Consider the following 225477-nt stretch of genomic DNA (forward strand, 5'->3'; position numbering starts at 1 on the left):
TTCGAAAGACGTCCCCTCGCGCTTGTTGCGATAGCGGTGCAACAGGGCGAGACCGAGGAAGATCCGTTCGGAATGCTTCAGCCCGCCCAGGTTGGCGCGGGTCGCGTTGTCGAAACAGACCTCGGCGCGGTAGTCGGGGTGCGCCCGCCAGGTCACGTCATGCAGCAGGCAGGCGGCGCGGATGATGCGCTTTTTCTCGGGCTTGGCGGATTTGAAGATCGGCAGGATGAAATTGTAGAGCGTCCGGCCAAATCCGGGCATCCGCGCATCCTTGGCCTCGGCAAAGCGGCAGGCCTCGATCAGGGGATCGCGGTCGCGCAGGGCCTGTGGCATCTGCTGGTACAGCATCCCCTCGCGGATCCCGTAGGAGGACACGGCGATGTCATGCGGGCGGAAGGCGGTCACGACCTCGGACAGGACCTCGGAGGCGAAGGGCACCAGGTCCATCCGCGCCGAGGAGATCGAACAGCGCGCGCGCAGGGCCGCCAGGTCTTCCTCGCGGATGTACTTGGTGGTGGCGCGCACGGCCTTGGGCGACATGCGGTATTCATGCAGCACGTGCAGCGGATAGTTCAGGCGATCCATGTCGATCCGGGCGATGGCCCGCCACGATCCGCCGACCAGGAACAGGCGGTCGCGCTGCGCGCCCATTTCCGCGGCCAGTTTCGACACCTGTTCCTTGATGAAGGCGCGGCGGCCCTTGCGCCCGCCCGGCACCTCGCGCAGTTTCAGCGGCCCGAGCGGAGAAGTCACGCGCCGCCCGACCTGGCCGCCCTTGATCTCGGCCAGCTCCATCGAGGACCCGCCGATGTCGCAGACAAGGCCATAACTGCCGGGCCAGCCCAGCATGACGCCCTGCGCCGACAGCCGCGCCTCTTCCTCGCCGGGGATGACCTGGATCTTCAGCCCGGTCAGGCGTTCGACCTCGGCCACGAATTCGGGTCCGTCTTCCGCGTCGCGCACGGCGGCGGTGGCCACGGCGGTCAGCGGCGTCGCGTCCATGCCATGGGCCAGAAGCTGGAACCGGTGCAGCGCGGCCAGCGCGCGCTTGCGCCCCTCGGGGTTCAGGCGGCCGGTGTCCGACAGGCCCGCGCCCAGGGCGCACATGATCTTTTCGTTGTAGAAATAGGCGGGGCTTCGGGCCGCGCCGTCAAACACGACAAGCCGGACCGAGTTCGATCCGACATCGACCACGCCAACGCGGCTCAGGTGGCGGACGGAGGGGTCGGCGAAGAGTGGCCGCTGAAACGGGCCCCAGTCGTGGTCGTCGCCAATGCCCGGGTCGGAGGTGCCATCCATGGTCTTCGGCCTGCGGTTGATCGTTCCTCTTAATTGCAGCGCATGTGCGGCACGTCAACCTGCGCCGGGGCCGCGCAGGATCGGGGGTGACGCTTGGTCAGCTGTCTGGCAAGCTGCCTTCCGATGCAGGAGGACCCCATGCAACCCATTCCTTACATTTTCTTTCCCGGCAGCTGCCGCGAGGCGATGACCTTCTACGCGGGGCTCTTCGGAACGCCGGACAGTCTTCGGATCATGACCATGGGCGAGATGCCCGCCGAGGCCCGCGCGGGGGCGGGCGATTTCAATCCCGATGCGGTCATGCACGCGGCGCTGGCCGTGGGAGAGGGGTGGATCTATGCCTCGGACGATCCGGATCCGACGACCGCCATGGCCGGCGTGAACCTGAGCCTCGACTTCCCGACCGAGGCCGAGGCGCGCCGGGTCTTCGATGCCCTGGCCCAGGGCGGAGAGGTGCGCATGCCCCTGTCGCCGATGTTCTGGGCGCCGCTTTTCGGGATGCTGACCGACCGCTTCGGCGTGCGCTGGATGATCGGACAGGCGGCGGGGTGACTTGGCGCGCGCGGGGCTCAGTCCGCCTCGTGCGTCAGCTGCGGCACGTCCTTGGCCCCGGCGGATCCCCGGCCCGACAGTGACGGGTTTTCCATGAAGAACCGGTGGCAGTTGAAGGCGAACTGCCCCTCGGGGACGACCGCGCGGGCGAAATGGCCGTCGGGCTGCATCACCCAGCTTTGCGCCTGATCGGCAAGGTTCGCCGCCATGATCTGGCTGACGATCTGCGCCTTCACGGTGGCGTTGGTGATTTCGACCAGTGTCTCGACCCGGCGGTTCAGGTTGCGGCCCATCCAATCGGCCGAGGAGATGAACACCCGCGATCCCTTGGACGGCAACCCGTGGCCATTGCCGAAACAGACGATCCGGCTGTGTTCCAGGAACCGGCCCACGATGGATTTCACGCGGATGTTTTCCGACAGTCCCTTCACGCCGGGCCGGATGCCGCAGATGCCGCGGATCACCAGGTCGATCTTCACGCCCGCCTGTGATGCCCGGTAAAGCCCGTCGATGATGTCAGGCTCGATCAGCGAATTCATCTTGGCCCAGATCTGCGCCGGGCGGCCCGCGCGGGCGTGCTCGGCCTCGGCCTCGAACTGTTCGAGCAGGAAGTCCTTCATGCGGTGCGGCGAGATCTGAAGGTTTTCCAGCACCTCCGGCTGGGCGTAGCCCGAGAGGTAGTTGAAGACCTTCGTCGCATCGCGCCCCAGCTTGGCATCGCAGGTGAAGAAGCTGAGGTCGGTGTAGATCCGCGCCGTGATCGGGTGATAATTACCGGTGCCGTAGTGGGTGTAGGTGACCAGCTGATCGCCTTCGCGCCGCACCACGGTGGAAATCTTGGCGTGGGTCTTCCAGTCGACGAAGCCATAGACCACATGCGCGCCGGATCGTTCCAGTCGCCGCGACTGGCGGATGTTCGCGGCCTCGTCAAAGCGCGCCTTCAGTTCGACCAGCGCGGTGACGGATTTGCCGTCCTCCGCCGCCTCGCACAGCGCATCGACGATCGGCGAATTCTTGGACGTCCGGTACAGCGTCTGCTTGATCGCCACCACGTCCGGGTCATGCGCCGCCTGATCCAGGAACCGCACCACCATGTCAAAGGTCTCATACGGGTGGTGCAGCAGCATGTCCTTCTGGCGGATCGCCGCGAACATGTCGCCTTCGTGGTCCTGCACCCGTTCGGGCACGCGCGGCGTGAACTGCGGCCACAGAAGGTCGGGCCGTTCGTCGATCACCAGTTCCTTCAGGTCCGAGATCCCGATGATGCCGTCGACCTCGATCACCTCTTCCTCGCGCACGTGCAGTTCGCGCATGATGATGTTGCGCAGCGCGGCGGGGGCATTGGCCGAGATCTTCATCCGCACGACCTCGCCCCGGCGACGCCGTTTGAGCGCGGTTTCGAATTCGCGCACCAGGTCCTCGGCCTCTTCCTCGACCTCGAGATCGCTGTCGCGCAGCACGCGGAAGGTGCAGAAACCGGTGGTGCGATAGCCGGGAAACAGCTGTTCGATGTTCAGCAGCAGCAGTTCTTCCAGCGGCAGAAAGCGATACGCGGTGCCTTCGGTCGGCAGGCGGATGAACCGGTCGATCTGGTGCGGGATGGGCAGAAGGGCCTGCAACACCCGCCCGTCACGCTTGCGTTCCAACATCAGCGCGAACGAAAATCCGGTGTTCGGAATAAACGGGAACGGGTGCGCGGGATCCACGGCCAGCGGCGACAGCACCGGGAAGACGCGGTAAAGGAACACATCCGCCAGGAAGGCCTTGTCGTCTTCGGTCAGTTCGTCCTGGCCCAGGATCGACAGGCCGGCCTGCCGCATTTCAGCCTGCAGCTTGTCCAGCATGTCCTGCTGCCGCAGCATTAGCGCCCGGGCGTCGGCGTCGATCAGGCGCAGCTGTTCGGCCGGGGTCAGCCCGTCGGCGGCAGGGGTCTGGTTGCCCTCGCGCACCAGTTCGCGCAGGCCCGCGACGCGCACGGTATAGAATTCGTCAAGGTTGGTGGCGCTGATCGACAGGAACCGAAGGCGTTCCAGCAGGGGAACCCGGGGGTTCTCGGCCTCCTCCAGCACCCGCCAGTTGAAGCCAAGCCAGGACAGTTCGCGGTTCACAAATCGGCCGGGGCCGGTCAGCTGCGCGTCTTCAAGGACCTGCGGGGCGGGAATGTCGGAATGGAGGAAATCGGCGTTGGTCATCGTCTTGGTTTCAAAGGGTTGGGACTGTCCCAATATGGGAAGCGTAAGACAGATTTATGACTCTCGGGCCTCTTGCTTGTCCATGACTTCGGCGGCAAGCCGCGTGGTGATTGCGCGGGTCTGCGCCAGCGATGCCTGATCCAGCGCCGCCACCAGTCGCCGCGCGCCGTCAAAGCTGCGATCCATCCGGCGGATCAGATAGTCGATCACGGCCCGGGGCACCTGCAACTGGCGTTCGACGAACAGTTTGGCCAGCAGGGTTGCCAGCAGCGCATCGTCCGGCGCCTCGAGCACGGCGGACTGCGCCTGCTGCAGGCGTGACCGCAGGTCCGGCAGGGTCAGGGGCCATCCCGCCACCGCCCGCGCGCCCGTCAGCAACAGCGGGTGCCCTTCGACCAGCATCAGGTTGTGCAGGTGAAACAGCGCCTCTTCATCGGCGGGGTCGGTGATGTCGTCGACGTCTTCGACCACCAGTGGACCGGCGGCCAGCGCGGGGATGTCCCGCGCGGCAAGGCCTGTGCCCGGCACGATGCCTGCGCCCGTGTCCTCGGCCCAGATATGCGCCAGGTGGGTCTTGCCCGCGCCCGCGGGTCCGGTCAGCACCAGCTTGCCGCGCGGCCAGCTGGCCCAGCCGTCCAGCATCGCCAGCGCGACGGCATTGGACGGCGCGATGATGAAATCACTGCGGCCAAGCCCCGCGATGCGGGGGTGGGTCAGGGGAAGCGGATCTGGCATCGATCACTCGGCGTCGGAATAGGGGGTGTCGAGCCCACGATACAGCCGACTGTCCTTGTAGCGCGAGATGATAAACCGCATCACCACGCCGATCGCCGCCGCCACCGGCACCGCGACCAGCATCCCCACGAAGCCGAAGAGCGACCCGAAGACCGACAGGGCGAAGATCAGCCAGACCGGGTGCAGCCCGACCGAATTGCCGACCAGCTTGGGCGTCAGCACGTTGCCTTCGATCACCTGGCCCAGCACGAAGATGCCCGCGACCAGCCCGATCGACACCCAGTCGCCCCAGAACTGGAACAGCGCCAGACCGATCGCCAGTGCCCCGCCCAGAAGTGCCCCGACGTAGGGAATGAAGGTGATCAGCCCCGCGAAGGCCCCGACCACGAGGCCGAACTGCAGCCCCACGAGCATCAGCGCCACCGCGTAATAGGTGCCGAGGATCAGGCAGACGGTGCCCATGCCACGGATGAAGGACGCCAGGGTGCTGTCGATTTCGCGGGCCAGCTGCCGGATCGTCGGGGCGTGGTCGCGCGGCAGCAGGTCGTCGATCTTGGCGACCATGCGGTCCCAGTCGAACAGCAGGTAGAAGGCGACCACGGGCACGATCACGAACAGCATCACCACGTTCAGCAGCGACCCGACCGAGGTCAGCGCCGTCTGCAGAAGCTGCCCGCCCTTGGACTGGATCGTTTCGCCCACGGCCGTCAGCGACTGGCGCAGGGTCGATCCCTGGTCCAGCAGTTCGGGGAATTTCGCGGTCAGGAACGCCTGCAGGTTCTGCAGCACCTTGGGCGCGGTGTCGAACAGCGCCACCGCCTGGTTGATCAGCGTCGGCACCACCAGCAGTGCCAGCAGGACGAAGATCAGGATGGCGCCAAGCGTGATGATCGCCGTGGCCAGCGCCCGGCTGGCGCCCAGGCGTTCAAGCCGGTCCGCGACGGGATCCAGGAAATAGGCCACCGCCCCACCCAGCACGAAGGGCAGGATCACGTCGCCCAGCCACCAGAGCGCCACAAAAAAGACCGCCGCGGCGATCCCCCAGTACTTGAGCTGCTGCCTGACCGGCAATGCCATGCATGATCCTTCCCGTTTGCGGCGCGGGCACCGCGTGCCCGTCGCGGGCAAGTCTTGCCGCTTGGGCCTTGAGGATCAAGTGGCCTTGCCGGGCAGCGGGGTCAAGGGGCTGGGCGCAATTGCTGCCCCATTGACCCCGCCGGGCCCGGCAGGTAGCCGTGGGCTGTCTGAAACAGGTTAGGTTCGGGACGGTTGGCCCGGCCCCCGCGATGCGGGTCCTTCCGGCGGTCTGCGTCGGCCCAAGACTGTTCTGGCCCGCGCATCCTGCGGGGGCCGATAGCTTGGAGTCTCGACATGAAACCCCGGATTACCGTTCTTACACTGGCCGTCAGCGATCTTGCCCGCTCGGTCGCCTTCTACCGGGACGGGCTTGGCCTGCCGACCGACGGCATCATCGGTCAGGAATTTGACCATGGCGCCGTCGCCTTCTTCGATCTTGCGGGCGGAATGAAGCTGGCGCTTTGGGCACAGGTGGATCTTGCGCATGACACGGGCCTGCCCGCGACCCCGATCAGCACGACGGCGCTGAGCGTCGCCCAGAACGTCCTGACGAAGGCCGAGGTCGACGCGGTCCTGGCCGAGGCCGAGGCCGCCGGGGCCGGGATCATCCGCCGTCCGTCCGACACCTTCTACGGCGGCTACGCGGGGTATTTCACCGACCCCGACGGCCACCTGTGGGAGATCTGCTGGAACCCCGAGATGCTGCCCGAGGCCTGAGGTCGGTAGGGTGCGTGCTTGCACGCACCGCCAACGAGGTTGGCGCCTAGTCGGTCGACTTGCTGCGCATGGCATCGACGCTCCAGACGCCGGGGCCCGAGAAGACGAAGTAGAGGAAGACAAAGCAATACAGGATCGCCGCATCGCCGCCGTTCAGCGCGGGGAAGGGGCTTTGCGGCGCGTGGGCCATCCAGTAGGCCGCCGCCATCAGGCCCGACAGCACGAAGGCCACCGGACGGGTGAACAACCCGACGATCAGCAGGGCGCCACCGAAAAGTTCAAGCATTCCGGCGATCCAAGGCAGCGAAAAGGCGGCCGGGTTCATCTCGGACGCGGGGAAGCCAAGGATCTTCTGCGTGCCATGGGCAAAGAAGATCAGGGCAGAGACGATGCGCAGCACGCTGAGCATCTTGGGCGCGTGGGCCGTCAGGGAAGAGGTCATCAGGAAAGGGCCTTTCAGGTTGGCAAGGATCAAGCTGGCTGGGCCTGCGCCGGAACGACGCAGGCTGGCTTGTCTTGCCAGTTGGGTGATTTAGTTGACCGTGGCAATCAACGCCCGGTCACATCTGCTTTATCAGCCGGTTACCAGCTGTCCGGCTTCAAGCCGCACCACCCGGTCCATGCGCGCGGCGAGCTCCATGTTATGGGTGGCGACCAGCGCGGCAAGCCCGGTCTGGCGCACCAGGTCCATCATCGCCCCGAACACCCGGTCCGAGGTTTCAGGATCCAGGTTGCCGGTCGGTTCATCCGCCAGCAACACGCGCGGGCTGTTGGCCAGCGCGCGGCAGAAGGCGACCCGCTGCTGTTCCCCGCCCGACAGCGCGGCGGGCCGGTGCCCTGCGCGGTCCGACACGCCGACGGAGCCCAGCAGATCCGTCGCCCGCGCCCGCGCGGGGGCCCGCGCAACGCCATTGGCCAGCTGTGGCAGCACGATGTTTTCCTCGGCCGAGAATTCCGGCAGCAGGTGGTGGAACTGGTAGACGAAGCCCACCTGGTCGCGGCGCACGGCGGTGCGGCGGCGGTCGGGCTGGTCGTGCATGGCCTCTCCGCCGATGCGCACCGTGCCGGTGTCGGGCTGATCCAGCAGCCCCGCGATGTGCAGCAGCGTCGATTTGCCCGCCCCCGAAGGCGCGACAAGGGCCACGGCCTCGCCTGCCTTGAGGGTCAGGTCGATGCCACGCAGAACCTGCACCTCGCCCGCCTTGCCCCGGTTGTAGACCTTTTCGATCCCCGACAGTTCAAGTGCGATGTCACTCATAGCGCAGCGCCTCCACCGGGTTCATCCGTGCGGCGCGGCGCGCGGGAAAGATCGTGATGATGAAAGACAGGCCAAGCGACAACGCGATGGACGACACCACGTCGCCCACCTGAAGTTTGGCCGGCAAGGCATAGATTCCGCGAATGGACGGATCCCAGACGCCGCCGCCCGACATCCGGTCGACCAGCGCGAAGATCGGGTCGATGTAGATCGCGAAAAGACAACCAAGGATCAGGCCAAGCGCGGTGCCGATCAGCCCGGTTGACGCGCCGCAGAGGAAGAACACCCGCAGGACCGAGCTTTCCGTCAGCCCCATGGTGCGCAGGATGCCGATGTCGCGGCCCTTGTTCTTCACCAGCATGATCAGCCCCGAGACGATGTTCATCGAGGCGATCAGCACCAGCACCGACAGGATGATGAACATCACGTTGTCCTCGATATCCAGCGCCCGCAGGAACGACCCCGAAGCATCCCGCCAGGTCCAGATCAGCGCCCGGTCGCCCGCGGCCTGCAACAGCGGCAGGGCCATGGCGTCGACACCCTCCGGGTCTTCGACCATCACCTCGATCTCGTCCGCGGCATTCTCGCGGTTGAAATAGCTCTGCGCCTCGGTGAAGGGCATGTAGACGCGGGTCTGGTCGATGTCGTAGCGCCCGGCGGTGAAGATATAGGTGATCTCGTAGGTCTTGACGCGGGGGCTGGTGCCGAAGGCCGTTTTGACCCCGTCGGGCGAGATCAGCTTGATCCGGTCGCCGATCGTCAGGTTCAGGTCGCGCGCCACGCCCGACCCCAGGGCGATGCCGTCGTCGAACCGGGCCAGGTCGCCCTGCGATGTCTCGGGGTTCACGATCCGGGGAATGTCGGCCAGGTCATCGGCGGCGATGCCATAGACCTGCACCCCGGCGGTGTTTCCCTGCGCCGAGGCCATGACCTGCCCCTTGATCAGCGGCGCGGCATGGGTGACGCCCGGCACCTGCGCGATGCGGTCGGCCATCTCGGTGTAATCGGCGATCGTCCGGTCCAGGCGGCCGTTCGCATCCGGCGCCCCGGCGTTGTAGACGGTGACATGGGCATTGGCCCCAAGGATCGTGTCGACAAATTCGGCGCGGAACCCGGCCCGGACGGCCAGCGTGATGATCAGCGCGGCCACCGCCAGCGCGATGCCGATCAGGCTGATCCAGGTCATCACCGACACGCCGCCTTCGGCCCGGCGGGCCCGCAGGTAGCGCCAGGCGATCATCCATTCGAACGGGGCAAAGGGGGGCGGGCTGGCCTGCATGGGGGCTCCTGTTGCGCGGTCGGAGGAGATGTGCGGCGCGACGACCGTCAGGTCAAGCGAAGATCGGATGGACCTTTGGCCGGGCCACGCCGTTGTGACCGGGAAAGGAGCCGCCATGCTGGATTGGATCGAAAGCCACGCCACCCTGATCTCGGCCGGGGTGCAGATCGTCACGGCGCTTGTCTGGGTCGTCTATCTGCAGGTCTTCGTCGTCAGTTTCCGACGGCAGAGACGGTCGAACATCCTGATCAACCGGGTCGCGGGCAACCACGACCGGGGGCATCTGCTGGTCGGCAACATGGGGGCCGAGCCGATCTATGTCTCGGCCGTGATGGTCGAACCGCGCATCGGCGGTCAGTTGCGTCGCGCCATGGTCACCGACAGCCTGACCGGGTCGGACGGCCTGGCCGAGGATCAGGCGGTCAGCCAGTCCCGTCAGGGTCCGCTGAACAGTGCGGAAACCCGCGATATCGGGGCGCTTGGCGATCTGCTGGATGTTGCGCTGGCCGACATGGGCTGCGCGGATCGGATGGACGAGGTCGATCAGGTGACGATCACCGCCGTCGCAGAAGGCACCTTTGACCGGCATCTCGTGGCCGGGCAGCGGGTGTTCGGCGTGCATCACGACGGCGACCGCCGCAGGTTCCTGCCAACGCAAAGCCAGACCCGGCAGATCCGCAGCCGCCGCGCCCGCCGGGCTCTGTCGGCGCGGCTGGACACCGCCCTGCGAGAAGAAGCCGAGGCGGTGCGATCGGGATGAGGTGCGCCGTCAGGGCGCGTAGGCGATCTGCACCATGGTGCGATCCAGGTCGGCCATCTCCTGCCCGGTGATGCAGGCGTCGTACCAGGCGGTCAGCGTCCAGCCAGAGCGCCAGTGCACGGCGTAGCTGCCAAGGTTCGGACCGTCGAGGAAGCAGAGCGCGCCGAAATGCCAGACATTCCGGCCGTCCCCCATGTCGCGCTGGATCATCCCCATGCCATAGCGGACGGGGCCGTCGATCACGACCTCGGGCAGGGTGGCCAGGCGGTCGGTCAGAACGCCGCCGGGGCCGAAGGCATGATCGACGAACCGGGCATAGTCGCCCATGGTCATCTGCCAGCCGCCCCAGGGCATGTAGGCCGCGAAGCGATCCGACGGTGCGCCGGACACGCCGACGGGATCCAGCACGCGGGCCCGGCAGGCGTCGGTGTAGGGCATACCGGCAACGGCTTCGATCACCGTGCCAAGGACGGCATAGTTTTCGTTGGAATAGTAATAGCTTCGCCCACCCGTCAGCCGGGCGGGATCCAGTGCGCGGGGGGTGATTTCTGCCCACCTCGGGTCTGGCCGATCCTTCCAGAAGGCCATCGGGCCCTGGGTATAGTCCTTCTGCAGCCCGGTCGCATGGCTCAGCAGGTCACCGATGGTGACGGGGGCGGCATCGGGCAGGTCCAGCACCGCACCTGCGCGGCTGTCGTAGGCAAGGCGCCCTTCGTCGACCAGTGCGGCGATGCAGGTGGCAGTGATGGCTTTCGACAGCGAGGCAAGGGGGACCGGATCATCGGCATCGCGCCCGCGCGCCCACGTGGCGACAGGCTGGCCGTTGTAGCGCAGGGCGAGGACGCCGGTCCGGGCACCGACCTGATCGAGCCAGCCGTCAAAGGCCGCCTCGAAGGCCGGAACCCTGTCCATGGCTGCGGCGTCCGCCAAGCCCTCGCTTCGGGCGACCGTGGCGGTCAGAGCGAGGACAAGGACCAGACGCAGCATCGCGATCAGAGCGCGGCGTAGATCGCCGCGACGCGTTTGACGGCCTCTTCGGGCGACAGTTCCTCGCTTTCGCCGGTGCGGCGCGAGGTCAGTTCGACCACCCCGTTCTTGAGCCCGCGCGGGCCGACGGTGATCCGCCAAGGCAGGCCGATCAGGTCCATCGTCGCGAACTTGCCGCCCGCGCGTTCGTCGCGGTCGTCGTACAGCGGTTCAAGCCCGAGCGCGGTGAAGGCGTCATAGAGCGACTGGCACGCCGCGTCCGCCTCGTCATCGCCCTGCTTGAGGTTCACGATGCCGACGTGGAAGGGGGTCACGCCCTCGGGCCAGATGATGCCCTTGTCGTCATGGCTGGCCTCGATGATCGCGCCCAGCAGACGCGACACGCCGATCCCGTGCGAACCCATGTGCAGCGGGGCTTTCTCGCCCTCGGCGGTCTGGACGTAGGCGCCCATCTTTTCCGAATACTCGGTGCCGAAATAGAAGATCTGGCCGACCTCGATCCCCCGGGCCGAGCGGCGCCGCTCTTCCGGGATCTCGTTGAAGACGGCTTCGTCATGGGTTTCGTCGGTGCGGGCATAGCGCGAGGTGAACTCTTCCAGCACGGCCTGGCACTGGGCCTTGTCGTTCGGGTCGACCTCGCGGTCGCCGAAGGTCAGGTCGGTGATCGCGCTGTCGTAGAAGACCTCCGACTCGCCGGTGTCGGCCAGCACGAGGAATTCATGGGTGTAATCGCCGCCGATCGGGCCGCTGTCGGCCCGCATCGGGATCGCCTGAAGGCCCATGCGTTCATAGGTGCGCAGGTAGCTGACCAGGTGGCGGTTGTAGGCGTGCAGCGCGTCTTCCTTCGTCAGGTCGAAGTTGTAGCCGTCCTTCATCAGGAATTCGCGGCCGCGCATGACGCCGAAGCGGGGGCGGACCTCGTCACGGAATTTCCACTGGATGTGGTAGAGCGTCAGCGGCAGCGCCTTGTAGGAGGTGACGTAGTTGGCGACGATCTCGGTGATCATTTCCTCGTTCGTCGGGCCGTACAGCATCTCGCGGTCGTGGCGGTCCTTGATGCGCAGCATCTCGGGGCCGTAGGCGTCATAGCGGCCGGACTGGCGCCAGAGATCGGCTGATTGCAGCGTCGGCATCAGCATCGGGATGTGGCCGACGCGCTGCTGTTCCTCGTGCACGATGTTCTCGATCTTGCGCAGGACCTTGAAGCCGAGAGGCAGCCAGGAATAGATGCCGGCCGACTGCTGGCGGATCATGCCGGCGCGCAGCATGTAGCGGTGGCTGACGATCTGGGCGTCGGCGGGGGTTTCCTTGAGAACGGGCAGGAAGTAGCGGCTCAGGCGCATGGGGGTGTCCTTTGGATCGGCATTCCCAAGCGGTTTACTGGCGCGGCATGTGTGAGACAAGGGGCGGCGCGTCCCGGCGCACCGCCATCCCGCGTTCAGTAGGCGAGCCGGAAGTAGGGCACCTCGAAGTTGTCTTCCATCCCCGCGCCGCAGAATCCCATGGTCATGTTCGACGTCCCCGAGATCGTGCTGCCCGAGATGATCGAGGCCCCCTGGATGCCGCCCGCGTTGGCCGCGAAGGACACGGCCTTTTTCGCGATCACCTGGCCGCCGAAGAACCGCAGGTCACTGGGCACGTCCATGCCGCCGTAGGTGATGATCTGCGCGCCACCCCCTTCGGCACAGTTGTCGTTCTTGCCGATCTGAAGCGAAGAGGCCGCATAGATGCTTTTGTTGTCGGTCGACCGGCTGAAGACCACGCTGTCTTCAAGCGTCACGCCATTGCCGAACTTCACCGGACAGTCGGTGACGATGACCACGTATTGCAGAACGGTGCCGGCGGTGATCTGGATGTCGTGGTTGCTGCAGCTGACCCGGTGCACCCGCCCCGGCACAAAGTCGGATGCGTCAAGCTTCCAGTCCGTCAGCACGACCGGCGCCGCACCCGAGATATAGTCGGGCAGGAAGGCGCCCGAGGCGAGGTACAGATCGTCGTAGATCCGGTCGATCTGGCCCAGCACGCGCAGGCGGTAGTACCCGTTGCGCAATGCCGCCTGCAGGCCTTCGTTGGTCACGAAGCCCGAGCGGGGCAGGTCGATTTCGCTGGAATCGGGCATCGACACGACCGTGCCCGCCTCCCAGGTGTTGTTCGAGTTGACCGAGACATAGCGGTTGGAATGCACGCAGAAGCCGTTTTCGAACCCGTTGTTCGATTGGATGTCGACCACGTCCTCGCCGATGAAGCCTTCGCGGAAGCAGGGCGGTTCGAAGGCGACGAAGATCGCCTGCGCCGACAGGTCCCAGAAGGGCCGGTCGATCATCCGGAACAGGTAGGCCGCCACCGAATTGCCGCGCGCCGCCGTGCGCCCCGGCCGGACCCGCACGGCCGACATCGAATAGGGGTTCGGCGTGAAGGTCCTGGTCGCGTAGTCCCAGTATCCGAATTCGACATCCTCGGTGCGCAGCACGGCCCCGTAGGAGGCCTGCGGCATCGAATGCTGGGCCAGTTCGACCGCCTTGATCTTGGCCGAGCTCGCCGAATTGCGTTCGCGATGATACAGCGCCGCATGGGCCGCCGCATCCGCCGCGACCTGCAACTGGTTGCGCGCGGCCAGAAGGTGGCTGAAGTCCACCGCGAGCGCACTGACGGCCAGGATCCCGGCCAGCAGGTACAGCGACAGAAGCGTGATGCTGCCGCGATCGTCCCGTCCAAGGCGAAGCAAGCGGCGCATCCTCAGTACTCCATGAAGTGCTGGGACGAGATGTTGATGGTGATGTCCATCAGGTCGTCGACCACATGCGGCATGAACAGCGTCGACACCCGGTAGCTGACCGAAGAGGTCACGACCCCGTCGTCGATGCTGGTCGTCACCAACGCCTCGGGGGCGAAGGTGGCGATCTTGTCGGCGATGTAGCTGCGCGTCTGATCGGCGGTCTGCATGTATCCGGTCGACAGGATCCGGTTCGCGTTCTGCACGACCCTGAAGGCCTGGTTCTTCTGGAACAGCACCAGCGTGGTGTTGAGGATCATGACCAGCACCCACACGAAGATGGGCAGCCAGATCAGGGTTTCGATGGTCGCCGACCCCTCTTCCGAGGTGCGGAAGCGCTTGAGCAGTTGTTTCATTCCCAGGTCCCCCGGACGTTCTTCGCCCGTTTCCAAGGCTGCCAGAGTCGTTGCGAAAAAAGGCGCAAGGGTGGCGGAAAGACGCGCGCCTTAAGACTTACGCAAGAAATTGGAGGGAATTGTTTCTGGTTAATGGAAGGTTAAGCCGGGGAAGTAACCTTTGTGCCGTAACGCGATTGCGGCGGGTGCGTGACGCGTTTCGGCGTCAGGGGTGCAGGGCGATTCTCGGGCAATCGGGCGGGATTGCGGCAACCGTCGGCCGCGGACAATGGACGGCTGGGATCGGGTGCCCCATTTGTGGCGTGGCAATTGCCGTGGATTCACTGCGCGGTGTCTGGCGCGCGCCCGGGCAGCGGCCCGGCGTGGCGTCCGACAAACGAAACCGCCCCGGCCGATGGTCGGGGCGGTGTGATGTGCAGGGATTTCCCTCCGTCAGAGTCGTGACTCGCGCAGGGCGTCCGCCGGACCTAGACATCCAAATCCTCGGCAAACCGCGCGTTTTCCTGGATGTACTGGAACCGCAGTTCGGGCTTCTTGCCCATCAGGCGTTCGACCAGATCGCCGGTTTCGCCCGGCGCGTCCTCGTCCACCGTCACGCGGATCAGTTTGCGCGTCGTCGGGTCCATCGTCGTTTCCTTCAGGTCCTTGGCGTCCATTTCGCCCAGACCCTTGAAGCGCGAGACCTCGATCTTGCCCTTGCCGCCCAGACCCTTGGCCAGCCATTCGTCACGCTCGGCCTCGTCCTGGACATAAATGCGCTTGGCGCCCTGGGTCAGACGGAACAGCGGCGGACAGGCGAGATAGAGGTGCCCCTTGTCGATCAGCGGCCGCATCTGGCTGAAGAAGAAGGTCATCAGGAGCGAGGCGATATGCGCCCCGTCGACGTCCGCGTCGGTCATGATGATGATCTTGTCATAGCGCAGGTCGTCGATGTTGAACTTGGTCCCCATGCCGACGCCCATGGCCTGGCAGAGGTCGCTGATTTCCTGGTTGGTGCCGATCTTGGACGACGCCGCGCCCAGCACGTTCAGGATCTTGCCTTTCAGCGGCAGCAGCGCCTGTTTCTTGCGGTCGCGGCCCATCTTGGCCGACCCGCCGGCCGAGTCGCCCTCGACGATGAACAGCTCGGTTCCCTCGCGGTTGGTGGCCGAACAGTCGGTCAGCTTGCCGGGCAGGCGCAGTTTCTTGGTTGCGGTCTTGCGCTGCGTTTCCTTTTCCTGCCGACGGCGCAGGCGTTCTTCGGACCGCAGGACAAGGTAGTCGAGGATCGCACCCGCCGATTTCGTATCCGCCGCCAGCCAGTTGTCGAAATGGTCGCGCACGGCATTCTCGACCAGCCGCTGCGCCTCGACCGTGGCCAGCCGGTCCTTGGTCTGGCCGACGAATTCCGGCTCGCGGATGAAACACGACACCAGCGCGCAGCCCCCGGCGACCAGGTCGTCGCGGGTGATCTGGGCCGCCTTGCGGTTGTTCACCAATTCACCGTAGGCCTTGATCCCCTTGAGGATCGCAGCCCAGAAGCCCGCCACATGTGTCCCGCCTTCGGGCGTCGGCACGGTGTTACAGTAGGACTGGATGAAACCGTCGCGCACGGGCGTCCAGTTGATCGCCCATTCGACCCGGCCGGGCACGCCGAAGCGGCCCTGGAAATCGACGCGGCCGGCAAAGGGGTTGTCGGCATAGGTCATCGCGCCGGTCATCGTTTCGCGCAGGTAATCGGCCAGGCCACCGGGGAAGTGGAAGGTCGCCTCGGTCGGGGTTTCGCCGTCGTCGATGGCGGTCTTCCAGCGGATCTCGACGCCCGAGAAGAGGTAGGCCTTGGACCGGATCGACTTGAACAGGCGCGCGGGCTTGAACTTGTGATGGCCAAAGATCTGTTCGTCGGGGTGGAAGGTCGTGGTGGTGCCGCGCCGGTTGGGCGCCGCGCCGATTTCCTGCAGGGGCCCGAGCGGGATGCCGCGCGAGAAGCGCTGTTCCACCAGCTTGCGGTCGCGCGCGACCTGCACGATCAGCGAATCCGACAGCGCGTTCACCACCGAGGCGCCCACCCCATGCAGACCGCCCGAAGTCTCGTAGGCCTTGCCGCCGAATTTGCCGCCCGCGTGCAGGGTACACAGGATCACCTCGAGCGCGGATTTGCCGGGGAATTTCGGGTGGGGATCAAAGGGCATGCCGCGGCCGTTGTCGCGGATGGTGATCGAATAATCCTCGTGCAGCTCGACCTCGATCCGGTTGGCGTGCCCCGCCACCGCTTCGTCCATCGAGTTGTCGAGAACCTCGGCCACCAGGTGGTGCAGCGCGCGTTCGTCCGTGCCGCCGATGTACATGCCGGGACGCTTGCGCACCGGTTCCAGCCCTTCGAGCACCTCGATCGAGGAGGCATCATAGGCTTCGGGTTCATTGGACGTCAGAAGGTCGTTTGCCATGGACTGCTCTTTGCTGGATTGGCCCGCATTATGGCAGAGCAGCCCACGGGGACACAAGCACTGGTGGTGCGGCGCAGGCCATCACCGGCGCATTGCGATGAAATGACCCGAGATTCAGCGCGAAAGCTCGTCTGCCAGCGGCTCGAACGCGGGCCAGAGGCGCTGGAACTCGGTCATCAGGGCGTCGGGCAGGTCGGACTCGGGGCGGGGCAGGGTGCGGAACAGGGCCATCCCCTTGCGCCTGAGGAAATCCGCCTGCGGGTGATCCTGCGCGTAGGGCGGGGGGACGCGCTTCAACGCGGCCTCGCGCATGGTGGCGCCGCGATCCAGCTGCGCGTTCAGGCCTGCCGCGATGTCCTCTCCGGCCGGGCCTGCCATGGTTTCGCGCCAGCGGGTCAGCGCGTCGCCGTCGAAGCCCATGAAGCCGGCGCCGACTCGGACCGTCGTCGTCTCGATCCCGAAGAACCAGCCCAGGGGGGCGACGCCGCCAGAGGGCGCGTACCACAGCATGTGCATGTAGTCCTTGTAGGGTGGCATCCCCTTGGCGAACCGCAGGTCGCGGTTGATCCGGAACAGCTTGGTCGTCACGTTGCCGCCGGTCATCTGGCCCAGTCGCGGGGCCAGGGTCTCAAGCAGCAGTTCGGCCGGGCGTTTGAGATTCGCCAGGTATTCCTCCTTGTGCGCGTCGTACCATTCCTTGGTATTGTCCGCGGACAGGCGGCAGCAGAAATCCTGCGCCTCCGGAATCAGCCGGTCGAATGCGTCCATGGGTCTGTCCCCTGCTGTGTCCCCCCACTGTGGCCGCAATGACCTGTCAGGCCAAGTATTCTATCGCAGAGGGTCGTCCGGGCGCGTCGGGCTGAACACTTAGGGGGCGGTGGCCAACCAGCCGCGAATGATCTGCGCGACCTCGTCAGGGCGCTGGTGCACGATCCAGTGGTCGGCCTGGTCCATCTCGACCCGGGTCAGCGCGTCGCAATAGGTCTCGAGCCCCTTGGTCGAGGACGGCAGAAGCGCCGTGTCACCCAGCCCCCAGATCAGCAGGTGCGGCATCCGCACGCGGAACTTGTCGGTCGGGAAGGGCCGCACCTCGGCGCGCTCTCCGGTCTTCGGCACGACAAGCGAGGTCGCGCGATACCAGTTGAGCATGCCGGTCAGGCGCCCGGGGCGGGACCATTCCGTCAGGTAGTCCTGCGCCAGGTCCTCGGTCATCCAGGACATGTCCATGTCTTCCGCAAACAGCCGCCGCAGCTTGTCGTACCCGTTGGCCGACAGCCGGTCCTCGGCATCGTCGCGGCGCAGGAAGGTCATGTATTGCGAGGCTTCGGTCTGCTTTCCCCCCATGGCCAGCGCACGCTGGAAGGGACCGGGATGCACACCGTTCAGGATCACCAGCCGGTCCACCAGGTCGGGCCGCGCCATCGCCAGACCGTAAGCCACGGCCGACCCCCAGTCGTGGCCGACCACCGTCACGGGGCCGCCGATCTGGTCGATCAGCGCCACCATGTCGCCGACAAGTTCGGCCAGCTTGTAGGCCTCGACCTCTTGCGGGGCATAGCTTTGGCCATAGCCGCGCTGGTCGGGTGCAATGCAGCGATAGCGATCCCCCAGCCGCCCGGCCAGCCCTTCCCAGGCCCTGCCATATTCCGGGAAGCCATGAAGCATCAGCAGGACGGGCGCGGTTTCCTCACCCCATTCCCTGAGGTGAAAATCTTGGCCGTTCAGTTGAATCGTTCTCTCGCGCATGGCCGCACCGTGCAGGCCATGGCCCGGGGGGGCAAGGCGGAATTGGTTAACAGTCTGTATTTCCAGATTTCGCAATGGCGGCGGTGATTTGCCGGTTGATCGCAAAGTATCGGCGGGTTCCTGACAGGATGCTGTCAGGAGGGGTGTGGTTTCTGGTGTCAGACACCAAACCGAAAGGACATTTCATGGAACGCACCGCAATCAACCCCTGGGACTGGTCGCTCAAGGTCGGCTACAACCAGGCCGAGATCGTCACAGGCGCGACCCGCCAGATCACCGTCTCGGGCCAGACCTCGGTCAATGCCGCCGGAGAGGTGCAGCACCCGGGCGACATGCGGGCACAGCTGGCGCTGGCGCTCGACAACCTGGCGGCGGTGCTGGACGCCGCGGGTGCCGGGCCGCGCGACGTGACGCGGCTGGGGATCTACACCACGGACATGGAGCAGGCGATGGCCAACTTCGACCTGCTGGGCGCGCGCTTCGGGGCGCAGGGGGCCACCCCGCCGACGACCCTGCTGGGGGTCGCGGCGCTGGCCATGCCCGGCCTGATGATCGAAATCGAGGCCACCGCCGCCACCTGATCGCCCGGGTTCCCAGCAAAAGCGGGCGGCCCCGAAGGACCGCCCGCCACACCTGCCGCGCTCCGTAGCCTCCTACCGGATCGCGACCGGATTGATGATCATCTGAACGGCGCCGCGCACCTTGGCCTGGCCGAGCACGAACATGAACTCGGTCACGCCATCGGCGGCCATCTCTTCAGTGACCATGTTTTCAAGGATGTAGATACCGTTGTGCGCCAGCAGGATCTGGTGCACCTCGAAGACGCCGACGCCTTCCTCGAAGGGCACGGCCTCAAGCCCCCAGGTGTCGGCCCCCACGGCAACCACGCCGATTTCCGCCAGGTATTCCGCGCCGGTCTTGCCCAGCCCCGGCTCGACCGACCCATAGCGGGTGGCGTCGCGGGTTTCTTCCTTCAGCAGGTCCAGCCAGCCCGAGTGGAACAGCACCACGTCGCCTTCGCGGATCTCGACGCCCTGCTGCTCGGCGGCGGCCGTGATGTCTTCGCGCGTGTAGGCGGTGCCTTCGTCAAGGATGTCCTTGCCGTAGAACTTGGCCATGTTCAGCAGCACACCGCGCGTGACCATCGGCGGTACCTTTTCGATGCCCAACTTGGTCATCCCGTCGGCCATCACGAAGTCCGACCCCTTGTTGCCGTTGTAATAGGTGTGGTCGTCCCCGATATGGCCCAGCCCGTCGATCTGGCTGCCGATGCCCAGCCAGCCCATGAAGATGTCATCGTTATAGGTCGTGTTGGTCGGCCCGAGGCCCGAGTTGTTGACCTGACCCGGCTGCAGGATGGCGATCGACATCGACCGGGGCGCAAAGGCCGGGACCGAACTGTCCAGCGTCAGGCCAAGCGAATAGGTCTTGCCGGTCGTCACCAGCCCCGCCGCCGCCTTGGCGCGGTCCGGGGTCAGAAGGTTGGCTGCGCCGATTTCGTCATCCGGGCCGTATTTGCTTTTGGTCCAGTCCATGCTGGCGTGGCTTTCGGCAACCGCGCCGCCTGACAACAGCGCGCACAAAGCCAGTCCGGCCGCAGCCGGTTTCATCTTTGAAATCATGTGGTCTCCTCCGCTATCTGTCACGCGGCCCGTCTCCTCCCGAAGGGCAATTCCCCCACGGGGCCGCGCACAGGACTGACCTTAGGTAAGCGCGGGGCCCTTGTCACGCCGCGGCGCGGCAGATCGGCGGGGCTCGGCGCCTGGGCGCGCGAGGTGGCACACCGATGGCAAACCCCGGCCTCGCGCAGCCGTGACACGCGCCCGATCTTGCCTGTCGCCCGCGCTCTGGCTAGGGCTTGCACATGCGCGCCTTTCTTCGCCTCTCGACGCTCTGCCTTGCCCTGACCGCCCCGGTCGGCCTGGCCGCGCATCCGCATGTTTTCGTCGATACCGGCCTGACCCTGATCTTCGACAGTCACGGGCAGGTGACGGGGGTCGAGGTGACGTGGAAATACGATGATCTCTATTCGCTGCTGATCCTGCAGGACATGGGGCTGGACGACGACGGCGATGGCGTTCTGACCGAAGCCGAGAAGCCGCAGATCGACGGCTGGGACATGCAGTGGATGGAGGGCTACGAGGGCGACCTCTACCTCACCGACGCCACTGGCCAGCCGGTGGCCCTGGCCGCCCCCGTGCCGCTGTCGACCGATACGCAGGACGCCCGGCTGGTGTCGCGCCACCGCCGCGATCTGGTGACGCCCGTGCCCGCCGAGGGGCTGGTGCTGCGCGCCTTCGATCCCGAATTCTACACCGCCTATGACCTGACCCTGGGCGTGACCCTGCCACCCCCCTGCCAGGCCAAGGTTACGCGCCCCGATCAGGACACCGCCTATCGCGAGGCGCAGGATCTGATGTCGGAATTCCCCGAGGATGCGGAAGAGGTGCCGTTGCTGGGCCATGTCTTTGCCGAGACGGTGACGATCACATGCGCGCCCGGGGGCTGATCTGGACCCTGCCGCTTGTCGTGGCGGCGGGTGTGGCGCTGTGGCTCTGGATGTCCGGCGGGCTGGATTCGCTGGCCGTCTGGGCCGCCGAGGGGCAGCGCGAGGCGCAGAATGCCATCGCCCGAGGCGTCCGCGCGATCAAGCAGGGCGACCCGGGGGCGCTGGCCGGGCTGATGGGCGTCGCCTTCCTCTATGGTCTGTTCCATGCCGCCGGGCCGGGGCACGGCAAGCTGCTGATCGGCGGCTACGGGCTGGGCCGTGCGGTCCCGGCGCTGCGACTGTCGGCACTGGCGCTGGCGTCGTCGCTGGCGCAATCAGCCATGGCGGTCCTGATGGTCGGCGCGGGCCTCGGCCTGCTGGCCTGGACGCGCACGCAGGTGACCGGGCTGGCCGACGGGGCGCTGTCGCTGGTGTCTTACCTCGCCGTGGCGGGGGTGGGGCTGTGGCTGGTGCTGCGCGGGGTGCGGGGATTGCGGCGACCGGGTGCGGCCTGCGGGCACGCGGCTCACCACGACCACGACACCCCCCATCATCACCATCATGACGAGACCTGTCCGACCTGCGGCCACGCCCACGGCCCGACACCCGCGCAGGCAGAACAGGTTCACAGCCTGCGCGATGCCCTGGTGCTTGTGGGCGCGGTGGCGATCCGGCCCTGCACCGGCGCGCTGTTCCTGCTGATCATCACCTGGCGGATGGGGATCTTTCCGGCCGGGATCGCGGGCACCTTCGCCATGGGGCTGGGCACCGGGCTGGTCACGGTGATTGCCGCGCTCGCCTCGGTCTGGCTGCGCCGCGCCTCGGTCGACCGTCTGCGTGCCGCCCTGCCTGATCCCGCCACCGCAGCCCGCATCGCGGCGGCGACCGAACTGGCGGCGGGCGCGCTGGTGGCCTTCGCCGCGCTGTCGCTGGCCATACGGTTGCTTTAAGGCCACCATCGGGCGCGCAAGAACGCCCGTGCACCCCGGGCAGGGCGTCCCGTGCTGGACGCATCCCCTGCGCCACCGTATGGGGTCGGCATGATCACCGCCGCCGCCTTCCGCACCCATGTCCGGGCCCTTCTGACGCTTGGCCTGCCGCTTGTCGGCAGCCACGTCGCGCAGTTCGCGATCACCCTGACGGATGCGGTGATGCTGGGCTGGTACGACGTGACCGCACTGGCCGCGCAGGTGCTGGCGGGCGGGTTCTTCTTCATCATCTTCATCACCGGGTCGGGCTTTGCCTGGGCCGTGACGCCGCTGGTGGCCGAAGCCGAGGGGCGCGGTGACACCACGCAGGCCCGGCGCGCCACGCGCATGGCGCTGTGGCTGGTGACGCTTTACACCGCGCTGACCTTCCCGGTCATGTTCTTCTCGGAACCCATCTTCCGCGCCATCGGTCAGGAAGAGGAGATCGCGATCAGCGCGGGCCTCTACCTGCGGATCGCCGGCTTCGGGCTGCTGCCCGCCGTCGTGGTCATGGTGTTCAAGAGCTTCCTTTCGGCGCTCGAGATGACTCGGGTGATCCTCTGGGTCACCATCGCGGCGGTCTTCGTGAATGCGGGCGTGAACTGGCTGCTGATCTTCGGCAACCTCGGCTTCCCCGAACTGGGCATCCGCGGCGCGGCCTGGGCGTCGGTGGTGACCCAGCTGGCCTCGATGCTGCTGCTGGTCGTCTACATCGTCCGGCGCCTGCCGGAACACACCATGTTCCAGCGCATGTGGCGCCCGGATTGGGAGGCCTTCGGCCGTGTCTTCGCCCTGGGCGTGCCGATCGGGATGACGACGCTGGCCGAGGTCGGGCTCTTCTCGGCCTCGTCCGTCATGATGGGCTGGCTGGGCGAGGTGCCGCTGGCCGCGCATGGGATTGCGCTGCAGATCGCCTCGGTCACATTCATGGTGCACCTGGGGCTGTCGAACGCGGCCACGATCCGCGCCGGGCGGGCCATGGGGCAGGCGGACTGGACCGGCCTGCGCGAAGGCGCGATCACCGCGACGGCCCTGTCGCTCGCGGCGGTCGGGGTGACGGTGGTGATCTTCCTGACCCTGCCCGAGGCGCTGATCGGCCTGTTCCTGGATCCCGCCGACCCGCAACGCGGCGCGGTGATCGCCATCGGCACCGTGCTGCTGGCGGCGGCGGCGCTGTTCCAGCTGGTCGATGCGCTGCAGGTACTTGCAATCGGGATCCTGCGCGGCGTTCAGGAAACCCGCGTGCCCATGGTCATCGCCTCGATCAGCTACTGGATCGTCGGCCTGCCGATCGCCTATGGCCTGGGCTTCCCGGCGGGGCTCGAGGGCGTTGGCGTCTGGCTCGGCCTGGCCGCGGGCCTCGCGGTGGCGGCGGTGCTGCTGATGCTGTGGTTCTGGCGGCGGGTCTATCCCGGGCTGGTCGCGCGCGGCTGAAGCGCGGCGCGCACCGGCCTCAGGCCATGCCGCGCGACTTGAGCACCCGATCCGCCTTCTTGCGCACCAGCACCGTGCGCAGGTCGTGCATCGCCAGCAGCATCGCGTCCGTCACCAGATCAAGCTGTTCGTCCGTCGCCTTGGACTGCGCCCAGTGCGCGGTCTGGTTCAGGGTGTCGACGGCACGCAGGATGTCGTCGATGTCGCGGTAGGCGAGCGTTTCGATCCGGTCGTCGACCCAGGTCCGGATCGCCGCCATGTCGGCCTCGGTCAGCTCTCGGTCACCGTTGGGCTTGATCTCTCCGTTGCGGGTGTTGACGACGGCGATCTGGTCCATCTCGATCCGGCGGGCGCGGTCGGCGGCGGTGACGCGGAAGACGAAGGCCCCGTTTTCGCGAACGCGGAAGAAATACGGGGGAAGTTCGGTGCTCATCGCTCGGATCCGTGTGGTGTCTGGCTACTGTGGCTTTCTGCTATCAGGCCGTCAGGTCCAGTGCCAGCCCGCCGTGCAGGGGCCGGGCGACTGCGTGGGGATCAGCGCCGCTGTGCCCGCCTGCGCAGCAGACCGACACCGGCAAGGGCCGTCGCCAGCAAAGGCAATCCGGCAGGCAGCGGGACACCGGGCAGGGCGTCGACGACCGTTCCGATCAGCTGATGCGGTCCCGAGGTGGTCACGCTGTAGCGGGTCGTGAAGGTATCGCAGGGCGCGGTGGTGCACGTCGACAGGTACACGGAATCCAGATCAAGCGTCAGCGCGCTGCCGAAGAAGTTCGGTGAATGCAGCCAGACCATATGCTCTTGCGTGAAGTCCGGCCCGGTGCCGGTGCGGGTGAAGCCCACGTATCTCGGGTAGGTCTGGACCAGTGTCGTGTAGGTGCCTGCACGGCTGTTGTCGCCCGTGCCTGTATCGCCGGTGCCGGTGACCGTGAAAGTCCCGTGCGACGCCACGCCGGTCGCCGTGTCGTAATAGAACGACCCACTGAGCGTACCGGGCAACCGGTAGCTGTCGCCGCCAAAGTCCACGGTACTGTCGAGCTTGTAGTGATAGATCGTCGCCTGCGCCACGGAGGCAACGCAAAGCAGGGCGAGGGCGGGAAGGATCCCGTGAAATAAGCGCATCTGAAATCTCCTGATCGACGGCGCCCGAAATATGGGGCCTGCCTTGGTCCTAGCAAAAAACGGCATCGCGCGCGACCCTTTGTGAACCGGCGTGGGGGACGGATCATCATGGAATATGTCGCGTGGTGGCGGATCAGGGTGGTGCGCTGGAAAACCGGACGACGCGGCGCATCACACCGCACTGAAATTATGCGGTCGCAGACGTCTTGTCGTTCTCAAGCACCCGCAGAAGCGATCCGTCCGCGTCGATCAGGGCGAACATGCGTGGCACCGGCGGGCGGTCCATGATGCCAGTGATCCGGGGAATGGAGGTGTGATCGCGCGGCAGGTCGAGCGCGCGCCATTCCGCGTGAAACGCCTCGAGATCATCGACCCGGATGCAGGCGCTGAACCAGCTGGATTTCGGGTCGACCTCGGGATGCGGGAAGAACTCGATCTCCAACGCATCGCGCCGCAGGATCAGCCAGTGATCGTCGCGGTAGTCGACATCGAAGCCCATGCGACCGTAGAAATCCACGGTCGCATCGAAATCTTTCGCGGGCAGATTGGCGGTGACCCGATCGCCCGCGCCTGCCATCAGCTCAGGCTCGCGCAGAAGTCCTGGATGCGCGTGCAGGCTTCCTTCAGCGCCTCGTCCGAGGTCGCGTAGGAGACACGGAAGTTGGGCGACAGCCCGAAGGCCGCGCCGAAAACGACGGCCACGCCCTTGTCCTCCAGCAGCGCGGTCGCGAAGACCTCGTCATCCTCGATCTTCACGCCCGACGGGGTGGTCTTGCCGATCAGGCCCGCGATCGACGGATAGACATAGAACGCGCCTTCGGGCACCGGGCAGGTGATGCCGTCGATGGCGTTCAGCATCTCGACCACCAGGTCGCGGCGGCGCACGAAGGTCTTGTTGTTCTCGGCGATGAAATCCTGCGGGCCGTTCAGCGCCTCGACCGCCGCCCACTGCGAGATGGACGAGGGGTTGGAGGTCGACTGCGACTGGATCTTGCGGATCGCGTTGATGACCTCTTTCGGGCCGGCCGCATAGCCGATCCGCCAGCCGGTCATGGCATAGGCCTTGGAGACGCCATTGACGGTCAGGGTGCGGTCGTAAAGCGCGGGTTCGACCTGCGCGGGGGTGCAGAATTCGAAATCGTCATAGGCCAGGTGTTCATACATGTCGTCGGTCATGATCCAGACATGCGGGTGCTTCTTCAGCACGTCGGTCAGGCCCTTCAGCTCTTCGCGGGAGTAGCCTGCGCCGGTCGGGTTCGACGGAGAGTTGAAGATGAACCACTTGGTCTTGGGGGTGATCGCCGCATCCAGCTGTTCGGGCGTGATCTTGAACTGCGTCTGCAGCTGGCCTTCCACGAAGGTCGGCGTGCCGCCGGCCAGCAGCACCATGTCGGGGTAGGACACCCAGTAGGGCGCGGGGATCAGCACCTCGTCGCCCGGGTTCAGCGTCGCCATCAGCGCGTTGTAGAGCACCTGCTTGCCGCCGGTGCCCACGGTCACCTGGTCTGCGGTGTAGTCGAGCCCGTTGTCACGCTTGAATTTCGCGCAGATCGCGTCCTTCAGTTCGGGGATGCCGTCGACGGCGGTGTACTTCGTTTTCCCGTCATTGATCGCCGCAATTGCCGCAGCCTTGATGTTTTCCGGCGTGTCAAAGTCGGGCTCACCGGCCCCCAGACCGATCACGTCCTTGCCGGCCGCCTTCAGTTCACGGGCCTTGTTGGTCACGGCGATGGTCGGCGACGGTTTTACGCGGGACAGGGTGTCGGAGAGGAAAGGCATCGGGGCCCCCAAGGGTTTGAGTTTCGGACGGCCCTGTCATAGAAGCATCTGCAAGGCCCCTCAAGCGGGTTCGGAGAGGAAGACGGCATGACCAACGATTCTTACGACTGGTTCAGCGCGGACAGCGCCACCTTCGGCGACAGGCTGGCCGCCGCGCGCGACGCCGCGGGCATGTCCCAGGCCGACCTCGCCCGCCGCCTGGGTGTCAAGGCCTCGACCCTGCGCGGCTGGGAGGAAGACCAGTCCGAACCGCGTGCCAACCGCCTGTCGATGCTCAGCGGCCTTCTGGGCGTATCGCTGCCCTGGCTGCTGACCGGCGAAGGCGAGGGCGTCGAACCGCCCTCGGAGGCGAGCGAGCTGTCGGGCGACGTATCGGCGATCCTGGCCGAACTGCGCGACCTGCGCGCCGATCTGGACGCCAAGGTCGGCCGGCTCGCGATCCTGGAAAAGCGCCTGCGCGCGAAACTGAAAGAGGAAGCCTGATCCATGGCAGAGCCCCGCGAAACCCGTCTCAAGCGGATGCGCATGCGTTCGATGCGCCGGGGCACCAAGGAAATGGACATCCTGATGATGCGCTTCGCCGAGGCGCATCTGGATGCGATGGACGAGGCCGAGTTGGACCTTCTGGACCGTGTCCTTGAGGAAAACGACCAAGATCTCTATCGCTGGATCACCGGCCAGGATGGCGCCCCGGGCGACCTTGCCCCGTTGATCGCGCGCATCGCCGCCGAGGCCGAGCGCGGGCCCGCTGCATAAACCGGTTTCGGTTTAACGGTTTTTTCGGTTTTTTCGGTCAGTTTCGGTCCTGCAGCAAGTGACGGAAACGGAAACTGACGATGTCGATGTATGACCCCGCGCCGCGCCCGGCAGGACAAGAGGCCTTTCTGGCGACCTATCTGGATTGTCTTTCGCTGGTCGAACGGCTGCACCGGCTGTTGCTGGATGTGATCAAGGACGAATTCGAGCGGGTCGGCGTGCTGGACATCAACGCGGTGCAGGCGCTGCTTCTGTTCAACATCGGCGACAACGAGGTGACGGCAGGCGAACTGCGGACGCGGGGCTACTACCAGGGCTCCAACGTCAGCTACAATCTGAAGAAGCTGGTCGAGATGGGTTACATGCACCACCAGCGGTGCGAAATCGACCGTCGCTCGGTCCGCGTCCGCCTGACCCCCAAGGGTCGGGAGGTGCGGGAAACCGTCTCGGAACTCTTTGCCCGCCACGCTGACGAAATCGCGCGGCGCGAAATTCTGGACGCCGGGGGGATCGACCTGATCACATCCTCCCTCCGCCGCGTCGAACGGTATTGGTCCGATCAGATCCGGTACATCTACTGATCTGACACGGACCCCAGGTCCACCCTTGGTTGGTGTCTGTCCAGAAAGGACTTTGGGAAATGGTTGTGCAGGCACATCCAGTTGGGGCCGTCGCGGGGTGCGATGGCTACGTGAGTGAAAGGTAGCGGGCCGGTGTGTTGACACCGGCCCGTTTGCTGTTGGGCTGTTGGGCTGTTGGGCTGTTGGGTGGTCCGGTGGTCCTGTGGTCCGGTGCTTAAGTGACCCGGTGTGTCTCGGCGGGGTTGCTCCGCTCGGTGCTCACCGCTCCTGCAAACGCCGCGTGTCGATGTCCGACACGGCCACCACCTGAAGCTCGCGCAGCAGTTTGCGGACCATCGCGGCCTCGAAGGCCTCGAACCCGGCCGCCGTTTCCAGAAAGGCATCCTCGCCGCGCAGGACGTAGGCGCGGTAATAGGCGGTCAGCGCCGCGATCCCCTCGCTGCGGCCTTCGCCGGCCGTGGGCACGGCCTCTCCGATCACCAGGCCATTGACCGTGACCCCGTCCAGCACCGCGCCGACGGAGCCGGGCAGGGGGCCGGTGTTGGACTTGCCGTCGCCCGACACGTCGATCACCCGCCGCCAGCAATCGGATTGGGCCTGCACCTCGGCCCCCGCCCGAAGCAGCGCCGCGCCGATGGCCGTCGACAGGTCGGCCTCGACCCGGGCGGTCGCGCGCAGCCGTGCGGCCAGGGCCATCACTGCGGCCACGTCCGGCAGGTCGACCCAGGGCTGCACGATCCGCTGGAAATCGGGCCCCGACCATTCCATCACGGCTAGCCGGACCGGCGCGCCGGGCATCGCCTCCAGCGCCGCGACGACCTGCGGATCCAGAAGTGCATTGGCCAGCCCGTCCAGCTGAAGCCGATATTCGCGCTGATCGACCGACCCCGACACATCCAGCGCCAGCATCAGGGCCTGCCGACACTCCGCCACCGCGCCCGAGGCCGCACCCCAGAGCATCAGCGCGATCGCAGCTAACCGGGCGGCCATGCTTGGCCTCCGGTCGATCCCAGGATCATGCCGCCGACCTCGCGCAGCAGCTTGCGGGCCATTGCGGCCTCAAACTCGTCAAAGGTGCGGGCGACCTCGAGGAACGCGCCCGGGCCGCGCAGGACCTGGGCCCGGTAGAAGTCGATCAGGCCCGCATCCGCGCCCTCGATGACCAGGCCGTTGACTGTGACATCGTCCAACGGGAAATGCGCATAGGCGCGGTCGGGCAGGAAGCCTTCGTTGTTCAGCCCGTCGCCCGACACGTCGATCACCCGGCGGTCGCAGGGTGGGGCGGTTTCAAACAATCGTGCTGCATATCCAAGGGCATAGCCCATGGCGGTCGGGTAATCCTTCCACGACCGCCGCGCCCCTGCGACATGGGCCACCACGCGGTCCAGCGCGGCGGGGCTGTCCAGCGTCGTCCAATCGAGCATGACGGTCTGCTGGTACCGTCCGCTCCATTCATAGATGGCGAGGCTCACGTGGCCGGGTGCCCCGGTCAGGATCGCCTCGCGGATGTCGGGGGCATCCAGCGCCCGGGCCAGTCCGTCGCGTTGCAGGGCGTATTCCTGCGCGTCGACCGAGGCCGAGACATCCATCGCCAGCACCAACGCCAGCCGACACTGCGCCGCCGCGGCCGAAGCCTGCAGCACCAGCAGTGCGGCGGCGAGGGCGTGGATCACCAGTGCCCCGTGTTTTCCATGCTGGCCCAGGGCTCGGCCGGTTCAAGCGATCCGCCCTCTTGCAGCAGCTCGATCGAGATATTGTCGGGCGAGCGGACAAAGGCCATGTGACCGTCGCGCGGCGGGCGGTTGATCGTGACCCCGGCGTCCATCAGCCGCTGGCACATGTCGTAGATATTCTCGACCCGGTAGGCGAGGTGTCCGAAATGGCGGCTGTCCGAGGGCAGGGCATCGTCGCCGTCCCAGTTGTAGGTCAGTTCGACCGGCGTGTCCGGCTGACCTTCGGCCGCCATGAAGACCAGCGTGAACCGGCCCTGTTCGTTGTCGATCCGGCGGGTTTCCTTCAGCCCGAGCAGTTCGAAGAAGGCCATGGTTTTCTCAAGGTCCTTCACGCGGACCATGGTGTGCAGGTAACGAACTTTCATTGCGGGCTCCTTGTTGCCGTATCCCACGCAGGATAGGCCCCTTTGCCCGGCTGTCGAGGGGGCAGCGGCGTCAGAAGGCCGACCGGATACCCAGGCTGATCGCCATCTGGCTGCTGGTGAAATGCGACACGTTCGACGTCGTGCGCTGCGCCGACAGCGTGACCGACGGGGCAAAGCCGCCATAGTCGTACTCGGTGAAGACCATGTCGACATTGGCGAACCAGGTCTGGTCGTTGCGGCCCCCCGGCACGGCGAAAAGCCCGACGGCATAATCGGGAAACCCTTCGCCCGCCGCGCCCAGCCGCAGGGCCACGTCCGCAGGGCCGATGCTGTCCTTGGGGCGATAGCTGGCGTAGGCCAGCCAGCGGTCGGACCGTCGGTTGGCGTCACCGCTGTCGGCCACGCGGTAGGTGACGGCCAGGTCCAGCTTGCCGCCCTGCGCCAGCGCAAAGCCCAGACCGCCGCGCGCGGTCCAGCCCTGCTGGTCCTGGGCGCGGTTCGGTTGCACGATCCGCCAGTCGCGGCTGATTCCGCCCTGCAGGCTGAGGCCGTCGCTGATCGCCCGCCCGAAGGTCAGGCCGGTGGTGACGACATCCTGGCGGGGGGCGCCATTCTGCCAGCTGCGCGCGACGCTGGCTTCGCCGCGCAGACTGACCGGGCCCAGCTTGCGCAGGTGGGTCAGCCCGACCTCGGCGGTGATCGAGGACAGGTCGTCGTCGGTCACAGTAGGCGCCGCCGCGCGCGACGCCGCGTTCAGCCGCACCTGCCGCGTGCCAAGTGTGACCGAGGCATCCGTGCGCGCCTGTGGTGATCCGGCCAGCCGGAACCTCACCCGCGCCTCGGCCGTCGCCACCGTACCCGCCAGCGCCTGGGCCGAGGGGCTCAGCTGCCCGACGAAAGGAAGGCCCTCGATCACCGACACCGCGCTTTCCGCCCCGTTGTTCACGTTCGACGATGGCGCGATCGACACGTCCATGTCGAAGTGCAACGGGTTCTTGGCGCGCAGGATGCGATAATCGCGCACCACCACCTGTTCGTGCTGCTTCGTCGGCGCGAAGGCCAGCGACCGCCGCAGCCAGATTTGCGCCGCCGTCAGGCTGTCGTCTTCATAGGCCAGGCGGGCCGCCATCTGGGCCGCCTGGAACTTGTGCATCGGCTTGTCGGCCGCGCGGAAGGCATGGCGCAGGGCGCGCCGGGCCTCCTCGGGGCGGTTCTGCGCGGCCCGGACGCGGGCCAGCAGAAGGTGGGCAAAGGCGTCTTTCGGGTCGCGCTGCAGCAGGCCTGTCGCGACCTCCTCGGCCAGGTCGGTGCGGCCCTGCATCAGCGCCGTCACCCCGATCTCGCGGGCCTGCGCCACGCTGACCTGGTCCGCCCGGGCAGGCGTCACTGCCAGCCCGGCCAGAACCGTCAGGGCAAGCGCGAGGCGTCGCACCCTAGTTCACGTTGTTGCAGATCGGATCGTCGTTAGCCGTACCGCAGCGATCAAGCACGAAGACACCGCGTTCGAATTCGTTCTCGAGCCCGAGTCCATCGCTGATGTCGATCTGGTCGACCGTCACGACACCGCCGACGGCCGTGGCAGCCACGCCGCCAAAGATCCCGCCGAAGCCGCCGATGGTGGTCCCGGTGCGTCCGGCATGTTCCACGGACCCCGTGAAGGTGCCTGTCGTCCCGTCGATTTCGCCCTGGACCAGCACGATGTCCGGCACGGCCAGGATTCCGCCGTTCACCGCCGGATCGCCGTCAAGGATCTGGCGGTTGCTGATGCTGCCGTTGACCGAATTGTCGCCGAAGCTGACGTTCAGGAAGATGTCGCCGGTCACGCGCCGCGCCTGGCTGGGCCGGTTCACGGTCGGCACGGTCGGATCGGCAACCGTCTGCAGGTCGTTGGCGGGCGAGGCGGCATCGACGTTCAGGTTCGTGACCCCGACGTAGTCCCCCGCATAAGACACCAGCCCCTGCGGCTGGCCGCCCGAAGACGGCGCGCTGTAGGTGCCCGAGCGTTCATAGTAGCCGCCCGAATAGAAATAGTTGAACTGGCCGCCATCACCCGCGACCCCGGCCTTCACCGATTGGCCCGGGTCGGTCGACCGCCGGGTCAGCGCGGTAAAGTGGCGGTCCAGCGGGTCATCCTGCAAGGTGTAGGCCTGGTAGCCGTTCACATCGAGCGCCGCGTTGCGCTGAAAGCTCGCCACGATCGGGGTGGCGTCAAAGCCTTCAAGCGTCAGGCTCAGCGTGCCACTGTCGGGATCGTAGACCGCGTTTGTCAGATTGTTCGCAAGCGACGCGGGGATGCCGTTGACGGTGTCATCGCCCGGGGTGCCCGTGCCGCCGCCATCGTCGGTGTTGTCGAACGGATTGGTGCCGTTGCCTCCGCAGCTCGCCATGGCGAGCATCGCCAGCAGAGCTGCCGTTGTTTTCCTGATCATATGCCTGCCTCATGTGCCATTTGCGGCGCATTGTTTTGCAGGCAAGATCAACCGGATGTGCCGCAAAGTCAATCCTGCAAGGGTGAATGCGCCATGGTGCGGCCCAAATGCCCTACCGTATCTGGTGGTGATTGCCCGGGCGCCCCGCTATATACTGTAGCTATCGCCACCCTTGGGAATCACCAGACGCCGCCGGAGGATCCGTTCATGCGCCAATACCACGACCAGCTTCGCACCGTGCTGGAGCATGGCACCCCCTCGACCGACCGCACCGGCACCGGCACGACCTCCTATTTCGGGCTGCAGGCGCGCTATCCGCTGTCCGAGGGCTTTCCGCTGGTCACCACCAAGAAGCTGCACCTGAAATCCATCGTTCACGAGCTGCTCTGGTTCCTGTCGGGCGACACCAACATCCGGTATCTCAAGGAAAATGGCGTCTCCATCTGGGACGAATGGGCGGATGAGAACGGCGACCTCGGCCCTGTCTACGGCTACCAGTGGCGCCACTGGCCCACTCCCGTGGGCGAGGTCGACCAGATCGCCAAGCTGGTCGAGATGATCCGCAAGACCCCGGACTCGCGCCGCCTGATCGTCTCGGCCTGGAACCCGGCCGAGGTCGACCAGATGGCGCTGCCGCCCTGCCACACGCTCTGGCAAGTGCGGATCGCGGGAGGCAAGCTGCACCTCCAGCTCTACCAGCGCTCGGCCGACATGTTCCTGGGCGTGCCCTTCAACATCGCCTCCTACGCGCTGCTGCTGGTGATGCTGGCCCATGTCACGGGCTATGAGCCCGGCGATTTCGTGCATTCCATCGGCGACGCGCACATCTATTCCAACCACATGGACCAGGTGGCCCTGCAGCTGACCCGCACGCCGCATCCGCTGCCGACCATGCGGCTGACGCGCGAGGTCTCGTCCATCTTCGACTTCAGGTATGAAGATTTCGTGTTCGAGGGTTACGCCCCCGACGCGGCGATCAAGGCCCCGGTGGCGGTATGATCACCCTCATCGTCGCCCGCGACCGCAACGGCGCCATCGGTCGGGACGGGGACATCCCTTGGCACCTGCCGGGCGATCTGAAGATGTTCCAGCGCGAAACCACCGGAGGCGCCGTCATCATGGGCCGCGCCACATGGGAAAGCCTGCCGGTCAAGCCTTTGAAGGGGCGCCTGAATATCGTCGTCTCGCGGGATCCTTCGTTGGCCGAACACGTGGTCGGATCGGTGGCCGAGGCCGTCGCGCTGGCCCGTGCAGAGGGCTATTTCCGGCTGTACGGGATCGGAGGGGCGGGGATCTATCGCGAGATGCTGCCGCTGGCGCACCGGCTGCTGCTGACCGAGGTCGACTGCGCGGTCGAGGGCGCGGATACGTGGTTTCCCGAGGTGGATGAGGGAGAGTGGCGGGAGATCTCATCCCTGCCGGGCGAGGGGGAATTGGGATATTTGGTAAGGGAGTTGGGGAGGTGAGTGGTCTAAGGGATTATCTGAAATCGGAGTCCGATGAGCTGCGAATGTTCTTTCAACGAGCCAGTTTCGAAGGCAGAGGCACGCCCTCCGACGTCTCTGATAGAAGGGAAGGGCATTTTCAGAGAGTCCTATCGCGCTACCTTATGCCGGGCCAAAGAATTGCAAAAGGAGGTTTGGTTGGGGTTGATGGTTATAAGTCACAATCCATCGATTGTGTGGTTTTGAGTTCTGGTCATCCCTCTTTGGTTGATCAGAACGGTGACATCAGTTTGATTTTGGCCGAAGGTGTAGATGCCGCCATAGAAGTAAAGCCTGATATATCTAATAAGGTTGAGCTTAGGCGTGCGTTGGCGCAAGGGATTTCGGTGAAGAAAATATTTAGGCAACGCACTGGTCTATTGGATTTGACTTGGGCGTTTGAAGGGCGTGAAGACATGTCCGCAAAAGACTTTGCTCATAGAATTCCATTTATCATATTTGCTACTCGCACATACTCAGATTACGAGAAGCTAATTCGCGAGGTGTGCGATTATTACTTGGAGTTCAATGTTCCGAGGTCTCAGCAGTTCGATATGATTGTTGTCAATCATGGCGGAGTATTGATAAACGTGGCTCCGAACAGCTTGCACATCAACGATAAGCAGAGATCAATGATTTGGGTTCCGGTTTCAGAAAATTCATTTGGTTTTTTTCTTTCAATCTTCCTGAAGTACCCGATGAGTGAGGCCGCTATTGGAGGAAACGTCCTTTCGAGTTACATTAGCTTTGGGACGCAAAGCGCTAAGCACGTCCCTGAAGTAGACGAAATCCTTCTTCAACTTGGTTGAAGAGATTTTGAACACTTTATCTTTAGGCGATTTCCCGGGGCGACCAGCCCCGGGCCGCGCCCGACCCTCCCCCGGGAGGGCGCATTGGCGACGTCTCCCGCCGCAAAACCCCAGCTATAAGCTTTTGAGATAAAACGCAGACCACAATCGCCCCGAAGCGCCCTCCCAGGGTCGCGCGCGACCCTCACCGCCTCTGACCCGCGCCCGCCGGGGCTCCGCCCGTTTGGGCCTCGGTCCGTCCACTGGACGGCCCTCCGCTACGCGGACCGGCCCTCACCCCTCCCCCGGGAGTGCGCATTGGCGACGTCATCCACGACTCAACCAAACCAAAATGCTTCTGAGATAAACCGCAGACCAGAAGCGTCCTAAAGCACTCCCCTGCGCTTCGCGCGTTCGAGGCGGAAACGCTCCGCCGGAGCGTTTCCGAGACGCCTCTCACCCCAGGGTCGGGCGCGGCCCTCATCGCTTTTGGCGAACGTCCGCCGCACGCTCCGATCCGTGTAGGGCGGGGTTCACCCCGCCATGGCCCCGCTCGCATCGCGTCGGCGGGGTAAACCCCGCCCTACCGGGCATCGGCGACACAAGCGGTATTCGCGTGATGCCGCGCTGCAAGGTTCGACGCGGTGCCAGCCAAGGATCAATCCACTTTTCCGTCCCGGCCGTACACAGTGTGACACCATCGGAAAAATCGCCCATGCAAACCCTGACACTCTACCTTTCCACCGCGCTGATCTTCCTCGGCCTCGATGCGATCATGCTGAAGAACGTGATGCGGCCGCTGTTTGAGACGCGGATCTCGGACCTGCTGCTCGAGGATCTGCGGCTGGCCCCGGCGGCCGTGTTCTACCTGTTCTACGTCGGTGGCGTGATCTGGTTCGTGTCGCTGCCCGCGCTCAAGCAGGATGTGCCGGTGCAGGCGCTGTTGCAGGGGGCCCTGATCGGGGCGATGGCCTATGGCACCTACGAATTCACGAATTACGCCACGCTCAAGGACTGGGCGCCCAAGATGGTCGCGGTCGACCTGATCTGGGGCACGGTGCTGACCGGCACCTCGGCCTGGCTGGGGGTGCTCATCACCCGGGCGATTTTCGGCGGCGCGCCCGACTGACGCATTTGCTTTTGCCTTTTCGGAGGGGGCTGTTAATCTGGCGCCAATCAGCCAGACGGCATTTCCGACGAGGGCAGCCATATGAAGAAACTCTTTATCACCGCGGGCTTCGGGCTTTTGGCCATGGCCGCACCGGCGGCCGCGGACGCCAAGCTTTTCCCCTATCCCGCCAAGGCGAACTACTGCCCCGAAGGGCTTCAGCCCATCCAGATGGGCGGCGTGATCTGCTGCGGCGTGCCGAACCAGTCGGTGACCTATTCGCAGTACCAGGCCCATCCGGCCCCCCGCCGCGTCTATCGCGCGCAGCACTGGGACGGATCGAAGTCGCCGCAGGGGTGGGACGGGTCGAAATCCCCCCGCTACTGACGCGGTCGCGACTGTTGCTTCAAGGCGCCCTCCGGGGCGCCTTTTTCATGTGCGCTTTTCGGGGGCGCAGGGTGGCGATTTTCTTCGCCCGGGTGTCTTGAATCTGTTACATTGGGGCTGAACCGAAAGCAGGCCCAAGATGTTGCGTCCCGTTTGTCTGACCCTGACCCTGGCGTTGTGCAGCCCCGCGATGGCCAACCCGATCGCAGAGGTGATCTGCGAGCCGACCGCGCGGATGAAGGAAAAGCTGACCCGCCAGCTGCGCAGCGAACGTCAGAGCATGGGCCTGCGCGGCCCCGAACAGGTGGTCGAGGTCTGGACCGACCAGCGCGGAGACTGGACGATGGTCATCACCTATGCCAGCGGTCAAAGCTGCATCGTGGCAATGGGAGAGGCCTGGACGGACACCGGCCGAAAAGACCCGGCCTGAAGCGCCCGGGTCACGCGTTGGGCATGAGGTCACGCACAGGGCATGACGATATCACAGGGGCTTGATGTCTCCGGCCATCTTGCGGCCATCGCGCCCGTCGAGAAGTTCGAACGTGACTTTCTGATTGTCCGCCAGGCCCGTCAAACCGGACCGTTCCACGGCGGAGATATGGACGAACACGTCCTTGCCCCCGTCTTCCGGCTCAATAAAGCCGTAGCCTTTTGTCGTGTTAAACCACTTTACGGTGCCATTCGGCATGCCGCGTCTCCTTCTGGTACTTCGATACTTCCCCTGCAGATCAGCGAAGGGGGACCGGGCCGCAAACGTCCCGATCACGGACAGGAGACTGCGGAGCCCATGTAAAAATCAAGCAAAACGGTGATGAATTCGGGCCGATTGTTACCTATGTCATCACAAACGCCCAAACGGACGGAAACAATGCAGCTCTATGGTCTGAAAAATTGTGACACCTGCCGCGCCGCGCGCAAGGCGTTGCCGGATGCGGAATTCGTCGATGTCAGGGATTCGGGCGTGCCGCCTGCGATTCTTTCCACCGCGCTCGACACCTTCGGAGAGGCGCTGGTGAATCGCAAATCCACCACCTGGCGGGGGCTGGACGATGCCGCCCGCGCCCGGCCCCCGCTGGAGCTACTGCAGGACAATCCGACCCTGATGAAGCGCCCGCTGATTGTCGACGGCGACCGGATGGTGCTGGGCTGGACCAAGGCCGCGCAAACCGAAATGGGCGTCTGAGATGCGCAGCGCGGCGCTGATCCTTGGCCTGATCGGTGGTTTGATGGGGCTGCTCGTGGGGATCGTCAGCTATGGCTACACCACCGCGATCGACCACTTCGGTGAGGTCGAGGGGCTGTTCGAACAGGTGGCCAACGTCGATGCGATCCGCGCCGCTTCGGTGATCGCGCCGATATTGGCCCTGGCCGGGGCAGGCATGGCGCCGCATCGCGCCCTTGTCGGCGGGTTGCTTCTGATCGTGTCGGTCGTGGGCATGTACATGGGGATGGGCCTTGGGTTCTTCACCCTCTGGCCCATGGCCTTCTGCGGCGTGGCCGGGATCATGGCGTTGGCTGCAGGGCGCCCGGATGAACCGAAGGCGCATTTCTGAAGACCAGCCGGTCCAGCGACAGCACGCCGCCGCCCAGCACGACAAGCGTTGCCAGCAGCGTCACCCAGAAGGCCCGCTGATCCAGGATCAACGCATCCGGCACCTTGTCGAACCACGCCCCAAGTGTTTCGGGATGCGCGATCGCGCCGTGCCCGTAAAGGTCGGTGAGGCTTTGCACCACCACGAAACCGATCATGCCAAGCGCGGCAAGCCGGGTCAGCAGGCCCAGAACAATCAGCGCGGGCAGGATGAATTCGGCCCAGGTGCCCGCCGTGACCACGGCCCAGTGGAAGACACCAAGGTTGTCTGGGTTATAGCCCGCGGCCTCGGTCGCCTTGGGAAAGATCTGTGCATAGGCCCCGAGCGAGGGCGAGAAGATCCCGAACAGACCCGACCCCAGCTTGGTCAGTCCCGAGGCCCAGAAATAGGGCAGCAGCACGGCGGCAAAGGTGAAACGGGCCAGAAGCGGCAACAGCGGGCTGAGCCGGGCAAGGGGGGCTGTCGGGTCGGTCATCTGGGGCCTCCGGGGGCTTGGATCAGGGCGTTCGATTGCATCAGCAGCGTGAGGATCGCGGTCGGGTCGTGGTCAGGGGCCACGGCGCAGGCGGCCTCGGCGGCCGTGGACAACGGCGACCCTTGGGCGAGGGCGTCGATGAACTCCGCATCCCCCGTCGACAGCAGGTGTGGCGCGGGGTCATAGCCGGGGCGCAGGATCACCACGTCCTGCGCGCCCGGCGTCGCCTGCGGCGCCTCTGTGTCCCGGGTGCGCTGCCAGATCGACCAGACGGGCCAGTCGGACCGGATCAGCCGCAACGACTGGGCAAGCGCAAACCGCGTGTCGCCCAGATCCTCGGGCGGGATCGCAGATAACATCGCAGGTGTCAGGGCGTCCGCATCGGCGGCGTGATAGCTGTCGCGCAGGGCAAGCTCCAGCCGGGCCAGATCCCCGATCCAGCGCATCCGCGCAACCTGAGGCGCGGCATCAAGAAAGGCGGGCAGCGCCATGCCGAACCGCGCCATGAGAGGAGATTCCGGGGGGTGGGCCCGCAGGTAGACCGCCGCCATCCCCCGGAACTGATCGTCACCAAGCACCATGTAACAAGCTGGAAATCCGTCGATCAGCGCCTCGGTCAGGCTGACCGCGACGTTGTTGCGATAGACCGCAAAGCGCCGCCCGGCGGGCCGCCCCGTGCCATCGGTCAGCGTGGGCGGGACCGGCATTCCGGGATCGCTCAGCGCCGCGCGGAATGTGGACTGGTCCGTCATGCGGCGGCCCTTTCGGCGGCCCGTGACAGCGCGTTCTCTGCGCGTGTGGCCTCGGCCGCCAGAACGGACCAGTCGGGCACGTCTGTGTCCCATTCGATCAACAACGGCGCAGGTCCGCGCCGGGCCAGCACGTCGTCCAGCAAAGCCCAGACCGGATCCGCGACCGCGCGCCCGTGGCTGTCGATCAGCAGCGGCGCGCCGTGGTCGTCTTCATCCTCGTCATGGCCGCCAAGGTGCAGCTCTCCGACCGCGTCCATGGGAAAATCGGCGATGTACTGCCGGGCATCCAGACGCAGGTTCGTGGCCGAGACGAAGACGTTGTTCACGTCGAGCAGCAACCCGCAACCGGTGCGGCGCACGACCTCGGCCAGAAACTCGGTCTCGGTCATCGTGCTCTCGGTGAAGGCGAGATAGCTTGAGGGGTTTTCCAGCAGCATCTGCCGCCCAAGCATCTCTTGCAGCTCGTCGATGTGATCGGCCACCCGGGCGACCGTTTCTGCGGTGTAGGGCAGGGGCAGCAGGTCGTTCAGGAAGGCCCCGTCATGCGTCGACCAGGCCAGGTGTTCGGAAAAACTGGCGGGGTTCAGCCAGTCGCACAGGTGTTTCAGCCGCGCCAGGTGGTCCGGATCCAGGCGCCCCTCGCCGCCGATCGACAGGCCGACGCCATGCACGGAAATGGGAAATCGCTCGGCCAGGTGACGCAGCTGCGCGATCGGACGGCCGCCATCGCCCATGTAGTTCTCGGCGTGAATTTCCAGCCATCCGACGGCACCGGGATCAGCCATGATGTCGGCATAGTGCTGCGGTTTGTACCCGACGCCGGGCGCGGGGGGCAGGGGGTGATGCATCGGGGTCTCCTGTCTGGGCGCAAGATCAGTGGCGGGTGGAGGAGTGGCTGCGGGGAGTAGCGGCGGGGTGAACCCCGCCCTACGAATGCGCTGGCGTGTAGGGCGGGGTTCACCCCGCCGACCGCGTCGCCGAAGCCACGGGGCGGAGGATCATCCCCGCCCCGCGCCAAAGGCCTCAGCCTTCCATCGGCAGGTCGCGGTCCAACTCGCTCAGGCTGCCCATCTTGCCTTCGGGCAGCATGACCTTGGTGCCGTCGGCCAGGACCGGTTCCGCGCTTTCGCAGGTGCCGTCCTGCACCAGCGTCCAGGCGTTGCCCTGGTAGTCGACCTTGGAGGTGCCGGCGCAGGTCGTGCCCGGGCCCGCGGCGCAGTCGTTCTTGCCGGCCATCGACACGCCGAAGCACTTGACGTTGTCGGCCGCGCTTGCCGGAACGGCAGCGGCGGTGGCGGACACGGCGGCGGCGAATGCGGTCAGGACGAGGGCTTTGTTCGTTTTCATGATTTCCTCCGTTGGAAACTTGCAAAGGTGCGGCACCGGAATTGGCGACCGTGCTATCCCATTCGCGGGCCGGGGAGGGTCCGTTACATCGCTCACGAACGAGTGAAGGATATTTCCAATTTTAATCGGTTCGCTGTAACGATTGCCCCGGGATGCGCGAATGGAGAGGGGAATGCCGGATCGCAACGACCGTTGGAGCGATCTTCTGCGCCGGGGCCTGCGCGGGGACGGTGCCGCCTATGGGGCCTTCCTTGGTGAAATCGCCCCGGTCATCCGGGGCATCGTGCGCGCCCGCACCGGCGGTGCCGAAGATGCCGAGGACATCGTGCAGGAGGTGCTTCTTGCGGTTCACGCCAAACGCCATACATGGCGCGAGGACGAACCGGTGACGCCGTGGCTTTACGCGATCGCGCGCTACAAGGCGGCGGACGCGGGGCGCAGGCGGGGCCGTCAGGGGCCGCAGGTGCCGATCCACGACCTGGCCGAGATCCTGCCCGAAGAGGCCGGAGAGGCCACCGCCGCCCGCGACCTGTCGGTCCTGCTGGACCGGATCGACGACCGGTCGGCCCGGATCGTGCGGGCCATGGGGGTCGAGGGACGCAGCGCCGCCGAGGTGGGCGCCGAGATGAACATGACGGACGGCGCGGTCCGGGTGGCCTATCACCGCGCGCTGGTCCGGTTGAAGGACCTGGCGGAGGGCGATGCCCACCCGCATCTGGACAAGACGAGCTGATGAAGACCGATGACCTGATCTCCCTGCTGGCCCAAGACGCCGCCCCGCCCCCCGCCGCCCCCGTGGCGCAGCAGGCCGTGCTGGGCGTGGCGTTCGGGTTTGTCGGGGCGCTGATCCTCTACCTGCTGGCACTGGGCCCCCGCGCGGACCTGATGATCCGCTGGCAGGATCCCGTAGTGCTGGCCAAAACCTTGCTGCCGCTAGGGCTTTTTGCCCTCGCGCTGGTGCTGAGCCTGCGTCGCGTGCGCCCCGGCGCCGCCATGGGCAAGGCCGCGCGGCTGGTCTGGCTGGTACCGCTGATGGCCGCAGCGCTGTTTGTCTGGGCCTTTGTTGCGACGCCCCCGGGCGAACGGCTGGTGGATTTCCTGGGCCATTCGATCCCGGTCTGCCTGCCTGCGATCAACGTGCTGTCGCTGCCGATCCTCGGCGGGCTGATCTTTGCCCTGCGCCGGGGCGCGCCGGTCGATCCGCAACTGGCGGGGGCGCTGGCCGGGCTGGCGTCGGCGGGGCTGGCGACGGCGCTCTATTCGACCTTCTGCACCGAGGACAGCCCGCTGTTCTACGCGACGTGGTATTCGCTTGGCATCATCTTCACCGCCGGGCTGGGCGCCTGGGCGGGCGGCAAGTGGCTGCGCTGGTAGGGCGACGGTCGGACGGGTGACGGGGGCGGTGCGTGCAAGCACGCACCCTACGGGCGCCTGAGGGGCATCAAGGCGGCGTCGCAGGAGAACGTTCATGACTGCGAAAGGGCAGCAAAAAGGCCGGTCGCGGGACCGGCCTTTCCTGAAACATCGGGGATCTGACGCTCAGCGCATGTCCGGCGGGGTCGCCTCGCCCTTCAGCTGCGCGACGATCTCGTCAAGGCTGGCGGCGAAGGTCTGTTTCTCGCCCAGCTTGCGGACCGAGACCGACCGTTCCTCGACCTCGCGCGCGCCGACGGCAAGGATGTAGGGCACCTTGCCAAGCGAATGCTCGCGGACCTTGTAGTTGATCTTCTCGTTGCGCAGGTCCGCCTCGGCGCGGACACCGGCGGCGGTCAGGGCCGCGACGACCTCGCGCACGTAGTCATCCGCATCCGACACGATCGAGGCCACGACGACCTGGCGCGGGGCCAGCCACACGGGCAGCTTGCCTGCGTGTTCCTCGATCAGGATGCCGATGAAGCGTTCGAACGACCCAAGCGTCGCACGGTGCAGCATGTAGGGGCGGTGCTTGTCGCCATCCGCCGCGATATAGCTGGCGTTCAGGCGTTCGGGCAGGTTCGGGTCGACCTGGAAGGTGCCGCACTGCCAGACCCGGCCGATCGCGTCGGTCAGGTAGAAGTCCAGCTTGGGCCCGTAGAAGGCGCCATCGCCGGGTTCCAGAGTATAGTCGCGGCCCACGGCCTTGATGGCGTTTTCCAGCGCGTTCTCGACATAGTCCCAGCTTTCCTCGGTGCCGACCCGCTTTTCGGGGCGCGTGGCGAACTTGATCTCGAATTCCGGGAAGCCAAGCTCGGCATAGATATTGGCGAGGAAGTCGATGAACCGGGCGCATTCGGCCTGGATCTGGTCTTCGGTGCAGAAGATATGCGCGTCATCCTGGGTGAACCCACGCACCCGCATGATCCCGTGCAGCGCGCCCGAGGGTTCGAACCGCGCGCAGGATCCGAATTCGGCCAGCCGCAGCGGCAGGTCGCGATAGGATTTCAGACCCTGGTTGAACACCTGCACGTGGCAGGGGCAGTTCATCGGCTTGAGCGCGTTGATGCGGGTGTGTTCGCGGCTCTTGGCCTCCGCATCGTCGTTTTCGCCGTCACGGCTTTCGTCGACTTCGACGACGAACATGTGGTGCTGGTACTTGTCCCAGTGGCCCGAGGCCTCCCACAGCTTGCGGTCGACGACCTGCGGGGTGTTGATTTCGCGATAGCCGCCCGCGCGCTGCTTGCGGCGCATGTAGTCCTGAAGCTCGGTATAGATGGTCCACCCGTTCGGATGCCAGAACACCTGGCCCGGGGCTTCTTCCTGCATGTGGAACAGGTCCATCTCGCGGCCAAGCTTGCGGTGGTCGCGCTTTTCGGCCTCTTCCAGCATCAGCATGTGCTGTTTGAGCGCCTTGCGGTCCTTGAAGGCCACGCCGTAGATCCGTTGCAGCATCGGCCGGGTGCTGTCGCCCAGCCAGTAGGCGCCGGCCACGTGGGTCAGCTTGAATCCGTCGGCGGGCACCTGGCCGGTGTGCTGCAGGTGCGGGCCGCGGCACAGATCCTGCCAGTCGCCATGCCAGTACATGCGGATCGGCTCGTCCCCGGGGATGCGGTTGATCAGCTCGACCTTGTAGGGCTCGCCGGTCTTCTCGTAATGCGCGATGGCATCGGCGCGCGACCAGACCTCCGTCTTCACCGCGTCGCGGGCGTTGATGATGTCCTTCATCTTGGCTTCGATCTGGCCAAGGTCCTCGGGGGTGAAGGGCTCGGCCCGGTCGAAATCGTAGAACCAGCCATGATCGCGGACCGGGCCGATGGTGACCTTCACGTCCGGCCAGATCTCCTGCACGGCGCGGGCCATGATGTGGGCCAGGTCGTGGCGGATCAGCTCTAGCGCCTGATCGTCGTCCTGCAGGGTGTGGATGGCAATCTCGGCGTCGTCCTCGATCGGCCACTGCAGATCGTAATGCGCGCCGTTCACGGTCGCGCTGATCGCCTTCTTGCCAAGCGAGGTCGAGATGTCAGAGGCCACCTGCGCGGGCGTGATGCCGGCGTCGACCTGTTTGGAGTTGCCATCGGGGAAGGTGAGGGTGATCTGGGACATGTCTGTCCTCCTCGTCGGTTTGGCGCCCACGGAACGCCCGGTTGCGGGTATGGTTTCGCGGGCATAGGTGCGCGGACGGCGCGGTCTTGTCAACACGCGATTGCCTGTGCAACCACGGCATGGCGTCGGTTTTGCCGCGTGCAACGGCCTCACCTGACAGTGTTTTTCGGTTTTCTGCCCCTTCGGCGGGAACCTGCCCTTGGCCGTGGCGTTGCCCTTGCGAAGGCAGGGTGCTGTGGAAGACGGGACGCGCCACGGTCCGTGATGAGCGGAGCAACCGGGGCGCTACGGGTATTTCAGAGTTGATTTCAAGACCGCCGCGGCGACCCGCGGTTCAGAACGACCCACTCCATTTCGATGACGACAGCCCGTCATCCGCCCACCCTGTCTTCACGAATTTCAGCCAGCCGCGAAGGCAAGCCCGATGACCCAGACCGACCTGTCCGCCGACACCACTCCCGACACCCGGGCCGAGACCGACCTGTTCACCCGCATTGCCGGGGCCGACGGTGATGACAGGCCGGACGGGCAGGAAAGCCGGAACGGCCTGCGCTTCATCGGTAGCCTCAGCCTCTCGAAGGTCTCGGACGGGCTGATCGACCCCAAGCTGGTGCTCAGCTGGCTGATGACCGCACTTGGCGCCCCCGCCGCGCTGGCCGCAGCACTGGTCCCGATCCGCGAGGCCGGGGCGCTGCTGCCGCAGGTCTTCTACGCCGGGCTGGTGCAGCGGATGCGTCACCGCAAGTGGATCTGGTCGGCCGGCGCGGCGGGGCAGGGCCTGTCGGCGCTTGGTATTGCCGTGGCGGGGCTGATGCTGGAAGGCACGGTTGCGGGCGTCGTTATCTGTGCCCTGCTGGCCCTTCTGGCGGTGTCCCGTGCGGCCTGTTCTGTGTCGACCAAGGACGTGCTGGGCCGGACGATCGAAAAGCGTCGGCGCGGTGCGGTGACCGGTCTGGCCGGATCCGTGGCCTCGATCGGCGTGGTGATCTTCGCGCTCTTGCTGGTCTCGGGGCTTTTGCAGGACAAGGGGCCGGTGCTGGTCGCCATCGCGCTGGCCGGGGTCTTCTGGCTGTCGGCGGCGGCGCTCTTCTCGACCATGGAGGAACCCGAGGTCGAACCGGACCCCGACGCGGGCCTGCCGCCGGTGCTGTCGGTCTTGCGGCAGGATGCGGATCTGCGCCGGTTCATTCTTGTGCGCGGGCTGCTGGTGTCGACGGCGCTGGCACCGCCCTGGATCGTCGTGATGACCGGCGAAGGGTCGGACAACCTGCTGGGTCGGCTGGGCGCGCTTGTGCTGGCCTCGGCCGGGGCGTCCTTTGTCAGTTCCTTCGTCTGGGGGCGGCTGTCGGATCGGTCGTCGCGCAGCGTGCTGGCGCTGTCGGGCGGGGTGGCCGCCGTGGCCCTGGCGGCGATGCTGGGGCTGGCCGCCTTGGGGCTGGCTACGGCGGCCTGGGCCGGGCCTGCGGTGCTGTTCGTGCTGATGCTGGCCTATCACGGCGTGCGGCAGGGGCGGTCGACCTACCTGGTCGACATGTCGCCCGAGGATGACCGTGCGACCTATGCCGCCGTCGCCAACCTGACCATCGGGCTGATCCTGCTGGCCACCGGCGCTTTTGGCGGCGGGCTGGGGGCCATCGGCGCGGCCTGGGCCGTGGGGGGCTTTGCCCTGATGGCGGCGGGGGGCGGCGCGCTGGCCATGACCCTGCGCGAGGTCGAGGGCCGCGATTGCGCGTAGCGCGCTGACATGGCACACATTTGCCCGACGCCATCGGAGAGCCGCCATGACCGACCCTGATTTCCTGACCACGCCACAGGGCCGCCGCATCGCCTATCGCCGCACCGAAGGCGCGGGGCCGGGGGTGGTTTTCCTCGGCGGGTTCAAATCCGACATGCAGGGCAACAAGGCCATCGCGCTGGAAGACTGGGCCAGACGTGAGGGCCGGGCCTTTCTGCGGTTCGACTATTCCGGTCACGGGGAAAGCGACGGTGAATTCATCGCGGGGTGCATCGGCGACTGGGCCGAAGACGCCCGTGCCGCCATCACCCAGCTGACCGAGGGGCCGCAGATCCTTGTCGGGTCGTCCATGGGCGGCTGGATTTCCCTTCTCATGACCAAGGCGATCCCCGATCACGTCGCGGGGCTGGTCACCATCGCCGCCGCGCCGGACTTCACTGAAGACAGCATGTGGGCCGGGTTCGACGATGCACAGCGTGCCGCGCTTGAAATGGTCGAACAGGTGTCGCTGCCGTCGGACTATGGCGACCCCTACATCATCACCAAGCGCCTGATCGAGGACGGGCGCCGCCACCTTGTGCTGCGCGGCCCGATTGAGCTGCCCTTCCCGACGCGGTTCCTGATCGGCACCGCGGACACCGCCGTCGACCTGTCCGTCGCCTACCGGCTGATGGACCGCGCGCAAGGCCCCGACATCCGCCTGACGCTGGTCAAGGGCTCGGATCACCGGTTTTCCGAACCGGCCGAACTGCGGCTGATCGAGGACATGGTTGCGCAGGTTTCCGCTGCAATCGTCGCCGGATAGCACCCGCAGGGGTTGACCTGTCCGCCAGATGTGAGACGATTCTGGAAAAGAGGCGGGGCAGGCCCACAGATGACAGTTCCGATCGTATTCCTACCGGGATACCTGTGCGATCAGCGCATGTATCTGGCCCAGGCCTATGATCTGTCGGCGCGCCACATCGTCATCCAGGCGCCCCTGTTGGGCGAACGGTGCGAGGAGATGGCCTCGAACCTGCTGCCCAACCTGCCACCTCGGTTCGCGCTGGTCGGCGCGTCGCTTGGCGGCACCGTCGCGCTGGAAATCCTGCGGAAATCGCCGGAACGTGTCAAACGTCTGTGCCTGATTGCCACCGATGTCTTTCCCGATGCGCCGAATGTGTCGGCCGACCGGGAACCCTTGCTGGTGCAGGCCCGCGCCGGTCGCTTCGCCGAGGCCGTGCGCGCCACCCTGCCGCCGGATGCGCTGGCCCCCGGAGTCGGACGGGCCCATGTGGCCGACACCTACGCCGACATGGCCGAGGGCCAGGGGCTGGCGGGCTTCCAGATCCAGACCCGCGCCCAGCAACGCCGCCGCGACCACCAGTCGACGCTCTATCGCGCGCAATGCCCGGTCCAGATCATCGCCGGCCAGCACGACACGATCGTGACCCCCAAACGCCAGGCTTTCATGGCCGAACTGGCACCCTGGGCGACGTTCACCTGCCTTCCGACCGCGGGCCATCTGCCCACGCTTGAAGATCCGGGCGGCGTGGCTGCGGTGCTGCACGACTGGCTGGAGGCGACGCCGAAGGCAGCCTGAGCGGTCGGACGGGCGCTGGTCCGGCGGTGCTACACACCCTGTTGCGGGCCGGGGAAGAGTGCCGGACAGTGTGCCAAAGACCCGACCCACTCTGGTGCCGGGTCCGCCAAGGCTTTACGGCGCCGGTGTTATCCCTTCGCCGCCCTCGGGTGGGCCTTGTCGTAGACCTCCATCAGCCGCGCCGTGTCCACAGCCGTGTAGACCTGGGTCGTCGACAGCGATGCATGGCCCAGCAGGTCCTGGATCGACCGCAGGTCGCCCCCCGCGCTCAGCAGGTGGGTGGCAAAGGAATGGCGCATGGCATGGGGCGTGGCCGAGGACGGCAGGCCAAGCGCCATGCGGGCCTGCGCCACCACCTTCTGCACCGTGCGCGGCGACAGCGCGCCGCCCCGCACCGCCCGGAAGATGGGCATGCCGGGTTCCAGGATATGCGGCAGGATGTCGAGATAGGCCTCGACCGCGCGCCGGGCGGGGGCGATGACCGGCACGATACGTTCTTTCCCGCCCTTGCCGGTGATCCGCAGCGTATCGCCAAGGGGCAGCGCCTGGGTCGTCAGCGACAGCGCCTCTGAGATCCGCAGCCCGCAGCCGTAAAGCAGGGTCACCACGGCCGCATCCCGTGCCGCGACCCAAGGCCGGGCGTCCCAGCTGCCGACCGTGTCGATCATGGCGCGGGCGGCGTCTTCGGGCAGGGGGCGGGGCAGCGATTTCTGAAACTTCGGCGCCCGCGCGGACAGGACGGGGGTAACATCGACCGCTTCACGCTGCGCCAGCCAGCGGTGGAAGGTCTTGACCGCCGACAGCTTGCGCGCCAGCGACCGCGCGCCCAGACCCTGCGACCGTTCGCGTGCCATCCAGGCCCGCATGTCCGAGGTCCGGACGCCCGCCAGCGCCACCAGGCCCTGGGGTCCGCCCATGTGTTCAGTCATGAACGACAGGTAGTCGACAAGATCGCGGCGATAGGATCCGACCGTGGCCTCCGACGCGCCGCGCAGCGACCGCATCCCCGACAGCCAGTCGGCCAGGGCGTCGCGCGCAGCGTCGGAGATCATCAGGCTCATCAGTTCAGCCAGCGCCGCATGGTGCGTTCGAAGACGCCTGCGAAGAACCCCAGCAGGTCCGTGCCGTGTTGCGGCGTGAACTGGTGCGGATCCTCGGCGCCCATCACCAGCATCCCCGGCAGGCGCCCGGGCCCGAAGTTGAGCCTCAGGCAGGCCTCGCTGCGGACCCATTCGTAGGCGTCGCCGTAGATCGACTGATGGCCGCCCTGCACCTGACGCAGGTTCACCTGGCGTGGCGGCGCACCGCGCCCGCCGTCGGCATACTGGTCGCAGAACCCCGGCGGCACGACGCGCAGCACCGCGCCCACCTTGCCGATGGTCGGGTCGTCTTCGGTCTGCACGGTTTCCAGCACCAAATGCATGTGATCGACGCCAAGCGTCTCGGCCACTTCGCCTTCGAGGTCGCGCAGGAAGGATTCGAAATCCAGCGGGTCCAGAAGGCTCAGCACGGCGCGGTGCACCTGGTTCGTCCCGGCAAGGTTTTCATAGGCGGCGGCGATGACCGAGCGGTGCGTGTCTTCCAGCCGTTCCAGCCGGGCCTCCAGCCGTTCCATCGCGACGCCGCGCAGGTCCACCACGTTCGATCCGGTGGCCCGGTCGTTGGCGGCGATCAGCGCGGTCATCAGATCGTGGTCTTCAAGAATGGTGTCCGGCTCCGCGAGGATTCGTTCGCGAAGGGACGCATCAATCGTGGGGTTGGTCATGGTCTTTCGGGCCTGCTTCTTTTTGTCTTTTGCCTGTGGATACCAGAAAAGGCCGGGCATCGCGCCGGCCTTTTCGTGTCATTTTCTTGCTTTTTTCCGGGGTGAGCCCCGAATGCGACAACCCTCAGAGGATCGAGATATTGGCCGCCTTGATATCCGCCAGGAAGGCATCGAGCCCCTTGTCGGTGAGCACGTGGTTCGCCATCGCCTTGATCACGGCCGGCGGCGCGGTCATCACGTCGGCGCCGATCTTGGCGCATTCGGTCACGTGGTTCACCGTACGGATCGAGGCCGCGAGGATTTCGGTGTCGTAGCCATAATTGTCATAGATCGTGCGAATGTCCGCGATCAGGTCGAGGCCATCGAGGTTGATGTCGTCCAGACGCCCGATGAACGGGGAAATGAACGTCGCGCCCGCCTTGGCTGCCAGCAGCGCCTGGTTGGCCGAGAAGCACAGCGTCACGTTGACCATGTTGCCTTCGCCCGACAGCACCTTGCAGGCCTTCAGGCCGTCCCAGGTCAGCGGCACTTTCACGGCGATGTTGTCGGCGATCTTGGCGAGCTTGCGGCCCTCGGCGATCATCGTCTCGGCATCGGTCGCGGTGACCTCGGCGGACACGGGGCCGTCGACCAGATCGCAGATCTCCTTGGTCACTTCCAGGATGTCGCGGCCGGACTTCTTGATGAGCGAGGGGTTGGTGGTCACGCCGTCGACCATGCCCAGCTCGTTCAGCTCGGCAATGGCGGGGACATCGGCGGTATCGACGAAGAATTTCATGTCAGGTCTCCGGGGCAGGCCCGGCAGATGCACGCCGGGGGTTGGAAAGACGTCGCCCGCGATTTACCCGATAGGGGAGAGGTCCGAAACCCCGGATCGCCATTTACGTTTGCGCTAACCGCAAGGAGAGCCCTTGGACGATCGGTCCCATTTCGCCGCCGGAGAGCTGGTGTCGGTCCTGACCGCCCAGCCGCTGGACCGGTTCCTGGATTACAAGGCGCCCGAGGGCGGCGTGTTCCTGGGGGCCTACGTGCAGGTGCCGCTTGGGCCCCGGCAGGTGCTGGGCGTGGTCTGGGGGCCGGGCAAGGGTGATTTCGACTACAACAAGGTGCGGCCCGTTACCAAGGTGCTGGACGCCGCGCCGATGCGCGACGAGATGCGCGAATTCCTTGTCCGGGCAGGGGATTACACCCTGACGCCGATGTCCGCGATGCTGCGGCTGGCGACCCGCGCGCCGGGCTTGTCGAACCCACCCTCGATGCAGAAGGTCTATCGCCTGGGCGGGGTCGAACCCGACCGGATGACCGATGCCCGCACCCGCGTTCTGGACGTGCTGCGCGATTATGGCGGGCTGTCCTTCACGCTCAAGGAACTGGCCGAGATGGCCGGTGTGTCGACCGGCGTGGTCAAGGGGCTGGTGACCCAAGGCGCGGTGCGCGAAGAGGAAACCCCTCGCGATCTGCCCTATCCACGCATGGACACCGCCCGCCACGGCAAGCCACTGACCGACGATCAGGCGGCGGCGGCGGCGCGCCTGTCCGACGGGTTCGCCAAGGGCGGCTATGGCACCACCCTGCTGCGCGGCGTCACCGGGTCGGGCAAGACCGAGGTTTACCTCGAGGCCGTGGCCGCCTGCCTGGCCGCCGGACGTCAGGCGCTGGTCATGCTGCCGGAAATTGCCCTGTCCGAACAATTCCTTGTCCGGGTCGAACAACGCTTTGGCGCCAAGCCCGTCGAATGGCATTCGGGCGTCACCATGACCGAACGTCGCCGCGCCTGGAAGATGATCGGACAGGGCGAGGCCGAGCTGGTGGTGGGCGCACGGTCGGCGCTGTTCCTGCCCTACCGCGACCTCGGGCTGATCGTCGTGGATGAGGAGCACGACACCTCGTACAAGCAGGATGACGGGGTCATCTACAACGCCCGCGACATGGCGGTGCTGCGCGCCTCTCTGGCGGGGGCACGGGTGGTCCTGGCCTCGGCCACGCCATCACTTGAGACCTGGGCCAACGCGGATGCGGGGAAATATGACCGGCTCGACCTGACCAGCCGGTTCGGGGAATCGGTGCTGCCGGACATGCGGTCGATCGACATGCGGGCGCAGAAGGTCGACCCGGGGCGCTGGATTTCGCCCGCGCTGGTCACGGCGGTCATGCAGCGGATGGAGCGGGGCGAACAGTCGCTGCTGTTCCTCAACCGTCGCGGCTATGCGCCGGTGACGCTGTGCCGGGCCTGCGGCGAACAGATCGCCTGTGACCACTGTGACGCGCGGATGGTCGAACACCGGTTCCTGAAACGGCTGGTCTGCCACCAGTGCGGCGAGACAAAGCCGATGCCAACCGAATGCCCGTCGTGTCACGTCGAAGGCAAGCTGGCCCCGATCGGGCCCGGGGTCGAACGGCTGGCCGAAGAGGTCGCTGCGGTCTTTCCTGACGCCAAGACGGCGGTGCTGTCCTCGGATCTATTTTCCTCGGCCCGCGCGCTGAAGGAGGCGATTGCCCAGATCGCCGACGGGGATGTCGATATCGTCATCGGCACACAACTGGTGGCCAAGGGGCACAACTTTCCGCGCCTGACGCTGGTGGGCGTGATCGACGCGGATCTCGGGCTGCAGGGTTCCGACCTGCGCGCCGCCGAACGCACCTTTCAGCTGATGCGGCAGGTGGCGGGTCGCGCCGGGCGGGCCGAGGCTCCGGGCGAGGCGCTGCTGCAATCGCATCAGCCCGACCACCCGGTGATCCGCGCCATCCTGACCGGCGACGAGGAAGATTTCTGGCGCGCCGAGGCCGATGCCCGCCGCGCCGCCGGGATGCCGCCCTACGGTCGGCTGGCGGCGGTGATCCTGTCGGCGCCCGAGGCACAGCTGGCCTTTGGCGCAGGCCAGGACCTGGCGCGGCGTCCGGGACCGCTGACCGCCATCGGCGCGCAGGTCTTTGGCCCCGCGCCCGCCCCCATTGCGCGGATCCGGGGGCGGCACCGCGTCCGCCTGTTGGTGAAGGCCGACAAGGGCGTGGCGCTGCAGGCGGCGATGGCGCAATGGGTCGGGCAGCTGCGGCCCCACAAGGATCTGCGCGTGGCCTTGGACATCGACCCGCAGAGCTTTTTCTGAGACGTGTACTTTGCCGATGGCCCGGAACAAGGCACGCAGTGCCGCCGGGCCAGCGCCCGTCCGCCCCCTCGGGCGGGCGCTGCGTCGCCGTGGGCGCGACGATTGAACTAGTGGCTGCCACGACGAGATAAGTTGATGACCGCACAGGGTATACGCCCACCCGGCGGACGGGCGCTGGCCCTTTGTTGCACTTGGCATCAGGCCGTGGCTATGGTTCCCCGCTGGTCGACCAGCACATCCGTCGCCATGGCCCCGATCCACATCGCAAAAAGCGCAAGCCAGGCGGTGCCGACGAAGATCGACCCGCCGGTGACACCGGCGCCGATCGCACAGCCGCCGGCCAGCATGCCGCCGAACCCCATCAGCGCCGCGCCGATCATCGCGCGGCGCATCGGGGCGGGGCCGTCGAAGCCCTGAAACTGGAATTCCCCGGTCAGGATCGACGCGGCGAAGGCGCCGAGGACGACGCCGGGCACGAGGCCCACGTCGAACTCCAGCACCGCGTGGCGGTCGAGGAAGAACATCAGCGTATTGGCCGAGGGTCCCGTGAAGGTGGCGCTTTCGATCTGCACCGGGTCGAAGGCGACACGGGAAAGCGCGAAGGTGAGCACCCAGCCAAGCGCCACCGAGAACCCGACGCCGGCGCCGAAGACCAGGCGCCCGGCGCCGATCCGGTTGCGGCGCGCCAGCACAAGCGCCAGGGCGGCGACCCCGAGGCCGATCGCCAGCCCGGACCACGCGGGCAGATGCAGCGCCGACAGCAGGTTCACGTTGCGCCCGCCCGGCGTGACCCATAGCGCGGCGAGCCGGTCGCGCAGCGGTGCCAGCGCCCCTGCCAGCGACATCTGCGCCACCACCGCGAAGATCAGGCCCGAGACGACCGACCGCAGGTTGCCCGTTGCCGCAAGCACCAGCAGCCGCCCCGAACAGCCGCGTGCCAGCACCATGCCGATGCCGAAAAGAAGCCCGCCGATCACCGCGCCGGACCAGCTTCCGGTGACGGCCATCATCCGCGCTTCGCCCGACTGCATCAGGCCCGCAAGCTGCGCCGCCTGCACCCAGACCACGGCGGTCGAGAAGGTGAGCAACCAGACCGCCAGCCTGTCGCCCAGCTGCCCCCGCGCGAATTCCACCGTGGCCGCCCGCAGGCAGAACCGGGACCGCTGCGCCGCAACGCCAAAGGTGACACCCGTGATCAGGCCCAGCAGGGCGGCGGTCGGGGCTTCGCCGATCCGGTCGAGTAGGGGGATGAGGTCCATGGCAGGCTCCGTCGTTTGCCCTGCAATCCCATCATCACATTCGGATGTCATTGATTCAGATCAGCCCCTCTCGCCAAGGTGGGAAATTGGGCGTACAGGAAATGCATGACTCAGACAGTTAAATTGGACGAGGTGGCGCATCTGCCCCGCTGGCGTCACCCCCGGACCCTGCTGTTCCTCATGGCCGCCGCCATGCCGATCGCCTTTGCGACCTGGTCTGCGCTGCTGAACAACTTCGTGATCGAGGTGGCGCAGTTCAACGGCTCCGACATCGGCTGGCTGCACACCGTGCGCGAGATCCCGGGCTTTTTCGCCATCGGCGTCATCGCCCTGATCATCTTTGTCCGCGAACAGGTTCTGGGCCTTGTGTCCCTTGCGATGCTGGGCGTGGCGACCGCCGTGACGGCCTGGTTTCCGTCACTCGGCGGGATCCTGACGATCACGCTGCTGTCGTCGATCGGGTTCCACTATTACGAGACCGTCAACCAGTCGCTGCAGTTGCAATGGCTGAGCCGCGAGGAAGCGCCGCGCGTGCTGGGCAAGCTGCTGGCGACGGGATCGGCGGCGACGCTGTGTTCATATGGGTTGATCATGCTGCTGTGGGAACCGCTGAGCCTGACCTACAACATCGTCTACCTGATCTCGGGCGGGATCACGGCCGTCATCGCGGTGTTTGCCATGGTGGCCTATCCTCAGTTCGAGGCCCCCAATCCACAGGTCAAGAAGTTCATCCTGCGCCGCCGCTACTGGCTGTATTACCTGCTGCAGTTCATGGCCGGGGCGCGGCGTCAGATCTTCGTGGTCTTCGCGGGCTTCATGATGGTCGAACGCTTCGGCTTTGACGTGCACGAGGTCACGGGCCTGTTCCTGCTGAACCTTGTCGCCAACATGATCATCGCGCCGATGATGGGGCGCGCCGTGGGGCATTTCGGCGAGGCCAAGGTGCTGCGGTTCGAATACGTCGGGCTGGTCACGGTCTTTACGCTTTATGGCGGGATCTACTATTTTGGCTGGGGGGTCCTGCTGGCCTCGGCGCTTTACGTGATCGACAACCTGCTGTTCGGGCTGGCGCTGGCGCTGAAGACCTACTTCCAGAAGATTGCGGATCCGGGCGATATCGCCCCCACTGCGGCCGTGGCCTTTACCATCAACCACATCGCGGCGGTCTTCCTGCCGGCGGGGCTTGGATACCTCTGGCTGATCTCTCCGGGGGCTGTGTTCTTCCTGGCGGCGGGGATGGCGGCGACCTCCTTCTGCCTGGCGCTGCTGATCCCGCGCCATCCGGAACCCGGCCATGAAACCGTCTTCGCCGAGGCGCTGACCCCGGCGCAGTAAGCCAGTCCTGCCTCGCGCCAGACTTGACGCGGGGCAGGCCGGCGCTTAGGCCGCTCGCGACCCGCAACGCCCTTCAAGGACGCCGATCATGCCGACCTACACCGCGCTCACCACCCTTCCCGGCAAGGCCAAGGCCGAAGCCCTTGGCGAGGCGATGGAGGCCCTGACCCCCGAACCCTATGGCGTCGGCGTTTTCGAGATCGAGGACGACAGCGGGCTTTGGGAAGTGGGGGGCTATTTCACCGAAGCCCCGGACGAGGCCGGGCTGGCCCTGTTGGCAACCCTGCATGAAGCCAGACCCTTTGCCGTGTCCGAACTTCCGGACGTCGACTGGGTCGCCAAGGTGAAGCGCGAGCTGGCCCCGATCCGGGCCGGGCGCTTCTATCTCTATGGCAGCCATGATGCCGACAGCGTGCCCGCAGACGTCGAGCCGCTGCTGATCGAGGCCGCCATGGCCTTCGGCACCGGTCACCACGGCACCACCCAGGGCTGCCTGCGTGCGCTGGACCGGCTGGCGACGCAGGGCGTGGTGGCGGAAAAGGTGGCCGACATCGGCTGCGGCACCGCCGTTCTGGCCATGGCCGCCGCCCGGATCTGGCCCGGAGTGCCGGTTGCCAGCGACATCGACCCGGTCGCGGTCGAGGTCGCCGAAGCCAACCTGGCCGCCAACGGCATGGCCGGTCGCGTCACCTGCCTGGAAGCCACGGGGTTCGATCACGAGGCGATCCACGCAGGCGCGCCCTATGACCTGATCTTCGCCAATATCCTCAAGGGGCCGCTGATCGACCTGGCGCCTGACGTCACCAGCCACCTGGCGCCGGGCGGGCATGTCATCCTGTCGGGCCTGCTGAACGAACAGGCCGAGGCCGTCACCGCCGCCTATGTCGCTCAGGGCCTGGCCCAGGTCGAGGCCGAGCAGATCGGCGATTGGTCCACCCTCGTGCTCAAAAAGCCGATCTGACGACGTTTAGTCAAATTCGCGCCTCAATCCCCCGCTAATCCTGTCTCCGACGACTTCCGAGGAGACAACGGAGATGAAGGACGGATTCGCACATTTCGACCGACGGCTCGAGCAGCTGGAGGAAAAGAAAGCGGCTCTGGATGAAGGCCACCGGCTCAGCGTGGATGACACCGGGTTGATGAAGCTGATCCCGACCGGCGCGCGGCGCCGTCAGATCGGCCGCATGATCCCGCTGCGCGCGATGATGATCATGGCCGTCGTGGTGCTCTGCTTCAAAGGCTTCCTGCTGTATCGTCTCGGCTTTGGGGTCTACACCGCCAAGGTCGCCGGGATGGCGCAGGGTGACACCATGGACCGCGTCGGGGCCTACCTGATGCAGGTCGATCCGGTCACGCTCTGGATCTACGAAGTTTTGCACTTCCTTCTGGGCTGACGCGGCTGCATCCGCGCGATGCTGCCCACCATCCCCACCATTCGGACATGAAAAAGGCCGCGCTCCCCTCGGGCGCGGCCTTGAGCATCAGCACGAGCTGATAAGGTCAGGAGAGGCTGTCGATCTCGGACCGCAGCAGGCCGATGTCGGCCAGTTCACGGTCGGACAGGCCACCCAGCAGCTTGCGGGTGATGCGACGGTCGTTCCAGTCGCGCACGGCGAGATGGACGTTGGAGACAAGACGGCCAAACTGGCCGAAGGCAACGGCAAAGCCGCTCTGGGTATTGGTGGTCATCGAGTAGACGGGCATGGGGATGCTCCTGTGCTGAAGTGAGTTTTCAAAGCGCCCAATAATCGGGCAGGCGGGCCCACGGAAGCATAGTTTTTGCAACACACCCATGCTGGAAATGCATAGCCAGAAAGCGGCCTAAAGTGTTGAAACAAGGTAAATAATCGGGGTCATCCGGAAGCAGATTTGCGGCATCGCGAGGTCTGTTTGCGACCCTCGTGTCGGGCGTGGAGTATCGGGTGTCGTTTTCCGACGTCGGTTTGTGACGCACGCGCACTTGGCGGATGTTCCTGTTTCGTGCTATTTGTGGCCAAAAGGACAACACCGCAGGCACGGGAATGGGCAGTTTGAAGGTCATCGGCATCGATCCGGGGCTCCGCACGCTTGGGTGGGGCATCATTTCCGTGGCGGGCAGCCGAATCAGCCATGTCGCAAACGGCCAGTGTCACGGCACCGGCGACGGCATGGCCGAACGGCTGCTGGCACTGCACGTGGCCCTGACGGCGGTGCTGGCCGAACACGCGCCGGACGCGGCGGCGGTCGAACAGGTCTTCGTCAACTCAAGCGGCGCCGCGACGCTGAAGCTGGGGCAGGCGCGGGGGATCGCCGTGCTGGTGCCTGCGCAGTTCGGGCTGGCGGTCGGGGAATATGCGCCCAATACCATCAAGAAATCCGTGGTCGGAGTCGGCCATGCAGCCAAGGAACAGGTGCAGCACATGGTCCGTCTTCAACTGCCCGGCGTCGACTTCGCCGGCCCCGATGCCGCCGATGCGCTGGCCATCGCGCTGTGCCACGCCCACCACATGGGATCCGCGAACGCGCTGGCCCGCGCCGCCAAGGTGCGCGCATGATCGGGCGGATCGCAGGCCGCATCGACATGCGCGGCACCGATCACGTGCTGATCGACGTGCGCGGGGTGGGCTATGTCGTCTTTGTCTCGGACCGCACGATGATGGCCCTGCCGGGGACCGGAGAGGCAGCCGCGCTCTATACCGAACTGCTGGTGCGGGAGGACCTGCTGCAGCTTTACGGCTTCCCGACGCTGGTCGAGAAAGAGTGGTTCCGCCTGCTGACCTCCGTTCAGGGGGTCGGGGCCAAGGGCGCGCTGGCGATCCTTGGCGCACTCGGCGCGGACGGTCTGTCGCGCGCGATTGCCCTTGGCGATCAGGCCAGCGTCAAGGCCGCCAAGGGGATCGGCCCCAAGACGGCGCAGCGCATTGTGCTTGAGCTGAAGGACAAGGCCCCCGCCGTCATGGCCATGGGCGGCACAGCCCCCGCCGCGACCACCGCCGATGACGAGGTGATCGAAGCCGACACCCCCAGCCGCAAGTCCCGGCCCGCGCCCGCCGCAGCCCCCTCGGCCTCTGCCCAGGCCGAGGCGCTCTCGGCCCTCGGCAACCTCGGCTACGCCCCCTCCGAAGCCGCCGCCGCCGTCGCCGAGGCCGCCGGAGAGATCACAGACGCCGACACCCCCACGCTGATCCGCGCCGCGCTGAAAAAGCTGGCGCCGAAGGGGTAAGCGATGTCATCCGATCCGACCCTCCGCCCCGACCCGCTGCCCGAGGATGCCGATGATACCCGCGCGCTGCGACCGCAGACGCTGGATGACTTCATCGGCCAGAAAGAGGCGCGGGCGAACCTGCGCGTCTTCATCCAATCCGCCCGACAGCGTGGCGAGGCGATGGACCACACGCTGTTCCATGGCCCGCCCGGACTGGGCAAGACGACGCTGGCGCAGATCATGGCGCGCGAGCTGGGCGTGAACTTCCGCATGACCTCTGGCCCCGTTCTGGCCAAGGCGGGCGATCTGGCCGCGATCCTGACGAACCTCGAGGCGCGCGATGTGCTATTCATCGACGAGATCCACCGCCTCAACCCCGCAGTGGAAGAGGTGCTCTATCCCGCGCTCGAGGATTTCGAACTGGATCTGGTGATCGGCGAAGGGCCGGCGGCGCGTACGGTCCGGATCGAGCTTCAGCCCTTCACGCTGGTCGGGGCGACCACGCGCCTTGGCCTGCTCACCACGCCGCTACGCGACCGCTTTGGCATCCCGACCCGCCTGCAGTTCTACACCGAGGACGAGCTGCACGAGATCGTCACCCGCAACGCCCGCAAGATGGGCGCGCCCGCCGACAGCGACGGCGCGCGTGAAATCGCCCGGCGCGCGCGCGGCACGCCCCGGATCGCCGGGCGTCTGCTGCGCCGCGTGGTCGATTTCGCCGTGGTCGAGGGCGACGGCACCATCACCCGCGATCTGGCCGACAGTTCGCTGACACGGCTGGGCGTCGATCACCTTGGCCTCGACAGCGCCGACCGGCGGTATCTGAAGATGATCGGCGAAGACTATCAGGGTGGCCCCGTGGGGATCGAAACCCTCTGCGCCGCGCTCAGCGAAAGCCGCGACGCGGTGGAAGAGGTGATCGAGCCCTACCTGCTGCAGCAGGTCCTGATCCAGCGCACGCCGCGTGGCAGGATGCTGGCGGCTAAGGGCTGGCGGCACATCGGGCTTGAGCCGCCAAGACCCGCCGGGCAGGGGACGCTTTTCGAATAAGGCTTGCTCTTCGCGGCGCTACGGGGCAACGCAGAGGTCACCATGACCCTCATCGGAGCCGCCACCGTGACCGCCATGCTGGAACCGGAACAGATCGAACGCCTCTTCACCCGCGAAGACGGCAGCTTTCATTTCGCCAGATGGGGCCGTGCGATCGTGCCCGTGATCTTCGGGGTCGAGGAGGCCAGCCTGCCGCCGCTGAAAGGCGCGATCGAAACCGTGGTGCTGATGGCCGGGCACCACATGGGCGAAACCGACCCCGAACTTGGCACGAACCTGATGGTCTTCTTCCTGAAGGACTGGGAAGAGATGGTCGAGCTTGAAGGCCTGTCGCAGCTGATCCCCGAACTGGGCGCGCTGGTGCCCCGGCTGATCGCGGCAGAGGCCAACCAGTACCGCATCTTCCGCTTCGACGAACAGGGCGCGATCCGTGCGGCCTTTGTCTTCATCCGGATGCAGGGCCAGGCGGCGCGCCGCCCGGCCGAGGAGATCGGCCTGGATCTGGCGATCAAGTCGATCCTCGATTGGGGGCCTCACGCTTTCGCCGCCCGCTCTCCGCTGGTGCGGGGCGCGGACGGGCTGGCGCGGGTCGATCCGGCGATGGCCGTGGTGGTCGGCGCGGCCTATGATCCGGTGCTTCCCGTGGCCGCTTTCGACCCGGCGCATGCCTTGCGGATCTTCGCTCGCCTTCCGCGCGAATAAGGCAGAATTGGGGCGGGTGGTTTTCTGCCTGATCTGACGCGGGTTGACGTCAGTCCTGGGGCGTCAAAAAATAACCTAGAACTATCAGATAGTTGGTTCGATAAAATTTTATGATTGTTACATCTTTCTGCCGGCAGTTTGCCGGAGGCTGACGCTATTAAGCGTCATCCAAATGCGTCAATGTTATGAAGATACCAAAATCCGTTCATCTGCTTGCCCCAATTGAACATCAGTATACAGGTTCAGCGGGAAGGATGGTTCTGTCCGATTGACGGCCCGCGTGGAAAAGGCTCGGGTCCCGTGGCGAAGCACGATTTGACAGGTTTTGACGTCTTGCAGACGCCCGTCACCGGGCAGGTCGCGACGTTTCTTGCCGTGCATCAGGCCGAGGCGACCGGCGGCGAACGTCTGCCGTCTTCCCGACAGGCGTGTTTCGCGCCGGGCACCATGATCGCCACCCCCCTGGGCGCGCGCGCCATCGAAGATCTGCGCGCCGGCGATCTGGTCCGGACGGTCGAAGGACGGTACGTCGCGGTTCTGTGGGTCGCCCCGCGCGACGCCATGCACGGCGGCGCCGACACGGTCGTGCGGATCGAGAAGGGCGCGCTTGGACAGGGCCTGCCGACGGCCACGCTCTATCTGGCGCCCGATCACGGGGTGCGCATCACCTCTCGGATCGCCGAGCAGATGTTCGGCCAGGACGAGGTTCTGGTGCCTGCCGAAAGCCTTGTCGGCCAGCCGGGGATCACCCGCGCCCGTCCGCAGGACGGACAAGCCATCCACCTGCTGCTGGAAGGGCACCACGTCGTCATCGCCAATGGCCTGCCCGTCGAAAGCCTGTTCGTCGGCAAGGACACGCGCGCCCGGATCGGCCGTACCAACTGGAAGGCCCTGCGCGCCGCGCTGCCCCGCGAGCCCTTCGTCAACGGGCGTCCGCGGATGACGCCCGCCCGGCTGCGCACCGATCTAAAACGGGCGCGGCGGCTGATCGAACGCCATCTGCGCAACCCGCGCTGCACCCTGATCGACGCCAAGGGCCTGCAAGCGCCGGTGCTGCGCCTTGTCACAGGCTGAAGGGCCGACCTTTCGCCTTGCCCCCGGGGCAGGGGGCGGGCATAGCCGAAGGGACTGAATTTCCGGACGGCCTGCCATGACACATCGCTTCACCCTGCGCGTCTATTACGAAGACACGGATCTGGCGGGCATCGTCTATTACGCCAATTACCTGAAGTTCATCGAACGGGCCCGCAGCGAATGGATCCGCACGCTCGGCATCGATCAGCGCGAGATGAAAGAGGAAACGGGCACCGTCTTTGCGGTGCGGCGGCTCGAGGCCGACTACCTTCATCCGGCCCGGTTCGACGATGAGCTTGAGGTACAGACCACGACCGAAGCCGTCACCGGCGCCCGGATCGTCCTGCGGCAGCACGTGCTGCGCGAGGGCGAGGTCCTGTTCACCGCCCATGTGACCATCGTGGCGATCAATGAAACCGGCCATCCCGCACGGCTTCCGGCGAATATCCGCCGCCAGATGCACTAGAGACACGCCTGTAACGCGCGCACACGCCAATGTGTTGGCGCTGTCGCTTGCGATCCGCTATATTCCCAGCCAACGAGGCCGCGAAAGACGGCCCGACATCCTATGGCTGACGAGCAGGCGCAATGGAAACCGAGACTTTGACAATCGCCCAGAACATGGATTTCTCCATGTGGGGGCTTTTCGCACGTGCGACCTTTACCGTGAAGATGGTGATGCTGATGCTGATCGGCGCCTCCTTCTGGTCCTGGTCCATCATCATCCAGAAAATCATCGCTTACCGCGCGGCCCGATCTGAAGCCGCGCGCTTTGACCGGACCTTCTGGTCGGGTGAACCGCTGGACGAATTCTATGAACAGATCGGCCCCGACCCCAAGGGGCGGGCGCATCGGGTCTTTGCCGCCGGCATGACCGAATGGCGTCGGTCGCACCGCGAAGATGGCGGTATGATCGCAGGCGCGCAGGCGCGTATCGACCGGTCGATGGACGTGGCCATCGCGAAAGAGGCCGAGGGTCTTCAGGCCGGACTGCCCGTGCTGGCGACCGTCGGGTCAACGGCACCCTTCGTCGGGTTGTTCGGGACGGTCTGGGGCATCATGCACGCCTTCATCGGCATCGCGGAAAGCCAGAACACCAACCTCGCCGTCGTGGCGCCCGGCATCGCCGAGGCACTGCTGGCCACGGGGCTGGGCCTGCTGGCCGCGATCCCGGCCGTGATCTTCTACAACAAGCTGTCGACCGACGTGGACCGCATCGTGGGCGGTTACGAAGCCTTCGCGGATGAGTTCTCGACCATCCTGTCGCGCCAGCTGGACGCCTGATCCATGGGCGCCGGTGTCATCTCAAAGGGCAGCGGCGGGGGCCGCAGGGGACGCCGTCGTGGCGGCCGCGCCCAGCCCATGGCCGAAATCAACGTGACGCCCTTTGTCGACGTCATGCTGGTGCTGCTCATCATCTTCATGGTCGCCGCGCCGCTGATGGTCGTGGGTGTGCCGGTCAAACTGCCGGAAACCGCCGCCAATTCGCTGCCGACCGAACAGGAAGAACCGCTGACCGTCACCGTCACCGCGGACGGGCAGGTGATGATCCAGACGACCGAAACCGCGCGCGACGACCTGATCCCCAAGCTGCGGGCGATTGCGACCGAACGCGACGGCGACCGGATCTACCTGCGCGCGGACGGGTCCGTGCCCTATGAACAGGTCATGCAGGTGATGGGGGCGCTCAACAAGGGTGGCTTCAAGAACATCGGCCTGGTGACCGATCCCGGCGGGCCGACGCTCGGCGGAAACTGATCCACAAATGAACACGGGGCACATCATATCAGGGGCAGGGCATCTGGCCCTCTTCGCCTGGGCGTTCCTGGGCAGCTTTTCGCTGCCCCCCGAGGACACGATCGCGGTCACGGACGTTGCCCTGATCTCGCCCGAGGAATTCGCGGCGCTGACCCCGCCGACGGACCAGGCGCCGGGCGCCGATACCGAGGTCGCGGAACTTCCCGCCCCCGAACCTGCCGACGCCCCGCCCGCCGCGACGCCCCAGACCGACAGCGCGCCCGCGCAGTCGCAACCCGAGGTGACCGAGGCCCCGGCGCCCGAAACCACGCCCGAACAGCCCGACGTCTCGACCCCGCAGGCCGAGGTGGCCGACAGCACGCCGCAGATCACGCCCCCGTCCGAGGACGTGGCGGTCGTCATGCCCGAACAGTCCAACGAAGCGCCCCGCGACATCAAGCGCGTCGCGCCGCGCCCGGTCGACCGCCCGTCGCCGGATGCTCAGGTCGACAGCCTGCCGCAGGCCAAGACCGCGCCCTCGGAAGAGGCGACCGAGGTCAAGCCCGCCGAAGAGGAAAAGGCCCCCGAGGAGGCGACGACCCGGATCCTGACCGAAGCCGACGAAAAGGGGGATGGGCCGCCCAAGTCCTCTCCGCGTCCGCCGTCGCGTCCGGTGCAGACCGCCGCGGTCGAGCCCAAACCAGAGCCGAAACCCGAGCCCAAGCCGGAACCGACCCCCGCGCCGAAGCCCGAACAGAAAGACGCGATCAATGACGCGCTCAGCCGTGCGCTGGCCGGGTCCACGTCGTCGGCATCCAGCGATAACGTGCCCGCCGGCCCGTCCGGCCCGCCATTGACCAGCGGTGAGAAAGACGCCCTGCGCGTCGCCGTGTCGGCCTGCTGGAACACCGGCAGCCTTTCCACCGACGCCCTGCGCACTACCGTCGTGGTGGCCGTCGAGATGAACGAAGACGGCACGCCCCGGGGGGACAGCATTCGGATGCTCACATCCTCGGGCGGAACGGGAACCTCGGCGCAGCAGGCCTTCGACGCCGCGCGCCGTGCAATCATCCGCTGCGGCGGACAGGGATTTGGACTGCCGGTGGACAAGTACGACCACTGGCGCGAGATTGAGATGACCTTCAACCCGGAGAAGATGCGGATCAAATGACCACACATCTGACCAGGCTTTTCAACATGACGCGGGTCGGCCTTCTGGCCGCCGCCATGGCCGCCACGACACTTGCCGCCCCTGTCACCGCACAGGACGGCCCCTTGCGGATCGAGATCACCGAGGGGGTCATCGAACCGCTGCCCTTCGCCATCCCGGCCTTCGTGCCGGAAACCGGCGGATCGGCCGAAATGGCGAACAACATCACCCGGGTCGTGTCGGAAGACCTGACCGGCACCGGCCTGTTCCGGGAAATCCCGCCGACCGCACATATCGGATCGGTCACCAGCTTCTCCAGCCCGGTGCAATACGCCGACTGGAAGGCGATCAACGCACAGGCGCTGATCACCGGTGCGGTGTCGGTCACGGGCGACCGGGTGAACGTCAAGTTCCGGCTCTACGACGTCTTTTCGGGGGCCGAGATGGGTGATGGCCTGCAGTTTTCCGGCACCACGGCGGGCTGGCGGCGCATGGCGCACAAGGTGGCCGATGCCGTCTATTCCCGCATCACCGGGGAAGGCGCCTATTTCGACAGCCGCGTGGTCTACGTCTCTGAGACCGGCCCCAAGAACGACCGGCGCAAGCGGCTGGCGATCATGGACTACGACGGCGCGAACACCCAGTACCTGACCGACAGCTCGGCCATCGTGCTGGCGCCGCGCTTTTCGCCTTCGGGCGACCGGGTGCTCTATACCAGCTATGAAACCGGCTTTCCCAAGATCTACGTTCTGGACGTCGCCAGCGTCGGCCGCCGTACCCTGACCACGCCCGAAGGCACCATGTCCTTCGCGCCCCGGTTCTCGCCGAACGGGCAGACCATCGTCTATTCGCTGTCGCAGGGCGGCAATACCGACATCTTCTCGATGGACATCAACACGGGCCAGTCGCGCCAGCTGACCACCGCGCCCTCGATCGAAACCGCGCCCAGCTTTTCGCCCGACGGCAGTCAGGTCGTCTTCGAAAGCGACCGCTCCGGGTCTCAGCAGCTCTACATCATGCCGGTGAACGGCGGCGAGCCGCGCCGGATTTCCTTTGGCCAGGGCCGCTATGGCACGCCCGTGTGGTCGCCGCGCGGTGACCTGATCGCCTTTACCAAGCAGTCCAAGGGCCGCTTCCACATCGGTGTCATGCGCCTGGACGGGTCCGAGGAACGGCTGCTGACCGCGTCCTTCCTGGACGAAGGCCCGACCTGGGCGCCCAATGGCCGCGTCATCATGTTCACCCGCGAAACGCAGGGCGAACAGGGGCAGGCGTCGCTCTACTCCGTCGATATCTCGGGCCGGAACCTCAAGAAGGTCCGGACCGAAGGTGCGGCCTCCGACCCGTCGTGGTCGCCGCTGCAGAACTGATCCAACCGTTTTCCATACGCCCGTCAGATGATAGAACCGGGCTACCCTAGGACATGAGGCACGAGATGAAACATATCACACGCGCAGCGCTGATGCTGACCGCAGGGCTGGCCCTGGCCGCCTGCGACAACTCCAAGCGGTTCGACAACGACGTCGCCCTGGGCGGCGGCGCGGGCGCCAACGGGGCGATCGTGCCCGGCTCGGCCAACGACCCGGCCTCGCCGCTCTATTTCCAGCAGTCGGTCGGCGACCGTGTGCTGTTTGCCGTCGACCAGCACACGCTGTCCGACAGTTCCCGCGCCGTGCTGAACGCACAGGCCCAGTGGTTGATGGTCAATGCCGACTACACCGCCGTGATCGAAGGCCACGCCGATGAGCAGGGCACCCGGGAATACAACCTTGCGCTTGGTGGCCGTCGCGCCAACGCCGTGCGCGAATACCTGATCACCCAGGGCGTGTCCGCCGCGCGCCTGCGCACCGTCAGCTATGGCAAGGAACGCCCGATCGAGATCTGTTCGGTCGAAAGCTGCTATGAAAAGAACCGCCGCGCCGTGACCGTTCTGGCCGCCGGTGCCATGAGCTGAGGACGCCTGCATGCGGAACTTCATCGCCATCGGTCTGATCGCCCTGCTGCCCCTCGGGGCGCAGGCGCAATCGCAGGACCAGACCCTTGCCGACATCCGGCAGGAGCTGACCGTGCTGAACGTCGAGATCCAGAAGCTGAAACGCGAACTGTCGACCACCGGCACCGCCAGTGGCGCGACCGTGGGCGGATCGGTGCTGGAACGCATGGACGCGCTTGAGGCCGAGGCATCGCGCCTGACCTCCAAGACCGAAGAGCTTGAGTTCCGCATCAATTCGGTCGTCACCGACGGCACCAACCGGATCGGCGATCTGGAATTCCGCCTGGTCGAGCTTGAGGGCGGCGACGTCTCAAAGCTGGGCCAAACCTCGACCCTGGGCGGCGCGCTGCCCGACGGCGCGGCCTCGGGCACCATCGCGCCGCCGGTGACCAGCACCCCGGCCGAGCCTGTGGCCGAAATGGCCATCGCCGAAAAGGCCGACTACGAGGCCGCACAGGCGGCGCTGGCCGAAGGCAAATCCGCCGACGCCGCGTCGAAATTCGATGCCTTCCTGCTGAACTATCCCGGCTCGCCGATGCAGGCGCAGGCCGAACTTGGCAAGGGCAAGGCGCTTGAGGCGGGCGGAGAGATCACCAAGGCCGCGCGCTCCTACCTCGCGGCCTTTTCCGCCGCGCCGACCGGCCCGGTGGCCGCCGAGGCGCTGTTCAACCTCGGGCGTGGTCTTGGCCAGCTGGGGCAGGGACCCGAGGCCTGCACCACGCTGCAAGAGGTCGGCAACCGCTTCCCCGGCGCGCCGCAGGTCGATCTGGCCATGGCGGAACGCACCAAGCTGGGGTGTCAGTGACCAAGCCCTCGGGCGATGCCGCGCAGGCAATCGCCCGGGCCTTGACCCCGCTGCCCGACGGCCCGCTTGGCGTGGCCGTGTCGGGCGGATCCGACAGCCTGTCCCTTCTGCTGCTGGCCCATGATCTTCTCGGCCCCGATCGCCTGCGCGCGGTGACGGTCGATCACGGCCTGCGCCCCGAGGCGGCAGGCGAAGCCGCCTTTGTCGCCAGGATCTGCGCCGCGCAAGGCATCGCCCACACGACAGTGCACTGGAAGGGCTGGGACGGGCAGGGGAACCTGCCGGACCGGGCCCGGCGCGCACGCTACGCCTTGATCGCCGAATGGGCGCAGTCCCAGGGCATCGGCGCGGTCGCCCTGGGCCATACGGCCGACGATCAGGCTGAAACCCTGCTGATGCGGCTGGGGCGCGGCGCCGGGGCCGAGGGACTGGCGGCCATGTCCGACCGACGCGTGATCCACGGCGTCACCTTCCTGCGCCCACTTCTGACGGAACGGCGCGAGGTCCTGCGCGACCTGCTGCGCGTCCGTGGTCAAACCTGGGTCGACGATCCGACCAACGACGACACCCGCTTTGACCGCCCCCGCCTGCGCAAGGCCCTGCCGGACCTTGCCGCGCTTGGCCTGACGGTCGAGGCGCTGACGACAACCGCCCGCAACCTCCGCTCGGCATCCGATACGCTGGCGCATTACGCCGAACAGGAGGCCGCGCGCCACCTGCGGATCGACGGCCCCGACGTGCTGATCGATCCCGCTGCCCTGGATATCCTGCCGCCCGAGATCACGCGCCGCCTGCTGCAGGCCGCCCTGCGCTGGATTGCCGGTGGTGATTACCCGCCGCGCAGCGCCGCGCTGGATCGGTTCACGGAGGCGCTGAGGGCCGGCGATGCCGTGACCCTTGCCGGGGTCTTTGCAAGTCCTGCCAAGGGGATGATCCGCCTGACACGCGAACCGGGGGCGGTGGCGGCCCTGATCGCCGATCCCGGCACGCCATGGGACGGACGCTGGCAAGTCGACGGCCCTTTCGGCCCCGGCGACCAGATCCGCGCGACGGGCGCAGCGGGCCTGCGCGCCGTTCCCGACTGGCGCGAGACGGGCCTGTCGCGCACCACCCTGATGGCCGCGCCGGCCGTCTGGCAGGGCGAAGACCTGCGCGCCGCACCGCTGGCTGGCCACACGGCCGGTTTCACCGCAAAGCTCATTCGTACGGCGGAAGATTTCCGTGCGACACTGCGCACGCATTGAACATGGGCGGCCAAATCTTATTTTAAGTCCAAGCCGGGTATGCTAACCCCGCGCCTATCCCCAATCTGGAGGAGTTTTCCTTGGGCAACGCGAGACAATTCGCCTTCTGGGTCGTTCTGCTGCTGCTGATCGTGGCGCTGTTCAACCTGTTCAGCGGTTCGGGCAATACGCTGCAAAGCCGTGAAATCCCCTATTCGGAGTTCGTGCGCAGCGTTGAGGCCGGCGAAGTCAGCTCTGTCACCCTGGATGGTGAGCAGGTGCGCTATCGCGGCAAGGACGGCAAGGACTATGTCACGATCAAGCCGGAAGACGCCGAAGTCACCCGTACGCTGATCGACAACGAAATCCCGGTTTCCGCCAAGAGCCAGGAAGAATCCGGTTTCCAGGCGTTCATCGTGTCGCTGTTGCCGATCCTTCTGCTGATCGGCGTGTGGATCTATTTCATGAACCGCATGCAGGGCGGCGGCAAAGGCGGGGCCATGGGCTTTGGCAAGTCCAAGGCCAAGATGCTGACCGAAAAGCATGGTCGCGTGACCTTTGACGACGTCGCGGGCATCGACGAGGCCAAGGAAGAGCTGGAAGAAATCGTCGAATTCCTGCGCAACCCGCAGAAATTCTCGCGCCTTGGCGGCAAGATCCCCAAGGGTGCGCTGCTGGTGGGCCCTCCGGGCACTGGTAAGACACTGCTGGCCCGCGCCATCGCCGGCGAGGCCGGTGTGCCCTTCTTCACCATCTCGGGGTCTGACTTCGTGGAAATGTTCGTCGGTGTCGGTGCATCCCGCGTGCGCGACATGTTCGAACAGGCCAAGAAGAACGCCCCCTGTATCGTCTTCATCGACGAAATCGACGCCGTCGGTCGCCATCGTGGCGCAGGCTATGGCGGCGGTAACGACGAACGCGAACAGACGCTGAACCAGCTGCTGGTCGAAATGGACGGCTTCGAGGCCAACGAGGGTGTCATCATCCTGGCCGCCACCAACCGTCGCGACGTTCTGGACCCCGCGCTTCTGCGTCCCGGTCGTTTCGACCGTCAGGTCATGGTCGGCAACCCCGACATCAAGGGCCGCGAAAAGATCCTGGGCGTTCACGCCCGCAAGACCCCGCTTGGCCCCGATGTCGACCTGCGCATCATCGCGCGCGGCACGCCCGGCTTTTCGGGCGCGGATCTGGCGAACCTCGTGAACGAGGCCGCGTTGATGGCCGCCCGCGTGGGGCGCCGCTTTGTCACCATGGTCGATTTTGAAAACGCCAAGGACAAGGTCATGATGGGCGCAGAGCGCCGGTCGATGGTCCTGACGCAGGATCAGAAGGAAAAGACCGCCTATCACGAATCCGGCCACGCTGTCGTCGGTCTGGTGCTGCCCAAGTGCGATCCGGTCTACAAGGCCACGATCATCCCGCGCGGCGGCGCGCTTGGCATGGTGGTGTCGCTGCCGGAAATCGACCGCCTGAACTGGCACAAGTCCGAGTGCGAGCAAAAGCTTGCCATGACCATGGCCGGCAAGGCGGCCGAGATCATGAAGTACGGCGAAGACGAAGTGTCCAACGGCCCGGCTGGCGACATCCAGCAGGCCTCGGCCCTGGCCCGTGCCATGGTTCTTCGCTGGGGCATGTCCGACAAGGTCGGCAACGTCGACTATGAACAGGCGCACGAAGGCTACAACGGCAACGGCGCTGGTGGCTTCTCGATCTCGGCTCATACGAAAGAGCTGATCGAGGAAGAGGTGAAGCGCATGATCGACGAGGCGTATCAGCACGCCTACCAGATCCTCACCGACCACAAGGAAGAGTGGGAGCGCCTGGCGCAGGGCCTGCTTGAGTACGAGACCCTGACGGGCGACGAGATCAAGCGTGTGATGAACGGCGAACCGCCGTCCTCGGGCGACGAAGACGCCGGGTCCGACCAGGGCAGCGCGCCCTCGGTCACCGCGATCCCGAAGACCAAGCCGCGCTCCAAGCCCGGCAGCTCGGGCGGGATGGAGCCTGAACCCACAGCATGACGGACAGGGCCGGGGATTTCCCCGGCCTTTCCTTTTGTGGCAGGTCGTGATTGTATGCCGTCGCATACCGTCTCACGCGCCGCAGGGAGCCCGCCCATGTCCGACTGGAATTCTGACGCTTACTCAAAATTCTCGGCCCTGCGTCTGCGGCCCGCCGTCGATCTGCTCATGAAGGTGCCGCCGCTGGTCGGGGACGAGATCACGGACCTTGGCTGCGGCAATGGCGCTGTCGGGCCGGTTCTGCGCACCCGCTTTCCCAAGGCCCGTATCGCGGGGCTCGACAGCTCTCCGGCGATGCTGGAGGACGCCTGGAAAACAGGTGCCTATGACGCCCTGACCGAAGGCGACATCGCCAAATGGCGCCCCGAGACGCCGCCTGCGCTGATCTATTCCAACGCGGCCCTGCACTGGCTGCCCAATCATGCGACCCTGTTGCCCGAACTGGCCGGACATCTGGCCCCGGGCGGCACCCTGGCGGTGCAGATGCCGCACCAGAACTCGGCCCCGTCGCACCGGCTTTGGATCGATCTGGTCGATCAGCATTTCCCCGGCCGCTACGACCCCGACCAGACCCCCGGGATCCTCGACGCGCGCACGACCTACGACTTGCTGGATCCGCTCGGGCACCTGACGCTGTGGGAGACCGAGTACATGCAGCGACTGGATCCGGCGACCGACGCGCATCCCGTGCGGCTGTTCACCTCGTCGACCTTCGCGCGGCCGGTATTGAACACCCTCGACGCGGACGAACAGGGCCTGATCACCCGTCTTTATGACGAGGCGATGGAGCTGGCCTATCCCCGCCGCGCGGATGACTCGGTGCTCTTTCCTTTCCGGCGGTTGTTCTTCATCCTGACCCGACCCTGACACCGGAGAGACCATGCCCGCGCTCAAGCTGACCGATTTCACCTGCCGCATCACCTGGCTGGGCCGCGTGACCGACCGCGACGCGGCGCTGGATTCGACCCCGGTGCAAAGCCTGAGAGCCGCCTTCGACGGCCCGGAGGGAGAATTCCACGGTGGTATCAACCGCCCTTCGTGCAGCCGCGTGATGCACCTGCACCCGCGCAACACGCCCATCCGCAATGTCCGGCAGTTCTCGGTCCTGTCCGCAGAAGACCTGGCGCAGATCGCCGCCAACATGGAGGTCGAGGCGTTGAACCCTGAATGGCTGGGCGTCACGATGCTGGTTGAAGGCCTGCCCGATTTCACCCATCTTCCCCCGTCCTCGCGTCTGCAGGGGCCGGATGGGGTCACGCTGGTGGTCGATATGGAAAACCGCCCCTGCCAGCTGCCCGCGCGGGTGATCGAAACGCACCTGCCGGGCAAGGGCAAGGCATTCAAAAGCGCCGCGAAGGGACTTCGCGGCGTGACGGCATGGGTCGAACGGGAAGGGGTCTTGTCCCTTGGGGACGATCTGCGCCTTGCTATCCCGGATCAACCGGTGTGGTCGCAGTTGGAAAATGCCCGGGGGTGAGGGAACAGCCCCCGGGCCCGACTTGTGAGATCGGTGACTTGTTAAATCGTCAAAGTGCGGAAATGAGGCCTGCGGCGACAATCATCGTCGTGGCAAAACTTGCGTAGAATACGACGGCAGCAGCTTTCATCAGTATGTCCTCCGGTGAAACATGCAGGTGGATCAGCAGCGATCCGCCTACGGTTACATTTGTTACTTGAACAACGACATCATACCACGGTTGGTTCCCTCACTTGACAAATTCGTCTCACAAAACTGTTTCCGAATCACTTAACGCTTTGGGCGAAAACCGCACGAAAAGGTCGGAATTACGCCCTCTGGTCCGAATTCGCTGCCGTAATCAAGGCTATGGGCCAGAGGAGGGCCCCAGGCAGGGAGGCCGACATGAGCTACCGATCCGACATCGAAATCGCCCGCGACGCGAAAAAACACCCCATTCAGACCATCGGCGACAAGCTGGGGATCCCGGCGGATCAGCTTGTCCCCTATGGCCATGACAAGGCGAAGGTCAGTCAGGACTTCATCAACGGCCTCACGGACCGCCCGGACGGCAAGCTGATTCTCGTCACCGCGATCAACCCGACCCCGGCAGGCGAAGGCAAGACGACCACCACCGTGGGGCTGGGCGATGGCCTGAACCGCATCGGCAAGAAGGCCGCGATCTGCATCCGCGAGGCCTCGCTTGGTCCGAACTTCGGCATGAAGGGCGGCGCGGCGGGCGGCGGGCTGGCGCAAGTGGTGCCGATGGAGGACATGAACCTTCACTTCACCGGCGATTTTCACGCCATCACCAGCGCCCACAACCTGCTGTCGGCGATGATCGACAACCACATCTACTGGGGGAACGAGCTGGGCATCGACGAACGCCGGGTGAGCTGGCGCCGGGTGCTCGACATGAACGACCGCGCGCTGCGCGACACGGTCACCTCGCTTGGCGGTGTGGCCAACGGATTTCCGCGCCAGACCGGGTTCGACATCACCGTCGCCTCCGAGGTCATGGCGATCCTCTGCCTCGCGACTGACCTGCGGGATCTGCAGAAGCGCCTGGGCGACATGATCGTCGCCTATCGCCGCGACCGCAGCGCCATCTATGCCCGTGACATCAAGGCCGACGGCGCGATGACCGTGCTGCTCAAGGACGCGATGCAGCCGAACCTTGTGCAGACGCTGGAAAACAACCCGGCCTTCGTGCACGGCGGCCCCTTTGCCAATATCGCGCATGGCTGCAATTCGGTCATCGCCACCAAGACGGCTCTGAAACTGGCCGATTACGTGGTGACCGAAGCGGGCTTCGGCGCGGACCTGGGCGCCGAGAAGTTCATGAACATCAAGTGCCGCAAGGCAGGCCTGGCCCCCGACGCGGTGGTGCTGGTCGCGACGGTGCGGGCGATGAAAATGAACGGCGGCGTGGCCAAGGCCGATCTGGGCGCGGAAAATGTCGCCGCGGTTCAGGCGGGCTGCCCCAACCTGGGCCGCCACATCGCCAACCTCAAAAGCTTTGGCGTGCCGGTCGTCGTGGCGATCAACCACTTCGTCACCGACACCGAGGCCGAGGTGCAGGCGGTCAAGGACTACGTCGCGGGGCAGGGGTCCGAGGCGATCCTGTGTCAGCACTGGGCCAAGGGCTCCGAAGGCATCACCGATCTCGCCAGCCGCGTGGCCGAGATCGCGGATGCGGGCATGTCGCAGTTCGCGCCGCTGTATCCCGACGACAGGCCGCTGTTCGAGAAGATCGAAACCATCGCCAAGCGGATCTACCGCGCCGACGAAGTTCTGGCGGACAAATCGGTGCGCGACCAGCTGCACGCCTGGGAAGAGGCCGGATATGGTCACCTCCCGGTCTGCATGGCCAAGACGCAGTACAGCTTCTCGACTGATCCGAACCTGCGCGGCGCGCCCACTGGCCATTCGGTCCCGGTGCGCGAGGTGCGGCTGTCGGCGGGCGCGGGCTTTGTCGTGGTGATCTGCGGCCAGATCATGACCATGCCGGGCCTGCCCCGGGTGCCCTCGGCCGAAAACATCCGCCTCAACGACGCGGGCGAGGTCGAGGGCCTGTTCTAGGTCCCGGCTGCCGCGTCCGCAGGCATCCCGCAAGGCTGCGGCCCTGTGCCCGGGGCGAAACCGCCAAGAAGGTGTTTTCGCCGCCGCCGCTACACGCTATGCCGCCCGCAAGGACGGGTGCGCAACACCGAAGGAGAAGACGCATGACGGCAGAGATCCTCGACGGAAAGGCCTTCGCGGCCGAGATCCGGGGCAAGGTGGCAGAACATGTGACGCGCCTGATGGCCGATCACGATCTGCAACCGGGCCTCGCGGTTGTCCTGGTCGGCGAAGACCCGGCGAGCGAGGTCTACGTGCGCAACAAGGGCATCGCGACCCGGGAATGCGGCATGAAATCGGTCGAACACAAGCTGCCCGCCGACACCCCGGCCGAGGATCTTTATGCGCTGATCGACCAGCTCAACGCCGACCCTTCGGTGCATGGCATCCTGGTGCAGTTCCCCGTGCCGGATCACCTGTCGGAAACCGAGATCGTGTCCCGCATCGACCCGGCCAAGGACGTCGACGGGTTGTCGGTGACCAACGCCGGTCTGCTGGCCTCGGGGCAGAAGACCATGGCGTCCTGCACGCCGCTTGGCTGCCTGATGCTGCTGCGCGCGACGCTTGGCAACCTGTCGGGCAAGGACGCGGTGGTGATCGGCCGGTCGAACCTGGTGGGCAAGCCGATGGCCCAGCTTCTGCTGCGCGACAGCTGCACCGTGACCATCGCCCATTCGCGCACCGCCGACATCGCCGAAACCGTCCGTCGCGCCGACATCGTGGTCGCCGCCGTGGGCCGCCCGCAGATGGTGCCCGGCGACTGGATCAAGCCCGGTGCCTGCGTGATCGACGTCGGTATCAACCGCATCCCCGCTCCCGAGAAGGGCGAGGGCAAGACCCGGCTCGTGGGCGATGTCGATTTCGACAGCGCCAGGCAGGTCGCTGGCTACATCACCCCGGTCCCCGGCGGCGTCGGCCCGCTGACCATCGCCTGCCTGCTGGCCAATACCGTGACGGCCGCCTGCCGGATCAACGGGTTGGACGAACCCGAAGGCCTGACCGCCTGAGCGCGTCCCCTAGACCGGCACCATCGTGCCCTGCAGGATGGCCACGTCGCGCTCACGGTCGCCGTCAAAGGCGGTGACCGTGGATTGCACCACCACCAGCCGCCGGCCGGGCTTCACCACCCGGCCCGTCGCGATCAGGTAATCGCCCACGCCCGGTGCCAGCAGGTTCATCTTAATCTCGGCCGTGACGACCTGCGCGCCCTCGGCCATCACCGTCAGCGCCGCGAACCCCGCCGCCGTATCGCCAAGCGCAAAGGTCAGCGCCGCATGGGCATGGCCCAGGTGTTGGCGCGCCAGCGGCAGGATCGGCGCCTTGATCCGCACCTCGCCCTCGCGGACGGACAAAAGCTCCGCCCCGAAGGTCTCCATCATCGGCTGCCGTGCAAAGCCCTCGCGCACCCGCGCCTCGATTGCGTCCATGTCCCCTCCCTATCGCGGCATCGGCATCGCCCGCGCGACCGGTCCGGTCAGGATGGCAAGCGCCCGTGGCCCCATCAATCCCGCCAGCGCCGGATCCCGCGACCTGAGCCCGCCTGTATATGTCCCATACGCCGGCAGGATTAGCCGACGGTCGTCCACAAGAAAGCACCGACGCGAGGCGCCTGCAATGCGCACCTTGGGGTGATAATGGCCCGAAACCTCGCCCTGCGCGCCATCCTCGGCGATGTGGCGCAGCACCAGCGGCCCCACCTCCATCTCGGCCAGATGCGCCCCGCCAAGCGACACCGGCCCCGGATCATGGTTCCCCTCGATCCAGACCCAGTCGCGCCCGGCCTGCATCCGCATCAGCCGCGTGACCACATCCTCGGGCAATCCCCGCGCGGCCGCCGCATCGTCGAAACTGTCACCCAGACAAACCACGACCCGCGCGCCCGTGGCCTCCAGATCCGCCTCAAGCCGTTCCAAGGTCTCCAGCGTCTCATAGGGCGGCAGCACCGCTCCCCCAAGCCGCGCCATCCGTTCGGACTTGCCCAGGTGCAGGTCCGACACGACCAGCATGTCCCGCGCCGCCCACCAAAGCGCGCCGGAGGGGCGCGCCTCCAAAGACGCGCCGCAGAACTCGACCCCGTATCCCGTCCCCTGCTTCATCTTGCCATAAATACTCCGGGGGGAATTGGCCTGAAAGGGCAAGGGGGGCAGCGCCCCCTCCATCCCCTCACGTCAGCCCCGCCTCCGCCATCAGCCGCTCTGCCTCTTCCGCCACCAGTCGCTCGCGGCCCATCCCGTCCACCGGCACCTTGCCGACCTCCAAAAACAGCGGCGCCGCCAGCGGCGTCACCCGGTCCAGCCGCATGACGTCGATCCGCCCCTCGACCCGGCCCAGCATCTCTTCGATCCGGCCAAAATCGACCAGCCCGCGCATCGCCTCTTCCCGCGTGATCTCCATCAGCAGGTGGTCGGGGTCGTACTTCAGCAGGGTGTCATACAGGATATCCGACGAAAACGTCGCCTGCCGCCCGGTCTTGCGCGCCTGCGGGGCGTTGCGCTGCAACAGCTGCGCCACATGCGCCGCATTCCGGAACGTCCGCTTCATCACCGCGTTGCCGGCCAGCCACCGTTCCAGCCCGTCATGCAGCGCGGCCGGGGACAGCAACGGCACCGGATCCGTCACCGCCTCAAGCCCCCAGATGAGCAGCGCGTAGTCCGAGGCGACAAAGCCGAGCGGATCCAGTCCCATCTCCTCCATCCGCTTGGTCAGGATCAGGCCAAGCGTCTGCATCGCGTTGCGCCCCGCGAAACCGTAAAGGCAAAGCTGTTCGCGCCCGTCGAAGGGAAAGCTTTCGACCAGCAGCCGCCCGGGTTGCGGCAGGGCCGAGATCTCGCGCTGCAGGCCCAGCCATTCGGCGGTGTGGCGGGGCAGTTCGGGCCAGCTCTCCTGCTGGAACATCCGCAGGATGCGCTGCGACAGCTGGGTCGAGGTCGCGAACTTGGTGCCCGCGAACGTCGCGATCTTGGGCTTGGTCGCGGCCGAGCGCGTGACCTCGACCGCCGTTTCCTTCAGCCCCTCGTATTTCACGATGCGCCCGCCGATCAGGAAGGTGTCGCCGCGCTCCAGCTGCGCGGCAAAGCTCTCCTCGATCTCGCCAAGGGGCCGCCCGCCGCCGAACCGCATGCGCACCTTGACCTTGTCGGTGTCGACGATGGTGCCAAGGTTCATCCGGATCAGCTGCGCCGCGCGCGGGTCGCGCAGGTGCCAGCGCCCCTGATCGTCCTGCATCAGCCGCTGCCAACGGTCATAGGCGCGCAGCGCATAGCCCCCGGTCGCGCAATACTCGAGGCATTCATCGAACTGCGCCCGGCTAAGCGAGGCATAGGCGCCGACGGTCTTCACCTCGGCAAAGACCTCGGCCTCGTCGAAGGGTCCGGCACAGGCTGTCGCGAGGATATGCTGGCACAACACGTCGCGCGGGCCGGGACCGCGCGGGTCGCCGTCAAGGTCATGGTCCTGAACGGCCTCAAGCGCCGCGACGCATTCCACCACCTCGAACCGGTTCGCGGGCACCAGCAGCGCCTTGGACGGCGCGTTGTAGCGGTGGTTCGCCCGCCCGATCCGCTGCACCAGCCGCTTGACGTTCTTCGGTGCCCCGACCTGGATCACCAGATCCACATCCCCCCAGTCGATCCCCAGATCGAGCGACCCGGTGCAGACCACCGCCCGCAACCGCCCCTGCACCATGGCCTGTTCGACCCGTTCCCGCTGTGTCCGGTCAAGCGATCCGTGGTGAATGCCGATCGGCAGCCCGTCTTCGTTGGCGAGCCAGAGGTTGTGAAAGAAGATCTCGGCCTGCGCGCGGGTGTTGTGAAAGATCAGCGTGGTCCTGTGTCGCTTGACCTGATCGAGGATCGCAGGGATCGCATAGCTGCCGCCGCCGCCGGACCAGGGCGGCTGTTCCTCGGTCTCCAGCATCCGGATATCCGGGTCCGGCCCGGGATCGGCCTGCAGGATAGGGCAGGGATCGGGGTGTTTCGCCAGCAAATGCGCGATGGCGGCCGGGTCCTCGACCGTGGCCGACAGGCCGACCCGCCGCAGATCCGGGCAAAGCCGCTGCAACCGCGCCATCGCCAGCCACAGCTGATCGCCCCGCTTGCTGTCGGCCAGCGCGTGGATCTCGTCCACCACGATCCGCTTGAGCCCCTTGAACGTGCGCGCCGCGTCCTCATACGACGTCATCAGCGCCAGGCTTTCCGGCGTGGTCAGCAGGATATGCGGCGGATCGGCCCGCTGACGCCGCTTGCGCGACGACGGCGTGTCGCCGGTGCGGTCCTCGACCCGGATCGGCAGGCCCATTTCGTCGATCGGCGTCGACAGGTTGCGGCGGATGTCCGACGCCAGAGCCTTCAATGGCGAGACGTAGAGCGTATGCAGCCCCTCATGCCCGCCCTCGGACAGCTCGACCAGCGTCGGCAGGAACCCGGCCAGCGTCTTGCCGCCGCCCGTCGGCGCGATCAGCAGAAGTGACGGCTCAGTGGCCCGGCCCAGCATCTCGGCCTGGTGCGGATGCACCTGCCACCCGCGCGAGGCGAACCAGTCTGTGAATGTGGAGGGCAGGACAGGGGGGAACATAAGGGGAATATAGGTCGCCCCCCGGCGCTTGGCGAGGTCAGTCGAAGTGCTTTTTCAGCCCGTCCCGCAGCGTTGCGATTTCGTCACCGAACGTGTCGGTACCGGCAGAGCCGACCTCGTCCACCCAATGGGTCAGCCGTTGCAGCAGGGGGGTGAGGGTGTTCATCTCATCCTCGGTCCAGTCCGACAGGAAGGACCCCAGCACGAGGTACTTGATCGTGCGCACCGCATTGACCACAGCTGTGCCTTTTTCGGTCAGGGTCACGATGGTCCGGCGCGCGTCCTGCTGGCTGACCGCGCGGGCGGCGTAGCCTTCTGCGATCAACTCGGTCACCAGCCGCGAGGCGCGCGAGGGGTCGATGCCCAGACGCGCTGCGATAGTCGCGACCATCGTCTCTTCCTTGCCGGTCGATCCGAATTCGTTGGACGGGGCCCAGATGGCGATCATCACGTCCAGCTTGGGCACGTCGATCGGCAGGCCAAGTTCGGTCAGGGCCATGTGCCCCAGTTCGCGCTTCTGCACCCGCCGCCGCCAGGCCTGCAGGATCGCGTCCAGTTCCAGCGCGTGCTGGGTGACGTCCCGAGGGACGCCAAATCCCTCAAGCACCGCCTTCATATCTTCGTTGCGACCGCCGATCGGACCGCCCTCCTGCCAATGCATGTTCTTGACATGTATATGCGACTGACACATATATAAATTCAACTCAGACGCATTCCTACCTCTGAATCAACTTCCTGCCGTTGCGTTTCGACATACCCCGCCGGCCAGACGAGCACCATGCAAGACAAGACACAGCCGATCACAGACGGGGTACAGGACATCCCCAGCCCCGACAGCGCCACGTTGCGCGTGATCCTGATCACCGTCGCGACCACGCTTTTCCTGGCCTCGACGGGCAATACGATCGTGACCACGGCCCTGCCGACGATCGTCAGCGACCTGGGCGGGCTGACCTATATCTCGTGGGTGGTGACGGCCTATCTGCTGGCCTCGACCGTGGGCGCGCCGATTGCCGGAAAATTGGGCGATATGTACGGCCGCAAGGTCGTTTTGCAATTCGCCATCGGGGTGTTCCTGCTGGGCGGTGCGCTGTGCGGGCTGGCAGGCAACATGATCGTGCTGATCGCCGGGCGGTTCGTGCAGGGCATGGGGGGCGGCGCTCTGATCGTCGTGTCGATGGCTGTGGTCGCCGAGGTGCTGCCGCCGCGCGAACGCGGGCGGGCACAGGGCGCGCTGTCGTCGGTCTTTGGCTTCTCGACCGTGGTGGGTCCGCTGATCGGCGGGTTCCTGGTGCAGGTCGTCAGCTGGCACTGGATCTTCTTCGTCAACTTCCCGATCGGCATCGCCGCCTTCTTCATCCTGCGCCGCACCCTGCCGTCGCGCACCGACCGGGTGCCGCACAAGATGGATTACGTCGGCTCGGCATTGCTGATGATCCTGCTGTCCACCGTCGTCCTGATCGCCAACCTCGCGGGTACGGTCTTCGACTGGTCCTCGCTTCCGGTGCTGGTCCTGCTGGTGCTGGCGCCGATGGCACTGGTCGGCTTCATCTCGGCCGAGCGTCGCGCCTCCGAGCCGGTGATGCCGCTGGACCTGTTCCGCATCCGGAACTTCCAGGCCGCGAACAGCGTGAACTTCATGGTCGGCATGGCCATGTTCGGCACGATCGCCTTCATGCCGATGTTCCTGCAGGTGGTGAAACACGTCGATCCGATCCGGTCGGGTCTGTACCTTGTCGCGATGATGCTGGGCCTGATCGGCACGTCCTTCGTGGCGGGGCGCTATATCTCGGCCACGGGGCGCTACAAGGTGCTGCCGACGGTGTCGACCGCGATCCTGACCGTGGCGATGCTGGCCCTGACGACCATCGGGCCCGACACGCCGATGTGGCTGATCCCGATCTACCTGTTCTTCGTCGGCATCGGCATCGGCCCGACGATGAGCGTCGGAATCGTGTCGATCCAGACCTCGATCCCGCGCGAACATCTGGGCGTGGGCACGGCCAGCGCCAACATGTTCCGCCTCGTGGGGGGCGCCATCGGCACGTCGGTCTTCGGGGCGATCTTCGCCGCCGGCCTGTCGCGCCATGTCCAGCCTCTCATGCCCGGTGTGTCGGACGCCCGGTCGCTGACCGTCGACATGGTCGACCGGCTGGATCCTGTGCTGAAGCTCGAGGTGCTGCACGGCTTTGCCGCGGCGCTGACGCCGATCTATTATGTCGGGGCTGTGGTGGCGGCGGTGGCCTGCCTCGCATCGACCCGGCTGGTCGAAATCCCGCTTGGCCCGAGCCGTGCGCCGGGGGCAGAGCAGACGCCGGCGGAATAACCGCCCGTCCCGCTTCAGGGGGGCGTCCTACTTCACGATCTCTTCGTGCTTGACGAACATGTTGCCCCAGGCGCGATCGATCAGGTCGGGCGTCATCTGGTAGGGGATGCCTTCGAATTCGCAGATCGAGATCATCTGGTCGATCAGGAAGACCGGCTGATAGTTCGCGAAGACGTTGTTGATCGTCGGGTATTTCTTCTTCAGCAGATGCACCAGCGCGGCTTCGTCCAGCGGCATCTTCTTCTTGCGCGCCACCAGCGCGAAGATCTTGAGGAAGTTCTCCTGGCTCGGGCCGTCGATCTTGATCTTGAAGAAGATCCGGCGCAGCGCGGCCTGGTCAAAGATTTCGTTCGGGTGGAAGTTGGTCGAGAAGATGACCAGCGTGTCGAAGGGGACTTCGAACTTTTCACCGGACTGGAGCGACAGGATATCCTTGCCCTCTTCCAGCGGCACGATCCAGCGGTTGATCAGCGCCTGCGGCGGTTCCGACTGGCGGCCAAGGTCGTCGACGATGAACACGCCGCCGGTGGCCTTCATCTGCAGCGGCGCCTGGTAGGTCCGCGCGACGGCGTTGTAGTTCAGATCCAGCATCTCGAGCGTCAGTTCGCCGCCCGTGATCACCGTGGGCCGTTCGCAGCGCACGTAACGTGCATCGAACCGGTTGCCCGAGCGGCGCAGCGCGGTCGGATCGTCGATCTGTTCCTCGGCGCGCGAATGGATGATCGGGTCATAGACGGTGATGACCTGCCCGGAATATTCCACGGCGCGCGGCACGTAGATCTTGTCACCAAGCGCGTCGCGGATGCCGTTCGAGATCGAGGATTTCCCGTTGCCCGGCGGGCCGTACATCAGGATCGACCGGCCCGAACTGACGGCGGGCCCGAGGTTCGAGATCAGGTCATCAGGCAGAACCAGGTGACCCATCGAGGAGGTCAGCTGTTCGCGCGAAATCTGGATGTCGCGGATCGACTGACGCTTGATCTGCTGGTGGTAGATCGCCAGCGGCACGGGCATCGCGCCGTAGTATTCGGACTGTGCCAGCGCATCCAGCGCCCGCGCCTTGCCATTGTCGGTCAGCTGATAGCCCATCTCGCGGTCGGCCGTGGCCTTGAGCGTCCCCGTCGCCTCGAGCAGCATCTGTTCGCGCGCCAGATCGATCAGTTCCTGCGTCACGTTCGGCGGAAGGCTGATGGCGGTCGAGATTTTCGAGAGCTTGTCGACGCTTTTGCGGAACATCGTCTTGATGAGGATGTCGCGCGCCATGACAACCGGAAGCTCAAGCTCTTCCAGCGACCGGGGCGGTGGTGGCGCGACAACCGCTGTCGATACCTGCATGTTCATGCGCAACTGCTCTTGCATTTTAGTGCTTCAATCATAGCGTGTTTCGATTCGACCTGCCACGGAAATTGAGTGCAACGCGAAACTTAGATTGATACCGTGCACAAAAACTCAAGATGGGCACGCGTTTTGGCAGGCAAAGAGCTTCAAATCCTAATTGTTCTCGGGGCCTTGGCGCTGATGCAGGCGGCGCTGACGCTGATCGGCGGCGGGCTGTTCTTCACCAGTCACGAAGCCGACATGGTGCACCTGAGCGACCTTGTTCTGCGCCAGTCCGCAGGGGCGGTCTTTCATCACGATATCGCGACACCTGTCGGCGGCTGGGCGACCCTGCCGATGGCCTTGCTGCACCGCGCGGGGCTTGGCCTGGGCAGTGCCATGGTCTGGGGGCAAATGGTTGCTTTGGTTGTACTTTTGCCGCCCTTGGCGCTGATCGCCCTGCGCAGGTTGACCGTCGTGCAGGCGGCGGTCTTCGGGCTGTGTGTCACCGGCCTGACCGGGGCCCTGGTCTTCGGCGGGACGGACCCGCTTGTGTCACTGTCGATGCATTACAATCGTTGGTGCTGGGCGGCGTCATCTATCGTCGTTCTGGCGGTCTTCCTGCCCGGGACCCGTCCGAAATCGGTCGGAGAAGGCATCGCGATCGGTTGGCTGATGGCGGCCATGGCCATGATAAAGGTGTCCTTTCCGGTGGCTCTGGCCCTGCCGGTCATCTTCGGACTGTTGCGAAACGGTCGCACCAAAACGCTGCTTGCTGCGATCGGTACTGCCCTGATTGTTCTGGGCGCGGTGACAATGGTGCTGGGTGTTGGCTATTGGCAAGCCTACCTGGCCGACCTTCTGACAGTCGCCGGGTCCCCCAACAGGGCCGCCCCGGGGGCTGACTGGCGGGCGCTGATCCTGTCGCCCGCTGGCCTTCCGGTCACGCTGGTGGCCGCCGCCCTGATCTATTTCGGCGGGCGCATTGGTCGGAAGGATCTGGCGGCGCTGACGCTTCTGTTCTTTGCCGCCTTCACCTTCATCAGCTGGCAGAACTACGGCAATGATCCGATCTGGCTGGCCGTGATCGCGCTGATCGGCTGGTGCCTGTCGCAAGGCGGGCAGGGGGCCGGGTATCGTGGGCTGCGGATGACGGCCGTCGCGGCGGGCGTGCTGGTGCTGCCGATGATGGCCAACGTCCTATACAGCCCGCTGCGCCATGTGCTGGCCCCGGCCGACCTGTCGCGCCCCCTGCTGCCCGGCGATGCGTCGTTGCGCATGGTGACCGCACGGGCCGAGGCGGCCTTTGCCAAGGTCACGCTGGTGGCCCCGCCCGACCAGACCGCAGCGGTGTTTCGCGGGCGGGATCTGCCCGAGTGCGAGCTGTCCGGTGGCCTGATCACCACGCTGGAACGGGACGCGGCGGAACTGACGCGGCTTGACCCGACGATCGACCGCCAGCCCCTGGTCGCGGATCTGTTCCAGGCGCATTGGATGTTCGCGGGGCTGCGGCCGCTGCAGGGTGGCACGCCGTGGTACTACGACGGCCTGCCGGGGCTGGCGGATGCGACCCACGTGATGGTGCCCGACTGCCCCGCCGACCTTCGGGCGCGCCAAAGGGTGACGGACCTGCTGGATCAGGCCGGTGTCACGCTTGAGGAGGTCGGGCGGACCGAGGCTTTCACGCTGTACCGGATCACCGGTCAGGAAAACGCGGCCAACGCCACGTAAAGCGTCAGCGCGGTGGTCAGCGCGGTTCCCATGGGAAAGTCGCGCTTGCGGTCCCAGCTTTCCCAGTCGGGTGCCAGCCGCCGCAGGGGCGTGCGTTTCGCAGCGCGGTGCGTGGCGAAGGCCGCCAGCATGGTCGCAGCGAGGATCATGAAGACAAGCCGCAGATCGGCCAGCGCGACGAAGGGCGCGGCGGCGGCGATGAACTTGGCGTCGCCCGCACCCATCACCCGCAGCGCGGTCAGGACGATGCCGCCGACCAGCATCACGACCAGGTGGATCAGGCGAAATCCATAGACCTCAAGCGGCAGGACGAAGGGCCCGATCAGGATGAAGACCAGGGCCAGCAGGATCACGCTGCCATTGGGGATGCGCATGGCCCGAAGGTCGCTCCAGGCGACGTAGAGCCCGATGACCGCCACGAAGGGCAGGAAGGCCCGGGCGGCGACCGGGTCCAGCGCCAGCATGTGTCAGCTTTCAAGCGCGCGCAGGGACCGCACGGCGTCTTCGTAGTGCTGGGGATGCGTGTCGATGGCTTCGCGCAACAGCGACTTGCCGGTTTCGACATCGCCCTGCTTCACCGCGCTCAGACCAAGCGTGTACAGAAGCTGCGCGCGTTCGGTCTGCTGCATCGGGATGACCGGCAGCGAATAGTTGCGCTGCGCGCCGCGGGCGAGGATCAGGTTGTTCTTGGCGGTGAACAGCTCGGGGTCCTGCTGGATCGCCTGGGCGAACAGCTTCTCGGCTTCCGAGAAATCGCCGCGCGTCAGCTTGGAATAGCCCCAGTTGTTCATGACGCCGCCGGGCTTGGTGGTCAGGCCCATGGCGGTTTCATAGAAACTGTCGGCCTTGGTCCATTCCTTGTTGCTGTCGGCGACCATCGCCTCAAGCCGATAACGCTTGTAGGTCTCGTGGGTCGGCGGCACGCTGTCCAGCACCTTGTCGGCCTTGTCCCATTCGTCGTTGCGGATCAGCGCCTCGGCGTAATCCACCTTGTCGTCATCGGTGGCCTCGTGGTGGGCCACGATCTTGGCCCAGACGCCCACGGCTTCGGTGGGGCGGCGGGCGCGGATCAGGCTTTGGGCCAGGCCGCGCATCACGTCGATGCGGTCCGGGTTGTCCTGCAGCGTGCGCTGGAAATGCACCACGGCTTCGTTCGGATCCCCGACCGTCAGCATGATGTCGTTCAGATTGCTTTCGTCCACGACGTTCACATCGCGGAAAGCGCGGTTGACCTCACTGGTCGACGTCTTCGAACAGGCAGACAGGGCCAATGCCCCCGCCAGACAGGAGATCACGAAAACAGGGTGGCGCATGTGCCTGCGTCCTTTACTGCTCTGCCCCGATCATGGGAACTGCTCGCGAAGCCGATACTGTCCGGACCCGCTGCGTACCAAGTCGAGTTCTTGTTCTGCATCCGGATCATAGACTGTTTTGTCGTTCATGGCGAGTGCCAAGCGAAGATTGTCGCGAATCTCGTCATTTTCTCCGTTGGATAGGGCAAATGCGCGACGCAGAACCTCGACCGCTTCGGGGACTTCGCCCTGGTCCATCAGCACCACGCCAAGGTTGTTCCAGGTCTGTGGCGCGGCGTCCGGCGCCTTGATCGCCTCGCGCAGCTGCACCTCGGCCTGTCCCAGGCGCCCAAGCCCGAGGTTCGCGGCCCCGAGGCCTGCATAGACCTTGGGGGTCAGCCCTTCGGTGGCGGCGGCGCGGGTGAAGGCGTCCAGCGCAAGTTCGTATTGCTTGGCCTCGAGCAGGCGGTTGCCCACGATCATGCCATCGACCGCTTCTTTCTTGCGGTCCACGCCCGGGGCATAGGGCGTATCCTTGTCGATCCGGGCCGTGTCGGTGCAGGCACCGACGACGATCAGACAGGCAAGGGCGGCGCAGGCCGCCCGGATCACTGTTCGTCCGCCTTCTGCTGCGTCGTCTGCGCCGTCAGCTCGCCCATCTTGGTGATGCCAAGGACCGACGGGCCGATCAGGATGATCAGCAGCGGCGGCACGGTCAGCATCATGGTGGCCAGCGTCATCTTGGTGGGCAGCTTGTTGGCCTTTTCCTCGGCCCGCATCACCCGCTTGTCGCGCATTTCCGACGCATAGACCCGCAGCGCATCCGCGACCGAGGTGCCGAAGCTGGCGGATTGCACAAGCACCGTCACGAACGAGGCGATGTCGGGCACGCCGCAGCGGTCGGCCATGTCGCCAAGCACCGAAGCCTTGTCCTTGCCGGCCTTGATCTCGTGGCTGACCATCTGGAATTCATCGGCCAGCGACGGATAGGATACTGCGATTTCCTCGGACACGCGCAGGATGGCCTGATCCATCGACTGCCCGGCCTCGACGCAGACCAGCAGCATGTCGAGAGCATCGGGAAAACCGTTGGTGATCTCTTCCTGGCGTTCCTGTTGGCGCTTGTTGATCCAGTACTTGGGCAACATGTACCCGGCCCCGCCGGGGCCCAGGATCCACATGACGGTCTGCTGGGTGGTCACATTGGGATCGCCCGCCATGGTCGACAGATAATAGATCACCCCGGCCAGCAGCCCGAAGATGCCAAGCGAGAACTGCGCGAAATGATAATAGCGCACCGCGTCCTTGGACCTGTACCCGGCCTGCAGCAGCTTGGTGCGCATGGCCGAATATTCTTTTTCGTTCTGCGGTTCGAGAAAGCTGGAATACCGTTCCAGCCGCTTGTTCGACTTGCCGGTCCGCAGGCGGTCCTTGGCGTTCGCCGGGACAGGCGCGCCATTGTTCTTCTTCAGCTTTTCAAGGGGGTCGACCTCTTTCTTCAGCATGAAGGGCAGGGACCCGACAATCAGCAGGACTCCCAGCCCGCCGACAAGCATGAGGGGGCCAAGGGGCCCCAGCATGTCCACGATGATCGCGTTAATCTGTTGCATGATCTCTCCCCCCGATCACACCTTGATGTCCACCAGCTTGCGCATGACGAAAAGGTTCAGCCCAAGGAAGGCGGCCACGGCAAAACAGGCGGGAATGAAGAACGGGTGATCCATCACCTCGTCGTAATAGTTCGGATCCATCAGGTTGATGGCGATCAGCGCGGCGACCGGGAAGCCCGACAGGAACATGCCGGACCACTGTGCCTCGGCGGTGATGGCCTTCACGCGGCGGAACAGCCGGAACCGGGCCCGGATCACGCCGGCCAGACCGGCCAGGATTTCCGCCAGGTTACCGCCCGACTGCTGCTGAATGGTCACGGCGACCGCGAGAAAGCGAAGATCCTGCAGGCCGATGCGTTCGGCCATGTCCTTCAGCGCCTCGCCCAGGTCGCGGCCATAGGCGTTTTCGTCCGCGATCACCCCGAATTCCGAGCCAAGCGGATCGGCGACCTCGCGGCTGACGATCTGGATCGCCGAGGAGAACGGGTGCCCGACGCGCAGCGACCGCACCATCAGCTCGACCGCATCGGGCAGCTGTTCCTCGATCATCGACATGCGCTTCTTGGCCTTCTTGTTGACCCAGAAGTAGATCGCGCCGACGCCGATGCCGACGGACAGGACCGCACGCAGGGGCGCAGAGCTTTCGGTGGCAATGGTCAGCGCAAGGAAGACGACCATCGACAGGCCCACCATCAGCAGCAGAAGCTGTTGCGGGGTAAAGGCAATCGCCGCCTTCTGCGCCTTGTCCGCCAGAAGCGAATACAGCGGCACCTTCTGCGCGGTCATGTGCTGCTGCATTTCCTTGCGCAGCACTTCCAGAACCTCTTCCCGGTTGCCACCGGTCTTGTCCAGCATCTCGAGCCGGCGGTTCACCTTGCGGTTGGCCCGCACCGAGCTGCCGAAGAACAGCAGGTAAATGCCTTCGATGATGGCCAGCACGGCGATGAAGATGACGCCGTAGATGATCGGTTCCGGGCTGATCGACACGGGTCTTACTCCATCCGGGTGGGTTCAAAGAGATGCGCGGGCAGGTCATAGCCCCACATCTTGAAACGTTCCGAGAAGTGCGACCGCACGCCGGTGGCGGTGAAATGGCCGACGATCTTGTTTTCCGGGGTCAGGCCGGTGCGCTGGAAGCGGAAGACCTCCTGCATGGAGATCACGTCGCCTTCCATGCCCGTCACTTCGGTGATCGAGGTCATGCGGCGTGTCCCGTCCTGCAGACGCGAGGCCTGCACGATCAGATGCACGGCCGACGCGATCTGGGACCGCATCGCCTTCAGCGGCATTTCGATCCCGGACATGGCAATCATGTTTTCCAAACGGCTCACGCCATCGCGGGCCGAGTTGGCGTGGATCGTGGTCATCGACCCGTCGTGGCCGGTGTTCATGGCCTGCAGCATGTCGATGACTTCCTCGCCGCGGGTTTCCCCGACGATGATCCGGTCGGGGCGCATACGAAGGGCGTTCTTCAGACAGTCGCGGGGGGAAACCGCGCCCTTGCCCTCGACGTTCGGCGGGCGGCTTTCCATCCGGCCCACGTGCGTCTGCTGCAGCTGAAGTTCGGCCGTATCCTCGATCGTCAGGATCCGTTCGCTGTCGTCGATGAACGACGACAGGGCGTTGAGCGTGGTCGTCTTGCCCGAACCGGTACCGCCCGAAACGATGACGTTCAGGCGCGTGGCCACGGCGGCCTGAAGGTAGGCGGCCATTTCTTCGGTGAAGGCGCCGAACTGGACAAGATCGTCGATGCCCAGCTTGTCCTTCTTGAATTTCCGGATCGACACCAGCGACCCGTCCACCGCGATCGGCGGGACCATGGCGTTGAAACGCGATCCATCCTGAAGACGGGCGTCGACATAGGGGTTCATCTCGTCGACACGGCGGCCGACGGCGGACACGATCTTGTCGATGATCCGCAGCAGGTGCTTTTCGTCCTTGAAGGTGACATCCGACAGCTGCAGCTTGCCGTCGCGTTCGACAAAGATCTGGTGCGGGCCGTTCACAAGGATATCCGAAACACTTTCGTCCTTGAGAAGGCTTTCCAGCGGGCCAAGGCCCTTCACTTCATCGTAGAGTTCCTGGTTGAGGGTCGTGCGTTCCTCGCGGTTCAGCACGATGCCCTTTTCCTGCAGGACTTCGGTCGCGATCGAATTGATCTCGAGCCGCAGTTCCTGTTCGGTCGCATTGTCGAGCGCGGCGAGGTTCAGGTTGTCCAGAAGGGCGCGGTGCAGTTCCAGCTTGATCTCGCCCAGCCGTTCCTTGCGCTTGCGGTTCTTGTCCGCGGCCAGGGGCACGGCGGCCGACTTGGGCATCGGCTTGCGCATGGTGCCCGGCGACACCGCGTTGACCGCGCCGCCCGTGGGCTTGAGGTTCGAGGGTTCGCGCAGGGCCGCGCCATTGCCCGTGCCTGCGGTCGACGGGCGCGGCGCCGCGGCCGGTTTCGGACGCGGGGCAGGTGCTGACGGTGCCTCTTTCTTGTATCTTGAAAACATTCCCCGTTTCCCCTGCTTCAGGCCGCTTCAGCGTCCGCCGCCTGTTCACCCACTTCGTACAAGGACCGGGCCAGTTTCTGCAGCTCCTTGCGCAGCGGGTTCTTTGCCGCCGTCAGGGCCAGAGGCTGACCGTGGTCACAACTTTGCATGACCTGCTTCCCACCATCGGGAAGCTGAACTTCGATCGAGATATCAAGGCTTTCCGCCAGACGCTTGACGCGGGACTTGCCCTGCAGATCCAGCGATTTGGGCGCCTTGTTCAGCACATAGCGCAGCTTTTCGACGGGCAGGTCTTCGGCCTGCAGCGCCCGCTTGAGCCGCTGCGTGTTCTGGGCCGACCGCATGTCGAGCTCCATCATCGCAAAGTATACATGCGCCGCGTTCAGCACGGTTTCGGTCCACTGGACCACCGTCGAGGGCATGTCGATCACGACGAAATCGAAGTGCGACCGCGCCATGTCGATCAGGCGGGTCACGTCGTCCGAGCTGATCAGGTCCAGCGGCAACATCTCGGACGGAGAGGTCAGCACGTGCACCTTGCCGTCGAAGTCCAGCAGCGCCTGCTTGAACACGTCGTCGTCCATCGCTTCGGTGTCCGACAGAAGTTCGTAGATTGCTTCACGGCGGGGCAGGTCCAGATAGGTCCCGACTGCGCCGAACTGCAGATCCATGTCGATGATGCAGACCTTCGGGGGCTCTTCGCCCTTCTTGACCGCATGCACCAGTTCCCACGCCAGGTTCACCGCGAAGGTGGTCGATCCGGTGCCACCGGCCAGGCCGTGACAGACCAGGACCGCGCCGTCCTTGGTGCCCTTGGCCGACTTGCGTGACGGGGCGCGATCTTCGACGACCGGCTCGGGCTGTTGCAGCCGTTCGATCGCCGCGGCCAGTTCACCTTCGGGAAGGGGGTAGGGGACGAATTCGTCGGCGCCCTTGCGCAGCAGCTGGTGCAGTGCCGAGGGGCTGACATCTTCGGCGATCAGGATGACCTTGATGCCGTTGTTGCGCGCCTGGCTGATGACCTCGCCCAGAAGGCCGATGTTGTCTTCGTCCTCATCGTCCATGGCGACGGCAATGAATTCAAGCGACTGAGCTTCGGGCTGGTTGAAGAACATCAGCGCCTCGGCAAAACCCAGATCGCCCCAGGCATCCCCAAGCGCCGCTTCCATGTCTTCGATCAGAAGTTCGAAGCCGTCCGGATCCCTCCGGATTGTGCAGGCGAGGATCGGTGCCTCTTCTGTGTGCTCGTCTTCGATCGCAGTCATTGCCTCAGATCCCGTTAGTTCGCCCGGCTTATTCGCCTGTTATCTCCGGATATTTTCCCGGAGCCGGTGCGACAGTCCGACTCAAGTCAGACGGTATGCTTCACGGATCAGGATGGCGGGGAATCTGGGCAATAGTGGGGCCAAATCCAATTAATTGTGCGACCCCCGGCAACGATCCGGAGCCGGAGGCGCGATTGATTACCCGCCGCTGGCCGACCCGGACAGCTCGGTGCCCGACAGGCCGGTCGCAGGCACGGCGCTTTCGACATAGCTGCGGTAAATGATCTGCGCGTATTTTCCGTCCAGGATCAGGGGGTTGCCGCGCACGAAGCCCGTCACCTCGGTCACGGTCCGGCGGTTGCGCCGTTCCTGGCCCTGGGTCACGATCAACGGCTGTGTTTCGCCACGGGACACGACAGCCTCAAGCCGCTGGCGGCTGACACCGTGCGACACGAGGAAATTCACCACCGCGCGCGCCCGGCGCAGGCCAAGACGCTGGTTGTAGGAATTCGACCCGACAAGATCGGTGTGGCCATAGACCTTGAACCGCACCTCGGGGAACTGCCGGATCCAATGCGCCTGTTTAAGCAGGACCGTCTGCGCCTGCGCGTCCAGCACGGCCGAGTTGAAGGCGAAGTTGACCGTGCTGTCGACCTCTTCGGCGAACCGGGTGGCCAGGCTGAGCACGTAGTCACGTTCGCCCGACATCACCAGCGTGTTGTTCATCGTGGCATTGCCAAAGCCGTTGTCCCCGAAGGCACCCGCTTCGCTGTGGAAGGTGCGGGCGCTGTCCTGGGTACAGCTGGCGACAAGGGTGATCCCGGCGGCGGCGGCGAGGATGAGTTTGGGGGCACGCACCATCTGTCTCACTCCATCACATAGCCGTAGGACCCGTTAAAGTCCTGTTTCGCCACTTCTTTTGCCGCGCCGCGCAGCTTGCTGGCGTCTTTCGACGTCCGCCCGAACAGGAACAGGTCCTTCTCGGACGGGGGCTTCACGCGGTCGGTTGGAAGGGCCAGCGCCTCGCCCCGGGTGGGGGACACTAGGTGCGCGGTGATGATGACCACCAGTTCGGACTGTTCGCGCTGATATTCGGCGCTGCGGAACAGCGCGCCCAGCACGGGAATGTCGCCCAGCCACGGGATCTGGCTGTTCTGGTCACGGAAGTCGTCCTGCAGCAGGCCCGCGATGGCAAAGCTGTCGCCGTCGCGCAACTCGACCGTGGTCGAGGTCTCGCGCCGCTTGAAGGCATCGATGCGGAAGGCGTTCAGCTCGAACCCGTTGTTGGGGTCGATGGCCGAAACGGCCGCCTTGAGTTCCAGGTTGATGATCTTGTCGTCCACCACGCGGGGGATGAAGTTCATCTCGACCCCGAACGGCTTGAATTCGACCGTGACGGACCCGCCGTCCTGCGCCACCGGCACCGGATATTCGCCGCCCGCCAGGAACTTGGCTTCCTGGCCCGACAGGGCGGTCAGGTTGGGTTCGGCCAGGGTGCGGACCACGCCCTTGGATTCCAGCGCTTCAAGCAGCACACCGACCTGGACGGCCCCGGCGTTGAAGCCCAGCAGCGTCGCGCCCGAGTTGGTGTTCGAGGCGGGCAGGGTGCCGCCCAGGCCATTGCCCTGGCTGGCAGAGTTCGAATAGCGGCCCGAGCCGCCCGAGAGCCCGAGGTTGCCGTTCAGCGCGTTGCCGTTCATCGCCAGCGAGGCCGACAGCGACTTGGACACCGACCGCTGCATTTCGGCAAAGCGGACCTTCAGCATCACCTGCTGCACGCCACCGACGCTCATCAGGTTGGACACGCGTTCCGGCGCATAGCGTTCGGCCAGATCCAGCGCGCGCTGCAGTTTCTGCGACGACGACACGACGCCCGACATCACGATGCCGTCGTTGGCGGTGCGCACCTCGATCTTCTCGTTGGGAAGGATCTGGCGCAGCCGTTCCTTGAATTCCGAGATATCCGCCGACACCACCACATCCACGTTGGTGATCAACCGCCCCTCTGCGTCCAGCAAGGTCAGCGTGGTGATCCCGGGCTGTTTGCCCAGCACGTAGATGGACCGGTCCGACAGCGACGAGATATCGGCGATCTGGGGGTTGGCGATGGACAGTTCGGCGAAGGAGACGTCGCTTTCCACGACGACCGCGCGGTTGATCGACACGTTCAGCCGACTGTCCGAGTTTCGATTGACGATGCTCAGCGTCTTTGCCTCGGCGGGGCCGGACAGGGTACCAAACGTCAGGGACAACCCAAGAAGGGCGGCCCCAAGGAATTTGCAATGTGTCATGTGACCTGCCTCTCGATCACGCCTCTGGTCGGGTCTTTTTGCCCGTGATTTTGACTCATACTGCGCCAGTTTCGGATTTCATGCAAGAATCAAAGCCTTTTGGCCACATCCTGATGCAGCAAAGCCGCAGGCGGGGCCTGCGGCTTTGGCGGAATTCAGGGTCTGCAGGGATCAGTTGCAGGCGATCGGGGTCTCGACCACTTCGGCGCCACGGCGGGTCCGGATGGTGCAGACCTGCTGCTTCGGGGCTTCGCGCGCCTCCTGGATCTTCGGCGCTTCGGCCAGGCCCAGCAGCGACCGCTGGTCAACCTCGATGGCCTCGGCCACGGTGTCGTCCAGGTTGCCGACCAGCGACAGCGCAAGGCGGCCGGTGGATTGGGCCTGGGCCAGGGCGGCGACCTGCTGCGGGTTGATCGCGACGGTGACGGTCCGGGCGATCATCGCCTCGGAGTGGTCCCCGTTGGCGATCTGGTCGACCGCGATCAGCTGGATGCCGGTTTCGATCAGCTTGGTGACTTCGCCGGACGACGCGCGGTCGACGCCGTCGACCCGGCCGGTCCAGTAGACGTCCACGCGGTCACCGGGGCGCAGGAAGCCCGACACGCCCGAGGCCACGTCGACCTTGATCGCGAAGGCCCGCATGCCCTTGTTCAGGCGCGAGGTCAGGCCGGCGTCCTCGCCGGGTTTGGTGACCTTCACGTCCATGATCGCCTCGTTCGGCTCCATCGCGCGCAGCACGAAACGGGGGCGGGGATCGTTGTCGGGGAAAAGCTCGGCCTGTTCGAAGAAGACGCCGGCCGGCATGGCCTGTTCGGGCCATTCAACCCGGCGCACGTCAGCCTTGGTCAGCTCGTCCCCGTATTTCAGGGACGTCTTCGCGACATAGACCATCTTGGTCGGCACCGTTTCCGGCACCGCCTTGGCTTCGGCCATCACGGCCTGCTGCGCCATGAAATCCTTGACCATCATGACGGCGAACCCGGCAAGGCCGAGCCCGACTACAAGAACCAAACCGAATACTGCTCGCATGGCTTTTATCCTTTGTCTCACCTGTGGTGGCCTGTGCCACCTGCCACTCTCTTCTTAATATTTCGCAAGCGAATGTGGCCAAAGAAGGGTGGGGATCGGGTTGTGTGGTGACGGTTTTATTGGGATCCGATGTAGGATCCGATGTTCCCGGCAAGGCCCAGGGTGTCTTCGCTGACCGCCCCGAAGATCAGCACGATCACGGTGACGACGCCGGCCGTCAGGACGACCCAGTCCACGGTCACGGCACCTTCGTCCGAGGCGAGGAATCTCTGAAGTCTGGCTTTCATGGCTCACCCGTATCTCTAGGGGGTTGTTGCTGTGCCTGCGGGCCCGTCCGAGCCGTGGCGTGGGGCGGGCTTAGATAAAAGGCCGCGCCCCGGAAGGCACGGCCTGTTTGCGCAGTTCGGAACTGTGCAGATCTTATTCGGCCGGGGTGATCGAGCCCATGTAGGAGCCGATGTTGCCGGTCAGGGTCGTGGTGCCGGTCTTGATGGAACCGTAGGCGGCAACGCCCAGGCCAACGACGGCAGCGGTCAGAACAACCCAGTCAACCGTCACGGCGCCGAGTTCGTCCTTGCGGAAGTTCTTGATGAATTTAAGCATGTCGTGTCCCTCCAGAGGATCGTATCGATGTGTCAATGTTCCGGTTCGGTTGGAATGGCACTCATGGCTCTCTCCTCCATGGACACCACCTTTCCGGGACAGCGTCATATAGCCCGCGAATTTGGGCAGCATTTGGGCATCATTGGCACGAAAATAAAGAAACAGGCAGCCTTGATGAATATTCGCTTAACGCTTTGAATTTGATTGAAAATATTGCGTTTGCCGCTGCGGTTTCGCGGTGTTTCGGCGGGCGCCATTGCGAAAATGCCACGCCTTTTCAGGCCGGTCTGGTTCCAAGCCCCGGATTCTGCGACACTTGCCGGAAAGACCGAGCAGACATAACACAGGCGGTCCTCATGAACCGTTACGACACAGCCAGGGCCCTTGGCGGGGCCGCACTGGTCATTGCCCTGTCCCTGACCCTGTCATCGCCGCTGCGGGCGGACCCTCCGCCGTTCGAGGATTTCACCTTCAAGCGAGTCAAGCCGCCCAAGGCGTCGGGCGGTCAGCGCATCACCGTTCAGATCACCGACCCGCTGCCACAGCCCAAGCCAAAACCCAAGGCCGAGGACGAGGCCGCACCGCCCGCGACGCCCACGGCCGCCGCGCTGGACTGGTTCTGGACCGATATCTCGCCCGCGCTGACGGATGCGGGGCCGGACCGGCTGGCGCCGGCACTGGTGCGGCTGTCCAATCCGCCGGCCGGTACCTCCGTGCCCGAACCCCGGCTGAGCGACCTGCTGTCCCTGACCGAACGCTACGGCGCGGATATCCTGATGTCGACGATCGGTACGCGGGTGTCGCCTGCGCTGGCGCTGGCGGTCATATCGGTCGAATCCGGCGGCCGCGCCGATGCGACCAGCAGCGCCGGGGCACAGGGCGTGATGCAGCTGATGCCCGCCGCCGCCGAGCGCTTCGGCGTGACCGACCGGCTGGACGCGGCGCAGAACATCCGCGGCGGCGTGCGCTACCTGGATCAGCTGATGAAGGATTTCGGCAATGATCCGGTGCTGGTGCTGGCCGGATACAACGCTGGCGAAAATGCCGTACGCCGTCACGAAGGCGTGCCGCCCTATGCCGAGACCCGCGATTACGTACCCAAGGTGCTGGCGGCCTTCGCCGTGGCGCGCGGGCTGTGCCTGACCCCGCCTGAACTGGTGTCGGACGGCTGCGCCTTCCGTCAGCCCTGATCGCGGGCGGCGCCGGGGGATGCCTCCGGCGGGAGTATTTCGGGCAAGATGAAGGGGCGGCCATGATCGGACCGCCCCATGGTTTTACGCTGTGGCGCGGGTCAGACGATGGTGGCTTCGGTCGCTGCGCGCAGCTCTTCCTCGGTCACGCCGTCGGCCAGTTCGACGATCTTCAGCCCGCCTTCGACGACATCGAGGACGCCGAGGTTGGTGATGATCCGGTCGACCACGCCCGTGCCGGTCAGCGGCAGGGTGCATTCCTTCAGCACCTTGGTCTCACCGGCCTTGTTGGTGTGGTCCATGACGACGATGACGCGCTGCACGCCCGCCACCAGGTCCATCGCGCCGCCCATGCCCTTGACCAGCTTGCCGGGGATCATCCAGTTCGCGAGGTCGCCGTTTTCGGCCACTTCCATCGCGCCCAGGATCGCCGCCGCGATCTTGCCGCCGCGGATCATCCCGAAAGAGGTCGCGCTGTCGAAATAGGCGGTGCGGGGCAGTTCGGTGATCGTCTGCTTGCCCGCGTTGATCAGGTCCGGGTCCTCGTCGCCCTCGAAGGGGAAGGGGCCCATGCCGAGCATGCCGTTTTCGGACTGCAGCGTGATGTCCTTGTCACCGACGTAGTTCGACACCAGCGTCGGGATGCCGATCCCGAGGTTCACATAGGTGCCGTCTTCAAGTTCCTGGGCCGCGCGTTCGGCCATCTGGTTACGATCCCAAGGCATTATGCGTTCTCCCGCTGGCGCACGGTGCGCTGTTCGATGCGTTTTTCATGCTCACCCTGGATGATCCGGTGCACATAGACCCCCGGCAGGTGGATGTGGTCGGGATCGAGCGATCCGGTCGGCACGATTTCCTCGACCTCGACCACGCAGACCTTGCCGCAGGTCGCGGCGGGCGGGTTGAAGTTGCGCGCGGCCTTGCGGAAGATCAGGTTGCCGGTCTCGTCCGCCTTCCAGGCCTTCACGATCGACAGGTCCGCGAACATGCCGGTTTCCAGGATGTAGGTCTCGCCGTTGAAGTCCTTGTGTTCCTTGCCCTCGGCGATCTGGGTGCCGACGCCGGTCTTGGTGTAGAACCCCGGGATGCCCGCGCCACCGGCGCGCATCCGTTCGGCGAGAGTGCCCTGCGGGTTGAATTCCAGCTCCAGTTCGCCCGAAAGGTACTGGCGCATGAATTCCTTGTTCTCACCCACGTAGGAGGAGATCATCTTTTTCACCTGGCGCGTCTGCAACAGGATGCCGATGCCGAAATCGTCGACGCCCGCGTTGTTCGACGCAAAGGTCAGGTCCTTGGTGCCGGCGTCCTTGATCGCCTGCAAAAGCAGCTCGGGAATGCCGCAAAGGCCAAAGCCGCCCGAGGCGATGAACATGCCGTCAAACAGCAGACCGTCCAGCGCCTCGGCTGCCGATCCATAGATCTTCTTCATGAGAGTCCTCCTGAATGGTTGCCAAGGTGATGGATGGCCAGTGACCAAGAGTCAATCTTTTGCCGCGGTGCGGAAAGGGGCGCCCGGCCTGCGGACGCCCCTTTGCATTCCGGCGGGCGTAGGTCCCCGCCGCGAGCGCGATCAGATCACCCGCACTTGCGTGCCGATCGGCGTGATCTCGAACAGCTCGGCGATGGCCGCGTTGAACAGGCCGATGCACCCGTCCGAGCTTTGTCGGCCGATCTTGCGCGTGTCATGCGTGCCATGGATCAGGTAGGCGGGCCAGTCGAGGTACATCGCGTGGGTGCCAAGCGGGTTGTCCGGACCCGGCGGCATGTATTCCCAGCCAAAGCGTTCCTTCTGGCTGGGGGTCGGCGTCCAGTCCGGGCCGACCTTCTTGCGCACGATCTTGGTATAGCCACGCTTGGTCAGCTCATCACTGCGCGGGACGGAGGTCGGGTAGATGCGATAGTCGCTTTCGTCCGCCGACCAGTAGTGCAGCGCGCGGCTGGTGGTGTCGCAGACGATCGCCCCCTTGCCGAGGTCGTCGAAATGCGCCCGCCAGTCCTGGGACGAAAAGCTCGACGCATTGCGGCGCACGGGGGCTTGGGGCTCCTCCGGCAGGGTCTGGGCGCGCAGCAGGCCGGGCACGGCCAGGGCCAGCGCACCACCCGCGATCACGGCGCGGCGGGTCGGGAAGGGGGATCGGGTCATGTCTTTGCCTCGTGTCGAAATCTTGTGTCGCATTGGCGTCGGCGGTTTCGCCGGACCATCGCGGCACGGGCCGCACAACACCACTCACATTCAGTTGAGGTGATATGTTCCCGCCCGCAAAACCGGGGTTGCCCCAGGGCAGACCCCTGTCCCTGCGGCGCTTTCCGCCTAGCTTCATGCCCCAGCCCGCCAAAAGCATGTGAAGGAGTCCCAGATGACCGCGTTCGACCTGCCCGACCTTGTCCACAAGATATTCGACGATCAGGAGGTCACGCCCGATGCCCGCGCGATCCTGGCGCAGCCGGACCGTCAGATCGCCGTGTCCGTGCCGCTGCGCCGCGACGACGGATCGCTGGCGGTCTTTCCCGGCTGGCGTTGCCAGTTCAACACGACGCTTGGCCCGGCCAAGGGCGGCATCCGTTTCCACCCCGGTGTCACCGCCGAGGAATGCACCCAGCTGGCCTTCTGGATGACCATCAAGTGCGCGCTCATGGAGCTGCCCTTCGGTGGCGGCAAGGGCGGCGCGCAGGTCGACCCGAAGGATTTGTCCCCGCTTGAGGTCGAGCGGCTGGCACGCGGCTATATCGGGGCGATCGCCGATGTCATCGGCCCCGACCGGGATATCCCGGCGCCCGACGTCAACACGGACGCGCGCGTCATGGGCTGGATGGCCGATGAATTCGCCAAGATCACGCGGCGGCACGAACCGGCCTGCATCACCGGCAAACCGGTCTGTCTGGGCGGGTCCGAGGGCCGTACGCAGGCCACCGGGCGCGGCGCGCTGATCGTGCTTGACGCCTGGTTGGAACGCGAGGGTCGCAAGCCCGAGGACGTGACCGTGGCCGTGCAGGGCTTTGGCAACGCGGGGGCGCATTTCGCCTGCCTCGCCCATGAACGCGGCTATCGGATCGTCGCGGTGTCGGACAGCCAGGCGGCCATTCATGATCCCGACGGTCTGACCCCGTCGAAGCTGCTCGACTACAAGCAGAAGGAAAAGGAACTCTCCGGTGCCCTCTACGCCGACAGTTCGGTCAAGGAAGGCAACGGCGGAGAGGAGATCGCGCAGGAAGACCTGTTGGCCCTTGATGTCGATGTGCTGGTGCTGGCCGCGATGGAGGATGCGATCACCGAGGACAACGCAGGCACCGTCACGGCGCCGCTGATCCTCGAGATCGCGAACGGGCCGGTGACGCCCGAGGCTGATGCCATGCTGGTCAAGGACGGGAAGGTGATCCTGCCCGACGTTCTGGCCAATGCCGGGGGCGTCACGGTCAGCTATTACGAATGGGTGCAGGGCCGGACCGGTGAACGGTGGGGTGCCGCAACCGTCACCGACCGTCTGACCGAGCGGATGGAGGCGATCGCCGAGGCCTGCTTTGACCGTGCCGGGGACGACGATATCCCGGTGCGCGAGGCCGCCTACGCCAAGGCGATCACCCGTATCGCCGACGCGATCAGCAGCCGGGGCGACCGCAGCTATTTCGCCGGCTGACGCAAAAGGCCCCGGACATGCGCCGGGGCCTTTGCAATTTCGCACCACCCGCGGGGACGCGGGCAGGGGTCATTCGTCGTCTTCGGCCTTTTTCGCCGCGGTTTTCTTGGCCGCAGGTTTCTTGGCGGGCGACTTCTTGGCAGCGGCCTTCTTGGGCGCGGCCTTTTTCTTGGGGGCCTTCTTGCCCGACTTGGCGGCGCGTTCGGCGATCAGCTCGACCGCCTGTTCCATGGTCAGCGCCTCGGGGTCGCTGTCCTTGGGCAGGGTGGCGTTGATCTTGTCCCATTTGACGTAAGGCCCGTATTTGCCCTCCATCAGCTCGACCTTGCCGCCGGCCTCGGGGTGTTCGCCCAAGTCTTTCAGCACCTTGGCGGCCCCACGTCCCTTCCGGCTTGCCACCTTTTCGGCCAAAAGCTGCACGGCCCGGTTCATGCCCACGGTCCAGACCTCGTCGATCCCGTCGAGGTTGGCGTTGGTGCCGCCCCGGTCGGATGTCGTGTCGGCGTGCTTGATATAGGGGCCATAGCGCCCGATGTTCGCCCAGACATTCACGCCATCCTCGGGATGGGTGCCGATCAGGCGCGGCAGGGTCAGAAGCATGACGCCCTGTTCCAGCGTCAGATCTTCGGGCGTCCAGTCCTTGGGCACCGACTGGCGCGGCGGCTTCTTGTTTTCCTCGGTCACGGGGCCGCGCTGCACGTAGGGCCCGAAGCGGCCCTTGAACACGCGGATCTCGTCGCCGTTGTCTTCGCCCAGCAATTTGCCATCGGGCGGGATCGCACTGGCCTCGGCCTCGGCATCGGGCGGGCCGAAGGGGCGCGTATAGCGGCACTCAGGGTAGTTCGAACAGCCAATGAAGGCCCCGCCCGACCGCGCCGTGCGCATCGACAGGCGGCCCGCGCCGCAGTTCGGGCAGAGGCGCGGGTCGGACCCGTCTTCGGTCGGCGGGAAAAGGTGCGGTTCAAGCACCTCGTTGATCTTTTCCAGCACCTCGGTGATCCGCAGCTCCGAGGTTTCCGCGATCGCGGCCGAGAAATCGCGCCAGAAGCGGGTCAGCACATCCTTGTAGTCGCGCGATCCGGCCGACACGTCGTCAAGCTCTTCTTCCAGATCGGCGGTAAAGTCGTATTCGACATACTTCCGGAAGTAGTTCTCGAGAAAGGCGATCACCAGCCGCCCCTTGTCCTCGGGGATCAGCCGGTTCTTGTCCTTGCGCACATAGCCGCGGTCCTGGATCGTCGTGACGATGGACGCGTAGGTCGAAGGCCGCCCGATACCGAGCTCCTCCATCCGCTTGACCAGCGTCGCCTCGGTATAGCGGGGCGGGGGCTGGGTGAAATGCTGTTCGGGCGTGATGTCCTTCTTGGCCATCGGATCGCCCTGCGAGATCTGCGGCAGGCGCTTGTCGTCGTCATCCTCGACGTCGTCGCGGCCCTCTTCGTAGACGCGCAGGAACCCGTCGAACAGCACGACCTGACCGGTGGCGCGCAGCCCGACCTGGCCGTCGCGCGACCCGATTTCGACCGTGGTGCGTTCCAGCCGGGCGCTTTCCATCTGGCAGGCCAGCGTGCGTTTCCAGATCAGGTCATACAGCTTCTTCTGGTCGCCCTCGGTCAGCCGCAGGCTGTCGGCGTCGGCGGCCATGTCGGTCGGGCGTATACATTCGTGCGCTTCCTGCGCGTTCTTCGCCTTGTTCTTGTAGACCCGCGGGCTGCCCGGCACGTAATCCTTGCCGAACCGGTCGCCGATGGCGTCGCGGCAGGCGGTGATCGCCTCGGGCGCCATGTCGATGCCGTCGGTCCGCATGTAGGTGATGTGCCCGGCCTCATACAGGCGCTGCGCCGCCTGCATGGTCTGGCGCGCGCCCATGCCGAACTTGCGGCTGGCTTCCTGCTGCAGGGTCGAGGTCATGAAGGGCGGCGAGGGGTTCCGCGTGCCCGGCTTCGCCTCGACCGACTGAACGGTCAGGTCGCGCGACGACACGGCCTGCACCGCCATCTCGGCGGCGGTGGAATCCTTCAGGTCGTACTTATCAAGCTTCTTGCCGCCCAGAAGGGTCAGGCGCGCTTCGAACTCCTGATTGCGGGGCGTCGCCAGCAGCGCCTTGACCGACCAATATTCGCGGGCGCGGAAGGCCTCGATCTCCATCTCGCGCTCGACCAGCAGGCGCAGGCAGACCGATTGGACGCGGCCCGCGGATTTCGCGCCGGGCAGCTTGCGCCACAGCACCGGCGACAGGTTGAAGCCCACCAGGTAATCCAGCGCGCGGCGGGCGAGATAGGCCTCGACCAGGTCACCGTCGACCTGGCGCGGGTTCTTCATCGCCTCGGTCACGGCTGTCTTGGTGATGGCGTTGAAGACCACGCGGCTAACCGGCGTGTCCTTTTTCAACGCCTTGCGGTTGCGCAGGGCCTCTTCCAGGTGCCAGGAGATCGCTTCACCCTCGCGATCGGGGTCGGTTGCGAGGATCAGCGCGTTGTCGTCCTTCAGCGCGTCGGCAATGGCCTTGACGTGCTTCTTGCTGTCGCTCGCGATCTCCCATTTCATGTCGAATTCATGATCCGGGTCGACCGATCCGTCCTTGGGTGGCAGGTCGCGGACATGCCCGTAAGACGCCAGAACGGTATAGTCCGGGCCGAGATACTTGTTGATTGTCTTGGCCTTGGCCGGGGATTCGACAACAACGACGGGCATGAAACATCCTTCCGAACTCTGGACGGGCTATATGGCGGCGGACCATGTGACCCACAAGGGTGGAATGTCAATGAGTGTGCTGGACGCAGGACATCACAAGGATGCCAAAGCGCATCACCCCCGTTGCCTCTGCCGCTTTGGCGGTCACCCCCGTGCCACGCGGGACAGCAACCCGCCCGCCTGACGGCGGACCTGCCCGGCGATTTCCAGCTGCGTGATGGCGGGGGTGACGTGATGCGCGGCGCGGGCCAGGTCGCGGATCAGCTGGTCTTCGGCCAGCGGCGTGGGGCCCAGCCGGTCAAGGATCAGTGAATGCAGCGCGGCGGTTTCCTGCAGGCTGCGGGTGTCGGGGGGCGGGGCCAGCGGCAGTTCGGGTTCCAAAATCGGTGCGGGCTTGGGCAGGGCCTCGATCACGTCGGCGGCCGAACGCACCAGCGTTGCGCCATCCCGGATCAGCATGTTCGACCCGGCAGCGCGGGCGTCGAAGGGATGCCCGGGCACCGCCAGCACGTCGCGCCCCTGGTCCAGCGCGGTGCGCGCGGTGATGAGGCTGCCGGACTTCGACGCGGCCTCGATCACCACCAGCGCCTGCGCCAGGCCCGAGATCAGGCGGTTGCGTCGGGGGAAATGCCGGGCCTGCGGCTGCTGCCCCATGGCGATTTCCGAAAGGCGAAGGCCGTTTTCAGGGATTTTCGCGGCAAGCGTTGCATTTTCCTGCGGGTAGATCACGTCGACCCCGCCCGCCAGAACGGCCAGCGTGCCGGTGTCCAATGCGGCCTCGTGCGCGGCCGCGTCAATGCCGCGCGCCAGGCCCGAGACGATGACGAAGCCTTCGGCCGCCAGATCGCGGGCAATCGACCGCGCCATCCGCAGCCCGAGGGACGATGCATTGCGCGCCCCCACGATCGCGATCATCGGGCGGTTCAGCACCTTGCCCGTGCCCATGACCCACAGGATCGGTGGTGGATCGTCGACGTCCAGCAGGGCGGGGGGGTAGTCCGCGCTGCCGACCGGAACCATGCGCGCGCCGATCGATGTCGCGGCCCTGAGTTCGGACTGCGCCGCGTCGACGGAACAGGCGGTGTAATCCCGGAGCCCGGCTTCTGCCGCGACATCCGGCAGCGCCTTCAGCGCCGCGCGGGCCGTGCCATGTTCATGCAGCATCCGGTAGAAGGTCGATATCCCGACCCGTCTTGAGCGCAAGAGGCGAAGCCACGCCAGCCGTTCATCTTCCGAGGTGGGTGGGAGTGGGGGGTGAGTGGAAGGATGATAATCCACGACCGTGTCGCTCCGCCTGCTTGCGGAATCAGGTATAGGTCGACCCGGTTAATTAAGCGTGAATATGATGGTTAACGACGTATAGTGGAACAAGGTGTCAGATCCCGCGGCAGGCCGGTCGGCAGGCGCGGGTCAGGGAAGGGGCTTTCGGACCGTGACGGAAAGCAACGACCGCAAGCAGCAGATCATCCAGGGGGCCATGCGGGCCCTTCAGTCTCAGGGCTTGCCGCATCTCAGCTATGACACCGTCGCCGAAGCCGCCGGCGTGACCCGCCAGCTGATCCGCTATCACTATTCGGATCCGGACACTTTGATGAAAGATGTCTGCGACCATCTTGCGGGGATTTACCGCGAAGCGCTCATCACCACCGCAGGTCAGCTGAAGGGACCCGCCCGGGTGGATGCCTTTCTCGACTTCTACTTCGATCTGCTCGACGGCACGCCCAAGCCGCGCGATGATCGGATCTACGATGCCATGATGTCGCTTTCGGCCACCTCGCCGGTCATCCGGAAGGAACTGGTCGGCCAGTATCGCCTGATCGGCCAGGTTCTGAGCCACGAGTTCGGCGTGCAGTACCCCGATCTCACGCAACGTTCGGCCGAGGAGCTGTCGTGGCTGTTTGTCTGCCTGATGTACGGCCATTGGAAGATGGTCGCCTCGCTTGGATATGCAGAGGCGCACCGCCATGTGTCGCGCGCCGCGATGGATCGGCTGATTCTGTCCTATCGCGAAACGCCCGCTGACCCGGCAATAGGGGCCGCGCCGTGGGGCATGGAGCCAAGTTGAGCGATTTCCATTTTGAAAAAATCTTTGGGTAAACTGGACTGTTCAGTCCCGAAATTCCCAGTGGATACAGGCGCCAATTGGCGTCACGTGCCCTAAGGGAAGCTGCCTCCACTTCCTATGCATTTTCAATTTGAAAAGCGCCGCCGCATTCGTTTGACAGCCCTGCGTTTCACTGCCGTTATCCATGATGTTGAACGGAGCTGGGGGGCAAAATTCCGTGTCTCCCGCTTATGTGTACGAGTGATCGCACCGCAGGTATGTTGCTGCGCTGCATGTTGATTTGAACCGCAGGTTTTATTGATCGGACCAGTGTGAGTGTGGCGGTTCAAATGGCGGCTGGACCTGACCAGAGACAGATCCAGCCGCATCCGTTCACGCAGGTCCAGCGTCTCAGGCTGATCCGCCGACCGTCAGACCGCCGATCAGGACCGAAGGCTGGCCAACGCCCACGGGCACCCATTGCCCCTGCTTGCCGCAGTTGCCCATGCCCGGATCCAGCGCCATGTCGTTGCCAAGCGCGCGGATGCGGGTCAGCGCCTGCGGGCCGTCCCCGATCAGCGTCGCGCCCTTCACCGGCGCGCCACGCTTGCCGTCCTTGACCAGGTAGGCCTCGGTGCAGCTGAACACGAATTTTCCGCTGGTGATGTCGACCTGCCCGCCGCCGAAGCCGACAGCGTGGATGCCATCCTTCATCTCGGCCACGATCTCTTCGGGCGTCGCCTCTCCGCCCAGCATGTAGGTGTTGGTCATCCGGGGCATCGGCGCATGGGCATAGCTTTCGCGGCGCCCGTTGCCCGTGGGCTCGACCCCCATCAACCGCGCGTTCTGGCGATCCTGCATATAGCCGACAAGGATGCCGTCCTCGATCAGCACGTTCTTGCCCGATGGCGTGCCTTCGTCGTCTACGGTGATCGACCCGCGCCGGTCGGGGATCGTGCCGTCATCCAGCACGGTGACGCCCTTGGCGGCGACCTGCTGTCCCATCAGCCCGGCGAAGGCCGACGATCCCTTGCGGTTGAAATCGCCTTCCAGCCCGTGCCCGATCGCTTCGTGCAGCAGGATGCCGGGCCAGCCCGGGCCCAGCACGATGTCCATGACGCCTGCCGGGGCCGGGACGGCCTTGAGGTTCACAAGCGCGATTCGCAGGGCTTCGCGCGCCTTGGCCTGCCAGTCGGACGGATCAAGCAGCCCGTTCAGACCGACGCGCCCGCCACCCCCGGCCGTGCCGGATTCGCGGCGGCCGTTCTGTTCGACGATCACCGACACGTTGACCCGCACCATGGGGCGCGCGTCGCGGACGATGCCGCCTTCGGGGCGCAGGATCTCGACCTCCTGCAGCGAGGCCATGATCGTGGCCGAGACCTGCACGACCCGCGGGTCCAGACCGCGGGAAAAGGCGTCGATCTCGCGCAGGGTCTCGACCTTGACGGGAAACTCGGCCCCCGCGATCGGGTCGGCGTCGGTGTAGAGCCGTGCGTTGGTCGCACGCGGGGCAGGGGCCATGGTGCCGCCGCCGTCGCCGACGGCCAGCCGGGCCGTTTCGGCCGCCCGCTTCAGCGCGGCCTCGGTCATGTCGGTGCCATGGGCATAACCCGACACGTCCCCGCGCACGGCCCGAAGCCCGAACCCTTCCGAGGCATCGTAGCTTGCGGTCTTCACCCGCCCGTCATCGTAGTGCAGCATTTCCGACCGCTTGCGTTCGAGAAACAGCTCTCCGTCATCACCGCCCGCGACGGCTTCGCGCAGGATCGACAGGGCCTGGGCCTCGTCCAGATGGGTCTCGAAAGGGCGGAAAGGGGTGTCTGACATGGCTCGGGCCTCCTGCGGTTGCGGCGTCTGCAAACCAATTTTTCTGATCTAGATCAAAAAAAGCGTCCGTTTGCCACATGCGCGATTATTGTGCTGCGGGAAAGAATATGGTTTTAGACTGCGTCAAACAACGGGAGGTGCGCGGGATTCCGCAAATCTTCCGTCGACCGGACAAGTGCCTTCTAGATCAGGGTGTCACATGCGCAAAATCACCAGCCTCTCGGCCCTTCTGGCCACCGCCGCAGCCTTTCCCGCCATGGCGCAGGACCTGGAGGTGATCGGCAAGCCACACCCCAAGGGTATCGCGTTCCAGGAAGCCGTGACCTCGGTCGCACGTGACCTGCAGTGGCTGGATCACATGATCCTCTACATCATCACGGCGATCGTGATCCTGGTCAGCGGCCTGCTGCTGTTCGCGGTCTTCCGGTTCAACCGCAAGGCCAACCCGGTTCCCGGCACCTTCACCCACAACTCGCCGCTGGAAATCGCCTGGACGATCGTGCCGATCCTGATCCTCGTGTTCATCGGGGCCTTCTCGCTCCCGACGCTGTTCAAGCAGCAGACCTTCCCCGAGGGTGACGTGAACATCAAGGTGACCGGCTACCAGTGGTACTGGGGCTACGAATACACCGACACCGAATCCGGCCTGGCCTTCGACAGCTACATGATCGGTCAGCCCGCGACGATGACCGCCGAGGACGAAGAAGCCGGCGCCGTGGCCTATGTCCGGTCCGACGCGATGACCGCCAAGCTGGCCGCCAGCGGCTACAACGCGGATGAATTCCTGCTGGCCACCGACACCGCCGTTGTCGTGCCCGTCGGCGCCACCGTCGTCATGACCGTGACCGGCGCAGACGTGATCCATTCCTGGGCGATGCCGGCCTTCGGCGTGAAACAGGACGCCGTGCCGGGCCGCCTGGCGCAGCTGTGGTTCGCCGCCGAGAAGGAAGGCATCTACTTTGGCCAGTGTTCCGAACTGTGCGGCAAGGACCACGCCTACATGCCGATCACCGTCAAGGTGGTCAGCCAGGCAACCTATGACGCCTGGCTCGCGGCCTGCGAAGAAGCCGGCGAATACGTTGATCCGGAAAAGCTGAACAGCTGATCCGACGGGCTCGGGACGATCGTCGCCCCGGGCAATCCCGCCAGGGCCGGGCATCCTGCCCGCCAGCCAGATAGACGGAACCCAGAATGACCGACGCGAGCTTTGAGACGCAGACCGAGACGGGCGAGGCGCAGTTTGGCGACTATGTCGCCCTGCTCAAGCCGCGCGTCATGTCGCTGGTCGTCTTTACCGCCGCCGTCGGCCTTCTGGCCGCGCCGGGTGGCGTGCACCCCTTCATCGCCTTCTTTGCGGTGCTGTGCATCGCCATCGGCGGCGGGGCATCCGGCGCACTGAACATGTGGTATGACGCGGACATCGACCGCGTGATGAAACGCACCTCGGGCCGTCCGATCCCGTCGGGTCGCGTCCAGCCCGAAGAGGCGCTGGCGATCGGCCTGACGCTGTCGGGCTTCTCGGTCATCATGCTGGGGCTTGCGACCAACTGGGTCGCCGCCGCGCTGCTGGCCTTCACGATCTTCTTCTACGCCGTCGTCTACACGATGTGGCTCAAGCGCTGGACGCCGCAGAACATCGTCATCGGCGGTGCCGCGGGCGCCTTCCCTCCGATGATCGGCTGGGCGGCCGTCACGGGCGACATCACGCTCGCCTCGATCCTGATGTTCGGCCTGACCTTCCTGTGGACTCCGCCGCACTTCTGGGCGCTGGCGCTGTTCATGAACTCGGACTACGAAAAGGCCGGTGTGCCGATGCTGACCGTGACCCACGGCCGTCGCACCACCCGCCGTCACATCTTTGCCTACACCTTCCCGCTGGCCGCGCTGGCCATCGGCCTGGCCTTCACGCAGGTCGGCGGCCCGATCTACCTGGCCGTCGCCGTGGTGATGAACCTGGCCTTCGTGAAGGGCGCCTGGGACATACTGCGCCGCGACGAACCCACGGCCGAGGCGGACAAGTACAAGGTCGAGAAGCGCTATTTCGCCTTCTCGCTTCTCTATCTCTTCGTGCATTTCGGCGCGATCCTGGCAGAGGCCACGCTGCGCCCCTGGGGCATGGGGGGATGGTGATGGCATTCCGTGAACCGCACGAGCTGCACAAGCGCCGCTGGAGCCGGAACCTCGGGCTCGGCATCGTGCTGGCCGTCTTCGTCGCACTGGTCTTCGGCCTGACCGTGGTGAAGGTGACCAACGATCCGCTGCGGCTGGACAATGGCCAGCTCAAACCCAGCTCTGCGGTACAGCAGCAGGGGGGGAACTGATGGCACTTTCCGGACCGCAACGCACCGTGGCGACCACCCTTGGCGTGGTCTTCGTGATGGGATCGCTCGGCTTCGCGTCGGTCCCGCTGTATGACCTGTTCTGCCGCGTCACCGGCTTTGGTGGCGTGACGCAAGAGGCCGAGGCCGGATCTGACACCATCCTGGACCGCACCATCAAGATCCGCTTCGACGCCACCGTCGACAGCGGCATGGCCTGGTCCTTCAAGCCCGTGCAGCGCCAGATGGAGGTCCAGATCGGCGAAACCGGCCTGGCCTTCTACGAGGCGCACAACCCGACCGACCGGGTGATCGCGGGCACCGCCAGCTACAACGTCTTCCCCTATGAGGCAGGCGGCTATTTCACCAAGATCGAATGCTTCTGCTTTACCGAACAGGTTCTCCAGCCCGGGGAAACTGTGCAGATGCCCGTCACCTTCTACGTGGACCCCGAGATGGTCGAGGACCGCGACGCGAAACACGTGCAGACGATCACGCTCGGCTACACGTTCTATGAAACCGACCTTCCCGTTGAGCAGGCCCAGCTTGCGACGGAAGGGTCGAAGGATGTAAACTAAGACCTCAGGCGAGGGAACGAGGGCACCGATATGGCGCATGAAAAGAATCACGACTACCACATCCTTGCACCGTCGATTTACCCCTTCCTCGGGTCGATCGGTGCCTTCATCATGCTGTTCGGCGCCGTGCTGTGGATGCACGACAGCGGCCCCTGGGCCTTCCTGATCGGCCTGGCCGCCGTGCTGTACGTCATGTTCGGCTGGTGGTCCGAAACCGTGAAGGAAAACAAGGTCGGCGATCACACCCCGGTGGTGGAAATCGGCCTGCGCTACGGCTTCATCCTGTTCATCATGTCCGAGGTCATGTTCTTCTCGGCCTGGTTCTGGACGTTCTTCAAGCACGCGCTTTACCCCATGGGCGAAATGTCCCCGATCAAGGACGGCGTCTGGCCGCCCGCGGGCATCGAAACCTTCGACCCCTGGCACCTGCCGCTGATCAACACGCTGATCCTGCTGTGTTCCGGCGCGGCGCTGACCTGGTCGCACCACGCGCTGGTGCATGAAAACAACCGTCAGGACATGAAGTGGGGCCTGATGCTGGCCATCGCGCTTGGTGCTCTGTTCACCGTGTTCCAGGTCTATGAATACGGCCATGCGGCTTTCGGCTTCTCCGGCAACATCTACGGCGCGACCTTCTTCATGGCGACCGGCTTCCACGGCTTCCACGTGCTGATCGGGACGATCTTCATGATCGTGTGCCTGTTCCGCGTCTACGCCGGGCATTTCACCCCGGCGCATCACGTCGGCTTCGAAATGTCCGCCTGGTACTGGCACTTCGTCGACGTCGTGTGGCTCTTCCTCTTCGCGGCTGTCTACATCTGGGGCGGCTAAGCGGGGCGGGCTTCCCGCACCACGATCTAGGAAAGGCGCGGGGCGGGGCTCCGCGCCTTTGACATTCAAGGCGGAACTTATGCTCAGGAAACTTATCGGACCGCTGATCTTCGGCGTGGGCGGCGTGGCCATTCTTGTCTCGCTCGGCAACTGGCAGGTGCGCCGGATCGCCGAAAAAGAGGCCTATATCGCCAGCATCGAAGCCCGGATCGCCGACAACCCGGGTCCGCTGCCCGTCGTCCCGATTGAGGACACGGATCAGTTCCTGCCGGTGACCGTCAACGGGCACTACGGCGAAACCGGGTTGCGCGTGTTGTCCAGCCGCAAGCTGATCGGCGCGGGTCACCGCCTGATCCAGCGGTTCGAGGTCGGCGATCGGTCGATCCTTGTCGACCGTGGTTTCCTGCGCGACGGCATCGCCGCACCCGAGGTGCCAAGCGGCGATGTCACGATCCGCGGCAACCTGATGTGGCCGGACGAAACCGACAGCTTCACCCCCGCCCCGGATATCACCGGCGGCCTGTGGTTCGCCCGCGATGTCGCCGCCATGGCCTCTGCGCTTGGAACCGAACCGGTGCTGATCGTCGCCTCGGACGTCAGTTATGATCCGGGCACGGTCGATCCCTTTGCCGTGACGACCGAAGGCATCCCGAACGATCACCGCAATTATGCCATCACCTGGTACGCTCTGGCGGTGATCTGGCTGGCAATGACCGGCTATCTGATTTATCGCACGCTTAGACCGAAAGAAGGCGACGCGACGTGAAATACATCTCGACCCGGGGTGCGGCCCCTGACCTGACCTTCGAAGAGGCGATGCTGACGGGCCTGGCCCGGGACGGTGGCCTTTACGTGCCCGCCGAGGTGCCCGCGATGTCCCACGCCGACATCGCCGCGCTGGCGGGCCTTCCTTACGAAGAGGTCGCCTTTCGCGTGATGCGCCCCTACCTGGGCGACACCTTCACCGACGACGAATTCCGCGAGATCATCGCCAAGGCCTATGCGGGCTTCGGCCATGCCGCCCGCGCGCCCATGGTGCAGCTGGCCCCCGGTCATTTCCTGCTGGAACTGTTCCACGGGCCCACGCTGGCCTTCAAGGATTTCGCGATGCAGCTGATCGGCCAGCTGTTCCAGGCGTCGCTGTCCCGCTCCGGCGACCGGGTGACCATCGTCGGCGCGACCTCTGGCGACACCGGGTCCGCCGCGATCGAGGCCTTCAAGGGGCTGGATGCGGTCGACGTGTTCATCCTTTTCCCGCACGGCCGCGTGTCCGAGGTGCAGCGCCGCCAGATGACCACCCCGTCCGAGGCGAACGTGCACGCCCTGTCGCTCACCGGGCATTTCGACGATTGCCAGGCGCGCGTAAAGGACATGTTCAACGACCACGACTTCCGCGACGGCGTGAAGCTGGCGGGCGTGAATTCGATCAACTGGGCGCGGGTTCTGGCTCAGGTCGTCTATTACTTCACCTCTGCCGTCGCCCTGGGCGCCCCGCACCGCAAGGTCAGCTTCACCGTGCCCACGGGCAACTTCGGCGACATCTTCGCGGGCTATATCGCACGCAAGATGGGCCTGCCGATCGACAAGCTGGTGGTCGCCACCAACCAGAACGACATCCTGCACCGCTGCCTGTCGACGGGGGATTACATCCCCGACGGCGTGATCCCCTCGATCAGCCCGTCGATGGATATCCAGGTGTCCTCGAACTTTGAACGCGTGCTGTTCGATGCCTACGGGCGCGATGGCAAGGCGGTCAGCCAGCTGATGGACGAATTGAAAGCCGGCGGCTTCACCGTCAGCCAGGGCGCGTTGCAGCACCTGCAGGATCTGTTCGTCTCGGGCCGCGCGTCCGAAGAGGAAACCACGGCCACCATCAAGGCCCTGCGCGCCACCACCGGAGAGATCCTGTGCCCGCACAGCGCAGTGGGTGTGAAAGTCGCGCAGGAGAACCTTGATCCTGCCGTGCCGATGATTACCTTGGCGACCGCCCATCCGGCCAAGTTCCCCGACGCGGTCGAAGCCGCCACAGGGATCCGCCCGGGCCTTCCGCCCCGCATGGCCGATCTGTTCGACCGGGACGAAAGAGTCACGCGGGTGGAAAACGACCTCGCTGAAATCGAACATCTGATCCGGGAAAAGATCGCGAATTGACACCAAAGCTTCACACCCTGCCGAACGGGTTCCGCATCGTCACCGAACGGATGCCCGGCCTTCAGTCCGCCACCATCGGTGTCTGGGTCGGGGCAGGCGGGCGCGACGAACGGCCTGAACAGAACGGCATCGCGCATTTCCTTGAACACATGGCGTTCAAGGGAACCAAGACACGCAGCCCCATCCAGATCGCCGAGGCGATCGAGGACGTGGGCGGCTACATGAACGCCTATACCTCGCGCGAGGTGACAGCCTATTACGCCCGCGTTCTGGGCGCCGACGTACCGCTGGCGCTGGACGTGATCGCGGACATCCTGCTGAACGCCACCTTCGACGAGAAGGAGCTTGAGGTTGAGCGCGGGGTGATTTTGTCGGAAATCGGTCAGGCTCTCGACACGCCAGACGATATTATCTTCGACTGGTTGCAGGAAAAAGCCTATCCCGGCCAAGCGCTCGGCCGCACGATCCTCGGCCCCGAGGACCGCATCCGCGCCTTCCAACGTGCTGATCTGGCGACCTTTGTCGCCGAAAACTACGGCCCGGGCCAGATGATCCTGTCGGCTGCGGGCGACGTCGATCACGACGCCATCGTGGCCATGGCCGAAGATCTCTTCGGTCACATGAAGCCCGTGGCGCAAGTGCCTGCAGGCGCGGCAAAATTCATAGGCGGCGAAAGCCGGACCGAAAAGGCGCTGGAACAGGCGCATATCGCCATCGGCTTTGAAAGCCCCGACTACACCCATGCCGACGCCTATGTCGCGCAGGTCTATGCCTCGGCGCTCGGCGGCGGGATGGCGTCGCGGCTGTTCCAGGAAATCCGTGAAAAACGGGGCCTTTGCTACACGATCTTCGCGCAGGCCGGGGCCTATACCGACACTGGTATGACGACGGTCTACGCTGGCACCTCGGGCGATCAGGTGGCCGATCTGGCCGCCATCACCATCGACGAGATGAAGCGCGCCGCCGAGGATTTCAGCGACGAGGAAACCGCCCGCGCCAAGGCGCAGATGAAGGCGGGGCTTCTGATGGGGCTGGAAGGCCCGTCGTCCCGCGCCGAACGCATGGCGCGGATGGTGCAGATCTGGGGGCATGTGCCGCCGCTGGATACGGTGGTGTCCAAGATCGACGCGGTCACCCGCGACGACCTGCGCCGCTATGCCGTCGCCATGGCCACCGCCGCGCCGATGGCGCTGGCATACTACGGTCCGGTCAAGGACGCGCCGGATCACGCGGCACTGACCCTGAAACGCGCGGCCTGATGCTTCTGAACCGGCGGAAAGTGAAGATCGAGACCGAGCGTCTGACGCTTCGTCCGCCGGTGCACGGAGATCACAGAAGCTGGGCGGCCCTGCGGTCGGAAAGCCAGGACTATCTGACCAAGTGGGAACCCGCCTGGGCAGCGGACCACCTGACCCGCCGGTCCTTCACCAACCGCGTCTACTGGGCGCAGCGGTCGATCGCCAATTCCTCGGCCGTGCCGCTGTTCCTGTTCCGCCGCGAGGATGACGACCTTGTCGGCGCCATCACGCTGGACAACATTCGCCGGGGCCCCGCGCAGGCGGGCACCATCGGATACTGGACCGGTGAACGCCATGCCCGGCAGGGTTACATGCGCGAGGCGATCAATGCCGTCGTGCACCACGCCTTCCACCGCATGGACCTGAGCCGGATCGAAGCCGCCTGCCTGCCCGAGAACACGCCCTCGCGCCGCCTGCTGGAAAGCTGCGGGTTCAAGTACGAGGGCGTCGCGCAGAGTTACCTGCAGATCGACGGTCGGTGGCGGACCCATGTGCTCTATGCCTCGCTGCGGATGGACCGGCGCGGGCGGACGGACGCGGGCTAGGGGGCGCTGCCCCCGGCGCTGGCGCGCCTCCCCCGAGGTATTTGCGACCAGAAGAAGCATGCCGGGCCTTTCCGGTCGGCCTTACGGGAATGTGATCGCCGCGGCCGGAAAACCGCGTGCTAGGCTTTGGCCATGCGCACCGCCCTGCTTGCCCTTGGCCTCAGTCTGCTGTCCTTGCCCGCCGCCGCGCAGGGCCGGATGAGCCACTGCATCGCCATTGCCGATGCCGCGCCGGGGATCGAATACATCCACAAGGCCGGGTTCCGCGATCCGGTGCCGGACTATTCGGTGCGGCTCAGCTATGTCACGCACAGTTCCTACCTGATCCAGCCGCCGGACGGGCCGACGATCATCACCGATTACAACGGGTTTCACGGCAACGTGGATTTCATCCCCGATGTCATCACCATGAACCACGCCCATTCCAGCCACTTTACCCCGGCCCCCGATCCCGCGATCCCGCATGTGCTGCGTGGCTGGTCCGACACCTTCGGAGAGGCCGCCGACCATCACCTGGAAATCGGCGCGGTGTTGATCCGCAATGTCTCGACCGACATCCGGTCCATGGGCGGGGTCGAGGAGAACGGCAATTCGATCTTCATCTTCGAGGTCGAGGGGTTGTGCATCGGTCACCTGGGCCACCTGCATCACGAACCGAACGAGGAGCAATATGCGGCTATCGGGCGGCTGGACGTCGTGATGGTGCCGGTCGATGGCGGCATGACGCTGGATACCGCGACGATGGTGCGGGTGGTCGAACGGCTCAAGGCCTCGATCGTGCTGCCGATGCACTGGTTTTCCGACGCCTCGCTGCGGTGGTTCCTGGAAGGCGTGCAGGACGAGTTCGACATCGACCTGCGCCGCACATCCGAGCTGACGGTGTCCCTGCGCGACCTGCCGCAGCGGCGAAAGGTGGTGGTGCTGCAACCCAACTGGCTGCGCGACGAATAGCGACGAAGGGGCTGGGCGATCACCGCGCTTTGGTGCTAGCAGATCAGCATGACGCTGAACCCCGCCGATCCCGCCTTTGCCGACAGCCTGCGCGACACTCTGGACGCGCGCGCCTTTCGCGATCTTGAACCCCGCTACCTGGAAGAACCGCGTGGCACCTGGGCCGGGACGGGGGGCCTCGTGCTGGCCCCGGCGGATGTGCACGGCGTCTCGGCGATCCTGAAGGCCGCCCATGCGGCGCGTGTTCCGGTGGTGCCCTACGGCGGCGGCACCGGTCTGGTCGGCGGTCAGATCATGCCCGACGGCCCGGACCCGGTGATCCTGTCGCTGGAGCGCATGACGGCGATCCGCAAGGTCGACCCGGTGGAGAACGTCGCGGTGGTCGAGGCCGGCGCGATCCTGGAAGACGTGCATCGCGCGGCCAACGCGCAGGGGCGCATGTTCCCGCTGTCGCTGGCGGCCAAGGGATCGGCCCGGATTGGCGGCAACCTGGCGACCAACGCGGGCGGGGTGAACGTGCTGCGCTATGGCAACACGCGCGATCTGTGCCTCGGGATCGAGGCGGTGCTGCCGGACGGGCGCATCTGGAACGGGCTGAGCCGCCTGCGCAAGGACAACACCGGCTATGACCTGCGCAACCTGATGATCGGGTCCGAAGGCACGCTTGGCGTCATCACCGCCGCCGCGCTGAAGCTGTTCCCGATCCCTGCCGCGCAGGGCACCGCGCTGGCGGTGGTGCCGTCGCCGCGCGCCGCGCTGGACCTGCTGGCGCTCGTGCGCGACCGCGTGGGCGAGGCAGTATCGAGCTTTGAGCTGATCGCGGGCATGGGGTTGGAGTTCCTGAAGGAGCACCTGCCGCAGATCCGCCGCCCCTTCGATCCCGCGCCGGAATGGATGGTGCTGATCGACCTGGGCCTTCCCGCCGGGCTTGACCCGCAGGAGGCCTTCGAGGCGATCTTCGAACAGGCCTGGGAGGCCGAACTGGTCACCGATGCGCTGATCGCCCAGAACCAGGCGCAGGCGACAGAGTTCTGGGAGGTGCGCGAACAGATCCCCGAGGCGAACCGCCTGGTCGGATCTGTGTCCTCGCATGACATCAGCCTGCCGCTGTCGAACCTGCCCGGCTATATCGAACGGGCCTCGGACGAGGTTGCGAAGATGGGGCCCTTCCGCATCAACTGCTTCGGCCACTTGGGCGACGGCAACCTGCACTTCAACGTCTTCCCGCCCAAGGGCGCACCGGTGGCCGACTGGCGCCAGCACACCAAGGCGGTCAAGACGATGCTGCATGACCTGGTGCACGAGATGGAGGGGTCGGTCAGCGCGGAACATGGCCTCGGCCGGCTCAAGACCGGTGACCTGGCCCGCTATGGCGATCCGGTGAAGATCGAGATGATGCGCGCCATCAAGCAGGTCTTCGACCCGCATGGCATCATGAACCCCGGCGCGGTGCTGCCTCAGGCCTGACGGATCTTGCGCTTGGACAGGCGGCGTTGCAGCCCGGCGACCAGGTCTTCGTGCGGCACGTCGGCCTCGATCGCGATCTTGCGCAGGCGGAAATGCACGTGGGCCATTTCCTGGTAGTAGCTTGTGTAGGCATAGTTCGTCGCGGCCCCGGCCACCGCGCCCAGCACCGGCACCGTCTGCGCGGCCAGTTTCTGTCCCAAGACGGTGGCAAAGCGCGGCGCGACCTTGGCGATCAGCCCCTTCACGGCGCCGCCCGTGACCGTCACGCGCGTGGCATAGAAGGCCAGATCTGTGCCGTCGTCTTCGGCCAGCGGCCCGGCTGCGGCGAAGACGCGGATACAGTCAAACTGCACGCTTTCGGATTCGGGATCAAAGCCATGGTCCCGCGCCACACCCTGGATCGCCCGCAACAGCACGGTCGTGGTGACCGGCAATTCGGCCATGGCGCTTGGCAGCCCGCCAAAGCCCCCGGCAGCCCCCATGGCGGTCGTGACCGCAAGGTTCAGCCAGTCGGGCTGGTCCTTCACCACCCGGCGCGATCCGTTGGCGGCGCGCATGGCCGTGCCAAGGGCCGCTTCGGTCGTGCGGTCCAGCCGGTTGCGGATGTCCTTGGGCAGGCGCTTGATCAGACCCTCGGCGCTGTCCCCGACCAGGTTGAGGATCTGAAGCCCGACACCGCCCGCGCCGCGATAGCGGCGGGCCAGGGCGTCCAGTTCGGCCTCGATGTCGATCGGGGTTGGATCGGCATCCTCGAGCAGCTGCGAGGGGATGGCCTTGGGTCTGCGGTCGGGCACGTGGTCTTCCTCCGGTCTGTGAGGGTTAGATTTGGTCCCGCGCGCGCCGGATCAAGGTGTCGCGGGAAGATCGCGGGTCACGTCGCCCGTCACACCGGCCCAGGATCCCTCCTGCAGCTCAAGCCCCAGGACCCGGTCGGGGTTGGTGGGCGGCGGCATCATCACGCCGGTCAGCCGGTCGAAGCCGAAGCGGCTGTAGTAGGGCGCGTCCCCCACCAGCATCACCCGCGCCCAGCCCTCGGCCTGCGCCTTGTTCAGCGACTCGGCGATCAGCAGGGCGCCCAGCCCTTCGCCCTGGTGGGTCGGGTGCACCGCGACCGGCCCCAGCAACAGCACGCGTGTACCGCCGACCAGGACCGGCCAGTACCGGATCGCACCTGCCACGGTGCCGGCGGCATCCCGCGCCACAAGGCACAGGGCGGCAACCTTGGGCACCTCGTCACGCAGACGATAGGACGACAGCGCCTCGCGGCCCGGCGCGAAACAGAGGTCATACAGCGCCTCGACCTCCCACCAGTCCTGGGTGGATTCTTCCGATAGGGTGAACACCCGGGCCGCCTCCCTCGTCTTTTCGGGGTTTCTTGCGGAGTAACATGGGGATACCAACAGGGCAAACAGGAGGAATGCCAGTGTTCTACGAACCCAAGGACGGCCACGGCCTGCCGCACAACCCGTTCAACGCCATAGTCACGCCGCGCCCGATCGGCTGGATCTCCTCGCGCGGGGCGGATGGGGTCGACAACCTGGCGCCCTACAGCTTCTTCAACGCCGTGGCCTATGTGCCGCCGCAGGTGATGTTCGCCTCGACCTCGTCGAAGGACGACCGCGAGTTTGGCAAGGACAGCACCGAGAACATCCGCGACACCGGATACTTCTGCGTCAACATCGTCGAATTCGACGCCCGCGACGTGATGAACAAGACCTCGGCCACGCTGCCTGCGGGCACCGACGAATTTGCCCACGCCGGGATCGAAAAGACCGACTGCACCCTGATCCCCTGTTCGCGCGTCGCCAATGCGCCGGCGTCGCTGGAATGCCGACTGACCCAGATCGTCACGCTGGAAGGCGAGACCAACAAGCTGGTGCTGGGCGAAGTCATCGGCATCCACATGCGCGACGACTGCATGACCGACGGGATCTTTGACGTGACCAAGTTCAGCCCGCTGACCCGTCTGGGCTACCGTGACTATTCGGTCATCCGCGAGGTCTTTTCGCTGGCCCGCCCCGACGACTGAGCCAAGGGTTAACGTGGCCTAAATCGAGGGGCGCTATATCCGCATCATACAACGTATGGGGCAGGGTATGGATCGTCACCTTCTGATCGCAGGGCAGGGCCGCGCCGGCAGCACCCTGTTCTACAGCATGATGCAACACGCGCTTTCGGGGTTTACGATGCCCGAGACCGAGGTGCGGGCAGGCGGCTTCCTGTCGCTGCCCGGCAATGTCTGCACCAAGCGGCCCTATGACATCTTTGATTTCGCCAAGTTGGCCGAAGCCGCCGAGGGCCGCAAGCAGCTGGACCTGATCGTCACGCTGCGCGACCCGCGCGATGTCCTGACCTCGATGCACAAGGCCGTGCCGGACGACTATTTCTATTCGGCGGACCTGACCTACAACATCCACACCCCCGGCGGCCCGAAGAAGACCATGCCGGGGCTGATCCTGGTGCACATGGCGATCCTCGAGGCGCTGAAGTCCGGCCTTCTGCCGCGCGGGGCCTTCCTGTTGAAATACGAACACCTCGTCGCGGACCCGGACCGGATCCAGGCCATGCTGGCCGAAGGCATGGGCCTCGACTTCCACGCCCGCTTCTCGGATTTCCACAAGCGCGACGTGGATGCCTCGATGGACCGGGCGATGAACGGGCTGCGGCCGGTGGACGGCAAACAGATCGAAAAGTGGCGCGCGCCCAAGCATCGCACCCGGATCATCGACCAGTTCACCCGCTTCCCGACCCTTCATGATATCGTCATCGACCTGGGCTACGAACCCGACACCAGCTGGTTTGATGCCTTGCGCGAGGAAACGGCCGACTTGGACACGCAAAACGTGTCCCGGGTGCAACGCCGCGCCGGACTTTAACCGGGCCGAAATCCCTGCCGCCAACCTATGTCGAAAGACAAAAATAATGGTGGCGGGAATGCACAGGCATCTTTTGGTTACAGGACAGTCGCAGGCGGGCAGTTCGCTGCTGTACAGCATGCTGCAAAGGGCGTTGCGGGATTTCAACATCCCGGGGCCGGAGTTCCCGGCGCGGGCGGTGATCCACATGCCCGGCAACACCTGTTCGCGGCGCGGTCACGACCTGTTCGATTTCGACCGGATCGTTGCGGCGGCCGAGGGGCGCAAGCGGCTGGACGCGATCGTCATGCTGCGCGATCCGCGCGACATCCTGACCAGCTATGACGCGCGCCTGCCGGACGACTACGTCTGTGCCGCGGATCGCAGTTACTTCGTCAACGCCCAGGGTGGCCCGCAGCAGATCCTGCCCGGCGTGCTGGAAATCCATGCGCAGATCGCCGCGCTGGCCGCGTCCGACAGTCTTCCGCAGGGGGTCATCCTGCTGAAATACGAACACCTCGTCGATGAACCGCGCCGGGTGCAGAACCTGCTGGCCGATTGTCTTGAACTGACCTTCGACGGCGATTTCAGCCAGTACCACCCCCGAGAGATCGCCACGCACGGGCCCGAGCTGACGGGCGTGCGCCCGGCCGACGCCCCGCGCGAGGCACGCTGGCGGCTGGCCTATCACCGCGACCGGATCATCGACCAGTTCACCCGTTTCCCGGCGCTGCACCAGATCGTCGAGGATCTGGGATACGAAGAGGACAGAAGCTGGTTCGATCGTTTCGTTGCGGAAGAGGGCGTGGCCGCGGTCAGCGCCTGATCCCACCAGTCTAGAAAAAGAAACCCCCGCCCGGCTTCACACCGGGCGGGGGTTTTCGTGTCAGAGCCCCGGGGTCAGTGACCGCCCAGGATCCCGGTCCGCACGTCGTAATCGACCGCCAGCCCATAGTCCGGGTCATCGGCGCTGTCGACCATCAGGTGCCCGGCCTTCTTGAGCAGCCGGTGACAGTCGCGGCTCAGGTGGCGCAACTGAATCTTCTTGCCTGCCGCCTCGTACTTGATCGCCACGGCTTCGATCGCCTGCAGGGCGGACTGATCGACCACCCGGCTGTCGGCGAAGTCGACGATCACGAGGCCCGGGTCGGTCTTCACGTCGAAAAGCTCCACGAACCCGTCGGACGACCCGAAGAAAAGCGGCCCCTGCACCTGGTAGACCTTGGCGCCCTCGGGCGTGGCATAGGTCTTGGCGTGGATGCGCCGGGCGTTGTTCCAGGCATAGGCGAGGGCCGAGACGATGACCCCCACGACCACCGCCACCGCGAGGTCGGCATAAACCGTCACACCCGTCACCAGAACGATCACCACCGCATCCGTCAGCGGCACCCGCGCCAGGATGCGCAGCGAATTCCACGCGAAGGTGCCGATCACCACCATGAACATCACGCCGACCAGCGCCGCCAGCGGGATCTGTTCGATCAGCGGTGAGGCGAAGAGGATGAACGCAAGCAGGAACAGCGCCGCCGCGATCCCCGCGATCCGCGTCCGTCCGCCGGATTTCACGTTGATCATCGACTGTCCGATCATGGCGCAGCCGCCCATGCCGCCGAAGAAGCCGGTCACGATGTTCGCCGCGCCCTGCGCCACGCATTCCTGGCTGGCGCCGCCGCGCTGGTTGGTCATCTCTCCGACCAGGTTGAGCGTCAGCAGCGATTCAATCAGACCGATCGCGGCCAGGATCACGGCGTAGGGCAGGATGATCTCGAAGGTCTCCCAGGTCAGCGGCACCATGGGGATGTGGAAGGGGGGCAGGCCGCCTTCGATCGAGGCCATGTCGCCCACGCGCGGCACGTCCAGCCCGAAGGCGATGACGATGGCAGCGATGATGCCGATGCCCGCCAGGGGCGCGGGGATGACCTTGGTGATCCGGGGCATGACCCATATGATCGCCATGGTCGCCGCGACCAGCGCCAGCATCAGCGCCAGGGGGCCGCCCGACAGCCAGGCCCCTCCGCCCGCGCCGTGGCCGGTGTTTTCGACCGTGCCTGGCACCTTGAACTGGGTCAGCTGCGCCAGGAAGATCACGATGGCCAGCCCGTTGACGAAGCCCAGCATGACCGGGTGCGGCACCAGCCGGATGAACTTGCCCCATCTCATCACGCCCGCGAAAACCTGCAGGATGCCCATCAGCACCACGGTCGCGAAGAGGTATTCCACGCCGTGTTCCGCCACCAGCGCCACCATCACGACCGCCAGCGCCCCCGTCGCGCCCGAGATCATGCCCGGACGTCCGCCGAAGACCGCGGTGATCAGGCCCACCATGAAGGCCGCGTAGAGGCCGACCAGCGGGTGCACCCCCGCCACGAAGGCAAAGGCCACCGCCTCGGGCACCAGGGCGAGCGCGACGGTCAGGCCCGACAGCAGCTCGATCCGGATGCGCGAAGGGGTCATGGGTTCGCCCGGCGAGAGGCGCAGGTCGGGCAGGGTGATGCGGTCGGTGAACGCGGCCAGGGGGGATCGGGACATCGGAAGCCTTTTGGGGGATCTTGGGGTTGAGCGCGGGATAGCGGATGGGCCGCAGTGCAGCAACCCCGGCGGGGGGCATGGGGCGCTGGCAGGCCAAGCCGATGCGCATATGGCACGCCGCGACCGGGGCGCTGCCCCGGACCCCGAGGAATTTCCGACCAGAAGAAGGCGGCGGCGGTGGCTTGTCCTTGGCGCCGGGGCGGGTCACAACGGGGCATCGGGTGGAGCCGAGGGAGCGCACCATGACAGACCATATGCTGGCCGTGATCGGCGGATCGGGCCTTTACGAAATCGACGGGCTGACCGACCCGCGCTGGCACCGGGTGACGACGCCCTGGGGCGACCCGTCGGACGCGATCCTGACGGGCACCCTGGACGGGCTGCGCATGGCCTTTCTGCCGCGCCACGGACGCGGCCATGTCCACAGCCCGACCGATGTGCCCTATCGCGCCAATATCGATGCGCTCAAGCAGCTGGGGGCGACGCATGTGCTGTCGGTCTCGGCCTGCGGGTCGTTCCGCGAAGAGATGGCGCCGGGCGATTTCGTGATCGTCGACCAGTTCATCGATCGCACCGTCAACCGGGAGAAGAGCTTTTTCTCGCAGGGCTGCGTGGCGCATGTGTCGATGGCCCATCCGACCTGCCGCGCGCTTGGGGCGGCGGCGGCCGAGGCCGCGCAGGCGGCAGGCGTGAAGGTGCACCGGGGCGGCACCTATCTGGCGATGGAAGGGCCGCAATTTTCGACCCTGGCCGAAAGCCGGATGTACCGCGAGCACTGGGGGTGCGACGTGATCGGCATGACCAACATGCCCGAGGCCAAGCTGGCCCGCGAGGCCGAGCTGCATTATGCCACCGTCGCCATGGTCACCGACTATGACAGCTGGCATCCCGACCATGGCGAGGTCGACGTGACGCAGATCATCGCGACGCTGAGCGCCAATACGACCCATGCCAAGGCGATGATCGCCGGGCTGCCCGGGCGGATGGCCGAGGGCTGTGACCAGGCCTGCGACGCCGCGCTTGAGTTCGCCGTGATGACGGCACCGGACAAGCGTGACCCGGTATTGGTGGACCGGTTGTCCACCGTCGCCGGCCGCGTATTGAGAGGCTGAGATGAGCAAGACCGTCAAGGATTACATCCGCACCATCCCGGATTTCCCGCACGAGGGCATCATGTTCCGCGATGTCACGACGCTTTTTGCCGACCCGCGCGGGTTTCGCATGGCGATCGACCAGCTGGTCGCGCCCTTTGCCGGACAGCGCATCGACAAGGTCGTGGGGCTGGAGGCGCGGGGCTTCATCCTGGGCGGCGCGGTCGCCCACCAGCTGTCGACCGGGTTCGTTCCGGTGCGCAAGGCGGGCAAACTGCCGGGGCGCGTGATCGCGCAGGATTACACGCTGGAATACGGTCAGGCGCGGGTCGAGATCCACGATGACGCCATCCGCCCCGGCGAACGCATCCTGATCGTCGACGACCTTCTGGCGACCGGCGGCACGGCCGAGGCCGGGATCAAGCTGATCCGTCAGCTGGGCGGAGAGATCATGGGCTGCGCCTTCATCGTCGACCTGCCCGAGCTGGGCGGCCGCAAGCGGCTTGAGGCCATGGGCCTGCCACTGATCACCCTGTGTGACTTCGACGGGGCCTGACCGGCGCTAGCCGTCGGCGCGCAGGAAATCCATCACCGGGCCGCGCACCGATTGCAGACCGTCCTCGCGCGCCTTGTCGATCACGCCGCGCAGGGCGGTCAGATCCGTCCGCATCAGAAGCGACTTGACCGGCCCGATCGACGCGGGGCGCATCGACAGGGTGCGCAGGCCGATGGCGGCCAGGCAGAGCGCCTCGACCGGGCGGCCGGCATCTTCGCCGCAGAAGCTGAGCGTCGTGCCGGTGTCGGCGCAGCGGTCGACGATGCCCTGCAGGAAGGTCAGGAACGACACGTTCAGCGTGTCGTAGCGCCGCCGGACACGTTCGTTTTCGCGGTCGGCGGCAAAGAAGAACTGCTTGAGGTCATTGCCGCCGATCGACAGGAAATCGACCTCTTCGAAGAACCGCCGGGGGGCATAGGCGAGGCTGGGGGTTTCCAGCATGGCGCCGATTTCCAGCGAAGCGGGCAGGGGGTGGCCAAGGATGCGCTCGCGCTCCATCGCCTTGTCCATCTCGGCCCGCGCGGCGCGGTATTCGTCGTATTGCGCCACGAAGGGGAACATGACCGACAGCGCGCGCCCGTTGGCGGCCCGGATCAGCGCCTGAAGCTGCATCCGCATGACGCCGGGCTTGTCCAGCCCGACCCGGATCGCGCGCCAGCCAAGCGCCGGGTTGGGTTCGTCCGTCGGCTTCATGTAGGACAGCACCTTGTCCGACCCGATGTCGAGCGTACGGAAGACCACCTTGCGCCCCGCAGCCGAATCCATGACCCGGGCATAGAGCGCCGAAAGCTCGGACCGGCGCGGCATCTGGTTGCGGATCAGGAACTGCAGTTCGGTCCGGAACAGGCCCACGCCCTCGGCCCCTGATCCCGCCAGCGACGGCAGGTCGGCCATCAGGCCCGCGTTCATCATCAGGTGCACGCGTTCGCCGCACATGGTCACGGCGGGCAGGTCGCGGATCGACCCGTACCGTTCCTGCGCCTTGGCCTGCATCGCCATCTTGTCGCGGAAGGCCGTGACGACGGTATCCTCGGGGCGCAGGTGGGCGACGCCGTTGTCCCCGTCCAGCACGATGTGATCGCCGTTCAGCGCTTCGGTCGTGACGCGGTCGGCGTGGATGATCAGCGGGATCGCCAGCGACCGCGCCACGATCGCTGCATGGGACCCGACCGACCCTTCCTCGAGCACGATGCCGCGCAGGCTCCGGCCATAGTCCAGCAGTTCGGCCGGGCCGATGTTGCGCGCGACGAGGATCGGATCGGCGGGCATGTCGGCGCCGGTTTCCTTGCCCTGGCCCGACAGGATCCGCAGCAGGCGGTTCGACAGGTCGTCGAGGTCATGCAGGCGGCCGCGCAGGTAGGGATCGGTGATCGATTCCATCCGGGCCCGGGCCGTCGATTGTTCCTTTTCGACCGCCGCCTCGGCAGACAGGCCCCGCGCGACGTCTTCCTCCATCCGGCGCATCCAGCCCTTGGAGTTCGCGAACATCCGGTAGGCTTCCAGAACCTCGAGCTGTTCCTTGTCGTCCTCGGCGATGCCCGAGACCATCCGGTCCACCGCATCGCGCAGCTGTTCCGTCGCCTCTTGCAGGCGTTCGCGTTCGCGGTGCGGGTCTTCGGCGATCGGGTTGGTGATGACCACGCGCGGCTCGTGCAGCCAGACATGGCCTTCGGCGGTGCCTTCCTGGCCCGTGGTGCCCCGGAAGACGACCGGCTTGGTGTGCAGCGCCGACAGGGCCGCGCCCTCGCCGACAAAGACGCCCAGTTCGGCCATTTCGGCCAGCACCATGGCAACGACTTCCAGCAGCGTGATCTCGTCTTCGGAAAACCGCCGCGCGATCTTGGACTGCACGACCAGGACGCCCAGCTTTTCACCAAGCCGCTGGATCGGCACGCCCGCAAAGGACGAATAGATCTCCTCGCCCGTCTCGGCCATGTAGCGAAAGCCCGGTTCCGACGGCGCATCGGGCGTGTTGATCAGGCGGCCGGTGCGCGCCACGCGACCGACCAGGCCTTCGCCCAGCCGCATCCGGGTCTGGTGGACGGCTTCAGCCTTCAGGCCCTCGGTCGCGCAGAGTTCAAGCGTTTCGGAATCGCGGAACAGATAGACCGAACACACCTCGGTCCGCATCGAATCGGCGATCAGGTGGGTGATCTTGTCGAGCCTTGCCTGACCGGCCGCCTCTTCGGCCATCGCCGTGCGGAGCCGGGCCAGCATGGAGCGGCTGTCGGTCTGGAAGTCATGCGTCATGTCGCGGATCAGCGTCCCTTTCCTCTGGTGTTGCTTAGACCAGAAGAGGCGGCAATGCCAAATGGTTCTGACCTTGCGCCGCCCGGTTGGGCGCGAGTGTCGCGGGCTTGGGCATGTCCTGACCGATCGGCGGGCGATCCCTAGCCGATGTCCAGCACCTTGACCCAGTTTCCGTGAACCCAGCCCTTGAACGTGTAGGGCAGGGCGCGCGGCGTGGTGGAACAGCCAAAGTCCTCGCCGTTCGACCGGTAGACAACGCCGTACCAATCCCCGCGCTTCTCGTAGATCTCAAGCCGGTCACCGTTGTGCACTTCGTCCAGCTTGCGGAAATTCGACCCCGGCCCGGACCGCACCGACAGGAACCCGTCGCCGCCGGCCTTGAGGCCGTGGACCTGTCCGATCTGGTACCAGGCGGCTTCGCAGTCGCGATAGGGGTTTTCGGTGATCGGCACGTCCAACTGGTTGGCATGGGCCATCAGCGGCGTCAGGGCGATCAGGGTGGACAGGGCAAACCGGCGCATCGGGACCTCACAAGGAAAAGGGGGCAATCAATGCCCCCATCCTAGATCCGATTCTGCGAATGCCCCAAGGACAGACTGGCCGGTCAGGCCTTTTCCAGCTCGAAGGTGTCGTGAAGCGCCTGAACGGCCAGCTCCATGTACTTCCGGTCGATCAGGACCGAGATCTTGATCTCGGAGGTGGCGATGACCTTGATGTTGACGCCTTCGTCCGACAGCGTCTTGAACATCTGCGCTGCGACGCCCGACTGCGACCGCATGCCGATGCCCACGGCCGAGACCTTGGCGACGTTGGTGTCCGCGATGAGATCATGGAAGTTGATCTGATCGGCATCCTTTGCCGCGTTCAGCGCCTTTTCGGCCCGCGCGACCTGATCGACAGGGCACGAGAAGGTCATGTCGGTGCGACCTTCCTCGGCGATGTTCTGGATGATCATGTCGACGTTGATGCCGGCCTCGGCCAGCGGGCCGAAGATCGCGGCGGCAATGCCGGGGCGGTCGGCGACCGAGATGAGGGTCATCTTCGCCTCGTCGCGCGAATAGGCGATACCCGAAACCGGACGGTTTTCCATGATTTCCTCCTCGGCACAGACCAGCGTGCCGGCTTCATCAGATTGTTCCTCGAAGGACGACAGCACCCGCAGCCGTACCCCGAACCGCATGGCAAGTTCGACCGACCGGGTCTGCAGGACCTTGGCGCCAAGCGAGGCCAGTTCCAGCATTTCCTCGAAGGCGATCTTGTCGAGCTTGCGGGCCTTGTCGGTGATCCGCGGGTCGGTGGTATAGACCCCGTCCACGTCGGTGTAGATGTCGCAGCGTTCCGCACCGAAGGCCGCGGCAAAGGCGACGGCGGTCGTGTCGGACCCGCCCCGGCCAAGCGTGGTGATCCGGCCTTCGGGGCTGATGCCCTGGAAGCCCGCGACCACGGCCACCTTCATGCCTTCTGCGAATTTCGCATTGATGTTGTCAGTCGGGATCTCTTCGATCCGGGCCGAGCTGTGCGCGTTGTTCGTCTTCAGCGGCACCTGCCAGCCCTGCCAGGACCGCGCGGGCACGTCCATTTCCTGCAAAGTCAGCGCCATCAGGCCTGCGGTGACATTCTCGCCCGAGGACACCACCGCATCGTATTCGCGTGCATCGTAGAATTTCGAGGTCTCGTTGACCCAGCCGACCAGTTCGTTGGTCTTGCCGGACATGGCCGAGACGATGACGATCACGTCATAGCCCTTCGCGACCTCGACACCGACGCGCTTGGCGGCGCGCTTGATGCGGTCCAGCGTGGCGACTGACGTGCCGCCAAATTTCATCACGAGAACGGGCATGAACGCTCCCCAACCTTGTTCCGCGGCGGTTTAGTGAGGTCGGCGGGAAAGCGCAAGACTGCCAATTGCCGTCACGGCACGGGTATCAGAAGGGGACGGGGGTGCCGTCGTAGGATTCGAAACAGCCCGAGGTTGCGGGCGACAGGGCGTCAAACCGCGCCATGAGGCCCTGGGCCGAAGCCTCGACGCTGATGTCGGCGCCCGATCCGCCCATGTCGGTGCGGACCCAGCCCGGGTGATAGGCGCCGACCGCGACCGCGCCCTTAAGGTCCTGCGCCAGGTTGCGCGCGACGTTGACCGCCGCCGCCTTGGACGCGCGATAGGTATAGGACCCGCCGGGCGCCCTCGCCTGGCTGCCCATGGCCGAGGCGATGACCGCAACCCTGGCCGATTGCGATTGCCGCAGCGCGGGTAGCAGCGCCTGAACCGTCAGGAAGGGCCCCGCCACGTTCACCGCCATCGACCGCGCCCAGAGATCCGCGCCGAAGCCGTCTTCAAGGCCATGCCCCTTGTCGAGGTAGACGCCCGCATTGCAGATCAGCAGGTCGACGGGCCCACCTGCGACGGCCGTCAGAAGCGGGGCGAAATCCGGTGCCGCCTGGCTTAGGTCCAGCGGCAGAAGGGTGCCGCCCCGGGTCGAGGTTCCGATGACCTCGTCGCCGCGCGCCGCATAGCGCGCCGCCAGTTCCGCGCCGATACCCCGGCTGGCGCCGGTGATCACGATCCGCATGTCTCAGTTCGCCTTTCTGTTCGTCGCGAAGGGCAGCGGCATGACGGGCACGCCGTCTTCCAGAAGCTGCCTGGCATCCTCCAGCCGGGCCTCGCCATGGATCTGGCGCGCCTCGGCCTCTCCGTCGTGGATGCGCCGCGCCTCGCGGACGAAATCCTTGCCGACGTAATCCGACTCGGCCTCGATCTTCTTGCGCAGCTCGCGCAGCGCCTGTTCGGCGGGCGAGGCAGGCTCGGACAGCGGGCGGGGTGTGTCGGGGGTGGCCTTCTTGCGGCCAGTCGTGACACGCGGGGCCATCACGGCCTTTTCCACGCTGTCCGACCCGCATATCGCGCAGGTCACCATGCCCTGGGCCTTCAGCGTGTCGAAGGCCGAGGCGGACTGAAACCAGCTGTCGAACCGGTGGTCCCGGTCACATCTGAGGCTGAACTGGATCATCGATAACCTGTTCGCAAGACTGACACATTACATAGTCGCGATACGAGCCGATGCAAGCCGATGTCAGTCCAGCCCACGCGGATCGAAGGTGCGGATCAGCGCCGCCAGCTCGGGCTCGTCCACCTTCTTGGCGGCCTTCTTGCGGCTGAACCATTTCCGGTCGCGTTCGTTCGCCTCGGGATATTCGGCGCGCAGAAGCCGGACGTGCACGGGAAACAGGGTGCCCACGCAAGGGATCTGGTGCCCGTCGTCCAGCAGCTTGAAATAGGTGTAATGCCCGATCGGATCTTTCTGGACGCGCCCGATCACACCGGCCTCTTCCGCGGCCTCGGTCAGCGCGGCCTCATGCGGGTGCTTGCCCGCCATCGGCCAGCCCTTGGGCACGATCCACCGCTTGGTGCCGCGGCTGGTGATCAGCAGGATGCGGATCTTGTCGTTGACGACCCGGTAGCACAGCGCCGCGTATTGTTCGCGGATCGAGGACTCGTCCAGCTTGCGGAATTCCCGTGGGGTGGATGTGCGGTTCAGAAAGCTCAAGCAGGACCTCGCAGGGCGGGGCAGGGACGTCGGGACCGGACAGGGGCAGGGCCCGAGTGTCGGTCACCCTTGTAAATATATTGCAAACGCCGATCCGCACAAATGAAACCGCAGATCAACCGTGGCACGACTGGCGTTGCAGCCCGTCGCGGCGGCGCGAAACGCCGCCCCGCGCACCGCTTGCCCTTCCATTTCGGCCCGAATGCGGTAAGACGGATTAATGTCGTCTTCCGTCATCAGGGCCTTCTCGGTCCATCTTCTGACGGCCACCGGTGCCGTTTTCGCCATGCTCGCCCTGCTTGCCGCGGTGGACGGGCGTTGGGGAAACATGTTCCTGTGGCTGGTCGTCGCCTTCGCCGTTGATGGCATCGACGGGCCGCTGGCGCGAAAGTACGACGTGCGGACCCACGCGCCGCATATCGACGGCGCGCTGCTGGACCTGATCATCGACTACCTGACCTACGTGTTCATCCCGGCCTACGCGCTGTTCCAGTCCGGCATCCTGCCCGGCATCTGGGCCTGGGGTGCGCTGTTCTGGATCACCCTGACCAGCGGGCTGTATTTCGCCGGCAACTGGATGAAGATGACCGACAACAGTTTCCAGGGCTTCCCCGGCTGTTGGAACATGATGATCCTTGTGCTTTTTGCGACCGAACCGCCGACCTGGACGATCATGACGCTGATCCTCGTGCTGTCGGTGGCGATGTTCCTGCCTCTCAAGTTCATCCATCCGACACGCACCGTCCGCTGGCGGCGCCTGTCGCTGCCGATCGCCGTGCTCTGGACCGTCTTCGGGGCCTGGGCTTCGGTCGCGCATTTCGATCCCGGGCACGTCGTCCAGGTCGGCCTTTTCGCCACCAGCCTTTACCTTCTGGGCGCCGGGATCGCGCAGCAGATCCTGGACAGACTCGCCCGCTGATCCGGGGCCGTACCCCGCAAGTGCCCGACATTTTTGCACAATCGGCGATGACCCCTGGCGCGACACCCAGGGCAAAACGACAGGCTTGAAGTAAATCCCGCCCTGCGCTCTAGTAGGTCGGCGGGGGTGTGCATTGACAGATCAAGCAGCTGTAGAAGCCAGGAACGCGGCGCGACATTACGGGTCGGGCCAGTCCGTCGTGAAGGCGCTGGACGACGTGTCGCTGACCATCCGGAAGGGCGAATTCTTCACCCTCCTCGGGCCATCGGGCTGCGGCAAGACCACGCTGTTGCGCCTGATCGCCGGGTTTGAAACCCCGACGTCCGGTCAGATCCTGCTGTCCGGGCAGGACATCACCGACATTCCGCCGAACAAGCGCAAGGTGAACACCGTCTTTCAGAGCTATGCGCTGTTCCCGCACCTGTCGGTCGCCGCCAATATCGCCTTCGGGCTTGAGATGCTGGGCCGACCCAAGGCCGAAACCGCCGCCCGGGTCGAAGAGATGCTGGCCCTTGTCCGGCTGGACCAGATGGCCGACCGCAAGCCCGCGATGCTGTCGGGCGGGCAGCAGCAGCGGGTGGCGCTGGCCCGTGCGCTGGCCCCGGGGCCAGAGGTGTTGCTGCTGGACGAACCGCTGTCGGCGCTTGATCTGAAGCTGCGCAAGGAGATGCAGCTGGAACTCAAGCGGTTGCAGACCGAAACCGGCATCACCTTCGTCTTCGTCACCCACGACCAGGAAGAGGCGCTGACCATGTCCGACCGCATCGGCGTGATGCGGGCAGGCAAGCTTCAGCAGGTCGGCGGACCGCGCGAAATCTACAACGGCCCCGTGAACCGCTTTGTCGCCGATTTCATCGGAGAGACGAACTTTCTGACCGGCACGCTTGAGGCGGGTCGGGTGCGGCTGCCGTCGGGCGAAATGCTCGACGTGCCGGAGGCCACGGGGCAGGGTGAGGTGACGCTGGCCATCCGGCCCGAACAGATCCGGATCGACCCGGAGGGCGCACTTGAGGCGCGGCTGACCCAGACGGTCTATTTCGGCACCGACACGCACTGCCATCTGCAGCTGAAGGACGGGACCGAGATCGTGGCGCGCCTGCAGTCTCCGCCCTCGGGCGATGTCGGGCTGAGCATCGGAGAGACGCTGCGCCTGTCACCCGTACCCGGATCGGTGCAGGTGCTGGAGGGGGACTGACATGGCCCTGTCGCAATCCGCCAGGAACGGATGGCTGCTGTCTGCCCCGGCGCTGATCCTTCTGGCCGTCGGGGCGGCGGGCCCGCTGCTGATCGTGGTGATCTATTCCTTTCTCACACCCGGCGATTTCTCGGGCGTGGAATGGACCTTCACCACCGAAGCCTGGTTCCGCGTCTTCTTTGAACGCGACATCTTCGACGACACGGTGTCGGCCGCCGATGCGCATCTGACGATCTTCTGGCGGTCGCTGAAACTGTCGCTGCTGACCACGCTCGCGACCTTCGTGGTCGGCTTCCCGATGGCCTGGTTCATCGCCACGCAACCGCCGAACCGCCGCGCGGCCTGGCTGTTTCTGATCACCATTCCCTTCTGGACGAACCTGCTGATCCGGACCTTCGCGATTCTTGAGATCATCCGCAATCAGGGCCTGCTGAATTCTTTCCTGCTCTGGCTCGGGGTGATCAACGACCCTCTGCAGATCCTTTATACCGACACGGCGGTGCTGATCGGCATGGCCTATGTCTACCTGCCGCTGATGGTGCTGCCGCTGTTCGCCGCCATCGACCGGTTCGATTTCAAGCTGATCGAGGCGGGCTATGACCTCTATGCCTCGCGCTGGCAGGTGCTGCGCCGGATCGTCGTGCCGATCGTGCGGCCGGGGATCGTGGCGGGCTCGATCCTGGTCTTTGTCCCGTCGCTTGGCGCCTATGTGACCCCGCGTATCCTGGGCGGCGGCAAGAACATGATGTTGGGCAACTTTATTGAGCTACAGTTCGGCCAGGGGCGCAACTGGCCGCTTGGCGCGGCCTTGTCGATGCTGCTGCTGGTGATCGTGCTGACCGCGCTTCTGGCCTATGTCCGCGTGACCTCGTCCGAGGGTCGCCAGAATGTCTAGGCGCGACTTCAATATCGCCGCCATGCCCGGCTTTGCCACCATCGCGATCGCGGCCTTTGTGCTGCTGTATATGCCGATCGTGACCATGGTGATCTACAGCTTCAACGCGTCGGATTCGGTCGCGCTCTGGGGTGGGTTTTCGCTGCGGTGGTACGCCATCGCCTGGGAAAACGACTTCGTCAAAGAGGCAACCGTGCGGTCGCTGGTCCTGGCCGCCTCGGCCGCCGTCATCGCGTCCGCCCTGGCCACGCTGGCCGCGCTTGGCACCACGCGGCGCAAGCGGTTCAAGGGACAGACCTTCATCTACGTGATGATCAACCAGCCGCTGATGGTGCCCGAAATCGTCACCGCCGTGGCGCTGCTGATCTTCTTCGCCGCGATCAAGAAGGCGACGGGCTATACTGGCCTGGGCTACCTGATCCTGGCGCATTCCGCCTTTTGCGTGCCCTTCGCCTACCTGCCGATCCGGGCGCGGCTTGAAGGCATGGACCTGACGCTGGAACGGGCAGCCGCCGACCTTTATGCCACGCCGTTCCAGACCTTCCGCCGTATTACCCTGCCGCTCATGGCGCCGGGGATCGCGGCGGGCGCGATGCTGAGCTTCGTGATTTCGCTTGATGACGTTATCATCACCGAGTTCGTCAAATCCGCCGGACAGGATACGCTGCCGACCTACATGCTGGGTCAGCTGCGCCGCGCGGTCACGCCCGAGGTCAACGCGATCTCGACGGCGCTGCTGGTGCTGACAGTTCTGATGCTGACGGCCTTTTTCCTGCTGACAAGAAAACGGGGCTGAACCCCGGATTGACCAACAAGGAGTAACTCATGAAACGCCTAATGACCTCTGCCCTGGCCCTGGCCGCGCTGACCGGCGCCGCCCAGGCCGAAGGTGCCCTGAACATCTACAACTGGGGCAACTACACCAACCCCGAGCTGATCGAGAAGTTCGAAAAGGAATATGACGTCGACGTCACCATCACGGACTTTGACAGCAACACCACCGCGCTGGCCAAGATCGAGGCAGGCGGCCACGGCTTCGACATCGTGGTCCCGACGCACAGCTACGTGCAGATCTATGTCGGCAAGGATCTTCTGATGAAGCCCGGCATCCCCGAGATGGAAAACTACGGCAACATCTCGGACGTGTGGAAGAACGTCGACTGGGATCCGGGCCGCGAATACACGGTGCCGTGGCAGTGGGGGACCACCGGCGTTGCGGTCAACAAGACGGCCTATTCCGGCGACATCAACACCTCGGCCATCTGGCTCGACACGCCGGATGAGCTGAAGGGCAAGGTCAACGTCGTGCCCGAAATGCAGGACGTGATGAACCTGGCGGTGATGTACATGGGCGGTGAGCCCTGCACCAACGACAAGGCCAAGCTGAAAGAGGTCCGCGACAAGCTGGTCGAGGCCAAGAAGAACTGGATGTCAATGGACTACGGCATGACCGAAAAGCTGTCGAACGGCGATGTCATGGCGACCGTGAACTGGAACGGATCGACCTTCCGCGCGCGGGTCAACAATTCGGACGTGGTGTACGGCTATCCCAAGGAAGGCTACATCGTCTGGATGGACAACGTCGCCGTGCTGAAGGACGCGCAGAACGTCGAGAACGCCAAGCTCTTCGTCAACTTCATCATGGATCCGGAAAATGCCGCGATGATCTCGTCTTTCGCGCGCTATGCCAACGGCATCGACGGGTCCGAGGAATTCATGCCCGACGACATGAAATCCGCGCCCGAGATCGTCGTGCCGGAAGAGCTGAAGGCGGCGGGCAAGTTCACCTCCTCCTGCTCCAAGGAAGTTCAGGATCTGTATTCGGCCATCTGGACCGACCTGCAGAAGTAACCCGACACTGGCATCTCCGGGATCGTCCGGGGGTGCCGACCTGACACTCAGGCCGTGATCTTGGCCGTCACGGCGTGATGGAACAGCCGCTCTTCCAGGTCCTCCAGCGTGGCGCTATCGGGGTCAGGATCGTCCCCCAGATCAAGCCGCCACGTGCCGTTGTCACCTTCGGCCAGCCACCATTGCCCCGCGTAGATCCGCAGAACCGTCCCGGCCGGCAGGTCGATGTCGTTGGTGCGCGTGCGCGACCGGAATTCGGCAACTGTCATCACCTCTGCCGTGCGGCGGAACGCCTCGAGCGCATTGGCCGGGCGCGGTTCCCGAGCCGGGGCAGGGGGCGGGGCCATGAAGGGCCCCTCGATCTCGTCGTCGCCCATGGACGGAAACAGACCGGCGCCGAAGCTCATGATCTCGGACACGGCATAGCCCAGAAGCAGACGGTGACGCGCGGGCGGGTCCAGATCGCGCCAGCCGGGACCGGGGGCGTCCTTGTCGCGCAGATAGTCGAAGTGCAGGGGCGCCAGCCCGTCGCCGTCGATGCCAAGGATGTCCTGAACCTGACGGCAGGCCACGTCGAGGTCATCTGTATGGCAAGCCGCAACGATGGCACCGCGCAGGTCGGCGGGTGGCGCCGCAGCGGCGCGTCGTCGTGGTGCGCCGGTTGCCTGATCGGGGTCTCGCCCGGTGACGGCCCTTGGGCCTTTTTCGCGTGGTGCCTGAAGTGTCTGGACAGCTTTTTCTAGCAGTCCGGTGCCGATTGTCGGCCAAACCGTCATGTCTGATCCCCCAAAATCAGTCATCTCGGTCCCTGCGAATGAAACCTGCGGGCGGGCTGTCCATCCCTCGGCAGCGGCCCGGACTTCAGGTCTTCGGTGTTCAGCAGATCGTCTTGCGGCTACGGCGCAGGAACAGAAAAATACTGGTATAACAAAAGAGTAGTTCTATCTTCTTCCTCGTTTTCAACAGGCGCAACCCTGCCGCATGTCGTGAATTCGCACGGTCCGCTGCCAGTCAATTCGCAAGCGTACCGCCGGGCCGCAGGATATCGTGCGGCCGGAAACAGGTCCGTTCAATGCCTTAAGGTTAACGTACGGTAAAAACTCGATTCTCGCCATAGCAAAGACGCGTGAAAGCGTCAGGCCCCGTCGCTTTGCACGTATCGGTGCAGTCTCTCGGCGTGGGTGCGCGCCCTGCGATTGTGCACCGGATGGCGCTCCCCCTGCCGCCTATGCGTCGCCGAGATTCCGGGTCGCAATCCCGTGACCTGATCAACGGGCTTTACAACTATCGACTTTCAAACATACGTTTCAAACATGCGCTTGAATGATTCTGACAAAAGCTCTTCTGCAACCCGTGGCGCCATCCGCGCCGTGGCCGAGGAAATGTATGCCGAGAACGGAATCGACGGCGTGACGACCCGCGCACTGGCCGAACGGGCGGGCGTGAATATGGCTGCGGTGAACTATCACTACGGCAACAAGGACAACCTCACGATGGCGGTCTTCCGCGACGTGGCGCATCGCACGGTCCAGCGCAGGTTGAAGAACCTTGCCCGGATTGACGCCACGGCGCAGGCCGAGGGCCGCGAACCCACGCTGCCCGAGATCGTCGAGGCCTTCGTCGACGCCTATGTCAACGAAGATACGCCGCGCACCGGGGTGCTTCTGGCGCATCTGGTGCTGCAACACCGCGTGCGGCCAAGCGCATGGACCCGCGCCATCGTCCGGGAAGAACTGGACGATTTCGCGATCACCTACATGGGGTTCATGCGCCGTGCCGCACCGCATCTGACCGAACCCGAGATCCACTGGCGCTATCACCTGATGGTCGGCGCCGTGATGATGAGCCTGTCGGACCAGGCGCGCGACGGACGGATGGCCAACCTGTCGAAAGGGCTGGTCCATCCCGAGGACCGTCGTGAATTCAAGGACCAACTGGTTGCCTTCCTGGTCGACAGCCTCGGCCATCGGCGGGCACCCGGGGGGGGATGATCACAAGGCTGCCCTGAAGGAGACAAGGCGGCAAAGGCGGCCGGACAACCGGCCAAGCATACCTCAGGGAGGAGGACACATGACCAAGTACACCACGACCGCCCTTGCGGGCGCACTGCTTCTTTGCGCGGGCCTGCCCGCCACGGCAGAGACCTGGAATTTCACCGTGATCGCGGGCCACCCGCCGCTGACCAAGGGCGTCTCGGCCATTTCGACCCATTTCGTGCCCGAAGTCAGCCGTCGCGTGGCCGAACTGGGCCACACGATCAACTGGACCGAGGCCTATGCCGGCGCCGTCGCCCCGCCGACCGGCGTGCTTGAGGCCGTGGAAAGCGGTGTCGCGGAATTCGGCTATGTGCCGCAGCTGTTCGAAGGCGACAAGCTGCCGCTGGACCAGATCACCTATATCACCCCCTTCGGCTCGGCCGACCTGATCAAGGTGATGGGCGTGATCGACAAGCTGTATGCCGAGATCCCGGCGATGGATCAGGCCTGGGCCGACAATGGCCAGAAGGTGCTGGCCCCCGTCGGCATCGACACCTACCACTTCGTCACCAAGTTCCCGATCGAGAAGGTCGAGGATCTGAACGGGCACAAGATCGGCACCGCCGGTCTGGCGCTCAACTGGCTCAAGGGGGTGGACGCAACGCCGGTGGCGGGCGCATTGCCGGATTTCTACAACTCGATGTCGACGGGCCTTTACGACGGGATCATGACCTTTGAATCGGTCGTGGCGCCCTACAAGTTCTACGAGGTCGCGCCGTATATCACCAAGATCAACTTCGGCGCGCAGTATGCCTCGGCGCTGACGGTGAACCTGGATACCTGGAATTCGCTGCCCGAGGACGTGCAGCAGATCATCCAGGAGGTCGCGGACGAATATCGTGACATCGCGGCTGAATCCTATCGCGAGGGCGGCGAGGCCTCGCTGGCCAAGGCGGTCGAAGGGGGCGCGAAAGTCAGCGAACTGTCGGACGAACAGCGCGCGGCCTATGCGGCCAAGCTGCCCAACATTGCCCGCGAATGGGCGGCCAAACTGGACAGCGAAGGCAAGCCGGGCACCGAGGTGCTTGAGACCTACATGCGCCTGTCCAAGGAAGCCGGGATCAACCACGCACGGGACTGGGCAGCCGAGTGACGGACGCGACCGACACGACACAGCCGCCCGGATTTCCGGGCGGCCCTGTGGCCCTGTGGCTGAACCGCGTGACGCTGGCGCTGGCGGCGATCGGCGGGATCGGGACCCTGGGCATCATGGCGATCATCAATGCCGACGTGATCGGGCGGGGCGCCTTCGGCACCCCCGTGCCCGCCACGGCCGAAATCGTCAGCGCCGCCATCGTGGCGATCGTTTTTCTGCAACTGCCCCAGGCGACCGCCGCAGGCCGCAACGTGCGATCCGACATGCTTCTGAACCGGCTGGGCCGCGATCACGGACGGGCGGGCTACATGCTGGATACCGTCCACCACGCGGTCGGCACGCTGATGCTGGGCATCCTGATCTACTACGTCGCGCCGGGCATCCTCGAGTCGATCGAGGGCAATGAAACGGTCGGGCTTTATGGCATCTTCACCATGCCCCGCTGGCCCTTCGTGGTCTGCGTCCTGGCCGGCTGCATCCTGACGCTGGCGCAATACGCGATGCTGACGCTTGGGTTCGCGATCAAGGCTTTCGGACGGGAGGCTACGGCATGACCGGGGTTGAAATCGGCATCTGGTCGATCGTCGCGATCCTCGTGCTGATCCAGCTGGGGATGCATGTCGCCATCGCGCTGATGGCCGTGTCGTTCTTCGGGGTCTACCTCGTGAAGGGCAAGCTGGTGGTCGCAGGCGCGCTTCTGTCCCACGCCGCGCTGGACGGGGTCGAGCGCTATTCCTTCGGGGTCATCCCGCTTTTCGTACTGATGGGCGTGCTGGTCGGGGCCTGCGGGCTGGGTCGCGACGTGTTCGATGTGGCGGGCCAGATGTTCCGGCGGTTCCGGGGCGGCCTTGGCATTGCCACGGTCTTTGCCAACGCGGTCTTCGCGGCCGTCAACGGCACCTCGATCGCCTCGGCGTCGGTCTTCACCAAGGTCGCGGTGCCCGAACTGATCCGCCAGGGCTACACGCCGCGCTTTTCCGTCGGTGTCGTCGCCGGGTCGTCGGTGCTGGGGATGCTGATCCCGCCGTCGCTTCTGCTGATCCTCTTCGGGATCATCGCCGAGGTGTCGATCGGCGATCTCTTCACCGCCGGGATCGTGCCGGGCGTGATCCTGGCGCTGTTCTTCTGCGCCGCGATCCTGCTGATGGCCAAGTTCTTTCCGCGCTTCACCGGAAATCCCGGCGCGTCGGACCTGCCCGAGATGAGCCGGGGCACCATGATCCTGAAGTCCGCCCCGATCATCCTGCTGGTCGTGCTGGTCCTGGGTGGCATCTACGGCGGGTTCTTCACCCCGACCGAAGCGGGTGGCGTCGGCGCCCTGGGCGCGCTGGTTATCGCGATGATCAAGGGCCGTCTGGGCGGGCGCGAGATCTGGAACATCATGCTCGAGGTGGGGCAGGTCACGGCCTCGATCACCTTCCTGATCATCGCCGCGCACATGTATTCGCGCCTGCTGGCCCTGACCGGCCTGCCGAATGCGATGACCGGGCTGCTGGCCAGCTATGATCTGGGTCTCTACGGCGTGCTGGTCCTGTACCTGATCGCCATCGTCCTGCTGGGCACGATCCTCGACAGTTCTTCGATCCTGCTGATCCTGCTGCCGCTGATCCTGCCCGTGATCCAGCCCTTTGGCGTCGATCTGGTCTGGTTCGGTATCCTGACCATCATCGCGGTCGAGGTCGGCCTGCTGACCCCGCCACTGGGCGTCGCCTGTTTCGTCATCAAGGCGAACCTCGACGACAAGCGGATCACCCTGAATGACATCTTTGCCGGCGCGGCCCCCTTCGCGCTGATCATGGTCGTGCTCGTGGCGTTGATCGTCGCGATGCCCTGGCTGGCCATCGGCCTGCTTTAACCGGAGGAAATCACATGTATTCCGATACGCACCGCGAGCTCGAAAATCTTGGCAACGGACTTTACGCCTGGGTTCAGGGCGACGGGTCCTGGGGGTGGAGCAACTCCGGCCTCATCGTCGGCGAAGACAACCAGACCGTCGTGATCGACACCCTGTTTACCGGGCGGCTGACGCAGGACATGCTGGAGGCCTATGCCCGTGCCGAACCGGCGGCCAAAACCGTCGACGTTCTGGTGAACACCCACCACAACGGCGACCACACCTTCGGCAACCACCTTGTCGGCGGCGCCCGCATCATCGGGTCGGCCGAGTGTGTCGAGGAGATGGAGGAGCGCCCGGCCAGCTTCTTCAAGGCGGCCGCCGCCGATCCCAAGGCCTATGGCATCTTCGGGGAATTCCTGGATCACTACATGGGCAAGTTCGACTTTTCCGACATCGAACACGTCCCGCCGAACGAAACCTTCAAGGGGCACAAGACCCTCACCGTCGGCGGCCGCACGATCGAACTGACGGAACTTGGCCCCGCGCACACCCGCGGCGACATCATCGTGCACGTGCCGGACGCCCGCGTCTGCTATACCGGCGATCTGGTCTTCCACGGCGGGCATCCGATCATGTGGGCCGGGCCGGTCGGCAACTGGATCGCCGCCTGCGACCATATCCTCGGGCTCGACGTGGATGTGATCGTGCCGGGCCACGGCCCCGTCAGCGACAAGAGCTGCGTAAAGGGTCTGCGCGACTACTTCACCCACATCCTGGCCGAGACGACCAAGTGCTACGAGGCCGGGCTGGGCTGGGAAGAGGCGGCCTTCGAGGTCGGCTATGCCAATTTCGACAGCTGGCTCGACCGGGAACGGGTGGTTGCCAACGTCGCCACGATCTACCGTGACCTGTCGGGCGGCAAGATCAACCCGGCGCAGGAAGACGTGCTGCGTCACATGATGCGCTATTCCGCCGGGGCCAAGTGCCCGCATGACGACGCCTGCAGCTGCGGCCATCACTGATGCTGGAACTGCTGAACAACCCGATCTCGACCTGTTCGCAGAAGGTCCGCCTTGTGCTGCATGAAAAGGGCATCGACTTTACTGACACCCGCATCGATTTCCGCGCCAAGGAACACCTGACGCCCGAATACCTGGCGATCAACCCCGACGGGGTGGTGCCGTCGCTGCTGCATGACGGCCAGCCGATCCTCGATAGTTCGGTCATCATGGAATACCTGGATGAGGTCTTTCCGGATGTTCCCCTGTCACCGCGCGATCCGGTCGGGCGGGCCAAGATGCGGAAATGGCTGCGCTTCATCGAAGAGGTGCCGACCGTCGCAATCCGTATCCCGTCCTTCAACCAGGTCTTCGTCCGTCACCGGGCCGACCTGAGCGACGCGGATCTGGAGGACGACACCAACGCCCGCACCCTGCGCCGCACCTTCTATCGCGAGATGGGGCGCACCGGGTTTTCCGACGCCCGCCTGCAGGAAAGCTATGACCGCCTGCGCGAAACCGTCACCCGGATGGACGATGCGCTGGCCGATCGCGACTGGCTGTGCGTGGATCTGACGCTTGCGGATTTCTGCGTCGTGCCGACCATCGACCGGATGCGCGACCTGGGCTTGTCCGAGGCCTGGTCCGACAAGCCCCACATGAAACGCTGGTGGGAGGCCATGCAGGCCCGCCCCGCCTATCGCGCGACCTACTATCCCGGCACGCGCGTCACCGACATCTACGACGAGATTGGAGAGCCCGCATGAAACTCGTGACATTCCAGAACGACACCGGGGCCGAGGCCATCGGCATCCTCGACGGCGACCGGATCGCCCTGCTGGACGCCGCCGCCAACCCCGCCTTCGGATCGATGCTGGCGCTGATCCACGGCGGGGACGAGGCGCTTGAGGCCGCGCGCGCGGCGCAGGCCACGGCCACCAAGCTGGACCTCGGATCGGTCCGCCTGCGCGCCCCGGTGCCCGAGCCGGTGCAGATGCGCGACAGCCTGACCTTCGAGATGCACCTGCGCAACGCGCGCTCGACCATGTCCAAGCTGACCCCCGGCGTGCCGGATCTTGAACCGCAGGACGTGGCCCTGCCGCAGGTCTGGTACGATCAGCCGATCTACTACAAGGGCAACCGGTTCTCGGTCTCGGGCCCCGAGGACCAGATCCTCTGGCCGACCGGGGAAACCCGGCTGGATTACGAGCTTGAGCTGGGCATGATCACCGGCAAGGGCGGCCAGGACATCCGCGAAGCCGACGGGCAGGACCATGTCTTCGGCTTCCTGATCTTCAACGATTTCTCGGCCCGCGATCACCAGATGCTCGAAATGGCCGGGGGTCTGGGCCCGGCGAAGGGCAAGGACTGGAAGACCGCCAACGCCATGGGCCCCTGCCTTGTCACCAAGGACGAGATCGGCGACGGCTCGGGGCTCGAGATGATCGCGCGCATCAACGGCGAGGAATGGAGTCGGGGCAATTCGTCCTCAATGCACCATTCGTTCGGCCGTATCCTGGAACACGTCAGCCGCGACGAGGAAGTGCGCGCGGGCGAATTCTTCGGCTCGGGCACGGTCGGCGGCGGCTGCGGGCTTGAGCTGAACAAGTACCTGTCGCCCGGCGACGTGGTCGAGCTTGAGATCGAGGGCATCGGCATCCTGCGCAACACCGTCGGTCCGCGCCAGTAGGGGCAGGGCGGTCGACCCCCGGGTCGGCCGCGCATTCACCCGCCCTTGCGCGATGGCCCCGGGCGGGCCATCAAGGCGTCCTGCGCACAGGGCCGGACGCCCGGAAAGGCCGCCATGAAAGTTCACATCCTCGACGACTGGTTCGACACGCTGCGGGGGCTGCCCTGCTTTGATCTGCTGAAGGATCACGACGTCACGGTCTGGACCGACCACGAACCCGACGAGGCCAAGCTGGCCGCGCGGCTGGCGGACGCCGATTGCGTCGTGCTGTTTCGCGAACGCACAAAGGTGACGCGCACCCTGCTGGACCAGTTGCCAACGCTGCGTCTGATCTCGCAGCGCGGGGCCTATCCGCACGTCGATGTTGCCGCCTGTACCGACCACGGGGTTCTGCTGTGTTCCAACACCGGCGCGGACGGGGCGAACTATGCCGCCGCCGAGCTGACCTTCGGGCTGATCCTGTCGGCCATGCGCCAGCTGCCGCAGCAGATGGCCAGCGCCAAGGCCGGGGGCTGGCAGATGGGTGTCGGGCGCACCCTGCGCGGTCGCACGCTCGGGCTCTATGGCTATGGCAAGATCGGGCGCGCGGTGGCCGACTATGCCCGGGCTTTCGGGATGAAGGTGCTCTGGTGGGCCTCTGACGCCGGGTTGGAGCGTGCCCGCGCCGATGGAGAGCCGGTGGCCGAGAGCCGCGAAGCCTTCTTTGCCGGATCCGATGTTGTGTCGCTTCACCTGCGCCTGACCGACACGACGCGCGGCATCGTCACGGGCGCGGACTTGGCGCAGATGTCACCCCGGTCGGTTCTGGTGAACACCTCGCGGGCCGGGCTGATCGCGCCGGGCGCCTTGTTGGCGGGGCTGAACGCCGGCCGCCCCGGCATGGCGGCCGTGGATGTCTTCGACACCGAACCGCTGACCGACGCGGCCGACCCGCTGTTGTCGCACCCCAACCTGATCGCCACCCCGCACATCGGCTTTGTCACGGAAGACGAATTCGACAAGCAGTTCGCGGATATCTTCGACCAGGTGAACGCCTATGCGGCAGGCGCGCCGATCCACATGATCAACCCCGACGCCGCCGGGCAATGATCCCGGCCACCACCGGCGCGCCGACGATCACCAGAACGATGCGCGTCAGGTGGTGGGTGATGACAAAGCCCAGATCGGCGCCTGTGACGATGGCCAGCACCGTCATCTCGGCCTGTCCGCCGGGGGCGAAGGCCATGAAGGCCGCCACCGGATCGCCCAGGCCAAGCGCGGTGACGACCCAGGCAAACCCCGCCGCCAGCACCGCCAGCACCAGCACATAGGCCACGCCGGCCGCGACCACGCGCGTCAGCTCGGCCCAGGTCACGCCCAGGAACTGCACGCCGATGCCGCAGCCGATCAGGAACTGCGCTACCAGGATCGCCTCGGCCGGGGGGCGGAAGTGGACGATGCCCGACAGCGACAGCGCCGCCGTCACGATCATCGGCCCCAGGATCGCCGCCCCGAACAGCCCGACACGTTGGCCCCCCTTCCAGCCGATGATGGCGGCCAGCGCCATGATGACCAGCTCGTGCCACGGCAGGTCTGATGCCGGGGCGCCGATCGGGTTCGACAGCGCGGCGCCGTAGAAATGCGTCAGGATGAAGGGGGCCAGCGTCACGATGATCAGCACCCGCGTCGCGTGGATCAGCGACAGGGCGCGGGGGTCTCCTCCGGCCTCGGTGCCGAAGATGACCATGTCCTGCAGCCCGCCGGGCATCGCCGAATAATAGGCCGTGGGCGCGTCGAACCCCCAGAGCCTGCGGAAGAACGGCACGCCGACCAGCGCGATCAGCGCGATGAAGACCGGCACCAGCGCCACCGACAGCGCCATGCGCGGCAGCTCGGCCACCACGTCGGGCGTGATCGACGCCCCGACCGCCACACCCAGGATGGTCCGCGCTGCGACCGACACTTCTCCGAACCCCTTGAGCGGCATGTGGGCCAGCGCGCCCGCCAGGCAGAAGGTCATCGGTCCGAAGAGGAACGGCAGCGGCAGTTCCAGCGCGGCGAAAAGCGCCGTACCCACGGCGGCCAGCAGGAAGGTCAGGGTCCGGCGGCCCGTGGCAGAGTGGAAGAAAGATGCGCGCAAACGGGCCTCCTGCCTGTCTTGACGCATTCTGTGTACGCTTGTACTCATTTGGATACAAGATGGATGCGGAGGAGCATATGGCCATCGACGACGACAGCACCCCGCAGGGCAACGCGGCCTATGCGCGCCTGCTGGCCGAGCTGCGCGAAGGGCGGTTGAACCCCGGGGACCGGTTGCGGGAAACCGACCTGGCCGACCGTCTGGGCGTGTCGCGCACACCCGTCCGCGAGGCGATACGCCAGCTCGAGGCGGACGGCATCGTCACCCATGTGCCGCGTCAGGGCGCCAGCATCCGCACGTTGGATTACGCCGAGGTGATGGAGCTTTACGAGATGCGCGCCGTGCTGGAGGGCACCGCCGCCCGGCTTGCGGCCCGCGCCGCATCGGATATCGAGCTTGAAGAGCTTTATGACATGAACCGGCAGCTTGCGGCCCTTGGCAATGTGCCAGAGGCCTTCGTCCTGAACCGGCAGCTTCACGCGGCCCTGCTGGACGCGGCCAAGAACCGCTTTCTGACCCGGTCGATCCATTCGCTGCAGAAGGCGATGATGATCCTTGGCCCCACCACGCTGACCCAGCCCGACCGTGCCGAACGGGCGGTCGAGGAGCATCGCGCCGTGCTGGACGCCATCCGTGCCCGCAACGGCGAAGAGGCCGAGGCCGCGATGCGGGCGCATATCGAGGCCGCGCAGCGTGTCCGGGTCCGCGCCCTGCGGACCCGCGCCGAACCGGCCGCCAGCTTTGACGGAGACCTGCTGTGACCGACCCCGACATCCTTGTCATCGGCGGCGGCAATGCCGCGCTTTGTGCGGCCATGACGGCGGCCGAGGCCGGGGCGCGGGTGCTGATCCTCGAAGCCGCGCCCAAGCCCTATCGTGGCGGCAATTCGCGCCACACCCGCAACTTTCGCTGCATGCATCACGGGCCACTTGGCCCTCTGGTCGACAGCTATACCGAGGATGAATACCTCGCCGACCTGATGAAGGTCACCGATGGCAAGACCGACGAGGCACTGGCGCGTCTGGCGATCCGCACCTCTGAGGAATGCCTGCCCTGGATGCAGGAGCGCGGCGTGCGCTTCCAGCCCTCGCTGTCGGGTACGCTGTCGCTGGCCCGCACCAACGCCTTCTTCCTGGGCGGGGGCAAGGGGCTGGTGAACGCCTATTACCGCACCGCCGAAAAGCTGGGCGTCGCGGTGGAATACGACGCGGCCGTCACGCATCTGGAACGCGAGGACGACCGGATTGTCCGGGTCGATTACACCAAGGACGGCACCACCCGCAGCCTGACGCCCCGCGCGGTGGTCGTCGCCTCGGGCGGGTTCCAGGCCGACACCGATTGGCTGGCCCGCGCCTGGGGACCTGCGGCAAAGAACTTCCTGATCCGGGGCACGCCCTACAATCGCGGGGTGGTGCTGGCGGACCTGCTGGATCAGGGTGTCGAACAGGTCGGCGATCCGACCCAGTGCCACGCGGTCGCGATCGACGGCCGCGCGCCCAAGTTCGACGGCGGCATCGTCACCCGGCTGGACTGCGTGCCATTCTCCATCGTCGTGAACAAGGATGCGCAGCGTTTCTATGACGAGGGCGAGGACGTCTGGCCCAAACGCTATGCGATCTGGGGCCGACTGGTCGCCGCGCAGCCCGACCAGGTGGGATATGTGATCATCGACGCCAAGTCGCTTGACCTGTTCATGCCCTCGGTCTTTCCGCCCATCAAGGCCGAGACCTTGCCCGAGCTTGCCGACAAGATGGGCCTGCCCGCCGAGGCGCTGGTGCAGACCGTCGAGAGGTTCAACGCGGCCTGCGGCGACACCTCGGGTTTTCATCCCACGGAACTGGACGGCGTCGCCACCACCGGGCTGACCCCGCCCAAGACCAACTGGGCGCGACCCATAACCGAACCGCCGTTCTATGGCTATTCGCTGCGCACCGGCGTGACCTTCACCTACCTCGGGCTCAAGGTCGACGCGCGCGCCCAGTGTTCCATCGGCAACCGCCCGGTCGCGAACCTTTGGGCCGCGGGGGAAACCATGGCCGGATCGATCCTGGGGCAGGGGTACCTGGCCGGCTTCGGCATGACCATCGGCACCGTCTTCGGACGCATCGCGGGCCAGGAGGCCGCCGCCTATGCAAACTGACCTGCTGCAAGAGGCCCGCAGACAGGCCGAGATCTGCAATGCCTGCCGCTATTGCGAAGGCTATTGTTCGGTCTTTCCGGCCCTTCATGCCGAACGCGCGTTTTCGGACGGCAACCTGACCCAGCTGGCCAACCTCTGCCACAACTGCCGGGGCTGCTATTACGCCTGCCAGTACACCGCCCCGCATGAGTTTGACCTGAACCTGCCACAGGCGCTGGCCAATGTCCGGCAGGACAGCTGGGAAGACCTGGCCTTTCCCCGGGCTGCCGGGCGCGCCTTTCAGAAGAACGGCGTGCTGATCGCCGTGGCTACCGTGATCGGCTTTGCGCTGCTGTTCTGGGCGGCACGGGCGCTGGCCGCCTCGGGCGGCGACGGGTTCTATGCAGTGCTGTCGCACAACGCGATGGTGGCGATCTTCCTGCCGGCCTTCCTGTTCCCATTGCTCAGCATCGCGATCAGCCTGCGCCGCTACTGGCGCCGGATCGGGGCCGGGCCGCTGCGCCTGGCGCATTTGCACGCGGCACTGAAAAGCGCTTCGTCGATGCGCAATCTCAGCGGCGGTCACGGGGATGGCTGCAATTTTGAGGACGAGGACCGCTTTACCCACGCCCGTCGTGCGGTGCACCAGGCGGTGATGTACGGGTTCCTGCTGTGTTTCGCATCGACCAGCGTGGCGACCGTGATGCACTATGTCTTCGACATGCCCGCGCCCTACGGCCTGCTGTCGCTGCCGAAACTGCTTGGCCTTTCGGGCGGCGTGCTGCTGACCCTCGGCTGTGTCGAGATGATCCGCCTCAAGCTGAAATCCGACATGGCCTTGGGGGCGCAGGGCGCCCGGGGCGGAGAGATGGGCTTTGTCGGATTGCTGGGGTTCGTGGGCTTTAGCGGGCTGCTGCTTTATGCCCTGGGACAGACCGCGGTCATGCCGACGCTGCTGGTGATCCACCTGGGCGCAGTGCTGGCCTTTTTCCTGCTGACCCCCTTCACCAAGATGGCGCACGGCTTCTATCGTCTCGCGGCGCTGGCCGCGGACGCGCAACGCTGAGGATTTCGGCAGGACGCGACGCCCTCGGTACAGGCCGCCGGCAAAGCCCTGCTGCGGCAAAAGGTGCGGCTGGCGAAGGCTTCTCGGCGTGACTACATAGACGGCACGTGACGCTTCGGGCCCAGGCCGCGAGAACGCGGATGCGTCTCAGGCAACTTCTGGTATTCCCGTGATATGGACATCATCCTCGTCACCACTGTCATCGCGTCCCTGTTCGTGGTCATCGGCATCGCAGAGCCCTTCGCGGCCCGGGTGAAACTGCCCTACAGCGTGATCCTCGCCGTGCTGGGCATCCTCATCGGGGCGGGGGCGACGTTTTTCCTGCGCACCGATCTGACCGACGCGCTGAACCCCGTGGCCGAGGCGATCCTGGGCCTGCCGATCCGGTCGAACGTGTTCCTGTATGTCTTCCTGCCGACGCTGCTGTTCCAGGCGACCCTTGGCATGAACCTGCGGCGGATGCTGGACGACTGGGTGCCGATCCTGACGCTGGCGGTGGTCGCGGTCGTGGTCGCGACGATCTCGGTCGGATACGCGCTTTATTGGGTCAGCCCGCTGCCGCTGGCGGCCTGCCTTCTGATCGGGTCCATCGTGTCCACCACCGACCCTTCGGCGGTCGTGTCGATCTTCCGCTCGATCTCGGCCCCGCGCCGGTTGGCCCGGATCATCGAGGGCGAAAGCCTGCTGAATGACGCCGCCGCCATCGCGCTCTTTGGCCTTTTCATGGGCTTCGTGATGCTGGGCTTCCCGGATCCGGAGCTGGGTGACGCCCTCGCGCGCTTTCCCTTCCTGATCGCCGGCGGCGCGCTGACCGGCTGGCTGGCCGCGCGGATCGGCCTGTGGGTCATGGCGATGTTCGGGCGGCACGAACTGGCGCAGATCTCGATCTCGGTCGCGCTGCCTTATCTGGCCTATATCGTCGCGGAACAGGGCGTAGGTGCCTCGGGCGTGATCGCGGTCGTGGCGGCCGGCCTGACGCTGAACCTGACCGCCCCCGGACGCCTGCCGCCGCAATCCTGGCTCAACCTCCGAGAGCTCTGGGACGTGCTGGCGCATTGGGCCGGGGCGCTCATCTTCATCCTGGCGGCCTTGCTGATCCCCCGCCTGCTTGAAGAGGTCCGGCTAAGTGATTTCGGTCTTGTCGGCGTGGTCGTGGTGGCCGCGATCGCGGCACGCAGTGCCATCCTGTTCGGCCTGATGCCGGTCCTGACGCGGTTGAAGCTGTCGCCGACCGTGGAACGCCCCTACCGGGTCGCGATCCTCTGGGGTGGGTTGCGGGGGGCCGTCACGCTGGCGCTGGCGCTGGCGGTGACCGAAAGCGTCCGGGTGCCCGACGATATCCAGCGGGTCGTCGGCATCCTGGCCACCGGGTTCACGCTGTTCACGCTGCTGGTGCAGGGGACGACGCTGCGCTGGATCATCAGCAGGCTCGGTCTTGATCGCCTGTCCCCGATCGACGAGGCGCTGTCGCGTCAGGTGGTCGCCGTCGCCCTGCAGACCGTGCGCGAAGACGTGGCCCGCACGACCGAAAACTATGACCTGAACCGCGATACCGTCCGGTCCGAGGCGAAACGGTTCGGCGAACGGCTCGACGTGGCGGTCAAGACAGCCGAGGACAACGCCGACATCCTCGATCGAGACCGGATCGCCCTGGGCCTGATCGCCCTGGCCGGGCACGAACGCGACACCATCCTGTCCCGCGTCCGCGAGCGCACGATATCCGCCCGCATGGCCGAAGTTGTCCTGTCCGATGCCGACCGGCTGATCGAAGGTGCGCGCACCATGGGCCGCAGCGGTTATCAGCGCGCGGCGCGGCGCAGCGTCGACTATGCCCGGGGCCTGCGTGCCGCCGTGCTGCTGCATGGTCGCCTGGGCATATCCGCCCCGCTGGCCCGGATGACCGCCGACCGGTTCGAGCTGCTGTTGTCGCAACGCCTGATCCTGCGGGATCTGGGCGGCTTCATCGATGGCCGCATCCGCCGCATTCACGGCCGCCGGGTGGCCGAACTGCTGCACGATCTTCTGGCCCGCCGGGTCGAAGCGGTCGAAACCGCGCTGGACGGCCTGCGCCTGCAATATCCGGGCTACGCCGAAGAGCTTGAGCGCCGCTTCATCCGCCGCACCGCGCTGCGACTGGAAGAACGCGAATATGTCGCCATGCGCGAAGACGGCCTGATCGGCGCCGAGGTCTACACCTCGCTCATGCAGGACCTGTCCCTGCGTCGCGCCGCGGCCGAGGAACGCCCAGGGCTGGACGTGGCCATCCAGCGCGCCGACTTCATCCGCAACCTGCCGCCGTTCGAAGGGCTGGACGACGCGGTCCTCAAGCAGCTGGTCCGCGTGCTGAAGACCCGCTACGTCGACGCGGGCGAGGTCATCATCCGTAAGGACAGCACGGCGCGCCGGGTGTTCTTCATCGCCTCGGGGGCGGTCGAACTGACCACGGCCGGCCAGACCTGGCGTCTTGGCCTGGGCGAGATGTTCGGCCAGATGGCGATCCTGACCAACAAGGCCCGCCGCGCCGACGTCCGCGCCATCACCCCCACGACCCTTCTGGTGCTGGACGAGGACCGCTTCCGCAAGCTGCTAGACCGAAGCCGCGCCCTGCGCGAAGCGGTGCGGGCCAGCGCCGCCAAACGCGGCATCGACCCGGCGGAGTTGCTGCCCGAGGAGTGATGCATCGACGGGCGGCCCTGCGCCATTGACCTGTGTTTGGATCTGATGCGGCGGTTCGCGGCGCTGGCCCCAAGACGGACAGGGCGTGCCACCTGCGACGCCCCAGGGCTGCCGGCCCATGATGGCGGTTCAGAACCGCGCCAGGAACGCGGTCAGCGCCCCGGTCCGCGCCCGCCGGGGATCCGTGAGGGCAAGGAAGGGGCGTCGCGGCCTGGGCGCCCAGGTGACGCGGCGCAGAGCAAGCCCGCTGGACCGGGCCAGCCGGGCCGAACGCCACGACAGCATTGCCAGCCCCTCTTCGTCACGCACCCCGGCCAGGATCGCCTCGTTCGTTGGCAGCTGCAGAAGCACCGGAAGATCCGCCACGGTCAGCGCCATCGAGGCCAGATGCTGTTCGGTCACCCGCCGCGTCCCCGATCCGGGTTCGCGCAGAAGCCAGGGCGTCCGGCGATAATCTCCCGCATCCAGCACGGGCTTGCGCGCCAGCGCATGGCGCCGCGACATCACCAGGCACAGCTCGTCATGGCCGACCACCTGCCGCACCAGCCCCTCTGCGGGCACGTCATCCTCGACCAGCCCCAGGTCCGCCGTTCCGTCCAGCACGGCCGTCGACACCTCAAGCGAGTTTCCCGCGTGCAGGGACATCTCGACCTTCGGCCAGGCCCGCTGCATCCCGATCATCCGGGGCGTGATCCAGTAACTGGCGATGGTCTGGCTGGCCCAGATCCGCAGCCGCCCCCTGGGTTCATCGGTCAGCGTGCTGAGAAGGGACTGCGCCGCGTCGGCCTCGGCATGCACCCGGCGCGCGGCCTGCACGAACTGCACCCCCGCCTCGGTCAGCACGATGCCGCGCCCCACCCGGTCGAAAAGCCGAACATCGTAGCGCCGTTCCAGCGCGGAAATGGCGGCCGACACCGCCGATTGCGTCATGTTCAGCCGTTCGGCCGCGCGGGTGACATGGCATAGTTCGGCCACGGTCAGGAATATGCGGATCTGGTCGAGCGTCATGGAGAAATCATAAACGTAATCGAACGAAAGAACAAAAACTATTCGATAGACTGAACGATGGCATCGCGGCCATTCCTGCAGGCAACAGGAGGATCCGATCATGCCCCCGTCAGACCCTGGCACCATGCCCCACCCGGGACGCAGCCCTTGGGCCGTCACCGCAGCGCTTCCCGGCCTGGCTGCATCGGTCGCGCTGGCCACCCTGGGTTTCGCGGTCTGGGCCATGGCGGGATTTGCACCGTCGGTCAGCCCGATGATCGTCGCCTTGCTCGGTGGCCTGTTACTGGGCAACGTCACGCCGGTGCGCAGCCGCCTTGCCGCAGGTTCGTCGATCGCGATGCGCCCCGTTCTGCGCGCAGGGATCGTTCTGCTGGGCTTCCGCCTGACACTGGCCGATCTGGGCGCGCTCGGCCTGTCGGGATTGGCCGCGATCGGTCTGGTGGTGACGGTCACTTTCTTTATCATCCGTCGCGCGGGCCGTGCGCTTGGCGTGTCCGGGCCGCTTTCCGATCTCATCGCGGCGGGAACGTCGATCTGTGGCGCCTCGGCCATCATGGGCATGAAGACCGTGACCCGCGCCCGCGACGAAGAGGTCGCCTATGCCATCGCCTGCGTCACCGTTTTCGGCACCCTGTCGATGCTGATCTTTCCGATGATCATGCCGGTTCTGGAGGTAGACGCGCGGGCCTACGGCATGTGGGCGGGCATCAGCATCCACGAGGTGGCGCAGGCCGTTGGCGCAGGATGGGCCGCCGGACCCGTCGCCGGAGAGGCCGCGACCATCACGAAACTCGGCCGCGTCCTGCTTCTGGCGCCCATGATCCTCGGGATGGGCCTGATCGGCAGGGGCGGCGGCGAGACCCGGCCCGGCACGGCGCCGCCGTATTTCGTCATGTTGTTCCTCGTGGCTATCGTCGTCAACACCTTGGTCGGCCTGCCAGACAGTCTGCAGAGCGTCATCACGCTGGCCTCGACCTTCATGCTGGCGATGGCGCTTGGCGCCATGGGGGTCGAGACGCGCATGGCCTCCATCCGAAAAGAGGGCCTGGCGCCGCTCCTTCTCGGCGCATTCGGCTGGCTCTTCATCAGCAGCTTCGGCGCGGTTCTGGTTTTTCTGATCAGCGGCACGGGCTGAGCCGTTTCATCGAGTTAGCTTGGGTTTCGAACAGATTTCTCGACCGATGCGCCAAGCGGTCGCGACGACTGGTTGCGATCCAAATGCGGCAGGCAAGGGATTGTGGCCCATGGGCGGACGTCCACGTTAATAAGCATCCACTTCGCCAATGCGTTCGCGTCCCGACGCTCCGCAAGACGCATCGGCCCGAGCCGCGCGGATCGCCTGGAGCCGAGCCGATGTCGCGGCGTAGCGACCGCAGTCAATGACGCGCGGCTGTCGGCCTTTTCGCGAGAAAGAACGCGAGCAACCCGAGCGCAATGCCCAGACCACAAAACACTATGCCCTGATCAATCGCGTCCCCGGTCGTGCCCGAGCCGATGTAACGCCGTGTCGCGGCTTCGTAGTCTGCTGGGGCCGTAAAGGTCCGGGCCACATATAGCCCCAAGCCCACTTTTATCGCACCAAGGGCTATCAGAGCCGCTGCCAAAATGCGGCTGAGCCACACGAAAATCATCCAATTACCTCCTGCCGAGCGGGCACCTTAAGCATGGGGTCTGTGAGTGCAATCGCATTTGAGGCACCCGGCTTATTGAGCCATCGGCGTCGCGTAAAGTGACGTTGCACGTGAGCGGAGCGTCCGCACAACGTCTGGACCTGCATGTCCGGGCCAGATCCGGATCTGATAAGTCATTGAAAAGATTGTGGAGGCGAGTACCGGAATCGAACCGGTGTACACGGATTTGCAATCCGCTGCGTCACCACTCCGCCAACTCGCCTCGGAACGGTTTGCGTGGCCTAGCCTATCTGCGGGCGGGCTGCAAGCCTCTACGCGCAGGGGAGGGGATGGGCAAATGGTCATCCAGCCGCGCGGGACTGTGCGCGGGACGTTGCCGGGGCGGGCAAGATATGTCAGAACCCCGATAGACACAGTTGCCGACGGACCCCAGCACCGATGACAGACTTCGCAGAGCGCCGCACGATGATGGTCGACACGCAGATCCGGCCCTCGGACGTGACCAAGTTTCCGATCATCGAAGCCATGCTGTCCGTCCCGCGCGAGGTCTTCGTGCCAGCCGATCGCCAGGAAGCCGCATATCTCGGCGACAATATCGAGCTTGGCCAGGGGCGCGTGCTGCTCGAACCGCGGACTTTTGCGAAGATCCTCGACGCCATCGACATCCAGCCGGATGAGCTGGTGCTCGATCTCGGTGCGGGCACGGGCTATTCTGCGGCGGTGCTGGCCCGGCTGGCCGAAGCGGTGATCGCGCAGGAGGAAGACGCGTCGCTGATAGCCGAGGCGCAGACCGCGCTGTCGGACGTGGGGGCCGACAACGTCGTGCTGCACGAAGCGCCGCTGATCGAAGGCGCGCCGGACATGGGGCCCTATGATGCCATTGTCGTCGAGGGCGCGGTGGAACACCTGCCCGAGACCATCACCGATCAGCTGAAGGAAGGCGGGCGGATCGCCGCTTTGTTCCTGGAAGGCCGGCTCGGCACCGTCCGGATCGGGTATCGTATCGACGGCCGGATCAACTGGCGGTTTTCGTTCAATGCTGGCGCGCCGGTGTTGCCGGGGTTCCGGCGGCACCAGGCCTTCAGCCTGTAGGCAAGGCCGAAGAACAGGGCATGGAAAAGAAGATGAGCAGAATGACCTTCTCGATGAAATCCGCAGCCATGGCCCTGGGCCTCGCCATCACCACGACATTCGCGGCCGGGGCCGTAAAGGCCGAAACGCTGGCAGATGCGCTGGCCTCGGCCTATGAACATTCCGGGTTGCTTGACCAGAACCGCGCGCTTCTTCGGGCGGCGGACGAAGGGGTGGCGCAGGCGCTGGCCGCGCTTCGCCCCGTCATCAGCTGGAGCGCGAACATGTCGCGCGACTTCGGCCGCAATGCGACGGCGGCCACGGCCTTCGTGCCCACGAATTCGGCCAGCAGCTCGGCTTCGCTCAGCCTGTCGGCCAGCCTTGTGGTCTATGACGGCGGGCAATCGGCGCTTGGGGTCGAGATCGCCAAGGAATCGGTGCTTGCCACCCGCGAAGGCCTGACCTCGATCGAACAGCAGGTGCTGCTGCGCGCCGCCAACGCCTATCTCAACGTCCGTCGTACGTCCGAATTCGTGGCGCTGCGGCAAAGCAACATGCGCCTGATCACCCAGGAACTGCGCGCGGCCCGCGACCGGTTCGAGGTGGGCGAGGTGACCCGCACCGATGTCTCGCTGGCCGAGGCGCGGCTGGCGGCCGCCCGGTCGAACCTGGCCGCGGCCCAGGGTGACCTGGCGCGGGCGCAGCTGGAATACCTTGCGGCGGTCGGTCACAAGCCCGGGCGCCTGTCGCCGTCGGGCGGGTTGAAGCGCCTGCCCAGCTCGCTTGAGGCGGCGGCCAACGCAGCCCTGCGGCAGCACCCGGACATGGCACAGGCGCGTCGCCAGGCCACCGTGGCCGACCTGCGGGTCGACCTGGCGGATCGGGCCCTTTATCCGACGGTTTCGCTGAACGGCCAGCTGACCAGGAACAATACGCTGAACAACCAGGCCTATGGCACCAACGGATCGATCGGGCTGTCCGGCCAGCAGACGATCTATGCGGGGGGGCGGCTCAGCTCTCTGCAGCGGCAGGCGATGCAGAATCGCGATGCCGCCCGGGCCAACCTGCACGTCGTGTCGCACACGATCCGTCAGAATGTTGGCAATGCGCTGGCCAACTGGCAGGTCGCCCGGTCTTCGATCCAGGCCTCGCAGGAACAGATCCGTGCCGCCCAGGTCGCCTTCCGCGGGGTGCGTGAAGAAGCCCAGCTGGGCGCCCGCACGACCCTGGATGTCCTGAACGCCGAACAGGAACTGCTCGACGCGCGGGCCAATCTGATTTCGGCACAGGTTGACGAAATCTCCGCAGGGTATACCCTGCTCGCCGCGATGGGAGAACTCACCGCACAGAAGCTGAAGCTCAAGGTCAGAATCTACGACCCCGCGGGCTATTACAATATGGTCAAGGATGCTCCGGCTGGCCTGAGCGAACAGGGCGCGAAACTGGATCGCGTGCTGCGTCGCATCGGGAATGATTAAAATCAGCCCTATCCATTGAGAAATTCCGCCCTTCGCGTTACCCTGCCGCGGAGGCAAGATCGGCTGGAACCTATGTCAGATTCTGTAACTAACGTGCAGATCGAAGATGTCCTGTCTTCTATCCGCAAACTCGTATCCGAAGAGGTGCGGGCCCAGACCCGTGAGGTCCCCGCGCCAGCGGTGCGGCCGGACCGTGCACAGGCCCGTGGCACGCAGGATCCTGCGCCGGACGACCGGCTGCTGCTGACGCCCGCACTGCGGGTCCAGCCTGACGCCGAGACCGGGCAGGATGACGCCGACGAAGCCCCGTTCACCCATGCCGAAGCCGAAACGGAAGAGGCCGATCTACTGGATCTGATGGCCCGCGTCCGCGCCGCCGGCGCCCGCCAGGCCGAGGTCGAGGCGCGCCGCCCCAAGGGCATCGCCGCCGTGGAACGCCCCAAGCCCAAGGAAGAGATGGGCCCGGCGACCGAGGCCGCGATCCGGTCCGCGCTCGTGGCGCTTGGGGGCGGAGACCGCGATGCCTTCGATCCGAAGGACGACACAGCCGACAGCCTTGCCGATGATCTCGCGCGGCTCGAAGCGGAAGACACGCTGGACTTCGCGGGCCGTGACGATCGCCTGAAACACGCACCGGACGACCATCACGACGACGCCGACGCAGACGCTTCGGACGACGCGACCGTGGCCGATGTGCCGCGCTTCCTGCACCGCAACGGCATCACCTCGCTCGGACAGCGCATCGCCGAGGTGGAATCCGTCGTCTCGACCAGCGGCGGCGAATGGGAACCCGAAGTCGGCGAGGAGGCAGAGGCCTCTCCGGTGCCGCAGGCCGGGGGTCTGCCCTGGGATGAGGCCGCGCCCGAAGAAGAAGCGCCGATGGCGTCCTTCGACGACTCGGCCTTTGACGAGGATGGATCGGACAGTGACGCAATGGCCGACGACGTTCTGGCCGAAGACGTGACGGCTGGCGACGACGACTGGTCGGTTGCGCCTGATCCCGTCGAACGTGACTTCCAGGAACGCCCCACGCCACGCCTGCACCTGACAGAGCCGCGTCGTGTCCCAGAGCCTGAAGATATCGTAAGCGCGGACGAGGACGAGGAAGAGGCCGTTGTCCTGGCGGTCGCCGACACGGATGCGGCAGAGGATATGACCTCTTTCGACGACGAAGACTTCGAAGAGGCCCCCTTCGCCGATCATACGGCCGACGAGGACGACCTGCCCGAGCTTGGCGCATACGGCGAGCTTCGGGTCGAGACGGACATCGCAGCCTTCCGCAAGGAACCGCCGCTGCGCGCCGCCCCCGACCCCAAGCCCGAACCTGTCGCAGCGGCGCCCGTCGAAGACATCGTGGACGAGGCCGAGGTAGGGTCGGACGTGGAAAGCTATGTCTACGAAGACCAGACGGCGCTGACCGAAGACACGACGCTCTTCGACGAAGAGATGCTGCGCGATCTGGTGTCGGAAATCGTCCGGCAAGAGCTTCAGGGCGCCCTGGGGGAACGCATCACCCGCAACGTCCGCAAGCTGGTGCGCCGCGAAATCCATCGCGCGCTGTCTGCGCAGGATCTGCACTAGGCGGGCGCTGCAACGGTTACGGAAAATGAGCAAACCCCGGGCATCTGGTCGGGGTTTTGCTTTACGTGATGCTTTAGTCGCGCACGACCTCGGCCAGATCCCATAGCCGATCCAGGTCGATGTGCGCCGTGACATGCGCGGCCAGCCGGTCCAGAACGGCATCGACATCGGCCTCGTAACTCAGCCCCGACGCGCCCCCCATGGCCGCAAGATCCACCGCCCGGAACGCGTCCGAGGCGTAGAGCCCATGCAGATAGCAGCCCCGCACCCGACCGTCGGCGCTGGCCGCGCCCTCTAGGCGGTCGCCGATCCGCAGCCAGGCGCGGTCGCAATCGGGCCCCGAGGTACGGCCTAGGTGGATCTCGTACCCGGTGACGTCCGTGCCGCTGTCGACATGCACCGCCTGCGTCTGCCGCACCGTCTTGGCGGCCTGCATCACGGTCTCGATCCGCAGCAGGCCCAGCCCGGGCGACCGCCCCGGTCGGCCCTCGATCCCGTCGGGATCGTCGATCCAGTCGCCCAGCATCTGGTATCCGCCACACAGGCCCAGCACGTGCCCGCCCCGCCGCACATGCGCCGCAAGATCCACGTCCCAGCCCTGCGCCCGGAAATGCGCCAGATCGGCGATGGTCGACTTGGACCCGGGGATCAGGACAAGGTTCGCGTCGCCGCACAGGGGGCGCCCGGCCTCGATGATCTCGACCGTCACGCCCGGTTCGGACGACAGAGGGTCAAGATCGTCGAAGTTCGCGATCCGGTTCAGCCGGGGCACCGCCACCTTGAAGGCGCCATTGCCTGGCCCGGACGCCAGATCCAGCACATCTTCCGCCGGCAGCCGCCAGGCGTCGTTGAACCACGGCACCAGTCCAAGCGGCTCCCACCCGGTGCGGTCCGCGATCGCGGTCATGCCGTCATCGAACAGCGACGGATCGCCCCGGAAGCGGTTGACCAGAAACCCCTTGATCCGTGCGGCATCGCCCGCGTCCAGCACCGCCTTGGTGCCGACCAGCTGCGCGATCACGCCGCCCCGGTCGATGTCACCCGCCAGCACAACCGGGACGCCTGCGGCTTCGGCAAAGCCCATGTTGGCCAGGTCGCCCGCGCGCAGGTTGATCTCGGCCGGGCTGCCCGCACCTTCGACGATGACCAGATCCGAGTCGGCGGCAAGGGTCCGAAAGCTGTCCACGATCGCCGCCATCAGCAGCGGCTTTTCCCGGGCGTAGTCACGGGCAGACAGGGTGGCGTGCCGCTGCCCCCGCAGGATCACCTGCGCGCCGACATCCGTTTCGGGCTTCAGCAACACCGGGTTCATATCGACCCGGGGCGCCACGCGGGCGGCGCGGGCCTGCAACGCCTGGGCGCGCCCGATCTCTCCGCCGTCCTCGGTCACCGCGGCGTTGTTCGACATGTTCTGCGGCTTGAAGGGGCGTACCCGCAGCCCGCGATCGGCAAAGGCGCGCGCCAGTCCGGCAACCAGCAGCGATTTCCCGACGTTCGACCCGGTCCCCTGAATCATGATTGCGCGTGCCATGTCGCCTCCGATGTCGCCTTCCTGACGTTCGCCGCACCCGAACACAAAAAAGCGCGCCCCGGAAGGGCGCGCTTTTTTAAAGTCCGTGGGACCAGATCAGGCGGCGTCGGCCTGTTCGGCGGCATGACGGCGCTCGCTCTCTTCACGCGACAGCGCGACAGAGGTGCGGACACCGCGACCAACGAATTCCATCAAACCATTCACGACCCGTTCGTTCGGGTCGATACCGGCACAGCTCAGCACTTCGCGGCCATCGCGCGAGCGAGCCCAACGTGCGATCTGTTCCGGGCCATTGCCGTACTTCTTGTCGTCGGCGATGGCATCGTCGAGGGCAGCAAGCACCACGGCGGCAAACAGTTTACGCGAGCGGTTTCCCTGCTCGTTATTGTATGCCGTTCCGTCAACGAAATCTTTCATAGTGCGACCTTTGTTATTGCTCTTGCAGTTCGGGCGTGTCGCCGTTTATGGCGAAATTGTGTCGATTCGGGTCCTCAACTTTTTCAACCCTGCCATGCGCGTGGTGCATGGCTCTGCAGTGCGATCCCCTTCGTTCCCATCCCTTGTCAGGAACAGGAGGTGCAGATATAGCACCGCCTTGATTACGATCAACCCGGATAGGCGGAAACTGGCATGCCAAAGATTAACGGAAACGAAATTCGACCCGGAAATGTTCTTGAGCACGACGGCGGCCTCTGGGCTGCGGTCAAGGTCGATCATGTGAAACCCGGCAAGGGCGGCGCCTTTGCCCAGGTCGAGATGAAGAACCTGCGCACCGGGTCCAAACTGAACGAACGCTTCCGGTCCGCCGACAAGGTCGAACGCGTGCGGCTGGAACAGAAGGACATGCAGTTCCTGTATGAAACCGACGGCATGCTGACCTTCATGGACACCGAAACCTTCGATCAGGTCGAACTGCCCGCCGACATCCTGGGCGAACGTCGTCCCTTCCTGCAGGACGGCATGACCATCCTTGTCGAATTCCACGAGGAAGAGGCGCTGAACGCGACCCTGCCGCAGAAGGTCACCTGCAAGATCGTCGAGACCGAGCCGGTCGTGAAGGGCCAGACGGCCGCCAACAGCTTCAAGCCCGCCGTGCTCGACAACGGTGTGCGCGTCATGGTGCCGCCCTTCGTCGGATCGGACGAGGACATCATCGTGAACACCGAGACGATGGAATATTCGGAACGCGCCTGAGCCGTTCCGCAAAGATCAGGGAAAAGCCGGGCCGATGGTTCGGCTTTTTCCGTTTCATGTCCGGCAAGACCGCAGGATCACCCCCGATCGATGACCTTTGCCGACCCGGCCACCATGCCGTCGCCCAGCCGATCGAACCGGACATAGGCCAGCGCCTTGTCCCCGGACTGGGTGAAAAGCGTGCCCACGGGCTTTCCGTCGCGCAGAATCTCGGTTCCCACGGGGGCCGTGCCGTCCAGACCCATCACGCGCAACCCCTTCCGCAGCTCGGTCTTGTGCTTCATCCGGGCGGCGATCTCCTGCCCGACATAGCAGCCCTTGCGGAAATCCACACCGTTCAGCCGTTCGAACCCGACCTCGAGGATATAGCTCTCGGGCCCCAGCTCGATGCCCGAGGCCGGAACCCCGGCCTGAACCCGAACCGCGTCCCAATCGGTGCCGTCATCGCCCCCCTCGGCACCATAAAGCCGCCAGCCAAGCGCGGGATGGCGGGGGTCAGCGACGGCACCCTCGGGCGCCTCGCCGGTGCCGCGCCGCACCTGCAGGTCGGTTTCGTCGATCTGCACGGCCGCGCGCAGGCGGTACATGGTCAGGCGCTGCAAAAGCCCCTTGGCCCAGATCGTGGCCACGTCGATCAGAATGGCGTCGCCCTCGGCCACCATGATGAAATCGGCGATCAGCTTGCCCTGCGGCGTCAAAAGCGCGGCATAGACCGGCCCCCGGTCCAGCCGCCCCACGTCGTTCGTGACGAGGTTCTGAAGGAAATCGCCCGCATCGGCTCCGGTGACGCGCAGCACGGTCCGGTCGGTTTCGGGATTAGGACTTGTCATGGCTCTGCTCTCCCCGCATGGGTTGTGGGCCAGATATAACACCGCAATCGCCCGACAAAACCCCGACCATGCGCGCCCCCGTCTCTGTCATCATCCCGACGCTGAACGCCGCGACCACATTGCCCGGCTGCGCCGCCGCGCTGATGGAGGGGTTGGACGCGGGCCTGATCCGCGAGGTCATCGTCAGCGACGGCGGATCGACCGACGCGACCCTGTCCGTCGCCGAAAGCATCGGGGCCGAGATCGTGACCGGCCCTGCGTCGCGCGGTGGCCAGCTGCGCCGCGGCTGTGCGGCGGGGCAGGGGGCCTGGTTGCTGATCCTGCATGCCGATACCCAGCTGGAACCCGGCTGGTCCGATGCGGTCGCCGACCACCTGTCGCACGGCACGCCCGCCACCTTCCGGCTCGCCTACGACGCCCGTGGCATGGGTCCGCGCGTTACGGCCGCCTGGGCGAACCTGCGCACGCGGATCCTCCGCTTGCCCTATGGCGATCAGGGGATGCTGATCCGGTCGGATATGCTCAAGGATCTCGGCGGTTATCCCGACATCGCGTTGATGGAGGACGTGGCCCTGGCGCGTCGCCTGCCGGCGCTGAACGTGCTGGACGCTACCGCCCGAACAAGCTTTGCCAGATACGCCGCGGAAGGCTGGCTGCGCCGAGGGGCACGGAACCTGATCCTTCTGCTGCGCTACCTGACCGGGTCCGACCCGCACGTTCTAGCGCAAGCTTATCGGCGGTCATCCCGTCGGTCTTGAACTGCAGGTCATGCAGCCGGGCGTAGAGCCCGCCGCGCGCCAGCAGATCCTCGTGCGGGCCTTCGTCGACGACCCGGCCGCGATCCATCACCACGATCTTGTCGGCCTCGCGCACAGTGGACAGGCGGTGCGCAATGACCACCACGGTGCGGCCATGCGACAGCCGGTCCAGCGCGTTCTGCACGACTTTCTCGGATTCCGCATCGAGGGCCGAGGTCGCTTCGTCCAGCAGCAGGATGGGCGTGTCACGCAGCAGCGCCCGCGCGATCGCCACCCGCTGTCGCTGACCGCCGGACAGGGCGGACCCGCGCGGACCGACAGGCGTGTCGAGGCCCGCGGGCAGCTTGTCGAGGAAATCGGCCACATGCGCGGCCTTCAACACCTCGTCCAGCTTTTCCTCGGACACATCCGTGCGCCCCAGCAGGATGTTCTCGCGCAGCGTTTCGTCAAACAGTGCCGCGTCCTGGCTGACGACCGAAATCAGCCCGCGCAGGTCTTCAAGCGCCATCTCGCGCACCGACACGCCGCCGATCTCGACCCGGCCCGCCTGCGGATCGACCAGACGCGCCAGCAGGTTGAACACCGTCGACTTGCCCGCCCCCGAGGCACCGACCAGCGCCGTCGTCTCGCCCGCCTTCGCTTCAAGCGTCAGACCGTGCAGCACCTGGGTGTCACCATAGCTCAGGTCCACGTCGCGCAACGCCACGCCGGGCATGCCCCGGGGCCCGGCGACCGGGTTGGCCGGGGACAGGATGGTGGGCTTCGCATCCATCAGCTCGCGCACCCGCTCCATCGCGGCGGCTGCGATCTGCCAGACGCCCGACACGGCGCCCAGACGGCGCAGCGGTTCAAAGGCAAAGCCGATGGCGGTGAAGAAGGCCATGAATTCGCCCACGGTCTTCTCGCCCGAGATGATTTCCTGCCCGCCGAAGATCAGGACGCCCAGGAACCCGATGCCCGCCATCGCGTCGATCAGCGCCGGGATCGCGGCGGTGCCGGTGATCGCACGGATTTCGGCCCGGACCAGATCCTGGGTCAGCGCGCCATAGCGGTCGGCCTGATAGCGTTCCAGCCGGTTCAGCTTGACCGGGACGATGCCGTGGAACACCTCGTCCAGCCGGGTGGCAAGCTTCGCCCCCAGATCCCGCGCCTCGCGCGACCGGCGGCGCACGAACCGCTGTACCACGACCGAAGGCAGCACCAGAAGCGGCGCACCGATCAGCGCCACCAGCGTCCAGCGCCAATCGACGGACACGGCCACGCTCATCAGGATCACAAGCGCGACGGCATCGCGCCCGGCGCCCGTCAGCACAGCGTTCCAGACATCGTTGATCGAACTGACGTCGCCCTGCACTCGCTGGATCAGGAAGCCCGGCGGATGGGTCTGGTGAAAGACCCCGTCCTGCCGCATCAGCCGCGACAGCAGATCGATCCGCATATCGGCCGAGGACCGCTGCGAAATCCGCGCCAGGATGACCTTTTGCATGATCGAGGCCAGCGCCCGGCCAAAGAAGATCCCCAGGATCGCGCCGCCGACCCAGCCAAGGGCACCGGTGTTGCCCTGGATGAAGACCTCGTCGAACATCGGCTTCATGATCCACGACAGCGCACCCAGCATCGAGCCTTCCAGCGCCATGAAGAACAGCGCCGCCAGCAGCAGCCAGATGTGCTTGTGCAGATAGCCGCGCCAGAGCCAGCGGATCAGGCTCAGCCCCTCGTCCGAGCGCGGAGAGGGCGCGCCGCTCATCGCCGCCCCCGCTGCGCTTCATAGGCGCGCTGAAGCTCCATGTGGTCGTATTCGGTGGCGATCCAGTCCTCGAACCCGATGCCGGTTTCGGCCTGCCGGGCGGCATAGACGTCGAGGATGTAGTCAAGGATGCCGGTCTTGCTCCACTTCAGGTGGACGTATTTGACCGACAGCATCCGGCGCGCCTCGGCCACGGGGCGGCCTTCGATCACCATCAGGTAGATCGCGCTGGCAAACCCGGCGCGGTCGGCGCCCGATTTGCAGTGCATGACAAAGGGTTTCTCGATCGTCCGGAAGGCCGTGATCACATCGAGGATATCCTGACGCGGCGCCGCGTGACGGGCCTGCAGGTTGCAGTCCACCAGCGTCAGGCCCAGTGCCGCACAGCTTTCCTGTTCGACAAGGTAATGCGCCGCCCCGCCGGCCCCCCGCAGGTTGAGGACCGATTTGATCCCCATGGCCTTCATCTTTTCGAACCGTTCGTGCGTCGGATGGTTCGATCTGTAGACGCCCGGCGCGATCGGGTAGAAGTTCGTCCAGATCTTGCGCAGCACGGCGTGGTCGAACCAGAGGTTGTAGATATGCGCCCGCCGCCGGTTTTCCGGCGTCGACAGATCGACATTGTAGGAGGCCCGCAGGTTGCGTTCCCATTCCTGTATCCGTGCGATCAGGCTCATGTCACCTCGGGTCAGTGTTACGGTTCGCCCCATTTAGGCGACCGGGCGGGGGCAGGCAAGCAAGCGTGGCGGAAACGACACGTCACGCCGGCACCCTTTGCGCCACATCGGCGGCGATGGCCTGCGCCTCAAGCCCGCTGGTGCGCAGCTGGCCGTCCGCGGTGGCGCGGAAGGAACAGAAGTAGAGGCCCGGCACCGACGTGGGCACGCCGCTGACCTTGGGTCGCCCCAGATGGTCCAGCGCCGCGCACGTGTCGCCCAGGATCGGCCGCAGGTCGACCGCATAGCCGGTGGCGGCGATCACCGCGTCGAACTCGGCCACCGTGCCGTCGCTGAAACAGACCTCGCGGCCCTCGACGGCGGCGACACCGGGCCGCGTCGCGATCAGCCCGTCGCGGATCGCGCCAAGGGTGCCGACGTCGATCAGCGGGATGCGCCCGTCCTCGGCCACCATGGTGGCGGGGCCTTTCGCGTAAGGGGTCAGACCGTAATCACCGGGCCGCCCGACGTACATCCGCAGGACTGGCGCGGTCAGCCGGTCGGCCATGCGGGGCCCCAGCACTTTCGACAACGTCCCGAACGAGGTGATGGGCTGTCCCAGGATTTCCTTCGGCAGGATCTGCACCGGCCCGCGCACCGACAGCGCCACCGTCACCCCCGCCCGCGCCAGATCAAGCGATATGTCGCCCCCCGAATTGCCGAAGCCCACGACCAGGACGCGCTGTCCGGCGAAGGCCGCGGGGTTGCGGTAGTCCGACGAATGCAGCACCGGTCCGTCAAAGGCCCCGGCCCAGTCCGGCAGGCGCGGGGTGCCGTTCAACCCGGTGCAGACGACCAGCGCCTCGGCCTCCTCCTCGCCGCCGGTGTGGCTGACGCGCCAGATCGCGCCGTCGTGCCGGGCGCCGGTCACCTCGCAGCCCAATTTCGGGGCAAGTCCCTTGGCGCGGGCATAGTCTTCGAGATAAGTGATCACCTCGGCCCGGTCGGGGTACCGGCTGGCCGTCGCGGGAAAGGGCATCCCCGGCAGGCCCGACCGCCCCCGTACGGTGTGCAGCCGCAGGCAATCGTAATGCCCCCTCCAGGACGCCCCGATACTGTCTGCACGCTCAAGTATGATGGGCGTGACGCCCGCATCCTTCAGGCAGGCGGCTACGGCCAGCCCGGTCGGACCGGCGCCGATCACGATGGTTCTTGTCACTGCTCGATCTCCTCTTCCCGGACAAAGAGTCACATCCGCCGCCCGATCATGTCAATCCGTGCACAAAGCCGTAACGAGAATTCATGAGACCCCGGATTGACCCCGCCGGTACCGCCGCTAACACTTTGCCAATTCACGATCCGACAGGTGCCAGATGACCCTAGCCGCAGGCCGCCCCTACCTTGCCATTCCCGGACCTTCCGTCATGCCCGACGCCGTGCTGGCGGCCATGCACCAGCCCGCGCCGAACATCTACGAAGGTGACATCGTCGCGATGATGCAGGGCATGGTGCCCGACCTGAAGAAGGTCGCGATGACCGAGGCCAAGGTTGCGATCTACATCGCCAACGGCCACGGCGCATGGGAGGCATCGCTGTCCAACATCGCGGCCGAGGGCGACAAGGTCCTGGTCTGCGTCACCGGGCGCTTTGGCCACGGCTGGGCAGACATGGCCGAAGGGCTGGGGATCATCGCCGACAAGATCGACTTCGGCACCAAGGACGGCATCGACGCCGCGCGGCTGGAAGAGGCCCTGCGCGCCGACACCGCACATGAATACAAGGCGGTCCTGTTCAGCCACGTCGACACCGCGACCTCGCTTCTGAACGATCCGCGCCCGCTGCGCGCCGCGATGGATGCCGCCGGGCATCCCGCACTGCTGATGGCCGATTGCATCGCCTCCATGGGGTGCGAGGAATTTCGCATGGATGCCTGGGGCGTCGACATCGCCGTGACCGGCAGCCAGAAGGGCCTGATGGTGCCGCCGGGCCTGTCGTTCGTCTTTGTCAGCCCCAAGGCCGAAGCGGCCCGCAAGGCCATGACCCGCGTGTCGCGCTACTGGGACTGGACCAACCGGATCGATCCGGCTGCCTTCTACCAGTTCTTCGGCGGCACCGCCCCGACGCATCACCTGTTCGGGCTGCGGGCCTCGCTCGACATCCTGCACGCCGAGGGGATGGAGCAGGTCTGGAAACGCCACGACACGCTGGCCCGCGCGATCTGGGCCGCCTGCGAGGCCTGGGGCGCCGACAACGGCGCGCTGCGGATGAACGTGGCGGACCCTGCTAAGCGCAGCCATGCGGTCACCGCACTTGGCCTTGGCCAGCGCAACGGCGCGGCGCTGCGGCAGTGGGTGGCGCAAAGCGCCGGCGTGACGCTTGGCATCGGGCTGGGCATGGAAACCAAGGAAGATCCCAAGGGCGAAGGCTTTTTCCGGATCGGTCACATGGGCCACCTGAACGCGCACATGGTGCTGGGGATGCTTGGCACGCTCGAAGCAGGGATGCAGGCGATCGGCGTCCATCATGGCCCCGGCGCGCTGGAAGCGGCGGCCCGCATCATCGCCAAGGCCTAACGTCGCAGCCGGTCGATCCCGAGGTTCAGAAGCCAGCCGGTGGCCATCACCGCCGGCAGGCCGAACAGCGCCCAGATCACGCCGAAGATCCACAGCAGGTTCACCAGCCCCATGACAAGCGCGGGGGTGGTGTAATCGGGGGCAGCGGGGCGGGTGTCTCTCATCATGCGGTCCGGGCAGGTCTTCCGGAAAGATAGCATGACACCTGCGCCGGCCCACTGCCGGGCGGTCGAATTTTTCCGGGCCGCGCGTCCGGCGCCGCCGGGCTAGACCGCCGTGCGTGCCTCTGCCAACGCGGCGGGCAGCTCTGCCTCAAGCACCGCCAGATCCTCGGCCCGGCCACAGCTGATCCGGATGCAGCGATCCTCGGGCGCGACGAAGGGCATCCGCACGAAGACGCCGCGCGCACCAAGCGCCTTGACCACCGCCCGCGCCAGATCGCCGGTGCCGCCGCAGTCGACCGTCACGAAATTCGTGGCCGAGGGCAGGGCGGTCAACCCGTTGGCCGCCGCGATCCGGGTGATCCCGGCCCGTGCGGTTTCGACCTGCGCCAGCACTTGGGCGAGGTAATCCTGATCCTCCAGCGCCGCCAGCGCGGCGATCTGTGCCGACCGGTTCATGCCGAAGTGGTTGCGGATCTTCTCGAACGACCGGATCAGCGGCGCGGCCCCGATGGCATAGCCGACCCGCGCGCCGGCCAGCCCGTAGGCCTTTGAAAAGGTGCGCATCCGGATCACCCGGTCGTCGGTCACGTCCAGCGGCAGCACCGCGTCGTCGGGTGCGAATTCGCCGTAGGCCTCGTCCAGCACCATCAGCGTGCCGTCGCCCAGGGCGTCCAGCGCCGCCGCGATCTCGGCCCCGGACCAGTAGCTGCCCATGGGGTTGTCCGGGTTCGCCAGGTAGACCAGCTTGGCGCCGGCCTCCGTCGCCCGTGCGACCAGCGCAGGCAGATCCTCGCGATCGTCGCGAAACGGCAGCATGTCCAGCACGCCGCCATGGCCGACCACGTGATAGTTGAACGTCGGATAGGCCCCGGCCGAGGTCACGACCGTATCGCCCGGCTCGACCACCAACCGCACCAGATAGCCCAGCAGGCCGTCGATGCCTTCGCCGACCACGATGTTGTCCGGCCCGACCCCGTGATGTGCCGCCAGCGCATGGCGCAGGTCATGGCTGGTGCTGTCGCCGTATTTCCAGATCTCGGCATCCGCGTCGCGCATCGCCGCCAACGCCTTCGGGCTGGGACCAAACACGGATTCATTCGCGCCAAGCCGCGCGGCAAAGGGCGCCCCACGGTCGCGTTCCTGCGTCTCGGGCCCGACGAAGGGCACGGTCGCGGGCAGGCTGTCGACAAGCTTGGTGTAACGCGGCGGCATGATGCATCTCCCTATCCTCGGGCGGAGATAACCTTGCCGCAGGTCGCGACGCAAGGTCGGGTCTGGTCAGGGCCGCAGGGGCGATGCACACTCCGCCCGAACCCGAGGGAGGACCGAAATGAGCCGAGTAACCACCGAAATCCGCGACCACGTCGCCCATGTCACGCTGACCCGCGCCGACAAGATGAACGCCGTCGACCCCGACATGGCCGAGGCCATCGTCGCGGCGGGCGAAGCGCTGATCGGCAATGATGACATCCGCGCCGTGCTTCTCTCGGCCGAGGGCCGGGCCTTCTGCGCGGGGCTTGATGTGGCGTCCTTCGGCAAGCACGCCTCGGGCGGGGATCAGACCGACCGCATCGTCGCCCGGACCCACGGCAACGCCAACCTCATGCAGCAGGTCGCCATGGTCTGGCGCCGCGTGCCGGTGCCGGTGATCGCCGCCGTTCAGGGCGTGGCCTTCGGCGCGGGCTTCCAGCTGGCGCTTGGCGCGGACGTGCGCATCGCCGCGCCCGGCACCAAGTTCGCGGTGATGGAGGCCAAGTGGGGCCTTGTGCCCGACATGGGCGGCATGGTCCTGATGCCGACGCTGATGCGGTCCGACGTGATCCGCCTGATGACCTACACTGCCGAACCGGTCAGCGCCGAAAAGGGCCTCGACTGGGGCTTCGTAACCGAGATCGCCGAAGACCCGCATGCCCGCGCGCTCGAGATCGTGACGAACATCGCCGACAAGTCGCCCTCGGGCACACGGCTGGCCAAGGCACTGATCGAGGTCGCGGAAAGCGGCGCGTCCGAAGATGACGTGCTGATGGCGGAATCGGTCGAACAGGCCAAGCTGATCGGCGGTGCGCACCAGATCGAGATCGTGTCGGCCAACATGGCCGGTCGCAAACCCGCATTCTGACCGCGGCGCCGAGGGCGGATCGTGAGGTCAGCTGACGGCACCGGACGTAATTACCAAAGGGCCGCCCGGACGGAGCGGCCCTTCCGCTTTGGGCCAAGTGAAACGGGCCGCCAACGGGGCGGACCGCAGCCCCGGGCCCCTCTCCGAATAATCGCTTTACTTGACCTGCGATCTATAGCTGGCTCGACGGACGCGACATTTCCGAAAGGTATTATCTTGGAATTTCACGTCTGGCTTGCCTTCGCCTCCGCCTCCATTGCCCTTCTGCTGATACCGGGGCCGACCGTTCTTCTGGTGCTGAGCTATGCCATCAGTCAGGGCCGACGGGTCGCACTTGCGACAGTTGCTGGCGTCGCGCTTGGTGATCTTGTCGCCATGTCGGCGTCGCTGGCCGGGCTTGGTGCCTTGGTCCTTGCGTCGTCCAAGCTGTTCATCCTGTTGAAATGGATCGGCGCCGTCTACCTCGTCTATCTCGGGATCAAGCTGTTTCGAAGCGCGCCCAGTGCGTCCCTCGGGGCGCTGGACGACGCGCCCGTGACCTCGCCCCGCAAGGTTTTCGCGCATTCCGCGGCGGTCACGGCGCTCAACCCCAAGTCCATCGTGTTTTTCATCGCCTTTGTCCCGCAGTTCATCAATCCGGACGCCGCGTTGGCGCCGCAGTTCGCGGTGCTGGTCGCAACCTTCGTCGGCTTTGCCGCGATCAACGCGCTGGCCTTTGCCCTGCTGGCCGACAAGTTGCGCCAGAAGATCGCGCGGCCGTCGGTGCTGCCCTTTCTGACACGGATGGGCGGCGGTGCCCTTGTGGCCATGGGGGTCGCGACCGCCACGCTCCGCCGGTCCTGAACGCCCGCGCACCACAAAAGCAAAAAGCCGCCCCGGATAGAGCGGCCTTTCGTTGTTGTGCACAGTTGGCAAAAAAACGTGCCGATCTTGCCGAGGTATGTCGGCTTCGAGCCCTTTTTTGCCTTCAAGAACTAATCTACACACTGGAAGAATGAAGCGCTTGCAGTACCAGATTAGTTCGAATGCCTTTCGCGACAGTTTGTCGGTAGAGTTGATCGACGCTGATGGAGATATCCTTGCCGAGATTTCGCGCCTCGACGGACTTAATCAATTGAAATTAAATACATTTAACAACGATATCGATCTGGCTGTCCTTGAGGAGTTCATTCTTTACGCGCGGGAAAATTTAGAGTGTTTCGAAGACGGTTCGCCGCTGTCGGAGGCGCGGACTACTCAGTATATCTCGCATCGCTGAGCGGCAGCGTTGTCCGCGGACCCGCCTCTCCCAATACGCACGATCGGAAACTCCGACTGATTTCTGAGAAGCCGCCCGAAAGAACATACATCAATTCATGCAAAAGGCCGCCCCGGAAGGAGCGGCCTTTTCGATTTGATGAACGGAGGCCTCAGCCGACCGCGCGTTCCTCGGGGCGGAAGTTGATGCGGTCGGATACGGCGAACTGACCGGCGGCAACCTTGCGCAGCTTGCCTTCGCGCAGCAGGCGGCCGAAGTGGCGCAGACCGTCCTCGCGGGAGAACTCGTCTTCCAGTGCCTGACGCGCTTTCACCATCAGCTGCGGACGCGTGAACTGTTCCCGGCCCTCGACGAAGGCGAGGTAGGAGGCAGCAGCTTCCAGCAGGTCGGGCAGGCTGGCGGCACCGACGCGTTCGGCGAATTCGTTGAACGACGCGGCATTGGCAGCGGCAGCGCGGGCGTGGGCCTCGGCATCTGCGGCCTCGTCCGACGCGGGAAGCTTTTCACCCCGGGCCAGATCGGCCATCCGCACGCGGCGGGGGCGGACCGGGCCGGCATCGGCCGTGGGCAGGTCGACGCGCTGTTCGGCCACCAGCTTCAGCGGAGCGGGGCGGTCTTCGGCGCGCCGCGAGGGCGTGTCGCCCCGGCTGACCGGACGGCGCGGGCGCACCACCTGGGCCAGGTCGTCGCGATAGACATCCGCCACTTCGCGTTCGTCATCCTTTGCCACGCCCCCGGCCTGTTTTTCGGCCTTGGTCGCGGCGACGGCGGCCCGCAGGTGGGCGATGGCAGATCGGCGGCGGGTGCTGTCGCTGTCGCCCAGCTGGTTGTCCGTCTCCTTCATGATGCGGTCCATGTCGTCGTCGGCACCGCGAAGCAGGCGACGGCGCGGATTGACCGCCTCTTGTGCCGGGGCGTCGTCGTCGTCGAAGGCCGCATCGTCGGTGTCGTCTTCGGCGACGGTTTCGTCCTCCGCGTCATCCTCGGCGGTGTCGTCCATGTCCCAGGACATGTCGTCGTCCTGGTCATCTTCGTCGTCGCTGTCGTCGGCGAAGGACAGGTCGTCTTCGTCGTCGTCCTCGGCGTAGGTCTCCTCGGTGGTCTCCGCGACCTCAACATCGGACCCGAGGGCGATTTCCTGCTCAAGCGCCTGAAGCTCGTTCTGCAGCTCGGCCTCGTCTTCGGGGCTGAGCGAGCTTTCACCGCGCCGGATCGCATCGGGGACCTCGGGTTCATCGTCTTCCTCGATCGCGCCATCGGCGACCGCAGCCTCGAAGTCACGGCGCTTGACCTTCAGAACCCGGGCAACAGGACGTGCGGCAGGCGCAGCCGGGGCTTCGGCAACCGGTTCCTCGTCCAGGTCTTCTTCAAGATCCTCGTCGAGATCTTCGAATTCCCCGCCGTGGTCGTCGGCGTTGAAGGCGAAGTCATCCTCGGCGTCGTCATTCGCGTCGTCGTCTTCGTCGGCGGCAAAGAAGCTCTCTTCGTCGAAGGCCTCCTCTTCGGCGTCAACCTCGGCGGCGATGTTCGCAAGCGCCATGGCGTCGTCCGCGTCCAGATCGTCCTCGACGGCCTCCGGGGTGCGGCCTTCACGTTCGGCCAGCTCGGCAGCAATGGCGGCGCGGGTGGCGGCGGCATCGGATTCGGCGGTGTCTTCGATCAGGTCGGTCTCGAAGGCGCGGGCCAGATCTTCGGCCACGGCATTGGTGTCGCCACCTTCGGCATGCTGATCCTCGGAATATCCGTTCGGCACGTCGGTCTTGCCGGTCTTGGCCACGACGCCGCGGATGCGGGCCAGCTTGGCCGCGACCGAATTCTGGTCAGGGTGCGGCGCGGGCTCAGGCGTCTTGGGGGTCACGCGGGTCGGGCGGCTGGCCGAAACCTGAACGCGGGGCCGGTTCGGCTGCACCCGGCGGGCGGCTTCGGGCTTGGCGCGACGGGTGACGACGGCGGACTTGTTCTGGGCCAGGACCGGACGGGCGACCGGAGCTTCGGGCGCTTCGGCTTCGGGCTCGGCTGCTTCGGGCTCGGGGGTCTCTTCGGCGACCGGATCAGCCTCCGCGACCGGTTCGCCCTCGGGCTCGTCCTCGGCGATGACCTCTTCGGTGATGGTCGGTTCGGCGTCAGGGTCCGCGGCGGGCTCTTCCGCGCGCTCTGCCTCTTCGACCGCGACCTCGGCCTCTTCGGTTTCGGCCTCCGGCTCTTCGGCGTCCTCGATCTCGGGCGTGGGGGCCTTTGTGGGGGCGTTCAGCGCAGCGGTTTCCTGACGCAGCACGATCCCGCTTTCATCCTGACGGGCTTCAACCCGGCGCGACGCGGTGCGGCTGGCCAGGCGGGCCAGCATGTCGGCATCGGGGGTCGGAGGTTCCGCGCCGAAAAAGCGATCATCCGCCGCAAGATCCCGGAAATATTCGGCAATCGCCTTCATCGTCGTGAAGGCGTCATCGAAGCCCTCCAGCGTGCAGGAGAACGTCCCGTAGGACACGGTGAGGATTTTATTAGACTCTGCCACGATATATCTCGCTTCTTGTCACGTGCCGCGCTTGGTGGGACTGCTCTTTTTCCACCTCTGTCAGCCAGACCATGAGGCCCAGAACGTTCGAATCTAAGGAATGGGTCGTTTCATTTTGTGACAATTTCATGGTGCCTGTCCACTTTGGCCCGGATATGAGGACAATCGCCAAGGTACCGGAAGGGCAGGATAAGGCCGCATGACTGAAGAAATCGTGATCTCGGACAGCCCGGTGCTGCTGCTGGGCGGTGCGGATCGCGGCGGCGCGCTGCGACAGCTGACGACCCTGCGCCACGATCTGCCGCTGGATCGGATGCCGGTCGTCGCCGCGGACGGTGGCGCCGGGCTGGCCCGGGCGGCAGGTCTGCCGCTGACGGCCGTGATCGGGGACTTCGACAGCCTGACCGACGAGGATCGCGCCGCCATCGACCCCGCCGTGCTGCATCACACGCCCGATCAGCTGACCACCGATTTCGACAAGGCCCTGTCCGAGATCCGCGCGCCGCTGGTCTTCGGCGTGGGCTTCACTGGCGGGCGGCTGGACCACCAGCTGGCGGTGATGACTGGGCTGACCCTGCAACCCGATCGGCGTTGTATCGTGATCGGGGACGAGGACATCACCTGCCTTTGCCCGCCCGACCTGACGCTGGACCTGACGCCGGGCGACCGGCTGTCGCTTTATCCGATGGCCGAGGTTGGCGGGCGGTCCGAAGGGCTGGACTGGCCGATCGACGGGCTGCGCCTGCGGCCGGACGGACGTGTCGGAACCTCGAACCGGGTCAGCGACGGGCAGATCCGGCTGCAGATCGACGCGCCGCGCATGCTACTTATATTGCCGCGCCCGGCCCTCCGCCCGCTGCTTGCGGGGCTGTCACTGTCTGACGCGCGATGGCCCGTTCGCGCAGGATGATGTAAAGCCCCGCCGCCATCGTCACCCCGATGCCAAGCGCCGCAAGACCATTCGGCAGATCGCGGAAGATCAGGAAGCCGATCACGGTGGCAAAGGGGATCTCGAGGTACTGCATAGGGGCCAGCGTGGCCGAAGGCGCGTAGCGCAGCGACCACGTCATCAGCAGGTGGCCGAACGAACCCAGCACCCCCAGCACAAGGTACAGCGGCCAGGCGCCCGAGGGGATGGGCGCGGGCGACAGCGGCCCCTGCCAGATCAGCCCCGCCACGGCGAAGGGGGCCAGAATGAGGACCGCCATGCCGCCGCTGACACCCTGCATCGCGATCGGATCGACCGACTTCGCGACAGCCCGCGTCACCAGCATGAAGAAGGCAAAGGTCAGCGCCACCCCGACGGGAAGCAGGGCGGGCCAGCCGACCTCGGCAAAGCTGGGCTGGATCACCAGCAGCGTGCCGACAAACCCGACCGCACAGGCGGCCAGGCGACGCCAGCCGACTTCCTCGTTCATCAGGCCCCATCCCAACAGCAGCAGGATGAAGGGCATGACAAAGGCGATGGCGATGGTCTCGGCCAGTGGCAGGAACCTGAGCGAGGTGAACATGAAGGCCACCCCCGCGATGTGAAAGACCGTACGCGCCAGCACCAGCCATGTTGTGCGTGTCGGCATCCGCAACGGCCGACCGGTGGCCGCCGCCAGCGGGATCAGGAACAGGGCCTGCATCGCGAAACGCAACAACAGGACCTGGAAGACCGGCTGCGCATAGGCCGCCTGGCCCAGCACCTTGGCCGTCGCGTCCGAGATCGGGGCGATCAGGCAGAAGGCGGCCATCAGGGCGATGCCAAGAAGCGGGCGGTCGGCAGTCATCGGGTGTCCTTCGGGTGATCGGCGTCCGGCGACCGAACCACGCCACCACCCCCCGGGCAAGCGATACACCTGTAACGGCGCGCCTGCGCGTTTAGGGCGGTCGGTGCGCGCGACAACGGATTTCACGACATTCCGACCGGAAAAAACACGATCGTGACTGCCCAGGTGCGGGATTTCTGAAAAATGTTTAACTGGTTCAATAATCGCACCTTTTTTGCCGCTTTTCGGGAACGGGGCAGGGGGCCGACGCATTGGTCTCCCAACGGACGCCCACGGTGGCGCCCTGATGAGAAAAGGAGACTACGATGATCCGCTTTAACAAAACCGCCAGCCTTGCTGCCATCCTTGCTACGACCGTGTCCGGTGCCGCTCTGGCCCAGACCGCGACGTACAACCCCGATGGCCGTGACGCCGGTGCCGCAGCTGGCGACCCGACGCCGTCGGTTTCGGTTGAAGGCTCCACCGCTGGCGCAGTGACTGCCGGCACCGAATACAACCCCGATGGCCGCGATGCGGGCGCTCTGGCCGGTGACCCGACCAATGGCGCAGTCGACGGCTCCGCTTCGACCATGGCGACCGCCGACACCGAAGGTGCCTACAACCCTGATGGCCGTGACGCCGGCGCTGCTGCTGGTGACCCGTCCAAGATGACCTACAAGAACGTCATCGCGTCGGTTGAATCCGGTGCCAACGTCAACTCCGACGTGTCCACCATCAAGGCTGACAGCTCGGTCAAGATGATGACCCTGTCGCAGATCGAAGGCACCGACGACGAGACGGCGCTGGACACCGCGATGGCCAATGCCGAGGGCGACATGACCTCCTACCGTGGGATGATCGCCTCGAACGCGGACTTCAACGCGATGCTCGAAGCTCAGGGCTACACCTCCGACGACGTGATCGGTGTGTACCAGAGCGCGGACGGCTCCTACTCGGTTCTGGTCGACGACCGCTCGTAACCCCTGACCACTTTGGTCCCTGCCCCCCGGCGTCCTGCGCCGGGGGGCCTTTGCGTTCAGCAGTTGGGCACGTTGACCGCCAGCCCGCCAAGCGAGGTTTCCTTGTACTTCTCGTGCATGTCGCGCCCGGTCTGGCGCATCGTCTCGATCGCCGCATCCAGCGGCACGAAATGCGTCCCGTCACCGCGCAGCGCCAGCGAAGCCGCGCTGACGGCCTTGATCGCGCCAAGCGAATTCCGTTCGATACAGGGCACCTGCACCAACCCCTTCACCGGGTCGCAGGTCATGCCGAGATGATGTTCCAGCGCGATTTCCGCCGCGTTCTCAATCTGCTCAGGCGTGCCGCCCAGCACGGCGCACAATCCGGCCGCGGCCATGGCGGCGGCTGATCCGACCTCGGCCTGACAGCCGGCCTCGGCCCCGCTGATCGAGGCGTTGAACTTGACCAGCCCGGCGATCGCCGCCGCCGTCAGCAGGAACTCCGGCACCTTGGTCTCGGACGACCCGGGCACGTGATCCAGATAATAGCGGATGACCGCAGGTACGACGCCCGCCGCGCCGTTGGTCGGCGAGGTCACGACCTGCCCGCCGGCCGCGTTTTCTTCGTTCACCGCCATGGCGTAGGTGCCGATCCAGTCGTTTACGACGTGCGGCGCGGTCAGGTTGCGGCCGCGTTCCTCGATCAGCTTGTTCAGGATGCCGGGCGCGCGGCGTTTCACGTTCAGCCCGCCCGGCAGCACCCCTTCGCTGCGAAGCCCGCGATCCATGCAGTCCTTCATGACACCCCAGATCCGGTAGGTGCCCTGTCTCAGCGGCCCGGTCTTGCGCGCGGCCTCGTTGCGTTCCTTCATCTGGGCGATGCTCAGGCCCGAGGCGCGCGCCATTTCAAGCATCTCGGCCGCGGACTTGAAGGGGAAGGGCACCGGATCGCCTTCGTCCTGCGCCTTGCCACCCTCGAGTTCGGCGGCGGTGACGACGAAACCGCCCCCGATGGAATAGTAGGTCTCGGAGGCGATCACGTCCCCCTGCGCATCCAGCGCGTCGATCACCATGCCATTGGCATGACCGGGCAGGGGGGCGTCGTAGTTGAACCGCAGGTCGGCCTCGGGATCAAAGCGCAGCGGGGTCAGCCCCGTTGGCGAAACGCGCTTGGTCTTGGCGATGTCCATCAGCGTGGCCTCGGCGGCATCGGCGTCGAAACGGTCGGGCAGGTATCCGGCAAGGCCAAGGATCACGGCCCGGTCCGTGGCATGCCCGCGCCCGGTGAAGGCCAGCGATCCGTACAGTGTCGCGCGCAGCCCCTGTGCCGTGAAGGGCGCGGCGCGCAGCCGGTCCAGGAACCGCCCCGCCGCCACCATCGGCCCCATGGTGTGCGACGACGACGGGCCGACGCCGATCTTGAAGACATCGAATACGGATAGGAACATGCAGGCCTCGGGCTAGGGTGTCGGGGGGATCGTGCAACAAACCCTGCCCGATCCTCCATCGGAATGCGACGTGCTTCTGCCCTGAAACGTCGCGGGGTGCCGCCTCGGGCCGGAAAGCCGTCGCCGACCGCCCGATTGCCCCTCGCCACGCGGGGCGGCGCGACCTATAACCGCCGCACCAGATCCCGAGGAGAGCGCAATGTCCGGAGAATTGTCCCCTATCGACAAGGCCAAGTACGTCGCCGCCAAGCGGTCGGTGGACTTTGTCGAGGACGGGATGCGCGTGGGCCTCGGCACCGGGTCGACCGCCGCCTGGATGGTGCGCTGCCTGGGTGAACTGGTCCGCGACGACGGCCTGAAGATCAAGGGCGTGCCGACCTCGGCGCGCACGGCGCAGCTGGCCAAGGAAGTCGGGATCAACGTGATGTCGCTGGACGAGGCGAAGTGGCTGGACCTGACGATTGATGGCGCGGATGAATTCGACGGCGATCTGAACCTGATCAAGGGCGGCGGCGGCGCGCTGCTGCAGGAAAAGATCGTGGCCACGGCAAGCGACCAGATGATCGTGATCGCGGATGTCGGCAAGGAGGTCGAGACGCTTGGCGCCTTCCCCCTGCCGATCGAGGTCATCCCCTTCGGCTGGCAGACCACGCAGGCGCTGGTCGAGGAAATGCTGATCTCGATGGACGTGCTGGGGCGCAATTCGACGCTTCGGATGAACGGCCCGCGCCCCTTCCTGACGGACGAGGGGAATTATATCCTCGATCTGCACCTGAACCGCATCGGCGAGGCGCGGCAGCTGGCCATGGTGCTGAACCAGATGCCGGGCGTGGTCGAGAACGGCCTGTTCATCGACATCTGCGACAGCGTCATCATCGGCTACGGCGACGGCCGCGTCGAACTGCGCGACATCAACGCCGGCACCATCGAAGAGACGCGGCTGGATTTCCTGGAAGACGACAACCTGTTTTCCGATCTCAGCGACTGAGGCGGACAGCCGGGCAGGGGCGCTGCCCCTCTTGGCCTGCGGCCAATTCACCCCGAGGTACTTGGAACCAGAAGAATGCGGGGCCCGGGCGTTGGGGTTGTTCTGGTCATCCCGAGGCCCATGTGGGATAGAACGGCTGAACGACAGGAGACCCCCATGGCTGACTTCGACTACGACCTTTTTGTCATCGGTGGCGGATCCGGCGGCGTGCGTGCCGCCCGCGTGGCCGCGGGAGAGACCGGCGCCAAGGTCGCCATCGCCGAGGAAAGCCGCTATGGCGGCACCTGCGTCATCCGGGGCTGTGTGCCCAAGAAGCTGATGGTCTTCGCCAGCAGCTATGGCGGACTGGTCGACGAGGGCCGCGAATACGGCTGGGACATCGGCGAGGCGACGTTTGACTGGGGCCAGTTCAAACCGAAGCTCGAGGCCGAACTGGACCGGCTGGAAGGCGTCTATCAGCGCCTGCTGGACGGATCTGGCGTCGAACGGTTCGACCAGCGCGCCAAGCTGGCCGACGCGCATACGGTCGAACTGGCCGACGGCACCCGCAAGACGGCCAAGCATATCCTCGTCGCCACCGGCGGCCACCCGGTGCGTCCTGATCTGGAAAATGCCGATCTTGGCATCGTCAGCGACGACATCTTCCACCTTGATACCCTGCCGAAATCGATCCTGATCATCGGCGGCGGCTATATCGCCTGTGAATTTGCGGGCGTCATGGCCGGGCTGGGCGTGAAGACGACGCAATATTATCGCGGCGCGCAGATCCTGCGGGGCTTCGACGACGAGGCGCGCGGGCTGATCGCCGAGGAAATGCGCGCAGGCGGGATCGACCTGCACTGCGGCACCGATATCCTCGAGATGTCGAAGGCCGACGGCGGCATCCGCGTCAAGGCAACGAACGGCACGGAAGAGGTTTTCGAACAGGTGCTGTTCGCCACCGGACGCAAGCCGAATTCGGACGACATGGGGCTTGAGGACCTGGGCGTGAAGCTGGGCCGCAACGGCGCGATCGAGGTCGATGAATATTCGCAGACCGCCGTGCCGTCGGTCTATGCCATCGGCGACGTGACCGACCGCGTGAACCTGACCCCCGTGGCGATCCGCGAAGGCATGGCCTTTGTCGAAACGGTCTTCAAGGGCAACCCGACCAGCCCCGATCACGACCTGATCCCGACGGCCGTCTTCACCCAGCCCGAATTCGGGACGGTGGGCCTGTCGGAAGAGGCCGCCCGCGATCAGGAGCCGATCGAGGTCTACGTGACGTCGTTCAAGCCGATGCAATCCTCCTTTGCGGGCCGGTCAAATCGCGTCATGATGAAGCTGATCGTCAGCCAGGAAAGCCGCAAGGTGCTGGGCTGTCACATCGTCGCGCCGCAGGCGGGGGAAATGATCCAGATGGCGGGGATCGCAGTAAAGATGGGGGCGACGAAAGAGGATTTCGACCGGACCGTGGCGGTGCACCCGACCATGGCCGAAGAGATCGTCACGATGCGCAACCCGACCCGTAAATCTTGAAATTCGGTCACAAATGCACAGTTTGAGGCCAAGACCACAAAAGACGGTAAGTGAGAAGGAACAACATGGCTGGTAATTCGGGCGGCCCCTGGGGCGGCGGCGGAAATTCCGGCGGAGGGCGGCAGCAGCCGCCATCCGGAGGAGGAGGAGGCGGGCGACGTCCCGACGGGGACAAACCGCAGATCCCGGATATCGATGAATTGATGCGCAAGGGCCAGGACCAGCTGCGCGTGCTGATGGGCGGCCGTGGCAACGGCGGCAACGGCACCGGCGGCGGCCGTCAGGGCGGATCCGGCGGGCCGAAGCTGACGCGCGGCACCGTGGTGATCGGGCTTGGCGTGGTCGTGGCGATGTGGCTGGCGGCGTCCTTCTATACCGTGAAGCCGGAAGAACAGTCGGTCGAACTGTTCCTGGGTGACTATTCCTCGACCGGGCAGCCCGGTCTGAACTTTGCCCCCTGGCCGGTCGTGACCTACGAGGTGATCCCCGTCACCCGCGAACAGACCGAAGACATCGGTGTTGCGGGCCGTGGCGGGGACGCGGGCCTGATGCTGACCGGGGACGAAAACATCGTCGACATCGATTTCCAGGTTGTCTGGAACATCAATGACCCGGCCAAGTTCCTGTTCAACCTGCGCGATCCGCGCATGACGATCCGCGCCGTGGCCGAATCCGCCATGCGCGAGATCATTGCCCAGTCCGAACTGGCGCCGATCCTCAACCGGGATCGCGGGGCCATCGCCGGACGTCTGCAGGACCTGATCCAGTCGACCCTCGACAGCTATGACAGCGGCATGACCGTGGTGCGTGTGACCTTCGACAAGGCCGACCCGCCCGCGCAGGTGATCGACGCCTTCCGCGAGGTGCAGGCCGCCGAGCAGGAGCGTGAACGTCTGACCAACCAGGCCGATGCCTATGCCAACCGGATCATGGCCGGGGCCCGCGGTGAGGCCGCGCAGGTGCTGGAAGAGGCCGAAGCCTACCGCGCCCGCGTGGTCAACGAGGCGGAAGGTGAGGCCTCGCGCTTCTCGGCCGTTCTGGAGGAATACGCCAAGGCGCCCGAAGTGACCCGCAAGCGTCTGTACCTGGAAACGATGGAGGACGTGCTGGGCCGTGTCGACAAGATCATCATGGATGATCAGGCAGGACAGGGTGTCGTGCCCTACCTTCCGCTCAATGAACTGAACCGCAACCGGACCTCCGGTCAGACGGGGGGGAACTGATCATGAAGAAATCCGCATTTCTCCTGCCCGTTCTCTTTGTGGTGGTCGTCATCTTCCTGTCCTCGATCTTCATCGTGGACGAACGGGAAAAGGCGCTGGTGCTGCAGTTCGGCCGTGTCGTCGACGTGAAGGAAGAGCCCGGGCTCGCCTTCAAGGTGCCGCTGATCCAGGAAGTCGTGCGCTACGACGACCGCATCCTCAGCCGCGATACCGACCCGCTCGAGGTCACGCCGCTGGATGACCGTCGTCTGGTCGTCGACGCCTTCGCGCGGTACCGGATCACCAATGTCGAACAGTTCCGTCAGGCTGTCGGTGTCGGTGGCATCTCGGCCGCTGAAAGCCGTCTCGACTCGATCCTGCGGTCGCAGATCCGCGAAGTTCTCGGCTCCGTGTCCTCCAACGACATCCTGTCGGTCGACCGGGCCGCGCTGATGCAGCGTATCCGTAACGGTGCGGTAAATGAGGCGCGGAACCTCGGGCTGGAAATCATCGACGTCCGGCTCAAGCGCACCGACCTGCCGCGCGAGAACCTTGATGCGACCTTTGCCCGGATGCGGGCGGAACGGGAACGCGAGGCGGCGGACGAAGTCGCGCGCGGGAACGAGGCCGCGCAGCGGATCCGTGCCCAGGCCGACCGGACCCAGGTCGAAATCGTGTCGGACGCCAACCGTCAGGCCGATATCGCCCGCGGTCAGGCCGATGCGCGCCGCAACGCGATCTTCGCCGATGCTTTCGGCAAGGATCCCGAGTTCTTCGACTTCTACCGGTCGCTCGCGGCGTATCAGAAGGCGCTGCAGGACGGCAATTCGACCATGGTGATCAACCCCAACAGCGAGTTCTTCACCTACCTCAAGAGCACCGGCCTCGCGGCAACGGCGACCCCGACCGCGGCAGCGCCCGCAGCCGAGGAGACCCCGGTCGAGGACGAACAGCCGGTCGAGGCCCCCGCAACCGAAACCCCGCAGGCGCCTGCGCCCGGGGCCGAGGAAACCGCGCCGGCGACCGAATGATCGGCATCGCGCTTCTGGCCCTCGGGCTTGTATTGATCGTGGAGGGGCTGGCCTATGCGCTGGCCCCTTCGCTTGTGGAGCGCCTGCTGGACGCGCTGCGCGCCATGCCGGAAGACCAGCGGCGCATGCTGGGGCTGGGGGCGCTTGGTGGCGGTCTGCTGTTGGTCTATTTGGCGAAGATGCTGGGCGCGTAAGGCCGCGCGCACTGCGTAGACCGTCATGTTACAGTTTTTCACATGACAATCACGGTCACTTGTCGCGATGCGATTGGCTTTGAGTTGCCGACGTGTCAGCCTACGTTGCATGACATGTCCATCGGCGCGGCACAGTGGCTGCGCCCGTCAGACACCCATAAGAGGAGATACGGGAGTGAACACTCAGGCATTATCCCGGGCCCCGCAGGTCAAGGCACTTCGGCAGGGCGCAACCGCGCCCCGTGCCTTCTGGACCCTTCTGCTGGCGACGGCGCTGGTCCTGCTGCAGGCCATGCAGGCGATGGCCCGCCCCGACAGCTTTGCCGACCTGGCTGACAAGTTCAGCCCGGCCGTCGTCAACATCACCACGTCGACCATGGTCGCAGGCCGCGATCAGGCCACGCCGATGGTTCCCGAAGGGTCCCCGTTCGAGGACTTCTTCCGCGAATTCCAAGACCGCAACCGTGGTGACCGCGCCCCCCGCCGGTCCTCGGCGCTTGGCTCCGGCTTCGTGATTTCCGAGGACGGCTTTATCGTCACCAACAACCACGTCATCGCCGGCGCGGACGAGATCACGATCGAATTCTTCAACGGCGACACGCTGGATGCCGAACTTGTCGGGACCGACGAAAAGACCGACATCGCCCTGCTGAAGGTCGAGGCGGACAATGCGCTGCCCTTCGTCAGCTTCGGCGACAGCGACCTGGCCCGTGTGGGCGACTGGGTCGTCGCCATGGGCAACCCGCTTGGCCAGGGCTTCTCGGTCTCGGCCGGGATCGTATCCGCCCGCAACCGCGCGCTGTCGGGCACCTACGACGACTACATCCAGACCGACGCGGCGATCAACCGGGGCAACTCGGGCGGTCCGCTCTTCAACCTTGATGGCGAAGTCATCGGCGTGAACACCGCGATCCTGTCGCCGAACGGCGGGTCGATCGGCATCGGGTTCTCGATGGCCTCGAACGTCGTGACCGGCGTGGTCGACCAGCTGAAGGAATTCGGCGAAACCCGCCGTGGCTGGCTGGGCGTGCGCATCCAGGACGTGACCGAGGACATGGCGGATGCCATGGGCCTGGCAAGCGCCACCGGTGCACTGGTCTCCGATGTGCCTGAAGGCCCCGCCATGGATGCGGGCATGCAGGCCGGTGACGTGATCACCAGCTTCGACGGTGTGGACGTGGCCGACACCCGCGGGCTTGTCCGCCAGGTCGGCGCGACGCAGGTCGGCAAGACCGTCCGCGTCACCGTCTGGCGCGACGGCAAGACCGAAACGCTGAAGGTGACCCTGGGCCGTCGTGAAGAAGCCGAGGCCGAGGCGGTTCCTGCCGCGCAGCCCGGTGGCGAAGAGCCGGTCGAGAAGGACCTGATGGGCATGTCCCTGTCGTCCGTCACCGCCGAGCTGGCCGAACAGCTGGGTCTGGAAGATGGCGCCAAGGGCCTGGTCGTCCGCGACGTCGACGAGGCCTCGGATGCCTATGAAAAGGGCCTGCGCGCCGGCGATCTGATCACCGAAGCTGGTCAACAGAAGATCGATACGATCGCGCAGCTGGAAGAACGCGTGGCCGAAGCCAAGGACGCGGGCCGCAAGTCCATCCTGCTGCTGATCCGTCGTGAAGGAGAGCCGCGGTTCGTGGCCCTGCCGATCGACGAAAGCTGATCATTGCACTTTTCGATCCAATCGGATCCGACTGTGAAAGGGCCGTGCATTGCACGGCCCTTTCCATTCCCAATGAAAACAAGGTGCTGAAGTATTGCCGGGCCGTGGCCAATGATTAACGGACGGTTAATCAGTCGCCGAGGTAGAAACAATTTTCAGATAATTGCCATATTCTGGCCGGAAACCATGGGTATTGCTCGCTGCAGTTGAACAACTCTTGCAGGCAGAATCCATGCAATCCACTTCCACCTCGGCTGCTGCGGCGGCAACCACCTGGGGAGCAACGGCAAAGACCGTGGCCATGGGTGCGGCGGGGACCGTCCTTTGGGGGTCACTTGCCTTTTACTTCGCTGTCGGCATGAACAATGCCGACGAAATTACCAATGAAGATCAGGTTGAGACGGCCGAAAGGCTGTTCTTCCGGACCGAACTTCCCGAAGCGGACCTCGTGCAGGGGTGCCAGCTGAACAACGGCGCCGGTGCCTGTGATGGCACGGCCTGGATCATCCTGTCGCAGCATCAGCCCCGGCAGGACGCGCCGCCGATGCCCGAAGCGCTGAAGGTGTCGATGCCGACGCCTCTGTGGGACAATGTCACCGAACGCAACGACATGACGGATCGCACGTGCAACCGTGCCATCACCGTGGAATTGCCGCGTTGGCTGGCCACCGTGCCGCGCGCGTCCGAAGGGGTGACGCTGGCCCTGCTGCCGGAACATCTTGGCGCCTGCCAGGCCTCGGCTCCGGGCATCGATCCGCGCCGCGAACACCGGAATTTCTGGTTCATCTCGGGGCAGAAGGTGGTCGGAGAGCTGCGCTGTTCGCTGCCGGGCACCTACATGGAGCCCGCCTGTGAACTGGCCGCCTACCCGGAACACGGCACCTTCGAGGTGTCCTATTCCCGGCTTCCGGCCGCGAACGTCGAAGCGATCGCCACCCAGGCGCCGCAAATGCTCGAGGCGCTGAAAGCCGCGCTTCCGGCCGATCTCGCGGCCCGGGTCGATCTTGACACCATCCCGGCTCCGGTCGCCTTCGACGCGGATACGGCCGCCGCCATGGGCGATCTGGTGAACGTCTCGTTCTGATCTGACCGGATCCAACCGGTTCAAGGCCCCGGCGTCCGCGCCGGGGCCTTTTCCGTTCCGGCGTTATTCGTCCTGCGGCAGGATCGCGCGGTCCTCGCGGGTGACGTCGACCACCGCCAGCCCCAGTTTGCGGGCCGCCGCCAGTGACAGGATCCCGCTGTCGAGCCCGAGCGGCGCCTGGTAGTTCCGCACGGCGCGCCGGGTCAGCCTGTCCATCCGGCCGTTGATCTGGCCCGCATACAGCCCCCGCGCCATCAGCGAGCGCTGAAGCGAGGCGACGAAATCGAAGGTCAGCTCATCGGGGCAGGGGGTCCGGAACCAAAGCTCGCGCCGTTCCTGCACGATACGCTGCTGGGTTTCGGTCTTGTAGACCGCCGGAATTTCGACCGTGCCGTCGCTGCGCACCTGTGCGGGCTGCAGCAGGATCTGTTCCGTCACGGTTTCAAGGATGGCCGGGCTGCCCTCTTGTCCCCAGCAGGCTCCGGGCGGTGATCCGGGCGGCGGGGTCGAATGGATCTGGATGATATCCGGTTCGCCGACGCCGGGCACGGGCAGCGGCATGTCGCAGCCCGTCAGCACGGCAAGCGTCAGTATCCCGCAAGGGACGGACCAGCGGCGAGGGGTCATCGGGTGCCTTTTCTGCTCGGTCGGGTCTGGGCCCGTTGCAGCAGAGTTTACCCGGTTTTGGGGATTTGCGGAAGGGTGGGGGTGTTTGGAACGGTGGCGCCGATTTTCCGGTCCGACTGCCACGACCAGCCATGGTCACCCCATGGATTATCAACAGGCGTGTTCGCCGGGCAGAGCATCTAGTCGAAGGGCGCGACACGTAAGCCAGAGTTCGTTGCCGCGTCAAAGCCGCCCCCGCCCGGCATCCTGTCCCCCGCGCCGCCCGGGCGCAGCAGGTCGTCCAGCATGGCCGAGATGTCTTCGATCGTCTCGGCGATCACATGCGTCACCTCGTTCTCGCGCTGCAGCCGTCCGGTCACTCGCAGCATCCGACCGGCGATCACCGCGCGGCGGAAGGCCTCGTAAAGCTTGCGCCAGACGATCACGTTCACCACGCCCGTCTCGTCCTCGAGCGTGAGGAAGATCACCCCCTTGGCCGTTCCGGGCCGCTGTCGCAGGATCACCAGCCCCGCCACCGCCACCCGCGCGCCCTGCGGTGGCAGATCCAGCATGTCGGCGGGCAGGCAGGCGGGTGGGCGTGGCCAGGGGTAGGGGTCCGGCGCACGCGGATCTGGGAAGGGGGGCGGGCGATCACTCATGCGAGAACAAATAGCGAACAACGCAACGTTCCTCAAGCCCCGGAAGAAGTTGGGCGGAAAGGGACTGGAACGGGGCGCATCGCGGGTTTAGATGTTCCCCGACGGCCAAGGGAGACACAGATGGCGAAGATCACCTATATCGAGCACAACGGCACCGAACACGTCGTCGACGTGGCCAACGGCATGACAGTGATGGAAGGCGCCCGCGACAACGGTATCCCGGGGATCGAAGCCGACTGCGGCGGCGCCTGCGCCTGTTCCACCTGCCATGTCTATGTCGCGCCCGACTGGGTCGAAAAGCTGCCTGAAAAGCAGGACATGGAAGAGGACATGCTGGATTTCGCCTACGAACCCGATCCGGCCCGGTCGCGCCTGACCTGCCAGATCAAGGTGACCGACGCGCTGGACGGACTGGTCGTCCAGATGCCCGAAAAGCAGATCTGATCCATGGCCCGGGCGCGGCCCCGACTGTCCCGCCCGTGTCTGCCCGGGGTCGGCCGCGCGCTTGGCGGTCTGGCCCTCTGGCTGGCGCTGACCGTGCCGGCCGCCGCCGGGATCACCGCCGCGACCTATGAAGGCCCGACCGACCGCTATGACCACGGCGTGCTGGGCGACAAGCTGGAATGGACCACGCTGGCGCTGACGCTGGACGATGGCACCATCCGCCGCTTTACCCTGCCCGAGGACATGGTCTTCGAAGACCTGACCCCGCGCCTGGCCGATGTCACCGGTGATGGCGCGGCCGAGGTCATCACGGTCGAAAGCAGCCTGTCCAAGGGCGCGCGCCTGACGGTCTATGGTGCCGAGGGGCGCCTGATCTCGACCGCGTTCATCGGCCAGCGCAACCGCTGGCTCGCCCCCGTAGGCGCGGCGGATTTCGATGGCGACGGCACGATCGAGATCGCCTATGTCGACCGCCCGCACCTGATCCAGACCCTTCGCCTGATCCGGATCGAGGCGGGCGAGTTCGTCGAGATCGCGTCGCTGCGCGGCGTGACCAACCATCGTCTGGGCTGGGATTACATCCCCGGCGGCGTGCGCACCTGCACCGGCCGCCCCGAGATGATCCTGGCCACCGGCGACTGGCTGGCCAACCTGTCGGTCTTCTGGCTTGAGAAAGAGCAGCGGCTGGACACCCGCGCCGAGGGACGGTTCACAGGACCCGCCAGCATGGAACGCCTGCTGCGCTGCGAGGGCTAGCGCTTTAGCGCCTGCACCAGGATCGCCCCGGCGGCGACCCCGAGCACCGGCCGTTTGCGCCACGGACGATACCGCCAGGCCACGACCAGTCCAAAGACGATCAGCACGCCAAGGGGCGCGATGACGTCCTGGCCGCCGCGCCCCGACCAGGCCAGCACCGCCACCCCCATCCCGGCGCTGAACAGAAGCGACACGAGGCCAACCACGAACATCATCACCCGGGGTGCGCCGCCTTCACCGATCACCAGCGGCAAGTCCGGATCGCGCGCCGCCAGTCGCTCCAGGATCGCGACCATCAGGGCGGCATGGGTCTGCACCTGGCGGTCATTCCAGGCGCCCGTCACCGGAACCGACAGCTTGCCGCCCGGATGGGTCAGATCCAGCCGTCGGATCACGCCGCCACCCTTCAGGCCCATCTCGGCCATCTGGCAGCCCGTCACCCGGCGCAGATCCAGCGTGGTCGCGGGGGTGGTCAGGGTGTCGCCCCGAAGCTCCCACGTCTGGGCAAACCGCAGCGGTGCGGGTTTGAAGCTGAAGTGCGTCTGGGTGGGCGGTTTCGTGGTCGAGGTTTCGGAGACATCCGCCACGTCCAGCACATCGGTGATCGTCACCGTGCCGTCGGTGCCTCGGGTGGGGTCACCATCGGCGATGACATGGAAGATCGACCGGATCTCGCGGCCCGTGTCCCCTGCCAGGGCCTTGTCCAGACCGGGCAGCGCCGTGCCGCCGGGAAGGCGCGATCGCAGAGGTTCGGTATCGAAGGCCCGGTCGGGAATATCGTCGCGCCCGATGACCATGTAGTCGCCGGGCGCCGGATCGGGTGCGCCAAAGCGCGTGCGGATCATCGGGGGCAGATGGCCCGTGGCGCCCTGCGCCTGCGGATCAAGGTAGCGGCTGGTGGTCTCGTCCGACCCCACGCTCGAGACGCCGACCCAGATCCGGCGCGGGCTCACCCCAGGATCCGCCAACCGATGTCGCGGCGATAGAAGCCCTCGGGCCAGTCGACGGCCCCGGCCATGGCATAGGCCCGGTCGCGCGCCTCCTGCAGGGTCGCGCCGCGCGCCGTGACGTTCAGCACCCGGCCCCCATTTGCCAGCACACGACCCTTGTCGGCGGTGGTTCCGGCATGGAAGCAGACCTCGAACGAGGTCGCGGGCAGGGCGTCCAGCCCCTTGATCTCGGTCCCTTTTTCATAGCTGCCGGGATAGCCGTCGGCCGCGAGGACCACGGTCATCGCGTGATCATCGGCCCAGTTGACCCGCGCCTTGTCCAGCCGCTTTTCAGCCGCCGCATGCATCAGGTCGAAGGCCTGCGCGCCCAACCGCAGCATCAGAACCTGACATTCCGGATCGCCGAAGCGGCAGTTGTATTCGACCAGCCGCGCCGCGCCATCCTTGATCATCAGCCCGACATAAAGCACGCCTTCGTAGGGCGTGCCGCGCTTGGCCATCTCGCGCAGGGTCGGATAGACGATCTGGTCCATCACCTGCGTCTGGATGGCATCGCTCAGAACCGGGGCGGGGGAATAGGCGCCCATGCCGCCGGTGTTCGGCCCCTCGTCGCCGTCATAGGCGCGCTTGTGATCCTGTGCGGTGCCGATCGGCAGGGCGTTTTCGCCGTCGCAGAGCACGAAGAAGGACGCCTCTTCGCCCTCCATGAACTCCTCGATCACCACCTCGGCGCCGGCCGCGCCGAATTCGCCGCCGAACATGTCGTCGATCGCGGCCAGTGCGGTCGCGTCGTCCATCGCCACGATCACGCCCTTGCCGGCCGCCAGCCCGTCGGCCTTGACGACGATCGGGGCGCCCTGCGCGCGGATGTAATCCTTGGCAGGCCCGGCCTCGGTGAACCGTGCATAGCCAGCAGTCGGCGCACCCGCGGCGTCGCAGATTTCCTTGGTAAACCCTTTCGAAGCCTCAAGCCGGGCGGCGTCCTTCGACGGGCCGAATACCAGAAACCCGGCATTTCGCAGGTCGTCGGCCACACCGGCGGCCAGAGGAGCTTCGGGCCCGACGATGATGAAGTCGATGGCGTTTTCCTCGCAGAACTGCCCGACCACGCCGCCGTCAAGGATATCCAGATCCGCACATTCGGCGATCTTGGCGATCCCGGCGTTTCCGGGGGCGACGATCAGCTTGTCGCACTTCGGATTCTGCAGCACGGCCCAGGCCAGTGCATGTTCGCGGCCACCGCCGCCCAGGATCAGGATATTCATCAGGGGCCCCCTTTGTTGCGCGCGGTTCTAGGCAGCCCTTGCCGCGAAGGCAATGACTAGTGCAACCGCTTGCGGATCGACCTGAGCGACACCCAGACCCCGAGCACCACCAGCGGCGTCACCAGCGCGGCCAGCCAGCCCTTGTCGATCCCGATCTCGTAGGCGAAAGGCCCAAGGAAGTAGAGCGCGAGCCCGGTCGCGTAGTAGGAGATCGCGACGACCGACAACCCCTCGACCGTGTGCTGCAGGCGCAGGGCTTCGTCCGACCGGCGGTCCATGCTTGTCAGCAGGGCGCGGTTCTGGCGCGACAGCTCGACCTCGACCCGGGTGCGCAGCAGTTCCCCGGCGCGGCGGGCGCGTTCGGTCAGCCGGGTCAGGCGACGTTCGGTTGCCTCGACCGTCCGCATGGCGGGATCGAAACGGCGCAGCATGAATTCGGCAAAGGTCTGGCGACCCTCGAACGGGTCCTCGCGCAGCGCATCGATGCGGGCGGTGACCAGCCGCTCGTAGGCCCCCGTGGCCGCCATCCGGAAACTGGATCGCGCCGCCAGCCGCTCAAGCCCGGCCGAGATGTCCAGCAAATCGTGCAGCGTGCCCTCGGCATCGCGCGACGCCTCGCCCAGGCCGCCGACCGCCGACGACAGGCGTGTGCCGATCTCGCCCAGCTGCGGGCTCATGTCGCGCGCGCGGATCCAGCCCAGCATGGCCATCGCGCGGTAGGTCTCGATCTCGCACAGGCGTTGCACGGTGCGCCCGATCCGTTTCGGCCCGACGCCGTTGCGGACCAGCACGGAAAACCGCATGTCGCCGCCCGCATCGGGGCTGAAATCGCCCGCGATCACGGCCTGTCCATCCAGCACCCGCGCCACCGCAAGGCTGTCGCTTGCGTGATCCGATTGCAGAACGGTGTTGACCTGGTCGTCGCTGTCCATCGTCTGGATCCGGAACCGGGCCGAGGCCATGCGCAGCCCCGGCGCATCGCGCAGGATGTCCTGCGCCAGCGCCAGCACGTCCTTTTCGGTGCCGCCCCAGACCAGGTAGGTCACGAATTCATTGTGACTTTCCCACTTCATGTGAAGCGGCCCCAGCCGACCCGACCAATGCGTCGCCCCGACGTCGGGCAGCGGCAGGCAGGCCCCGCCGAGCAGGCGGTCAAGCTGATCGCGTTCCGCTGCCCGGTCCCGGTCGATCCGCCGCGCGGGCCGCAGTGCGACAAACCAGGCCGAGGCGGGCAGGGGGATCGAGGGGAAAGGGCGCGCGTGCAGTTCCTCGACCACGGCGGCGCGATGCGGGTGGTCTGCGGCGGGGTGGGGGGCGTCGGTATTCATGGGTATACGGGATCCGTCGGCCAGGGGTTGACCGAGTATGCCGATTTCGCGCCATCCGCATACGCCCGGCCCACGGGCCGGGACCATCTGCCGCATCAGCCCTAGCCGCGCGCTTTCCACCATCGGACCAAAGGGGCTCTGCCCCGGCCGCCGGATGCGGGCATCCGGCAGCCACCCCGGGATACTTGTGGCAAAAAGAAAGTCAGGTCAGGGGCTGGTGACGGACCGGGCGATCCATCTGGAGCGGCCAGTCCGCGCGCGTCCGCACACCCCCGCCGGCGCGCACGGTGGCGAGCTTTTCGAGGTCGAGATCCCCGAAGGTCCATCCGGGCACGTCCAGATCGCCGCTGGCGATCACGCCGGTCTGTGGCAGGCCCTTGTCCGGCGGGCAGAACACCCCGCCCGCGCCGTGGCTGATGTTGACGGCCTCGATCGGGTAATCGCCGACGATCGAGGACATGACGGTAAAGCACTGCCCTTCAAGCGCGCGGGCCATGGCGCCGATCCGAACCCGGGAATAGCCCGCGACGGTTTCGGTGGCCGAGGGGATCAGGATGATGTCGACCTGTTCCTCGACCAGGCGCCGCGCCAGCATCGGGAATTCGCAATCATAGCAGATCAGGATACCGATCCGTCCAAGCGTCGTGTCGAAGATCTGCAAGGGTCCGTTGCCGGTGACCTGCCAGGGGTCGACCTCCCACGGGGTCATGATCTGCTTGTCCTGATGGCCCTGCGCGCCCGAGGGTGCCAGGAACATGGCGCGGTTCACCAGCCCCGCGTCGGTCATCAGGGGGCCAGAGGGCGCGACGATATGCACGCCGTGCGCCTGCGCCAGCCCCGACAGGAAGTCGGCCGCGCGCGGCAGCAGGTCCGACACGGCCCGGGTGGCCGCATCCAGGTCGTCCGCCGCGACACCCGCGACCGAGGCCAGCTCCATCGCGCCGTATTCGGGAAAGACGAGGATCTGCGCCCCCTGATCGGCCGCCTTGCCGACCCATTCGGTCATCTTGACCTCGTAGCCATCCCAATCGTCGAACCAGTCGAGGGGATAGGCCGCAGCCGCGACGCGGATCATCATTTGCCGTCCTCCAGACCGTGGTCGCGGAACAGGCGGCTCTGGGCGATGAAGAAGACGAACAGCGCTGCCGTCAGGCCGAAGGTCTTGAAATAGACCCAGGTTTCGGTCGGTTGGGTGCGCCAGATGACCTCGTTCGCCACGGCCAGCGCCAGGAAGAAAACGCACAACCGGCGGGTCAGCTTCATCCAGCCCTCGTCATCCAGCGGCACCAGTTCCTCCATCACGTGGCGCAGCCAGCTTTGGCCGCGCAGCAACCCGATCCCGAGGATGCCGCCGAAAAGCAGGTAGATCAGCGTCGGCTTCATCTTGAAGAACCGGTCGTCGTTCAGCCAGACCGACAGCCCGCCGAAGACAGTCACCAGCACCGCCGTCACGATCTGCATCTTGGACAGGTGGCCGGTCAGCTTCCACAGGATGCCGGTCGAAATCAGGATCAGCGGGATGAAGGCGGCCGTGACCAGGATGAACCCGTCATAGTCGGTCCCGCCGATTGTGAAGACGCGGTCCTTCAGTTTCACGTAGGCGGCGAAGAACAGGACGATCGGGCCCAGTTCCAGCCCGGTCTTCAGCCAGGGATTGATCTTGCGTTGCTCGGTCATGGTGTCTCCTGCGTCAGCCGCCAAGTTCCACGATCACCGCCCCGAGGGCAATGAGCGTCATCAGTGCAATGCGCCGTGGCCCGACGGTTTCCTTCAGCACCAGCCAGCCGATCACGGCGGCAAAGACGGTCGAGGTTTCGCGCAGCACCGCCGCTTCGCCCACCTTGTCGAGCCGCGTGGCCAGCATCACCGATCCGAAGGATCCGAAGGCGATGGTCGCGCCGGTAAAGCCGAGGCGGATCAATTTGCCTATGTCGGGCCGGTTGGTCATGGTCCGCCAGCGCAGCGCCGCAACGACTGGCATGTCGACCGAACAGATCACGAAGAACCAGGCCAGGAAGGTGAAGGGGTTGGGGGTGCCCCGGATCGCGTAGGCGTCATAGGTCGTGTAAAGCGCCACCAACCCGCCGGTTCCGGCGGCGAGCCAGAGCGCGGGCACCAGCGTGTCCCGCGCCACCTGGATCGTCAGCAGGTTGTAGGCGGCAAGGCCGAAGATCCCCAGCAGCAGGACCAGCACGCCAAGCCATTGGGTCAGGGTGAAGGTCTCGCCAAAGACGATCCAGGCGGCGATGACGGTAAAGACCGGCCCCATGCCGCGCACCACCGGGTAGACGACGGTGAAGGCGCCGCGCGAATAGGCCAGCGCCATGCCGACCTTGTAGGTGAAATGGATGGGCAGGGCGCCGAGGATCAACAGCCATTCGCTGCCCTCCGGGGCGGGAACCAGGAACAGCGCCATCGGCAGGGCCATGACGATCTGCGCCGTGTCGATCGCCCCGCGCGACAGCCAGGGGTCGATGCGGCCCTTCTGCAGCGACCCGAAGATCGCATGCAGCAAGGCGGCCAGCAGGGCCAGCACGAGGGCGGCCTGGTGCCCGGCCTCCGTCCCTTCGATCGAGGTGATCCATTCGCTCACGAGGGGCCGCCTTTCGCGGTGTCCGGTCGCAGTTCAGCTGCGGTGCGGGCGGAAATTCGGGCAGGGGGGAAACCAAAGCGGTCGCGCCACGTTGGTCCGGGCAAGACCCGGAGAAGACCCATAGACTTTGATCTGACAGACCTGCTGCAGCACCATTTCCGTGACCCCGTGCCGGGCCTGAGCTGGCCGGTCATGATCCTGCGGCTTGTCTTTGCGGTGCTGCTGGGCGCCGTCGTCGGGTTCGAGAGGGAGCGCCGCGACAAGGCGGCGGGCCTCAGGACACATGTGCTGATCTCGACCGCAGCCTGTCTCTTCGCGCTTCTGACGCTTGGGCTTCTCAGCGATCCGATCGCCGATGTCGACCAGGTGCGCACCGATCCGATCCGCCTGATCGAAGCCGTGACCGCCGGGGTCGCCTTCTTGGCGGCCGGGACGATCTTCACCGCCGGAAATGACCGCGTGCTGGGGCTGACCACCGGGGCGGGCATGTGGATGGCGGGGGCCATCGGGGCGGCCTGCGGGCTGGGATACCTGGGCCTGGAACTGCTGGCCGCGGGGCTCGCGATCGTGGTGCTGTGGCTGTTCAAGTCAGTCATGGAATGATGCGGCGGGACGGCGTCAGCTGTCTGCTCCGGTCAGGGCGCGGGCAAAGTCGTCCGGGTCAAAAGGCGCAAGATCGTCGATCTGTTCGCCGACCCCGATCGCATGGATCGGCAGCCCGAACTTGTCGGCCAGCGCCACCAGCACGCCACCCTTGGCGGTGCCGTCGAGTTTCGTCATCACCAGGCCCGAGACATCGGCCATCTTGCGGAACGTCTCGACCTGGCTCAGCGCATTCTGGCCTGTGGTCGCATCCAGCACCAGCAACGTGTTGTGCGGGGCCGAGGGATCCTTCTTGCGCAGCACGCGGATGATCTTGGCCAGTTCCTCCATCAGGTCGGCGCGGTTCTGCAGCCGCCCGGCCGTATCGATCATCAGCAGGTCCGCGCCTTCGGCCTCGGCCTTCTGAAGCGCGTCAAAGGCCAGGGCCGCAGGGTCCGATCCCTCGGCGGCCTTCAGCACCGGCACCCCGGCGCGCTGGCCCCAGATTTCAAGCTGTTCGACGGCCGCGGCGCGGAAGGTGTCGCCCGCGGCGATGATCACCGACTTGCCCGCGCCCCGGAACTGGCTGGCCAGCTTGCCGACGGTCGTGGTCTTGCCCGATCCGTTCACGCCGACGACCAGCACCACCTGCGGCTTTTTCGGGAACAGGGGCAGGGGTTTGGCGACGGGCTCCATGATCCGGGTGACCTCATCGGCCAGCAGTCCCTTGATCTCGGTCGTCGACAGGCGGCGGCCCATCCGCCCCTCTGCCATGTTCGAGGCCACGCGCAGCGCCGTGTCGACGCCCATGTCCGAGGCGATCAGCAGCTCTTCCAGCTGTTCCAGCATGTCGTCGTCCAGCACCCGGCGGACCACCGGCGCGCTGTCCTTGCGGGTAAAGAGCCGCGACAGGATCCCGCCGTCGCGCGCAGCGCCACGGTTTTCTTCGGGCAGGTCAGTGTCGGGCGCCTCGTTCGGCGGCGCGGGGATGGGGTCCGGCTCGGGCGTGGGTGCGGGGTCGGGGCGCGGTGCGGGCACCATGTCCGGCGGGCTGGCGGGCACTTCCTCGGGCCCCGGCGACGGCAGGATCGTGGGCGCATCCGGCACGGGTTCCGCATCGGGCTGCGGCAGCTCGGGCTCGGGCAGATCGGGCTGCGGCGTCTCCTCCGGGGTGGGGGACGGCGCGGGATCCGGCTGCGGCGGCAGCTCCGGCTCGGGCGTGGGCGGCGTTTCGGTCGGCGGAGGCGGGACGTCGGGCGTCTCGGCGGGCTCTTCATGGCCGCCGTCGGCGACGATGGCATCCAGCCCCTCTTCCAGCTTTGAGGAAGACTTGAACAGCCGGTCCTTGAGTTTCGAGAAAAAGGCCATCTGCACCCCGCCTGACGTGATCGGACAACACCTAATGCGCCGGGCGGGGAAGGGAAAGGGGCCAGTGCGCAATCCAAGGCCTGCTTGGAAGGGATGGCGCTTTTGGCCTAGGCGGAACACCATATGATGGGTTAGAACTGCCGCGAGTTTCCGAAACCACCATTGCGCGGAGTTGAAGACATGATCGGTTTCCTGATCGCCACCCTGGTGCCGATCCCGCTTCTGATCATCGCGACCGGCACGGGCGGCGTGATCGGCTGGGCCGTTCTGGCCTATCTGACCGTCTTCACCGCGCTGCTCGATCACCTGCTGCCGCGCAGCTGGCGCAACGTTGATGCCGCGCAGGAATTCAAGGCAGGCCACGGGCTGTCGATCGCCCTTGGCATCGCGCACCTGTTTCTCATGGTGATTGCCGTCCGCTACCTTGGCGGTCCCGGCGGGGCCGAGGGCTGGGACATCCTGCCGGTTCTGCTGGCCTATGGTGTCTACTTCGGCCAGGTCAGCCACCCGAACGCGCATGAACTGATCCACCGGTCGGGCCGCGAGGCCGTGCAGCTGGGCAAGATCGTCTATACCTCGCTGCTGTTCGGGCACCATGCCTCGTCGCACCCCAAGGTCCACCACGTCTACGTGGCGACCCCCTATGATCCCAATTCCGCCCTGCTGGGCGAGAGCTTCTACCGCTTCTTCTTCCGCGCCTGGTTCGGGTCGTTCCGCGAAGGGATGCGGATCGAGATGCATGATCTCAAGCGCGCGGGGCGGTCCTGGACCTCGCATCCCTACTTTGGCTACGTCTTCGGCGCGATCGGCTTCATCGGCCTGGCGTGGCTGCTGGCCGATCAGGACGGGGTGCTGGTCCTTCTGGCATTGGCAGGGTTCGCACAGCTTCAGATCCTGCTGTCGGACTACGTGCAGCACTACGGGCTGGAGCGTGGCGAACGCGACGACGGTCGCCTGGATCCCGTGCGCGCCGTGCACAGCTGGAACAGCCCGCACCGCGTAACCTCGGCCATGATGCTGAATGCGCCGCGCCATTCCGATCACCACATGCACCCTAGCCGGATCTATCCAGGCCTGCAGATCGACCCCGAAGAGATGCCGATCCTGCCCCGGTCGCTGCCCGTGATGGCCGTCGTCGCGCTGGTTCCGCCGTGGTGGCGGCGGGTGATGAACCCGCGACTGCTCAAGTGGCAGGACCACTTCTGACGGCGCGCCCCCCGACTCTCACGTCCCCGCCTTTCACATCATTGTCGCTGGCCTGTGTCGCCCGGCTCTGGCAGGTTGCCCGCATGAGACGCCTGATCCCGATCTTTGCCGCGCTTGTCGCGCAGGCCGCCACCGCCCAAAGCCCCATGTCGGCCGAGGAATTCGATGCCTATTCCCGCGGCAAGACCTTCTATTACGGCTCGGGCGGGCAGGCCTATGGGGTCGAACAGTACTACGACGGCCGCCGGGTCACCTGGTCGTTCCTTGATGGGCAATGCGCGGACGGGGAATGGTACGAACAGGACGGCATGATCTGCTTCGTCTACGACGCAGACCCCGATCCCGGCCCGCAATGCTGGACCTTCTTCAAGGGGCCGTCGGGGCTGGTCGCGCAGTTCCAGGGCGATCCGGCGCAGACGACGCTCTACGAGGTGCAAAGCGCGGAAGAGCCGATGCGCTGTCTCGGCCCCGAGGTCGGGGTCTAGCCTAGAACAGGCTGCCCTGTTCCGGCGGCGTGTCTTTCCTGGCCTCTTTGGACTTGGGGGTTTTCGGCTTCGCGGTTTTCGGTTCGGCAGGCGCCGGGGCCTGTGTCCCGGGGTTTGCGGCTGCCGCCCCGGCGCCGGTGGTCAGCACGCCGTCCGCGAACTGGATCGCCAGGCTCTCGGCACCTTCGGCCTGCGCCCGGCGGGTCATCACGCGGCCCTCGCCATCGCGCACCACCGCATAGCCGCGCTCCAACGTCGCCTCGTAGCCAAGCGTCGCCCGCAGCCGGTCAAGCGCGGCCAGCCGGTCGCGCCGGGTCTCGATGCCGCGCCGGGCGACATCGGCAAAGCGCGCGGCCAGCCGGTCGAGGTCCTGCCGCTGCCGGTCCAGTCCCCGGCGCATCATGGCGGGCTGCGCCTCAAGCCGTCCGGCCCACAGGCCAAGCGTCTCGCGTCGCCGCACCACGCCGCGCTCAAGCGCCGTGGGCAGCCGATCGGCCCAGCCTGTCACCCGCTGCCGGTCCTGCGCGATGCGCGACCGCAGCACGCCCGGTTTCAGCGATCCGCCGGCCTCCGACAGGGCGACACGCCGCGCCGACACCCCGCGCCGCAGCGCATTGGGCAGACGGTCCGCCCAGGTGTCCAGCCGCTGGCGCGCCCCTTCGGTCAGCCGTTCGGGCCGGGGCAGGGCGCGGCTCAGATCCGCCAGCCGCTGCCGCCGCAGCATGATCGCCTGACCCTGCGCCCGGATCAGCCGCGCCTGCATGTCGGCGGCCCAGGCCATCAGCTCGGACCGCACCGGCACGGCCAGTTCCGCCGCCGCCGTCGGTGTGGGCGCGCGCCGGTCCGACACGAAATCGATCAGCGTGGTATCCGTCTCATGCCCCACGGCAGAAATCAACGGAATGCGCGATGCGGCCGCCGCCCGCGCCACGACCTCTTCGTTGAACCCCCAGAGATCCTCGATCGACCCGCCGCCGCGCGCCACGATCAGCAGATCGGGCCGGGGCACCGCGCCGCCCGGCGCCAGACGGTTGAACCCCTCGATCGCCCGCGCGACCTCTGCCGCGCAGGCCTGTCCCTGCACCGCCACCGGCCAGATCAGCACATGCACCGGAAAGCGGTCGCGCAGCCGGTGCAGGATATCGCGGATCACCGCGCCCGAGGGCGAGGTCACGACGCCGATCACGCGCGGCAGGTAGGGCAGGGGCTTCTTGCGCTCGGCCGCGAACAGGCCCTCGGCCTGCAGCATCGCCTTGCGCTTTTCCAACAGCGCCATCAGCGCGCCCGCGCCCGCCGGTTCGACATTGTCGACGATCAGCTGGTACTTCGACTGCCCGGGGAAGGTCGTCATACGCCCGGTGGCGATGACCTCCATCCCCTCTTCTGGCTGCACCTGCATCCGCGCGACCTGGCCCTTCCAGCTGACCGCTGCCAGCACCGACCGGTCGTCCTTCAGATCGAAATACAGATGCCCCGACCGGGGCCGCGACACGCGCCCCACCTCGGCCCGGACGCGGACATGGCCGAACTCCGATTCGATGGTCTTCTTGACCGCGCCCGACAGCTCGCTGACGGTGAATTCATGTGCATTGCCACCGGGCCCCGGTGCATCGTCTTCGAACAGGTCCATGCCCACCTCCGCAGTGCGGCGACATTACGGGTGGCGCGGGGTGATGACCAGCCCCGCCAACCCCCCGTTTTTCCAGTCCCCCGCTTCCCCTGGTTCCATATCCCGGGGGAATTGGCCGCAGGCCAATGGGGGCAGCGCCCCCACACCCGCGGAACCGTTCCCCCCATCACGGAGTTTCCACTTGATAATCACCCCGTTTCCCCCCATTTAACGCGCACCCGCGCGAAATTGCGGGCAACGCAGCAATGGAGACTACATGGCCAAGGAAGACATTCTCGAATTCCCCGGCGTCGTGAAGGAACTCCTGCCCAATGCGACTTTCCGGGTCGAACTTGAGAACGGCCATGAAATCATCGCACATACGGCAGGCAAGATGCGCAAGAACCGCATCCGTGTTCTGGCCGGCGACAAGGTGCAGGTCGAAATGACCCCCTACGATCTGACCAAAGGTCGGATCAACTACCGCTTCAAATAACCGCGCCGCCCCGGTGTCAAAGCCGGGGCCCCGCGACCAAGGCCCCACGTTCATGGGCCCGCGTTTATGGGCAGGGAGCACGCCGTGAAACTGATCCTCGGCTCGGGCAGCCCCCGTCGGCTGGACCTTCTTGCCACCCTCGGCATCGAACCCGCCGACATCCGCCCCCCCGACATCGACGAAACCCCCGCGCCCGGCGAACAGCCGCGCCCCTATTGCGCGCGCATGTCGCGTGAAAAGGCGCAGGCCGTGGTCGCCGACCCCGAGGATATCGTGCTGTGCGCCGACACCACCGTCGCGCTTGGCCGTCGGATCATGGGCAAACCCGCCAACGCGGGCGAGGCGGCGGAATTCCTGCTGGCCATGTCCGGCCGTCGTCACAAGGTCATCACGGCCGTCGCCGTGCGCCGGGGCGACCGGATCTGGGAACGCGATGTCGTCACCACGGTCAAGATGAAGCGGCTCAGCGACGATGAACTCAACGCCTATCTCGCCAGCAACGACTGGCAGGGCAAGGCCGGCGGCTATGGTATCCAGGGGCCTGCGGGCGCCTTTCTGCCGTGGATCCAGGGCAGCTATACCGCCGTCATGGGCCTGCCCGTCGCCGAAACCGCCGCGCTGCTGAGCGCCGCCGGCTATCCTGTCTGGAGCACATCATGAAGGGTCACCTCATCCTCCTCGATCACCTCGACGGTCCCGATGGCCCGGTCGAGGCTGCGGCCCTGCTGCGCGACGGCCAGCTTGAAGATCTGCTTGTCGACAGCGACGCCCCGCGCCCCGGCACCATCTACCGCGCCCGCGCGGATCGCCCGGTCAAGGGGCAGGGCGGCATGTTCCTGACCACGCCCGACGGCCCGGCCTTTCTGCGGCAGGTCAAGGGCCTGTCGCCGGGCGAACCGCTTCTGGTCCAGGTCACCGGCCATGCCGAACCTGGCAAGGCGATCCCGGTGACGACCAAGCTGCTGTTCAAAAGCCGCTATGCCATCGTCACCCCCGGTGCGCCGGGCCTGAACGTGTCGCGCCAGATCAAGGACGACGACATCCGCGACAGCCTGCTGGAAATCGCGCACGAGGTGATGGATGGCCACCCCGTCCACGACCTCGACGGCGGCCTGATCCTGCGGTCGTCCTGCGAGGGCGCCGATCCCGATGCCGTGGCCGAGGACATCGCCGCCATGGCGGATCTCTGCTGTCAGGTCATGGCCGATGCGACAGGCGAGGCCGAGAAGCTGACCGAAGGCGACGCCCCCCATGCCACCGCCTGGCGCGAATGGGTGATGGAGGCCGCGATCGAAACCGAGGCAGGCTGTTTCGATCATCACGAGGTCGTCGACAAGATCGCCGCGCTTTTCCGCCCCGAGGTCCGTATCGGCGGCGGTACGATGTTCGTTGAACCGACCCGCGCCTTCACCGCCGTTGACGTGAACACCGGCGGCGATACATCCCTTGCGGCGGGGCTGAAGGCCAACCTCGCCATGGCCCGTGACCTGCCGCGCCAGCTGCGTCTGCGGGGCTTGGGCGGTGTCGTGATCCTTGACCTTGCGCCGATGCCCAAGAAGGACCGCCGCAGTTTCGAGGGCGCCCTGCGCGCCGCTCTCAAAACCGACGATACCGATACGGTCATGGCCGGCTGGACGCCGCTCGGAAATTACGAGCTGCAGCGCAAACGCGCCCGCCAGCCGCTGACGGAGGTCGTCGCGAAGGAGATGCTGGAATGAGCTGCCCGATCTGCCAGAAACCGACCGAAGCGACGTGGAAGCCCTTCTGCTCGAAGCATTGCGCAGACGTGGACCTGGCCCGGTGGTTCAAGGGCGGCTATTCCATCCCCTCGACCGACCCCGAGGACATGGAAAAGGCGATCGACGCCATCGAACGCGGCGAAACCGGTGAGGACGAGCCGACCCGGCACTGAACGGACGGCCGCCCGACCCGCGCCGCCGCACCACCTTGCCGCCCTTCGCCCCGCCCGCTAACAAGCGCCGACAGACGGAGAGTGCCATGCCCCACATCCTCAACAGCGCCGACGCCGATTTCGAAGCCCGCTTCAGCGACCTGCTGAACATGAAGCGCGAGGACAGCCCGGATGTCGACGACACCGTGGCCGGAATCATCGCGGACGTGCGCGCGCGCGGCGATGCGGCAGTGATCGCGCTGACGTCAAAATTCGACCGGCTCGACCTCACGCCCGAAACGCTGGCCTTTTCCAAGGCCGAGATCGACGCCCAATGCGCGCTGGTGACTGCCGAGGAAGCCGCCGCGCTGGATCTGGCCGCCGAACGGATCCGCGCCTACCACGTGCGCCAGATGCCCGAAGATGCAAGCTGGACCGACCCCGAAGGCGCGACGCTTGGCTGGCGCTGGACGCCCGTGTCGGCGGCGGGGCTGTACGTGCCGGGCGGCATCGCCTCCTATCCGTCCTCGGTCCTGATGAACGCCATTCCCGCCAAGGTCGCGGGCGTGCCGCGGCTGGCCATCACCGTGCCCACGCCCGACGGCAAGGTAAACCCGCTGGTGCTCTATGCCGCGCGCACGGCGGGCGTGGACGAAATCTATCGCATCGGCGGCGCGCAGGCCGTGGCAGCGCTGGCCTATGGCACAGACACCATCGCGCCGGTCGACAAGATCACCGGCCCCGGCAACGCCTTTGTCGCCGCCGCGAAACGCCGCGTCTTCGGCAAGGTCGGCATCGACATGATCGCGGGCCCGTCGGAAATCCTGGTGATCGCCGATGCCGACAACGATCCCGACTGGATCGCGCTGGACCTGATGAGCCAGGCGGAACACGACGAAAGCGCCCAGTCGATCCTGATCACCACCGACGCGGCCTTTGGTCAGGCGGTGGCCGACGCGGTCGCCAAACGCCTGGAAACGCTGGATCGCCGGGCGGTTGCGGGCAAGTCCTGGGCCGACAACGGCGCCATCGTCACCGTCCGCGACCTGGACGAGGCGGCAGATCTGTCGAACCGCATCGCGCCCGAACACCTGGAACTCTGCGTCGCCGACCCCGAGGCGCTGGCTGCCAAGTGCATCCACGCCGGCGCGATCTTCCTGGGCCAGTGGACGCCCGAGGCGATCGGCGACTATGTCGGCGGTCCGAACCACGTGCTGCCCACGGCGCGGTCTGCACGGTTCTCTTCGGGGCTGTCGGTCATGGATTTCCTGAAGCGGACGACCATGGCCCGGATGACCCCTGCGGCACTTCGCGCCATCGGCCCGGCGGCCGAGACGCTGGCCATCTCGGAAAGCCTTGAGGCGCATGGCCTTTCGGTCACAGCCCGCTTGAAAAAACTGAACGATACGCCAAAAAATACTGGCTGAAACGGGTTAAGAAGTTAACCTTCCGCAGCTATCAAGTGGAAATTCGCTGCATTGCAGCATAGATTGGTTGGCAGGGAGACTCACAACCGATCAGAGGGAACCGGACCGATGTCCTATATTGCCCAAATCGAGTTGGACGACCGCAACCTGCCGCCGCCCACACCCGAGATCGAACAGGAACGCCGCGTGGCGATGTTCGACCTGTTGGAAGAAAACAGCTTCAGCCTGCCCAAGCGGGACGATCGCCTTGTGCCCGACGGGCCCTACAAGATCGGCCTGTCGATCCAGGACAAGCGCCTCGTCTTCGATGTCACCACCCAAGACGACAGCCCCGCCGCCCAGTTCATCATGTCGCTTGGCCCCTTCCGGCAAGTGGTGAAGGACTATTTCGCCATCTGCAAAAGCTATTTCGACGCGGTCAAGAACCTGCCGCCCGCGCAGATCGAAACCATCGACATGGCCCGTCGCGGCATCCATGACGAAGGGGCGCGCGTGCTGGCCGAACGCCTTGAAAACAAGGCCGAGGTCGACCACGACACCGCCCGGCGCCTGTTTACCCTGATCTGCGTCCTGCACTTCGGGGGCTGACCGGTGGCAGCAGAACGTCCGCAATCCATCCTGTTCTGCTGCGACCACAATGCCGTCCGGTCGCCGATGGCCGAAGGCATCATGAAGAAGTTCTACGGCTCGGACACCTATGTCCAGTCGGCGGGCTGCTACAACGATCTGGAAATCGACGGCTTTGCCATCGCGGTCTGCGAAGAGATCGGGGTCGAACTGTCGCGCCACCGGTCGCGGTCGTTCGACGAAATGGCGCGCTACGGCGATGACCTTTCCAGCTTCGACATGATCGTCGCCCTGTCCTCGGCCAGCCAGAAGCGGGCACTGGATCTGACCAAGTTCTATCACCTGACGGTCGACTACTGGCCGATCATGGACCCGACCGGCATCGGCGAGACGCGGGAAACCAAGCTGAACGCCTACCGGCAGGCGCGCGACCAGATCATCGACAACCTGCAGCGCCGGTTCGGCCCGCCAGTCCTAGAGCCCTAATTTTCAAGCCGGAAGTCCCGATCATGACCATCATCCAGACCTATTTCGACGCCTTCAATGCGGGCGACACCGACGCGATGCTTGACTGCCTGACCGAAGATGTCGCGCATCACGTCAACGAAGGCGTCATCCGCACGGGCCGCGAAAAATTCGCGGACTTCAACGCGCATATGACCCGCTGCTATCGCGAAAACCTGACCGACATGGTGATCTTCCTGTCCGACGACGGCACCCGCGCGGCCGCCGAATTCGTCGTGAACGGCACGTATCTGGCGACCGACGAGGGGCTGCCAGAGGCCAAAGGGCAGACCTATCGCCTGCCCGCGGGGTCGTTCTTCACCCTGCGCGACGGCAAGATCGCCCGGGTCACGACCTATTACAACCTGGCTGACTGGGTGGCACAGGTCTCGAAATGATCACGACCCGCGTCCTGACCGGGGGTTCGCTGGCCGCGGCCATCGACGATCTGGCCCGGCTGCGGATCGCGGTCTTTCGTGACTGGCCCTACCTCTACGACGGCGATATCGCCTACGAGAGGGACTACCTTCAGGCCTACGCCGACCCCTCGGCTATCGTCGTTGCGGCTTTTGACGACGCGCGACTGGTCGGGGCTGCGACCGGCACGGCGATGGAGGCCCACGCCGACGACTTCGCTGCCCCCTTCGCCACCCGTCCCGAACGGATGGAGGAGATCTTCTACTGCGCCGAGTCGGTCCTACTGCCCGACTATCGTGGACAGGGGGTGGGTCACGCCTTCTTCGATGCGCGCGAAGCCCATGCCCGCGATCTGGGCCGCCGGTATTCGGCTTTCTGTTCCGTGGTGCGGCCCGAGGATCATCCGTTGAAGCCGCAGGGCGCGCGCAGCCATGACGTCTTCTGGCGGGGCCGGGGCTATGCGCCGCTGCCCGGTGTGGTGGCGCAATTCCGGTGGCGCGACATCGACCAGCCGGACCAGACAGACCACCCGCTGCAGTTCTGGATGCGGCAGCTTTAGCGTCGCCCCAGTGTCAGGAACTTTGGATGAATTGGTTCGACCAATTATCTGATTTCGTTCCTGAATTCCGGCCGTGGACGCAAATGTCATACTTCCGCCCCAATTCGGTCACATAAGAAACACGGCGCACCCTCACGCGGGCGCGCCCGAATGACAGTGACCGGTCGGCGATGCACCGGCGGGCGCTTGGCTGAGGTAGGTTATGGCAGACGGAAAGGTCGACGGTACAGCCGGCAACGACTCCATACCGGCGTCCTATGTGGACGCGGATGGGGATTTCGTTGATGGCCCCGACGGCAACAACGACTCCATCTTCGGCTACGCGGGCAACGACACGATCTACGGGGGCGCGGGCAACGACACGGTCTATGGCCAGTCGGGCGATGACCGCCTTTATGGCGGATCGGGCGATGACCAGCTTCACGGCGATCTGGGCTGGGACACCCTGCATTCCGGTCTGGGCAATGACACCTATTACGGTGGCACGGGCCTGGATTACGTGGATTTCGGGGCCGAAACCTCGGGCGTCGAGGTCAACATGGGCACCGGCTTTATCGGCGGTGCGGCGGCCGGTGACGTCTTCGGCGGCGGCATGGACGGCATCTACGGCACCAACTACGACGACACGATCACGGGCTATGATGCCTGGTCGGGTGGTGGCGATCCCTATACCAACGTCTTCTTCGGGCGCGCCGGTGACGATTGGTTCGACGGGCGCGGCGGCCCCGACTGGATGTTCGGCGACAGCGGTGACGACACCTTTGCCATGACCGGCAGCCCGGGCGGCGATTTCATCTATGGCGGTGAAGGCGGGTCCGACAACGACGAGATCGACCTGAGCTCTCAGGGGGCGGCCGTCACCGCGAACTACACCGCCCCCGAGGCCGGAACGGTCGTGGTCGGCGCCGATACCGTCACCTTCGAGGGCATCGAGACCCTGCGCCTGACCGCCTACAACGACACCGTGACGGGCGGGGCCGGAGGCGAGACCCTGATCGGCGGCGCCGGGGCCGACAGCCTTAGCACCGGCGGTGGCGGCGATTCCGTCGCGGCGGGCAGTGGCGACGATATCGTCTATGGCGGGTCGGGCGATGACACCCTGTCGGGCGATCTGGGTGCCGATCAGATCTATGGCGGGGATGGCAACGACACGCTTAGCGGGTCGGCGGGCAATGACCGACTGGAAGGCGGCGGCGGCGGTGACCTCCTGACCGGGGGCGCCGACACCGACACGCTGATGGGGGATGCCGGCCACGACACGCTGTACGGCGGCTCGGGCGATGACCTGATCGACGGCGGCTCTGGCCATGATACGCTGCACGGCGGCGCGGGCCCCGACACCCTCTATGGTCGGTCCGGTGACGACGCCCTCTGGGGCGGGGCCGGGATCGACAGCCTGTATGGCGGCATCGGCAACGACAGCCTTTATGCCGCGTCGGGTGACGACGGCATCTACGGCGGGTCGGGCGACGACTATGTCACGCTGACCGGGCAGAACGCCTATGCGCTTTTCGGTGGCGAAGACCCGGGCGATACCGATTTCGACACCCTGGATATCTCGGCGCTCGGGGCGGCGGGGCAGGTGACGTCGATTACCTATGACACGCCGGACCGGGAAAGCGGCACGATCCTTTTTGCCAACGGCGATACCGCGACGTTCTCGGGCTTTGAAAAGATCGTCTGCTTCGCGCGCGGGACGCGTCTGCTGACGAACCACGGCTATCGCCGGGTCGAGAACCTTGACCTTGGCGACCTGCTTGTCACGCGCGACAGCGGGCTGCAGCCCATTCGCTGGCTCGGGCGGCAGCGGGTCGAGGCGACGACCGACAGCACCGCGCCCGTGATCCTGCGCCCCGGCGCCTGGGGGGCGACCCGCGCCGTCAAGGTGTCGCCGCAGCATCGCCTGCTGTTTACCGGCTGGCAGGCCGAGGTCCTTTTCGGAGAGCCAGAGGTTCTGGTGCCCGCCAAATACGCCATCGACGGGCGCAAGGTGGTCAGCCGGCCGGGCGGCAGCGTCGTCTATTACCACGTCTGCCTTGATCAGCATGATATCCTATGCGCCGACGGTGTGGCCGCCGAAAGCTTCCTGCCGGGCGACATCGGCGCCTCGGCCCTGGACCGGCTGCAGTTGGAGGATCTGTTCGCCGCGCTTCCCGCGCTGCGCCACGACCTGGACGCGATGCGGCCCGCACGTCCGCTGTTGAAGGCCTATGAGGCCGAGGCGCTGCTGAACCTTGTCGCCGATGGCATGTGGGTGCGCGAAAACGCGTGACCCTCACGGTCTGACCAGGGCCGCCCGCGCGGTCTTCGCGTCGTATGTCAGCCCGGTGGCCTCGATCACCTTGCGGATCTGCCCGAACCCGCCGTCCGACAGCGCGTCACTGTCCACCTCGAACACGCGCGCGCCTGATCGGCGCAGCTGCGAAAGGCGGTGGTCATAAGCGTTGCAGAAAGGCACCCAGTAGTCCGCGCTGGTCGAATGCCGCGCCATGAAGGACGTGCGGCACAGGCTGTCGATCACCCGCGCGCGGTCGCGCGTCACGATCACCCAGATCGCGTTCGGAAAGGCCTGATCGAACAGCCGCCACAACAGGGTCAATTTAGGATCCTTGAACCCCCAGGGCTGCGACCCGTCATACCCTTCGGTACGCAGCTGCCGCGTGATCCTGCCGCGCAGGGTCGGGTCCGGGGGCAGCACGTCCCATGCAGGAAGGCTGCGCACGCCAAGCGGATCCGCCCCGAGGTCGCGCAGCAGCGGCTTCACGATCCCGTCGCGCAGCGCCCGGCTTTCGAAATAGCCCTGCGGGTTCTCGGCATTTCCGGGCACCGTGTCGCCCAGCCACAGGCCATGGTCGTGCAGCACCCGCATGGTCATCGAGGTCGCCGATCGCGGCAGGCCCAGCACGAAGACCGGCTGCTGCGGCTGCGGGCCGGGGGCTGGCCGGGCAAGGGCCGGGCGGTCGGCAAAGGCCTTCCGGGTCCGGTCGATCCAGCCGCCCACGACATCGGCGGTCAGGTCGTCCTTCGGCACGGTCGAGGCGCTGGCATAGGCGCTTTCGGCCCGGGCCTCCGCCCCCCAGAACCAATGCGCCGTGCGATTCATGATGGCCAGAAGCGGCACCTGGCTAAGCCCCGCCATGTGCCAGTTCGCGCTGTCGACCGAGATCACGCCCGCCAGCGGCCGGATCATGTCGATCGTGTGCACGGGGTTCCGGGTGATATCCGCCAGCGGCACCATGCAGCGCCCGTCGGCCAGTAGCAGCTGGCGTTCGGCCTCGGACATGTCGAACTGCAGCGCCAAAAACCGCGCATCCCGCGGCAGCAAATCGAGGAACATCTGCAGCGGGATATGCCGTTCCTCGCGCCGGTTCTGGCCCGACCCGCCGCGCCAGCAGATGCCCCAGACCGGCGGCTCGCCCTCCCGGCGCAGGGGGGTGTCGAAGGTGACAGGCGCAGCGATCTGCCCGGTGCGGCGATACCCCCGCCCGACGAAATCGGCCGCCAGATGGGCGCGGGGGCGGGCGCCGTCGCGGGGCAGATCGTCATGCGCCGTAAAGCGCGCCTGCGGGAAATACCGCCGGATGATCGGCCCGTACTTGCGCAGCCCCACGAAGCGCGCGGTCTCGTGCCGCCCCTCGGCCCGGATATGGGCCAGGTGAAACAGCACGTCGCCCAGCCCCTGTTCCAGGATGATGGTGCCGCAATCTTCGGCCGGATCTTCGGGCAGGGGGGCATGGGCCAGCGCCTTGGGCACCGTGCGCGGAAAGAGGATCGCGTTGTGGCGCGCCGCATAAAGCGGAAAGCCCGTGCGATAGCGATTGGCCCAAAGCATGTGCAGCCCGGCCGTGGTGCGGAAATCGTCGCGTTCCTGATCGGTGACCTCGGGGTCCGACCGCAGGCGTTTCGCCGTTGCCGGATCCCTCTGGCGCAGGGCCAGCCGATAGCGCATCGGTCGCCAGTGCGTGGTGGCAAGCGAAGCATTGAGCCGCCGCGCCGCCGCCAGGTCGCCGGTATGGTAAAGCGCGCAGCCCAGTTGCAGGTAAGCCAGCCGCGACCTGTCGCGCGCGCCCGGGGGCGGATTGGCGATCAGCGGCGCGATCAGGGCATGGCAGTCCGAGACCTGGCCCTTGTTGAAGGCCTCGGTCGCGCGGTCGAAGATCGCCGCAGGATCGTCGGCCTTGGGGGTCACGACTTGCGCGGGGTGATCAGCGTGTCCGGGCGGACCCGTTCCGCCGCCTCGAACAGCGAAAACGTCTGGTTCACGTAGTTCACCGCCCCGCCGATGTGGTCGATGTAGGTCTTCAGCTCGGGCGTCATCTGGGCCTCGACCATCTGCACGGTCCGCTCGGGGCTGTCGAATTCGAACTGGCAGTAGAACAGCGGCTCGCCGCGTTTCACCACGATCGGTTTCTCGATGTCGTGCCATTCGAAGGCCCACATCAGCGGGCGCGGCCAGACGTTGATCGGGAAGCGCCCGCCAAAGATCGTGCCGGGCAGCGGCGTGCGCCGGTAATGCATGTAGGCATCCAGCTGCGACATGTAGACCGGTTCATCCGCGATGAAGAGATAGGGCAGCTTCAACTGGATGATCGGCCGGTCGGGAAATCGCCATTCGGTTTCGTTGACCACCATGATCCGCTTGCCCAGGGTCGAGCCCCGGATGCTGCTGGCCGGACCCGACAGGTTGCGCAGGACCGGCCGCCCGTCCTTGTCGCGGGCGAACCCGAGGTTCAGGTCGAACGGGCAGGGGACCTCGAAATAGCGGCTTTCAAGGTTCAGCACGGCGGGGCAGCGCGAGGCGCTTTTCGCGTGCTCCTTGCGGGCGTCGCGCGAATTCACCCGCCGGGGCGGGTCGTAGATCACCGGGCTGTCGACATCCGTCAGCAGCCAGCCGACCTTGACCGGCCCGCCCTTGGGATCATGCGCACCGCGCGTATAGTTGATCGTGAAATGCATCGCTCGCCCCTTTGCCGCCCGATCGACGTGGGCGCCTTGCCGGAATTGGTAAGGTCAAAGCCGTGACCTGACAAGCCGGGGCTGGCGCCGGGCCGGGCAGGGTCAGGCGGTGGCGGGGGTGAAGTCGTTGCGCGTGACCGACCGGATCTGCGTCCAGTCGGGCAGCAGCGCCCGGGCCAGATGATCCGCCGCCAGCTTGCCGCGCCCCTCGCCGGGGATGAACACGTCGAACGAGGCATAGTCCTGCTTGGCCCAGGTCCGCACAGCCACGTGCCCTTCTGCCAGGATCAGCGCGCCCGACACGCCGCCGTCGACCGCGTGAAAGCTGGCCGACAGAACCTCGGCCCCCGCGGCCTCGGCTGCGCCGCGCAAGGCGGCCTCGAGGGCGTCGGCGTCCGTCAGGTGACGGTCGCCACGGTGGTCGATCAGAAGGTGCGGGCCGGGGGTGAAATCAGTCATGTGCAAGGTGTAGCCTGCCACGCGGGCCGATGGAATAGGCCGCGCGATCAGGCGTCGGCCAATGCCACCGCCGCGCGGGCGATCACGATTTCCTCGTTTGTCGGGATCACCATGACCTGCACGGGACCGGTGCTGATGACCGGCGCATTGGCGTCATTGGCCGTGTCCGACACCGCGATGCCCAGCCAGTCCATGCCCGCGCAGACCCGCGCCCGGACGGGGGCCGAGTTCTCTCCGATCCCGCCGCAGAAGACGAGGCCATCGATCCCGCCCAGAACCGCCGCCATGGCCCCCAACTCGCGCCGGATACGGAAGACGAAGTAGTCCAGCGCCTCGACCGCCCGGGGATCGTCCGAGGCCTGCAATTCGCGCATGTCGTTGCTGAGACCCGACATGCCTTTCAGCCCGCTTTCCGTGTAAAGAAGATCGCTGATCTGGTCGGCGTCCATCCCCTCCTGCTGCATCAGGTAAAGCACCACGCCCGGATCCAGCTGCCCGCAGCGGGTGCCCATGGGCAGGCCATCCAGCGCCGAAAACCCCATGGTCGAGGCCACCGACCGCCCATCCCGCAGGGCGCACATCGACGCGCCATTGCCCAGGTGCGCAACGACCACCCGCGACAGCGCGGGCGCGCGGCGGGCGACCTCTCCGGCGATGTAGTCATAGCTGAGTCCGTGGAACCCGTACCGCCGCACGCCCTTGTCATAGAAGCGCCGGGGCAGGGCGAAGGTGTCGTTGACGAAGGGATGGCCGCGATGGAAGGCCGTGTCGAAACAGGCGATCTGCCGCGCCTGCGGAAAGGCCGCCATGGCCGCGCGGACACCGGCCAGGTTGTGCGGCTGGTGCAGCGGCGCGTAGGGGGCAAAGCCTTCCAGCTGCGCGATGACCTTTGGCGTCAGTTCGACGGGGGCCGCGTAATCTGGCCCGCCATGCACGACGCGGTGACCGACCACGGTGACCTGCGCATCGGGGTGGCTTTCGCTCAGCTCGGCCAGCACGGCCGCAAGCGCGCCTGCGTGATCGGTGCCGGGGGGCAGGTCCCGCGCGGGACCGCCCGCGGGCGTCAGCTGGGCCGCGCCGCCGATCCGGCCGACTTTGCCCTGCGCCAGAACAACCGGTTCGGCCTTGGCCCGGTAAAGCGCGTATTTCAGCGACGACGACCCGGCGTTGACGGTCAGGATATGGCTCATGATGCGAGCGTCCCGGCCATTCGGAAATGATGCAGCGCCGCCACCGCGCAGGAGGCGAGCCGCGACATTTCCCCGTCCGCGCGGGAATTGAGGATGATCGGCACCCGCGCGCCCATCACCACCCCCGCGGCTTCTGCGTGCGAGATATAGGTCAGCTGTTTCGCCAGCATGTTGCCCGCGTCGATGTCGGGCACCACCAGCACCTCGGCGCGGCCGGCGACCGGCGACACGATGCCCTTGGTCCGTGCCGCCGCCATGTCGACCGCGTTGTCCATGGCCAGCGGCCCGTCGACCAGCCCGCCGGTGATCTGCCCGCGTTCCGCCATCTTGGACAGAAGCGCCGCGTCCATCGACGACGGGATCGCCGGGTTCACCGTTTCGACCGCCGACAGGACGCCGACCTTGGGATCGTCGATCCCGATGGAAATCGCGACGTCGATGGCGTTTTGCACGATATCCACCTTGGTCTTGAGATCCGGGGCGATGTTGATGGCCGCATCCGTGACCAGCAGCGGATGCGCCAGCCCCGGCACGTCCATGACGAAGACATGGGTGAACCGCCGCCGCCCGCGCAGGCCCCGGTCGCGGTCCAGCGTCGGGCGCAGCAGTTCGTCGGTGTGCAGGTGGCCCTTCATCAGCGCATCGGCGCGGCCTTCGTTCACCAGCGCCACGGCGCGCGCGGCGGCCTCGGCGTGGTCGGGGATGTCGATGACCTCGATCCCTGTCAGATCCGCGCCTGCGGCCTGCGCCGCCGCAGTGATCTTTCCGGCGTGGCCGACGAAGATCGGATCGATCAGGCTGTGCTGCCGCGCCAGCAGGGCGCCGCCAAGCGAATTCTCTTCCTCCGGGCAGACCACGGCGGTCCGCAGCGCGGGCAGGGGCTCGGCGCGGGCCAGCAGGGCCTCGAAATGCCTGTGGCGCTGCACCACCAGACCGGGCAGGTCCGACATGCGCTGCACCCGGCGGACCTTGGGCGGTTCGACCACGGCCTCACCACGCAGGACGGGCGCGTCATCCGCCACGCGCCGCACATCGGTGCGCAGCGTCACCGTGCGGGCCGCCGCGTCCTTGGCAATCACCTCGACCGTCGAGATCAGCTCGTCCCCGGCATGGGCGCGGTCGAGGAATTCGAAGCTTTGCGACCGGTAGAGCGTCCCGGCCCCGGGCAGCACGTTGCCCAGAACGGCCGAGACCAGAGAGCCCACGAACATGCCGGGGCAGATCGCCTCAGTCGCACCATCGCCGTCGCCGTCTTCGTCATGCAGGTGCATCGGATTGTGGTTGCCCGACACATTGGCAAAGACGATCAGGTCGTCCGCCGTACACAGCCTGCGCAGTTCGGACCGGTCGCCGACCTGCAGATCTTCAAATGTCTTGTTCTCAATCATGTCAAAATACCTGCTTTTGCCTCAACTTTGCTCATGCCACGCGCAAATGACAGCCATATTGACACCGATCAACAAATCCGGCGGCCGCCTGTGCTAGCCTTCCCCAGTTGCCGAAAAATCCAGCGGAGGGGACGCGATGGCACGCACTGCAACGATGAGAGCCACCAACCCGGCGATGGCCTGGATGGGGGCCTGGATGGAAATGGGCACCGGGCTGGTCAGCTTCGGCGCGCGCCGCCTGCAAAAGGATATGGCCTTTCAGCACGACCTGCTGACGGCCAAGCCACAGGAGGTCGGGGCTCTTCAGCGCGCCTTCTGGCAAGGCGCGCTGGACGACTATCACGAGGAAACGGGCCGCATCGTGGAACTGGCCCACAAGGCGGGGATGCCCGACCTCTAGGCCCTCAGGTTCCGGTGAAGACCGGCTTGCGCTTCTCGACGAAGGCGTTGGCGGCTTCCTTGTGGTCGGCGGTGGCCGTGGAATTGGTGTGGTTGTCGGCCTCGAGATCCATGACCTGCGCCAGCGACCCGCCGCCCGCCGCCAGGTTCAGGTTCGCCTTCATCCGGCCAAGCGCCAGCGGTGCACCTGCGGCCAGCGGCGCGGCGAAGTCCTTGGCTTCATCCAGCGCGCGGCCCGGATCGACCGACCGGTTGACCAGCCCGATCTGCGCCGCTTCCTTGCCCGAGATGATGGGCGAGAAGAAATAAAGTTCCTTTGCCTTCGAGGTGCCGACGATCTGCGTCAGGAAATAGGTGCCGCCGAAATCCCCCGACAGGCCGACCTTGGCAAAGGCGGTGGTGATCTTGGCGGTGTCCGAGGCGACACGGAAATCGCAGGCGAGTGCCAGCGACAGCCCGGCCCCCGCCGCAGCCCCTTCGATCGCGGCGATCGTGGGTTTGGGCATCTCGTGCAGCAGGCGCGACACCTCCATCACGGTGCGCAGGTCCTTGCGCTGCTGGTAGAACGACTTGTCCTGATGGGCGCCTTCGCTCATCGCCTTGACGTCGCCACCCGCGCAGAAGGCGCCGTCGGCGCCGGTCAGCACGACAACGCGCACCTCGGGGTCGTCCGCCGCCTCGGTCAGGACATCGGCCATGGCGTGCAGCATCGGCCGCGTGAAGGCGTTCTTGCGTTCGGGCCGGTTCATGGTCAGCACCAGAACCCCGCCCTGGCGGTCGATCAACAGATTGTCGCTCATCTCATCCTCCCTGATTTGCGGAACAGTCTTTCGCAGATCGGAAGAAGTGTCCAGCCGTCAGTGCAGCAGGCTAAGCCAGAACCACACCGTCACCAGCGAGGCCGAGGTCGTCACCAGCACCGACGACGCCGCCACCCGCTTGGCGCGGTCGTAGATGTTGGCAAAGACGTAGGTGTTGATCCCTGGCGCCACGGCAGCGGTGATGAGCGCCGACCGGAACTGCGCCTCGTCCAGCGCGGCAAGGCTGCCGAAGGTCCAGACCAGCGCGGGGTGCACCAGCAGCGTGATGATGCAGATCACCACGACGACACGCAGGTCGCCTTGGATCTTGTACTGCGTCAGCACGCCGCCCACGGCAAACAGCGCCGCCGGGACCGAGGCGCCCACCATCAGCGACACGGTATCCATCACCGGCACCGGAATGTGGATGCCGCCAAGGTTCACGACAAAGCCCAGGATCAGCGCGATGACCAGCGGGTTGCGGATCATCTGGCGCCCGATCTGCGCCCCGACCCGCAGCGGATGGAACCCGGTGCCCCGGGCGCGCACCATCTCCATCATGGCGATGCCAAGCGAATAGCAGAAGGGTGCGTGGATCGCGATGATGGCAAAGTTCGCCTCAAGCGCATCGGCCCCGAAGGCGCGTTCGGTGATCGGAATGCCCAGCATCAGCGTGTTGGAAAACAGGCAGCAGAACCCGATGACCACCGCGTCCTCGGGATCGCGCCGGAAGATCAGCAGCGCGGCAAGGAAGCCAAGGACAAAGCAGATCAGCGCGGCGAGGTAGTAGCTCAGCAGTAGCGGCGCATGGAACTGTTCGCTGATGTCGAAGGTGCTGACCGCGCGGAACAGCAGGCAGGGGAAGGCATAGGTCTGCGTGAACCGCATCAGGCCGTCGACGGCGGATTGCGGAAACCCGGCAAAGCGGGACGCGACATAACCCGTTCCGATCAGCAGGAAGACGGGCAGGATGACGACGATCAGCGATCCCATCAGATCGGGTACACGATCTGCATCATGTCATAGGCCGGGGTGATGTGATCGGGCGTTTCCGCCTCGACCGTCGCATAGTCCAGATCGATGTGCATGTTGGTCAGGATGGCCCGTTTCGGCGCGGCGCGGTCGATCCAGGCCAGCGATTGTTCGTAATGCGAATGCGTCGGATGCGGGTCGCGGCGCAGCGTGTCCAATACCCAGCAATCCAGGTCGGTGCAGGCCTCCCAGGCCTCGTCGGTCATCTTGGCGACGTCCGGAAGATAGGCAAAGTCGCGCACCCGGAAGCCAAGCGCGTCGATCGACCCGTGATTGACGCTGAAGGGGGTAAAGGTGATGTCTCCGCCTGCGCCGCCGATGATGAAGGGCCCGTCGATGGTCTTCATGTCGAGGATCGGCGGATAGGGCGAGCCTTCGGGTTGCACGAAGGCATAGGCGAAGCGGTCATATAGCGCGGCCTGCGTGTCGCCATCGGCCCAGACCGGCAGGCGTTTGCGCATGTTGAAGACGATCATCCGCAGATCGTCCAGCCCGTGCACATGATCGGCGTGGCTGTGGGTATAGACCACCGCGTCCAGCTTGCCGACGCCCGCATCCAGCAGCTGCGCCCGCATGTCGGGCCCGGTGTCGATCAGCACACGGGTGGTGCCGTCGGCCGTTTCCTGTTCGACCAGCAGGGCACAGCGACGGCGCGTGTTCTTCGGGTTCGCCGGGTTGCAATCGCCCCAGTGCCCGCCAAGGCGGGGCACCCCGCCCGAGGATCCGCAGCCAAGGATGGTGAACCGCAGCTCTCCCATCACGCGGGCGTCCATGCGGCGGCCTTGGTGAAGAGCCGGTCGAAATTGGCCTGCGTCGCGGCGGCGAAGTCCTCATAGCTCAGGCCAAAGACCTCGGCCCCGACCTTGGCCGTGTGCACTGAATACCCCGGCTCGTTCCGCTTGCCGCGGTAGGGCGGCGGCGCAAGGTAGGGGCTGTCGGTTTCCACGAGGATCCGGTCAAGCGGCGCGGCGGCGAAGATATCCCGCAGCTCCTGAGACTTGGGGAAGGCCGCGATGCCGGACATCGACAGGTAGAACCCCAGATCCAGCGCCGCCTTGGCCAGATCAGCGCCCGAGGAAAAGCAATGCATCACGCAGGCATAGGGCGCATTGGCGTGTTCTTCGGACAGGATCCGCGCCATGTCGTCGTCCGCCGCGCGGGCATGGATGATCAGGGGCAGCCCGGTTTCGGCCGCCGCCTGGCAATGCACGCGCAGCGACGACTTCTGGATGTCCGCGCTTTCAGCGGTGTAGTGGTAATCCAGCCCCGTCTCGCCGATACCGACAAACTTGGGGTGCGACGACAGCTCGACCAGCTGATCGACCGTCACGGCAGGATGTTCGGCCGCCGACATCGGATGCACGCCGAAGGTATGGAAGACCTCTGGATGCGCCTCGGAAATCGCCTGCACCTTGGTCAGGTTATGCAACTTGGTGCAGATGGTCACCATCCGCGTGACGCCCGCGTCGATCGCGCGGGCGATGACGGCGTCACGTTCGTCGTCGAAGTCGGGAAAGTCGAGGTGACAATGGCTGTCGGTGATCTGTACGGAGGTCATTCGGCCCTGAAATCAGGCGGCCTGACCGCCCGCAATGCTCTGAAGTTTGAACACGGTATCAAGGATCAGCGCGGCAGGGTCAAGGTTGACCGCCTCACCATGACGCAACCGCGCCCCTATCTCTTCTGCAGCCTGCGCCCATCTGCGCCCGGCAAAGGCATCGGGCGACAGTCTCGTCAGGATTTCGGCCTCCCCCGGCGCGGCCTCGGTGGCCGGGGCCATGCCGGTCACGCCAGTGCGGGCCAGCCGCGACAGGGCCAGGTCGATCAGGTGGTGCAGCAGCACGCGCCTGTCTTCTCCGCCCCGGGCGGCGGCGGTATCGGCCAGAGCTTGCGCGCGCGACGCATCGAACCGGGGCAGGGTGCCGATCAGCGCGATCAGCTCGGCATAAAGCTTCAGGCCGTCCAGCGTGATCATCCGCACCGCTTCGCCGACCGATCCGGCGGCCAGTTCGGCCAGCGCGGCATGGTTGGCGGGCGCCTCGATCTCGGCCTGTGCCAGCGCCTGTTCCAGCGCGTCCTGCGGCAGGGGCGACAGGCGCAACTCGCGGCAGCGCGACCGGATGGTCGGCAACAACCGCGACGGCTGGTGCGAGATCAGCAGGATCACCGTGCGCGCGGGCGGTTCCTCAAGCAGCTTGAGGATCGCGTTGGCGGCGTTCGGGTTCATCTCGTCCGCGCTGTCGATGATGACGACGCGCCGCCCGCCGTCGGCGGACGACAGGGCGAAGAAGGATTTCAGGGGCCGCGCGTCCTCGACCCGGATGACCTTGGAAAACTTGCCGTCTCGAAAGTTCTTGTCGCGGTCGTTCTCGGTCGACCCGGCGCCGCCCCGGCGCAGCAGGAAAAGCGACGGCTCCGCCCCGGCGGCGATCCGGCGGGCGACCGGATGATCGACGGCGATGTCCAGCGTCTCGGGCGGGGGCGGCGCGCCGAACAGCCCGTCCTCCTCGGCCGCGGGTGTGGCGATCAGGAACCGGGCGATCCGCCAGGCCAGTGTCGCCTTGCCGACGCCGCGCGGCCCCGTGACCAGCCAGCCGTGATGCAGCCGACCCGAATGGAAGGCGGTCAGGAACGCCTCTTCGGCGGCCTGCTGGCCAAAGACATGGGCCGTGTCGCGGGGATGCGGGGCGCCGTCGATGCGGTCTGGTTCGGGGCGGGTGGTGTCGGTCATGGCGGCGACTATGGCGGTCTTTGCTGGCGGGCGAAAGGCGGATCAGACGGCCCGGGCGTTCAGCGCCGCGTCAACCACGGCGCGCACATCGACGGCTACCGCCTCGGGCGCACGCGCACCGTCGATCACGCGGAACCGGTCGGCATATTCCCGGGCCAGGTCAAGGAACCCCGCCCGCATCTTGCGTTGCAGATCGGCGCCGAAATCCTCGAACCGTTCCTCCACGCCCTGCCGCCCCTTGGCGCGCGACAGCCCGACCTCGGGGTCCATGTCGATCAGCAGGGTCAGGTCGGGCTCGACCCCGATCATCAGGTCGTGCAGCTGGTCGACCACGCCGCGCAGATCACCGCGCGACAGGCCCTGGTACATCCGGGTGCTGTCGGCGAAGCGGTCGCAGATGACCACGGCCCCGCGGGCCAGCGCGGGCCGGATCGTGCGTTCCAGGTGGTCGCGACGGGCGGCGGTGAACAGCAGGATCTCGGTTTCCGCCGACCAGCGGTCAGGATCGCCCTGCAGTACAAGTGCGCGGATTTCCTCGGCGCCCGGCGATCCGCCCGGTTCGCGCGTCAGCACGACCTCGCGCCCGTTGGCGCGCAATGCCTCGGCCAGCAGGCGGGCCTGGGTGGATTTGCCGGATCCGTCGATGCCTTCAAAGCTGAGGAACAGACCCCCGGTCTGCCCCATCAGGAGGCCGCCTCTTCGGTCGGGGCCTCTTCTGCCGGTGCGTCCGACGGCACGCCGCCGCCAATTTCTGTCAGCAGATGGTCGAGCGCGGTGGTGATGTGCACCATGAAGCCGCCCTTCGCGACATCATCCGCCGCCACCAGCGGCACCGTCGTCGCGGGCAGCCCGTCCGGAGAGATGATCAGCTCGCCCAGCTTGTCGCCCTTTTTCACCGGGGCCGAGAAGGGGCCGTTGTAGACGACCTCGGCCGGGATGCGATCCGCGCCCAGCACCGGCACCAGCGCCGACAGGTCGGACGCGGTCGTCAGGGCCACGGTCGGGGCCTGACCCATGTGGACCTGCGCCTTGGTGATCGTCTCACCGGCCTTGAGCAGCGTCTTCTGGGTGAACTGCCGGAAGGCCCAGTTCACGATCGCCTCGGATTCCTGCGCCCGGGCAGCCTGCGATTCAAGGCCCGAGATCACGAAGACCACGCGCCGATCATCCTGCTTGGCCGATCCGACAAGACCATAGCCGGCCTCTTCGGTGTGCCCGGTCTTCAGCCCGTCCGCGCCGATGCCCAGACCCAGAAGCGGGTTGCGGTTGGTGCTGTTTTGCGGCGCGCGCCCGTCAAAGTCGAACTTCCGTTCGTTGAAGAGCGGATAGAAGTTCGGGAAGTCCTCGATCAGGTGGGTCGCCAACAGCGCCAGATCACGCATCGACATGCGGTGCCCTGCGGCGGGCCAGCCGTTGGAATTGGCGAAGGTCGAATTCGTCATGCCCATCTGCTGCGCGCGCTGCGTCATGTAACGGGCAAACCCGGCCTCGGTCCCGTCGGGCGACAGCGCCTCGGCGATCACGGCGCAGGCATCGTTGCCCGACAGCACGATGATGCCCCGGATCAGGTCCTCGACCGCGACCCGGTCGGTGGTGTCAAGGAACATGGTCGATCCGCCATAGCTCATGGCATGCGACGATACGGGCAGCTTTTCGTCCAGCGACAGGCGGCCATCGCGCAGCGCCTCGAACGCGATGTAAAGCGTCATGAGCTTGGACATCGAGGCCGGCGGCAGGGGCGTGTCGGCGTTCTTGTCCAGCAGGATCGTCCGTGTGGTCAGGTCGATCACATAGGCCGCGCGGGCCTTCGTGTCGAAGGCCAGGGCGGGCCCGGCCGCGACCATGGCGACGGCCAGGCCCGCTGCCTGGACGATCCGGCGCAGCCCGGTGCCGCGATCAAGGGGGCGCAGGCCTGCGCCGGGGCGATTGGATTGGGTCATCCTACCTCCTTCAGGCGGTGCGCCTGACCGCCCGAAGGCGTCAGTTCGTCACCGCATAGGCATCCGTGAAGCCCGCCGTCTTGACCTTCTTCAGAAGCACGGCGCGTTCTTCGCTGTTGGTGGCGGGGCCAACGATGACCCGCCAGAATGTCTTGCCCTTGGCGCTCTGTTCCAGAACCTCGGGGATCATGCCCGCCTGCCGCATCGCCACGGCGGTGTTCTGGGCGTTCTGTTCGACACTGAAAATCCCGATCTGCAGATAGGGCTTGTCCAGTTTCGACACCGGTTTCGCCACCGGCGCGGCGACGGGTTTGGGCAGCGGCGCCGACGTCACGGCCTGTGGGGCAGGGGCGGCGACGGGGGCCGGGGCGGCCTCCTCGGGCGCGGCGGCCATGGCCTCGGGCTCGGCCGTGTCCTTTTTCTGCCAGAACCAGCGGCGTTTCTTCGGGGCCTCTTCGACCGGGGCTGCGGCGACGGCCGCAGGTGCTTCGGCCGCCTCGACCGCATCCAGCGCGGCAGAGGCCCCGCTGACCGGGTCAAGCGTTGCCGTCTGAACCGCCTCGGGCGCGGGCATCTCGGCGGCCGCCGTGGCGCTTGGCGCGGTTTCCATCGGTGCCGGGTCCGCGGTGGCGGTTGGCACTTCCTCGCGGCGCAGGGCCGTGACGTTCAGGTTCTGCGGCTGGCCCGCCAGCATCGACAGCGCCTCGGCCGCGTCCGACGACACCTGGAACCGTGGTCCGGGCCGGTCAAGCGACGGGCGGAAAAGCGCGCCGATGACGAACTTGCCGTTCGCGGTATTGCGGATCAGGGCGCGTTCGGGTTCATCCACGTCGGGATGGGCCACCCAGACACCGCCAAGCGACGGCCGACCGTCCCAAAGCCCTGCTTCGGTGGCCTGGAACACCTCGGGTGCCTCGACATCGCGTTCGACCAGCCGGGTCGACGTGCCGCCACCCGCTGCCGGTTCGGACTTGAACAGCGCCCCGTCGTTTTCCATGCAGCCCGCCAGCAGCGCCAGCGCCGAGGCCGCAAGCATCGCCCGCGCCATGCCATTGCCCGATCTCATGACCAGAAATCCCATTCTTCGCCCCTTCGTCGGCGCGCCCTGCGCGCGGCCGGATCCCCGGCCCTGCCCTTTGTTTTGGCGCAGTCTATCCATTCGGGCGCGATGTGAAAAGTCTGCCATGGGGCATCGGCGAAAATTCCCGGTCACGAGGCCGTCAGGTCGCCGCAACGCAAAACCCCCGGCGCGCGGGCCGGGGGCTTGTGTTCCGTGAGTGTCCGGATCAGGTGGCTTATGAGCGACGCCGAAGCGCGGCCAGCGCCCCGAACCCGCCCAGCAGCAGAAGCGCCGGGGCCGGCAGCGGCACCGCCGGCGTCCCGCGCGGATCGATCCACTGGTTGTTCACGATGGCGGCGTCTGCAAAGGAAACGGAGAAGCCGGGGTCGCCAAAGATGAAGGCCTGGGGCGCAAAGCCAAAGGTGCTGCCCCCCAGTGCCGCCGCGCTGCCGGAAGCGACCTCATTCGCAAGGTACCGCGCCCCGCCCTTGAAGTTGAAACCCACCTTGATCTCCCGGAGGGGATCGATGAGCAGGTTTTCGATCTTGAGGAGCTCATCCATGACATCGTAGGCGGAGGCATTGGGCGTGGTGCCTGCAACAGCGGACGCCTTGGCCTCGACTTTTGTCGACACGTCGGTGGTGGTCATAGTTGCGCGGCCGGGCTTGTAGTAGGACACCGTCAAAATGGCCTCGAGCCAAGCCAAGGCTTCGTAGTCGCCCTGGGACACGTTCTGATCCGCGTTGACCGTCCCGTGAGCATGCGATTGGACGGTCAGTGCGACGCCATTGCCGCCGTAGTTCTGCGGCGCGTCGATCTGCAACGTGACCTGCTGCCGGGCCTGCGCGTTGCCAACGCCGGACAGATTGCCTTCGCCCGATCCGTTGCCACCGCTGACGATGACCGTCGTGTAGCCGGGGCCGGTCGTGGCATTGGCAGAGGTCGTGCACGCCCCGGAGGATGCAACGGCGCCCGACCCCGCGCTCCAGCCGTAGATGTCATTGGGTCCGGACAAGCCACAGCCACCGCCGGAGGCCTGGGCATATGATTGCACCGAAGCAGCCATCGTTTCGGTGGCGCCCAGGCATGAAGCGGCCACAAGGCCGGAAAGCAGAAGATGCTTCATGAAATGCTCTTTCTTCGAATGAATTTTGTCAAAACGCGGATCACTGATAAAAACTGGTCGCGACACTTAAGCCGCTTTAATGCCTGCGTTATTACGCATTTTCAGCGTCGCTTCAATGAAATTTTCGGAATGCAAACGCGATGCGCCATCAGGGATGCTGCTCTACACGTCACTTATCTGGCCAGACCTAGGTGGTTCGGACTGGGTCGTTTGCTACAACCACCGATCCACCGGCCTGAACCATGCGCGGCCTTTGTCTGCGGCAGGTAGAGGAAGGGTGCCGCCGACTGGTTCAGCAGCGTGAAACCCGCTTCCAGAATCGCCGAACCCCCGCTAGACCACCCCGACGCGGAGGTTTGGCAGAGTGGTCGAATGCACCGGTCTTGAAAACCGACGGGCGTGGAAGCGTCCCCAGGGTTCGAATCCCTGAGCCTCCGCCACTTCCCTTCCTACCCAGAAACGACCCCCGAGCTCGTGGCGCAGCGTCACCCCTCTGCCAGCCAGGTCCGCTCTGCCTCGTCCCAGGCCGCCAGCGCCTGCAGATCGGGAACCCAGGCCAGGCCGGTCTTGCTGTCCGAGGATGCCGCAAGGGGCGAGGTGACGGCGTCGATCAGAACGGTGTGACCCTGCGCCAGGGCGGCAAAGGCTTCGTCGAGGGCCGGGGCGATGGCCTCTTCGCCCTCGATCCGCCAGGCCTTCAATCCAAAGCCGCGCGCCATGGCCGCGTAATCGGCGAATTGCAGTTCGGTGCCCACGGCCTTGCCAAAGCGGTCCATCTGGTCGCGCACCTCGATCGCCCAGGACCCGTTGTTCGACACGACGATCATCACCGGCACGCCATGACGCACGGCGGTGTCGATCTCCATCCCGGAGAAACCGAAGGCCCCGTCGCCGGTGACCGCCACGACCTGGCGCCCCGGCGCGGCCTTGGCGGCCCCGATGGCAAAGGGCGTTGCCAGCCCGATGCACCCAAGGGGGCCGGGATCGAGGTAGGTCGAGGAGGACAGGGCAATCCGCGAAAAACTGAGGAAATCACCACCATCCGCGATGACCACGGCCTCGGGATCGAGACGCTTGCGGATCTCGCCCAGCAGGCGGTTCGGGTGGATCCGCCCCAGGTCGTCCGAGGGCGCGGAAGCCAGCGCATCAGCCAGTCCGGCGGTCCGCTGCACATGCCGGTCGCGCATGGCGCCGGTCCAGGCGCGGTCCATGTCGGCCCCCGTCAGCCGGTCTGACAGTGCGTCGAGCGACAGAGCGACGTCGCCCAGAAGTGCCACATCGCCCAGCCGGTTGTCGGTCAGTTCGGCGGCGACGTCCGAGATGCGCAGGAACCGGGCCTCTCCGAAGATCGCGGGCGAGCCATAGGCCAGCTGGAAGTCCAGCTTGCGGCCAAGGGTGATCACAAGGTCCGCCTCTTTCATCGCCGCCCCGCGCATGGCGCCGATATGGGCGGGGTGACTGTCGGGCACGATCCCCTTTGTTTCCCCGGTATCGAGGTACCCTGCACCCGAGGCAGTCAGGAAGCGCGCCAGCGCCCCGGCCGCGCCATTGGCGCCCCGGCCCGAGATCACGACGGGCCTTGTCGCGGTGCGGATCAGATCCGCCGCCGCGTCCAGATCGGTCTCCAGCGCGCGGGCCCGTGGGGCCGGACGGCCCGCCACCTGTTCGATGTCGAACAGCACCGGCGGCACCACATCGCGCTGCACATCGACCGGCACGTCAAGGAAACAGGGACCGGGTTCGCCACCATGCCCAAGTGCTGCCGCGATCGCATGGTCCAGTTCCCGGGGCAGGGCGGGGGCATGCCGCACGGTGCGGGCGACGCGGGTGATCGACTGCACCAGCGCGACATGGCTCATGTCCTGCAGGGCGCCACGGTTTTCCTGGGGCCTGGGCGGGGTGCCCGACAGCACCAGCACGGGCATCCGGCTGACATGGGCATTGGCGATCCCGGTCATCGCGTTGGTCACGCCAGGCCCGGCGGTCACCAGCGCGACGCCGAAACCACCGCCCACGGCGGCATGGGCGTGGGCCATGTAGACGGCGGCCCGTTCATCGCGCACGTCCACGATCTCGATCCCGGCGGCGTCGAGCGCCATCCAGATCGACATGATGTGTCCGCCGCACAGCGCAAAGACGCGCTGGACCCCACGGGCCTTGAGGGTGGCGGCGATCAGGTCGGCCCCGGTTCTGTTGGTCATGGTCATGTCTCCTCAGGCGCCGGCGGTCTGGGCGAAGGTGTCGCGCAGCACGCGGTGCAGCACCTTGCCGGTGGCGGTGCGGGGCATCTCTGCCTCGGTGATGATGGTGATGGAGCGGGGGCGCTTGTAGCCCGCGATCTTGTCCCTGGACCACGCGATCAGGTCGTCGCCCGTGATTGTCGCGCCTGCGTGCAGCACCACGACGCCATGCACGGCCTCGCCCCAAAGTTCGTGCGGAACACCGATCACGGCGACGTCCTGCACTGCCTCGTGGCGGCCCAGCACGGCCTCGACCTCGGACGGATAGATGTTCTCTCCGCCCGAGATGATCATGTTCTTCTTGCGGTCGACCAGCTTGATGAAGCCGTGTTCATCGCGGATCCCCATGTCCCCGACCGAACACCAGCCGTCGTTGAAGGCTTCGGTGGTTTTTTCGGGCAGGTTCCAGTAGCCCGAGAAGGTGTAGGGCGTCAGGCTGAACAGCTCTCCGGGTTCACCGTCCGGCACCTCTTGCCCGGTGTCGTCCAGCAGCCGGATCGGGCCCGATCCGACGCATTCGCGCCCGACACTGCCGAGGTGGCTGAACTGTTCGTCGGGATGCAGCATGGTGACCCAGCCCGCTTCGGACGACCCGTACAGTTCGAACAGGCCGGAATTGGGGAACATTTTCATGATGTCGCGCTTGGTCTCGGCCCGCGCCGGGGCCGACGAGATCATCAGCTTGGTCATGCAGTCCAGCCCGTCGACACGGCGCTGATCCTCGGGCAGCGACAGCATCATGATGTACTGCGTCGGCACCAGCGAGGTGAAGCTGCACTGGTGACGTCCCATGACCGACAGCACCTCGGCCGCGTCGAAACTGCGGCGGGAATGCACGGTGATCTCGGCCCCGGCATAGGCAAACGAACAGAAGAAGTTCAGCGAATTGGCGTGGCACATCGGCATGACGAGAAGCGCGTTGTCCGAAGACCGGATCGACAGTTCGACCTCGGTCACCAGGGCGATCATGGCCATGCCGCGATGGTTGCGGATCACGCCCTTGGGGCGGCCGGTCGTGCCCGAGGTGTACATGAGCGTCCAGGGGTCCTCGGGTGTCATGGCCACGTCCGGCGCGCGATCGGGCGCGGCGGCGATCAGCGCCTCATAGCCGGTCCAGCCATCGGGGGCGGGGCCGCCGAAATGCACGAACCGGTCGGGCGACAGATCAAGCGTCGGGCGCAGCGTGTCGATCACCGGGTGCAGGCCTTCCTGCGCGATGATGGCCGTCGCGCCGGAATCCTCCAAGATATAGCTGGCTTCCTCGGCCGTCAGGCGGAAGTTGACCGGCACGACGATGACGCCGCACTTGGCCGCCGCGACATAGATCTCGACCCATTCAAGGCAGTTCCATGCCAGCACCGCGACCCTGTCGCCCTTCGCCAGACCAAGCGACATCAAGCCCTGTGCCAGTTGGTTGGCGCGGCCGGACCACTGCGCATAGGTCAGATCCCGGTCCAGATCGCGGGCGCCGATCCGGTCGGGCCGGATGCGGGCAAAGCCGTCGACGATCTCGGCCATGTTGAGAACGCGGTCGTTTTGCATGGTCTCCTCCTCAAGCCGTGCAAGGCCCCTCCTGGCCTTTTGCGCATTCTGAATTCAGAATTCAGTAAGTCAAGGGCGTGTGAAAAACCGAACTGCGACAGCGGGTTGCTGGCAGGTGTCGGCGAGAGCGGATGGAAAAGATCAGTCGGGCTGAGTCGCGTCGAAGCTGTGGGTGGCCAGTGCCTCGAACAGCGCGTCCTTCGCCCCAAGGATGTGGCGGGTCACCAGATCGCGGCCCGCCTCGGCCTGACCAGCGACCAGCAGGTCAAGGATGTCGCGGTGCTGCGACCAGACGACCGGTCCGCGTTCGGCATGCAGAAGGACCGCGACCATGACCCGGCGCAGGAAGTTCCAGTGCATGTCGGCGGCAGGGGCGATCAGCGGGTTGCCGGACATCTCGTAGAGGAACGTGTGAAACCGGACATCGTGCGCCACCGCTTCGGCAGCCCCGACGGACCGGGCCGCTTCGCCCTCTTGCAGGATCGCCTCGCCCGCCCGGCGCAAGTCGGCGGCAAAACCCGGATCGGTGGCGGCGCGGTCGGCGACAAGACCGGCGGCCAGCTGATCGAACACCAGCCGGATCTGGTAGTGGTGGCCGATCTGTTCCGGGTCCAGCGGCGCGACGTAAAGCCCGCGCGCCCCGCGTTCGACCACCAGCCCGTCGGTCTTCAGCAGAAGCATCGCCTGCTGCACCGGCTGGCGCGAGACGCCAAGCATCGCCGCCAGGTCCTCTTGCACAAGGTGCTTGCCGGGTTCGAGCGTGCAGTCGCGGATATTGTCCCGGATCATCTGGTAGACCAGTTCCGTCCGGCTTGGGGCTTGGGCGAGGGGTTTCAATCTGGGGCTCGGTTTGGTCAGGATCGGCGATCGAAAAGGGGCGACGCAGGGGGACGCCGCCGCAAGGGTCGCCCGCATTGCTTGCACAAAGTTCCCGGGGGGTCAAAGCCCGCTGAGGTGCCGCGTGGCGTTCACACGGGACCGGTCGATGCATCTGCGCCTTGACCTCGGCCACTGACGGCGGCGCAGGCCGGGCGTCGGCCAACCGCATCGGGCCGGTCCCACGACAAAGGGGCCGCGGTTTCCCACGGCCCCTTGCAAAGTCGATCGACGGGGGCAGCGCCCCTCAGTTCCCCTTCAGCGCGGCGACGTAATCGCCCGCACCCAGCCCCTGGGCATCGGCCTCGGCGATGACCTTTTCGACCACCGGGGCAGAGGCCGCGTTGAACTTGGCCGCCTCATCCGACGACAGGGTGATGACCTCCTTGCCCTCGGTGGCCTCGAACTCTGCCAGCGCCTTCTCGGCCACGCCCATCCAGGCCTTGTTCGCGGCAAGCGAGGCATCCTTGCCCGCCGCCAGCACCGCCTGTTGCTGGTCGCCGCTCAGATCGCCAAAGCTGTCGCGGTTCATGATCATGAAAAAGCTCGAGATCGTCGTGTCCATGCCCATGGTGATGTACTTGGTCACCTCGGCCAGCTTGAAGGCCCTGAGCGTGGTGGCGTCGATCATCGCACCGTCGATGACGCCGGTCTGCATGGCGTTGTAGATCTCGGGCGCGGGCATCGACACGGGCGTCGCGCCCCAGGCCTCGACCACGAGGCCCGCGTTGCGCGACGGCACACGGATCTTCAGCCCTGTCAGGTCGTCCAGCGACCGCACCGGCTTTTCGGCGGTGAACAGCAGGTTCGGCGCGTTGTTCCACAGCCCGACCAGCACCACGCGGCGGTATTCGTCCGACAGCATGTCGACGTTGGCCTGCACGGCGGCGGTGCCGGTGTCGGCGCTGATCACGCCGGGCAGTTCGGTCAGCAGGGTCTTTGGAAAGGTCGATGCGGTATAGCCCGGCAAGCCGAAGGCGATGTCGGTCACGCCTTCCACGGTGCGGTTGTACTGTTCGACCGGACCCGGCCCAAGCTCACCGCCCATGTAGGTTGTGACGGTCACGTCGCCGCCGGTCTTCTCGGCGATGGTGGCGGCGAAGGGGGCATAGACCTGATCGACGACGAAATGCGTCGGCGGCTGGAAATCGGCCAGCTTGAGCTCGTCTGCCATGGCCATGGGCGCGGCCAGAACCAGCGCGGCGGTAAGGGTCTTGATGAACATCCTGGGTCCTCCTCTTGGGATGTCGGGGACGGGTGCGGATCACCCGAACATGGTGTCGGGCAGCAGCAGCGCGATGCCCGGGAAGGCGATGATCAGCAGCAGGGCCAGGATCATCGCGAACAGGAAGGGCATCACGCCCCGGAAGACGGTGGTCAGCGGCACATCCCCGGCGACGCCCCGGACGACAAAGACGTTCAGGCCGACGGGCGGGGTGATCATGCCCATTTCGATCACGATGACGGCCACGACGCCGAACCAGATCGGATCGAAGCCAAGCGCGGTGATGACCGGAAAGACGACCGGCACCGTAATGACCAGCATCGACAGCCCGTCCATGAACATGCCCAGCACCACATAGGCCAGGATGATCACCGCCAGCGTGCCGTAGGCGCCCAGGCCAAGCGATCCCAGTCCGTCGCCCAGGGTGGCGGGGATGCGGGTGATCGCGAAGAAGGGGTTCAGCACGTTGGCCCCGATGACGATGGTATAAAGCATGGCCGAGGTCGACAGGGTCGACAGCACGGCCTCCTTGAACCCCGCAAGCGTCAGGCGGCGCCGCGCCAAGGCCAGCACGATGACCAGCGCCGCGCCGATGCCCGAGGCCTCGACCGGGGTGAAAAGCCCCAGGTAGATGCCGCCGATCGAGATCAGGATGACCGCCAGAAGCGGCCCCGCGTCCGCCAGCAGGCGCAGCTTGTCGGTAAAGGGGACGGGGGCGCCGCGCGGACCGGCCTTGGGGTCGCGGACCGACACGATCCAGATGGCCCCCATGAACAGCGCGGTCAGAAGCAGGCCGGGCAGGATGCCGGCCATGAACAGGCGGCCGATGCTTTCCTCGGTCAGGATGGCGTAAAGCACAAAACCGGTGGACGGCGGGATCAGGAACCCAAGCGTGCCGCCCGCCGCGAT

229 protein-coding genes, 2 tRNA genes and 1 pseudogene (2 of these 232 running past the window's edge) are annotated in these 225477 nt (G+C 66.0%); 119 read left to right on the forward strand and 113 right to left on the reverse strand.

Annotation, left to right across the window (positions count from 1 at the left end):
- Positions 1-1299: the 5' portion of a Ppx/GppA family phosphatase gene (locus tag E4S58_RS01875; RefSeq protein WP_136634624.1), read on the reverse strand. The gene continues 255 nt to the left of window position 1, outside the view; only the first 1299 of its 1554 coding nucleotides appear in the window; the start codon lies at positions 1297-1299; the stop codon falls past the left edge of the window.
- A 138-nt stretch (positions 1300-1437) separates the two neighbouring features.
- Here E4S58_RS01875 and E4S58_RS01880 point away from each other — a divergent pair, with 138 nt between their 5' ends.
- Positions 1438-1851: a VOC family protein gene (locus E4S58_RS01880; protein WP_136634625.1), complete on the forward strand. Its 414-nt coding sequence runs from the start codon at positions 1438-1440 to the stop codon at positions 1849-1851.
- 17 nt (positions 1852-1868) lie between these two features.
- On the opposite strand, the gene E4S58_RS01885 is transcribed toward E4S58_RS01880, so the two are convergent.
- Genes E4S58_RS01885 through E4S58_RS01895 form a run of 3 tightly spaced genes read right to left on the reverse strand, consistent with a single transcriptional unit; the run spans position 1869 to position 5855 of the window.
- The gene (locus E4S58_RS01885) at positions 1869-4043 is read right to left on the reverse strand and encodes an RNA degradosome polyphosphate kinase (RefSeq protein ID WP_136634626.1); all 2175 of its coding nucleotides are present in this window, start codon (positions 4041-4043) and stop codon (positions 1869-1871) included.
- A gap of 54 nt (positions 4044-4097) precedes the next feature.
- Positions 4098-4778, reverse strand: coding sequence for an HdaA/DnaA family protein (locus E4S58_RS01890; RefSeq protein ID WP_136634627.1), 681 nt, complete (start codon positions 4776-4778; stop codon positions 4098-4100).
- A 3-nt stretch (positions 4779-4781) separates the two neighbouring features.
- A complete protein-coding gene (locus tag E4S58_RS01895) occupies positions 4782-5855 on the reverse strand; it encodes an AI-2E family transporter (RefSeq protein ID WP_136634628.1) in 1074 nt (357 codons plus the stop codon).
- Positions 5856-6149: 294 nt separating this feature from the next.
- Between E4S58_RS01895 and E4S58_RS01900 the strand changes: the two genes are divergently transcribed.
- Positions 6150-6572 (forward strand): VOC family protein, encoded by a 423-nt coding sequence (locus tag E4S58_RS01900; protein WP_136634629.1) that lies wholly within the window; start codon positions 6150-6152, stop codon positions 6570-6572.
- Between the two features lie 46 nt (positions 6573-6618).
- Here E4S58_RS01900 and E4S58_RS01905 read toward each other — a convergent pair whose 3' ends face one another.
- The 3 genes from E4S58_RS01905 to E4S58_RS01915 all read right to left on the reverse strand — a co-directional run bounded on the left by E4S58_RS01905 (position 6619) and on the right by E4S58_RS01915 (position 9109).
- Complete coding sequence (locus E4S58_RS01905) at positions 6619-7014, reverse strand: DoxX family protein (RefSeq protein ID WP_136634630.1); 396 nt, start codon at positions 7012-7014, stop codon at positions 6619-6621.
- 132 nt (positions 7015-7146) lie between these two features.
- The gene (locus tag E4S58_RS01910; RefSeq protein WP_136634631.1) at positions 7147-7830 is read right to left on the reverse strand and encodes an ABC transporter ATP-binding protein; all 684 of its coding nucleotides are present in this window, start codon (positions 7828-7830) and stop codon (positions 7147-7149) included.
- Positions 7823-9109 carry a lipoprotein-releasing ABC transporter permease subunit gene (locus E4S58_RS01915; protein ID WP_136634632.1) on the reverse strand — a complete coding sequence of 429 codons (1287 nt, stop codon included), beginning with the start codon at positions 9107-9109 and terminating at the stop codon, positions 7823-7825. The genes E4S58_RS01910 and E4S58_RS01915 overlap by 8 nt, the downstream gene beginning before the upstream one ends.
- 115 nt (positions 9110-9224) lie before the next feature.
- Between E4S58_RS01915 and E4S58_RS01920 the strand changes: the two genes are divergently transcribed.
- On the forward strand, positions 9225-9869 hold the full coding sequence (locus tag E4S58_RS01920; RefSeq protein ID WP_136634633.1) for a hypothetical protein: 645 nt from the start codon (positions 9225-9227) through the stop codon (positions 9867-9869).
- A 9-nt stretch (positions 9870-9878) separates the two neighbouring features.
- Here the strand turns inward: E4S58_RS01920 and E4S58_RS01925 are convergent, their stop codons facing one another.
- The 7 genes from E4S58_RS01925 to E4S58_RS01955 form a co-directional block, all read right to left on the reverse strand.
- Positions 9879-10856: a serine hydrolase domain-containing protein gene (locus tag E4S58_RS01925; protein ID WP_136634634.1), complete on the reverse strand. Its 978-nt coding sequence runs from the start codon at positions 10854-10856 to the stop codon at positions 9879-9881.
- 5 nt (positions 10857-10861) lie between these two features.
- A complete protein-coding gene (gene proS / locus E4S58_RS01930) occupies positions 10862-12199 on the reverse strand; it encodes a proline--tRNA ligase (protein WP_136634635.1) in 1338 nt (445 codons plus the stop codon).
- A gap of 95 nt (positions 12200-12294) precedes the next feature.
- Complete coding sequence (locus E4S58_RS01935; RefSeq protein ID WP_240789431.1) at positions 12295-13581, reverse strand: pilus assembly protein TadG-related protein; 1287 nt, start codon at positions 13579-13581, stop codon at positions 12295-12297.
- A gap of 11 nt (positions 13582-13592) precedes the next feature.
- The gene (locus E4S58_RS01940) at positions 13593-13985 is read right to left on the reverse strand and encodes a TadE/TadG family type IV pilus assembly protein (RefSeq protein ID WP_136634637.1); all 393 of its coding nucleotides are present in this window, start codon (positions 13983-13985) and stop codon (positions 13593-13595) included.
- A gap of 467 nt (positions 13986-14452) precedes the next feature.
- The gene (gene parE, locus E4S58_RS01945; protein WP_136634638.1) at positions 14453-16411 is read right to left on the reverse strand and encodes a DNA topoisomerase IV subunit B; all 1959 of its coding nucleotides are present in this window, start codon (positions 16409-16411) and stop codon (positions 14453-14455) included.
- Between the two features lie 114 nt (positions 16412-16525).
- Positions 16526-17179, reverse strand: coding sequence for a DUF2461 domain-containing protein (locus E4S58_RS01950; protein WP_136634639.1), 654 nt, complete (start codon positions 17177-17179; stop codon positions 16526-16528).
- Between the two features lie 99 nt (positions 17180-17278).
- Complete coding sequence (locus tag E4S58_RS01955) at positions 17279-18157, reverse strand: alpha/beta fold hydrolase (protein ID WP_136634640.1); 879 nt, start codon at positions 18155-18157, stop codon at positions 17279-17281.
- Positions 18158-18342: 185 nt separating this feature from the next.
- On the opposite strand from E4S58_RS01955, the gene E4S58_RS01960 reads away from it, so the two are divergent.
- Positions 18343-18738 (forward strand): RidA family protein, encoded by a 396-nt coding sequence (locus tag E4S58_RS01960; protein WP_136634641.1) that lies wholly within the window; start codon positions 18343-18345, stop codon positions 18736-18738.
- A gap of 72 nt (positions 18739-18810) precedes the next feature.
- On the opposite strand, the gene E4S58_RS01965 is transcribed toward E4S58_RS01960, so the two are convergent.
- Positions 18811-19779, reverse strand: coding sequence for a cyclase family protein (locus E4S58_RS01965; RefSeq protein WP_240789432.1), 969 nt, complete (start codon positions 19777-19779; stop codon positions 18811-18813).
- A gap of 242 nt (positions 19780-20021) precedes the next feature.
- On the opposite strand from E4S58_RS01965, the gene E4S58_RS01970 reads away from it, so the two are divergent.
- The 3 genes from E4S58_RS01970 (at position 20022) to E4S58_RS01980 (ending at position 23047) form a co-directional block, all read left to right on the forward strand.
- Positions 20022-20666 (forward strand): DUF1007 family protein, encoded by a 645-nt coding sequence (locus tag E4S58_RS01970; RefSeq protein ID WP_136634642.1) that lies wholly within the window; start codon positions 20022-20024, stop codon positions 20664-20666.
- On the forward strand, positions 20648-21595 hold the full coding sequence (locus E4S58_RS01975) for a nickel/cobalt transporter (RefSeq protein ID WP_136634643.1): 948 nt from the start codon (positions 20648-20650) through the stop codon (positions 21593-21595). Before E4S58_RS01970 ends, E4S58_RS01975 begins: the two co-directional genes overlap by 19 nt.
- 90 nt (positions 21596-21685) lie before the next feature.
- Positions 21686-23047, forward strand: coding sequence for an MATE family efflux transporter (locus E4S58_RS01980; protein WP_136634644.1), 1362 nt, complete (start codon positions 21686-21688; stop codon positions 23045-23047).
- Positions 23048-23066: 19 nt separating this feature from the next.
- Here E4S58_RS01980 and E4S58_RS01985 read toward each other — a convergent pair whose 3' ends face one another.
- From E4S58_RS01985 to E4S58_RS02000, 4 genes are all read right to left on the reverse strand, one after another.
- Positions 23067-23480: a hypothetical protein gene (locus E4S58_RS01985; RefSeq protein WP_136634645.1), complete on the reverse strand. Its 414-nt coding sequence runs from the start codon at positions 23478-23480 to the stop codon at positions 23067-23069.
- A gap of 101 nt (positions 23481-23581) precedes the next feature.
- On the reverse strand, positions 23582-24166 hold the full coding sequence (locus tag E4S58_RS01990) for a VPLPA-CTERM sorting domain-containing protein (RefSeq protein WP_169052577.1): 585 nt from the start codon (positions 24164-24166) through the stop codon (positions 23582-23584).
- Positions 24167-24353: 187 nt separating this feature from the next.
- Positions 24354-24743 carry a bleomycin resistance protein gene (locus E4S58_RS01995; protein WP_136634647.1) on the reverse strand — a complete coding sequence of 130 codons (390 nt, stop codon included), beginning with the start codon at positions 24741-24743 and terminating at the stop codon, positions 24354-24356.
- Complete coding sequence (locus tag E4S58_RS02000; protein ID WP_136634648.1) at positions 24743-25945, reverse strand: pyridoxal phosphate-dependent aminotransferase; 1203 nt, start codon at positions 25943-25945, stop codon at positions 24743-24745. Before E4S58_RS02000 ends, E4S58_RS01995 begins: the two co-directional genes overlap by 1 nt.
- Positions 25946-26032: 87 nt before the next feature.
- On the opposite strand from E4S58_RS02000, the gene E4S58_RS02005 reads away from it, so the two are divergent.
- From E4S58_RS02005 to E4S58_RS02015, 3 genes are all read left to right on the forward strand, one after another.
- A complete protein-coding gene (locus E4S58_RS02005; RefSeq protein WP_136634649.1) occupies positions 26033-26428 on the forward strand; it encodes a helix-turn-helix domain-containing protein in 396 nt (131 codons plus the stop codon).
- Positions 26429-26431: 3 nt separating this feature from the next.
- A complete protein-coding gene (locus E4S58_RS02010; RefSeq protein WP_136634650.1) occupies positions 26432-26701 on the forward strand; it encodes a succinate dehydrogenase assembly factor 2 in 270 nt (89 codons plus the stop codon).
- Positions 26702-26781: 80 nt separating this feature from the next.
- Positions 26782-27282, forward strand: coding sequence for a MarR family winged helix-turn-helix transcriptional regulator (locus E4S58_RS02015; protein WP_136634651.1), 501 nt, complete (start codon positions 26782-26784; stop codon positions 27280-27282).
- A 258-nt stretch (positions 27283-27540) separates the two neighbouring features.
- Here the strand turns inward: E4S58_RS02015 and E4S58_RS02020 are convergent, their stop codons facing one another.
- The 5 genes from E4S58_RS02020 to E4S58_RS02040 all read right to left on the reverse strand — a co-directional run bounded on the left by E4S58_RS02020 (position 27541) and on the right by E4S58_RS02040 (position 31809).
- A complete protein-coding gene (locus E4S58_RS02020; protein ID WP_136634652.1) occupies positions 27541-28272 on the reverse strand; it encodes a DUF1194 domain-containing protein in 732 nt (243 codons plus the stop codon).
- Positions 28257-28955 (reverse strand): DUF1194 domain-containing protein, encoded by a 699-nt coding sequence (locus tag E4S58_RS02025; protein ID WP_136634653.1) that lies wholly within the window; start codon positions 28953-28955, stop codon positions 28257-28259. Before E4S58_RS02025 ends, E4S58_RS02020 begins: the two co-directional genes overlap by 16 nt.
- On the reverse strand, positions 28952-29380 hold the full coding sequence (locus E4S58_RS02030; RefSeq protein WP_136634654.1) for a VOC family protein: 429 nt from the start codon (positions 29378-29380) through the stop codon (positions 28952-28954). The genes E4S58_RS02025 and E4S58_RS02030 overlap by 4 nt, the downstream gene beginning before the upstream one ends.
- Positions 29381-29450: 70 nt before the next feature.
- A complete protein-coding gene (locus E4S58_RS02035) occupies positions 29451-30812 on the reverse strand; it encodes a tetratricopeptide repeat protein (protein WP_136634655.1) in 1362 nt (453 codons plus the stop codon).
- Between the two features lies 1 nt (position 30813).
- On the reverse strand, positions 30814-31809 hold the full coding sequence (locus E4S58_RS02040) for a thymidylate synthase (RefSeq protein WP_136634656.1): 996 nt from the start codon (positions 31807-31809) through the stop codon (positions 30814-30816).
- A 207-nt stretch (positions 31810-32016) separates the two neighbouring features.
- Here E4S58_RS02040 and E4S58_RS02045 point away from each other — a divergent pair, with 207 nt between their 5' ends.
- From E4S58_RS02045 to E4S58_RS02070, 6 genes are all read left to right on the forward strand, one after another.
- Complete coding sequence (locus E4S58_RS02045) at positions 32017-32808, forward strand: thymidylate synthase (RefSeq protein WP_136634657.1); 792 nt, start codon at positions 32017-32019, stop codon at positions 32806-32808.
- Complete coding sequence (locus E4S58_RS02050) at positions 32805-33275, forward strand: dihydrofolate reductase (RefSeq protein WP_136634658.1); 471 nt, start codon at positions 32805-32807, stop codon at positions 33273-33275. The genes E4S58_RS02045 and E4S58_RS02050 overlap by 4 nt, the downstream gene beginning before the upstream one ends.
- Before the next feature lie 44 nt (positions 33276-33319).
- Positions 33320-34102, forward strand: a complete 783-nt coding sequence (locus tag E4S58_RS02055) for a DUF6602 domain-containing protein (protein WP_136634659.1) — start codon at positions 33320-33322, stop codon at positions 34100-34102.
- 694 nt (positions 34103-34796) lie between these two features.
- Positions 34797-35210 (forward strand): DUF2177 family protein, encoded by a 414-nt coding sequence (locus E4S58_RS02060; RefSeq protein ID WP_136634660.1) that lies wholly within the window; start codon positions 34797-34799, stop codon positions 35208-35210.
- Between the two features lie 81 nt (positions 35211-35291).
- Entirely contained in the window at positions 35292-35576 is a 285-nt protein-coding gene (locus E4S58_RS02065; protein ID WP_205965339.1) for a hypothetical protein, read from the forward strand.
- A 139-nt stretch (positions 35577-35715) separates the two neighbouring features.
- Positions 35716-36006 carry a hypothetical protein gene (locus E4S58_RS02070; RefSeq protein ID WP_136634661.1) on the forward strand — a complete coding sequence of 97 codons (291 nt, stop codon included), beginning with the start codon at positions 35716-35718 and terminating at the stop codon, positions 36004-36006.
- 51 nt (positions 36007-36057) lie between these two features.
- On the opposite strand, the gene E4S58_RS02075 is transcribed toward E4S58_RS02070, so the two are convergent.
- Positions 36058-36264, reverse strand: a complete 207-nt coding sequence (locus E4S58_RS02075) for a cold-shock protein (protein WP_136634662.1) — start codon at positions 36262-36264, stop codon at positions 36058-36060.
- A 180-nt stretch (positions 36265-36444) separates the two neighbouring features.
- Between E4S58_RS02075 and E4S58_RS02080 the strand changes: the two genes are divergently transcribed.
- Positions 36445-36759, forward strand: coding sequence for an ArsC/Spx/MgsR family protein (locus tag E4S58_RS02080; RefSeq protein ID WP_136634663.1), 315 nt, complete (start codon positions 36445-36447; stop codon positions 36757-36759).
- A 1-nt stretch (position 36760) separates the two neighbouring features.
- Positions 36761-37129, forward strand: a complete 369-nt coding sequence (locus E4S58_RS02085; protein ID WP_136634664.1) for a hypothetical protein — start codon at positions 36761-36763, stop codon at positions 37127-37129.
- Here E4S58_RS02085 and E4S58_RS02090 read toward each other — a convergent pair.
- The 4 genes from E4S58_RS02090 to E4S58_RS02105 form a co-directional block, all read right to left on the reverse strand.
- Positions 37080-37643: a DoxX family protein gene (locus tag E4S58_RS02090; protein ID WP_136634665.1), complete on the reverse strand. Its 564-nt coding sequence runs from the start codon at positions 37641-37643 to the stop codon at positions 37080-37082. The genes E4S58_RS02085 and E4S58_RS02090 overlap by 50 nt on opposite strands.
- Positions 37640-38395, reverse strand: a complete 756-nt coding sequence (locus tag E4S58_RS02095; protein ID WP_136634666.1) for an HvfC/BufC N-terminal domain-containing protein — start codon at positions 38393-38395, stop codon at positions 37640-37642. Before E4S58_RS02095 ends, E4S58_RS02090 begins: the two co-directional genes overlap by 4 nt.
- Positions 38392-39243 carry an MNIO family bufferin maturase gene (bufB, locus tag E4S58_RS02100; RefSeq protein ID WP_136634667.1) on the reverse strand — a complete coding sequence of 284 codons (852 nt, stop codon included), beginning with the start codon at positions 39241-39243 and terminating at the stop codon, positions 38392-38394. Before bufB ends, E4S58_RS02095 begins: the two co-directional genes overlap by 4 nt.
- Before the next feature lie 175 nt (positions 39244-39418).
- Positions 39419-39745: a BufA1 family periplasmic bufferin-type metallophore gene (locus tag E4S58_RS02105; RefSeq protein ID WP_136635790.1), complete on the reverse strand. Its 327-nt coding sequence runs from the start codon at positions 39743-39745 to the stop codon at positions 39419-39421.
- Positions 39746-39914: 169 nt separating this feature from the next.
- On the opposite strand from E4S58_RS02105, the gene E4S58_RS02110 reads away from it, so the two are divergent.
- Complete coding sequence (locus E4S58_RS02110) at positions 39915-40475, forward strand: sigma-70 family RNA polymerase sigma factor (RefSeq protein ID WP_136634668.1); 561 nt, start codon at positions 39915-39917, stop codon at positions 40473-40475.
- Positions 40475-41116, forward strand: a complete 642-nt coding sequence (locus E4S58_RS02115; protein WP_136634669.1) for an NrsF family protein — start codon at positions 40475-40477, stop codon at positions 41114-41116. The genes E4S58_RS02110 and E4S58_RS02115 overlap by 1 nt, the downstream gene beginning before the upstream one ends.
- Before the next feature lie 165 nt (positions 41117-41281).
- Here the strand turns inward: E4S58_RS02115 and thrS are convergent, their stop codons facing one another.
- The gene (gene thrS / locus E4S58_RS02120; protein ID WP_136634670.1) at positions 41282-43261 is read right to left on the reverse strand and encodes a threonine--tRNA ligase; all 1980 of its coding nucleotides are present in this window, start codon (positions 43259-43261) and stop codon (positions 41282-41284) included.
- A gap of 424 nt (positions 43262-43685) precedes the next feature.
- On the opposite strand from thrS, the gene E4S58_RS02125 reads away from it, so the two are divergent.
- The 3 genes from E4S58_RS02125 to E4S58_RS02135 all read left to right on the forward strand — a co-directional run bounded on the left by E4S58_RS02125 (position 43686) and on the right by E4S58_RS02135 (position 46578).
- The gene (locus tag E4S58_RS02125) at positions 43686-44996 is read left to right on the forward strand and encodes an MFS transporter (protein WP_136634671.1); all 1311 of its coding nucleotides are present in this window, start codon (positions 43686-43688) and stop codon (positions 44994-44996) included.
- 46 nt (positions 44997-45042) lie between these two features.
- A complete protein-coding gene (locus E4S58_RS02130; protein WP_136634672.1) occupies positions 45043-45801 on the forward strand; it encodes an alpha/beta hydrolase in 759 nt (252 codons plus the stop codon).
- Between the two features lie 69 nt (positions 45802-45870).
- Positions 45871-46578, forward strand: a complete 708-nt coding sequence (locus tag E4S58_RS02135) for an alpha/beta fold hydrolase (protein WP_136634673.1) — start codon at positions 45871-45873, stop codon at positions 46576-46578.
- 128 nt (positions 46579-46706) lie between these two features.
- On the opposite strand, the gene E4S58_RS02140 is transcribed toward E4S58_RS02135, so the two are convergent.
- The 3 genes from E4S58_RS02140 to fsa form a co-directional block, all read right to left on the reverse strand.
- Entirely contained in the window at positions 46707-47639 is a 933-nt protein-coding gene (locus E4S58_RS02140) for a tyrosine recombinase XerC (RefSeq protein WP_136634674.1), read from the reverse strand.
- The gene (locus tag E4S58_RS02145; RefSeq protein WP_136634675.1) at positions 47639-48343 is read right to left on the reverse strand and encodes a DUF484 family protein; all 705 of its coding nucleotides are present in this window, start codon (positions 48341-48343) and stop codon (positions 47639-47641) included. The genes E4S58_RS02140 and E4S58_RS02145 overlap by 1 nt, the downstream gene beginning before the upstream one ends.
- Before the next feature lie 124 nt (positions 48344-48467).
- Positions 48468-49121 carry a fructose-6-phosphate aldolase gene (gene fsa / locus E4S58_RS02150; RefSeq protein ID WP_136634676.1) on the reverse strand — a complete coding sequence of 218 codons (654 nt, stop codon included), beginning with the start codon at positions 49119-49121 and terminating at the stop codon, positions 48468-48470.
- Between the two features lie 133 nt (positions 49122-49254).
- Here fsa and E4S58_RS02155 point away from each other — a divergent pair, with 133 nt between their 5' ends.
- A complete protein-coding gene (locus tag E4S58_RS02155) occupies positions 49255-51450 on the forward strand; it encodes a primosomal protein N' (RefSeq protein WP_136634677.1) in 2196 nt (731 codons plus the stop codon).
- Between the two features lie 197 nt (positions 51451-51647).
- Here E4S58_RS02155 and E4S58_RS02160 read toward each other — a convergent pair whose 3' ends face one another.
- Positions 51648-52709: a YeeE/YedE family protein gene (locus E4S58_RS02160; protein ID WP_136634678.1), complete on the reverse strand. Its 1062-nt coding sequence runs from the start codon at positions 52707-52709 to the stop codon at positions 51648-51650.
- Between the two features lie 105 nt (positions 52710-52814).
- On the opposite strand from E4S58_RS02160, the gene E4S58_RS02165 reads away from it, so the two are divergent.
- From E4S58_RS02165 to E4S58_RS02175, 3 genes are all read left to right on the forward strand, one after another.
- On the forward strand, positions 52815-54044 hold the full coding sequence (locus E4S58_RS02165; protein WP_136634679.1) for an MFS transporter: 1230 nt from the start codon (positions 52815-52817) through the stop codon (positions 54042-54044).
- Between the two features lie 88 nt (positions 54045-54132).
- On the forward strand, positions 54133-55005 hold the full coding sequence (locus tag E4S58_RS02170; RefSeq protein WP_136634680.1) for a 50S ribosomal protein L11 methyltransferase: 873 nt from the start codon (positions 54133-54135) through the stop codon (positions 55003-55005).
- A 73-nt stretch (positions 55006-55078) separates the two neighbouring features.
- Positions 55079-55438 carry a hypothetical protein gene (locus E4S58_RS02175; RefSeq protein WP_136634681.1) on the forward strand — a complete coding sequence of 120 codons (360 nt, stop codon included), beginning with the start codon at positions 55079-55081 and terminating at the stop codon, positions 55436-55438.
- Positions 55439-55544: 106 nt separating this feature from the next.
- Here the strand turns inward: E4S58_RS02175 and E4S58_RS02180 are convergent, their stop codons facing one another.
- Positions 55545-55748: a DUF1127 domain-containing protein gene (locus E4S58_RS02180; RefSeq protein WP_240789433.1), complete on the reverse strand. Its 204-nt coding sequence runs from the start codon at positions 55746-55748 to the stop codon at positions 55545-55547.
- 326 nt (positions 55749-56074) lie between these two features.
- Between E4S58_RS02180 and ruvC the strand changes: the two genes are divergently transcribed.
- The 18 genes from ruvC (at position 56075) to folD (ending at position 73567) form a co-directional block, all read left to right on the forward strand.
- On the forward strand, positions 56075-56578 hold the full coding sequence (gene ruvC, locus E4S58_RS02185; protein WP_136635792.1) for a crossover junction endodeoxyribonuclease RuvC: 504 nt from the start codon (positions 56075-56077) through the stop codon (positions 56576-56578).
- Positions 56575-57246, forward strand: coding sequence for a Holliday junction branch migration protein RuvA (gene ruvA / locus E4S58_RS02190; protein WP_136634682.1), 672 nt, complete (start codon positions 56575-56577; stop codon positions 57244-57246). Before ruvC ends, ruvA begins: the two co-directional genes overlap by 4 nt.
- A 3-nt stretch (positions 57247-57249) precedes the next feature.
- Positions 57250-58278 (forward strand): Holliday junction branch migration DNA helicase RuvB, encoded by a 1029-nt coding sequence (gene ruvB, locus E4S58_RS02195; RefSeq protein ID WP_136634683.1) that lies wholly within the window; start codon positions 57250-57252, stop codon positions 58276-58278.
- A gap of 42 nt (positions 58279-58320) precedes the next feature.
- Complete coding sequence (locus tag E4S58_RS02200; RefSeq protein WP_240789434.1) at positions 58321-58980, forward strand: hypothetical protein; 660 nt, start codon at positions 58321-58323, stop codon at positions 58978-58980.
- A gap of 315 nt (positions 58981-59295) precedes the next feature.
- Positions 59296-60054: a Hint domain-containing protein gene (locus E4S58_RS02205; RefSeq protein ID WP_169052578.1), complete on the forward strand. Its 759-nt coding sequence runs from the start codon at positions 59296-59298 to the stop codon at positions 60052-60054.
- 76 nt (positions 60055-60130) lie between these two features.
- Complete coding sequence (gene ybgC / locus E4S58_RS02210) at positions 60131-60520, forward strand: tol-pal system-associated acyl-CoA thioesterase (RefSeq protein ID WP_136634685.1); 390 nt, start codon at positions 60131-60133, stop codon at positions 60518-60520.
- Positions 60521-60642: 122 nt separating this feature from the next.
- Positions 60643-61338, forward strand: coding sequence for a protein TolQ (tolQ, locus tag E4S58_RS02215; protein WP_136634686.1), 696 nt, complete (start codon positions 60643-60645; stop codon positions 61336-61338).
- Between the two features lie 3 nt (positions 61339-61341).
- Positions 61342-61812 carry a protein TolR gene (tolR, locus tag E4S58_RS02220; protein ID WP_136634687.1) on the forward strand — a complete coding sequence of 157 codons (471 nt, stop codon included), beginning with the start codon at positions 61342-61344 and terminating at the stop codon, positions 61810-61812.
- Positions 61813-61819: 7 nt separating this feature from the next.
- A complete protein-coding gene (locus tag E4S58_RS02225) occupies positions 61820-62962 on the forward strand; it encodes an energy transducer TonB (protein WP_136634688.1) in 1143 nt (380 codons plus the stop codon).
- A gap of 26 nt (positions 62963-62988) precedes the next feature.
- Positions 62989-64311, forward strand: a complete 1323-nt coding sequence (gene tolB, locus E4S58_RS02230; RefSeq protein ID WP_136635794.1) for a Tol-Pal system beta propeller repeat protein TolB — start codon at positions 62989-62991, stop codon at positions 64309-64311.
- 65 nt (positions 64312-64376) lie between these two features.
- On the forward strand, positions 64377-64895 hold the full coding sequence (pal, locus tag E4S58_RS02235) for a peptidoglycan-associated lipoprotein Pal (RefSeq protein ID WP_136634689.1): 519 nt from the start codon (positions 64377-64379) through the stop codon (positions 64893-64895).
- 10 nt (positions 64896-64905) lie between these two features.
- Positions 64906-65739, forward strand: a complete 834-nt coding sequence (locus tag E4S58_RS02240; RefSeq protein WP_136634690.1) for a tetratricopeptide repeat protein — start codon at positions 64906-64908, stop codon at positions 65737-65739.
- A complete protein-coding gene (gene tilS / locus E4S58_RS02245; protein ID WP_136634691.1) occupies positions 65736-66983 on the forward strand; it encodes a tRNA lysidine(34) synthetase TilS in 1248 nt (415 codons plus the stop codon). Before E4S58_RS02240 ends, tilS begins: the two co-directional genes overlap by 4 nt.
- A gap of 80 nt (positions 66984-67063) precedes the next feature.
- Positions 67064-68983 (forward strand): ATP-dependent zinc metalloprotease FtsH, encoded by a 1920-nt coding sequence (gene ftsH / locus E4S58_RS02250; RefSeq protein ID WP_136634692.1) that lies wholly within the window; start codon positions 67064-67066, stop codon positions 68981-68983.
- Between the two features lie 96 nt (positions 68984-69079).
- Entirely contained in the window at positions 69080-69850 is a 771-nt protein-coding gene (locus E4S58_RS02255) for a methyltransferase domain-containing protein (RefSeq protein ID WP_136634693.1), read from the forward strand.
- Between the two features lie 13 nt (positions 69851-69863).
- Positions 69864-70460, forward strand: coding sequence for an MOSC domain-containing protein (locus E4S58_RS02260; protein WP_136634694.1), 597 nt, complete (start codon positions 69864-69866; stop codon positions 70458-70460).
- Between the two features lie 384 nt (positions 70461-70844).
- Entirely contained in the window at positions 70845-72521 is a 1677-nt protein-coding gene (locus E4S58_RS02265) for a formate--tetrahydrofolate ligase (protein ID WP_136634695.1), read from the forward strand.
- 143 nt (positions 72522-72664) lie between these two features.
- Complete coding sequence (gene folD / locus E4S58_RS02270) at positions 72665-73567, forward strand: bifunctional methylenetetrahydrofolate dehydrogenase/methenyltetrahydrofolate cyclohydrolase FolD (RefSeq protein WP_136634696.1); 903 nt, start codon at positions 72665-72667, stop codon at positions 73565-73567.
- A gap of 9 nt (positions 73568-73576) precedes the next feature.
- Here the strand turns inward: folD and E4S58_RS02275 are convergent, their stop codons facing one another.
- The 4 genes from E4S58_RS02275 to E4S58_RS02290 all read right to left on the reverse strand — a co-directional run bounded on the left by E4S58_RS02275 (position 73577) and on the right by E4S58_RS02290 (position 77793).
- Positions 73577-73987: a PaaI family thioesterase gene (locus E4S58_RS02275; RefSeq protein WP_136634697.1), complete on the reverse strand. Its 411-nt coding sequence runs from the start codon at positions 73985-73987 to the stop codon at positions 73577-73579.
- A 9-nt stretch (positions 73988-73996) separates the two neighbouring features.
- Positions 73997-74656: a ligase-associated DNA damage response endonuclease PdeM gene (gene pdeM / locus E4S58_RS02280; protein ID WP_136634698.1), complete on the reverse strand. Its 660-nt coding sequence runs from the start codon at positions 74654-74656 to the stop codon at positions 73997-73999.
- A 67-nt stretch (positions 74657-74723) separates the two neighbouring features.
- The gene (locus tag E4S58_RS02285) at positions 74724-77132 is read right to left on the reverse strand and encodes a ligase-associated DNA damage response DEXH box helicase (protein ID WP_136634699.1); all 2409 of its coding nucleotides are present in this window, start codon (positions 77130-77132) and stop codon (positions 74724-74726) included.
- Between the two features lie 37 nt (positions 77133-77169).
- Positions 77170-77793: a MarR family winged helix-turn-helix transcriptional regulator gene (locus E4S58_RS02290; RefSeq protein ID WP_240789435.1), complete on the reverse strand. Its 624-nt coding sequence runs from the start codon at positions 77791-77793 to the stop codon at positions 77170-77172.
- A gap of 117 nt (positions 77794-77910) precedes the next feature.
- On the opposite strand from E4S58_RS02290, the gene E4S58_RS02295 reads away from it, so the two are divergent.
- The gene (locus E4S58_RS02295) at positions 77911-79458 is read left to right on the forward strand and encodes an MDR family MFS transporter (protein ID WP_136634700.1); all 1548 of its coding nucleotides are present in this window, start codon (positions 77911-77913) and stop codon (positions 79456-79458) included.
- Between the two features lie 27 nt (positions 79459-79485).
- Here the strand turns inward: E4S58_RS02295 and E4S58_RS02300 are convergent, their stop codons facing one another.
- Positions 79486-80799, reverse strand: coding sequence for an ATPase (locus E4S58_RS02300; protein WP_136634701.1), 1314 nt, complete (start codon positions 80797-80799; stop codon positions 79486-79488).
- Between the two features lie 168 nt (positions 80800-80967).
- Between E4S58_RS02300 and E4S58_RS02305 the strand changes: the two genes are divergently transcribed.
- Positions 80968-82506 (forward strand): hypothetical protein, encoded by a 1539-nt coding sequence (locus tag E4S58_RS02305; protein WP_136634702.1) that lies wholly within the window; start codon positions 80968-80970, stop codon positions 82504-82506.
- On the opposite strand, the gene E4S58_RS02310 is transcribed toward E4S58_RS02305, so the two are convergent.
- The 12 genes from E4S58_RS02310 to E4S58_RS02360 all read right to left on the reverse strand — a co-directional run bounded on the left by E4S58_RS02310 (position 82479) and on the right by E4S58_RS02360 (position 93091).
- Positions 82479-82970, reverse strand: a complete 492-nt coding sequence (locus tag E4S58_RS02310; protein ID WP_136634703.1) for a prepilin peptidase — start codon at positions 82968-82970, stop codon at positions 82479-82481. The two genes, E4S58_RS02305 and E4S58_RS02310, sit on opposite strands and share 28 nt — an antisense overlap.
- Before the next feature lie 3 nt (positions 82971-82973).
- On the reverse strand, positions 82974-83819 hold the full coding sequence (locus tag E4S58_RS02315) for a tetratricopeptide repeat protein (protein WP_136634704.1): 846 nt from the start codon (positions 83817-83819) through the stop codon (positions 82974-82976).
- Positions 83820-83849: 30 nt separating this feature from the next.
- Positions 83850-84410 (reverse strand): tetratricopeptide repeat protein, encoded by a 561-nt coding sequence (locus tag E4S58_RS02320; RefSeq protein WP_240789436.1) that lies wholly within the window; start codon positions 84408-84410, stop codon positions 83850-83852.
- On the reverse strand, positions 84407-85408 hold the full coding sequence (locus E4S58_RS02325) for a type II secretion system F family protein (RefSeq protein WP_136634705.1): 1002 nt from the start codon (positions 85406-85408) through the stop codon (positions 84407-84409). The genes E4S58_RS02320 and E4S58_RS02325 overlap by 4 nt, the downstream gene beginning before the upstream one ends.
- A gap of 15 nt (positions 85409-85423) precedes the next feature.
- Entirely contained in the window at positions 85424-86395 is a 972-nt protein-coding gene (locus tag E4S58_RS02330) for a type II secretion system F family protein (protein ID WP_205965341.1), read from the reverse strand.
- Positions 86396-86400: 5 nt separating this feature from the next.
- A complete protein-coding gene (locus E4S58_RS02335) occupies positions 86401-87903 on the reverse strand; it encodes a TadA family conjugal transfer-associated ATPase (protein WP_136634706.1) in 1503 nt (500 codons plus the stop codon).
- 17 nt (positions 87904-87920) lie between these two features.
- On the reverse strand, positions 87921-89168 hold the full coding sequence (locus E4S58_RS02340) for a CpaE/TadZ family protein (RefSeq protein ID WP_136634707.1): 1248 nt from the start codon (positions 89166-89168) through the stop codon (positions 87921-87923).
- A gap of 198 nt (positions 89169-89366) precedes the next feature.
- Positions 89367-90029, reverse strand: coding sequence for an OmpA family protein (locus E4S58_RS02345; protein WP_136634708.1), 663 nt, complete (start codon positions 90027-90029; stop codon positions 89367-89369).
- 5 nt (positions 90030-90034) lie between these two features.
- A complete protein-coding gene (locus tag E4S58_RS02350; RefSeq protein ID WP_136634709.1) occupies positions 90035-91459 on the reverse strand; it encodes a type II and III secretion system protein family protein in 1425 nt (474 codons plus the stop codon).
- 171 nt (positions 91460-91630) lie between these two features.
- Entirely contained in the window at positions 91631-92488 is an 858-nt protein-coding gene (cpaB, locus tag E4S58_RS02355; RefSeq protein ID WP_136634710.1) for a Flp pilus assembly protein CpaB, read from the reverse strand.
- Between the two features lie 116 nt (positions 92489-92604).
- Positions 92605-92775, reverse strand: a complete 171-nt coding sequence (locus E4S58_RS17820; protein WP_169052579.1) for a Flp family type IVb pilin — start codon at positions 92773-92775, stop codon at positions 92605-92607.
- 133 nt (positions 92776-92908) lie between these two features.
- On the reverse strand, positions 92909-93091 hold the full coding sequence (locus tag E4S58_RS02360; protein WP_136634711.1) for a hypothetical protein: 183 nt from the start codon (positions 93089-93091) through the stop codon (positions 92909-92911).
- Between the two features lie 356 nt (positions 93092-93447).
- Here E4S58_RS02360 and E4S58_RS02365 point away from each other — a divergent pair, with 356 nt between their 5' ends.
- The gene (locus tag E4S58_RS02365) at positions 93448-94281 is read left to right on the forward strand and encodes a lytic transglycosylase domain-containing protein (protein WP_136634712.1); all 834 of its coding nucleotides are present in this window, start codon (positions 93448-93450) and stop codon (positions 94279-94281) included.
- Positions 94282-94382: 101 nt separating this feature from the next.
- Here E4S58_RS02365 and E4S58_RS02370 read toward each other — a convergent pair whose 3' ends face one another.
- The 3 genes from E4S58_RS02370 to E4S58_RS02380 form a co-directional block, all read right to left on the reverse strand.
- Entirely contained in the window at positions 94383-95006 is a 624-nt protein-coding gene (locus E4S58_RS02370; protein ID WP_136634713.1) for a CoA transferase subunit B, read from the reverse strand.
- Positions 95006-95710, reverse strand: coding sequence for a CoA transferase subunit A (locus E4S58_RS02375; protein WP_136634714.1), 705 nt, complete (start codon positions 95708-95710; stop codon positions 95006-95008). Before E4S58_RS02375 ends, E4S58_RS02370 begins: the two co-directional genes overlap by 1 nt.
- A gap of 141 nt (positions 95711-95851) precedes the next feature.
- Entirely contained in the window at positions 95852-96424 is a 573-nt protein-coding gene (locus E4S58_RS02380; protein WP_136634715.1) for a L,D-transpeptidase, read from the reverse strand.
- A 214-nt stretch (positions 96425-96638) separates the two neighbouring features.
- Between E4S58_RS02380 and E4S58_RS02385 the strand changes: the two genes are divergently transcribed.
- Entirely contained in the window at positions 96639-97916 is a 1278-nt protein-coding gene (locus E4S58_RS02385; protein ID WP_136634716.1) for a Glu/Leu/Phe/Val family dehydrogenase, read from the forward strand.
- Between the two features lie 69 nt (positions 97917-97985).
- On the opposite strand, the gene topA is transcribed toward E4S58_RS02385, so the two are convergent.
- Positions 97986-100610, reverse strand: coding sequence for a type I DNA topoisomerase (gene topA / locus E4S58_RS02390; protein ID WP_136634717.1), 2625 nt, complete (start codon positions 100608-100610; stop codon positions 97986-97988).
- 144 nt (positions 100611-100754) lie between these two features.
- Complete coding sequence (dprA, locus tag E4S58_RS02395) at positions 100755-101888, reverse strand: DNA-processing protein DprA (protein ID WP_338101493.1); 1134 nt, start codon at positions 101886-101888, stop codon at positions 100755-100757.
- Positions 101889-102042: 154 nt separating this feature from the next.
- On the opposite strand from dprA, the gene E4S58_RS02400 reads away from it, so the two are divergent.
- Complete coding sequence (locus E4S58_RS02400; protein WP_136634719.1) at positions 102043-102675, forward strand: TetR/AcrR family transcriptional regulator; 633 nt, start codon at positions 102043-102045, stop codon at positions 102673-102675.
- 390 nt (positions 102676-103065) lie between these two features.
- Here the strand turns inward: E4S58_RS02400 and tldD are convergent, their stop codons facing one another.
- Positions 103066-104484 carry a metalloprotease TldD gene (tldD, locus tag E4S58_RS02405; protein WP_136634720.1) on the reverse strand — a complete coding sequence of 473 codons (1419 nt, stop codon included), beginning with the start codon at positions 104482-104484 and terminating at the stop codon, positions 103066-103068.
- Between the two features lie 199 nt (positions 104485-104683).
- On the opposite strand from tldD, the gene coxB reads away from it, so the two are divergent.
- The 11 genes from coxB (at position 104684) to E4S58_RS02460 (ending at position 114623) form a co-directional block, all read left to right on the forward strand.
- A complete protein-coding gene (gene coxB / locus E4S58_RS02410; protein WP_136634721.1) occupies positions 104684-105589 on the forward strand; it encodes a cytochrome c oxidase subunit II in 906 nt (301 codons plus the stop codon).
- A gap of 86 nt (positions 105590-105675) precedes the next feature.
- Positions 105676-106614 (forward strand): heme o synthase, encoded by a 939-nt coding sequence (cyoE, locus tag E4S58_RS02415; RefSeq protein WP_136634722.1) that lies wholly within the window; start codon positions 105676-105678, stop codon positions 106612-106614.
- Positions 106614-106805, forward strand: a complete 192-nt coding sequence (locus tag E4S58_RS02420) for a hypothetical protein (RefSeq protein ID WP_136634723.1) — start codon at positions 106614-106616, stop codon at positions 106803-106805. The genes cyoE and E4S58_RS02420 overlap by 1 nt, the downstream gene beginning before the upstream one ends.
- Positions 106805-107380 carry a cytochrome c oxidase assembly protein gene (locus E4S58_RS02425; protein ID WP_136634724.1) on the forward strand — a complete coding sequence of 192 codons (576 nt, stop codon included), beginning with the start codon at positions 106805-106807 and terminating at the stop codon, positions 107378-107380. The genes E4S58_RS02420 and E4S58_RS02425 overlap by 1 nt, the downstream gene beginning before the upstream one ends.
- A gap of 30 nt (positions 107381-107410) precedes the next feature.
- The gene (locus E4S58_RS02430; protein WP_136634725.1) at positions 107411-108211 is read left to right on the forward strand and encodes a cytochrome c oxidase subunit 3; all 801 of its coding nucleotides are present in this window, start codon (positions 107411-107413) and stop codon (positions 108209-108211) included.
- A gap of 79 nt (positions 108212-108290) precedes the next feature.
- Positions 108291-108977, forward strand: a complete 687-nt coding sequence (locus E4S58_RS02435; protein ID WP_136634726.1) for an SURF1 family protein — start codon at positions 108291-108293, stop codon at positions 108975-108977.
- Complete coding sequence (thrC, locus tag E4S58_RS02440; protein ID WP_136634727.1) at positions 108974-110362, forward strand: threonine synthase; 1389 nt, start codon at positions 108974-108976, stop codon at positions 110360-110362. The genes E4S58_RS02435 and thrC overlap by 4 nt, the downstream gene beginning before the upstream one ends.
- Positions 110359-111621: a M16 family metallopeptidase gene (locus tag E4S58_RS02445; protein ID WP_136634728.1), complete on the forward strand. Its 1263-nt coding sequence runs from the start codon at positions 110359-110361 to the stop codon at positions 111619-111621. Before thrC ends, E4S58_RS02445 begins: the two co-directional genes overlap by 4 nt.
- On the forward strand, positions 111621-112205 hold the full coding sequence (locus tag E4S58_RS02450) for a GNAT family N-acetyltransferase (protein WP_136634729.1): 585 nt from the start codon (positions 111621-111623) through the stop codon (positions 112203-112205). Before E4S58_RS02445 ends, E4S58_RS02450 begins: the two co-directional genes overlap by 1 nt.
- A 132-nt stretch (positions 112206-112337) precedes the next feature.
- Entirely contained in the window at positions 112338-113156 is an 819-nt protein-coding gene (locus E4S58_RS02455; RefSeq protein ID WP_136634730.1) for an MBL fold metallo-hydrolase, read from the forward strand.
- A 48-nt stretch (positions 113157-113204) separates the two neighbouring features.
- Entirely contained in the window at positions 113205-114623 is a 1419-nt protein-coding gene (locus E4S58_RS02460; RefSeq protein ID WP_136634731.1) for an FAD-binding oxidoreductase, read from the forward strand.
- On the opposite strand, the gene E4S58_RS02465 is transcribed toward E4S58_RS02460, so the two are convergent.
- Entirely contained in the window at positions 114614-115393 is a 780-nt protein-coding gene (locus tag E4S58_RS02465; protein WP_420821273.1) for an EcsC family protein, read from the reverse strand. The genes E4S58_RS02460 and E4S58_RS02465 overlap by 10 nt on opposite strands.
- A 75-nt stretch (positions 115394-115468) precedes the next feature.
- Entirely contained in the window at positions 115469-115966 is a 498-nt protein-coding gene (locus E4S58_RS02470; protein ID WP_136634732.1) for a GNAT family N-acetyltransferase, read from the reverse strand.
- An 80-nt stretch (positions 115967-116046) separates the two neighbouring features.
- On the opposite strand from E4S58_RS02470, the gene E4S58_RS02475 reads away from it, so the two are divergent.
- From E4S58_RS02475 to E4S58_RS02485, 3 genes are all read left to right on the forward strand, one after another.
- Positions 116047-116652, forward strand: coding sequence for a flavin reductase family protein (locus E4S58_RS02475; RefSeq protein ID WP_136634733.1), 606 nt, complete (start codon positions 116047-116049; stop codon positions 116650-116652).
- Positions 116653-116719: 67 nt separating this feature from the next.
- Complete coding sequence (locus tag E4S58_RS02480; RefSeq protein ID WP_136634734.1) at positions 116720-117499, forward strand: hypothetical protein; 780 nt, start codon at positions 116720-116722, stop codon at positions 117497-117499.
- A 58-nt stretch (positions 117500-117557) separates the two neighbouring features.
- Positions 117558-118304, forward strand: a complete 747-nt coding sequence (locus E4S58_RS02485) for a hypothetical protein (protein WP_136634735.1) — start codon at positions 117558-117560, stop codon at positions 118302-118304.
- A 74-nt stretch (positions 118305-118378) separates the two neighbouring features.
- Here E4S58_RS02485 and E4S58_RS02490 read toward each other — a convergent pair whose 3' ends face one another.
- Positions 118379-120007 (reverse strand): SulP family inorganic anion transporter, encoded by a 1629-nt coding sequence (locus E4S58_RS02490; protein WP_136634736.1) that lies wholly within the window; start codon positions 120005-120007, stop codon positions 118379-118381.
- 242 nt (positions 120008-120249) lie between these two features.
- Here E4S58_RS02490 and E4S58_RS02495 point away from each other — a divergent pair, with 242 nt between their 5' ends.
- Together E4S58_RS02495 and E4S58_RS02500 are read left to right on the forward strand one after the other, a co-directional pair.
- Complete coding sequence (locus E4S58_RS02495) at positions 120250-121119, forward strand: S-methyl-5'-thioadenosine phosphorylase (RefSeq protein WP_136634737.1); 870 nt, start codon at positions 120250-120252, stop codon at positions 121117-121119.
- Position 121120: 1 nt separating this feature from the next.
- Positions 121121-121654 carry an adenine phosphoribosyltransferase gene (locus tag E4S58_RS02500; protein ID WP_136634738.1) on the forward strand — a complete coding sequence of 178 codons (534 nt, stop codon included), beginning with the start codon at positions 121121-121123 and terminating at the stop codon, positions 121652-121654.
- 6 nt (positions 121655-121660) lie between these two features.
- On the opposite strand, the gene ptsP is transcribed toward E4S58_RS02500, so the two are convergent.
- From ptsP to E4S58_RS17825, 7 genes are all read right to left on the reverse strand, one after another.
- Positions 121661-123904 (reverse strand): phosphoenolpyruvate--protein phosphotransferase, encoded by a 2244-nt coding sequence (gene ptsP / locus E4S58_RS02505; RefSeq protein WP_136634739.1) that lies wholly within the window; start codon positions 123902-123904, stop codon positions 121661-121663.
- 140 nt (positions 123905-124044) lie between these two features.
- Positions 124045-124425, reverse strand: a complete 381-nt coding sequence (locus E4S58_RS02510; RefSeq protein ID WP_136634740.1) for an SH3 domain-containing protein — start codon at positions 124423-124425, stop codon at positions 124045-124047.
- A gap of 83 nt (positions 124426-124508) precedes the next feature.
- Positions 124509-125744 (reverse strand): aspartate kinase, encoded by a 1236-nt coding sequence (locus E4S58_RS02515; RefSeq protein WP_136634741.1) that lies wholly within the window; start codon positions 125742-125744, stop codon positions 124509-124511.
- A gap of 85 nt (positions 125745-125829) precedes the next feature.
- Positions 125830-126474 (reverse strand): SDR family NAD(P)-dependent oxidoreductase, encoded by a 645-nt coding sequence (locus E4S58_RS02520; RefSeq protein ID WP_136634742.1) that lies wholly within the window; start codon positions 126472-126474, stop codon positions 125830-125832.
- A gap of 3 nt (positions 126475-126477) precedes the next feature.
- The gene (locus E4S58_RS02525; protein ID WP_136634743.1) at positions 126478-126912 is read right to left on the reverse strand and encodes a DUF1178 family protein; all 435 of its coding nucleotides are present in this window, start codon (positions 126910-126912) and stop codon (positions 126478-126480) included.
- 63 nt (positions 126913-126975) lie between these two features.
- On the reverse strand, positions 126976-127449 hold the full coding sequence (locus E4S58_RS02530; RefSeq protein ID WP_240789437.1) for an NUDIX hydrolase: 474 nt from the start codon (positions 127447-127449) through the stop codon (positions 126976-126978).
- Positions 127450-127512: 63 nt separating this feature from the next.
- Entirely contained in the window at positions 127513-127686 is a 174-nt protein-coding gene (locus tag E4S58_RS17825) for a hypothetical protein (protein WP_169052580.1), read from the reverse strand.
- On the opposite strand from E4S58_RS17825, the gene E4S58_RS02535 reads away from it, so the two are divergent.
- The 5 genes from E4S58_RS02535 (at position 127670) to E4S58_RS02555 (ending at position 132309) form a co-directional block, all read left to right on the forward strand.
- Positions 127670-128368, forward strand: a complete 699-nt coding sequence (locus E4S58_RS02535; protein WP_136634745.1) for a CDP-alcohol phosphatidyltransferase family protein — start codon at positions 127670-127672, stop codon at positions 128366-128368. The two genes, E4S58_RS17825 and E4S58_RS02535, sit on opposite strands and share 17 nt — an antisense overlap.
- Positions 128369-128501: 133 nt before the next feature.
- Entirely contained in the window at positions 128502-129563 is a 1062-nt protein-coding gene (locus tag E4S58_RS02540) for an ABC transporter ATP-binding protein (protein WP_136634746.1), read from the forward strand.
- Position 129564: 1 nt separating this feature from the next.
- On the forward strand, positions 129565-130458 hold the full coding sequence (locus E4S58_RS02545) for an ABC transporter permease (RefSeq protein ID WP_136634747.1): 894 nt from the start codon (positions 129565-129567) through the stop codon (positions 130456-130458).
- Entirely contained in the window at positions 130451-131254 is an 804-nt protein-coding gene (locus E4S58_RS02550; RefSeq protein ID WP_136634748.1) for an ABC transporter permease, read from the forward strand. Before E4S58_RS02545 ends, E4S58_RS02550 begins: the two co-directional genes overlap by 8 nt.
- Positions 131255-131283: 29 nt before the next feature.
- Entirely contained in the window at positions 131284-132309 is a 1026-nt protein-coding gene (locus E4S58_RS02555) for an extracellular solute-binding protein (protein ID WP_136634749.1), read from the forward strand.
- 47 nt (positions 132310-132356) lie between these two features.
- Here the strand turns inward: E4S58_RS02555 and E4S58_RS02560 are convergent, their stop codons facing one another.
- Positions 132357-132881, reverse strand: coding sequence for a hypothetical protein (locus E4S58_RS02560; RefSeq protein WP_136634750.1), 525 nt, complete (start codon positions 132879-132881; stop codon positions 132357-132359).
- A 747-nt stretch (positions 132882-133628) separates the two neighbouring features.
- On the opposite strand from E4S58_RS02560, the gene E4S58_RS02565 reads away from it, so the two are divergent.
- From E4S58_RS02565 to E4S58_RS02600, 8 genes are all read left to right on the forward strand, one after another.
- Positions 133629-134300, forward strand: coding sequence for a TetR/AcrR family transcriptional regulator (locus E4S58_RS02565; protein ID WP_169052581.1), 672 nt, complete (start codon positions 133629-133631; stop codon positions 134298-134300).
- 79 nt (positions 134301-134379) lie between these two features.
- On the forward strand, positions 134380-135438 hold the full coding sequence (locus E4S58_RS02570; RefSeq protein WP_136634752.1) for a C4-dicarboxylate TRAP transporter substrate-binding protein: 1059 nt from the start codon (positions 134380-134382) through the stop codon (positions 135436-135438).
- Positions 135435-135995 carry a TRAP transporter small permease subunit gene (locus E4S58_RS02575; RefSeq protein WP_136634753.1) on the forward strand — a complete coding sequence of 187 codons (561 nt, stop codon included), beginning with the start codon at positions 135435-135437 and terminating at the stop codon, positions 135993-135995. Before E4S58_RS02570 ends, E4S58_RS02575 begins: the two co-directional genes overlap by 4 nt.
- A complete protein-coding gene (locus E4S58_RS02580) occupies positions 135992-137296 on the forward strand; it encodes a TRAP transporter large permease (RefSeq protein ID WP_136634754.1) in 1305 nt (434 codons plus the stop codon). Before E4S58_RS02575 ends, E4S58_RS02580 begins: the two co-directional genes overlap by 4 nt.
- Before the next feature lie 14 nt (positions 137297-137310).
- Positions 137311-138300, forward strand: coding sequence for an MBL fold metallo-hydrolase (locus E4S58_RS02585; RefSeq protein WP_136634755.1), 990 nt, complete (start codon positions 137311-137313; stop codon positions 138298-138300).
- On the forward strand, positions 138300-139043 hold the full coding sequence (locus E4S58_RS02590) for a glutathione S-transferase family protein (protein WP_136634756.1): 744 nt from the start codon (positions 138300-138302) through the stop codon (positions 139041-139043). Before E4S58_RS02585 ends, E4S58_RS02590 begins: the two co-directional genes overlap by 1 nt.
- Complete coding sequence (locus tag E4S58_RS02595; protein WP_136634757.1) at positions 139040-139966, forward strand: fumarylacetoacetate hydrolase family protein; 927 nt, start codon at positions 139040-139042, stop codon at positions 139964-139966. Before E4S58_RS02590 ends, E4S58_RS02595 begins: the two co-directional genes overlap by 4 nt.
- A 114-nt stretch (positions 139967-140080) precedes the next feature.
- Positions 140081-141055 (forward strand): D-2-hydroxyacid dehydrogenase family protein, encoded by a 975-nt coding sequence (locus E4S58_RS02600; protein ID WP_136634758.1) that lies wholly within the window; start codon positions 140081-140083, stop codon positions 141053-141055.
- Here the strand turns inward: E4S58_RS02600 and E4S58_RS02605 are convergent.
- Positions 141030-142085 (reverse strand): AbrB family transcriptional regulator, encoded by a 1056-nt coding sequence (locus tag E4S58_RS02605; protein WP_240789438.1) that lies wholly within the window; start codon positions 142083-142085, stop codon positions 141030-141032. The two genes, E4S58_RS02600 and E4S58_RS02605, sit on opposite strands and share 26 nt — an antisense overlap.
- A 77-nt stretch (positions 142086-142162) precedes the next feature.
- On the opposite strand from E4S58_RS02605, the gene E4S58_RS02610 reads away from it, so the two are divergent.
- The 4 genes from E4S58_RS02610 to E4S58_RS02625 all read left to right on the forward strand — a co-directional run bounded on the left by E4S58_RS02610 (position 142163) and on the right by E4S58_RS02625 (position 147946).
- Positions 142163-142846, forward strand: a complete 684-nt coding sequence (locus tag E4S58_RS02610; protein WP_136634760.1) for a GntR family transcriptional regulator — start codon at positions 142163-142165, stop codon at positions 142844-142846.
- Positions 142843-144225 (forward strand): FAD-dependent tricarballylate dehydrogenase TcuA, encoded by a 1383-nt coding sequence (gene tcuA / locus E4S58_RS02615; protein ID WP_136634761.1) that lies wholly within the window; start codon positions 142843-142845, stop codon positions 144223-144225. The genes E4S58_RS02610 and tcuA overlap by 4 nt, the downstream gene beginning before the upstream one ends.
- The gene (gene tcuB, locus E4S58_RS02620) at positions 144215-145270 is read left to right on the forward strand and encodes a tricarballylate utilization 4Fe-4S protein TcuB (protein WP_136634762.1); all 1056 of its coding nucleotides are present in this window, start codon (positions 144215-144217) and stop codon (positions 145268-145270) included. Before tcuA ends, tcuB begins: the two co-directional genes overlap by 11 nt.
- Positions 145271-145444: 174 nt before the next feature.
- A complete protein-coding gene (locus E4S58_RS02625; protein ID WP_136634763.1) occupies positions 145445-147946 on the forward strand; it encodes a cation:proton antiporter in 2502 nt (833 codons plus the stop codon).
- A 129-nt stretch (positions 147947-148075) separates the two neighbouring features.
- Here the strand turns inward: E4S58_RS02625 and E4S58_RS02630 are convergent, their stop codons facing one another.
- A complete protein-coding gene (locus E4S58_RS02630) occupies positions 148076-148954 on the reverse strand; it encodes a LysR family transcriptional regulator (RefSeq protein WP_136634764.1) in 879 nt (292 codons plus the stop codon).
- A 100-nt stretch (positions 148955-149054) separates the two neighbouring features.
- On the opposite strand from E4S58_RS02630, the gene E4S58_RS02635 reads away from it, so the two are divergent.
- Positions 149055-150089: a YeiH family protein gene (locus E4S58_RS02635; protein ID WP_205965342.1), complete on the forward strand. Its 1035-nt coding sequence runs from the start codon at positions 149055-149057 to the stop codon at positions 150087-150089.
- Between the two features lie 241 nt (positions 150090-150330).
- Here E4S58_RS02635 and E4S58_RS02640 read toward each other — a convergent pair whose 3' ends face one another.
- Entirely contained in the window at positions 150331-150585 is a 255-nt protein-coding gene (locus E4S58_RS02640; RefSeq protein ID WP_136634765.1) for a hypothetical protein, read from the reverse strand.
- Positions 150586-150773: 188 nt separating this feature from the next.
- A tRNA-Cys gene (locus E4S58_RS02645) sits at positions 150774-150847 on the reverse strand.
- A 176-nt stretch (positions 150848-151023) separates the two neighbouring features.
- Here E4S58_RS02645 and E4S58_RS02650 point away from each other — a divergent pair.
- The 3 genes from E4S58_RS02650 (at position 151024) to E4S58_RS02660 (ending at position 154715) form a co-directional block, all read left to right on the forward strand.
- Complete coding sequence (locus E4S58_RS02650) at positions 151024-151677, forward strand: protein-L-isoaspartate O-methyltransferase family protein (RefSeq protein ID WP_136634766.1); 654 nt, start codon at positions 151024-151026, stop codon at positions 151675-151677.
- 32 nt (positions 151678-151709) lie between these two features.
- Positions 151710-153134, forward strand: a complete 1425-nt coding sequence (locus E4S58_RS02655) for a TolC family outer membrane protein (protein ID WP_136634767.1) — start codon at positions 151710-151712, stop codon at positions 153132-153134.
- 72 nt (positions 153135-153206) lie between these two features.
- Positions 153207-154715, forward strand: a complete 1509-nt coding sequence (locus E4S58_RS02660; RefSeq protein ID WP_136634768.1) for a hypothetical protein — start codon at positions 153207-153209, stop codon at positions 154713-154715.
- A gap of 73 nt (positions 154716-154788) precedes the next feature.
- Here E4S58_RS02660 and E4S58_RS02665 read toward each other — a convergent pair whose 3' ends face one another.
- Complete coding sequence (locus E4S58_RS02665; protein ID WP_136634769.1) at positions 154789-156246, reverse strand: cobyric acid synthase; 1458 nt, start codon at positions 156244-156246, stop codon at positions 154789-154791.
- A 96-nt stretch (positions 156247-156342) separates the two neighbouring features.
- Positions 156343-156663 (reverse strand): DUF6280 family protein, encoded by a 321-nt coding sequence (locus tag E4S58_RS02670; protein WP_136634770.1) that lies wholly within the window; start codon positions 156661-156663, stop codon positions 156343-156345.
- Positions 156664-156876: 213 nt separating this feature from the next.
- On the opposite strand from E4S58_RS02670, the gene efp reads away from it, so the two are divergent.
- Positions 156877-157440: an elongation factor P gene (gene efp / locus E4S58_RS02675; protein WP_136634771.1), complete on the forward strand. Its 564-nt coding sequence runs from the start codon at positions 156877-156879 to the stop codon at positions 157438-157440.
- 77 nt (positions 157441-157517) lie between these two features.
- On the opposite strand, the gene ygfZ is transcribed toward efp, so the two are convergent.
- A complete protein-coding gene (ygfZ, locus tag E4S58_RS02680; protein ID WP_136634772.1) occupies positions 157518-158270 on the reverse strand; it encodes a CAF17-like 4Fe-4S cluster assembly/insertion protein YgfZ in 753 nt (250 codons plus the stop codon).
- Positions 158271-158338: 68 nt separating this feature from the next.
- Here ygfZ and E4S58_RS17995 point away from each other — a divergent pair.
- Positions 158339-158653, forward strand: a pseudogene (locus E4S58_RS17995) (glycosyltransferase); the annotation flags it as partial.
- Between the two features lie 226 nt (positions 158654-158879).
- Here E4S58_RS17995 and E4S58_RS02690 read toward each other — a convergent pair.
- From E4S58_RS02690 to E4S58_RS02700, 3 genes are all read right to left on the reverse strand, one after another.
- Positions 158880-160775, reverse strand: coding sequence for an ABC transporter ATP-binding protein (locus tag E4S58_RS02690; RefSeq protein WP_240789439.1), 1896 nt, complete (start codon positions 160773-160775; stop codon positions 158880-158882).
- Complete coding sequence (locus E4S58_RS02695; protein WP_136634774.1) at positions 160772-161452, reverse strand: phosphatase domain-containing putative toxin; 681 nt, start codon at positions 161450-161452, stop codon at positions 160772-160774. The genes E4S58_RS02690 and E4S58_RS02695 overlap by 4 nt, the downstream gene beginning before the upstream one ends.
- Before the next feature lie 82 nt (positions 161453-161534).
- The gene (locus E4S58_RS02700) at positions 161535-162650 is read right to left on the reverse strand and encodes a flavin-containing monooxygenase (protein ID WP_169052582.1); all 1116 of its coding nucleotides are present in this window, start codon (positions 162648-162650) and stop codon (positions 161535-161537) included.
- A gap of 154 nt (positions 162651-162804) precedes the next feature.
- On the opposite strand from E4S58_RS02700, the gene E4S58_RS02705 reads away from it, so the two are divergent.
- Positions 162805-164004 carry a pyridoxal-phosphate-dependent aminotransferase family protein gene (locus E4S58_RS02705; RefSeq protein ID WP_136634776.1) on the forward strand — a complete coding sequence of 400 codons (1200 nt, stop codon included), beginning with the start codon at positions 162805-162807 and terminating at the stop codon, positions 164002-164004.
- Here E4S58_RS02705 and E4S58_RS17830 read toward each other — a convergent pair.
- Positions 164001-164168 (reverse strand): hypothetical protein, encoded by a 168-nt coding sequence (locus E4S58_RS17830; RefSeq protein WP_169052583.1) that lies wholly within the window; start codon positions 164166-164168, stop codon positions 164001-164003. The two genes, E4S58_RS02705 and E4S58_RS17830, sit on opposite strands and share 4 nt — an antisense overlap.
- A 102-nt stretch (positions 164169-164270) precedes the next feature.
- On the reverse strand, positions 164271-165383 hold the full coding sequence (locus E4S58_RS02710) for a pyridoxal phosphate-dependent aminotransferase (protein WP_136635800.1): 1113 nt from the start codon (positions 165381-165383) through the stop codon (positions 164271-164273).
- Positions 165384-165498: 115 nt separating this feature from the next.
- Here E4S58_RS02710 and E4S58_RS02715 point away from each other — a divergent pair, with 115 nt between their 5' ends.
- The 3 genes from E4S58_RS02715 to E4S58_RS02725 all read left to right on the forward strand — a co-directional run bounded on the left by E4S58_RS02715 (position 165499) and on the right by E4S58_RS02725 (position 167545).
- Positions 165499-166287, forward strand: a complete 789-nt coding sequence (locus tag E4S58_RS02715) for a crotonase/enoyl-CoA hydratase family protein (RefSeq protein WP_136634777.1) — start codon at positions 165499-165501, stop codon at positions 166285-166287.
- 216 nt (positions 166288-166503) lie between these two features.
- A complete protein-coding gene (locus E4S58_RS02720) occupies positions 166504-167130 on the forward strand; it encodes a LysE family translocator (RefSeq protein ID WP_136634778.1) in 627 nt (208 codons plus the stop codon).
- Positions 167131-167290: 160 nt separating this feature from the next.
- Positions 167291-167545, forward strand: coding sequence for a hypothetical protein (locus E4S58_RS02725; protein ID WP_169052584.1), 255 nt, complete (start codon positions 167291-167293; stop codon positions 167543-167545).
- 151 nt (positions 167546-167696) lie between these two features.
- Here E4S58_RS02725 and E4S58_RS02730 read toward each other — a convergent pair whose 3' ends face one another.
- Positions 167697-170057: a chemotaxis protein CheA gene (locus E4S58_RS02730; RefSeq protein WP_136634780.1), complete on the reverse strand. Its 2361-nt coding sequence runs from the start codon at positions 170055-170057 to the stop codon at positions 167697-167699.
- A 199-nt stretch (positions 170058-170256) separates the two neighbouring features.
- On the opposite strand from E4S58_RS02730, the gene E4S58_RS02735 reads away from it, so the two are divergent.
- Complete coding sequence (locus E4S58_RS02735) at positions 170257-170967, forward strand: thiamine diphosphokinase (protein ID WP_136634781.1); 711 nt, start codon at positions 170257-170259, stop codon at positions 170965-170967.
- Here the strand turns inward: E4S58_RS02735 and E4S58_RS02740 are convergent.
- A complete protein-coding gene (locus E4S58_RS02740; protein ID WP_136634782.1) occupies positions 170885-171832 on the reverse strand; it encodes a DMT family transporter in 948 nt (315 codons plus the stop codon). The genes E4S58_RS02735 and E4S58_RS02740 overlap by 83 nt on opposite strands.
- 305 nt (positions 171833-172137) lie before the next feature.
- Between E4S58_RS02740 and E4S58_RS02745 the strand changes: the two genes are divergently transcribed.
- On the forward strand, positions 172138-172791 hold the full coding sequence (locus E4S58_RS02745) for a hypothetical protein (protein ID WP_136634783.1): 654 nt from the start codon (positions 172138-172140) through the stop codon (positions 172789-172791).
- A gap of 56 nt (positions 172792-172847) precedes the next feature.
- Here the strand turns inward: E4S58_RS02745 and E4S58_RS02750 are convergent, their stop codons facing one another.
- Positions 172848-174218 carry an L-serine ammonia-lyase gene (locus E4S58_RS02750; RefSeq protein WP_136634784.1) on the reverse strand — a complete coding sequence of 457 codons (1371 nt, stop codon included), beginning with the start codon at positions 174216-174218 and terminating at the stop codon, positions 172848-172850.
- Between the two features lie 199 nt (positions 174219-174417).
- On the opposite strand from E4S58_RS02750, the gene rpiA reads away from it, so the two are divergent.
- From rpiA to E4S58_RS02785, 7 genes are all read left to right on the forward strand, one after another.
- Complete coding sequence (gene rpiA / locus E4S58_RS02755) at positions 174418-175206, forward strand: ribose-5-phosphate isomerase RpiA (RefSeq protein ID WP_136634785.1); 789 nt, start codon at positions 174418-174420, stop codon at positions 175204-175206.
- 156 nt (positions 175207-175362) lie between these two features.
- Complete coding sequence (gor, locus tag E4S58_RS02760; protein WP_136634786.1) at positions 175363-176724, forward strand: glutathione-disulfide reductase; 1362 nt, start codon at positions 175363-175365, stop codon at positions 176722-176724.
- Between the two features lie 65 nt (positions 176725-176789).
- Positions 176790-177947 (forward strand): FtsH protease activity modulator HflK, encoded by a 1158-nt coding sequence (gene hflK, locus E4S58_RS02765; RefSeq protein ID WP_136634787.1) that lies wholly within the window; start codon positions 176790-176792, stop codon positions 177945-177947.
- A 2-nt stretch (positions 177948-177949) separates the two neighbouring features.
- Positions 177950-178957, forward strand: a complete 1008-nt coding sequence (gene hflC, locus E4S58_RS02770) for a protease modulator HflC (protein ID WP_136634788.1) — start codon at positions 177950-177952, stop codon at positions 178955-178957.
- Positions 178954-179151 (forward strand): DUF2065 family protein, encoded by a 198-nt coding sequence (locus tag E4S58_RS02775; protein ID WP_205965343.1) that lies wholly within the window; start codon positions 178954-178956, stop codon positions 179149-179151. Before hflC ends, E4S58_RS02775 begins: the two co-directional genes overlap by 4 nt.
- A gap of 292 nt (positions 179152-179443) precedes the next feature.
- The gene (locus E4S58_RS02780; protein WP_240789495.1) at positions 179444-180808 is read left to right on the forward strand and encodes a Do family serine endopeptidase; all 1365 of its coding nucleotides are present in this window, start codon (positions 179444-179446) and stop codon (positions 180806-180808) included.
- A 232-nt stretch (positions 180809-181040) separates the two neighbouring features.
- Positions 181041-181892 carry a hypothetical protein gene (locus tag E4S58_RS02785; RefSeq protein ID WP_136634790.1) on the forward strand — a complete coding sequence of 284 codons (852 nt, stop codon included), beginning with the start codon at positions 181041-181043 and terminating at the stop codon, positions 181890-181892.
- A 63-nt stretch (positions 181893-181955) separates the two neighbouring features.
- Here E4S58_RS02785 and E4S58_RS02790 read toward each other — a convergent pair whose 3' ends face one another.
- Together E4S58_RS02790 and E4S58_RS02795 are read right to left on the reverse strand one after the other, a co-directional pair.
- Positions 181956-182519: a peptidoglycan-binding domain-containing protein gene (locus E4S58_RS02790; RefSeq protein WP_136634791.1), complete on the reverse strand. Its 564-nt coding sequence runs from the start codon at positions 182517-182519 to the stop codon at positions 181956-181958.
- 179 nt (positions 182520-182698) lie between these two features.
- Positions 182699-183157, reverse strand: coding sequence for an OB-fold nucleic acid binding domain-containing protein (locus tag E4S58_RS02795; protein ID WP_136634792.1), 459 nt, complete (start codon positions 183155-183157; stop codon positions 182699-182701).
- Positions 183158-183277: 120 nt separating this feature from the next.
- Here E4S58_RS02795 and E4S58_RS02800 point away from each other — a divergent pair, with 120 nt between their 5' ends.
- Both E4S58_RS02800 and E4S58_RS02805 read left to right on the forward strand, forming a co-directional pair.
- Complete coding sequence (locus E4S58_RS02800; protein WP_136634793.1) at positions 183278-183601, forward strand: 2Fe-2S iron-sulfur cluster-binding protein; 324 nt, start codon at positions 183278-183280, stop codon at positions 183599-183601.
- A gap of 3 nt (positions 183602-183604) precedes the next feature.
- On the forward strand, positions 183605-184357 hold the full coding sequence (locus E4S58_RS02805; RefSeq protein ID WP_240789440.1) for an FG-GAP repeat domain-containing protein: 753 nt from the start codon (positions 183605-183607) through the stop codon (positions 184355-184357).
- Here E4S58_RS02805 and E4S58_RS02810 read toward each other — a convergent pair.
- The 6 genes from E4S58_RS02810 to E4S58_RS02835 all read right to left on the reverse strand — a co-directional run bounded on the left by E4S58_RS02810 (position 184354) and on the right by E4S58_RS02835 (position 190493).
- Positions 184354-185310 (reverse strand): hypothetical protein, encoded by a 957-nt coding sequence (locus E4S58_RS02810; protein WP_136634794.1) that lies wholly within the window; start codon positions 185308-185310, stop codon positions 184354-184356. The genes E4S58_RS02805 and E4S58_RS02810 overlap by 4 nt on opposite strands.
- Complete coding sequence (gene purD, locus E4S58_RS02815; protein ID WP_136634795.1) at positions 185307-186572, reverse strand: phosphoribosylamine--glycine ligase; 1266 nt, start codon at positions 186570-186572, stop codon at positions 185307-185309. Before purD ends, E4S58_RS02810 begins: the two co-directional genes overlap by 4 nt.
- A 56-nt stretch (positions 186573-186628) precedes the next feature.
- A complete protein-coding gene (locus E4S58_RS02820) occupies positions 186629-187900 on the reverse strand; it encodes a DUF3422 family protein (RefSeq protein WP_136634796.1) in 1272 nt (423 codons plus the stop codon).
- A 202-nt stretch (positions 187901-188102) separates the two neighbouring features.
- Positions 188103-188972 (reverse strand): carbon-nitrogen hydrolase family protein, encoded by an 870-nt coding sequence (locus E4S58_RS02825; RefSeq protein WP_420821274.1) that lies wholly within the window; start codon positions 188970-188972, stop codon positions 188103-188105.
- Positions 188973-188974: 2 nt separating this feature from the next.
- Positions 188975-189577, reverse strand: a complete 603-nt coding sequence (locus E4S58_RS02830; protein WP_136634797.1) for an inner membrane-spanning protein YciB — start codon at positions 189575-189577, stop codon at positions 188975-188977.
- 13 nt (positions 189578-189590) lie between these two features.
- Complete coding sequence (locus tag E4S58_RS02835; protein WP_136634798.1) at positions 189591-190493, reverse strand: DMT family transporter; 903 nt, start codon at positions 190491-190493, stop codon at positions 189591-189593.
- Between the two features lie 192 nt (positions 190494-190685).
- Here E4S58_RS02835 and E4S58_RS02840 point away from each other — a divergent pair, with 192 nt between their 5' ends.
- Positions 190686-191096, forward strand: coding sequence for an MgtC/SapB family protein (locus E4S58_RS02840; RefSeq protein ID WP_136635804.1), 411 nt, complete (start codon positions 190686-190688; stop codon positions 191094-191096).
- Positions 191097-191111: 15 nt separating this feature from the next.
- On the opposite strand, the gene ftsY is transcribed toward E4S58_RS02840, so the two are convergent.
- Positions 191112-192443 carry a signal recognition particle-docking protein FtsY gene (gene ftsY / locus E4S58_RS02845; RefSeq protein ID WP_136634799.1) on the reverse strand — a complete coding sequence of 444 codons (1332 nt, stop codon included), beginning with the start codon at positions 192441-192443 and terminating at the stop codon, positions 191112-191114.
- A gap of 180 nt (positions 192444-192623) precedes the next feature.
- Between ftsY and E4S58_RS02850 the strand changes: the two genes are divergently transcribed.
- Positions 192624-193649 carry an alkane 1-monooxygenase gene (locus E4S58_RS02850; protein WP_136634800.1) on the forward strand — a complete coding sequence of 342 codons (1026 nt, stop codon included), beginning with the start codon at positions 192624-192626 and terminating at the stop codon, positions 193647-193649.
- A gap of 83 nt (positions 193650-193732) precedes the next feature.
- Positions 193733-194134 (forward strand): hypothetical protein, encoded by a 402-nt coding sequence (locus tag E4S58_RS02855; RefSeq protein WP_136634801.1) that lies wholly within the window; start codon positions 193733-193735, stop codon positions 194132-194134.
- Position 194135: 1 nt separating this feature from the next.
- Here the strand turns inward: E4S58_RS02855 and xseA are convergent, their stop codons facing one another.
- Positions 194136-195764 (reverse strand): exodeoxyribonuclease VII large subunit, encoded by a 1629-nt coding sequence (gene xseA / locus E4S58_RS02860; RefSeq protein WP_136634802.1) that lies wholly within the window; start codon positions 195762-195764, stop codon positions 194136-194138.
- A gap of 256 nt (positions 195765-196020) precedes the next feature.
- Between xseA and infA the strand changes: the two genes are divergently transcribed.
- From infA to E4S58_RS02910, 10 genes are all read left to right on the forward strand, one after another.
- A complete protein-coding gene (gene infA / locus E4S58_RS02865) occupies positions 196021-196239 on the forward strand; it encodes a translation initiation factor IF-1 (protein ID WP_010137880.1) in 219 nt (72 codons plus the stop codon).
- Positions 196240-196323: 84 nt separating this feature from the next.
- The gene (locus E4S58_RS02870; RefSeq protein ID WP_136634803.1) at positions 196324-196899 is read left to right on the forward strand and encodes a Maf family protein; all 576 of its coding nucleotides are present in this window, start codon (positions 196324-196326) and stop codon (positions 196897-196899) included.
- A complete protein-coding gene (locus E4S58_RS02875; RefSeq protein WP_136634804.1) occupies positions 196896-197957 on the forward strand; it encodes a ribonuclease E/G in 1062 nt (353 codons plus the stop codon). Before E4S58_RS02870 ends, E4S58_RS02875 begins: the two co-directional genes overlap by 4 nt.
- Positions 197954-198151, forward strand: coding sequence for a DNA gyrase inhibitor YacG (yacG, locus tag E4S58_RS02880; RefSeq protein ID WP_136634805.1), 198 nt, complete (start codon positions 197954-197956; stop codon positions 198149-198151). Before E4S58_RS02875 ends, yacG begins: the two co-directional genes overlap by 4 nt.
- Positions 198152-198237: 86 nt before the next feature.
- Complete coding sequence (gene hisD, locus E4S58_RS02885; protein WP_136634806.1) at positions 198238-199557, forward strand: histidinol dehydrogenase; 1320 nt, start codon at positions 198238-198240, stop codon at positions 199555-199557.
- A 108-nt stretch (positions 199558-199665) separates the two neighbouring features.
- Positions 199666-200145 carry a UPF0262 family protein gene (locus tag E4S58_RS02890; protein ID WP_136634807.1) on the forward strand — a complete coding sequence of 160 codons (480 nt, stop codon included), beginning with the start codon at positions 199666-199668 and terminating at the stop codon, positions 200143-200145.
- Between the two features lie 3 nt (positions 200146-200148).
- Positions 200149-200610 (forward strand): arsenate-mycothiol transferase ArsC, encoded by a 462-nt coding sequence (locus tag E4S58_RS02895; RefSeq protein WP_136634808.1) that lies wholly within the window; start codon positions 200149-200151, stop codon positions 200608-200610.
- A 23-nt stretch (positions 200611-200633) separates the two neighbouring features.
- On the forward strand, positions 200634-201026 hold the full coding sequence (locus E4S58_RS02900) for a ketosteroid isomerase-related protein (protein ID WP_136634809.1): 393 nt from the start codon (positions 200634-200636) through the stop codon (positions 201024-201026).
- Positions 201023-201604 carry a GNAT family N-acetyltransferase gene (locus E4S58_RS02905; RefSeq protein ID WP_136634810.1) on the forward strand — a complete coding sequence of 194 codons (582 nt, stop codon included), beginning with the start codon at positions 201023-201025 and terminating at the stop codon, positions 201602-201604. The genes E4S58_RS02900 and E4S58_RS02905 overlap by 4 nt, the downstream gene beginning before the upstream one ends.
- Positions 201605-201806: 202 nt before the next feature.
- The gene (locus E4S58_RS02910; protein ID WP_136634811.1) at positions 201807-203876 is read left to right on the forward strand and encodes a Hint domain-containing protein; all 2070 of its coding nucleotides are present in this window, start codon (positions 201807-201809) and stop codon (positions 203874-203876) included.
- Between the two features lie 3 nt (positions 203877-203879).
- On the opposite strand, the gene E4S58_RS02915 is transcribed toward E4S58_RS02910, so the two are convergent.
- The 5 genes from E4S58_RS02915 to E4S58_RS02935 form a co-directional block, all read right to left on the reverse strand.
- Positions 203880-205793 (reverse strand): sulfotransferase, encoded by a 1914-nt coding sequence (locus E4S58_RS02915; protein WP_240789442.1) that lies wholly within the window; start codon positions 205791-205793, stop codon positions 203880-203882.
- Positions 205790-206560 (reverse strand): hypothetical protein, encoded by a 771-nt coding sequence (locus tag E4S58_RS02920; RefSeq protein ID WP_136634812.1) that lies wholly within the window; start codon positions 206558-206560, stop codon positions 205790-205792. Before E4S58_RS02920 ends, E4S58_RS02915 begins: the two co-directional genes overlap by 4 nt.
- Positions 206561-206662: 102 nt before the next feature.
- Positions 206663-207019, reverse strand: a complete 357-nt coding sequence (locus E4S58_RS02925; RefSeq protein ID WP_136634813.1) for an S-adenosylmethionine decarboxylase — start codon at positions 207017-207019, stop codon at positions 206663-206665.
- 47 nt (positions 207020-207066) lie between these two features.
- Positions 207067-208209: an acetate/propionate family kinase gene (locus tag E4S58_RS02930; protein ID WP_136634814.1), complete on the reverse strand. Its 1143-nt coding sequence runs from the start codon at positions 208207-208209 to the stop codon at positions 207067-207069.
- Positions 208206-209597 (reverse strand): bifunctional enoyl-CoA hydratase/phosphate acetyltransferase, encoded by a 1392-nt coding sequence (locus E4S58_RS02935; RefSeq protein ID WP_136634815.1) that lies wholly within the window; start codon positions 209595-209597, stop codon positions 208206-208208. Before E4S58_RS02935 ends, E4S58_RS02930 begins: the two co-directional genes overlap by 4 nt.
- Before the next feature lie 136 nt (positions 209598-209733).
- Here E4S58_RS02935 and E4S58_RS02940 point away from each other — a divergent pair, with 136 nt between their 5' ends.
- Positions 209734-209997 (forward strand): phasin family protein, encoded by a 264-nt coding sequence (locus E4S58_RS02940; RefSeq protein ID WP_136634816.1) that lies wholly within the window; start codon positions 209734-209736, stop codon positions 209995-209997.
- A gap of 4 nt (positions 209998-210001) precedes the next feature.
- Here E4S58_RS02940 and E4S58_RS02945 read toward each other — a convergent pair whose 3' ends face one another.
- The 9 genes from E4S58_RS02945 to E4S58_RS18000 all read right to left on the reverse strand — a co-directional run bounded on the left by E4S58_RS02945 (position 210002) and on the right by E4S58_RS18000 (position 218685).
- Positions 210002-210796: an enoyl-CoA hydratase gene (locus tag E4S58_RS02945; protein ID WP_136634817.1), complete on the reverse strand. Its 795-nt coding sequence runs from the start codon at positions 210794-210796 to the stop codon at positions 210002-210004.
- Between the two features lie 57 nt (positions 210797-210853).
- Positions 210854-211789 carry an AEC family transporter gene (locus tag E4S58_RS02950; protein WP_205965344.1) on the reverse strand — a complete coding sequence of 312 codons (936 nt, stop codon included), beginning with the start codon at positions 211787-211789 and terminating at the stop codon, positions 210854-210856.
- A complete protein-coding gene (locus tag E4S58_RS02955; RefSeq protein ID WP_136635806.1) occupies positions 211789-212586 on the reverse strand; it encodes an MBL fold metallo-hydrolase in 798 nt (265 codons plus the stop codon). The genes E4S58_RS02950 and E4S58_RS02955 overlap by 1 nt, the downstream gene beginning before the upstream one ends.
- Positions 212586-213386, reverse strand: a complete 801-nt coding sequence (locus tag E4S58_RS02960) for a TatD family hydrolase (RefSeq protein WP_136634819.1) — start codon at positions 213384-213386, stop codon at positions 212586-212588. Before E4S58_RS02960 ends, E4S58_RS02955 begins: the two co-directional genes overlap by 1 nt.
- A gap of 12 nt (positions 213387-213398) precedes the next feature.
- Positions 213399-214559, reverse strand: coding sequence for a DNA polymerase III subunit delta' (locus tag E4S58_RS02965; RefSeq protein ID WP_136634820.1), 1161 nt, complete (start codon positions 214557-214559; stop codon positions 213399-213401).
- A gap of 42 nt (positions 214560-214601) precedes the next feature.
- Positions 214602-215243 (reverse strand): dTMP kinase, encoded by a 642-nt coding sequence (gene tmk, locus E4S58_RS02970; RefSeq protein ID WP_136634821.1) that lies wholly within the window; start codon positions 215241-215243, stop codon positions 214602-214604.
- Complete coding sequence (locus tag E4S58_RS02975) at positions 215243-216403, reverse strand: D-alanyl-D-alanine carboxypeptidase family protein (protein ID WP_240789496.1); 1161 nt, start codon at positions 216401-216403, stop codon at positions 215243-215245. Before E4S58_RS02975 ends, tmk begins: the two co-directional genes overlap by 1 nt.
- Positions 216404-216539: 136 nt before the next feature.
- On the reverse strand, positions 216540-217580 hold the full coding sequence (locus tag E4S58_RS02980) for an SPOR domain-containing protein (protein WP_240789443.1): 1041 nt from the start codon (positions 217578-217580) through the stop codon (positions 216540-216542).
- A 214-nt stretch (positions 217581-217794) separates the two neighbouring features.
- A complete protein-coding gene (locus E4S58_RS18000; protein ID WP_240789444.1) occupies positions 217795-218685 on the reverse strand; it encodes a VPLPA-CTERM sorting domain-containing protein in 891 nt (296 codons plus the stop codon).
- Positions 218686-219035: 350 nt separating this feature from the next.
- On the opposite strand from E4S58_RS18000, the gene E4S58_RS02990 reads away from it, so the two are divergent.
- Positions 219036-219125: transfer RNA gene (locus E4S58_RS02990), tRNA-Ser, on the forward strand.
- Positions 219126-219170: 45 nt separating this feature from the next.
- Here the strand turns inward: E4S58_RS02990 and E4S58_RS02995 are convergent.
- The 5 genes from E4S58_RS02995 to E4S58_RS03015 form a co-directional block, all read right to left on the reverse strand.
- Positions 219171-220886, reverse strand: coding sequence for a thiamine pyrophosphate-binding protein (locus E4S58_RS02995; protein ID WP_205965346.1), 1716 nt, complete (start codon positions 220884-220886; stop codon positions 219171-219173).
- A gap of 12 nt (positions 220887-220898) precedes the next feature.
- Positions 220899-222467, reverse strand: a complete 1569-nt coding sequence (locus E4S58_RS03000) for a class I adenylate-forming enzyme family protein (RefSeq protein WP_136634823.1) — start codon at positions 222465-222467, stop codon at positions 220899-220901.
- 141 nt (positions 222468-222608) lie between these two features.
- Positions 222609-223304 carry a GntR family transcriptional regulator gene (locus tag E4S58_RS03005; RefSeq protein WP_169052586.1) on the reverse strand — a complete coding sequence of 232 codons (696 nt, stop codon included), beginning with the start codon at positions 223302-223304 and terminating at the stop codon, positions 222609-222611.
- 286 nt (positions 223305-223590) lie between these two features.
- Positions 223591-224568: a TRAP transporter substrate-binding protein gene (locus E4S58_RS03010; RefSeq protein ID WP_136634825.1), complete on the reverse strand. Its 978-nt coding sequence runs from the start codon at positions 224566-224568 to the stop codon at positions 223591-223593.
- 39 nt (positions 224569-224607) lie between these two features.
- Positions 224608-225477, reverse strand: partial view of a TRAP transporter large permease gene (locus tag E4S58_RS03015; protein ID WP_136635810.1) — the 3' portion only. Its footprint extends 435 nt past the window's final position; 870 of the gene's 1305 nt are visible here — the last part of the coding sequence; its start codon lies off the right edge, out of view; the stop codon is at positions 224608-224610.

This window comes from Pseudooceanicola onchidii (assembly GCF_004959925.1).
GTDB classification, from domain to species: domain Bacteria; phylum Pseudomonadota; class Alphaproteobacteria; order Rhodobacterales; family Rhodobacteraceae; genus Pseudooceanicola; species Pseudooceanicola onchidii.

Bases quoted from the DNA above. Each gene is read 5' to 3' on its own strand.
- E4S58_RS01880 (WP_136634625.1), top strand. From the start codon at position 1,438: ATGCAACCCATTCCTTACATTTTCTTTCCCGGCAGCTGCCGCGAGGCG.
- E4S58_RS01885 (WP_136634626.1), bottom strand. From the start codon at position 4,043: ATGACCAACGCCGATTTCCTCCATTCCGACATTCCCGCCCCGCAGGTC.
- E4S58_RS01890 (WP_136634627.1), bottom strand. From the start codon at position 4,778: ATGCCAGATCCGCTTCCCCTGACCCACCCCCGCATCGCGGGGCTTGGC.
- E4S58_RS01895 (WP_136634628.1), bottom strand. From the start codon at position 5,855: ATGGCATTGCCGGTCAGGCAGCAGCTCAAGTACTGGGGGATCGCCGCG.
- E4S58_RS01900 (WP_136634629.1), top strand. From the start codon at position 6,150: ATGAAACCCCGGATTACCGTTCTTACACTGGCCGTCAGCGATCTTGCC.
- E4S58_RS01905 (WP_136634630.1), bottom strand. From the start codon at position 7,014: ATGACCTCTTCCCTGACGGCCCACGCGCCCAAGATGCTCAGCGTGCTG.
- E4S58_RS01910 (WP_136634631.1), bottom strand. From the start codon at position 7,830: ATGAGTGACATCGCACTTGAACTGTCGGGGATCGAAAAGGTCTACAAC.
- E4S58_RS01915 (WP_136634632.1), bottom strand. From the start codon at position 9,109: ATGCAGGCCAGCCCGCCCCCCTTTGCCCCGTTCGAATGGATGATCGCC.
- E4S58_RS01920 (WP_136634633.1), top strand. From the start codon at position 9,225: ATGCTGGATTGGATCGAAAGCCACGCCACCCTGATCTCGGCCGGGGTG.
- E4S58_RS01925 (WP_136634634.1), bottom strand. From the start codon at position 10,856: ATGCTGCGTCTGGTCCTTGTCCTCGCTCTGACCGCCACGGTCGCCCGA.
- proS (WP_136634635.1), bottom strand. From the start codon at position 12,199: ATGCGCCTGAGCCGCTACTTCCTGCCCGTTCTCAAGGAAACCCCCGCC.
- E4S58_RS01940 (WP_136634637.1), bottom strand. From the start codon at position 13,985: ATGAAACAACTGCTCAAGCGCTTCCGCACCTCGGAAGAGGGGTCGGCG.
- parE (WP_136634638.1), bottom strand. From the start codon at position 16,411: ATGGCAAACGACCTTCTGACGTCCAATGAACCCGAAGCCTATGATGCC.
- E4S58_RS01950 (WP_136634639.1), bottom strand. From the start codon at position 17,179: ATGGACGCATTCGACCGGCTGATTCCGGAGGCGCAGGATTTCTGCTGC.
- E4S58_RS01955 (WP_136634640.1), bottom strand. From the start codon at position 18,157: ATGCGCGAGAGAACGATTCAACTGAACGGCCAAGATTTTCACCTCAGG.
- E4S58_RS01960 (WP_136634641.1), top strand. From the start codon at position 18,343: ATGGAACGCACCGCAATCAACCCCTGGGACTGGTCGCTCAAGGTCGGC.
- E4S58_RS01965 (WP_240789432.1), bottom strand. From the start codon at position 19,779: ATGATTTCAAAGATGAAACCGGCTGCGGCCGGACTGGCTTTGTGCGCG.
- E4S58_RS01970 (WP_136634642.1), top strand. From the start codon at position 20,022: ATGCGCGCCTTTCTTCGCCTCTCGACGCTCTGCCTTGCCCTGACCGCC.
- E4S58_RS01975 (WP_136634643.1), top strand. From the start codon at position 20,648: ATGCGCGCCCGGGGGCTGATCTGGACCCTGCCGCTTGTCGTGGCGGCG.
- E4S58_RS01980 (WP_136634644.1), top strand. From the start codon at position 21,686: ATGATCACCGCCGCCGCCTTCCGCACCCATGTCCGGGCCCTTCTGACG.
- E4S58_RS01985 (WP_136634645.1), bottom strand. From the start codon at position 23,480: ATGAGCACCGAACTTCCCCCGTATTTCTTCCGCGTTCGCGAAAACGGG.
- E4S58_RS01990 (WP_169052577.1), bottom strand. From the start codon at position 24,166: ATGCGCTTATTTCACGGGATCCTTCCCGCCCTCGCCCTGCTTTGCGTT.
- E4S58_RS01995 (WP_136634647.1), bottom strand. From the start codon at position 24,743: ATGGCAGGCGCGGGCGATCGGGTCACCGCCAATCTGCCCGCGAAAGAT.
- E4S58_RS02000 (WP_136634648.1), bottom strand. From the start codon at position 25,945: ATGCCTTTCCTCTCCGACACCCTGTCCCGCGTAAAACCGTCGCCGACC.
- E4S58_RS02005 (WP_136634649.1), top strand. From the start codon at position 26,033: ATGACCAACGATTCTTACGACTGGTTCAGCGCGGACAGCGCCACCTTC.
- E4S58_RS02010 (WP_136634650.1), top strand. From the start codon at position 26,432: ATGGCAGAGCCCCGCGAAACCCGTCTCAAGCGGATGCGCATGCGTTCG.
- E4S58_RS02015 (WP_136634651.1), top strand. From the start codon at position 26,782: ATGTCGATGTATGACCCCGCGCCGCGCCCGGCAGGACAAGAGGCCTTT.
- E4S58_RS02020 (WP_136634652.1), bottom strand. From the start codon at position 28,272: ATGGCCGCCCGGTTAGCTGCGATCGCGCTGATGCTCTGGGGTGCGGCC.
- E4S58_RS02030 (WP_136634654.1), bottom strand. From the start codon at position 29,380: ATGAAAGTTCGTTACCTGCACACCATGGTCCGCGTGAAGGACCTTGAG.
- E4S58_RS02040 (WP_136634656.1), bottom strand. From the start codon at position 31,809: ATGATCAGGAAAACAACGGCAGCTCTGCTGGCGATGCTCGCCATGGCG.
- E4S58_RS02045 (WP_136634657.1), top strand. From the start codon at position 32,017: ATGCGCCAATACCACGACCAGCTTCGCACCGTGCTGGAGCATGGCACC.
- E4S58_RS02050 (WP_136634658.1), top strand. From the start codon at position 32,805: ATGATCACCCTCATCGTCGCCCGCGACCGCAACGGCGCCATCGGTCGG.
- E4S58_RS02055 (WP_136634659.1), top strand. From the start codon at position 33,320: ATGTTCTTTCAACGAGCCAGTTTCGAAGGCAGAGGCACGCCCTCCGAC.
- E4S58_RS02060 (WP_136634660.1), top strand. From the start codon at position 34,797: ATGCAAACCCTGACACTCTACCTTTCCACCGCGCTGATCTTCCTCGGC.
- E4S58_RS02065 (WP_205965339.1), top strand. From the start codon at position 35,292: ATGAAGAAACTCTTTATCACCGCGGGCTTCGGGCTTTTGGCCATGGCC.
- E4S58_RS02070 (WP_136634661.1), top strand. From the start codon at position 35,716: ATGTTGCGTCCCGTTTGTCTGACCCTGACCCTGGCGTTGTGCAGCCCC.
- E4S58_RS02075 (WP_136634662.1), bottom strand. From the start codon at position 36,264: ATGCCGAATGGCACCGTAAAGTGGTTTAACACGACAAAAGGCTACGGC.
- E4S58_RS02080 (WP_136634663.1), top strand. From the start codon at position 36,445: ATGCAGCTCTATGGTCTGAAAAATTGTGACACCTGCCGCGCCGCGCGC.
- E4S58_RS02085 (WP_136634664.1), top strand. From the start codon at position 36,761: ATGCGCAGCGCGGCGCTGATCCTTGGCCTGATCGGTGGTTTGATGGGG.
- E4S58_RS02090 (WP_136634665.1), bottom strand. From the start codon at position 37,643: ATGACCGACCCGACAGCCCCCCTTGCCCGGCTCAGCCCGCTGTTGCCG.
- E4S58_RS02095 (WP_136634666.1), bottom strand. From the start codon at position 38,395: ATGACGGACCAGTCCACATTCCGCGCGGCGCTGAGCGATCCCGGAATG.
- bufB (WP_136634667.1), bottom strand. From the start codon at position 39,243: ATGCATCACCCCCTGCCCCCCGCGCCCGGCGTCGGGTACAAACCGCAG.
- E4S58_RS02110 (WP_136634668.1), top strand. From the start codon at position 39,915: ATGCCGGATCGCAACGACCGTTGGAGCGATCTTCTGCGCCGGGGCCTG.
- E4S58_RS02115 (WP_136634669.1), top strand. From the start codon at position 40,475: ATGAAGACCGATGACCTGATCTCCCTGCTGGCCCAAGACGCCGCCCCG.
- thrS (WP_136634670.1), bottom strand. From the start codon at position 43,261: ATGTCCCAGATCACCCTCACCTTCCCCGATGGCAACTCCAAACAGGTC.
- E4S58_RS02125 (WP_136634671.1), top strand. From the start codon at position 43,686: ATGACCCAGACCGACCTGTCCGCCGACACCACTCCCGACACCCGGGCC.
- E4S58_RS02130 (WP_136634672.1), top strand. From the start codon at position 45,043: ATGACCGACCCTGATTTCCTGACCACGCCACAGGGCCGCCGCATCGCC.
- E4S58_RS02135 (WP_136634673.1), top strand. From the start codon at position 45,871: ATGACAGTTCCGATCGTATTCCTACCGGGATACCTGTGCGATCAGCGC.
- E4S58_RS02140 (WP_136634674.1), bottom strand. From the start codon at position 47,639: ATGAGCCTGATGATCTCCGACGCTGCGCGCGACGCCCTGGCCGACTGG.
- E4S58_RS02145 (WP_136634675.1), bottom strand. From the start codon at position 48,343: ATGACCAACCCCACGATTGATGCGTCCCTTCGCGAACGAATCCTCGCG.
- fsa (WP_136634676.1), bottom strand. From the start codon at position 49,121: ATGAAATTCTTCGTCGATACCGCCGATGTCCCCGCCATTGCCGAGCTG.
- E4S58_RS02160 (WP_136634678.1), bottom strand. From the start codon at position 52,709: ATGGACCTCATCCCCCTACTCGACCGGATCGGCGAAGCCCCGACCGCC.
- E4S58_RS02165 (WP_136634679.1), top strand. From the start codon at position 52,815: ATGACTCAGACAGTTAAATTGGACGAGGTGGCGCATCTGCCCCGCTGG.
- E4S58_RS02170 (WP_136634680.1), top strand. From the start codon at position 54,133: ATGCCGACCTACACCGCGCTCACCACCCTTCCCGGCAAGGCCAAGGCC.
- E4S58_RS02175 (WP_136634681.1), top strand. From the start codon at position 55,079: ATGAAGGACGGATTCGCACATTTCGACCGACGGCTCGAGCAGCTGGAG.
- E4S58_RS02180 (WP_240789433.1), bottom strand. From the start codon at position 55,748: ATGCCCGTCTACTCGATGACCACCAATACCCAGAGCGGCTTTGCCGTT.
- ruvA (WP_136634682.1), top strand. From the start codon at position 56,575: ATGATCGGGCGGATCGCAGGCCGCATCGACATGCGCGGCACCGATCAC.
- ruvB (WP_136634683.1), top strand. From the start codon at position 57,250: ATGTCATCCGATCCGACCCTCCGCCCCGACCCGCTGCCCGAGGATGCC.
- E4S58_RS02200 (WP_240789434.1), top strand. From the start codon at position 58,321: ATGACCCTCATCGGAGCCGCCACCGTGACCGCCATGCTGGAACCGGAA.
- ybgC (WP_136634685.1), top strand. From the start codon at position 60,131: ATGACACATCGCTTCACCCTGCGCGTCTATTACGAAGACACGGATCTG.
- tolQ (WP_136634686.1), top strand. From the start codon at position 60,643: ATGGAAACCGAGACTTTGACAATCGCCCAGAACATGGATTTCTCCATG.
- tolR (WP_136634687.1), top strand. From the start codon at position 61,342: ATGGGCGCCGGTGTCATCTCAAAGGGCAGCGGCGGGGGCCGCAGGGGA.
- E4S58_RS02225 (WP_136634688.1), top strand. From the start codon at position 61,820: ATGAACACGGGGCACATCATATCAGGGGCAGGGCATCTGGCCCTCTTC.
- tolB (WP_136635794.1), top strand. From the start codon at position 62,989: ATGACGCGGGTCGGCCTTCTGGCCGCCGCCATGGCCGCCACGACACTT.
- pal (WP_136634689.1), top strand. From the start codon at position 64,377: ATGAAACATATCACACGCGCAGCGCTGATGCTGACCGCAGGGCTGGCC.
- E4S58_RS02240 (WP_136634690.1), top strand. From the start codon at position 64,906: ATGCGGAACTTCATCGCCATCGGTCTGATCGCCCTGCTGCCCCTCGGG.
- E4S58_RS02255 (WP_136634693.1), top strand. From the start codon at position 69,080: ATGTCCGACTGGAATTCTGACGCTTACTCAAAATTCTCGGCCCTGCGT.
- E4S58_RS02260 (WP_136634694.1), top strand. From the start codon at position 69,864: ATGCCCGCGCTCAAGCTGACCGATTTCACCTGCCGCATCACCTGGCTG.
- E4S58_RS02265 (WP_136634695.1), top strand. From the start codon at position 70,845: ATGAGCTACCGATCCGACATCGAAATCGCCCGCGACGCGAAAAAACAC.
- folD (WP_136634696.1), top strand. From the start codon at position 72,665: ATGACGGCAGAGATCCTCGACGGAAAGGCCTTCGCGGCCGAGATCCGG.
- E4S58_RS02275 (WP_136634697.1), bottom strand. From the start codon at position 73,987: ATGGACGCAATCGAGGCGCGGGTGCGCGAGGGCTTTGCACGGCAGCCG.
- pdeM (WP_136634698.1), bottom strand. From the start codon at position 74,656: ATGAAGCAGGGGACGGGATACGGGGTCGAGTTCTGCGGCGCGTCTTTG.
- E4S58_RS02285 (WP_136634699.1), bottom strand. From the start codon at position 77,132: ATGTTCCCCCCTGTCCTGCCCTCCACATTCACAGACTGGTTCGCCTCG.
- E4S58_RS02290 (WP_240789435.1), bottom strand. From the start codon at position 77,793: ATGCATTGGCAGGAGGGCGGTCCGATCGGCGGTCGCAACGAAGATATG.
- E4S58_RS02295 (WP_136634700.1), top strand. From the start codon at position 77,911: ATGCAAGACAAGACACAGCCGATCACAGACGGGGTACAGGACATCCCC.
- E4S58_RS02300 (WP_136634701.1), bottom strand. From the start codon at position 80,799: ATGAACATGCAGGTATCGACAGCGGTTGTCGCGCCACCACCGCCCCGG.
- E4S58_RS02310 (WP_136634703.1), bottom strand. From the start codon at position 82,970: ATGCTGGCGCTGGACCCGGTCGCCGCCCGGGCCTTCCTGCCCTTCGTG.
- E4S58_RS02315 (WP_136634704.1), bottom strand. From the start codon at position 83,819: ATGCGCCACCCTGTTTTCGTGATCTCCTGTCTGGCGGGGGCATTGGCC.
- E4S58_RS02325 (WP_136634705.1), bottom strand. From the start codon at position 85,408: ATGCAACAGATTAACGCGATCATCGTGGACATGCTGGGGCCCCTTGGC.
- E4S58_RS02335 (WP_136634706.1), bottom strand. From the start codon at position 87,903: ATGTTTTCAAGATACAAGAAAGAGGCACCGTCAGCACCTGCCCCGCGT.
- E4S58_RS02340 (WP_136634707.1), bottom strand. From the start codon at position 89,168: ATGACTGCGATCGAAGACGAGCACACAGAAGAGGCACCGATCCTCGCC.
- E4S58_RS02345 (WP_136634708.1), bottom strand. From the start codon at position 90,029: ATGGTGCGTGCCCCCAAACTCATCCTCGCCGCCGCCGCCGGGATCACC.
- E4S58_RS02350 (WP_136634709.1), bottom strand. From the start codon at position 91,459: ATGACACATTGCAAATTCCTTGGGGCCGCCCTTCTTGGGTTGTCCCTG.
- cpaB (WP_136634710.1), bottom strand. From the start codon at position 92,488: ATGCGAGCAGTATTCGGTTTGGTTCTTGTAGTCGGGCTCGGCCTTGCC.
- E4S58_RS17820 (WP_169052579.1), bottom strand. From the start codon at position 92,775: ATGAAAGCCAGACTTCAGAGATTCCTCGCCTCGGACGAAGGTGCCGTG.
- E4S58_RS02360 (WP_136634711.1), bottom strand. From the start codon at position 93,091: ATGCTTAAATTCATCAAGAACTTCCGCAAGGACGAACTCGGCGCCGTG.
- E4S58_RS02365 (WP_136634712.1), top strand. From the start codon at position 93,448: ATGAACCGTTACGACACAGCCAGGGCCCTTGGCGGGGCCGCACTGGTC.
- E4S58_RS02370 (WP_136634713.1), bottom strand. From the start codon at position 95,006: ATGCCTTGGGATCGTAACCAGATGGCCGAACGCGCGGCCCAGGAACTT.
- E4S58_RS02375 (WP_136634714.1), bottom strand. From the start codon at position 95,710: ATGAAGAAGATCTATGGATCGGCAGCCGAGGCGCTGGACGGTCTGCTG.
- E4S58_RS02380 (WP_136634715.1), bottom strand. From the start codon at position 96,424: ATGACCCGATCCCCCTTCCCGACCCGCCGCGCCGTGATCGCGGGTGGT.
- E4S58_RS02385 (WP_136634716.1), top strand. From the start codon at position 96,639: ATGACCGCGTTCGACCTGCCCGACCTTGTCCACAAGATATTCGACGAT.
- topA (WP_136634717.1), bottom strand. From the start codon at position 100,610: ATGCCCGTCGTTGTTGTCGAATCCCCGGCCAAGGCCAAGACAATCAAC.
- tldD (WP_136634720.1), bottom strand. From the start codon at position 104,484: ATGTCAGACACCCCTTTCCGCCCTTTCGAGACCCATCTGGACGAGGCC.
- coxB (WP_136634721.1), top strand. From the start codon at position 104,684: ATGCGCAAAATCACCAGCCTCTCGGCCCTTCTGGCCACCGCCGCAGCC.
- cyoE (WP_136634722.1), top strand. From the start codon at position 105,676: ATGACCGACGCGAGCTTTGAGACGCAGACCGAGACGGGCGAGGCGCAG.
- E4S58_RS02420 (WP_136634723.1), top strand. From the start codon at position 106,614: ATGGCATTCCGTGAACCGCACGAGCTGCACAAGCGCCGCTGGAGCCGG.
- E4S58_RS02425 (WP_136634724.1), top strand. From the start codon at position 106,805: ATGGCACTTTCCGGACCGCAACGCACCGTGGCGACCACCCTTGGCGTG.
- E4S58_RS02430 (WP_136634725.1), top strand. From the start codon at position 107,411: ATGGCGCATGAAAAGAATCACGACTACCACATCCTTGCACCGTCGATT.
- E4S58_RS02435 (WP_136634726.1), top strand. From the start codon at position 108,291: ATGCTCAGGAAACTTATCGGACCGCTGATCTTCGGCGTGGGCGGCGTG.
- E4S58_RS02450 (WP_136634729.1), top strand. From the start codon at position 111,621: ATGCTTCTGAACCGGCGGAAAGTGAAGATCGAGACCGAGCGTCTGACG.
- E4S58_RS02455 (WP_136634730.1), top strand. From the start codon at position 112,338: ATGCGCACCGCCCTGCTTGCCCTTGGCCTCAGTCTGCTGTCCTTGCCC.
- E4S58_RS02460 (WP_136634731.1), top strand. From the start codon at position 113,205: ATGACGCTGAACCCCGCCGATCCCGCCTTTGCCGACAGCCTGCGCGAC.
- E4S58_RS02480 (WP_136634734.1), top strand. From the start codon at position 116,720: ATGGATCGTCACCTTCTGATCGCAGGGCAGGGCCGCGCCGGCAGCACC.
- E4S58_RS02485 (WP_136634735.1), top strand. From the start codon at position 117,558: ATGCACAGGCATCTTTTGGTTACAGGACAGTCGCAGGCGGGCAGTTCG.
- E4S58_RS02490 (WP_136634736.1), bottom strand. From the start codon at position 120,007: ATGTCCCGATCCCCCCTGGCCGCGTTCACCGACCGCATCACCCTGCCC.
- E4S58_RS02495 (WP_136634737.1), top strand. From the start codon at position 120,250: ATGACAGACCATATGCTGGCCGTGATCGGCGGATCGGGCCTTTACGAA.
- E4S58_RS02500 (WP_136634738.1), top strand. From the start codon at position 121,121: ATGAGCAAGACCGTCAAGGATTACATCCGCACCATCCCGGATTTCCCG.
- ptsP (WP_136634739.1), bottom strand. From the start codon at position 123,904: ATGACGCATGACTTCCAGACCGACAGCCGCTCCATGCTGGCCCGGCTC.
- E4S58_RS02510 (WP_136634740.1), bottom strand. From the start codon at position 124,425: ATGCGCCGGTTTGCCCTGTCCACCCTGATCGCCCTGACGCCGCTGATG.
- E4S58_RS02515 (WP_136634741.1), bottom strand. From the start codon at position 125,744: ATGCCCGTTCTCGTGATGAAATTTGGCGGCACGTCAGTCGCCACGCTG.
- E4S58_RS02520 (WP_136634742.1), bottom strand. From the start codon at position 126,474: ATGCGGATCGTGATCACCGGCGCCAGCCGGGGTATCGGCGCGGAACTG.
- E4S58_RS02525 (WP_136634743.1), bottom strand. From the start codon at position 126,912: ATGATCCAGTTCAGCCTCAGATGTGACCGGGACCACCGGTTCGACAGC.
- E4S58_RS02535 (WP_136634745.1), top strand. From the start codon at position 127,670: ATGTCGTCTTCCGTCATCAGGGCCTTCTCGGTCCATCTTCTGACGGCC.
- E4S58_RS17825 (WP_169052580.1), bottom strand. From the start codon at position 127,686: ATGACGGAAGACGACATTAATCCGTCTTACCGCATTCGGGCCGAAATG.
- E4S58_RS02545 (WP_136634747.1), top strand. From the start codon at position 129,565: ATGGCCCTGTCGCAATCCGCCAGGAACGGATGGCTGCTGTCTGCCCCG.
- E4S58_RS02550 (WP_136634748.1), top strand. From the start codon at position 130,451: ATGTCTAGGCGCGACTTCAATATCGCCGCCATGCCCGGCTTTGCCACC.
- E4S58_RS02555 (WP_136634749.1), top strand. From the start codon at position 131,284: ATGAAACGCCTAATGACCTCTGCCCTGGCCCTGGCCGCGCTGACCGGC.
- E4S58_RS02570 (WP_136634752.1), top strand. From the start codon at position 134,380: ATGACCAAGTACACCACGACCGCCCTTGCGGGCGCACTGCTTCTTTGC.
- E4S58_RS02580 (WP_136634754.1), top strand. From the start codon at position 135,992: ATGACCGGGGTTGAAATCGGCATCTGGTCGATCGTCGCGATCCTCGTG.
- E4S58_RS02585 (WP_136634755.1), top strand. From the start codon at position 137,311: ATGTATTCCGATACGCACCGCGAGCTCGAAAATCTTGGCAACGGACTT.
- E4S58_RS02590 (WP_136634756.1), top strand. From the start codon at position 138,300: ATGCTGGAACTGCTGAACAACCCGATCTCGACCTGTTCGCAGAAGGTC.
- E4S58_RS02595 (WP_136634757.1), top strand. From the start codon at position 139,040: ATGAAACTCGTGACATTCCAGAACGACACCGGGGCCGAGGCCATCGGC.
- E4S58_RS02600 (WP_136634758.1), top strand. From the start codon at position 140,081: ATGAAAGTTCACATCCTCGACGACTGGTTCGACACGCTGCGGGGGCTG.
- E4S58_RS02610 (WP_136634760.1), top strand. From the start codon at position 142,163: ATGGCCATCGACGACGACAGCACCCCGCAGGGCAACGCGGCCTATGCG.
- tcuB (WP_136634762.1), top strand. From the start codon at position 144,215: ATGCAAACTGACCTGCTGCAAGAGGCCCGCAGACAGGCCGAGATCTGC.
- E4S58_RS02625 (WP_136634763.1), top strand. From the start codon at position 145,445: ATGGACATCATCCTCGTCACCACTGTCATCGCGTCCCTGTTCGTGGTC.
- E4S58_RS02630 (WP_136634764.1), bottom strand. From the start codon at position 148,954: ATGACGCTCGACCAGATCCGCATATTCCTGACCGTGGCCGAACTATGC.
- E4S58_RS02635 (WP_205965342.1), top strand. From the start codon at position 149,055: ATGCCCCCGTCAGACCCTGGCACCATGCCCCACCCGGGACGCAGCCCT.
- E4S58_RS02640 (WP_136634765.1), bottom strand. From the start codon at position 150,585: ATGATTTTCGTGTGGCTCAGCCGCATTTTGGCAGCGGCTCTGATAGCC.
- E4S58_RS02650 (WP_136634766.1), top strand. From the start codon at position 151,024: ATGACAGACTTCGCAGAGCGCCGCACGATGATGGTCGACACGCAGATC.
- E4S58_RS02655 (WP_136634767.1), top strand. From the start codon at position 151,710: ATGAGCAGAATGACCTTCTCGATGAAATCCGCAGCCATGGCCCTGGGC.
- E4S58_RS02660 (WP_136634768.1), top strand. From the start codon at position 153,207: ATGTCAGATTCTGTAACTAACGTGCAGATCGAAGATGTCCTGTCTTCT.
- E4S58_RS02665 (WP_136634769.1), bottom strand. From the start codon at position 156,246: ATGGCACGCGCAATCATGATTCAGGGGACCGGGTCGAACGTCGGGAAA.
- E4S58_RS02670 (WP_136634770.1), bottom strand. From the start codon at position 156,663: ATGAAAGATTTCGTTGACGGAACGGCATACAATAACGAGCAGGGAAAC.
- efp (WP_136634771.1), top strand. From the start codon at position 156,877: ATGCCAAAGATTAACGGAAACGAAATTCGACCCGGAAATGTTCTTGAG.
- ygfZ (WP_136634772.1), bottom strand. From the start codon at position 158,270: ATGACAAGTCCTAATCCCGAAACCGACCGGACCGTGCTGCGCGTCACC.
- E4S58_RS02690 (WP_240789439.1), bottom strand. From the start codon at position 160,775: ATGAGCGGCGCGCCCTCTCCGCGCTCGGACGAGGGGCTGAGCCTGATC.
- E4S58_RS02695 (WP_136634774.1), bottom strand. From the start codon at position 161,452: ATGAGCCTGATCGCACGGATACAGGAATGGGAACGCAACCTGCGGGCC.
- E4S58_RS02705 (WP_136634776.1), top strand. From the start codon at position 162,805: ATGACCCTAGCCGCAGGCCGCCCCTACCTTGCCATTCCCGGACCTTCC.
- E4S58_RS17830 (WP_169052583.1), bottom strand. From the start codon at position 164,168: ATGAGAGACACCCGCCCCGCTGCCCCCGATTACACCACCCCCGCGCTT.
- E4S58_RS02715 (WP_136634777.1), top strand. From the start codon at position 165,499: ATGAGCCGAGTAACCACCGAAATCCGCGACCACGTCGCCCATGTCACG.
- E4S58_RS02735 (WP_136634781.1), top strand. From the start codon at position 170,257: ATGACTGAAGAAATCGTGATCTCGGACAGCCCGGTGCTGCTGCTGGGC.
- E4S58_RS02740 (WP_136634782.1), bottom strand. From the start codon at position 171,832: ATGACTGCCGACCGCCCGCTTCTTGGCATCGCCCTGATGGCCGCCTTC.
- E4S58_RS02745 (WP_136634783.1), top strand. From the start codon at position 172,138: ATGATCCGCTTTAACAAAACCGCCAGCCTTGCTGCCATCCTTGCTACG.
- E4S58_RS02750 (WP_136634784.1), bottom strand. From the start codon at position 174,218: ATGTTCCTATCCGTATTCGATGTCTTCAAGATCGGCGTCGGCCCGTCG.
- rpiA (WP_136634785.1), top strand. From the start codon at position 174,418: ATGTCCGGAGAATTGTCCCCTATCGACAAGGCCAAGTACGTCGCCGCC.
- gor (WP_136634786.1), top strand. From the start codon at position 175,363: ATGGCTGACTTCGACTACGACCTTTTTGTCATCGGTGGCGGATCCGGC.
- hflK (WP_136634787.1), top strand. From the start codon at position 176,790: ATGGCTGGTAATTCGGGCGGCCCCTGGGGCGGCGGCGGAAATTCCGGC.
- hflC (WP_136634788.1), top strand. From the start codon at position 177,950: ATGAAGAAATCCGCATTTCTCCTGCCCGTTCTCTTTGTGGTGGTCGTC.
- E4S58_RS02775 (WP_205965343.1), top strand. From the start codon at position 178,954: ATGATCGGCATCGCGCTTCTGGCCCTCGGGCTTGTATTGATCGTGGAG.
- E4S58_RS02780 (WP_240789495.1), top strand. From the start codon at position 179,444: ATGCAGGCGATGGCCCGCCCCGACAGCTTTGCCGACCTGGCTGACAAG.
- E4S58_RS02785 (WP_136634790.1), top strand. From the start codon at position 181,041: ATGCAATCCACTTCCACCTCGGCTGCTGCGGCGGCAACCACCTGGGGA.
- E4S58_RS02790 (WP_136634791.1), bottom strand. From the start codon at position 182,519: ATGACCCCTCGCCGCTGGTCCGTCCCTTGCGGGATACTGACGCTTGCC.
- E4S58_RS02795 (WP_136634792.1), bottom strand. From the start codon at position 183,157: ATGAGTGATCGCCCGCCCCCCTTCCCAGATCCGCGTGCGCCGGACCCC.
- E4S58_RS02800 (WP_136634793.1), top strand. From the start codon at position 183,278: ATGGCGAAGATCACCTATATCGAGCACAACGGCACCGAACACGTCGTC.
- E4S58_RS02805 (WP_240789440.1), top strand. From the start codon at position 183,605: ATGGCCCGGGCGCGGCCCCGACTGTCCCGCCCGTGTCTGCCCGGGGTC.
- purD (WP_136634795.1), bottom strand. From the start codon at position 186,572: ATGAATATCCTGATCCTGGGCGGCGGTGGCCGCGAACATGCACTGGCC.
- E4S58_RS02820 (WP_136634796.1), bottom strand. From the start codon at position 187,900: ATGAATACCGACGCCCCCCACCCCGCCGCAGACCACCCGCATCGCGCC.
- E4S58_RS02830 (WP_136634797.1), bottom strand. From the start codon at position 189,577: ATGACCGAGCAACGCAAGATCAATCCCTGGCTGAAGACCGGGCTGGAA.
- E4S58_RS02840 (WP_136635804.1), top strand. From the start codon at position 190,686: ATGATCCTGCGGCTTGTCTTTGCGGTGCTGCTGGGCGCCGTCGTCGGG.
- ftsY (WP_136634799.1), bottom strand. From the start codon at position 192,443: ATGGCCTTTTTCTCGAAACTCAAGGACCGGCTGTTCAAGTCTTCCTCA.
- E4S58_RS02850 (WP_136634800.1), top strand. From the start codon at position 192,624: ATGATCGGTTTCCTGATCGCCACCCTGGTGCCGATCCCGCTTCTGATC.
- E4S58_RS02855 (WP_136634801.1), top strand. From the start codon at position 193,733: ATGAGACGCCTGATCCCGATCTTTGCCGCGCTTGTCGCGCAGGCCGCC.
- xseA (WP_136634802.1), bottom strand. From the start codon at position 195,764: ATGGACCTGTTCGAAGACGATGCACCGGGGCCCGGTGGCAATGCACAT.
- infA (WP_010137880.1), top strand. From the start codon at position 196,021: ATGGCCAAGGAAGACATTCTCGAATTCCCCGGCGTCGTGAAGGAACTC.
- E4S58_RS02875 (WP_136634804.1), top strand. From the start codon at position 196,896: ATGAAGGGTCACCTCATCCTCCTCGATCACCTCGACGGTCCCGATGGC.
- yacG (WP_136634805.1), top strand. From the start codon at position 197,954: ATGAGCTGCCCGATCTGCCAGAAACCGACCGAAGCGACGTGGAAGCCC.
- hisD (WP_136634806.1), top strand. From the start codon at position 198,238: ATGCCCCACATCCTCAACAGCGCCGACGCCGATTTCGAAGCCCGCTTC.
- E4S58_RS02890 (WP_136634807.1), top strand. From the start codon at position 199,666: ATGTCCTATATTGCCCAAATCGAGTTGGACGACCGCAACCTGCCGCCG.
- E4S58_RS02900 (WP_136634809.1), top strand. From the start codon at position 200,634: ATGACCATCATCCAGACCTATTTCGACGCCTTCAATGCGGGCGACACC.
- E4S58_RS02905 (WP_136634810.1), top strand. From the start codon at position 201,023: ATGATCACGACCCGCGTCCTGACCGGGGGTTCGCTGGCCGCGGCCATC.
- E4S58_RS02910 (WP_136634811.1), top strand. From the start codon at position 201,807: ATGGCAGACGGAAAGGTCGACGGTACAGCCGGCAACGACTCCATACCG.
- E4S58_RS02920 (WP_136634812.1), bottom strand. From the start codon at position 206,560: ATGCATTTCACGATCAACTATACGCGCGGTGCGCATGATCCCAAGGGC.
- E4S58_RS02925 (WP_136634813.1), bottom strand. From the start codon at position 207,019: ATGACTGATTTCACCCCCGGCCCGCACCTTCTGATCGACCACCGTGGC.
- E4S58_RS02930 (WP_136634814.1), bottom strand. From the start codon at position 208,209: ATGAGCCATATCCTGACCGTCAACGCCGGGTCGTCGTCGCTGAAATAC.
- E4S58_RS02935 (WP_136634815.1), bottom strand. From the start codon at position 209,597: ATGATTGAGAACAAGACATTTGAAGATCTGCAGGTCGGCGACCGGTCC.
- E4S58_RS02940 (WP_136634816.1), top strand. From the start codon at position 209,734: ATGGCACGCACTGCAACGATGAGAGCCACCAACCCGGCGATGGCCTGG.
- E4S58_RS02945 (WP_136634817.1), bottom strand. From the start codon at position 210,796: ATGAGCGACAATCTGTTGATCGACCGCCAGGGCGGGGTTCTGGTGCTG.
- E4S58_RS02950 (WP_205965344.1), bottom strand. From the start codon at position 211,789: ATGGGATCGCTGATCGTCGTCATCCTGCCCGTCTTCCTGCTGATCGGA.
- E4S58_RS02955 (WP_136635806.1), bottom strand. From the start codon at position 212,586: ATGGGAGAGCTGCGGTTCACCATCCTTGGCTGCGGATCCTCGGGCGGG.
- E4S58_RS02960 (WP_136634819.1), bottom strand. From the start codon at position 213,386: ATGACCTCCGTACAGATCACCGACAGCCATTGTCACCTCGACTTTCCC.
- E4S58_RS02965 (WP_136634820.1), bottom strand. From the start codon at position 214,559: ATGACCGACACCACCCGCCCCGAACCAGACCGCATCGACGGCGCCCCG.
- tmk (WP_136634821.1), bottom strand. From the start codon at position 215,243: ATGGGGCAGACCGGGGGTCTGTTCCTCAGCTTTGAAGGCATCGACGGA.
- E4S58_RS02975 (WP_240789496.1), bottom strand. From the start codon at position 216,403: ATGGTCGCGGCCGGGCCCGCCCTGGCCTTCGACACGAAGGCCCGCGCG.
- E4S58_RS02980 (WP_240789443.1), bottom strand. From the start codon at position 217,580: ATGGGATTTCTGGTCATGAGATCGGGCAATGGCATGGCGCGGGCGATG.
- E4S58_RS18000 (WP_240789444.1), bottom strand. From the start codon at position 218,685: ATGAAGCATCTTCTGCTTTCCGGCCTTGTGGCCGCTTCATGCCTGGGC.
- E4S58_RS02995 (WP_205965346.1), bottom strand. From the start codon at position 220,886: ATGACCAACAGAACCGGGGCCGACCTGATCGCCGCCACCCTCAAGGCC.
- E4S58_RS03000 (WP_136634823.1), bottom strand. From the start codon at position 222,467: ATGCAAAACGACCGCGTTCTCAACATGGCCGAGATCGTCGACGGCTTT.
- E4S58_RS03010 (WP_136634825.1), bottom strand. From the start codon at position 224,568: ATGTTCATCAAGACCCTTACCGCCGCGCTGGTTCTGGCCGCGCCCATG.